Here is a 197,043-nt window from a genome sequence, read left to right on the forward strand (position 1 = left end):
CCTTCGGGCAGGATCTTCGGTTTTTCGAAGTCGTAATCGCGGCGGCTGACGCGGCTGGTGCGGGTTTCCAGGCGCAGGTTGAAGCGCTTGATCACCGGTTTGTCGGCGGCCATGCCGGAGTCTTGCTGGTAGTTCACCGGTTTGAGTTTGCGGAACACTGTCTGGTCGTCGCCGAACACCAGTTTGTGGCCGCTGCTGCTGTGCTGGAAGTGGAAGTGAATGCCTTCCTCCTCGCACAGACGCTGGATGAAATGCAGGTCGGACTCGTCGTACTGCACGCAGTAGTCGCGTTCCGGGTATTCGGTGCCAAGCTGGAAACTGTAGGCATCGGCGAGAATCCCGCGATCCTCCAGCACCTGGGCGATGATTTTCGGCACGGTGAGGTGCTGGAAGATCTGCTGATCGTGGTTGTGCCGCAGGTACGCCAGTTGCGGCACCAGACTGAGGCTGTAGCGGGTCAGGGTCTTGCCGGAGTCGCCTTGCTCGATGCGGTACACCAGACCATGAATCTTGCCCTCTCCGGTGGCGCCGAAGGTCAGGCAGCCGGGCTTGTGCAGGAGTTCTTCGAGCTTGAGGTCGGGACGGGCGCTGACCAGTTCGATGTCGAAACGGAAGGGCTGGTTGAGGGCTTCGCGACCGGTGAAGCTGAGGACTTGCAGGTCGGCGGAGGCGCCTTCGAGCGTGAGGGTGATGTGGGTAGCGTTCGCGTCCAGCATGCCTGACTCCTTCCGTGGAAAAGCTTTGCCGATGGTGCAGGAACGCCAAAGTGCTATCAAGCAATTTAAACGCATCCGGACGCTGAGATTAAACTCGATTACACGACTCTGCACGGGAGCAGCCGCCAGGATGAACTCACTATGGACTCGTTGATCAACGCCGCCGGCCGGGCGCTCGCGGCGGGCGATCCGTTGGCCGCGCTGAATTTCGTCGCTCTGCGCGAAGACCCGCCGGCGCTGGCGCTACGTGGCATCGCCATGGCTCAACTTGGCGATCTGGCGCGGGCCAAGGGCTTGTTGCAGCGGGCAGTGAAGGCGTTCGGCGCCAATGAGCCGCTGTCCCGTGCGCGCTGCGTGGTGGCCGAGGCCGAGGTAGCGCTGGCGGCGCGGGATCTGGGGTGGCCGGTCAAGGCGCTGGACGCCGCGCGGCGCGTGCTGCAGGAGCATGGCGATCCGTTGAATGCGGCGCACGCGGGGTATTTGCAGGCGCGCCGCTGGCTGTTGATCGGCGAGCTGGATGCCGCGCAAGCGTTGCTCGGCGAACTGGACCCCGCGCCGTTGCCGCCAGCCTTGCGTGCGGCTCACGAACTGATGGAGGCGGGACTCGCGCTACGCCGGGTACAGGCGCACAAGGCCCGGTCGACGCTGCTTCGGGCGCGGCACGCGGCGCAACAGTCCGGGATCGCAGCGCTGGCGGCGGAGGTTGAGCATGCGCTGCGCCTGCTCGACGCGCCGGCGGCGCATCTGATCCGTTCGGGGCGAACGCAAACGGTGATTCTGGAGCAGGTCGAAGCGTTGTTTAACTCGCCAGGCCTGGTGGTCGACGCCTGCCGCTACAGCGTGCGCGGCGCCGGCATGACCATCGCATTGTCCAGCCGACCGGTGCTGTTCAACCTCGCCCGGTTGCTCGCCGAAGCCTGGCCGGGGGATGTGCCGCGAGCGGTGCTGATCGCCAACACCTTTCGTTTGAAACTCAGCGATGAATCGCACCGCGCCCGTCTGCGGGTCGAGATCGGACGTTTACGCGCGGCGCTGGAGCCCCTTGGCAACGTCATCGCCACGCCACGCGGTTATGCGCTGGTCGCCAGCGAGGTGGCGCTGCTCACGCCGCCGGTCGAGGAAAAGCACGCGGCGCTGCTGGCCTTGCTCGCCGACGGTCAGGCCTGGTCGAGTTCCGGACTGGCGCTGGCGTTGGGCAACAGTCAGCGCCAGGTGCAACGGGCACTGGAAACCCTGGCGCTCGACGGCAAGGTGCAGGCGTTCGGTCTTGGCCGTGCGCGACGCTGGATGACCCCGCCGGTGCCGGGTTTCGCGACGATCTTGTTACTCCCGGTGTCTCTGGGCAATGGCTAGGCTGGACGCTCCAATCAGCGAGGAAAGCACCATGAAACAGGCAAACGCAGAAGTGCTCCGCGAATACGGCCCGTTCGACGGCATCGGCAACGTCCACGGCGTGACCTTCGACGGCCGGCAAGTGTGGTTCGCCAGTGACGGCCAGCTCAATGCGCTGGACCCGGCCAGCGGCGAAACCACCCGCGCCATCAAGGTCGGCGCCGACGCGGGCACCGCGTTCGACGGCACGCATCTGTTCCAGATCGCCGACAGCCGCATCCAGAAAATCGACCCGGCCACCGGCCGCGTACTCAACAGCATCCCGGCCCCCGGCGGCGGCAATGACTCGGGCCTGGCCTGGGCGGAAGGCTCTCTGTGGGTGGGGCAGTACCGCGAGCGCAAGATCCATCAGATCGACCCGCAGACGGGCGAGGTACTACGGACACTGGAGTCGAACCGGTTCGTCACGGGCGTGACCTGGGTCGACGGCGCGCTGTGGCACGGCACCTGGGAGGGCGATGAAAGCGATCTGCGACGGATCGACCCGCGCAGCGGTGAGGTGCTGGAAAGCCTGAAGATGCCGACCGGGATCGGCGTATCGGGGCTGGAGGCGGACGGCGGCGATCGTTTTTACTGCGGCGGCGGGGGGAGCGGCCGGGTGCGGGTCGTTCGGCGCCCCAGGTAACTGAAGTGCCCGGAGCCGATCAAGGCGCGCCGAACAGCATTGTCCAGTAAACCCCTTCATCACTGCGCGCCTGACTGGCAAACCCGGCGCCGACCTGGGTGAACATCGGGTTCATCAGGTTGGCGCAGTGGCCGGGGCTCGCCAGCCAACCGGCCATGGCCTTGCCTGGGGAACTCTGCCCGGCAGCAATGTTTTCGCCAATCTGCCGGCCACGATAACCGGCGGCCCGCGCGCGATCCGCCGGCATATCGCCGTCCGGGTCACGATGGGCGAAGTAGTTGCCGTAGGCCATGGCTTTGCTGTGACCCTGCGCGGCGGCGCCGAGCGCCGGGTTCCAGCTCAGCGGGCGGGCAGCGGCGAATCGCTGGCGTCCGCACATCCGTGGCCGTGCGCGGGCGGCGTTGACCTCGGCCAGCAGCGCTTTGCCGACGCTGCGGTTGTCGCCTGTGCGACGGTCGAGTACCGGCTGCGCGAGCACCACTTGCCATTCATTGCGCGAGCGACTGATGCCGATGTCGGCGTACTGGCTATCCAGCAGGGCGCCGCAATAATCGCTTTGCAGCAGGTCGAAGGCGTCTTCGGCGTCCTCGGCCCCGACAATGCGGATGCTGCGCACGCTCACCGCCGCATACCCGGACGATTTCAGTGCCTCACGCATGCCACCGCCGTAGCCATAGCCAATCGGCAATGCAAGGTTCGAGTTCAGGGCCAGTGGCGCCAGGCGCTGGGCGGGGCGCCGGTCACAGCGTTGCGGGTGTGCCCGATAGTCGTTGATGGCGGCCACCAGTTGTCGCTCGGCGCTGGCGTGGGCGGTGTCAGCGAGCAGGGGCGAAAGGATCAGCAGGCACAGCGAAATGACGCGAGACGAACGAACGACGTGGCGCATGGGACGGGCGACTCTGAAAAGGACAATGCTGAAAGGGGATGAACCGCAGAACACGGCGCGGGTAGGACTGGTGTTTTTGGACTTGGTTCACGGGTTCAATAATGGCCTTTTGGGCAAGCCGACGACTGGTGTGTCACCGATTCAACACATCCTCCATCCACTGCAGATACTGCTCCCGCTCGGATATCGAGTTGTGCCCTGAATCCGGCACTACCCGCAGCGTTGCCACGCCCTTGGGAAAATGCGCCAGCAACCGTTCCGTGCTGGCCCGGGGGATCACTTCATCATCGCTGGCCGCCAGCAACAGGGTCGGCACGCGGATATGCGCCGCATATTGACCCGACTCGTAACGATCCTTGAGCAGCCAGTTCACCGGCACCCACGGATAGTGCTGGACGGCAAGTTCGGCGAGGCTGTTGTACGGCGTCACCAGAACCAGTTGCGCCACCGGCCGTTGACTCGCCAGCCGTACCGCCACCCCGGAACCGAGACTGCGCCCGACCAGGGCAATCTGCGGATGGCTGGCGTACACCTGATCGAACAGCGCCAGAGCGTCCTGCGCGATCGCTTCCTCTGACGGCGAGCCGCCGCTGCCGCCAAATCCCCGGTAATTCAGCAGATACAGCGCGTAATCGGGAAACGCCTCGGCGAACCCTGGCAGATTGCGTGACACGTCTTCGGCATTGCCGCCGAAATAGATCAGTGCCCTCGACCCGGAGTGCGCGCGGGTAATCACCTGAATCTCGGCATCCGGCATCGACAGGGTCAGCCGGGCGTCCGCTGAAACCGCTGCGCCGGACGACGGGAAATAGATCAACGAACGCTGAAACACGAACAGCCCCGCGCACAGCAGCAGGTAAACGGCGACGAGCAAAACGACGAGTGACAACAGGGTTCGTGACATTCGGCTAACTTTATCGGGACGCGGAGGTTCGTCGTCGCAGTGTAGTCCAGCGATCTGGCGCAGCGGCCGCGATACACAAGGCGCAACAGTTCCACGCAGCAGGAGCGCGGGCATGAGCCACACTCAGGGTTATTCCCGCCGTCACCTTCTGACTCTGGCTGCCGGGGTTTCGGCGGTCGTCACCTTTGATCGGACGTTGGCCATTGCCACGTCGCCGAGCGGCACAGGAGACCAGACCATGCAGACCCGCCCCATCCCTTCGAGCTCCGAGCCGCTGCCGCTGGTGGGATTGGGCACCTATCGCGGTTTCGATGTCGCCCCCGGCGATCCGCTCTACAAACAGCTGCCGGCGGTGCTCAGCGAGTTGTTCCGAAAGGGCGGCACGGTGGTCGACAGCTCGCCGATGTACGGCCGCGCCGAAGAAACCACGGGCGAGCTGCTGTCGATCCATGAGCCGCGCTCACCGGCGTTCCTGGCGACCAAGGTGTGGACGCGCGGCCGCCAGGAGGGCATCGCGCAGATGGAGCGTTCGTTCAGCCTGCTGCGCACCGAGCGCATCGATCTGATGCAGATCCACAACCTGCTGGACTGGCAAACCCACTTGCCGACCCTGCGCGAGTGGAAAGCGCAGGGACGCATTCGCTACATTGGCATTACTCACTACACGTCCTCGGCTTACGAGGAGGTCGAGGCGGTGCTGAAAGCCGAGCCGCTGGATTTCCTGCAAATCAACTACGCCCTCGACGATCGCGGTGTCGAAAAACGCATCCTGCCGCTGTGCCGCGAACGCGGGGTGGCGGTGATCTGCAACCGGCCATTTGGCGGTGGTGATCTGCTCACGAAGCTCAAGGGCAGGCCGTTGCCGGGGTGGGCGCCGCAGGTGCAGGTCAACAGTTGGCCGCAACTGGCGCTGAAATTCCTGCTGGCGCACCCGGCGGTGACCTGCGTGATTCCCGGCACCGGCAATCCGCGCTACATGGCCGACAACGCGGGCGCCGGGTTCGGCTTGATGCTGACTGATGCGCAGCGCCAGCAGTTGATTGCGCTGGTGAGTTAGCGGCCGCGATAACGCAGCGCCTCCAGCAGCAGCGCAAAGGCTGGCGCGGCCTGGCGCCGGCTCGGGTAGTACAGGTGGTAACCGGAAAATGCCGGGCACCAATCCTCCAGCACTTGTCGCAGACGTCCGTCCGCCAGATAAGGGGCGACGACGTTTTCCGGAATGTAGCTCAGACCGAAACCGTCGAGCGCCGCGTCAAGCAAGGGGTAGACGCCGTTGAGGGTGATCTGCCCGGAAACCCGCACCTTGAGGCTTTCGCCGTCCTTCTCGAACTCCCAGCTGTACAAGCCGCCATTGGTCGGCAGACGCAGGTTGTTGCAGGCGTGTCCGGTCAGCTCCCGTGGGGTTGTCGGCGGCGGATGCCGGTCGAAGTAGGCCGGCGAGCCGACCACCGCCATGCGCATGTCCGGGCCGATGCGGGTGGCGATCATGCCTTGCGCCACGTCTTCGCCCAGGCGCACGCCGGCATCGAAGCCTTGCCCGGCGATATCGACGAAGCCGTAGTCGCAGCAGACCTCGACGGCGATGTCCGGGTATTGGGGCAGGAACGTTTGCAGCACCGGGCGCAGCAGCCAGTCCAGCGAATGATCGGTTGCGCTGATGCGAATCCGCCCGGCCGGGGTTTCGCGCAGGTTGCTCAGGGCCGCCAGCTCCAGTTCGATCTCCTCGAAACGCGGGCCAACGGTTTGCAGCAGATGTTCACCGGCCTCGGTGGGGGACACGCTGCGCGTGGTGCGGGTCAGCAGGCGCAGGCCGAGGCGCGCTTCGAGGCTGCGAATCGTATGGCTGAGCGCCGATTGCGAGACGCCGAGCCTGGCCGCTGCCTTGGTGAAACTGCGCTCCCGCGCCACGGCGAGGAAGGCGAGAAGGTCGCTGGCGTTTTCCCGAAGCATTGATGAGTGTCCTGCATAAGTTTTTTCGAATTCTAGTCGATTATCTGAAGAGTACGGCTCGCTAAAGTGCTCGGGTGTATTCATCAGACTCTGGAGACATGCCATGAACCCGATTGCCGCTTCGGCGCTGACCCTTTCCCTGCTCGCGGGCGAGGTGCAGGCCAATGAAACGCCACGCGTGACGGTCACGCCCAATGGTTCGCAACCGTCGGCCAAGGGGCCGGCGGACTGGTTTACCGGCACGGTGCGGGTCGATGCGCCGTTCAAGGGCACTGACGCCGCTCGGGTCAGTGGTGCGACCGTGACCTTCGAACCAGGCGCGCGTACGGCGTGGCATACCCACCCGTTGGGGCAGACGCTGATCGTCACGGCCGGTGCGGGGTTTGTACAGGAGTGGGGGCAGCCGGTTCGCCGTATTCAGCCGGGCGATACCGTGTGGATTGCGCCGGGGGCGAAGCATTGGCATGGCGCGGCAGCGACGACGGCGATGACCCATATCGCGATTGCCGAAGTGCTGGACGGGAGCGTGGTGGAGTGGATGGAGCAGGTGGGGGAGGCGCAGTATCCGCGTACCGAATAAGGCTCTTAGCCCAGCCCTCTCCCCCGGGAGAGGACTGGGCGGGCGGCGTTCGATGAGGACAAAAGGGTTCACCCGATTTCAGCGTCACACCCTCAGACCATCTCCGGCAAAGCCCCCATAATCTTGTCCAGTGTCACCGGGTATTCCCGTACCCTGGCCCCCGTCGCGTTATAGATCGCATTCGCCACTGCCGCGCTCACGCCGCAAATTCCCAGTTCTCCTACTCCCTTGGCTTTCATCGGCGATGAAACCGGGTCCGTCTCATCGAGGAAAATCACCTCCTGATGCGGAATGTCGGCATGTACCGGCACCTCGTACCCCGCCAGGTCATGGTTGACGAAGAAGCCCAACCGCTTGTCCACCGCCAGCTCCTCCATCAATGCCGCCCCGACGCCCATGGTCATGGCGCCGATCACCTGGCTGCGCGCGGATTTCGGGTTGAGAATCCGGCCGGCCGAGCACACCGCGAGCATGCGCCGTACCCGCACTTCACCGGTCGCTGCATCCACCGCGACTTCGGCGAAATGCGCGCCGAACGTCGACTGCTGATACTGCTTGGCAAGGTCGCCGAACTCGATACTGTCCTCGGCCTCCAGCGCCGCATCCTGCGCGGCGTTGCGCAACGGCAGGCTTTTGCTGCCGAGGCGCACATGGCCGTCGATAAACTCGGCTTCGCCCTGGCTCATGCCGAGTTTCGCCGCTACGGCCTCACGCAGTTTCACGCACGCCGCATACACCCCGGCAGTCGAGCAGTTGCCACCGAACTGCCCACCGGAGCCGGACGACACCGGAAAACTCGAATCGCCCAGATGCACCACCACCTCTTCCAGACCCACGCCCATCATCTCGGCCGCCGTCTGCGCGATGATCGTGTAGCTGCCGGTGCCGATGTCGGTCATGTCGGTTTCCACGGTGATTTTGCCGTTGCGCTCCAGCCGCACCCGCGCGCCGGACTTCACCAGCAGATTGTTGCGAATCGCCGCCGCCACGCCCATACCGATCAGCCAGCGACCTTCGCGACGGCTGCCCGGTTGTGCGTTGCGCTTATCCCAGCCGAAGCGTTCGGCGCCGGTTTGCAGGCATTCGATCAGGTGGCGCTGGGAGAATGGTCGCTCGGTTTTCACCGGGTCGACCTGGGTGTCGTTGAGGATGCGGAACTGGATCGGATCGAGTTTGAGTTTTTCCGCCATCTCGTCCATGGCGATTTCCAGCACCATCAGCCCCGGGGTTTCCCCGGGCGCGCGCATGGCATTGCCTTCCGGCAGGTCCAGCGGCGCGAGGCGCATGCTCACCAGACGATTTTCGGCGGCATAGAGCAACTGGCTCGGCTGTGCCGCCAGCTCGACCTTGCCCTCGGCCAGATTACCCGACCAGCCTTCATGGGCGATGGCGGTGAGTTTGCCGTCCGCCGTGGCACCCATGCGAATCCGTTGAATGGTGGCGGGGCGGTGGGTGGTGTTGTTGGCGACCTGCGGCCGGGTCAGCGCGACTTTCACCGGTCGGCCGGCCAGGCGTGCGCCAAGAGCGGCGAGGATTGCATCGGCGCGGATGAACAGCTTGCCACCGAAGCCGCCACCGATGTAGGGCGAGATCAGGCGGACCTTCTCCTTGGGCAGACCCAGGGTGGCGGCGATGTCGCCGACGCTCCAGGCGACCATCTGGTTCGAGGTCCACAGGGTCAGTTGATCGCCTTGCCATGCGGCCAGCGTGGAGTGCGGCTCCATCATGGCGTGGGACTGATCCGGCGTGGTGTAGGTCTGATCGAACTGCACCGGCGCCGCCGCGAATGCCGCCGCAAAGTCGCCGTGGCGGACGTCGGGCATTTCGTCCTTGGGTTCGACGCCCTGGTCGCGCACGCTGGCCAGATCGAACTCGCCCTTGGTGGCCTCATAGTCAACCTTGACGCACTGCGCGGCAGCGCGAGCCTGTTCGAACGTCTCGGCGACCACCAACGCCACGGCCTGGTGATAGTGCTGCACCTGCGGGCCGGCGAGCAGATGCGCGGCGTTGTATTTGCCCTTGCCGAGCTTGCCGGCGTTGGCAGCGGTGACGATCGCCAGCACCCCCGGCGCGGCCTTGGCCTCGGCAAGATCAATGTTGGCGATGCGACCTTTGGCGATGGTCGAGCCGACCATGACGCCATAGGCCTGATGTTTTACCGCTTCATGTTGTTCATAGGCATACGGCGCCTGGCCGCTGGTTTTCAACGGGCCTTCGATACGATCGGTGGCTTTGCCGACGACCTTCAACTGGTCGATCGGATTGCGGGTGGCGGGCGTGTCGAATTTCATGCGTCGTCCCTCGCCTGGGCCAGCACCGAGGCGAGTGTGCGCTCGACCAGGGTCACTTTGAATTGGTTGTCCTGGGTGGGCGTGGCGCCGTCGAGCAAGCGGGTGCTGACCGCTTTGGCGCCCTGAGGCAACAGCGCTTCCGCCGCTTCGACCCGCCAGGGTTTTGGCGCGATGCCACCGACGGCGATGCGGCCGCCGCCGTCCTTTTGCAGGATCAGCCCGACTGAAACCAGCGCAAAAGCGTATGACGCGCGGTCGCGGACCTTGTGATAAACGTGAGTGCCGCCCACGGGTGGCGGCAGAGCCACAGCGGTGATCAGTTCGCCGGGTGCCAGGCTGGTTTCGACATGCGGTGTGTCGCCCGGCAATTGATGGAAATCCGCCATGGCGATACTGCGAGTGCTGCCATCGGCGCTGATCGTTTCGACCTGAGCATCCAGTGCCCGCAGGGCAATCGCCATGTCGCTCGGGTGAGTGGCGATGCAGGCAGCGCTGACACCGATGATGCCCAGTTGCCGACTGACCCCGCCAATCGCCGCGCAACCACTGCCCGGTTTGCGCTTGTTGCAGGCCTGGGCGGTGTCGTAGAAGTACGGACAGCGGGTGCGTTGCAACAGGTTGCCGGCGGTGGTCGCCATGTTGCGCAACTGGCCCGAAGCGCCAGCGAGCAAAGCGCGGGAGAGCAGCGCGTAGTCTTTGCGCACACGGGCGTCGGCGGCCAGATCGGTGTTGCGCACCAGCGCGCCGATGCGCAGGCCGCCGTCGGGCGTGGCGTCGATCTGGTCGAGGCCCAGGTGATTGACGTCGATCAGGTGCTGCGGCGTCTCGATGTCGAGTTTCATCAAGTCCAGCAGATTGGTGCCGCCGGCAATGAACCTGGCGCCCTCGAACTGCGCGGCCAGCGCGGCGGCTGCGGCGGGGGAATCGGCACGGCTGTAATCGAACGCTTTCATGCCGGCACCTCCGCGACTTCGCTGATCGCCTCGATGATGTTGGAGTACGCGCCGCAGCGGCAGATATTGCCGCTCATGCGTTCCTGCAATTCCGCAGCGCTCAGCCTGGGTGGCTCGGTCAGGCTGGGGCTGACGTGGCTGGGGATGCCGTGGTGAATTTCCTCAAGCACCGCCACCGCCGAGCAGATCTGCCCCGGTGTGCAATAACCGCATTGATAGCCGTCGTGCCTGATGAACGCGGCCTGCATCGGATGCAGGTTGTCGGGCAGACCGAGGCCTTCAATGGTGGTGACCTCGACGCCGTTTTGCATCACAGCCAGGGTCAGGCACGAGTTGATCCGCCGACCATCGGCAATCACCGTGCACGCGCCGCACTGACCGTGGTCGCAGCCCTTTTTGCTGCCGGTCAGGTGCAGGTGTTCGCGCAGGGCGTCAAGCAGGGTGGTGCGGGTGTCGACTTCAAGGGTCTGCGACTGACCGTTGACCTGGATCGTGACCTTGGCCATGGGCGGTTGCTCCAGAGTGGCCGCATAGGCCTTGAGGCTGATGAAGGGCGGCATCGCAAACGCGGTCGCGGTGACGACGCCCAGAATCAGGAATCGGCGTCGCGAGAGCGTTGAGGGTTCATGGTCGTTCATGGCTGGGCTTCCTCTGATCAGGGCGGCAGGCTGCACTGAGCCGCGCGGGCGCCGGCATGGTTGCCAGTCTCTTCAACGAGTGACTCTGTGCAGACGGAAAAGGTTTAAGCGGATTTTCGCCAGGGTGTGACGCGCCGCTTTTGTGAGCGCCGGGCTGCCCGCGAACGGGCGGGGACTTGCAGCCTGCAAGTCGGCCGACACAGCGCTTTCGGGGGCAAGCTCACTGCCACGGGAGCGAGCCGACCAACGGTCGTCGGCAGGCCCTGAATCATCAGTCATTTGCCCGGTCGTATCTGCGGCTGCGCGCACCGCGCCTCGAAGGCGAGGGCAGCGCTGACCGTTTCCGTCGTCAAGACCTGGGTTTTAGGGAAGTGTTGAATGAAGCACGCTACAACGATGCTGCTGACCGTTTCTGCCGCCGTATTGCTGGGCGGGTGTGTGGCGGATTTTGATGATGACTATCGCCACGGCCGGCATTACGACCGCGACCACGGGCGTTATTACGACCACGACCGGCGCTGGGACGATCGCGATGACGACCGCCGTGACCGACGTCGTTACTACCGCGACCGGGATGATGACTGAGTAAAAAAAGAAGGCGTCCCCCACACGGGGACGCCTCCAAGGGGCATTAAAAGTGAGCGCTTGCCTGGACGCGGGATCGCGCAGGCGCCGAGGCCTCGATATCCAGCAAATGGGTGGCAAGAATGTCGCTCAGAAAGCGGAACTGATCGTTGAGGCCCACCACTTCATTGCTGAAATGATTGCTGGCGGCGGGCATCAGCAGATCTTCGAAATCTTCGTTGAACACCAGCCCATGGGTCTTTTGTGGCACGGGGTGCTGCTCGTAATAGTTGCTGCCGAATACCGGGAAACTCACGGCGAGGGTGACGGTAGTGATCATGCTGTGAACTCCTCGTTGCGTCTCGGATGTGGCAATCCTGGGCCATTGGGTCCTGCGGCGGAAGGCAATCGTGGCGATGGTGAATATCGACGCCAATGATGGTTGGGTTCTGTGCCGGGTTTGACGGCGCCTGACGCGACCGGACAAACGGCCCGCCACTCACTCCTATACTCAAATCAGCTACCTCCTCATTTGAAGGACTCCGCCCCGTGAAGCTGCGCGCGCTGCTGGTCGCCGCCGTGTTTCTGCTGGCCGGCTGCGCCACTTCGGCACGGGCCCCGGTGACAGCGCCGGCGGTGGTGGTATCACCCGCGACCTGGCAGCAGATCGACCGGGAAATCCTCAGCGCCTCGCAGCAAGCCACCGAACAGGTCAAGGTTTTCGCCCGTGGCTCGATGGAACATTGGCGCACTCGGGTCTACGAGCAAACTGAAGAAAATTTCATCCCGTGGTTCAGCAGCTACTGGACCCAGGAATGGCTGTCGATGAAAGTCAGCTGGTACACGATCAGCGCCGGTGGCGAGCAGGACGCATCGGCCAAGCGTCTGGCGGCGTATCTGCTTGAGCAATATCAGGAAAGGGTGCTGGCGCCGGTGGCGGTGGAGATCGATCCGGACGCGATCCTCGGTCAGTCCACCGCGTTCTACGCGCAACTGATGGCGCAGCAGATGCCGCTCATCGCCCAGCGTCATGGTGTACCGATTGCCCAGCTCAACGGGCGCCTGCAAAAGATTCCAGCGATTGCCCTTGGTCCACCGTCGGCGCGGGACGCGTCGTTGTATCAGGTCGTCAGCACCGAACCGTTGAATACGCTGCCGGCCTATGCCGCGCTGATCGACAAGGTTCACACCGCGGGCGGTTCGAAAGGCGTGGCGTCGACCGACTCGACCATGGCCCCGGTCGCCAAGCGTGCGAGCCAGCGCATGGAAGCGGAAATGGCCCCGCGTGGCGCCGCCGGTGCCGTGGCGGCAGCGGCGGGGAAACTCGCCGGGGCGCTGATTTCCGTGGGCGTGGCGGGCATACGCGCGATCATCCAGGCCAACGACCGGCCCGACAGCGAGGCATTGATCCGCAGTAGCCTGGGCAACACTTTCGACAAGGCCTGGCTGAAACTGCTGCAAAACCCGACGACCGGGGTCATGGCCGGCACGCTGCACATCGCCGGGCAGGTCGAGGGCAGTCTGGGCGGGCGCGACGAACCGTCGGTCGGTTTGGGCGTCAATCGTGTCGAATGGCGGCCGCCGGAATCGATCAACCCACAGATCGAACCGACCCAGCAAGGAGAATGAACATGTCTTATATCGATATTTTCGTGGCGCCCGTTCCGACCGCCAATCTTGCGCAGTACACGAAACACTGCGAAGTCGCGGCAAAACTGTTCAAGGAGTACGGCGCCCTGAGCGTCGTTCAATGCTGGGGCGATGACGTGCCGGACGGCAAGGTCACGTCGTTCCCCATGGCGGTAAAACTCAAGGAGGGTGAAACCGTGTCATCCGGCTGGCTGATCTGGCCCGACAAGGCCACCCGCGACAGCGGCATGGCAAAAATGATGGAGGACCCGCGCATGCAACCGGACGTCAATCCGATGGGCTTTGACGGCCAGCGCATGATCTTCGGCGGCTTCAAATACCTCATTGAACCTTGAACCCCTCGGCAACGGCCGGCTCACTCCACCGACGGGGTGATCCGGCAGCTTTTGCGCAGGCGGATTTCTTCATCCGTCGGTCGTTCATGGACGAATTCGAAGCGCGGCTCGCCCTCGCTGTAATGCACCAGCCAGCCCCATTCCAGCTCGTTTTCATTCTGTCCGGGATGCGGCGGGCTGGCCCACCAGGGTTCTTTGCTGAGGATCTCGCGCATGACGTCCTCCGGTTGATGGCAATCCTTGAACTATAGACAGGTGTCGCCGATCGCCAGAATGGGCCGTGTAGAATCGGTCCATCGACACCCGGAAAGGAGCGCGCCCATGACGGACGCAAAGCATGGCGATCAACCGTTCAAGCGGCTGTTTTTCGCTCTGGACTGCCCACCGGCGCAGCGCAAGGCGATTGCCCAGTGGCGTGCTGAGCTGGGCTTGAGAAGCGGTAAACCGGTGCCGGCGGACAATTTTCACCTGACACTGCTGTTTCTCGGTGCGGTGCCGCTGGCGCAGATTGCCGAGGTCTGCGAGTCGGCGGCCAAGGTGCGCACTTCGGGCGAGGTGTTGAAGATTTCGCTGGATCGCTTGCAGGTCTGGCACCGTGCCGGGGTGTTGTCCCTGGCGCCCGAGCAGGCACCGCAAGGGCTGCTGCGGCTGGTGTATGCGCTGGAGCAGGCGATGTTGCCGTTCGGCTTTGAAGAGGCCACGCGCGAGTACCGGCCGCATTTGACCCTGGCCCGGGACTTCCGCGCGCCGGAACCGGAATCCGCGACGCCGCCGGAGTTCTTCCTGCGTGCCGAACGCTTCGTGCTGTTCGAATCCCACAAGGGGCGCTATCGGGCACTGGCCGATTGGCCGCTGACCTGAGCCGACAAAAAAAGGCGCCCGAGGGCGCCTGAATTCACCTGAGCCGAGGGAGCCAGGTGAGGCCGTTCAGAGGAGGGTGCAGCGGTGGTAAGGCGCTGCGTGAACGGGAAATCTTTTCGGTTGATCGTCCAGCAATGTGGGAGTGGGCTTGCTCCCACCGTTCTTTCGAACCGTTATTTACCCAACTTCACCCGCGTCCAGCCCCGGGTCATGATCCGTTGGGTGGCGATCGGCTGATCCGGCACCGCGTACAACGTCGCCATCACCGCTTGCGAAGGGTATGACGCCGGTTCGTTGCGGATTGCTTCGTCCACCAGTGGTGTGGCGGCCGCGTTGGCGTTGCTGTAGCCGATGCTGTTGGTGACTTCGGCGATGATGTCCGGGCGCATCAGGAAGTCCATGAACAGGTAGGCGTTGTCGACGTTGGCGGCATCACGCGGGATCGCGACCATGTCGTAGAAGCTGCCGGCGCCTTCCTTGGGAATGCTGTAGTCGATCTCGATCTTGTTGCCGGATTCCTGCGCGCGGGCCTTGGCCTGCAGCACGTCACCGGAGTAACCGACCGCCACGCAGATGTTGCCGTTGGCCAGGTCCGAGATGTACTTGGAGGAATGGAAATACGCCACCGACGGGCGGATCTTCATGAACAGCGCTTCGGCTTCGGCGATGTGCGCCTTGTCCTTGTCGTTCACCGGGTAGCCCAGGTAGTGCAGGGCGGCCGGGAGCATTTCGGTCGGCGAGTCGAGGAAGCTGATGCCGCAGGCTTTCAGCTTCTCGGCGTTCTCCGGTTTGAACAGCAGGTCCCAGGAGTTGGTGGGGGCGTTGGCGCCCAGCACTTCCTTGACCTTGGCCGGGTTGAAACCGATGCCGATCGAGCCCCACATGTACGGAAACGCGTGGGCGTTGTCCGGGTCACTGGCGGAGGCGTTTTTCAGCAGCACCGGGTTGAGGTTCTTCCAGTTCGGCAGTTTCGATTTGTCCAGCGTCTGATAGACCCCGGCCTTGATCTGCTTGGCCAGGAAACTGTTGGACGGCACCACGATGTCGTAGCCCGATTTGCCCGCCAGCAGACGCGCCTCGAGGGTTTCGTTGCTGTCGAACACGTCATAGGTCACCTGGATCCCGGTCTCGTCCTCGAACTTCTTGACGGTGTCCGGGGCGATGTAGTCCGACCAGTTGTAAACGCGCAGCACCTTGTCGTTGGCCTGGACGCCCGTGGCGATTGCGCCCATTAAGGACAGTGTCAGCAGAGTCCTGCCAAACATTTTCATCGGTACAACTCCATTCTTTTTATTCAAAAGCCATTCAAAAACACAAAGCAGAAGTCCGTAGCGGGGGAGCGGGCTCCCTCGCCACGAAAACATCACGTATCAGGCTGCAGTGGCCGCCCGTTGCGGCTGTTGCCACGACTCGTTGGCGGTCTGGTCCATGGCTTCCTGGATCGCCCGCTTGCGGTTGGCTTCTGCCTTGCGGCCGAAGTACCAGACCAGGAAGGTCACCAGCGACACCGCCAGCAGAATCAGGCTCGCCACGGCGTTGATCTCAGGTTTCACGCCCAGGCGCACCGCCGAGAACACTTCCATCGGCAGGGTCGTTGAACCTGGCCCTGAGACGAAGCTCGCCAGAACCAGATCGTCCAGCGACAGGGCGAACGACATCATGCCGCCCGCCGCCAGCGACGGCGCGATCATTGGAATGGTGATCAGGAAAAACACCTTGAACGGCTTGGCGCCCAGGTCCATCGCCGCTTCTTCGATCGACAGATCCAGCTCACGCAGGCGGGCGGAGACTACCACCGCGACATAGGCGGCACAAAACGTGGTGTGGGCGATCCAGATCGTGACGATGCCACGCTCTTGCGGCCAGCCGATCAGTTGCGCCATCGCCACGAACAGCAGCAACAACGACAGACCGGTGATCACTTCCGGCATCACCAGCGGCGCGGTGACCAGACCACCAAACAGCGTGCGGCCCTTGAAGCGTGTCACGCGGGTCAGGACGAACGCCGCCAGTGTCCCCAGCGCCACCGCCGCGACGGCGGTGTAGCAGGCGATTTCCAGCGAGCGCACCACCGAACCCATCAGTTGCGTGTTGTCGAGCAGCCCGGCGTACCACTTCACCGACCAGCCGCCCCACACCGTCACCAGTTTCGAGGCGTTGAACGAGTAGATCACCAGGATCAGCATCGGCAGATAAATGAACGTCAGGCCGAAGATCAGCATGAACTTAGAAAATCCGAAGCGTTTCATCCCCGTCCCTCCATCTCTTTGGCCTGGCTGCGGTTGAACAGCAGGATCGGCACAATCAGGATCAGCAGCATCACCACCGCCAGGGCGGACGCCACCGGCCAGTCGCGGTTATTGAAGAACTCTTGCCACAGCACGCGACCGATCATCAGCGTCTCCGGACCGCCCAGCAGCTCCGGAATCACGAATTCGCCGACCACCGGAATGAACACCAGCATGCAGCCGGCGATGATGCCGTTCTTGGCCAGCGGCACGGTGATTTTCCAGAAGTTGTTGAAATTGCTCGAACCCAGGTCCTGCGCGGCTTCCAGCAGACTGCCGTCGTGTTTCACCAGGTTGGCGTACAGCGGCAGCACCATGAACGGCAGATATGCATACACCACGCCGATGTACACCGCCGTGTTGGTGTTGAGGATTTCGACAGGGTGATCCGTCAGCCCGGTCCACATCAGAAACGCATTGAGCAGACCGTTGTTGCTGAGGATGCCCATCCACGCATAGACGCGGATCAGGATCGCGGTCCAGGTCGGCATCATGATCAACAGCAGCAGGACGTTTTGCGCTTCCTTGCTGGCCTTGGTGATCGCGTAGGCCATCGGGAAACCGATCACCAGGCACATCAGCGTGCTCAGTGCGGCGACCTTCAGCGAGCCGAGGTAGGCCGACAGATACAGCTCGTCTTCGCCGAGCATGCTGTAGTTGCCGATGTTCAGCAGGAGCTGGAATTTCTGTTCGGCGTAGGTGTAGATCTCGGTGTAGGGCGGGATCGACAGCGCGGCTTCCGAGAAGCTGATCTTCATCACCAAAAAGAACGGCAGCATGAAGAACAGGAACAGCCAGATGAACGGGATGCCGATAACCAACTTGCGTCCGCTGGGCACCAGGCGCAGGCATTGCTGATTGAAGGTTCTCATGAGCGCAGTACCACGCCGCTGTCGTCTTCCCACCAGACGTAGACCTTGTCGTCCCAGGTCGGCCGCGCGCCCCGGCGTTCGGCGTTGGCCATGAACGACTGGACGACCTTGCCGCCGGGCAACTCGACGTAGAACACCGAGTGGCCGCCGAGGTAGGCGATGTCATGCACCTTGCCTTCGGACCAGTTGTAGCGGGCCTCTGGCTTGAGCGTGCTGACCAGCATTTTTTCCGGGCGGATCGCGTAGGTGATCGACTTGTCCTGCACCGAGGTGCTGACACCGTGGCCGACGTAGATCTTCTGCTGCAAGTCCGGGCTATGGATGATCGCGTGACCTTCCAGGTCTTCCACCACGGTGCCGTCGAAGGCGTTCACGTTACCGATGAATTCGCAGACCATGCGGCTGACCGGCGCTTCATAAATGTCCACGGGGCTACCGATCTGGGCGATCCAGCCCAGGTGCATGATTGCGATGCGCTCGGCCATGGTCATGGCCTCTTCCTGGTCGTGGGTCACCATCACGCAGGTCACGCCGACGCGCTCGATGATCTCAACCAGCTCCAGCTGCATTTGCGAACGCAGCTTTTTGTCCAGTGCGCCCATCGGCTCGTCGAGCAGCAGCAGCTTCGGGCGCTTGGCCAGGGAGCGGGCGAGGGCGACACGCTGGCGCTGACCGCCGGACAGTTGATGCGGCTTGCGCTTGGCGTATTGGGTCATGTGAACCAGACGCAGCATCTCTTCGACGCGGGCGTCGATTTCGCTGGCCGGCAAACGGTCCTGCTTGAGGCCGAAGGCGATGTTCTGGGCCACGGTCATGTGCGGGAACAGCGCGTAGGACTGGAACATCATGTTGATCGGCCGCTCGTACGGCGGCATGTCGGTGATGTCCACGCCGTCGAGCAGAATCCGCCCGTCAGTCGGGCGCTCGAAACCGGCGAGCATGCGCAGCAGGGTCGATTTGCCCGAACCGGAGCCGCCGAGCAGGGCGAAGATTTCGCCCTGATGGATCTCCAGGGACACATCGTCCACCGCCGTGGTTTCGTCGAATTTCTTGGTGACGCGATCGACTTTCACCAGAACCTTTTTCGGTTGCTGATGACCTTCAAGAGCCTTCCTGTAAGTGCTGGAGGCGTTTGCCATGTGAAACTCCCAACAGGTTTCAGTCGCCGGGCCAACGTGGCCGGGCTTAAGTGGATTGCAAGCCTGAGTCGGGCGCTTCAGTCAGGTGTGTCGAGGAACCTGTGGGAGCGGGCTTGCCCGCGAAGCGGCCGGAACATCCGGCACTGCTGTCGCCTGACACACCGCTTTCGCGGGCAAGCCCGCTCCCACATGAATCGCGCTACCTGACTGACCTTTCCCGTACCACTGGGCCTGAGCGGCGCCGCCGTCCTGGCTGCCTGGTCGTACTTGTTGTTATTGCGGTTTGTTGTTTTCACGGATGACGGATGCGCAAACGCGCACCCGCCGACCCGTGGGGGCAGTCAATCGTTGTCTGGTTTTCGCCGTTGTCAGCGCTTGTCGCGTCGCGCCGCCCGTTGCCGGCAAGCCTCGCCGAACGCCTGGAAGATCCGCAGGTAGTTCGGGTTGTCCAGCACTTGCCATTCCGGGTGCCATTGCACGCCGAGGGCGAAGGTCGGGCTGTGCTCGACCGAGATCGCCTCGATAAGGCCATCCGGCGCCACGGCTTCGGCACGCAGGCCGGGGGCGAGGCGGTCGATGCCCTGGCTGTGGATCGAGTTGACCTGGAACTCGCCCGGCAACTCCAGCGCTTCGAACACGCCGCCGGCCAATACACGGACGGCGTGGGCCGGTGCGTATTGCACGGCGACGTCCGGGCTGTCGGCTTCGCGATGGTCGAGCATGCCCGGCAGCTCATGCACCTTCTGGTGCAGGCTGCCGCCGAACGCCACGTTCATTTCCTGGAAGCCCCGGCAGATGCCGAGTACCGGAACGCCCGCCGCGATGGCTGCACGCAATAGGGGAAGGGTGGTGGCATCCCGCGCCGGATCGTGATCCGTGCCGGGAGCGCTGGCCGGGCCTTGATAGTGGAAAGGTTCCACGTTGGAAGGCGAGCCGGTCAGCAGCAGACCGTCGAGCTGACCGAGCAGGTCGTCGATTTCAGTCAGTTTGCCAAGGGAAGGAATGACCACCGGCAACCCCAGCGCCGCAACGCTGACAGCGCGCACGTACTTGTCGCCGCTGATGTGATAGGGGTGCAGGCCAATCTGTTTGACGCACGCAGTAACGCCGATCAATGGCTTGAATGCCATTTTTATTCACCTCGAAGTTTGACACTTGAACGAGCTTTTCCGGAGCTTAGCCGCGTTTATTTTAATTAACAACTGCCATGTAAAAAATTCTAAACGCCGTTCATCCAATCTTCATCAAGCGCGGCTATCTGGCGCCTGCTTTGGCACGCAAGTGTTAAAAAAAGCCCGAAAAATAAACGCTGAACGGCCAGGTGTTCGCTATTGACTTCACTTTGCCGTTCGGGTTGACTGGCTCGGCGAAACAGCAGTGAACATAATAATTAACAGCTAAATAGGTGCATCATGTCGGTCCCTCTGCGTGCCGTTCAACTCAACGAAGCAAACGCATTCCTTAAGAAACATCCTGAGGTTTTGTACGTCGACCTTCTGATTGCAGACATGAACGGTGTGGTGCGCGGCAAGCGCATCGAGCGCACCAGTCTTCATAAGGTTTACGAGAAAGGCATCAACCTGCCGGCCTCGCTCTTTGCCCTCGACATCAACGGCTCCACGGTGGAAAGCACCGGCCTGGGCCTGGACATCGGCGACGCCGACCGCATCTGCTACCCGATCCCCGGCACCCTGAGCATCGAGCCGTGGCAGAAGCGCCCGACCGCCCAACTGCTGATGACCATGCATGAACTGGAAGGCGAGGCGTTCTTCGCCGACCCGCGTGAAGTGCTGGCCAATGTGGTGCGCAAGTTCGACGAACTGGGCCTGACCATCTGCGCCGCGTTCGAACTGGAGTTCTACCTGATCGACCAGGACAACGTGAACGGCCGTCCGCAGTCGCCACGCTCGCCAGTGTCGGGCAAGCGCCCGGTGTCGACTCAGGTCTACCTGATCGACGATCTCGACGAATACGTCGACTGCCTGCAAGACATCCTCGAAGGCGCGAAAGAGCAGGGCATCCCTGCCGACGCCATCGTCAAGGAAAGCGCCCCGGCGCAGTTCGAAGTCAACCTGCACCACGTCTCCGACCCGGTGAAGGCTTGCGATTACGCGGTGCTGCTCAAGCGTCTGGTGAAGAACATCGCCTACGACCACGAGATGGACACCACCTTCATGGCCAAGCCGTATCCGGGCCAGGCGGGCAACGGTCTGCATGTACACATTTCGATTCTGGATAAAGAAGGCAACAACATCTTCGCCAGCGAGGATCCCGAGCAGAACGCCGCGCTGCGCCACGCGATCGGCGGTGTGCTGGAGACCCTGCCTGCGCAAATGGCTTTTCTCTGCCCGAACGTCAACTCGTATCGCCGCTTCGGCGCGCAGTTCTACGTACCGAACTCGCCGAGCTGGGGCATCGACAACCGCACCGTGGCCGTGCGCGTACCGACCGGTTCACCGGACGCTGTGCGCATCGAACACCGCGTTGCCGGCGCCGATGCCAACCCGTACCTGCTGATGGCCTCGGTGCTGGCCGGTATCCACCACGGTCTGACCAACGAAATCGAGCCGGGCGCCCCGGTCGAAGGCAACAGCTACGAGCAGAACGAACAAAGCCTGCCGAACAACCTGCGCGACGCCCTGCGTGAGCTGGACGACAGCGAAGTCATGGCCCGCTACATCGACCCGATGTACATCGACGTGTTCGTTGCGTGCAAGGAAAGCGAGCTGGCCGAGTTCGAGAACTCGATCTCTGACCTTGAGTACAACTGGTATCTGCATACGGTGTGATTGAGGCCCTCAAAAGCCAAGACCCCCTCACCCCTAACCCTCCCGAAACGTCGGACCGCCCGGAGGGAGAGGGGACTGACCGGGGGATGCTCAGGAAATCCTGCGACCTGAACCTGCTTTGCCGAATCCATAATCGACTCGGTCATTCAGGTCGTTGCAGCTCCAGAGACAACTCGGTCGGTCCCCTCTCCCTCCGGGCGGTCCGACGTTTCGGGAGGGCCAGGGTGAGGGCAGCCATCCCAAGTCAAACACGCACCCCCAATTCCCCCTCGTCGAGCTAAAACAATGACAACCACCCGCAACGACTGGGAACAACGCTTCCAGTCCCTGACCCTCGAAAGCCGCGCGTTCATCAATGGCGAATACCGCCCGGCCATCAGCGGCGAAACCTTCGAGTGCCTGAGCCCCGTCGATGGCCGCTTCCTGGCCTCCGTCGCCAGCACCGATGAGGCCGACGCCAACCTCGCCGTCGAAGTCGCGCGCCAATCCTTCAATTCCGGTGTCTGGGCCAACAAGGCCCCGGCCGAGCGCAAGCGCATCCTGATTCGCTTCGCCGATCTGATCCTGCAACACCAGGAAGAACTGGCGCTGCTGGAAACCCTCGACATGGGTAAACCGATCAGCGACTCCATGAGCATCGACATCCCGGCGACCGCCAACGCGATCCGCTGGAGCGCCGAAGCCATCGACAAGATTTACGATGAAGTCGCCGCCACGCCCCACGATCAACTCGGCCTGGTGACCCGCGAGCCCTCCGGCGTGGTCGCGGCCATCGTGCCGTGGAACTTCCCGCTGATCATGGCCAGCTGGAAATTCGCCCCGGCCCTGGCCGCGGGCAACTCGTTCATTCTCAAACCTTCGGAGAAGTCGCCGCTGACCGCCATCCGCATCGCGCAACTCGCGCTGGATGCCGGTATTCCAAAAGGCGTGTTCAACGTCCTGCCGGGTTTCGGTCACACCGTCGGCAAGGCGCTGGCGCTGCACATGGACGTCGACGTGCTGGCCTTCACCGGCTCCACGGCGATTGCCAAGCAACTGATGATTTATGCCGGCCAAAGCAATATGAAACGTGTCTGGCTCGAAGCAGGGGGCAAGAGCCCGAACGTGGTGTTCGCCGACGCGCCGGATCTGCGCGCGGCAGCACAAGCGGCGGCCGGCGCCATTGCCTTCAACCAGGGCGAAGTCTGCACCGCCGGCTCGCGCCTGCTGGTGGAGCGTTCGATCCGCGACCAGTTCATTCCGCTGCTGGTGGAAGCGCTGCAAGCGTGGAAACCGGGCCACGCCCTGGACCCTGCGACCACCGTCGGTGCCGTGGTCGATCAGCGTCAACTCGACAACGTCCTGCGTTACATCAGCATCGGCCGCGAGCAGGGCGCCGAACTGATCGCCGGTGGCAAACGCACCCTCGAAGAAACCGGTGGCCTGTACGTGCAACCGGCGATCTTCGACGGCGTGACCAATGCCATGACCATCGCCCAGGAAGAAATCTTCGGCCCGGTGCTGTCGCTGATCACCTTCGACACTGCCGAAGAAGCGCTGCAGATCGCCAACGACAGCATCTTCGGCCTCGCCGCCGGGGTCTGGACCAGCAACCTGAGCAAGGCCCACACCTTCGCCCGTGGCTTGCGCGCCGGCAGCGTGTGGGTCAACCAGTACGACGGCGGCGACATGACCGCGCCGTTCGGTGGTTTCAAGCAGTCGGGCAACGGTCGCGACAAATCGCTGCACGCCTTCGACAAGTACACCGAGCTGAAAGCGACCTGGATCAAGCTCTGACTCTTTATTGAACGGCGGCCGCCGGTTTATGGCGGCCCTCGGAGAATTCTATGAAACAGCAACACGTAAACAGCTACTACGCCGCCACCCGCAACGAAGTCATCGACTTCCCGATTCTCGAAGAAGCGGTGGACTGCGATGTGTGCATCATCGGCGCCGGCTACACCGGTCTGTCCTCGGCGCTGTTCCTGACCGAGGCCGGCTACAAAGTGACGGTGCTGGAAGCGGCGAAAGTCGGCTACGGCGCCAGCGGCCGCAATGGCGGGCAACTGGTCAACTCCTACAGCCGCGACGTCGACGTGATCGAAGAGCGCTACGGCGACAAGACCGCAGAAATCCTCGGCAGCATGATCTTCGAAGGCGCCGACATCATCCGTTCGCGCATCAAGCAATACGACATCAAATGCGACTACCGCCCGGGCGGCATCTTCGCGGCGATGAACAAGAAACAACTCAACGGCCTGGCCGAGCAGAAGCGCAACTGGGAACGTTACGGCAACCGCAACCTGAAGATGCTCGATGCGGCGGACATCCAGCGCGAAGTCGGCTCCGACGCCTACGTCGGTGGCCTGCTCGACATGCAGGGCGGCCACGTCCACCCACTGAACCTGGCTCTCGGCGAAGCCGCTGCCATCGTCAGCCTCGGCGGCAAGATCTACGAGCAATCCGCCGCCGTGGAAATCACCTACGGCGAGCCGAACGTCGTGCGCACCGCCAAGGGCCTGGTGCGCGCCAAGTACCTGCTGATCGCCGGCAACGCCTATCTGCCGCAAGGCCTGGACAACCGCGTGACCGCCAAGAGCATGCCGTGCGGCTCGCAGATCGTCGTCACCGAACCGCTGACCGAGAAGCAGGCGCGTAGCCTGATCACCAACAACTACTGCGTCGAAGACTGCAACTACCTGCTGGATTACTACCGTCTCACCGCCGACAACCGTCTGCTGTACGGTGGCGGCGTGGTTTACGGCGCCCGTGAGCCGGACGACATCGAACAACTGATCCGCCCGAAAATCCTCAAGACCTTCCCGCAGCTCAAGGACGTGAAAATCGACTATCGCTGGACCGGCAACTTCCTGCTGACCATGTCACGCATGCCGCAATTCGGCCGCATCGAGAAAAACGCCTACTACATGCAAGGCTACAGCGGCCACGGCGTCACCTGCTCGCACCTGGCCGGCAAACTGATCTCGGAAATGATCCGTGGCGACGCCGAACGCTTTGATGCGTTCGCCTCGTTGCCGCACATGCCAATGATCGGCGGCCGCACCTTCTCGGCGCCACTCACCGCCCTCGGCGCCGTGTACTACTCGCTGCGCGACCGCTTCGGCATCTGAGTTACCTCCCCGGCGGCGGTCCCCAAGGCCCCGCCGGTTTTTCTGTGATAGATCATCTGCACAAAAAACGGTGGGAGCCGGGCTTGCCCGCGAAGAGGGCATTTCAGCCAACATCCCTGTCGCCTGACACTCCTCTTTCGCGAGCAAGCCCGCTCCCACAGTTGCTGTATTGCCAAGGCCCGAAAGACTTTTACCCAACCGTCCATCGAACCTGCTGAGCAACACCACCAAACGTGATTTAATAGCCGCCTTTCACGGTTCAGGGACAGGGAAAACGGCATGACACGCGGCCTGCGTCCATCCCGCCTTCCACCCCCATTACCCTTAAGTACACTCACATAAGGCTGTCATGGATACGGGTTCTCGACTCAAATTAGTACGCGAAAGCTACAAACTCTCCCAGCGCGAGCTGGCCCGGCGTAGCGGCGTGACCAATGCCACCATTTCCCTGATCGAACAGAATCGCGTCAGCCCTTCCGTCAGCTCCCTGAAAAAGCTGCTCGAAGGCATACCGATGTCCCTGGCCGACTTCTTCACCTTCGACCAGCCGCCGCGCGAACACCAATACGTCTTCCGCGCCAACGAACAACCCGACCTCGGCCGCCACGGCCTGCGCCTGCTCCTGATCGGCGCCTCGGTCCCGAGCCGGCAGATGCGCCTGCTGCGCGAACAATACGCACCGGGCGCCAGCTCTGGCGAAGAGCCGATCGTGCATGCGGAAGGCGAGGAGTGCGGCCTGGTGACCCGTGGCACCGTGGAATTGACCGTGGATGGCTCGGTGAGCATTTTGAGTGCCGGAGATGGGTATTACTTTCCGACGACGCTGCCGCATAAATTCCGCAATATCGGGGCGGATGAGGCGGAAATTATTAGTGCGAATACGCCGGCGAATTTTTGAGGGGATATAACTCCTTATGAAATTTAATTCGTGGTGCGCCATGTTGTGTGTTTTTTAGATTTTTATGCCTGCGGAGTTTCGGACTTGCAAGCGACAAGGAGTTATTGAGTGGTGCTGCAATGATTAATGATAAGGCGGTTGAGTTTTTTAGTAGGATTTTGAATGAGCGTCATGCTGATTTAAAAAAAGTTTCAGAGGAGTTGATTCTAGAGCTTGCAGGTGAGAATGTTACTGAAAAGAAATCGGCTGCGCAGCGTGTCAAAGACTCCGCTATCTATTTACGAAGTATTTTACCTTCGTCAGAGGCTCCGGGTTGGCTTAAGGATCTTATAAATTATACTCAATATTTCATTGAGGGAAGTTGGAATAGTGGCGATCTTGCTAAAAGCCACTATAGGCTTCTCTCGTCAATCCTGAATCACGATTGGGGTATCGTGGTTGGTGAAAGCTCCGGATTGGATTTTGATGGTGTTTTTGAATTCTATAGAAAAGAGAGCCGATTGCCTGAGTTGTTTGATCAAATAATTTCTCTCCTCCAGTCAATTAAAGATAGTGGTGAAATAGATAGTTTAAATATATTGGAGGCCTTGTCAAAAATAATTGCAACTTTGCGAAATGGAAAGGAAGGCTCTTATTTTTCTTTGAATGGCGCCTGGAAGTTTCTAATGAGCTTTGCGAATAACTACCTTTGGGCCGAGTTGGAAAAGGTCCCTTTGTTAGGGACAGCCTTTGAAGCACTTAGGAAAACAGTGGAAGATGCAGACAAGGAAATGAAAGGTCTGCACTCTTCGATTCAGCTCGAACTTGATCGTAGAGTTAAAGAGGAAGTTAAAGTTTTTCGTAATTCGGCTGTCGGGTTTTTGACGTATAGCCGTTACGGTGAGTTGTTAGAGGATGATGGCCGGTCAAGTACGGATATCAAGGCATGATGTGAAGAGGTGACAGATCTGCACATGTCTGATCTGTCACCCTTACGGGTTATTACTTTCTTGGCTTGCCTGAATCACTTCGCTTGTCGAACTTGGCCATCATGATTTCTAGAGCGAGACTGCACACCACCACCTTGCTTCGGTGCAGTAGATATTGGATTTAAAGGGTCTTCTATCTGTCACCTTTCTTCCTTACATAGATTGAAGGGGTTATAAGAAAGCACAGCATCGAATCAATAATACTCGGCAACTTAAGCCTCACCGAACTGCTGGTCGCCAATGGTTTTCTAAAAACATCAAATCTATATCGACAATTTCATCGCTATTCTCATCCCCTTATTCCTGAAAGAAAGGGATGTCTAACAGATGGCGTGCACAGGTGGTTGTTAGCAACGAGCAGTTACTGCTATCCCTGAACTGAGTCACTCCTGTATCTCGAACCCACGCTGCTCAATCACCCGAAAAACATCCCTCACATCCTGCACCAGGATCCTGGCGATGTTGGTAACGGTGTTGATGTCGTGTTCGGCGTAGTCGGGCAGGCTGGTGCAGGCCATGAGGTCGAGGTATTTGAGGACGGCGTTGAGGCGTTCGGCTGCGCAGGCGTGGAGGTCGCGGAGTGGGGAGTCGGCGTCGACCAAGAGGACGGGGTGGTCGGTGGCGGGGTGGGACATGTGCGTGTAGCGGTAGAGCGGTGGCTTGTTGTTCATGGATGGATCCTAGCTCGGGAAATATTCGCCACCCGCTCGCTGCGAAATGAGTTGGGTGGCAGTTATGCGCGGGTTCGCAGACCGAGGAGCTAAGACCCGGCAGACCCGGAGGTCTCCCACGCACAACCGCCATGAAAATGAAGCACAGGCGTATTGCCGGGCCGTATTTTGCCGGGTGTGGACTTAACTCGCTAGGGCTGCGAAACCCTATCGCCGATTGATGTCAGCGACAGCCTCACTCTAGGCACCGATTCCAGCAGCCGCAACCGAGGTGTAGCACGTCCAATCCGCCACTCTGTCGCTCTGGCTCAATCTCTTCCTACGAGCCAGCCTCAGTAAAAACGGGCACTTCGGCCTGTTTGAAGAATCGGGCTAACCGGTTTTGGGTCTGCTTCGCAGCCCAGCGGGAACAGGCTCCCTCGTGACAAAGGGTGTTTTCCTACGAAGCTTTCAGATCTCTAAATTCGGCGCGCATTTCCGTCCCGGAACTTTTCTCAAAAGCGATGTCAATTTGATAGCGTGTCGCGACGCTCATTCATCGACTCAAGCAGTGCCGGGCTGTTCCCGGTAAACCAGGGAAGTGTGAGATGAAACTGATTCTTGCGATGTTGTTGATGTTCAGCGGTTATGCCTTTGCCAGTTGCGGCAACATTGATGACCACGACCAGCGTACTTACTGCAACGCGATGGCAGGCAATGGCAGTTGCGGGAACATCGACGATCACGATTTGCGCACACGCTGTAACGCGGAGTTGGGTAATGGGTCCTGCGGCAACATTGCCGACCATGACCAGCGCACCTACTGCAACGCCAAGCAGGGTAACGGTAGCTGCGGGAATATCGACAATCACGATCTACGCACGCGTTGCAACGCGGAAACGGGTGGCGGCTCCTGCGGCAATATCGATAACAGCGACGAACGTGCCTTTTGCAACGCAACCACGGGGAACGGCAGTTGCGGGAATATCAGTAATCATGACTTGCGCACCCGCTGTGAAGCCATCAAGCGCTGATATCTGATTGGTCGGACGCGCGATCCGATAAGACCACAACGTTGGCACAAAATAGGGACACCAACCGGTGTCCCTTTTTCATGTCCGCGACAAACCCGCTACTTCGCCTTCCAATGCCCACCGCCATTCTCACAATCCACCTTCGCCTGCGCCAAATGCTCTGCATCGTAGTAATACGTGGTCACTTGCGCGTTATCGGGAATGTTCAGCGACTTGGCGTTCTTGTCCTTGCTGGTTGAATGCGGATTGGCCAGGGATTCCTGGGTGAGGGTGGCGATGCACGACGCCTGATAGTGATCGGCGCAATGCTCGACCTTTTTCTTGGTGCTGTTGAGCATGTCCTTGCTCTCGTTGCTGCACGACCAGTCGATCGAGTTGACCGGCATGCCTTCGTATTCGTAGCAGCTATGGGTCTCCACGGCCGGCACGGCGGGGCTGGAGGAGCGGGTCAGGACGTCGCAGCCTTCGGCCATGACGCAGGTGGGGATGACGCTGAAGGTGGCGATCAGAAGCAGAAATCGAATGTTCATCGGGGTTTCCTCTCCCAGGGCCGCGCTCTGATCGAAGATTTGCGCGCTTATTGTTTTCGAGGCGGCAGGGTGAGGGGAGGTTCCATCAGGTTTTTCGTTTGCACCGGTCGACTGGTCTGCGAAACAATCAGACACATCTAGCGCCCCCAAGGATTGGAACATTGCCATGATCGAAATCGGCAGCCGCAACAACGTGCCCACCTCGCAGCATCCTTTCCACGACATCTATCTGTTCCATATCGATCCGTCGAGGCCCGACACGCCGTTCTGTTTCGAGCAGTCGATGGGCGGCGGGCATATGGAGCATGGCGGCGCGCGGTTTCTCGCGCTGGATGAACTGGACGGCTGGCCCGGCGACTGGCGTGAGCATCTGAAGAAAGCCGATTGCGTCTGGGTAGCGGAGTTGATCGACGCGCATCCGGGGGCGGATCAGGCGACGCTGGTGGCGTTGATTCTCCAGCGCCACGTCGAGCAAAAACAACCGGTCGGGCGTCTGCAGGCGATTGGCGGCTGGCTCAAACGCAATATCCATGTCGGCGGCCGGTATGGCGTCTAACCCGGAGGTTTCACTCATGACTCAGACCCTTGAACGCGCCATTGCCATCGCCGCCACGGCTCACACCGGGCAGGTCGACAAGGGCGGTGCGCCGTACATTCTGCATCCGCTGAAGGTGATGCTGCGCATGACCACGCTGGAGGAACGCATCGTCGCGGTGTTGCACGATGTGGTCGAGGACTGCGGCATCAGCCTTGATGACCTGCGCCGGGAAGGGTTCAGCGAAGAGGTTTTATCTGCCATCGAATCGGTGACCAAAGTGCCGGGCGAGTCCTACGAGGATTTCGTCGACCGCGCGGCGCAAAACCCGATCGGGCGGGTGGTGAAACTGGCGGATCTGGAAGAGAACAGCGACCTCTCGCGGATCGCCTCGCCGGGCTGGGAGGATCTGGAGCGGGTCGAGAAGTATCGACGGGCGATCGGGCGGTTGCGTTCGTAGCCGATGGCAATCAAGGGAATGAAGAGGAACCACGGATGGAGTTCGCAACAATTGTTCAATTACTGACGGTCATGGGCATCGTCGCAGCAGCGACGAAAGTCATCCGTGAGTTGTTGTTCATGGGCAAAAGTCGTCTGACCGAGGAATATCGGGTCGCCAGAGACGTACTCAAGGACATGGAGCAAAACCCAAACCAGCACCCTTTGGTCGTCGAGCGTGGTTACTTCGCTATTGCGGGGACTTCGGCGATCAACCCGGCAGATGTTGCGTATCTGATTTCCCTCGTTGACCCCGCCAAAAGCCTGAAGGCTTACGTGCTTTCACGACAGTACGTCGAGCTGGATGCGCGACGGCACAGAATTGATTTTCGGCCGAAGTACAAAAGCAGTTTTTCCAGAATCTGGCGTAAAACCTGGTACGGCACGATGTATGTCGTGTGGTGGTTAATCGCAATGGCACCCCTGCTTTTGATCCAGCCACTGAGCCTTGAGCCCAAGTTCGCTCTCTGGATGGGCATCACGCTTCCGGTCGCGGGTTTCTTTGGCGTCAGTTCGTTGATCGATTGCCTGAAAATTTCCAGGAGCGAGAAATTGGTCAAGTCTCAAGAGCAGCACACACCAAGAATTCTGGTCTCGCGAGAATCGAAGAAGTCGACGATCACCCCCGCTAAAAATCCATCCTGAATCCTCGGTTCAGACGACATCAACCGTACTTTCACGTCGATGGAGTATTGATGAAATCCATTCTGTGTCTACTGATCGCCGCCGCATTGGGCGCGGCGCTGCAAGCCAGCGGCGTGCCCCATGGGCTGCTGCTCGGCTCGATCCTCGCCACTTCGCTGATCGTCAGCCAAACCGGTTTCGCGCCGACGACGCCCTATGGTCTGGGTTATATCCAGGTCACCCTGGGCATCGCCACCGGGTTGATGTTCGAGGCATGGGACAGCGCGACGGCGGCGACGATGTTGCCCAGCCTCGGCGTGTTGTTGCTGTGCCTGATGGCGCAGATCGCCCTGGCCGGTTGGTGGCTGACGCGCGGCGCCGGCTGGAATCGTACGGATGCGTTGCTGGCGGTGTATCCGGGGGCGTTGGCGGCGGTGTTTGATTTGCTTGAGTCGCATCAGGCGTCGAGCAAGGTGATCATCGTGCATCTGATGCGGCTGCTGTTGATCACCGTGCTGGTGAGTCTGTGCATACCCGGTCAGGTGTCGGATGCCGTGGTCGATAGCGCCCCGTTGAGTACCGGCATGGCGCTGACGGCGTTGTCGGTGATTTTCCTGAGTGTGCTGCTGGGGCGATTGTTGCTGGTGGTGGGCGTGCCGGCGCCGTTCATGCTGACGGCGATCATCATCACGGCGGTGTTTGTGAAGGCGGGCTGGCTGCACGGGTTTCATATGCCGGACTGGAGTCTGAATCTGGCGGCGTTGATTCTCGGCGCTCGGATTGGCTCGCGGTTTCAGGGGATTGGCCTTGGCGAACTGGCGCGCCATGGGCGGACGGCGTTGATGTCGGTGGGGTTGATGCTGGTGGTTGCGGCGGCGTTCGCCGGCGTGGCGGGGCGGTGGTTGGGCAGCGATTCGCTGACACTGTGGCTGGCGTACATGCCGGGGGCGATCGAGACGATTGCCATTGTGGCGTTTGGTGGCGGGCTGAATGTGGTGTTTATTCTGACTCATCATTTGAGCCGGATGGTGCTGCTGCATTTTGCGCCGGCGTTGGTGGTACAGGTTCGGCGGGGGCGGGAAGGGGTTTGAGCGTTTCAGTGACCTCGATTCCCTTGAGGGGCTTTTCGCTCTGAAACCTGAACTACACTCCCTGATTACCCCGCACCACAGGCAACCCCACGCCCGCCGGAGGTAATCATGAACCGCATCTCGTCCATCTCGCTTTTCATCGCCGCCGCGCTCTGCGCCAGCGAGGCCCGCGCCGAGTCTGTCGTCCCGCTCAAGGGCCAATCACCGCAACAAACCCAGATCGACATCAACGACTGCCACTCGGTCGCGTCCAGTTCCACCAGCTCGACACCCCAGGCCGGCGGACGGCTGAAAGGCGCGGCAGTCGGCGCGGCGGCGGGAGCAACGGCCGCCCAGGTTCGAGGCCGTCAACACGACGAGTTTTACGAAGCCGTCGACGATGACCGCAAACAGGACTACCGGCAAAACCAGGCCAAACAAACCGCCGCCGCCGGAGCGGTGGTCGGTGGCTCGCGGCAGCGTCAGGATCGGCGCGAGCAGCGCAGGACGGACGCTTCAGCCAGTTCCAGCGCCTACACCGGTTGCCTGCAAGGTCGCGGTTATCAGGTCACGCCCTGAGCGGTGGGGCGATGGTTTTCCAGCAGGTGCATCATCAGCCCGCTGTAGAGCGTCACGAGGATGAACAAGCCCATGCGCACGGCGAACGCGGTGTACACGTCCTTGCCCGCCGCGCTGTCCTCGACCGATTGGCCGAGCAGGATAATCATCGTCACCAAGGTGTTGAGCCAGAAACCGGGGGTGAGCTGCGTGGCGTGCAGGCGATAGAGTTTGCGCGCCAGCGCCAGGCTGAACAGCAGCATCCACAGGGCGAACATCCACAGATGCACGAACAGGCTCAGCGCGCACCAGAACAGCACCGCCAGCAACCCGCCGAGCAGGGTTGAACCGAGCAATTCTCGGCCCGCGTGGTAGGTGCGGGTGGTGGTGCTTTGCTGGCCGAGGCTGACGGCCTTGAGGATGATCGGCAGATAACTGGCCGGATCGATCAGCACCAATACGAAGGTGGGCAAAACGATCAGCGTCGCGCGCAACGCCACGCGCGGCACGTCTTCGGCGGGCATGGCGGGCGGCGGTGGCGGGGCGGGGCTGTTGGCCGGCTCCGGGAAAAACGCGTGGCTGACGGCGACCATGATGACCGCCAGCAGCAGGCCTTTGAGCAGCGCGCCGATCACCGCCATGGCCAGGTCGAACAAGGCGAAACCGGCGGCGGAGATCAGGGTCATGCCGATCACCATGAAGGTCATGATCAGCACGTTGCCGCCGCGCAATCCATAACGGAAAACCACAAACAGACCGATGCCGATCAACAGCACGCCGCACACCGGGTAATAACGCAGCAGCGGCACCAGCAACAGGCCGAAACTGGTGGTGAACGCGGCAGCCAGCGTGAGCGCCACGGCGGCTTTCAACGGCAACGGCCGGGGCACGCTGGCGAGCAGCAACACCGCCAGTACCGGCGACAGAAACGCCAGCGGCAACCCGAGCGCGTAGCTCGCAGCGGTACACAACGCGGTGCCAAACGCCAGGCGCAAGGCGCGTTGCGCCGGGACGCTGCGCTCAGTAGGCATACGACAACCAGCTCATCAGCCAGACAAACATTCGCCCCAATGGATTGAGCCAATTGCCCTCGCTGGGAAACGCCATGACTTCCGCCTGCCCGCCAGCGCGAATCGCCCGGCTGTCGAACAGGCGCTTTTTCGCCTCGTCACTGAATTCGATAATCACCGGAAAACGCTGGGCCGGACGCAGCCAGTCGCGGCTGTTCTGAATGGTCGGCAGGGTGCCGGGTTGAGTCGACTGACCGACGCTGACGCCATAACCGATGCTGCGTACCCGGCCATCCAGCACTTCACCGGGCAGCGAGTCGAGGATGATCGACACCGGTGTGCCGACCTGAATCCGACCCAGATTGTTTTCAGTCAGGTCAGCGCTGACCCACACGTCGTGGATCGCGATCAGGGTCATCACCGGGCTGCCGACGGCGGCAAACTGGCCGGCGTCGGTGCGCAGGTCGGTGATCAGCCCCGCCGAGCGCGCGCCGATGCGGGTGTTGGCCAGATCGAGTTCGGCTTTCGCCAGTGTCGCGGCGGCGCTGCGCAATTTGGCGTTGGTGTCGGCATCGCCACCGCCTTCGGTTTCCTGGGCACGCACGACTTCGGCGCGGGCGGCGGCGACCTGACTGACGGCGGCCTCGCGATTGGCACGGGACACCTCCAGCAGGCGCACCGACACCGTACCCGGATCCTGTTTGTACAGCCCTTCGAGCCGCTGATTGTCCTGGCGTGCCTTCAGTTCATTGGCCTGCGCGGCCCGCAACGAGGCCTCGGCGGAGGCGATGCCGGCGGTGTTGGCGCCGACCGAACGACGGGTCGCTTCCAGATCGGCCCTGGCCCGGTCGACGGCGATTTGCAGCGGCTGCGGATCGAGCTCGAAGAGGATGTCGCCCGCCTTCACATCCTGGTTGTTGCGCACATTGACCTTGATCACCCGACCGGCGACTTCCGACGCTACCGGAATCACGAACGCGCCGACCCGCGCCTGTTGCGTATACGGCGTGAAACGGTCGGCGAGCAGATACCAGGCCAGACTCAGCAGGATCACCAGCAGCACCAGGCGAATGCCTTTTTTGGCCGGATCTGCAGCAGGCGCGGGGGCCGGCGCTGGGGCGGGAGCGGGAGGCGCGGCGTCAGTCATGGCGGCTTACCTGCGAGGGAATGGGGTACGCCGGTTGCGGCGCTGGCGTGGTGAGCAAATGGCCCCAGTCGGTGCGTTGCTGCATCTGTTGCCGGGTCGGCTTGTCGATCTGCGGTGCGCTGCTTTGCCAGCCGCCGCCGAGGGCTTTGTAGAGGGCGATCAGATTGCTCACGGCGTTGGCGCGGGTGACCAGATAACTGTCCTGAATCTGCAACAGCGCCCGTTGCGCATCGAGCACCCGCTGAAAGTCCGAATAACCTTCGCGATATTGAGTGTTGGCCAACGCCAGAGAACGCCGCGCCGCCGCTTCCGCTTCACCCAGCACGCGTTCCTGTTCGAGGCCTTTGCTCAAACCGCTGGCGGCATCGTCGGCCTCGCGCGCGGCTTGGCGCACCTTGTCACGGTAGGCTTCGATCAGTTGCTGCAAACGCGCATCCTGCACCCGCACGTTGTTGCGGATCTGCCCGTAATCGAAGATGTTCCAGCGCAGGCTCGGGCCGCCGATCAGGTCGAGGCTGCGTGGCGTGGCGCCGAGCGTATCGCTGGACCAGACGATGCTGCCGAGCAGGGTCAGCGACGGGTACAGATCGGTTTCGGCGACGCCGACCAGCGCCGATTGTGCGGCGACATTCAGCTCCGCCGCTCGCACGTCCGGCCGGCGCAGCAACAGGTTGGCCGGTACGTCCTGAAGCACCGCGCGGTCAATCAGCGGGATCAGCCCCGGTTGCTCGGCCAGCAGCGCCGCGCCGCCGGGCGGCTGACCGACCAGCACCGCCAGCGCATTGCGGGTGCGCAGCAATTGGTCTTCGAATGCGGGGATGCTTGCCAATGTGGTCAGGTACTGGGTTTTCGCCTGTTGCAGGTCGAGTTCGGCGGTCTGGCCGCTGGTGAACAGTTGCTCGGTGATTTCAAAGTTGCGTTTCTGCTGATCGGCGTTTTCCCGGGCGACCCGCAGCCGCGCCTCGGTGGTGCGCAGCAGAAAGTAGGTGTCCGCGACCGACGCGCGCAGCAGCACCAGCGCATCTTCATAGTTGGCCTGGGCGGCGAAGTAGCTGGCGTCGGAGGATTCGATGGCGCGGCTGAAACGGCCCCAGAAATCCAGCTCCCAGCCGACGTCGAATGCCGCGTTGTGTTGCCAGAAATGCGCGTCCTGCGGGTTGTTGCCGCCGGACTGGCGCCGGTCGATATACAGGCTGTCGACGTCGACCTGTTGCAGTTGCGGGAAGCGCCCGCTCTCGGCGATGCCCAGTTGCGCGCGGGCTTCCAGAACACGCAGGCCGGCGATTTTCAGGCTGGCGTTATGCGCGTCGGCTTCGGCGATCAGGCGATCCAGCACCGGGTCGGCAAACACCTGCCACCACTGGCGCAGGTCCGGATGCGCGCCGCGCTCGCTGGCCTGTTCCAGCGCAGCGCTCTGCCATTGCTTGCTCCAGGGTTCGCCCGGTGGCTGGAAGTCCGGCCCCAGGCGCACGCAACCGCCAAGGCTCAGCGCACCGAGCAACAGCAGATGACCGGGACGTCTGAGCAGGGCCGTCGTTGCAGGCATTCGGTCCGTTCCACATTGGAAATTTCACTGGAGCATAGACGCCAGATTGCGGGTTGAAAGGGCAAATCACCTGCTACGCTTTTTCAGGCGAAGTTCACTGATCTGCGCCCCTGACGAAAAGGTATGGAACCCATGGATACTGCTCAAGATTCGGTTGAACCGACCGGCGCCAACTGGCGCTTCAAGGTCGGCGTGGCAATCATCTGCGTGATGCTCGGTTCATGGCTTCTGGTGCCTCTGGCGGCGGCGCTGGATGTGCCCGGCTCGAAAGTCGCGGCGTTGACCGGGGTGCTGTTCATCAGCAACAAGGTGTTGCTGCTGCTGGTGATCGCGGTGATGGGCAAGGCCGGGTTCGCCGAACTCAAGCGCACCATCGGCCGCTACATCTCCGGGGTGATCCCGACGCCGGTGGCCGAAGTCAGCCCGATACGCCACAAGATCGGCGTGGTGATGTTTTGCCTGCCGCTGCTTTCGTCGTTCCTGGAACCGTATTTCGACAACTTCTTCCCCGGCGTACGGCCCAATCTCTGGCAGATGCAGGCGCTGGGCGACCTGATGTTCATCGGCAGTTTCTTCGTGCTGGGCGGTAATTTCTGGGACAAGGTGCATGCGCTGTTCGTGCGCACGGCGAAGGTGGTGACTGCTTGAATTGAGCGGTGTGGCAGTGGGTACAGCGCTGCCTGACACACCGCTTTCGCGGGCAAGCCCGCTCCCACATTGGAACGGGGGGCTTTTGTGGGAGCCACCTCAGCGCAGATGCGCGGCAAAACCCTCACGGTCCGGTGCGATTTCGTCCTTCAAGGTCAAGTCGGGAAACCGGTAATCCCCGGCATTCTGCTGGCGGAAGGCAATCGGCCGGGTGCTCCACAACTCATCCAGGCGTGCGCCGAGGGCCTCGCAGGTTTGCGCAAACCGCGCCGCATCCATGCGGCTGGTGCGATACACCACGAACGGCGGCAGGACGTCGAAGCCGGGGTAGTAAAGCGTGCCGTGGTGGATCGGAAACAGCAGATCGTCGATCGGCCCGTTGATCCCGCGCGAGCTGTAGTGCGACTCCCAGCCGCCGGCCGTGACCATCAACATCGCCCGTTTGCCCTGCAGCGTGCCCTCGCCGTAACGATCCCCCCAACGGGCATCGGAATGCTCGCCGACGCCGTAGGCAAAACCGTAGGCGTACACCCGTTCGACCCAGCCCTTGAGGATCGCCGGCATCGAAAACCACCACAGCGGAAATTGCAGGATCAGGGTGTCGGCCCACCGCAGTTTTTCCTGCTCGCGGGCGATGTCGGCGGCCTGCGTGCCCTGGGCGAAGGCGATTTTCGAGTCGAGGGAGGTGTGGAACGGCCGGCTGGTGTCGCGTTCGGGGCTGTCGTCGGCGTCGAGGATGGCTTTCCAGTTCATTGCGTACAGGTCGGACACCTGCACGGTATGGCCGGCGGCCTCAAGGCGCTGGACGGCGAAGTCCCTGAGCGAGCCGTTGAGGGAAGTGGGTTCGGGGTGGGCGTAGACTAGTAGCACATTCATTGTGAAGCTCCGTTGCTGAGTGGCAGCAGGATCGGGGTTGCGCAGGTATATTGGAAATGAATGTCTGATATGTCTGGTATAGCCATGAATAATTTGAGACGCCTGGATATCAACCTGCTGCTGACCCTCGACGTGTTGCTGGCCGAGCACAACGTCACCCGTGCCGCACAGCGGCTGAACCTGTCACAGCCCTCGGTGAGCGTGCATCTGGCGAAGTTGCGCGACATCTTTGGCGATCCGTTGTTGCTGCCCGGCCCCCGTGGCATGCGTCCGACCGTCCGCGCCGATGAACTGCGCGAGCCGCTGCGCGAAGCACTGGAAGCATTGGAGCGGGCGGTGGCGCCGGCCAGCCCGTTCGACCCGGCGCTGGCGACCCTCACCTGGAAAATCTCGGCAACGGACTACGGCGAATCGACCATCGTCCTGCCAGCCCTGAGCGGTTTGCGTACGCAGGCGCCGGGTACGCGGCTGGCGGTGGTCGACCTGCTGCCGGGGCAAATGGTCAAGCAGGCGGAGCAGGGGCTGTTCGACCTGGCGCTGCACATCACCGAAGGCGCGCCGCCGGAGTTGCATCAACGGCCGCTGTTCACCGAGCGCTACGTGCTGGCCGGCCGTATCGGCCATCCGGGTTTGAACGCGCCGCCGACACGCGAACAGTTCTGCGCACTGGAACACGTCATGGTGTCGCGGGAGGGCGGGGGCTTCTGGGGCACGACCGACAATGCCTTGGCCGATGTGGGGCTGTCGCGCAAGGTGGTGCTGTCGGTGCCGCACTTTCTGTTGGTGATGTCGGTGCTGGCGAGCACCGACCTGGTGGCGATGCTGCCGTCACGCCTGGTGCGTGGCCACCCGGCGCTGCAAGTGGTCGACGCACCGCTGCAAGTGCCGGGTTACGAGATGGCGATGTTCTGGGGCGAGCGTTCCCACCGCGACCCGGCGCACAAGTGGCTGCGCGAGCATCTGGCGGCGTCGGTCTGAGTGTCAGGCGTGGCCGAGGGCAATTGCGAAGGACACGACGATCATGCAGGCGAAGGCGAAATTGAGGTTCACGGCGGGCATCCTGAGCCATTTGGAGTGGGGCCATTTTGAACAGGCTGAAAGCAAAGGAAAAATTTGCCTTGGTGATTCCAAAGATCGAAACAATTGATGGCAGCCGGTTTGTGTTTGGCCGAGGCTTTCGCTAGGCTCGCAAAACCTGCAACTACAAGCACAAACAGGCATGACCATGCACGACCATTCCGCCAACGAACTCCCGTCCCTGCGCCGCCAGAAAATCCTCCTGATCCTCGAACGTGACGGCAAGGTCATGGCTTCCGAGCTGAGCCAGCACTTTGCGGTGTCCGAGGACACCATTCGCCGCGACCTCGCCGAACTGGACAGCGCAGGCCTGGTGCAGCGGGTGCATGGCGGGGCGCTGCCGCGACCGAAGGACACCGGCAAGGATTACTTCACGCGTCTGGACGAGACGGATGAGGTCAAGGTGCGGCTGGCGCAGTTGGCGGCGCAGAAGGTCGAGGACGGGCAGATCGTGTTGTTCGATTCTGGCTCGACCACGTTGCAGGTGGCGCGGGCGTTGCGCCCGGACATCAGTATCACGGCGGTGACGGCGGCACCGATGACGGCGATTGCCTTGGCGGCGTACGCCGGGGTGAAGGTGATCCTGGCCGGCGGGCAGTTGAACCCGAAAACCCTGTCGGCCGGCGGGCATGAGGCGTTGCGGCTGATTGCCGGGATCAAGGCCGATCTGGCGTTTACCGGGGTCTGCGCGATTCACCCGGACGTGGGCATCACCTCGCTGCATTTCGATGAGGTGCCGGTGAAGCAGGCCTTGCTCGCCAGCGCGGCGCGGGTGATTGCCGTGACCACGGCGGACAAGCTCGGCGCGGTGGAGCCGTTTGTGGTGGCCCCGTGTGAGCGACTGCACACCCTGATCACCGAGCGGCACCTGGCATCGGGCAGTGTCGAGGATTACCGGCGGTTGGGGATTGAGGTGGAGCAGTTGCCAGACTGAAGTCTTGTGGCGGGTCTGACGGCGTTTTCGCGGGCAAGCCCGGCGCCCACATTTTCCGGGGTATCAGGACCCGGACGTTGTGGGAGCCGGGCTTGCCCGCGAAGAGGCCGGTCCATTCACCGCAAAATCCGGCCTCGCTCAGACACCCGAATCAGCGCAACCGCTCCAGCATCTGGTAGTACCACATCCCGGCCGCCAGCATCGGATTGCCCAGCAGATCGCCCATCGGCACGCGAATGTGCTGACACTGCGCAAACGTATCGAACTGCTCCATTTGCCCGGTGATCGCCCGGCCCATGATTTCACCCATGATGTGCGTGGTGGCGATGCCGTGCCCGGAGTAGCCCTGGCAATACCAGACGTTATCCGAGAGCTTGCCCAGTTGCGGGATGCGGTTGATCACGATGCCCATGGCGCAACTCCACTGGTAATCGATCGGCACACCCTTGAGCGCCGGGAAGGTTTGCTCGATGCAGGGCCGCAGTTCGCCGGCGATGTCCCGTGAGTCCTTGCCGCTGTAGTTGGCGCCGCCGCCAAACAGCAAACGCCCGTCGGCGGTGAGGCGGTAGTAATCGAGGACGAAACGGCAGTCGTACACCGCCAGGTCTTGGGGGTTGATCTGCTTCGCCAGATCTCCCAGCGGCGCGGTGGTGACGATGCCGCCCATGGCCGGGAAGATCTTGCCCTTGAGCTGGCCGGGTTCGAGCTTGTGGTAGACATCGCCGGCCAGCAGCACTTGCCTGGCGTCGATCTGGCCCTGGGCGGTTCTGACACCCGGTGTGTCGCCGTGGATGATCTCCAGCACTTCACTGTTTTCGAAAATCAACGCCCCCAGACCTTCCGCCGCCCGTGCTTCGCCGATGCACAGATTGAGCGGGTGCAGGTGCATGTTGCGGGTGTTCTTGATTGCGCCGTGATAGAGGTCGCTTTGCAGCAGATCGCGCACCTGGCTGCGGTCAAGCAGGCTGACTTCGTCGCCCATGCCGCGCCGCACGGCTTCCTCATAGTCGCTGCGCAAACCGTCCATGTGACTCGGCTTGTACGCCGCGTGCAGATGGCCGTGTTTGAGGTCGCACTGGATGGCGTACTTCTCGACTCGCTGCTGGATGATTTCGTGCCCGCGCCAGCGCAGATGCCAGATGAGGTCGTCGACCTCATCGCCGAGTTTGCGGCGCATCTGTTTGCGCATCGCGCCGTCGCCGGACAGGCTGCCGGTGACCTGTCCGCCATTGCGCCCGGTGGCGCCCCAGCCGATCTTGTGGCTTTCGACGATGGCGACTTTCAGGCCTTTTTCGGCCAGTTCGACAGCGGTGGCGACGCCGGTGAAGCCGCCGCCGATGATGACCACGTCAACCTTGTGTCGGCCTTGCAGCGAGGGGTAGTTGGTGTCCTGGTTAAGGGTGGCGGTGTAATAGGAATGCGTGCGTTGGGTCATGTGAGTGTCCAGATAAATTCAGGCTCGAGGGCGGACACAACTCCCTTTATGGGAGTTGTGTGGGGCAGCGGAAATCAGGCCTCCGTCAGATACCAGCGCCAATCCTGCTCGCCCACCTCGGCCATGAACTGGCGGTATTCCGCGCGTTTCACTGCCAGATAAACCCCGAGAAATTCCTGCCCCAACGCATCCCGCGCCCATGCCGAGTGGTGCAACGCATTGAGCGAGGTCAGCCAGTCGGTCGGCAGCAGCTCCGTCGCTTGCGCATACCCATTGCCCTCTACCGGTTCGCCCGGGTCGAGGTTGTCCTTGATGCCGCGATGAATGCCGGCGAGGATCGCGGCCGCTGCCAGATACGGGTTGGCGTCGGCGCCGCAGATGCGGTGTTCGATGTGGCGGGTGTTGGCCGGGCCGCCCGGTACGCGCAGGCTCACGGTGCGGTTGTCGACACCCCAGGTCGGTGCCAGCGGGGCGTAGCTGTTGGCCTGGAAGCGGCGGTAGGAGTTGGCGTTCGGGCAGAACAGCAGCAGCGAGTCGAGCAGGGACGCGAGCATGCCGCCAATCGCTGTGCGCAGCAGCGGGGTGCCGGCCGGGTCTTCGGCAGCGAACAGATTGCGCCCCTCGTCATCGGCGAGGCTGACGTGCATGTGCATGCCGGTGCCCGCCAGATCATCGAAGGGCTTGGCCATGAATGTCGCCTGCATGCCGTGCTTGTGGGCCACCGCCTTGACCAGCCGCTTGTAGCGTACCGCCTGATCCATCGCCTCCAGCGCATCGCCGTGTTCGAGGGTGATTTCCACCTGGCCCGGCGCGTATTCGGAGATCGCCGTGCGCGCCGGAATGCCGTGCAGTTTGCAGGCGCTGTAGAGGTCGGCGAGGAAGGGCTCGATCTGCTCGAGCTCCCGCAAACCGTAGACCTGAGTGTGTCGCGGTCGTCCGCCGTCGGCGTCCAGCGCCGGTTGCGGACGGCCGTTATGATCGCGTTTGGCGTCGAGCAGATAGAACTCCAGCTCGCAGGCCATGACCGGGTGATAACCCTCGGCTTTCAAGCGCTCGATCACCTTGATCAGCAGGTGTCGCGGATCGGCGATGCTGGCCGGCAGACCTTGCTCCGGGTGCATGCTCACCTGCACGGCGGCGGTGGGAATCTGCCGCCACGGCAGGCGCACCAGACTGCCTTCCAGGGGATAGGCGCGGCAGTCGATATCGCCGACGTCCCACACCAGGCCGGAATTTTCCACGTCCTCGCCATGCACCGTCAGGCCGAGGATGGTGCTGGGCAATGGACGGCCGCTTTCATACACGGCGAGCAGTTCTTCACGGTGCAACAGCTTGCCGCGCGGCACGCCGTTAGCGTCGAGGATGAACAGCTCGATCATGTCGATGTCGGGGTTCTGATCGAGAAAGTTACGGGCGTCTTCAAGGGCTGCGAATTTCATGTCAATCACTCACGAGTGCGCCGCACGGGCGCGCAGATTCGGGCCGGACGCAGCAACGGGCAAAAGACCCGGGCGTCCTGGCAGGGATATCGAAAAGAGGGGGACTGTCGCGTGGTCAACCGGCGCGATCAGACGGGCAGGGCGGTATCCGGCGGACGTGCGGAGTGACGCAGCTTGGAACGGCGCAGGGCCATGGGGAGATTGACGATGCGATTCATGCGCGGCTCCTGCGAGGGAGGGCGCATGCAGCAGAGACGTTCAACGATTCTGGTTGTTGTGGTGACGTGCTCATGACGCGTGTTTCCGTTGGCGGAAAACGTCGGCGGCGGGAGTGTCCCGCCATGCCGGGGTGGCTGGATAGTAAGGGGGAATCCCCGGAGAAGTAAACGGCTGATTCGCGACCGGGAGGCACGGCCGCAGGCTCAGCGCAACAGATGGAACCCCAGCCCGACGAGGGCGCAAACGGTCAACACCTCGATCACGCCACGCTTGAAAATAAACAGACCGAGCGTGGCCGCCGCCGCGAGCAGCAGCGAAAAAACATCCGGTGACGCGGCAAAACCGTTCGGCCAGAACACGTGGTAAGCGAAGAAGCACGCCAGGTTCAGAATCACCCCGACCACCGCTGCCGTAATCGCGGTCAGCGGGGCGGTGAACTTCAGTTCGTTGTGGGTCGACTCCACCAGCGGCCCGCCGGCGAGGATGAACAGGAACGAGGGCAGGAAGGTGAACCACGTCACCAGCGTCGCCGCCAATGCACCGGCGACGAACGCATGCTCGGGGCCGAACGCCGGCTGCACATAACCGCCGACGAAGCCGACAAACGCCACCACCATGATCAGCGGCCCCGGCGTGGTTTCACCGAGCGCGAGGCCGTCGATCATCTGGGTCGGCGTCAGCCAGCCGTAATGCCCGACCGCGCCTTGATACACGTAGGGCAACACCGCGTAGGCACCGCCGAAGGTAAGCAGCGCCGCTTTGGTGAAGAACCAGCCCATCTGCGTGAACGTGCCGTCCCAGCCGAAGAGTGCTGTCAGCAGGGCCATCGGCAGGCACCACAGCAGCGCGCCGATCACTGCCAGGCGCAGCAGCTTTGGCAGATGAAAGCGTGCGTGTTCGGGTGTCGGTGTGTCGTCGTCGATCAGCGCCGGGCCGAAGGATTTTTCGCTGCCGCGCTGGCCGCCGTTGTTGAATCTTTCCGGTGTCAGGCGCCCACCCAGGTAGCCGATCAGCGCCGCGCCCAGCACGATCAGCGGAAATGGCACGTTGAACGCGAAAATCGCCACGAACGCGGCCCCGGCGATTGCCCATAGCCAGGCGTTTTTCAGCGCCCGCGAGCCGATGCGGTGAGCGGCGTGCAGGACAATCGCCGTCACTGCCGGTTTGATTCCGTAAAACACTCCGGCCACGGCGGGTACGTCACCGAACGCGATGTACACCCACGACAGGCCAATCAGGATAAACAGCGACGGCAGGACAAACAGCGCACCGGCCAGCACCCCGCCCCAGGTACGGTGCAGCAGCCAGCCAATGTAGGTCGCCAATTGCTGAGCCTCGGGACCGGGCAGCAGCATGCAGTAATTGAGGGCGTGGAGAAAACGCCGCTCGGAGATCCAGCGCCGCCGCTCCACCAGCTCCTGATGCATGATCGCGATCTGCCCGGCCGGACCGCCGAAACCGATGCAGCCGAGCTTCAGCCAGAAGCGCCAGGCCTGACGCAGGGTGACGGGTTCGGGGCGGGGGAGATCCTGCGGCGTTGTGCTCAAGGGCACTCCTGGGTTGAGTCGTGTCAGGGGCCTCTATCTCATCAGGTTTGTATTGCAATCAACAACCACCCAGAACCACGCCGGGGACTCGGTTGCCCCCAGAAAGTTTTGCAGCGTGTGGATTCAGCTCAGCACGTAGTCCATCGGCATCAACACGGGAGGCAGTTCGGTTTCGCCGAGCTCAAACAGAATGTCGCGCTCGATGGTGCGCACCAGTGCGTCGGTGGGCAGATCGTTTTCGTCGCGGCCGAAGGGGTCTTCCAGTTCGTCGGCGATGGCGTCCAGGCCGAAGAAGGTGTAGCTGACGATGGCAGTGAACAGCGGTGTCAGCCAACCCAGCGGTTCGGCCATGGCGAACGGCAGCAGGATGCAGAACAGGTAGATCGTGCGGTGCAGCAGCAAGGTGTAGGGGAAGGGCAGCGGGGTGTTCTTGATGCGGTCACACACCGCTTGCGCCTGGGTCAGGCTGGTCAGGTGATTGGCCAGCAGCATGTAGCGCCATTCGCTGAGTTCGCCGCTCTGCTGCAGGTCGCCGCATTGCTCGCCGATCTGATGCAAGATGCGCCCGCTGTAGTCCGGCACTTCTGCATCAAGTTTCGGTGTGATCCACGCAGCGCTGGCCACCGCCTCGCTTTCGCGGCGCAATCGCGCATTCAGGGAGTGGGCGAAACCGCAAAGGTTGAGCAACAACGGCCGGCGGTGGACTGATTCGCGGATAACTTGGGTCTCGCGCATTACCGAGCGGGTATGCACGATCACTTCGCCCCACGCCTTACGGGCTTCGTACCAGCGGTCGTAACAGGCGTTGTTGCGAAAACTCATGAAGATCGACAGCGACAGCCCGAGCAGGGTGAACGGTGTGGCGCTGACCTTGGTGAAACTGCTCGGATGGAGGATTTCCACCAGCACGATACCTGCCGCCAGCAGCGTGACCATCAATGCGCGCAGCGCGATGCGCTTGGCGATCGAACCTTTGAGGGTAAAGAGGATGGCGAATTGGTTGACCTTGGGTCTGATGATCATGCTGTGCGATCCCGGTTACGCAGGGAGGTGGCGGTTCAGCCGCCGGTCATGTTCATGAAGCGCACGACCTGAACGTCGTCGTTCACTTCGAAATGGTGGCGATAGGGTTTGAGTTTCATCGCCTCGACAATCGCTTTCTCCAGCCGCTGCGGCTGCCCCGGATGGGCGCGCAGCACCGCTTTGAGATCCACCGAGTGTTCGTTACCCAGACACAGTAGCAGGCGACCCTCCACGGTCAGCCGCACTCGGTTGCAGGTGTCGCAGAAATTGTGGCTGTGGGGTGAGATGAAGCCCAGGCGGATATGCGGCGCCTCGGCCAGGCGCCAGTAGCGCGACGGGCCTTGGGTCGATTCGGCGGAGTCGATCAGGGTGTAGCGTTCGGCGATCCGCTCGCGCACCTGGGCGCTGGAGAAAAACGACTCGGCGCGGCTGTGTTCATGAATGATGCCCAGGGGCATTTCCTCGATGAAAGAGATGTCCAGTTCACGGTCGATGGCGAAGCGCACCAGATCGTTGATCTCCTGATCGTTGCGCCCCTGCATCACCACGCAGTTGAGCTTGGTGCGGGTGAAACCGGCCTTGCGCGCGGCATCGATGCCGTTGATCACCTGCGCCAGGTCGCCGGTGCGGGTCATCTGTTTGAAGCGGGCGGGATCGAGGCTGTCGAGGCTGACATTGAGGCGCTTGACCCCGGCCTCGAACAGCGGCGCGGCCAGTTTGCCGAGCTGCGAACCGTTGGTGGTCAGGCACAGCTCGCGCAGGCCGGGCAGGGCGGCGATCTGCTCGCACAGTTTGACCACGCCGGGACGAATCAGCGGCTCGCCGCCGGTGAGGCGAATCTTGCGGGTGCCCAGCGCCACGAAACCCTGGGCCAGTTGATAGATTTCTTCCAGGGTCAGCACTTGCTGACGTGGCAGAAACTGCATGTCTTCGGCCATGCAGTACACACAGCGGAAGTCGCAGCGGTCGGTGACCGACATGCGCAGATAGTCGACGCGGCGGTTGTAACCATCGATCAGGACGCGCTCTGGCATGGCAGTCTCGCAGGGAAAACGGCGCAGATTAGGCACAACCGCGCAGAGCGTCCAATCACTAATAGTGAATGATCGATTGACGGGATCGATGACCCCTCCACCGTCCCCTGCCTGAACGGTAGAGGACGGTGGGCAGATTATTCGGCGCCGAACATCGCGGTCCAGTAGATGCCCGCATCGCTTTTCGGGTCGGTGGCGTAGGCGGCGCCGAGCTCGCGGTATTGCGGGTTCATCAGGTTGGCGCAGTGGCCGGGGCTGGCGAGCCAGCCATCGACGACTTTGCGTGGGGTGTCTTGCCCGGCGGCGATGTTTTCGCCGACTTGCTGGCCGCTGTAGCCAGCCAGTTCGGCGCGGTCGCCCGGGGTGCGGCCGTCGCGGTCCTTGTGGTCGAAGTAGTTTTTGTTGGCCATGTCGCGGCTATGGTCCTGAGCGACTGTGCCCAGGGTCGCATTCCACGCCAGCGGCGCAGCGGCGGCGAATGCCTGACCGCCACACTGGCGCGGCTGGCTGCGGGCGGCGTTGAGTTGTTCCAGCAACTTCTGGCCTTCGCTCTGCGCATCGCCTAGGCGTGCGCTGAGCAGCGGCCGGGCGAGGGTGATGCGCCAGTCGCGATCGGCGCGGCTGACAGCGATATCGACGAACTGCGGGTCCAGCACCACCTGACAGAAACTCTCCTGAATCGCCTTCATCGCCGACGCTGCATCGCGAGGTCCGTTGAGGCTGATCGCCTGCACATTGACCATCGGGTAACTGGCGCGAGCCATGGCCTGTTGCAGATCGACCACGCCGCTGGCGGGCAGAATCAGCCGTGGATCGGCCGACAGCGGCGGCAGTTCGTTCGACGCCTGGGTGCCGCAACGCTGGGGCTGGCTGCGATAGCTGTTGATCGACTCGACCAGTTGCGACTCGTCGGTGGCCATGGCCGAGGCGGCAAACGCCAGGCCTGCGGACAGCGCGGCAATTCGCGAAACGGATGGCATGAAGCGCATGGAAATCTCCCTTGGGCTGAGTGCGCCCATGATGCTCGAAATGGCCCCGGTGGGTGCAATGTCTTTTTCTTCACCCTGCGATATTTTCTGCGCAACTTTACCCTCGAGTTTGCCGTCTACACTCTGCGAAACCCCCGGAAACCGGGCGTTTCACCGCTTTAACACCTTGCCCGTACGGGCGCTGCCGGACGTATCGATCATGGGATTCAACGGGTTGCTTTTATGTCTCGCGTTAACCCTGCCGGGCATGGCCGTGATGGCCACCGAGCAGGCCCCGATCAAGGAAAAGGCTGAACAGAAGGCCCAGGTGCTGGAGGAAAAGGCTGCCGATAAAGTCAGCGCGGCACCGGCGCCCAAATCCGAAGCCATCACCCCGACCGAAGCGCAAGCGGTCGACCCGGCCGGCGCCGCGCCGCTGGACGATCCGCTCACCTGCCTGGCGCGCAGCATCTATTGGGAAGCCAAGGGCAAGGACAACGCGGAAATGGAGGCGGTCGCCAATGTGGTGATGAACCGCCTCGGTCATGAAGGTTTTCCGGATACCGTGTGTGCGGTGGTCAAGCAAGGCTCGGAAACCAAGAGCTGCCAGTTTTCCTGGTGGTGCGATGGCCGCTCGGATCAAGTCAAGGAGGACGCCGAATACGCGCTCGCCAAGGAAATCGCCGGCAAGGCGCTGAACCGCCAGCTCACCGATCGCACCCACGGCGCGTTGTACTTCCACGACCGCAATGTGCATCCGAGTTGGGCCAGGGAATACACCAAGACCGCCGAAACCGGAAAGTTCCTGTTCTACAAACCCGCCGGTGGCGATGCGCGCTAGGCGCAAGTCTCCCGCACACAGTCGCGCAGCCAATGGTGCGCCGGATCGGCGTCCATGCGCGGGTGCCAGAGCATCGACACGGTGATGTCCGGCACCACCAGCGGCAGTTCGAAGCTGTGCAGACCCGCGCGCAGCTTTTCGGTATGCCGGTCCGGCACGCAGGCGATCAGATCCGAGTCACGCACCAAGGCCAGCGCAGCGGAAAAACCGCCGACCGTGGTGACGATGTTGCGGCTCAGCCCCAAGCCTTGCAGCGCCTGATCCACCGGGCCGCTGGCAGCGCCATGACGTGACACCAGCACATGTTCGCCGGCGATGAATCGCCGGGTGCTGACCTTGCCCGAACTCAACGGATGCCCCTCGCGCACCACCCCGACAAAACGGTCGCGGAACAGGATGCGGCTGTGCAGCGAGTCATCGGTGCTGTCCACGATCACCCCGGTTTCCAGATCGACCCGACCGTCGCGCAGCAGCGTGCTGTCCTTGTCGGTTTTCTGCAGAAAGCGCAGACGTACGCCGGGCGCTTGCCGGGCAATACGCGCGAGCAGGGCAGCGGCAAATGTCTCGACGAAACCATCGCTGCTGCGCAGCGTAAACGTGCGTTGCAACTGAGCAGGATCGAGCACCCGCGCCGGGCGCAGCAGCGCTTCGGCTTCCTGCACCAGCAGGCTGACCCGCTCGCGCAACTCCAGCGCCCGAGGCGTCGGCACCAGTCCACGACCGGCGCGCACCAGCAACGGGTCGCCAGTGGTTTCACGCAGTCGGGCGAGGGCGCGACTCATGGCCGACGGGCTCAGGTGCAGTTGTTCGGCGGCACGGGCGACGCTGCCTTCGCGCAGCAGCACATCGAGGGTAATCAGCAGGTTCAGGTCCGGCGTGCTCATGACATGGCGTTCCGTGCAGCTATGAAGTGCAAAGCATGCGTCTTCCGCCATGTGCTGTCGAGATTTAGGCTGGTGCTCATGACCTCTCGGGAGCGAAAACCCATGACGCAACAACCTTCCTTGACCAGAAACGCCCGTTGGGCGCTGACCGGCCTGTGCCTGTCGATGCTGATGCCGTCCCTCGACACCAGCATCGCCAACGCCGGCCTGCCGACTCTGGCCGCCGCATTCGATGCCTCGTTCCAGCCAGTGCAATGGATCGTCCTGGCCTATCTGCTGGCGGTAACGACGTTGATCGTCAGCGTCGGCCGTCTCGGCGATTTGCTCGGGCGTCGGCGATTGCTGCTGATCGGCATCGGCATTTTTACCGTCGCTTCGTTGGCCTGTGCAGTGGCCAGCGAGTTGCCGTGGCTGATCGCTGCGCGGGCGGTGCAGGGCCTGGGCGCTGCGATCATGCTGGCGTTGACCATGGCGCTGGTCGGCGGCGCGGTGCCGAAGGAGCGCACTGGCAGTGCCATGGGGTTGCTCGGAACGATGTCGGCGATCGGAACTACGCTTGGGCCATCGCTGGGCGGCGTGTTGATCGCGCAGGTCGGCTGGCAGTGGATTTTCCTGATCAACGTGCCGCTGGGTTTGCTCAACGGGTGGCTGGTTTATCGCTATCTGCCGATGGATCAAACCCGTGGCGCGCGGGTGCGTTTCGATCATGTGGGGACGCTGGTTCTGGCCGTGACGCTGGTGGCTTATGCGCTGGCGATGACGTCCAGGGAGAGTTCCGCGTTCACCCTGGCATTGCTGCTGGTCAGCGTGTGTGGCGGCGGGCTGTTCATCTACATCGAGCGCAGCGTGACGGCGCCGTTGATTCGTTTGTCGCTGTTCGCCGAGCCTCGGTTGAGTGCCAGCCTGGCGATGAGTGCGCTGGTGGCGACGGTGATGATGACCACGCTGGTGGTCGGGCCGTTTTACCTGAGCCGGGGGCTTGGCCTGAGTGCCGGGGTGGTGGGGCTGGCGTTGTCGGTCGGGCCTTTGGTGGCCGCATTCGGCGGCGTGCCGGCGGGGCGGCTGGTGGATCGCTTCGGCGCACAACGGACGATGCGCGGTGGCTTGTTGGGGATGGTCGGCGGTTGTGGATTGCTGGCGCTGTTGCCAATGCGATTCGGGCTGTTCGGGTATGTGCTGCCGATTGCCTGGGTCACGGCCAGTTATGCGTTGTTTCAGGCGGGCAATAACACCGGGCTGATGGCCGGTGTCAGTCAGGATCAGCGCGGGGTGGTGTCGGCGCTGCTGGGGCTGTCGCGCAATCTTGGGTTGATCACGGGAGCAGCGGCGATGGGGGCGGTGTTTGCCGTGGCGACAGGTGATCCGACACAGGCGTCTGCAGCGGTGATCGGCGGAGGTTTGCACAGCACTTTTGGCGTGGCCGCCGGGTTGATGATTCTGGCGCTGTGCCTGAGTCGGATCGAGATAAAAGGCTGGGCGAGCGTCAGCGTGCGGTAGGGGTGGCCGCGCTGGCCTCTTCGCGAGCCGAGCTCACTCCCGAGCCGGAAAAAACAGCTCGAAACAGGTCACGCCCTCAAGGCTGCTGACGCTGTACCGGCCCTGATGCAGTTGCATGATCGTCGCGACGATCGACAACCCCAGGCCGTTGGATTGCGCCGAACGTTCGCGGGATTGGTCGACGCGGTAGAAGCGCTCGAACAGCCGCGACAAATGTTCGGCGGGGATGGTCGCGCCCTGGTTACGCACCCGCAGGTAGCTGCCCTCAGGCTCGGCCACCGCCTCGACCTGCAGCGTCGAGTCCGCCGCGCCGTACTTGATCGCGTTGGCGCACAGGTTGGCGAGTGCCCGGCGCAGCAGCATCGGTTCGGCCCAGATCACGCCGCTGCCGCGCGCCTCGATGCTGATCCCGACATCCGCCGCCACCCCTTCGAAGTAATCGGCAATGCGCTGCATCTCGTCGGCGGCGTCCAGTTCCTGGCGCTGGCTCAACGCCGATGAAGGATCGGTGCGCGCCAGGAACAGCATGTTGTCGAGCATCCGCGTGAGCCGTTCCAGTTCTTCGACGTTGGAGGCGAGCAACTGCTGATAGGCCTCGATGCTACGGTTCTGGTGCAGGGCGACCTGGGTTTCGCCGAGCAGGTTGTTGATCGGCGTGCGCAGTTCGTGGGCCATGTCGGTGGAGACTTGGCTCAACTGGACAAAGCCTTTGGCGAGTCGATCGAGCATGGCGTTGAACGCGTCGATCATCGGCTGCAATTCCCGTGGCGTGCCGTGGCTGTCGAGGCGCTCGCCGAGGTTGCCGACGCCGATCCCGTGGGCATGACGCGCCAGCCGGCGCAACGGCAGCAGGCCGCGATACACCAACAAGCAGCCGATCAACGCCAACACCACCGCCGCCAGCGTCGCCAGGCCGTACACGCTCAGTCGGTAGTTGGCGAGCATCGCCGTGCGCTCGCTCATCAAACGGCCGGTGAGCACCTGCAGGTTGCCCAGTTCGCCGGAGTCGATGGTCGCCGCCACCGCCGAAAACGGTACGCCGTTGACGCTGGGCAGATGCTGCACATCCTTGAGGGTCATCGGGTGGTCGATGGGCACGGCGGGCAGGGTCGGGGTGTTCAGGTTGCCGGGGTTGACCACCAGCAATGGCGGTTGCCCCGGTGCACCGATGGTCAGCAGCGCTTCGCGGTTGCCGAGCATGTTCTGGAACAGCGCCGGTTTGTTCTTGATCAGCTCCAGGGTGTTGCTGTCGTTGAGGAAGGTGCGCAACTGATCGACACGGCTGACCAGGGAAATGTCATCGCGACGAATCAACTGCTCCTCCAGCTCCTGATACAGCGCCGCGCCGAGGCCGGCCAGCGAACCGAAGGCGAGCAGGGCGAACACCAGCGCCAGGCGCAGGGTCAGGGAGTAAGTGCCGGCGTTTTTCTTCATGGCTGGGTATCGAAGCGGTAGCCGATGCCGCGCACGCTATGGATCAGCTTGAGCGTGAACGGGTCGTCGATCTTCTGTCGCAGGCGGCGCACGGCGACATCCACCACATTGGTGTCACTGTCGAAATTCATGTCCCACACCCGCGAGGCGATCAGCGAGCGCGACAGCACTTGCCCGGTGTGGCTGGCGAACAATTGCAACAGGGCGAACTCCTTGTTGGTCAGGGTGATCCGCATGTTGTCGCGGGTCACCCGGCGCTTGAGCACATCGATCTGCAGGTCGGCGACTTGCAGATGTTCCTCTTCGTGGATCGGGCCACGGCGAGTCAGGGTACGCAGGCGCGCCACCAGTTCGGCGAAGGAAAACGGCTTGATCAGGTAATCGTCGGCGCCCAGTTCCAGGCCCTTGACCCGGTCGGCGATGTCGTCGCGGGCGGTGAGGAACAGCACCGGCGTGTCGGCTTCCTTGCGCAGCCGGCGCAGGACTTCCCAGCCATCCATTTTCGGCATCATCACATCCAGCACGATCACGTCGAAGCTGTGCTCCAGCGCCAGGTGCAGGCCGTCGGCGCCGTCCCGGGCCAGGCTCACGCTGTAGCCCAGTTCCTGCAGGCCGTTGAGCAGGTAGTTGCCGGCCTTCGGTTCGTCTTCGACGACAAGGATGTTCATGGACGCTTCGCCTTAGTTGTCATTGGTGCAGCCGCTGCCTTGCACTTGATAGTCCAGCACATGTTCACGGCCCTGGCTGTCGAGATAATTGAGCCGCGCGGGGATCACGCCGCAGGCCTGGGAAATATCGGTGCTGGAGAGCACTTTGTCGACATCCAGATGCACGAAGAAACCGGGTTTGTCATGAATGACGGCAGTGTCCGGGGTGGTCGCGGCGAATACCGAACCACTGGCGAGGAGGGCGGTGAAGGCGAGGATCAGGGTTTTCATGATGGAGTACTCGGTAGTCTGAAGAGGATCGGCGTTCTGGCCGGGACAACTTCAGGCTACCGAGCGATTCGCTCGCTAAACCGACAACTCGATTACAAATCTGTAATGAAACGGGGACGAGTCAATGCTGTTGATCGTTCCCACGCAGAGCATGGGAACGATGTAAGGAAACGGTTGTGTGGTTCAACTGCCGTGGGTGCTGAGGATGCTCGCAATCTGTTGCGGCTGGCAGTTGAGATACGGCGAGGTTTTCAGCCAGCGCTGGTCGGGATACCAGGAGAACATGAACTGGCCGTTCTTCAGGCTGTCGATCACCCGCCGGGCGATTTGCGGGCGTACCGCCGGGCAGCCCTGGCTGCGTCCGATGCGCCCCTGGCGCTTGCTCCACAACGGATTCACGTAATCGGCGGCGTGAATCACGATGGCGCGGTCGCGGGCCATGTCATTGAAACCCGGCTCCAGACCGTCCATGCGCAGCGAGTAACCGTGGGTGCCTTCGTAACTTTCCTGGGTACGGAACAGACCGAGGCTGGACTGGAAACTGCCTTCTCGGTTGGAGAACTGCGTGGCGAAGTTTTCCCCGGAGTTCGAACCGTGGGCGACCAGATCACGCAGCACCAGTTTCTTGCGGGTCAGGTCGAAGATCCACAGGCGGCGCGCGGTGGACGGCTGCGAATAATCGATGATCGCCAGGTGGCGAGACTGTTTGGCGCCGTTGTTGATCGCACATTGCATGGCGTTCAATGCGCCTTTCAGCGCCTGGGGATTGAGTTCCGGTGCGGCGTGCGCGAGGCTGGTGTACAAAACCGGCGAAGTGGTGCCGGCGGCGAAAACCTGACTGGTCACCAGCCCGACGGCGGTGGCAGTCAACAAAAGTCGGCGCAAAAACGTCAACATTTAGAAAGTGTCCTCATCTGTTGCTCATTGGCACTTTGGCTCCTGACGTCCAGTCGTCCCCGGCAGGCCCGAGAATCGAGCCTGACTGTTCACCGCACCTGATGTAAGGTTGACCACTATCAAGGTGGCCATGGATTGGAGTAAAGCAGTTGTTCAAAAAATGCGCATGTTACTTGAGCATTTGTTTGCTCGCAGCGCCGTTGGTCGCGACCGCCGAAGCGCCGTTACCGCCGCTGGAAACACTGCCGGCGCCATTGCCGGTCGAGCCGCAGAGCCCGTTGCAAGCCGTGTTGATCGGTCTGCCGCAGGCGTGCCCGGGCGTTGCCGCGAACCTCAACGGCCCGGCGCTTGAACAATTGCAGGCGTTCTATCAGCAACAGGACTGGTTACCGGTATGGGCGCAGAGCCAGCAATTACCGGCCTTGCAGGCGCAATTGCAACTGCTGGCCGACGACGGCCTGAACCCGAAACGCTACCCGGTGGCGGCCAGCGCACCACAGGACGGCGAGCTGTGCGCCGACATCGAAATCAGCCGCTATTACCTGCAAGCCTTGCAGGATTTGCACTACGGTCGCCTGCTGCAATCGCACTTCGAGCCGCTGTGGCATTCCGACGAAACGCCTCGTGACCGCCAGGCCGAACTGCTGGCGATCGCCGTGCCGGGGATGCATGACATTGCAGCTGCCTTCGACCTGGCCCGCCCGCGTCTGGCGCAATACCAGAACCTGCGTCACCTCTACGCCGCGCAACGCTTGCAAGCCCTGCCGCACTGGCAGTCGGTCGGCAACGGGCCGCTGCTGCGTCCGGACATGGAAGATAAACGCGTGCCGGAACTGGCGCTGCGCTTGTACAGCGAAGGCTATCTGAGCAGCGCGGTCGGCACTCCGGACAACGCGTATCACGGCGTACTGGTCGAGGCGGTGAAAAGCTTCCAGGCCAATCATTCGTTGCAGGCCGACGGCGTGGTCGGGCCGGGCACCATCGCCGAACTCAACATCAGTCCGTTGACTCGCCGCGAACAACTGCGGGTCAACCTCGAACGTTTCCGCTGGCTGGCCCAGGACATGGAGCCGGATGGTCTGCTGGTCAACGTTGCCGCCGCCGAACTGACCCTGTATCAGGACGGCCTGCCGGTGTGGCAGACCCGCACCCAGGTCGGTCGCGCCGAGCGCCAGACTCCATTGCTCAAATCCCGGGTCACGCGCCTGACCCTGAACCCGACCTGGACCGTGCCGCCGACGATCTGGAAGGAAGACAAACTGCCGGAGATCCGCAAGGACCAGACCTTCCTCAGCCGGCAGAACCTGCAGGTGCTGGACGCCAACGGCCAGCCACTGGCCGCAGCGGACATCGACTGGGACAACCCCGGCAACATCCTCCTGCGCCAGGACGCCGGCCCGCGCAACCCGCTTGGGCAAATGGTCATCCGCTTTCCCAACCCGTTCTCGGTGTACCTGCATGACACGCCGAGCAAGGCGCTGTTCGACAAAGGGCCGAGGGCGTTCAGTTCCGGTTGCGTGCGGGTCGAGCATCCACTGAAACTGCGCGACTTTTTACTCAGCCCGGCAGAAAAAGCCCGCACCGACACCTTGCTCGCCAGCGGCACCACCCACGAGTTCCGCCTGAGCAATCCAGTGCCGATCCTGATGACCTACTGGACCGCCCAGGTCGACAACCATGGCCGCGTGCAATACGCCCCGGACATCTACAGCCGCGACACCGCGCTGCTCGCCGGGCTGGACCGGGTGCACTGAGTTTTACCGAGGGTGTCGTTCAACGGTTGGCGCGCTTCCAGAACAGCCGCGCCAGCCACGCATCCACACTCAACTTCCCGGCCCCGGCGAATACCAACGGCACCATCGCGGCCAGGTAGATCGCCGGCAACTTGAAATTGCCGAAGCCCTTGTTGGTGATCGCATAACCCTGGGCCAATTCGCTCAACGACGACCAGTCCGCCGGCCAGTGAACGGCAGCGGTGGCGACGATGGTCACGACAATCAGCGAAATCGCCGAAATCCGCGTACCGAAGCCGATCAGAATGGCCAGGGCACCGATCAACTCGGCCCACATCGACAGCTCCCAGTTCAGCGTCGCCGGCAGGTGGTCGAAGGGAAACGGGAAGCGCTCCTGGATATCCTCGAACCAGTTCTGGCCATTGAATTTCTCCAGACCCGATTCGAAGAATTCCCAGGCGATGAACAGGCGCAGGGTCAGCGGCGCGAGCCATTGACCTGCGCGATCCAGGTTGAAGTGCAAGCCTTTGACGGCGGAGGAGAGGGCAGTGGTCATGGGGTGAACTCCATTCAATCAGAGAGAAACGGGACACCGAAGCGTCCCGTACACGGGTTACTCGCTGGCGCCACACTTGCCTTCGCCGCATTTACCTTCCGAGGACTTTTCCCCGCTGTCGGATTGCGCCTGAGCCTGGCTGTAACCGTGATCCAGCGGCTTGACGCTGAACGCTTCGGCGGCCGATGCCGCGTTGGACAAAGCCAGACCACCGGCAAGCAGCAGGCCGAGGGTCAGGGACGTTTTCGAGAGCTGGGTCATGGTGAATCTCCGTTGCATCAAATGAGTTGAGAGGCTGTACCGGCAGTGCCGATCGACAGGTTCATTTGACGCCCGGGGTGTATCGGGGATGTGTCGCGGGGGAGGGGGATTTATCGGGATCGTGTGTCTGCGGCTGGGGTGGATACAGTGCGATACATGGCAGAGGAGGCTGTTGAAACCATGGGTTCAGATAATTCTCCAGCACCCTCAGAATCGCGGCCCTCACCCTAGCCCTCTCCCAGAGGGAGAGGGGACTGACCGGAGTGGCCGAAAAGAATATGTACACCCGCCAAAACCCGGTCGGCCCGAAGGCCGCCTTGCGGGCACGCCCACTCCCACAGAAAAGCCAAAGCACAAGCACAAGCACAAGCAAAAGCCAAAGCCAAAGCCAAAGCCAAAGCCAAAGCCGTCCGCCCCTGCTTCTCACCACTCAACACAATGAGCGTTAGCTCGAGTACCGCTCTTGATCTTGCCGTGCCGGCCCCTTCGGCAGGCTGAGTGGAGGGATTTATCCGGGGGTGGGAGCGCAGCGACCGTTTGGCGCAGCCAAACACATCGAGAGGAGGTGCAGCGAAGCAAACCGTAGGCGATGCCCCCCGGATGAGTCCCGGAACGAAGGGACGCCGAGCCTAAGCGAGGGGCCGTACGCCGGGGCAAAGCCTTTTGGGTTACCTTTTTGGCGTCTGAAAAAGGTGACTCGCCGTCAGGGCGAAACCGCCAGCAAAAACACCCGCAGAAACGGATATACACCCCAACCCCCCCAAAAAAAACCTGTCGGCCCAGAGGCCGCAGCGCCCACCAAAAACCAGTGTGATCCAACCCCCGAAAAAAGCGTCTAGCCACCGTGTCCCCGCAATCCCACCGGGGCGAAACTTCGGAACCCGGCATGCAAGCCCTGTTGAACGAAATCCTTGACGCCGTCCGGCCCCTGATCGGGCAGGGCAAAGTGGCTGACTACATCCCCGCCCTCGGCACCGTCCCGCCCAACCAACTGGGCATTGCCGTCTACGGCAACGACGGCGAAATGTACTGCGCCGGCGACGCCGACACCCTGTTCTCGGTGCAGAGTATTTCCAAGGTATTTAGCCTGGTGCAGGCCATCGAGCATTCCGGCGAGGCGATCTGGGAGCGTCTGGGCCACGAGCCGTCCGGCCAGCCGTTCAACTCGCTGGTGCAACTGGAATTCGAGCGCGGCCGCCCGCGCAATCCGTTCATCAATGCCGGGGCGCTGGTGATCTGCGACATCAATCAGTCACGGTTCGCCGCGCCAGCGCTGTCGATGCGCGATTTCGTCCGGCGCCTGTCGGGCAATCCGCAGGTGATGGTCGACGGCAAGGTCGCCGACTCCGAATACCTGCACCGCGCGCGCAACGCGGCGATGGCTTATCTGATGCAATCCTTCGGCAACTTCCACAACGACGTCGAAGCGGTGCTGCGCAGCTACTTCAGCCACTGCGCCCTGCGCATGAGCTGCATCGATCTGGCCCGCGCATTCTGCTTCCTCGCCAACGACGGCTACTGCAAACACAGCGGCGAACAGATCCTCACCCCGCGCCAGACCCAGCAAGTCAACTCGATCATGGCCACCAGCGGCCTCTACGACGAGGCGGGCAACTTCGCCTACCGCGTCGGCCTGCCGGGCAAGAGCGGGGTCGGCGGCGGTATCGTCGCGGTGGTGCCGGGGCAGTTCACCGTCTGCGTGTGGTCGCCGGAACTCAACGCGGCGGGCAATTCGCTGGCCGGCATGGCGGCGCTGGAAATGCTCAGCTCGCGGATCGGCTGGTCGGTGTTCTGACAGACTCCCCGGATAAGGCGGGAAGAGCGCCACTCCCCCGGAGGATCTGTGTTGCCTTGGGGGAGGGCATTGCTATACATTTTTCGGCCGCTTCTCACAGGATGAATCCGCTCCATGTCTCTCGCGCTTGAACGTCTCGTCGCTGGCACGCCTATCCCTTTCGCTGGTAACCGCGTCACCGTGGTCAGCCCCGAACTGGCTGAGCGCTTCCGACCCGGCGATCACCTGCTGGTGGAGCAGGTCAGTGGCGAGCTGTTGCTGATTCCCGTGGCCGATCAACAGGCGGCAGCCGTGGCGATCGAACGCGCCGCTGCGGCGTTCACGGCGTTGTCGGCGGTGTCCGACGAGGCCATCAGCCGCTTCTTCGATCTGTTCGCCCAACGTCTGGAAACCCCGGATGCCTGGGCGCTGATCGAAGCCGCCAACCTTGCCGACATCGAGCGCGCCAAGGCGCGCGGTCGCTCCACCACCCGTTTGCTCGCCGATGAACGCATGCGCCGCGACATGATCGCCGGCCTGCGGGCCTGGCGTGATGCCCCGGCCACGCGCGGCAAGGTCATCAGCAGCGTCGAGCACGATGGCTGGAAGGTCGAGCAGGTGGTGTCGCCGCTGGGCATCGTCGCGTTTGTGTTCGAAGGTCGGCCCAACGTCTTCGCCGATGCCGCTGGCGTGTTGCGTACCGGCAACACCGCCGTGCTGCGCATTGGCAGCGATGCCCTGGGCACCGCTCAAGCCATCGTCACCCACGCGCTGAACCCGGCGCTGGCCGATGCCGGTCTGCCGGCGGGCGCGGTGTCGCTGGTAGAGAGCGTCAACCATGCCGCCGGTTGGGCGATGTTTGCCGACCGGCGCCTGTCGCTGGCAGTTGCCCGAGGCTCGGGCCGCGCGGTCAGTCAGTTGGGCAGCATCGCCCAGCAGGCCGGCACCGCCGTCAGCCTCCACGGCACCGGTGGTGCGTGGCTAATCGCCGACCGCGAGGCCGACGCTACACGCTTTGCGGCGGTGGTGCGCAACTCCCTGGATCGCAAGGTCTGCAACACCCTCAACGTCTGCCTGATCCAGCGCGAGCGCGCGGCCGAACTGGTGCCGCTGTTCCTCGATGCCTTGCAGCAGGCCGGCACCGCACGCGGTCAGGGCTGCAAGTTGCACATCGTCGAGGGCAGTGAAAGTTGCCTGCCGAACGAATGGCAAAGCGCGACGGTCGAGGTCTATCGCGCCGAAGGCTACAAGACCGAAGCGCAGGCCGAGCCATTGCCCGAAGCGCAGTTGGGCCGCGAGTGGGAATGGGAAGAAACCCCGGAAGTCAGTCTGATGATTGTCGACGATCTGGATCAGGCGATTACCCTGTTCAACCGCTACAGCCCGCAGTTCACTGTGTCGCTGATCAGCGAGAACGCAGCGGAGCAGGAGCGTTTCTACAGCGCGGTCAACGCGCCGTTCGTGGGCAACGGCATCACCCGTTGGGTCGATGGTCAGTACGCGCTGAACAAGCCGGAACTGGGGCTTTCGAACTGGGAGAGCGGGCGGTTGTTCGCCCGTAGCGCGATTCTCTCCGGTGACGGCGTGTTCACTGTACGCAGCCGCATGACCCAGATCGATCTTGGCGTGAAGCGCTGAATTCAGCGTGCCTGTGGCGAGGGTGCAAATGCCCTCGCCACGGGTAATCGTCCCGCCCAACCTGTTCAGGCAGCATCGAGCGATGTTGCCTGAACCGCGCAGGTTGCGGGCTGCTGCGCCAGTGACACAAAGGTGCGCCGGTCGGCGCTCAAGGCGTCGATCGAACCGGTTTCGATGTCGTACACCCAGCCATGCAGGTTGAGCAGACCTTTCTCCTGCGCCAGGCGTACGCTTGGATGCGTCTGGATATTCGCCAGTTGCGCGATCACGTTTTCCCGCACCATCGAACTCAGTCTGGCCGCGTCATCGGCGTGAGGCCGCGACTCATTGACCACCTTCGCCGACTCGGCGTGTTGCAGCCAGCCGCTGACGGCGGGCAGGTGATCCATGCATTTGCATTGGGCAATCGCAGTCATCGCACCGCAATCGGAGTGGCCGCAGATCACGATATCGGTCACGCCGAGTACCGCCACCGCATATTCCACCGTCGCCGAAACCCCGCCTGGATGCGGGCTGTAGGACGGCACGATATTGCCCGCATTGCGAATCACGAACAGCTCGCCGGGCTCTTGTTGAGTCAGCAGTTCCGGCACGACACGGCTGTCGGAACAGGTGATGAACAAGGTTCCCGGTTGCTGGGTGGTGGCCAGGTGTTTGAACAGTTCGGTGCGTTGCGGGAACGCCTCGCTCTGAAATTTCAGGAAGCCTGCGATCAGGTTTTTCATGGTGTGTCCTCTCAGTTCGAGCAGCCGCTGCCGAATTCGCTGTACTGCAAAATGTGTTTGGCACCGTCGCTGTCCAGGTAGGTCATTTCGACCGGAACCACGCCGCAGACATCGGCAACCGGGGTGATGCTGATGACTTTGGCAATATCCAGATTCATTCCGTAGCGATAGGCGACAGCTTCCTCGGCGGCGTGAGCCTGGGTGCTCAGGCCGGCGATCAGGGTCAGGGTCAGCAGAATTTTTTGCATGGGGCAGCCTCCAGACGAATGTGGTGACAAGTGCAATCGAGATTGGGTGAGGCCCGCACGGCGTGCGGGCCGGGATGAATCAGAACGGACGCAGTGGCAGGAACTTGCCGTCGAGGGTGACTACGGCACGGGAACCGCCTTCAGGGTCTTCGACTTTCTTGATGTCGAGCTTGAAGTTGATCGCGCTGATGATGCCGTCGCCGAATTGTTCGTGGACCAGGGCTTTGAGGGTGGTGCCGTAGATCTGGATCATCTCGTAGAAGCGGTAGATGGTCGGGTCGGTCGGCACACCGCTGAGGCTGCCGCGCAGCGGGATGATTTGCAGGGCGGCGATGTCGGTGGTGTCCAGTTCCAGTTTGTCGCCGACCACTTGGGCGGCGGCTTGCGGCAGAGGATGCTGGCCGAGCAGGGCGGCGGTGACGTAGGCCAGGCTCAGGCCGGTGTCATCCGCCAGATCCTGCCACGACAGATTTTTGCGGGCCTTGGCGTCCAGGGCGCGGGTGGTCAGAGCGAGGCTGGCATCGTTGTAAGCGTGGGACTGTTGCATGGTGTCATTCCTATCGGAGTTGGCTTGCGGTGTGGGTTCATCTTCTGCCGATTGATCCATAGCGTCCAAGATCGATATACAATGCAAAGCATAAGTAACACCTATAGATAGGGTGCCCGATGCTGCTTCGACACTTGCGTTACCTGCTGGCCGTGGCCGATCACGGCGGCTTCACCCGCGCGGCCGAGGCGCTGCATGTGTCGCAGCCGACCTTGTCGCAACAGATTCGCCAGCTGGAGGAAAGCCTCGGGGTGAACCTGTTCGACCGCACTTCGCGTTCAGTCAAACCCACCGATGCCGGCGAGGCTTACATCGAATGTGCGCGGCGGGTGCTGGTGGAGCTGGAGGCGGGCAAGCGTGCGTTGCATGACGTGAGGGATCTGTCTCGCGGCAGCCTGCGCCTGGCGATGACGCCGACGTTCATGGCGTATCTGGTCGGGCCGCTGGTGCGTGATTACGTGGCGCGCTTCCCTGGGATTCGCCTGCAGATTTTCGAACTGTCGATGGACGACATCGAGGCTGGGCTGGCGGACGACTCGCTGGATATCGCGATTGCCTTTACCCCGGTGCGCAACCCGGAGATCGAGTGCATTCCGGCGTTTGTCGAGACGCTGGGGATCATGGTCGGGCGTGAGCATCCTTTGTACGACAGCACTTCAGTGCTGACGCCGCGCGACATCGCGCAACTGGACTTCGCCCTGTTGGGGCCGGATTTCATCACGCGGCTGTCGATTGATGAGTATTTTCGTCAGCACGGCATCACGCCGAAAGTGCAGATCGAGGTGAACTCGGTGAGCACGTTGCTGGAAGTGATGCGTCATGCGCCGATCGCGACCATGTTGCCGGAGGCGATTGCCACGCAGGATCGGGCGTTGCGCAGGCTGGCGTTGCAGAGCGAGGCGCCCCAGCGAGGGGCGGCGTTGTTGCGGCGCAAGAACAATTACCACAGTGCGGCGGCGGTGGCGTTTCTGGAATTGGTGTTAAGCCGGGAGCAGCCGTCACCCTGACCCTCTCCCAGAGGAAGAGGGACGGATCTAACCGTCACCACAAACTTTTCAGGCGAATAAAAAAAGGGCCTGCTTCCATTACAGAAGCAGGCCCTTTTTATATATATAGAGAACTTACAACTCAGCAGAACCGATCAATCACCCGAACTTCGTTCTTGTTCTGCATCGAGTCCCACGCCTGTTTCAGCGTTTGCAGAACATTACCGATGAAGTCCTTGTCGGCTGCGGCTTTCTTGCCGACATAGCCGTGGCCGCGACGGTACATCTTCAGGCGGGCCAGCAGGTTCTGGTTGTTCCGGTCGAACTCTTCTTCACCAGCGTGGGGCGACAGGCAGTCGATATGCACCTGACCCGACTTGCTGATCCACAGAATATGGCTGTCGAGCGTGTCTTTCTGCGCCGCGAACATACGAGCCAGTTCTTCGATAGTAGGTTGATTGTTCAGATTCATGATTTTGCCCCTTGACCAGTCTGGTGATCTTTCAAAGTTGATTCGCTAATACAGGTAGCCCATCGGTTAGTTGATCCCTGGCACCGAAACCAGGACGTCAGCGGTCGCCCGTGATAAGTACGGGGTCATGCATCTGTTGCATGTAGTCGTGTTGAATAACTGCTACGCAATAGCGTCACAACGAGGAGAAGCAGCGAAAACCGGGAGGCTCCTTGACGACGTTTTCAGGGTCGACCACAAGCGTCTTGAGAATTTTCGCCAGCGCTTCTCGTCCTTGTACTGGACGTTCAGGCCAGGTCAGCTTCTTCAATCTGCCTTGTGGGCAGCGTGTATCCGGAAAAAACAGCTCGGCGGTCAGACGAGCTTGCTCAAGCGTGTTACCAGTGCTCCCGATCGGGGAGACGTCTGCATCATGCAAAAGCAAAACGATGCCGTCAACGGTTTTGTAGTGATTATTTTTGAGCACTACATATTGTCGGACAAAGTCATTCTGGAATGAGAAAAGTTCCGCTCAAACGGCGGAGGAAGGGCTGTGCAGGCAGTAGAACGTACACGGATAGCCGTCTACGAGCCGTTGCTGCAAGGTGAATTCGCCGCCGCTCAGCACCGGGATGAGTCCGGCCCAGAAGCGCCGGGCCGGTACGTTGGTGTCGATATGGAAAATCTGCCATCGACCGGGGAAACGGCTCAAGAGGGCAGAGATGACAAACTGCGCGACGCCTTGGCCACGGAATTTTCGGCTGATGAAGAAATAGCCGATGTTGTGCTCGGCGCCTTCGATGTGAATGTGGTCATCCACGGTCACGAATCCCGCCAGTTCGCCGTCGACCCTGATCAGAAACGGCCGGGTCGCCGGGAGGCGCCAGTAGTCGTCCTTGAACTGGACGCGGAAGAAACCATGTTCCGCCAGTTTCAGCGGCAACCATTCGCTGAAGTCGTACAGGTAGAACTGCATCAGGTTTTCGATGGTGTCCAGTTCGTCGCGCTGGGCAGCGAGCAGTTCGATGTCGGCCATGCCGGGACTCCCGAAAGGATGCACCTTGCACAAACAGTAGCGCGTTTTAACCGGCCTTCGGTTTCGCCGTGCGTTTGCCGGTGGCCGGAGTTTTGCGCCGGGTGGATTTGCGCTTGTTTTTCCATGGCGCGGCAGCCTTGCCGGCGGGAGGCGGGCCGCTGATGCTCAGGCTCAGTCCGGCACACCGAGCCACTTGCTTGCTCATCCAGGCTGCCTGTTTGGTGACGAATTCTTCCAGGCTCATTTCGCCGCTCTGCACCATGTCCAGCGCCTGCTCCCAGATCGCCGTGGTGCCGGGATCGGCGATCGCACGGGGCACCGCGTCGATCAGGCTGAACGCCGCGGGTGTCGCGGCCAGCGCCTTGCCGTTCTTCACCAGATAACCGCGATCGAGCAGGCCCTGGATGATCGATGCGCGGGTGGCTTCGGTGCCGATGCCGGTGGTGTCCTTGAGTTTCTGCTTGAGCAGCGGATCTTCCACCAGTTTGGCGACGTTCTTCATCGCCTTGATCAGATCACCTTCGGTGTAGGGCTTGGGTGGTTGCGTCCACAGATCCTTGAGCTTCACGTCGGCCACCGCGCACTCGGCGCCCTGGGTCAGTGTCGGCAGGGTTTGCGGTGCCGGTGCTTCACGGCCCTTGGCTGGCGCCAGGGCTTCGGGCAGGGCGCGTTTCCAGCCCGGTTCGATGATCTGCTTGCCCACCGCGCGCAGGGCTTCACCGGCGCAGTCGAAATCCGCCTGGGTGCGGTCGTATTCATGGTTGGGCAGGAACTGCGCCAGATAGCGCGCGCGAATCAGCGTGTAGACCGCGCGATGCTTGCCGGTCAGACGTTCAAGGTTTTTCGCGGCGGCGGTGGGGATGATGCCGTGGTGGGCGCTGACCTTGGCGTCGTTCCAGGCCCGGGAGCGACGCTGCGGTTCCAGATGCCCGTGCAGTGCTTCAAGGCTCGGGTCGGCCTGACGCAGCGCCGCGAGAATTCCCGGTGCCTCGCTGTGCTGGCTCAGCGGAAGGTAGCCGCAGTCGCTGCGCGGGTAAGTGATGACTTTGTAGGTTTCATAGAGCGCCTGGGCGATGTCGAGGGTTTCCTGGGCGCCGAGGCCGAGTTTCTTCGAGCAGACCTCCTGCAGGGTGCCGAGGTCGAAGGGTAGCGGCGCCACTTCGCGTATGCGTTCGGTGCGTAGCTTGACCACCCGGGCGCTGGCGGCGTTGCTGATCGCTGCCGCCGCTTGCTGAGCCAGCGCCTGGTTGAGACAGCGATCCTGATCGTCACAGGCATCGCCCGGCGCCCGCCACTGAGCGGTGAATGGCGTGCCGTCGTGGAGCAATTGCACATCGACGGCCCAATACGGCACCGGGACGAAATCGGCGATGCTGCGATCACGATCCACCACCAGCCGCAGGGTCGGCGTCTGCACCCGGCCCACCGGCAGCACACCCTGATACCCGGACTGGCGGCCGAGCAGGGTGAACAGACGGCTCATGTTCATCCCGATCAGCCAGTCGGCCCGGGAGCGTCCCAGCGCCGAGTGATAGAGGCTGAACGTCTCGGCGCCCGGCTTGAGCGCGGCAAGGGCCTTGCGGATCGATGCCTCGTCCAGCGCCGACAGCCACAGGCGCCGGATCGGCCCGCGATAGCGGCAATGCTCCACCAGCTCCCGGGCGATCATCTCGCCCTCGCGGTCGGCGTCGGTGGCGATGATCAGTTCGCTGGCTTCGCCGAGCAGACGCTTCACCGCTTTGTACTGGCTGGCGGTGCGCGGCTTGACGGTCATTTTCCATTTGTCGGGGATGATCGGCAGGTCCGCCAGCACCCAGCGCTTGTAGCGGGCGTCATAGGCGTCCGGCGGGGCGGTTTCCAGCAGGTGGCCGACGCACCAGGTCACCGTGACGTCCGTCCCCAGCCAGCAGCCGTCGCCTCGGCGCCGGGCACCGAGCACAGCCGCGATATCCTTGGCCTGGGAGGGTTTTTCACAGAGGTACAGCCGCATAACCACCATCGTCGATCATTGCCCGCAGAGGTGCACAGAATGGCCGGAGTCGGGCGCCGGAGCAACTTTTATCTGTATGGATATACAGATAAAAGATTGCCGGTGATGTCGTGGCAAACCGGGACAGGGTGTCGGGCTATCGAGAAATTGATTGGCGCCTTTCTGGTCGGCCATGTCAGGTTCACCCCGCCTTCCGGTCTCCGTGAAGGGCGAGTGACAGGACGATCTCGCCAGAAGATCGCGTGGTCTGTCGGACACTGACTACTTTGAAACAAGGACGTACACCATGCTCCGAGTGAAATCCAAGGCCTACGACGAAGTCGACACGTTCAGCCATTTGTATGACCGTGGCGGCAATGCAACCGTCAACGGCAAACCGTCGTTCACCGCCGATCAGGCCGCTGATGAAATCCTGCGCAAGGGCCTGTCGTGGCAGGACAAGAACGCTGACGGCAAGATTGATCTCAGCTACAGCTTCCTGACCGGGAAACCGGCGAACTACAACCCGAAACTCGGCAACTTCAGCGAGTTCAGCGCGCTGCAAAAAGCCCAGGCGGTGTTGGCGATGCAATCGTGGTCGGACGTGGCCAATGTGACCTTCAGCGAAGGCAGCGGCGGCGACGGCCACATGACGTTCGGCAACTATGACGTCAGCACCGGCGGCGCGGCGTTTGCCTACCTGCCGGGCGGCAGCAGTTATGACGGCCAGTCGTGGTATCTGATCAATGACCAATATCGGGTCAACGAGACGCCGGGCACCAACAACTACGGGCGCCAGACCCTGACCCACGAAATCGGTCACACCCTCGGCCTGTCGCACCCGGGCGCCTACAACGCCGGCAACGGCAACCCGACCTACAACGACGCCAAGTACGCCGAAGACACCCGTGGCTACAGCCTGATGAGCTACTGGAGCGAAGCCAACACCGACCAGAACTTCAGCAAGGACGGCAGCGGCGCCTATGCTTCGGCGCCGTTGCTGGACGACATCGTGGCGGTGCAGAAACTCTATGGCGCCAACCTGGACACCCGTGCCGGCGACACCGTTTACGGGTTCAATTCCAACGCCGAGCGGGATTTCTACAGTGCTACATCGAACGCCTCGAAAGTGGTGTTTTCGGTGTGGGACGGGGGTGGTAACGACACCCTGGACTTCTCCGGTTTCAGCCAGAACCAGAAGATCAACCTCAATGAAGGTTCGTTCTCCGATGTCGGCGGGCTGGTAGGCAACGTGTCCATCGCCTACGGCGTGACGCTTGAGAACGCCATCGGCGGTTCGGGAAATGATCTGCTGATCGGCAACGCAGCGGCCAACGATCTGGTGGGCGGGGCGGGCAACGATATCCTCTACGGCGGTGGCGGCGGTGATTCGCTGTGGGGCGGCGAGGGCGCCGACACCTTCGTGTTCGGTGCGGCCAGCGATTCGACCATGACCGCGCCGGACTGGATCATGGATTTCACCAGCGGCCTGGACAAGATCGACCTGTCGGGCATCGCCGGCTTCGCCAATGGCTCGGCGACGCTGAATTTTGTCAGCGGCTTCACCGGGCACGCGGGCGACGCGATCCTTACCTACTTCGAGCAGACCCATCAGACCAGCCTGATGATCGATCTGACCGGACAGGGTTCGGTGGACTTCGCCGTGGGCGTGGTCGGGCAGGCGGTGGCGACTGATATTGTTGCGTGATGCCCGCTAGAGCGGCCCTCTCCCTTTGGGAGAGGGCTGGGCGGTGTTCCGATGAGGGGCTTTGGAAGTTGGAATCAACCGTTCAGCCGCGAACCCGGCGCAATCGCAGCCCATGAGTTATACCTGAACCGGTCTCTTTGCCGTATTCAGGAGAAACCGATGAAACGCCCAGGCCCAAGTCCCGTCATCGCCCTCGAAGAACTCTCAGGTTGCCTGCTGGTGAAATTCCACGGCATCCAGGTCGCGGCATCCTCCCATGCGTTGATCCTCAACGAAGCCAACTACCCCCCGGTGTACTACGTCCCGCGCGAAGACATCGACGAAAAATACTTCGCCCGCACCGACCACACCAGCTACTGCCCGTACAAGGGCGACGCCAATTACTTCACCTTGCAGGTGCCGGGGCACGAGAGTGCGAATGCGGTGTGGACCTACGAACACCCGAAAGTCTCGGTCGCGGCGATTCGCGACTACGTGGCGTTTTATCCGGATCAGGTGAAGTTTGAGGTGATCAAGGACTGACGGCAGCGATACGACATTGAGGCGAGGGTGTCAGCCACCTCGCCTCAACGGTGTTCAGCGGATCTCAGTTCTTGTCCAGATCAATATTCTTCGTCTCACGCAGACAAATCATCCCCACCACCAGGCTCACCCCGGTAATCAAGACCGGATACCACAAGCCGTAAAAAATATCCCCGGTGTATACCACCAGCGCGAACGATACGGTTGGCAGGAAACCGCCGAACCAGCCGTTGCCGATGTGGTAGGGCAGGGACATCGAGGTGTAGCGGATGCGGGTCGGGAACAGTTCGACCATCAGCGCCGCGAGCGGGCCGTAGCACATGGCCGAGATGACGATCAGCGCGACGATGAGGGCGACAATCATCGGTTTGTTGATCTGCTGCATGTCGGCCTGTTGCGGGTAGCCGGCCAGGGTGATGGCGCCGCGCAGGGCGGCTTCGTCGAAGCCGTCGAGTTTCACGTCGCCGACGCTTACCTGTACGGCGCTGCCGGCCGGGGCGGCGGCGCTTTCGTAGGGCAGGCCCTGCTTGACCAGGAAGGTTTTGACCTTGTCGCACGGGCTGTCGAATTTGGCCTTGCCCACCGGATCGAACTGGAAGGTGCAGGTGCCCGGGTCGGCCGTTACGGTGATCGGCGCCTGGCGGCTGGCCTGGTCAATCGCCGGGTTGGCATAGTGGGCCAGGGATTTGAAGATCGGGAAGTACAGCGCCGTCGCCAGCAGCAGGCCGAGCATCAGCACCGGTTTGCGCCCGACCTTGTCCGACAGCCAGCCGAAAATGATGAAGAACGGCGCGCCGATCACCACACTGATAATCAGCAGGCTGTTGGCCACCGCCGGGTCCATTTTCAGAAACTGCGTGAGGAAAAACAGCACATAAAACTGCGCGGCATAGAAGGTCACCGCTTGCCCGGCGTTGATGCTGAACAGCGCAATCAGCACCACTTTGAGGTTTTCCCATTTGCCGAAGGATTCGCGGATCGGCGCCTTGGAGGTCTTGCCTTCCTCTTTCATTTTCAGATACGCCGGCGACTCGTGCAGGCTCAGGCGAATCCAGGTGGAAATACCCAGCAGCACGATCGACAGCAGGAACGGAATGCGCCAGCCCCAGACCTCGAACTGATCGCCGGTGAAGTAGCGGCAGGCGAGCACCACCAGCAGCGACAACAGCAGGCCGAGGGTCGCGGTGGATTGAATCCAGCTGGTGTGGAAACCGCGTTTGCCGATCGGCGCGTGCTCCGCCACGTAAGTTGCGGCGCCGCCGTATTCGCCACCGAGCGCCAGGCCCTGGAGCATGCGCAACAGCACCAGAATGATCGGCGCGGCGATGCCGATGCTGGCGTAGGTCGGCAGCAGGCCCACGGCGAAAGTCGCCACGCCCATCAGGATGATCGTGGCGAGGAAGGTATATTTGCGCCCGATCATGTCCCCCAGTCGCCCGAACACCAGCGCACCGAACGGCCGCACGATGAACCCCGCCGCGAACGCCATCAGCGCGAAAATGAACGCCGTGGTGTCGTTGACCCCGGCGAAAAACTGCTTGCTGATCACCGCCGCGAGGGCGCCGTAGAGGAAGAAGTCATACCACTCGAACACCGTCCCCAGGGACGAGGCGAAGATGACTTTGCGCGTATCGGGGCTGGCGTCCGCGCTGAGCGTGGCGGCCATGGGCTGAGCGTGTTCTGACATATCGGTATCCCTCACAGTGATTGTTTTTGTTGTTCCACTGGTGTTGCGTTTCCGGGTAATGCGCGATGTCCGTGAAGCTGATGCAGGGTTTTTCGGTTTCTACAGGGTATGGGCCAGTTCCTGTTTCGCCGTGATGGTTCTTGTGTCCGGGTTGAGGATCAGTTGCGCCGCTTTTTCGGCAATCATCAGCGTAGGCGAACAGGTGTTGCCCGAGGTGATGCGCGGCATGATCGAGGCATCGGCGATCCGCAAACCGGGCACGCCATGCACGCGTAGTTGCGCATCGACCACCGCCTCGGCGTCGTTGCCCATGCGGCAGGTGCCGACCGGATGGAAAATCGTCGTGCCGATCTTCGCCGCCGCTTCGTGCAGTTGCTCTTCGCTTTGCAGGCTGGTGCCGGGCAGGTACTCCACCGGTTTGAACGCTTGCAGGGCCGGGGCGCTGACGATGCGTCGGGTCAGGCGGATCGCGTCGGCGGCCACGCGCAGGTCTTCGGGATGACTCAGATAATTGGGTTGAATCAGTGGCGCGGCCTGCGGATCAGCGGAACGAATCTCCACCCGGCCACGGCTCTGCGGACGCAAATCGCAGACCGACGCGGTGAACGCCGGAAAGCTGTGCAACGGCTCGCCAAAGCGTTCCAGCGACAACGGCTGGACGTGATATTCAAGATTGGCCGACGTCTGTTCCGGCCCCGAGCGGGCGAACGCGCCCAACTGACTCGGCGCCATCGACAGCGGCCCGCTGCGGTCATACAGATAGCGCAGGCCCATGCCCATCTTGCCCCACACGCTGCCGGCGATCTGGTTCAGGGTGCGGGCGTTTTCCAGTTGATAGATCAGACGCAGTTGCAGGTGATCCTGCAGATTGCCGCCGACCCCCGGCAGCTCATGGCTGACACCGATGCCGAGGCGTTCCAGCAACGGACGCGGGCCAATTCCGGAACGCTGCAAAATGCTCGGCGAACCCACGGACCCCGCGCACAACACGATCTCCTTGCGCGCCTTGAAGCGCTTTAGCTGACCCTGGCAACGCGCGCTGACTGCCGCTGCGCGACCGTTGTCGAACAGCACGCGATCCACTTCGACGTCGGTCAGCACCGTCAGATTGGCCCGGTCGCGAATCGGCTTCAAAAACGCCTTCGCTGCGTTCCAGCGCACGCCGGCCTTCTGGTTGACCTGAAAGTAGCCGCAACCTTCGTTATCGCCCTGATTGAAGTCATCGATGCTGGCAATGCCGCTCTGTTCGGCGGCGCTGCGGAAGGCGTCGAGAATCGGCCATGACAGGCGCTGACGCTCAACCCGCCACTCACCCTGGTCACCGTGAAACTCGGCGGCACCGGCAAAGTGGTTTTCGCTCTTGATGAACAGCGGCAGCACGTCGTTCCAGGCCCAGCCGGGATTGCCCTCGGCCGCCCAGCCGTCGTAGTCGCTGGCCTGGCCGCGCATGTAGATCATGCCGTTGATCGAGGAACAGCCGCCGAGCACCTTGCCGCGCGGGTAGCTCAGGCTGCGGCCGTTGAGGCCCGGTTGTTCTTCGGTCTTGAAGCACCAGTCGGTGCGCGGGTTGCCGATGCAGAACAGGTAACCCACGGGGATGTGAATCCACGGATAGTTGTCGCGCCCGCCGGCCTCGAGCAACAGCACGCGCTGTTGCGGGTCCGCCGACAGTCGATTGGCCAGCAAACACCCGGCCGGCCCGGCGCCGACCACGATGTAGTCGTATTCATCAAGGGAAGTCTGCATTCCCTGACCTCGCTTCTTGTTTTTGTTGAGGGTCATCCTAGTTGTTAGCTTTCGTTAAAAGAATGTTAGTTTTTGCGCAGCCGCTGTGCGTTTTCAAACAGCGTTCGTTGACGATAGCCGACAAGGACAAGCGATGTTCGACTGGAATGACCTGCGGTTCTTTCTCGAGTTGCAGCGCAGCGGCCGATTGCTCACCGCCGCGCGCCGGCTCAACACCACCCACGCCACCGTGGCGCGGCATATCGAAGCCATCGAAAAGAGCCTCGGCACCGCGCTGTTCGTGCAGCACGCCCAGGGCTACGAAATGACCCCGGCGGGGGAGGCGCTGCTCAAGCACGCCGAGGCCATGGAAAACGTCGCGCTGCTGGCCCAGGAAGAAATCACCCAATCCACCGCGCCGCTGGGCAAGATCCGCGTCGGCGTCACCGAAGGCCTCGGCGTGATGTTCCTCGCCAGCCGCATGATCGGACTGTTCGAGCGTTATCCGGGGCTGGAAGTGGAACTGGTGGCGGTGCCGCGCTTCGTCAGCATCCTCAACCGTGAGGCGGAAATCAGCATCCACCTAGAACGCCCGGCGGCCGACATGCTGGTCACCCGCAAACTCACCGACTACCGCCTCGCGCTCTACGCCAGCCGGGCCTACCTCGACCACGCGCCGCCGCTGCGCAGTCGCGAAGACCTCGGCCGTCACGCCTGGATCGGCTACGTCGATGACCTGCTGTTCAGCCAGGAACTGATGTTCCTCAACAGCTTCTGCCGCAACCCGCGCGTGGTCTTCCACAGCACCAGCGTCATCGCCCAGCAGCAGGCCGCACGCTCGGGATTGGGGATTGCGGTGCTGCCTTGTTACATGGCGGCTGGCGATCCTGATCTGGTGCCTTTATTGCCGGAGGAGGGCATCGAACGCAGTTACTGGATCAGCACGCGGCGTGAGCTGCACAAGTCGGTACGGCTGCGGGTGGTCTGGGATTATGTGGTGGGGTTGTGCGAGGCGGAGCGCCGTATGCTGCTTGGCTGATCCCAGCCTCTTTGGGGAGCAACGCTTGGCCTTCGCCAGCACGCCCACTCTCACTCTCACAGGATTCATCGCAGGCTCATTTTTTCTCGATAGCGGCCGATGATGTTCGAACGATTTCCACGGATGCACTTCATGAACAAGGTTGTTGCCGTACTCTCGCTCACCGCCCTCATTGCGGGTTGCAAACCCTTCGGCGGACCCAACCCGATTGCCGTTGAATACCCGATCTTCCATTGCTTTCCTTATCTGGAACGGACATCGCTCAGCGAGCTTGAGCTCGACGACCTCCGTTATTACGCCCGTCGCGACAACGGCTGCAAAATGGTCCTCGGCAAAATCTACGAGTTTGGCCGCGCCGTGCCGCAGGACATCCCCCGCGCCAAAGACATTTATCTGTCCGTCGCCGAGGATGACCCTCAAGCCTACGGCCGCCTGGGCGTCATGGCGGAAGAAGGTATTGGCGGGCCGGTGGATCTCGTGGCGGCCAGAGATTTTTATCAGCGTGCCGTTGCCAAACCCGGCAATACCGACATCGAACTCAAACTGGCGCAGTACATGGAGGAGGGCAAGGGCGGGCCGCAGGATCTCCAAGGCGCGCTGACCCATTACTTCAACGCCAGCACTGCCGGCGGCGAAACCTCCTGGAAAGGCCTCGAACGACTGCGCGACAAGGGCGTCGTCATGACCATCGAGCAGCAACAGCGCTATAACAATGTGTTTGTCAGCAGGGTGAAGGTTGGCCTCAGGTTAAAGATGAAGGGCATTGAGAAAGCCTTCGAAAAGGTCATCACACCGGCTACCGCCGGGAAAACGATCCAGGTACAGCTGGAATACAGCCCCGGTTCGCTGGTGCCGGCGATTTCTCTGCGGGAAAGTTCAGGCAATAAAGATTTCGACCAGCAAGCACTGCAGGGCTTCAGCGATTACCGATTCCCCGGCGTTCCAATCCTGCCACCGGAGCAGAAAACCTATCAGGCCATCGCGATGGTCAGGACCGACGGCAAGACCCCGATGCAGCGCTTCAGAGACGAAAGGGCGGCGGCCAAAAACAACTGAGCTGTTGAACGCCAGGTGTGACTGGCCGGTGTGGCAGCGTGGAAACCGGAATAGCACTTGGCGACTTCCAAACCGTAATTCAAGGATCGATCGATGCCCATCAGCTTTCATAAAATGCATGCCAATGGCGATGACTTCATCGTGGTGGATGCGCGAAATACCACCAGTCCAGTCACCTCTGAACTGGCCCGGCGAATGGGCGATCGCCACCTGGGCATCGGCTTCAATCAAGTGGCGGTATTGCTTGATTGCGAGGACGCCGACGCGCGCCTGGTGTTCTGGAACGCCGATGGTTCGCCACTGGACGTGTGCGGCAGCGCCACTCGCGGCGCGGCGGACAGGCTGATGCGCGAGGCCAACCGGACGTCGGTCACCCTGCGCACCAACCGTGGCCTGCTGACCTGCGAGCGGACGTCAGCCGAGCGAATTTCCGTCGCCATGGGCCAGCCGCTGTTCGGCTGGTCGGAGATTCCCCTGGCCCGGGAAATGGACACCACGGTGCTACCCCTGGCCGGCGCGCCCGCCGCCTGTAGCATGGGCAATCCCCACTGCACGTTTTTCGTCGACGACCTGAGCGCCATCGACATCGCCACCCTCGGCCCGACGCTGGAAACCAACCCGCTGTTTCCCCTCAAGACCAATGTGCATTTCGTCCAGATCATCGACCGCCAGCATATTCGGTTGCGCATCTGGGAGCGCGGCGGCGGCATTCCGCTTGGCTCCGGCTCGTGCTGTTGTGGCGCGGCGGTCAACGGTATTCGACGTGGCTTGCTCGACAATAGCGTTGAGGTCGAGTGCGATGGCGGAAGCGTGACGGTGCAGTGGGATGGGCGAGGATCGGTTGTGCTCAGTGGGCCGGTACAGGCCGTTTTCTCGGGAACCATCGCCGACAACTTATTGCGCGGCTGAGGCTGTGCAGGATGTCACCTCGACCACTTGGCGCGCAGCACTTGCCAGAGTTTGGCGCAACCAGGCATGCCCGGGGTCGCGGGCCTGACGTTCATGCCAGACCATTTGCACGGCGCGTGGCGGGGAGGGCCAAGGCAACTCAAACCCACGCAGATTTCCCGATTGCTCGAACAGCTTCGCCAGGGAGGCCGGCACGATCGCCGCCATGTCCGAACCTGCCAACAGACTGGGGATGGCCAGAAAGTGCGGCTGAATCAGTTTGAAATTCGGTGATTGGCCAATCGAATCGAACGCCACCGTCAGTGCGTTCCGGTCGAACATTTCCATGCGCCGCGTCAACCCGCGCTCGGACAGCGAGCCTTCCACCGAACCGCCAGTGGATACCGCCAACAACGGCAGCCCGGCCAGCGCCGCCAGCGTGATGTCGCTGCTCGCCAACGGGTGATCCGCGTTCAGCACTAATTGATCCACCTCTTCGAACAACACCTGTTCGCGCAGCCGATGGGGCAGGCTGGAGAAGCAACCCAGCGCAATATCCACCCGACCCACGTCGATCTGCGCGGTCAAGTCGATCCGGCTGGCGGGCACCACGGTGATGCTGGCCTGCGGCGCATCGCGTGACACCGCGCGCAGAACATGCGGCAACACCACCGCTGTCAGATGGTCGGTGGCGGCAATGCAGAACTGCCGGTCGGTGGCGCCGGGATCGAACTCACTCAGCCCCACCGCGCGCTCAATAGCCATCAACGCATCGCGCACCAGCGGCGCCATCTCCAGCGCCCGCACCGTCGGCTCCATGCCGGCGACCGTGCGCACAAACAACTCGTCATTGAGCAACGAGCGCAGGCGCGACAGCGCATGACTCACCGCTGACGGGCTCAGATTGATCGCCTCACCGGCTCGCAACACATTGCGCTCGCGGATCACCGCGTCGAACACCCGCAGCAGATTCAAATCCAGATTTCTCATCGCCCATCCCCGATTCTTGACCCCACATGCACACCATGCATTTTCAATGTGCCGATATTGCACTTCCGGAGGTTCGATCGGGAACGCAAAAATCACCTCACGTCATTCACATCGAAATGCCTGAGGTGATACATGCTCAACGAGCGCGAAACACTGATCGAGAAAACCGTCGCTTTCCTTGCCACGATCAAAGACAGGACCCCCGGGCCGGACATGGAAAACTGGCTCAATACCCACCACGGCCCCGGCACACTGCTGTACGAAGACTTGGCCCGACTCATCAAGTCCGGCGTTGCCAACGGTTGGGCCGCCGACCAGCAAATCAGCGGCCCGCATTACCGCCGAAGCCGCTTGATGGAGCCAAGCGAGCAAAACCATTTCTTCAGCCTGACCACCGTCTACATCGACCCGCGCGAAGGCCGTCGTGCGCCCGAACACACCTTTCGCGGTGACTACCACCTGCACCCCTATGGTGAATTCAACCTCGTTGTTCCGCTGGAACCCGACGCCGCGCTTATGGGGCCACAGGGCTGGTGCCATGCTGGCTGGACCGCCCCGGCGCCGGGTAGCCACCACTATCCCGAGGTCAGGGGAGGGGCGTTGATTGCGTTTTTCTTTCTGCCGTCGGGGCGGATTTCCTACGACATTCAAGCGCCGAAATAGATCATCTGCCCGACGCCGATTTCCTTTCGTGGGAGTGGGCTTGCCCACGAAGACGTCCGTTCCTTCACCACATCACGCCAAGGGTGAAAACGATACGTTATTGAGAAATAAGTTCATCCTGTGGCTCATAAAAAAATAGTCATTTCGAGCAGAAACTTAGTTTCAGGTGCCCAGTCTGTATGAGTAATGGCAGGCTGCCACCCGCTAAGTAGGTAATAGGTTAAGTTTTAGTATGTTTGTTATTGAATAAGGAGCGCTATCCACTCAATTTTCATTTTTGTTGCGTGCCAACACCTTCGATCACCTGGGTGTGGTCGAGTGGTTTAATGATTTTTCAGTGATTGAGTTTTCTCAGGGATTTTTTCATGAAAATTAAGGTTGCTTTGTTGGGTTCGCTTTTGTTCATTACACCTGTATATCAAGCCTTGGCGGATAGCTGCAGCGCCAATCCCTACGGTGGCCAGAACTGCAGCTATGACGATGGAACAACATCGACCAGCAGCAAGAACATTTATGGCGGAGTAGACACCCGCTACAGTAACGGCCTAACTTCGCAAAGCAGTGCCAATCCTTATGGCGGCTATGACACCCGATACAACAATGGAACCACCTCGACCAGCAGCAGGAATATTTATGGCGGGGAGAATACCAGTTACAGCGATGGTCGTACGTCGCAAAGCAGTGCAAATCCCTATGGTGGATATAATACGACTTACAGTAATAGAAACTCGTCGCAGAGTAGTGCAAATATTTATGGTGGGTTAGATACGCGGAATTAGAGTCGCTAGAAGTCCTTGGGAACGAGAAATGGCCTCGATTGGTAACAGTTGAGGCTGTTTTATATTTGAAATCAAAGTTTTGGTAAGGATTGTCGCTCTACCTGTTCGGGATCGGCTTATGACTCAAAGGGAACGGATCTATTTTCTGAAAAATAAATCCGTCCTCATTAGTTAGAAGTTGGTGGGCTTCATGCTTCCAGGAATAATGGGCAGCGTCAGTTCGGCCTTGGTTTCCATTTTTGACGTACCGCATACGGCCAGAAGCAGTGAGTCACCAAGGCACGCCGCTATGTACGCCCGGCCCCCATCATTTGATTACAGAAATACTCAACGCTTTATTCCGCGAGCAACGTTTCCGCAATCCAGCAGCAAATCATCCAGAAATGGATTGATGTCCTGTAGTTCCATCAGATCGAGCAGCTCTGCGGCGGCGGTTCTTATCGCTCGCCACTCGTCATGCTCAAATATCAACCGATCGTGACAGTAGAATGCAGCCTCAGTAAGGCTATTGCATCGTTCCCAAAGGTCTCGCAGCCGTGTATTGATCTGAGCTGGTAACGCGCTTCCGCAGACTGTAAGAACTTCGTTCAACGGAAGGATCATCTGTGACCATGTTTCACACGCAGGGCAATCCGGGATGGTTTTCTTCTGTATATCCGATGTCAGTGCGAGGAACTCAAGAGCCGGGAATGCCTCGCACACCGCAAGAACACGTTTGTGTTCATCTTGGCCGTACCATTCCCACAACGTAGTGGCGAAACCCATCATGAAGCTCCAAAATAACCTGTCGACCTATAGCCATCAGTGGGCAGATTCAACTTTACCAGTTCACTCTTGCGTAGGTCGAATGGCTACTTGAGGTGGAAAGCGGCCGTTGATGAGTGACCGCTTTCGGCCAGAAGCGGACGTTCGCTAGCGACCGCGAACGGCTAGGAACGGTCATTCATCAGTTCCTGCTAAAATTCCCGTCATTAGACAGCCAGGCCTCTAGACAATGAATCCCCCACTCACGATCAACCCGAAAGATGGTTCTATCCATATAGCATTTGCCGAATGTAACTTTTTAATCGAAAAAACATTTACCTCCGATACCATAGCGGCTCCACTGGCGCAGCTCTTCCGATCCGAGCGAGATCACAAAAACGGATACATGTGGCGAACGTATCATGGAGTCAGTATTGAAGGTGTATTCGGTGGTTTTGATCTTTGCTTCCATTTTGGTCGACTGACTGCAATCCATATTGGCGCGGTTGTACCAAGCTTGGAAACTGAAAACGGCTGGCCAACGAGAAAGTCAATTGAACTAGAAGTGAACTTTCTAAAAAGCTCACTCAGGCGACAGCTGTCCCGCTCATTCCTGACGGATCTGGAAAGGTTTTCATGGGGAAGCGCTTGGGCAACATTTGACGAGAAAGGATTCTCGGCAAGTGCTGGAATAAGCTATGCGCCGACATCACATACCTAAGCACTAGCATCCACGTGGTGGAAAAACAAAGGAAAAGGGCAACTGATATTAGCGCCATTGCTTGGACAACCATCGCACTCTTCAGAGCCTGTGGAGATTCAGGCATGCCTTTACGTGCGCCGTCAGTCCATTGAAATCTTCAAATATCAAATCCAAATAGCCAGGATTCGTCCTTTCGAGGTACTGCCAGACGGGTAGGTTCGCATTCGCTGCCAGTCGATTGTGCAGACCGGAGCGCTCAAGGCAAATCATCCAGTTGGTACCTGGCAATGGTTCTCTGACATGGGCGATCAGCAACCAACGCTCAAAACCCTCATAGCTTGAAACGGCGGCCTCCAAGCGCTTCATCGTGGCATCGTCTTCCTTTTCGAAACGAAAGGCCACCCGTGGCTGGCCGCCAGGAGTTTCTATCAATTCTCGTCCATTCCAAGTATGGGCTATCCGCCGACTGTATCGCCTCCACGCGAGTGCGCCCAAATCCTCAAGTATGTTCAGCAGTTCACCTTCGGGAAGCTGTATTCGCGAGATATCGCTATCGGTCATCTTTCTTGGGTCCAACATTTGATTTCTCGTTTTTTACATGGTGTAAGACGGAATGCAAGTCGTGGTTGTATCTTTTGCTCAACAGCTAATGCAGGCGCGATTTTTTGCAGACGGTAGCTTTTGGTCAATGTCAGCTTCTGGCCGGAAGCAGCCTTCGATAGATCCACCAAAATCGCTACTACACAACAATACTAAAACCACTTCCCCCCATCACAACCCCATTAACCATCACCGTCACCTCATGCCGCCCGCCATAATGCTTCCTTGTCGTAAAATCCCGAATCACCTGACTCCGCTTCATCCCCTCAACCCCAAATCCCACCAAATCCATCCCCTTCAACTTGAACACCTTCCTCGAAGTCCCGCCATTCCCCTTCACATAGTCAATCGAATAATCAATCACCAACCGCTGCGCCTCGGGCACCGTGGAGCGCACGGTAAACGACAACGTAATCGTCTCTCCAAGCCGCACCTCCGCCGGTTCCACCTTCACATCGATCAATTCAACCTCAGGCTTCCCTCCAGCCCCAATCACCGTCAGCGCCCGTTGATCGCCCTGTTTAATCAAATTCCGCAACGCATGCCTGGCAATCCACGCTGTGTGCTTGTTCCCCAGGTCCCAGCCTTCAATCGTGTCCAGCACCCATTCCGGGTGTTCCTTGGTCACGTCATTCAGGTGGTTCGCCACGGATTTGCGCACATAGAGGCTGTCGTCTGCTTTCAAGCGGTCGAGGATTCCCGCTGCCAATGACGGATCTGCCTGCACCGGTTCGAGGCGAAACGACCAAGGCAATCGCGGGCGGCTGCCTTCGCTGGCCAATCGGCGAATGTGGTGGTTCTCGTCGCGGGTCCAGTCGTGCATGTGTTCAAGGGTGCGTTCGAGGTCGGTGCGCAGGAAGTGGCGGATGGCGAACTCGGAGGAGCCGAAGGTGGTGAAGTATTTGAGCGCGTCCATCGAGCGGTCGAAGTCGTGGGCGCCGTAGCTGGCGACGTAGTGCGGCAGGCTCATGGTGACGAAGGCGCTGTTGAGGCGCGGGGCGAGGGCGTGGAGGATTTGTAGGGCGTCGGCGTAGTCCGACGGCAGCACGGCGTGCAGGCTTTCGCTGACGCGGGCCAGGCGTTGCATGATCGACAGGTCGGCGAGGCCGTGGTTGGCGTGTTTAAGGAAAGACTTGGCGTTGAATTCCGGGTACACGGCGCGGGTTTCGTCGGCGATGTGTTGCAGGCGTTCGGCGTTGAAGATTTCTTTCAGCGCCGAGGCGGCGGTTTCGTTGGCGCTCATGGTCAGTTCATCGGGGTGCTGGTGAAGGCTTCGAGGCTTTCGGCGTACGCGGTGTATTGGGCGATGCGCGGGAAGCGTTCGGCGCTGATCTGGTCGGGGACGACGAGGCCGGTGAAGCTCCAGGCGACGGCGAGGGTGATGCCGTCCTGGGCGAGGCTGCCGTCGGTGGGCAGCGGTTGTTGGCTCAGTTCGTGTTCGAGGGCGGTGAACGCGGCGGCGAGTTGGCTTTCGACGCGTTCGACCCACGGCTGGTATTGAATCTCGGCCGGGCGCAGGTTGCGTTCGTAATAAAGCTGCACGGCTTTTTCGCAGGCGGCGAGGCCCAGGCCGATCAGGCGCAGGGCTTTGCTGCGTTGGCTCAGGTCGCTGGGCAGCAGGGTTTTGCCGGACAGGGCTTCGAGGTAGTCGAGGATCAGCGTTGAATCGATGAGGACTTCGCCGTCGTCGAGAACCAGGGTGGGCGCTTTAACCACCGGGTTGATCTGCTGGAAACGCTCGAAATGACGGAATACGGACACCGGGTCATGGTCCAGTGTGATCCCCAGGCGTTTGGCGGAGATGGCCACGCGGCGTACGTAAGGGGAGTCGAGCATGCCGATCAGTTTCATGACGCGTTCCTTCAAGTCGAACCGGGGGAGGGCATAACGTAGCTGAGGTTGTGGGGATTGTCAGTGGGCGAAAGCGATATCCTCGGGCGAGGGTTGAATGTAAAGAATTGCGACAAACCGCCGCGTATTAGCCGTTTGTCTTCTATATACAGCCGCTCGGCTGAATTTCTTGCTATAAACGCACTCCGATGAGCGCCGTGAAGCCTGTGTCAGAGCAGTTTCCGGGCTTTGTCGGACAAATTCCCGGTATTTACAGTTGCTGGCGCCTCAAACGGGCCTTAGACTGCCGCCCCTTCGTAAATTGAGTGCCGGGTGGCGTTTGCAATAAACGATGCCTTTTCGACAACCGGACACGGTTTGCCGGAACGCTCCCTAATTCGCCTTAATGCACGTTTTTTTATAGAGATATCAATGACAAAGGACAAGTTGCTGGCCATGCCGGCAGATGACTACATGAACGCCGAGCAGCACGCTTTCTTCACCGCGCTGCTGCAGAACATGAAAGTCGAAACCCATGAGCGCATTGAGCAGAACCGTATCGCTATCGAAAGCCTGGACACTCCGGCTGACCCGGCGGACGCGGCATCGGTCGAAGAAGAGCGCACCTGGCTGGTGAACGCGATCGATCGCGACCAGCGCATGCTGCCGCAGCTGGAACAGGCCCTTGAGCGCATCAAGGAAGACAGCTTTGGCTGGTGCGACGACAGCGGCGAGCCGATTGGCCTGAAACGCCTGCTGATCAGCCCGACCACCAAGTACTGCATCGAAGCTCAAGAGCGTCACGAGCAGATCGACAAGCACCAGCGTCAGGCCTGATTTCTTGCGGTAACCCATCAAAGTGGGTTGCCCCGAAAAGATCGCAGCCTTCGCTCGCTTCCATTGAGGCGGGCGAAGGCTGCGATCTTTGCTTTTGCTCGTCTGCAAGATGCTTGCACCGTTCCATTGATCTGCTGCAAACCCCACGACTAACGGACCATGGATAATGGCGCTGTAGTGGCGTTTAATGCAGCCACAACAATGAGAAACGCGTGGGGTATCGAAATGACGAGAGATGGATCTCTGGTTGCGGCTCTGCCTGCACCAGTTGTTTTGCCGAAGAATCGCTGGCTGGCGCCGAGCCTGCAAAGTGTCGCCCTGATGCTGTTGCTCGCCGGCATGACCCTGGGCGGCTGGTCTTTATATGTCGGCATGCCGCTGGCGGTGCTGATTGTCTGGCTGCCGCGTCTGCGCTCCCGCGCCATTCCCGAGGCGCAGCCTGTCGATAGCGGCAGCGCGATTGCCGAACTCACCCGAGATCTTTCCTACACCACCAGTCATAACGCGCTGTCGGCGGCGGGCGTGGCGTTTTCCGTCAAGGAACTGGCCAGCAAGCTGCAATCGCAACTCGACGCAGCGGCGCAGATCGTCAGCAACGCCGAGGTGATGATCGCCACCGAACAGGCCACCTCGCAGCTCAGTCGTGAAGCGCTGGGTGCGGCCAGTGAGGCCCATCACAGCAGCGCGGCGGGGCGTACCGAACTGGTCGACTCGATCTCGCGCATGCGCCAGCTCAGCGAGCGGGCCAATGCCAGCCGCGAGTTGATCGAAGCCTTGAGCCAGCGCAGCGACGATATCCAGCGCGTGACCCTGGTGATTCAGTCGATCGCCAGCCAGACCAATTTGCTGGCCCTGAACGCGGCGATTGAAGCGGCCCGTGCCGGCGAGCATGGTCGCGGTTTTGCCGTGGTGGCGGACGAGGTGCGCGGCCTGGCGGCGCGCACGGCGTCGGCGACTGGTGAGGTCGGCGAGATGGTCGCTGACATCCAGCAACGCACCGCGCAGGTGGTGGAGCAGATTCGTCAGCTTTCCGATGACTTGCACAGCGGCGTCGAGCAGGTCGAACACACGGGCGAGCATCTGGAAAACATCGCGCGGCTGGCGGCGGGAGTGGAGGGTCAGGTCGGCGAAATCGCCCGTGGCGCGGAGACTAATCGCGAGCAACTCGACAGCCTGTTCACCGCCATCGAGCAGATGCGCAGCGATCTGGCGATCAGCGATCAACAGACCCGGCGCCTGGCCGAGGCGGCGGTACAGATGGAAGGGCAGGCGGAAACCATCAGCGAACGCCTGGCGGAAGTCGGGCTGGATGACTATCACCAGCGGGTCTACGATCTGGCACGGGAAGGGGCGGCGCAGATTGCCGCGCGTTTCGAGGCGGATGTCGATCAGGGCCGGGTCAGTCTCGAAGACTTGTTCGACCGACAGTATCAAGCGATTCCCAACACCCAACCGGCCAAGTTCCAGACCCGTTTCGACCGCTACACCGATCAGGTGCTGCCGGCGATTCAGGAACCGTTGCTGCCGCGTCATGAGGGTCTGGTGTTCGCGATTGCCTGTACGCAACAGGGGTATGTGCCGACCCACAACCAGATCTTCAGCCAGCCGCTGACCGGCGATGCGCAGGTCGATACCGTCCACAACCGTACCAAACGCAAGTTCGCCGACCGTACCGGCATCCGCTGCGGCAGCCATCAGCAACCGGTGCTGTTGCAGACCTACACCCGCGATACCGGCGAGCTGATGCACGATTTGTCGGTGCCGATCATGGTCAAGGGCCGGCATTGGGGCGGCTTGCGCCTGGGCTACAAACCGGAAAACCCGCGCTGAGGCATTGTTGCCGGATCTGCAATTGAGCTGTGCAGCGGGGTCGGTGTTTCCTGTTGACCGAACTCATTAACATGCCTACTTAGTTAGGTAGCTAATGAAATCGAGAGGTCAACATGCAAAGCAGAGTCGATGTTGCCGTGATGATCGGCAGTGGTGTGCCCGCCGGACTGCGTGCGATGGGGCAGAGCGTCTGCTGGGTGGTGCTGCTCAATGGCGAGCGGCGAGGCACCGCATTCGCCAGTCGGGTCGAGGCTGAGGAGTGCAAGGCTGCCTGGCTCGCGCAATTGAACGCCGGGCCGCGCGACAGCCTGCACTGAGCGGATCTACTGGCCGTCGTGCAGCCGCACGTTGAGCTCATCCACCATCACCGCTTCTTCGCCATCGGCGCGCAGCCATTCCTTGAGTAACTGGGCCTGTTGCGGGGTCCAGAAATCGGCATCGATCAGTTTGGTTCCGGGATCCAGCGGATGGGCGCCGATGAAGTCGTCGATGGCCGAGCCTTCGGACGGCAATCCCAGTTGATCGAACAGGGTTTTCAGATCATACGCAGGCAGTTCCATCATGTGCTCCTTGTGGCGGGCGCCGGGATGGCGCGAACAATCACTCCCTTTATCTGAGGCAGGCTCAGGCCAGGAGTTCGATCCGGGCTTCAAGAGAACGGGCGAGGGCACAGGCCTGGTTGTGGTCCTCGCGGAAACCTCTTACACGTCCCGTCGCCGTTTCCTTGATGTGAAAAAAAGCGATCCCGGCCGGCACCACTTGAAACAGCGGTGGTCTTGTACTTTGGTTCGGTGGCGACGGTTCATGCCGGGGTGACAAATGCATGGCGCAGGTGTGGTTGGCTGGGGTGCCGGCAGGCAAAAACAGATGTGTCAGGGTACACATATGAAGTCCTTTTCATGGATTGACCCGCATTTACAGGACGCTGCGGGTAGTCGTGACCCACATCGCTGCTCTAGAATCGCCAACACCTGTTGACGACATGGCGTTATCTAAAGCAATTTTTTGCCGGCGATATGTCGGAAAAGTGATTTTCTCGGTGAGTTTTTTCCCTAAAGTTTGAAGTCAGTTTCCTCTGGCCGCCCGTGAGGCGTTTTCCTTCAACGCGCGGCGAACGTGATTACAGGTTTCGTGAGTGGCATTGCAGTAGTCTTGTGCACCTTCGCGCAGGCTGAATGTTCGGCTCACTTCAGGCTTTTATTTGAGTTTTTGGCAGCAACGTCTGGCCGTGCAACGTGCCGTTTTTCTGCCGTGCGCGCTTTCTGTGCGCGGCACTCTTTTCAGCTGTGGGGATGTACTTTTGGCAGTCAGTAATCTGGATATGCATGCTTTGTTCGTGCTGGGTGATTTGCGGGCAAAGCTGGTCAAGCAGTTTCAATCGCGTTTTGTTTACGTCACCGAACAGAACCCGGAAGGCATTTACGTCGCCGAGATCGATACCGAATCGGCCCTGGTGGTCGATGACAAGCCGGGCCTGAAGCTCAAGGTCGGCGATCATTTCAGTGCTTCGGTGCTGCCCAGCCGTGAGGGCGGCAAGTTCGACATCCGCTTTCGCGAAGTCAAACTGACGGTGTACGGCCTCGGCGACTATGCGTTTGTCACCACTGCCGACGGTCACGGCATCGTGTTCCGCGAAAGCCATAACGTGGTCACCGTGTTCGCGGCCAACGAGCAGTTGAAGGAAGGCCTGACCAAAACCCTGAAAGCCGTCACCGCCAAAGCCGCCAAGTGGCGCAAGGGCGAACTGGTCACATTCAAGGCCAGTGAGTGAGCGCTGTGAGCCGCGCCGATTTCCACCTGCAAAACCTCGACAGCGCACGCGAGGAAGCCCGGCGCCTGTTCGCGGCGAAGGCCGAACGGCAAGGGGCGTGGCTGGGTTGGGTCGCCTCGCAGATTTACGCGTTGCGCCCGGCGGAATACGCCAGCATGGTCAGACGCGAGCTGCAACGCTTGCAGGAAATGTCTGAAAAGTAACCTCGTCCGGGGCATCGCCCTGAAAAAGCAGGAACCTCGTCTACAGTCAGTTGACTGAGTATTCAGAGGCTTGCGGTCTTCCATCAGGCCATCCTGCTATTGCTGTGAACAGCACGAGGTGCAAAAGCATGAACGGATTTCGACGGTTGCTGGCCGCCTGGCTAGCCACATTGAGCTTGCTGGCAGCGACACCGGCGGTGAATGCGGCCACCACGCCAATCCACTTTGCCGACCTGAACTGGGAAAGCGGCAGTCTGATCACCGATGTTCTGCGGATCATCGTCGAGAAGGGCTACGGGTTGCCGACCGATACCTTGCCGGGCACTACCATCACCCTGGAAACCGCGCTGGCCAACAATGACATTCAGGTCATTGGTGAGGAGTGGGCCGGGCGCAGTCCGGTATGGGTCAAGGCGGAGGCCGAAGGCAAGGTCGCGAGCCTGGGCGATACGGTGAAGGGCGCTACCGAAGGCTGGTGGGTGCCGGAGTACGTGATCAAGGGCGACCCGGCCAAGGGCATCAAGCCGCTGGCGCCGGACCTGCGCAGCGTCACTGACCTGAAGAAATACAAGGACGTGTTCAAGGACCCGGAAAACCCGAGCAAGGGGCGTTTCCTCAACAGCCCGATCGGCTGGACTTCGGAAGTGGTGAACAAGCAGAAACTCACCGCCTACGGACTCCAGGATGACTTCACCAATTTCCGCAGTGGCTCCGGCGCGGCGCTGGATGCCGAGATCAGTTCGTCGATCCGCCGGGGCAAACCGGTGCTGTTCTATTACTGGTCGCCGACGCCGCTGCTCGGCAAGTTCAAACTGGTTCAGCTGGAAGAGCCACCCTTCAACGCCGAGGCCTGGAAGACCCTGACCGACGCCGATAACCCCAACCCGCAACCGACCCGCTCGCTGGCTTCGAAGCTGTCGATCGGGGTGTCTGCGCCGTTCCAGAAGCAATATCCGGACATTGCGGCGTTTTTCAGCAAGGTCGACTTTCCGATTGAAGACTTGAACAAGGCTTTGGCGGACATGAGCGACAAACACACGCCGCCCCGGGAAGCAGCGGAGATGTTCATGAAGACCCATCCGAACGTGTGGCAGGCGTGGTTGCCGAAGGATGTGGCGGATAAGGTGGCGGCTGAACTGAAATAGGTGCGCTGAGCTTTCGGGCGCTTTCGCGGGCAGGCCCGCTCCCATGCTTTCGTGGGAGTGGGCCTGCCCGCGAAGCTTTTAGAAGTGGGTCTGCACCGCCAATTCAAAAGTGCGCGGCGTACCCAGGTAGTACGCCGGGGATACATGGGCAAACTCGGCGTACACCTCGTTGGTCAGGTTGCGCACCCGTCCGGTGACGGTGGTATGTGAATCGACCTTGTAGCTGAGGAAGCTGCCGAACAGCGTGTACGACGGCACGGTCATGGTGTTGGCGTTGTCGGCGAACACCGAGGCCACGTAACGCGCATCGACCCCGCCTTGCCACTGTGGCGAGAAATCATAGGTCAGCCACAGGTTGCCGACCCGATCCGGGACGTTGGTCGGCGTATTGCCCTTGCGCGAAACCACCACGCCGGCGGCGTTCTTCTCGGTGAAATCGTCGTACTGCGCATCGACCCAGGCGAAGTTGCCCTCGGCCAGCAGCTTGTCGGTAATCCGCAGGGAGCTGGCGATTTCGATGCCTTTGGACGTTTGCTGACCGACCGGAATGCTGCTGGTCGGGTCCAGCGGATCGGTCACCGCGAAGTCCTTGCGCTCGATGGTGTAGGCCGCGACCGTCGCTGAGCCGCGTCCGTACAGATAGTCGAACTTGCTGCCGATTTCCCACTGCTTGCCGGTCGACACATCGAAATCCTGAGTACCGTTGGGCTGCTCGGCAGCGGTGCTGTATTGCACGTAGACGTTGGCCGAGGGGATGAACTGGTACGTCAGGCCGACGCGCCCGGTGACCGGTTCCCAGCTGCGTTTGAGATGGCGCGGATTGCTCGCGGTCACTGCGCGATGGTTGGTCACGTCGAGGTCAATGTCGTCGTAACGCAGGCCGGTGAGCAGCGCCAGTTTGTCGGTCAACGCCAGACGGTTTTCGACGAACAGGGCCTTGGTGGTGACCTCGTTGGTCTTGTCGCTGACAAACCCCGGTTGGGTCCCGGGGATGTCATAGAAATGCCCCGGCCGGTAATGGTTCGGGTCCACCGTGCTTGCGCCTTTGACGTTGAGCGGCGAGTTGGTGGTCTGGTTGACCTTGTACTCGAAGCCACCGGACCAGGTGGTGTCGAGGCCGAACAGGGTGTTGTCGTGGCGCAGTTCGAACTGGTTGCCGTTCTGCTCGCCCTGGTGCCGCACCTGGTAGGCGGTCGAGCGGTTCACCGCGCTGTTGTCGGCGTTGTACTGGTAGGTTTCCAGGTTGCGGTAATCGCGCTGGCTGTCGAGGTGATAGAGGGTGTTGCGCAAGGTCGTGCTGTCGTTGATCCGGTAGTCGATGATCGAACGCACCCAGATTGTCCGCTGTTCGTAACGCCCGTCCTCGACGTTGTAGTTGTTGAAGCGGTTGTGCCTGTCGATCTTCAGTTCGCCGGCCTTGGGATTGAGCACCGGTGTGCCCCAGTACGGGCTGTCCTCGTGCTCGTCCTGATATTCCAGGGCGAGGGTGTGCGACAGGTCGGGTGTCAGGTCGCTGAGCAGGGAAAACGCCACGCTCCAGGCATCGCGCTCCTGGCGGTCGATGTAGCCGTTGCTGGTGTTGTGGCTGACGTCCAGCCGCGCGTAATGCTGCACGTCGGCGCCGGGCTGGCTCAGGGCGTGGTTGAGGCCGAACGCGGTTTCGCTGGTGTCGTAGGTGCCGTAGCTGACCCGGCCCTCGACGGCCTGCTCGTCGCGGGTCGCCAGTTTGGTCACGTAGTTCAGAGAACCGCCGACCGAGCCGGCGCCGTTGATCAGCGAGGACGGACCGCCGACCAGTTCCACCCGGTCATAGATCCACGAATCCACCGGTCGCGCCAGGCCGCCGGAGACGTTGATGCCGTTGAACATCTGGGTGATCTGGCTGCTGGTGAAGCCGCGATACGAGACGAATCCGCCAAATCCCGGCGGGGCGCTGGCGTTGACGCCGGGCAGGGTGTTGGCGGCGTCCTGGAAGTTCTGCGAGCCGTGGTGCTCGATGTCGTTGCGGTTGGCGACGGCCACCGAGGCCGGGGTGTCGCGCACACTCAGGCCGAGACGCGAGGCCATGCCGCTGGATTGGTCGAGGCTCAGGCCCGGCTCGGCGCCGGATTCGCCATCGATGGTGATCGGCGCCAGATCCACGGTGGATTGCGCCCAGGTGTTGACGGACAGGCAGCCGCACAGGCTTGCCAGCAAGGTGAAATGTTTCATGTGTGAATCCTGAATGCTTGTCTGGGAATCAGCGCACAGGCCAACGCCGCGCATTGGCGCAGTGGGCTGAACGGAACAGGGCAAAAGCATTCAGGCGAGCGGCGGGGCTCGGGGATTGGCCGAAGGCCAGGTGAAGCGGGCAGGGAGGTCGGCGCTGACGATGGCCGGCAGCGGCGGGCTGTGTTGTTCCGGGAGGATCGCCAGGGTCAGGCTGGAGTTGAACGCCGGACCCATGCCGCCGGTGGAGCACAGCGGACAGCCGAAGGCCTTGGCTAAAGTCGGCAATTGTTCGTCGGAAGGGTTGCTGGCGAGCGGCGCCTGGGTCGCCGGATCCACCGCACAGAACTGGCCGCCAATGCCGTTGAGCTGCATCCCGACCATTTGCCCGTGACCGATGCTGCAGGCGAACACGTTGAACAGGACGCAGCAATAGAGCATCCAGGCCAGCAGTGAGCGATCGGAACGGGTGAATTTCATGGGCCGGCACTTTACCCCACCGCTGACCGGTCGTGCACATCAAAAAAAGCCGACTAGGATATTTTGTTCAGATCCCTTTCAAGGATTTTCGACCATGACCTTTGTGTTGGCTCAATGGCTGGTGACGATATTCGCGATGATCAGCCTGATGCATGTGTATTGGGCGCTGGGTGGGCAGTGGGCGGCGGTGGCGGTGGTGCCTCAGGTTCCGGTCGAGGGCGGTGAGCTGACCTTGCGACCGGCATTCAAGCCAAGCGGCTGGCTGACCTTTCTGGTGGCGGCCGCGCTGCTACTGATTGCCGCACTGGTGTGCCTGCGGGTGGGCTGGTGGCTGCCGACGGTGCATCACCGGGCGCTGCAATGGGTGATCAGTGCGATTGCGCTGCTGATGTTTGCCCGGGCAATTGGCGATTCGGAACTGGTGGGTTTTTTCAAGGAGGTGAAGGGGTCGAGGTTTGCCTGGCTTGATACCTGGGTTTATTCGCCGTTGTGTACGGTATTGGGGGCGGGGTTGTTGGCGGTCGCCTGGGTTTGATGCCGGGTGAAGGTTGTATGTTGAAAGTGCCGGCCCTTTCGCGGGCAAGCCCGCTCCCACTTAAGAGCTGTGTGGGAGCCGGTCGTCAGCTATTGCTTTCGGTCCGCCGACTGCTCACTTCGGCCGGCACATCATCCCCGGCCATGCGTTTGCGGAACAACGCTGCCCGGGCGAGTAGCAGGGTGGTCACCGGCACGGTGATCGACAGCAGGATCGGGATCAGCCAGGCGTGTAGGACTGGCCCGGATTTCATCGCGGAAAAACAGATGATCGACGCCAGTGCCACACACCATGCGCCCAGGGTCGAAGCCAGCGCGGGCGGGTGCATGCGCTGGAAGTAGTCCCTCATTCGCAGCAGCCCGGTGGCGCCGATCAGCGCAAACACGCCGCTGAGTACCAGCAGGATCGCCACCGGGATTTCCACCCATAGAGACAGTTCCGCGTTCATTCGATCACCTCGCCGCGCAGGAGGAATTTCGCCAGGGCAAACGAGCCGACGAAGCCGAACAGCGCGATCAGCAGCGCCGCTTCGAAATAAGTGTCGCTGGAGTAGCGAATCCCCAGGGTCAGCATCATCAGCATCGCGACGATGTACAGGTAGTCCAGCGCCAGTACCCGATCCTGCGCCGACGGCCCCTTGAACAGGCGCACCAGGGTCAGCACCATCGCCAGGGAAAACAGGAACAGCGTCAGCAGGATCGCGTTCGACAGCAACGGGCTCATTCGAAAATCTCCATCAATGGCCGCTCGTAAGTGACCTTGAAGTGCTGGATGAACTGCGCCTCGTCATCCAGATCCCAGACGTGCAGCAACAGAATGCTGCGATCCAGCGCCAGTTCCGACCACACCGTACCCGGCACCACCGTGGTGATCATCGACAGCGCCGCAAGGCCGTTGGCGTCGCGCAGATCCAGCGGCACCTTGACGAAACGCGAGCGCGGCGGGCGGCGACCGGCGTTGAGGACGCCCCAGGCCACGGCCAGATTGGAGATCACCACGTCGCGTCCGACCATGAAGAACAGGCGCAGGATCGTGCCGGGGCGGCGGATGCGGATCTGTTGCGGGCGCAGCTTGCGCATCATCAGCGGTGCGCAGAAACCCAGCACTGCACCGAGCAGCAGATTGCCGGGGCTGATCGACAGGTTCAGCACCAGCCACAGCAGCCAGAGCGCCAGGGACAGCCACGGTGCCGGGAACAGACGCTTCATGGTTGCACCTCCAGCAGCGCGGCCTTGGCTTCAGGGCTAGGCACGGCGCGGGTGCCGAGCACCGCCATCACGTACTGTTGCGGATTGTTCAAGGCGTCGGCAGCGGCCTGGGTGTAGCGCAGCAGCGGTTCGGCCTTGAACGTCAGAAGGATGCTCAGACCGAGCAGCAGGAAAATCGGCGTGCATTCCAGTTTGCGCAGCAGCGGCGACGGGCGTTCCTCGGGTGTCCAGAAACGCTGGATGCCCAGGCGTGAGAAGGCCATCAGCGACGCCAGTCCGGTCACGATCAACAACACCAGCAGCGCCCAGGCTGGCGTCGAGATGGGCTCACCGCCGCCCAGGCCCCAGGGATTGAGCAGGGCGCCGATCAGGCTCAGCTTGCCGATGAACCCGGACAGCGGCGGCATGCCGATGATCAGCAGGGCGCAGGCAATGAAGCTCAGACCGAGGAATGCCATGGTCCACGGGATCACCTGGCCGACCACGGCTTTCTGTTCGTCGTCGAGGTTGATGCCCTTGGGCGGCTGCAGCGATTCCTGTGGCCGTGGCAGCAGTTCGCTTTCGTCTTCCAGCGGGACTTCGTTGGCCGAGCGCGAGCGTTCGATCAGCTCGGCCAGCATGAACAGCGCGCTCAGCGCCAGCGTCGAGCTGACCAGATAGAACAACGCTGCGCCGATCAGGTTCGGCTGGGCGAAACCGATGGCCGACAGCAGGATCCCCGCCGACACCAGAATGCTCAGGCTGGCCATGCGCTCCAGACGTTGGGCGGCAATGATCGCCACGCCGGCGCAGACCATGGTCGCCATGCCGCCGTAGATCAGCCAGTCGCCGCCGAAGTAGGCCGATGCCCCGGCCTGACCGGAAAACAGCAGCGTCCACAGGCGCAGCAGGGTGTAGACGCCGACCTTGGTCATGATCGCGAACATCGCCGCCACCGGCGCACTGGCCGAGGAGTAGGCCGGCACCAGCCAGAAGTTCAGCGGCCACATGCCGGCCTTGGCGAGGAACGCCACCGCCAGAATCGCTGCGCCCGCGTGCAGCAAGCCACGGTCGGCTTCCGGCACCAGCGGAATCTTCAGCGCCAGATCGGCCATGTTCAGCGTGCCGGTGACGCCGTAGATCAGCGCCGCGCCGATCAGGAACAGTGACGAAGCCAGCAGGTTGATCGAAATGTAATGCAGCCCCGACGACACCCGCGCCCGTCCTGAGCCATGCAGCAACAGGCCGTAGGACGCGGCGAGCAGGACCTCGAAGAACACGAACAGGTTGAACAGGTCGGCGGTGAGGAAAGCGCCGTACAGCCCCATCAATTGAATCTGGAACAGCGCATGGAAACTCGACCCCGCGCCATCCCAGCGCGCCATCGCGAACAGCAGTGCGGTGACGCCGATGATCCCGGTCAGCACCAGCATCAGCGCCGACAGGCGATCGACCACCAGCACGATGCCGAACGGCACCTGCCAGTTGCCCGGCAAGTACACGCCGATGGAGCCGGGCACGCCGGTGGTCTGCGTCCATTGCAGCAGCATCACTGAAATGAACAGCCCGACAAGGCTGGAGAACAGGTTGATCCGAGCCTTCAGTGGCCGGTGCTTCTCGCCCAGCATCAGCATGATGGCGGCGGTCAGCAGCGGCAGCAGGATCGGCGCGGCGATCAGGTGAGTCATCGCCATCATTCCTTGGGCTCCCGGCCGTCGACGTGGTCAGTGCCGGTCAGGCCCCGTGACGCCAGCAATACCACGAGGAACAGCGCGGTCATGGCGAAGCTGATGACAATCGCGGTCAGGACCAGTGCTTGCGGCAACGGATCGGTGTAGTTGAGCAAGTCCTGCGGCACGCCATCCTTGATGATCGGCTCCTTGCCGATAAACAGGCTGCCCATGCTGAAAATGAACAGGTTGACGCCGTAGGACAGCAGGCACAGGCCCATCACGACCTGGAATGTCCGGGGCCGCAGGATCAGCCAGACACCAGAGGCGGCGAGGACGCCGATGGCGATTGCGATGACTTCTTCCATCAGACGGCTCCTTTGCTGGCGACGGATTTGGGCAGGGCCGCAGTCTTGTGACCACGCACCGATTGGTGGGCGAGGGCGGTGAGGATCAGCAGCGTCGAGCCGACCACCACGGCGTACACGCCGATGTCGAAGAACAGCGCGCTGGCGATGTGAATGTCGCCCAGCAACGGCACGTTGAAATGCCAGGTGTGGGTGGTCAGGAACGGATAGCCGACCGCCATCGCTCCGAGGCCGGTGACCGTGGCGAACAGCAGCCCGGTGCCCATCCAGCGCAGCGGCCGCAGGCTCATTTGCGCCTCGACCCATTGGGTGCCGGCGACCATGTATTGCAGGATGAACGCCACCGACATCACCAGCCCCGCGACGAAGCCGCCGCCCGGCTGGTTGTGCCCGCGCATGAACAGGTAGAACGACACCACCAGCGCGATCGGCAACAGCAGGCGCACCAGCACCGCCGGCACCATCATGAAGCCGAGCGCGGTGTCGCTCGCCGAACGCGGGTTGACCAGGTCGGTGACCACGTCCGGTGCCAGCAGGCGCTGCTGGGCCGGCAGTTGCAGGCTTTCTTTCGGTGGGCGGAAACGCCGCAGCAGGGCGAAGATCGCCAGCGCGACGGCCACCAGCACGGTGATTTCACCCAGGGTGTCGAAGCCCCGGAAGTCCACCAGCATCACGTTGACCACGTTGCTGCCGCCACCCTCGGGCAGCGCCCGGCTCAGGTAGAACGAGGAAATGTCGTTGGGCGTCTGGCGGGTCAGCATCGCGTAGGACAGCAGCGCCATGCCGCCACCGACGGCAATCGACAACAGCAGGTCGCGCAAGCGCCGCACCCGCGCCTTGCGCAGGCTGCTTGGCAATGGCGAAACCTCTTCGATCCGTCGCGGCAGCCAGCGCAGGCCGAGGAGGATCAGCACCGTGGTCACCACTTCGACCACCAGTTGCGTCAGGGCCAGATCCGGCGCCGAGAACCAGACGAAGGTGATGCAGGTCATCAGGCCGCAGACGCTGACCATGGTCAGGGCGGCGAGACGGTGATACTTGGCCTGCCACGCGGCGCCGAGGGCGCAGACGATTGCCAGCAGCCACAGGGTCACGAACACGATGGAGCCGGGGATCTTCGGCCGGTCACCCCAGCTCAGGCTGCTGTGCAGCATCGGAATCAGGCCGGCGAGTACGGCCGCCAGTACCACCAGGAACAATTGCGCTTGCAGGCGCTTGGTGCCGATACGCCGCTCCAGGCGCCGGGCCAGACGCATCAATGCCACCAGGCTGCGCTCGAACAGACGCTTGCCGTTGAAACGTCCCACCAGTGGCGGGTAAGCGAAGCGCCCACGCTTGAGCTGATTGCGCAGCAACAGGTAGACCACGATGCCGCCGGACATGGCGATCAGGCTCATGATCATCGGTGCATTGAGACCATGCCAGATCGCGAGGCTATATTCCGGTAGCTCCCCGCCCACCACGGGCAGCGCAGCGGCGGCGAGCAGCGGACCGACCACTTGCGCCGGGAAGATCCCCACCAGCAGGCAGGTGAACACCAGCAGCTCCACCGGTGCGCGCATCCAGCGTGGCGGTTCGTGCGGGGTGTGCGGCAGGTCGGTGGCGGTGGGGCCGAAGAACACGTCGACGGTGAAGCGCAGCGAGTAGGCCACGCTGAAGGTGCCGGCGATGGTCGCGACGATCGGCAACGTTGCCTCGACCCAGGCGGTGGCGTTGATGAACACCGTTTCGGCGAAGAACATTTCCTTCGACAGGAAGCCGTTGAGCAGCGGCACGCCGGCCATGGAGGCACTGGCGACCATGGCCAGGGTGGCGGTGAACGGAATCAGTTTGAACAGGCCGTTGAGCTTGCGGATGTCGCGGGTGCCACTTTCGTGGTCGATGATCCCGGCGGCCATGAACAGCGAGGCCTTGAAGGTTGCGTGGTTGAGAATGTGGAACACCGCCGCCACGGCAGCCAGCGGACTGTTCAGGCCGAGCAGCAGGGTGATCAGGCCCAGATGGCTGATGGTCGAGTAGGCGAGCAGCCCCTTGAGGTCGTTCTGGAACATCGCGCAATACGCGCCGAGCAACAGCGTCGCAGCCCCGGCACCGCTGACGATGTAGAACCATTCTTCACTGCCGGACAGCGACGGCCACAGGCGCGCGAGCAGGAAAACCCCGGCCTTGACCATGGTCGCCGAGTGCAGATAAGCCGAAACCGGTGTCGGCGCCGCCATGGCGTGGGGCAGCCAGAAATGGAAGGGGAATTGCGCGCTTTTGCTGAGGGCGCCGATGAGGATGAGGGGAAGCAGGATGGGGTAGAGGGCATGTGCGCGAATCAGATCGCCGGCGGCCAGGACCTTGTCCAGGTCATAGCTGCCAACGACATGGCCGAGGATCATGACCCCTGCCAACAGGCACAAACCGCCCGCACCGGTCACCATCAACGCCATGTAGGCACCGCGCCGGGCGTCGTGCCGGTGGTGCCAGTAGCCGATCAGCAGGAACGAGAACAGGCTGGTCAGCTCCCAGAAAAACACGATCTGGATCAGGTTGCCGGAAATCACCAGCCCGAGCATGGCGCCCATGAACGCCAGGAAAAACGCGAAGAAACGCGGCACTGGGTCTTGCGGCGACATGTAGTAACGGGCGTACAGGGAAACCAGGGTGCCGATGCCCAGGACCAGCATCGAGAACAGCCAGGCGAAGCCGTCCATGCGCAGGACGAAGTTCAGGCCCAGGCTGGGCAACCAGAGAAACTCTTCGCGGATCACGCCGCCGTGGGCGATTTGCGGATACAGCAGCGCAACCTGGATGGTGCCGATCAGGGCGACCAGGCCTGCCAGGAGGGATTCGGTATTTCGCGCGTTGTGCGGCAGCACGGCTGCCAGACAGCTGCCCACAAAAGGCAGAAGCAGTAGAACTATCAGGGACATAGGCTTCTAATCTGCGGAAGTTTGTGAAGCATCATACGTGCCAGCTCCCGGATCGCCAAACGCGAGGATGTCTCTGAATCCTACAAAGTAGTCTGGAAATGGGTGGTTTACATTGTTTTGGTTGGAGGGTAGTGGCGGCCTTTGGGCCGACCAGGCTTTGGGTGTCCGGTGTGTATACCCGTTTTTTTGGGTGTTGCGGCTGGCGGTTTCGCCCTGACGGCGAGTCACCTTTTTCAGACGCCAAAAAGGTAACCCAAAAGGCTTGGCCCCGGCGTTCGGCTCCTCGCTGATGCTCGGAGTTCCTTCGTTCCGGGATCCATCCGGGGGCATCGCCTACGGTTTGCTGCGCTGCACCTCCTCTCGATGTGTTTGGCTGCGCCAAACGGTCGCTGCGCTCCCACCCCCGGATAAATCCCTCCACTCAGCCTGCCGAAGGGGCCGGCACGCAAGATCAAGAGCGGTACTCGAGCTAACGCTCATTGTGTTGAGTGGTGACAGGCGGAGGTGGACGTCTTTTGCTTTTGTGGGTGTGGGCTTGCCCACGAAGGCGGCCTTTGGGCCGACCGGGTTTGGATGGGTGTACGCCTTCTTTGCTGCCGCCTCGATCAGTCCCCTCTCCCTCCGGGAGAGGGCTAGGGTGAGGGGCTGCGTCCTCAAGTCCGCTAAAAAAGCATCTGAATCCACGAAGGCGCTCTGACAGGCCCCAGCCTCTACCCGCTCCCGTGGAAGCGAACTTGCCCGCGAAATGCCAGCAGCATACCCAAGCCTCAGCCCTGAGTTTCCCGCTCCAGCTCCGCATCCGCCTCGGTAGCCTTACCCTTGGTCTTCAACTCGCTGACAATCACCGCCGCCACGATCAACCCGGCGCCAACCAGCGCGATCGCTGGCAAGCGTTCGCCGGCGATGCGTCCGACGATGCCGGCCCAGACCGGTTCGCCGGCGTAGATCAGGGTCGCACGGGTGGGCGAAACGCTTTTCTGTGCCCAGTTCATCGCGACCTGGATGGCCGCACTCATTGCGCCGAGGCCCAGCGCGGTCGTCAGCAGCAACCACGAAAAGTCCGGAATCGCCTCGCCGGTCGGCACGACCATCAGGAACGACAGCACCGAGGTGGTTGCCAGTTGCACCACCGTTACCCGACGCACGTCGACCTGGCCGGCGTAGGTGCTGATCAGAATGATTTCGGCGGCGATGGCGATGGCGCTGATCAGTGTGGCGATTTCGCCGGGGCTGAAGTGCAGGGACGCGCCGGACGGCCCCGAGAGCAGCATCAGGCCGGTAAATGCCAGCATGATGCCGATGCTTGGCATCAAGCCCGGGCGTCGGCCCAGCACCAGCCATTGCAGCAGGGGGACGAAGGGCACGTAGAGGGCGGTGATGAAGGCTGACTGGCTGCTCGGGATGCTCTGCAAACCGACCGTCTGCAAGCCATAACCGAGCATGATCGCCACGCCTATGAATGCCCCGGCCTTGAGTTCGAACAGGGTCAACTCGCGCAAATGCTTCCAGGAAAACAGCGCGACGATGCTGGCCGCAGCGGCGAAGCGCAGGCCGACGAAGAACATCGGGCCGCTGACGGTCATCGCGTGTTGCACCAGCAGAAAGGTGCCGCCCCAAAGCATGGTGATGAACACCAGCACGCATTCAGCTTTGCTGAGCCGGGGCAACCACAGGGGAGTTTGGGGAGAATTGGCTGATGTCATGACCTTGCGCGCCATATAGAGGAGACGCACAATGCGCCAAATGTTGCGCAGTATACTGCCCAATCCCAGCCAGCGAGCAATATAGTGCACAAAGATTCCGTTCAACGGGCTTCCGTTCTGCAACACGTCAGTCAGAACGTCCGACGCCTGCGTCACGCCGCCGACATGAGCCAGGCGACCCTCGCCGAAAAGTCCGGGGTCAGTCGCCGGATGCTGGTGGCGATCGAGGCTGGTGAGAAAAATGTCAGCCTGACCACCCTCGACCGCGTCGCCGAGGCCCTCGACGTGGCGTTCAGCGATCTGATCCAGGCCCCCGACAGCCGTGATCCGAGCCGTATCAACGAACTGGCCTGGGCCGGCAGCATTCCCGGCAGCAAGGCGGTTCTGTTGTCGAAAGCCGCCGCCACCCGCGAGGTGGAGCAATGGGAGTGGTGCCTGCAGCCGGGGGAGGTCTATCCCTCGCAGCCGGACGCCGATGGCTGGAGCGAACAGATTTTCGTGTTCGAAGGCTGCCTGACCCTGATGCTCGGCGATCAGCCGCAACGCATCGGCACCGGCGAGTTTTTCATGTTCGCCAGCAACCAGCCTCACGGCTATCGCAACGACGGTGACGTGGCGGTGCGCTTCGTGCGTAACGTGGTGATCTGACTGTTGCCTCGCCGACAGTGAATGAACAATCTGCTTGATCAAGGTGGCGTGCGGTTGTTGTTTTGTGTCTCAACGGCTTGAATTCAAAGGACATTCAATTCGGGCATGACTCCTGCTAAAGGCTCTGGATCCTCATCCGGAAACCACGGAGTCGCCCCCATGACCGTTTCATTCCATAGCTCATCCCGTCACGGCATTCATCCTCACAAAACGCGGAGTGCCGTCTGATGGCCCGTGAAATCCGTCTCAATGCTTTCGACATGAATTGCGTCGGCCATCAGTCACCGGGTTTGTGGGCGCATCCTCGGGATCGTTCCTGGCAGTACAAGGATCTGGAGTACTGGACCGATCTGGCGAAAATTCTGGAGCGCGGCAAGTTCGACGGGCTGTTCATCGCCGACGTGCTGGGCATCTATGACGTGTACAACGGCAACGGTGACGCGGCGATTCGGCAGGCGGCGCAGGTGCCGGTCAATGATCCCTTGCAGTTGATCCCGCCGATGGCGCTGGTCACCGAGCACCTGGGGTTCGGCCTGACCGCTTCGTTGTCGTTCGAGCATCCGTATCCCTTCGCCCGGCGTCTTTCGACCCTCGACCACCTGACCAAGGGCCGCGCCGGCTGGAACATCGTCACCTCGTATCTGGAGAGCGGGGCCAAGAACATCGGCCAGACCGCCCAGACCGAACACGACGCGCGCTACGACTTTGCCGAGGAGTATCTGGAGGTTTGCTACAAGCTCTGGGAAGGCAGTTGGGAAGAGGGCGCGATCCTGCGTGATCGTGAGCGGCGGATCTTCAGCGATCCGGGCAAGATCCACGAGATTCGACACAGCGGTAAACATTTCCAGGTGCCGGGCATTCACCTCTGCGAACCTTCGCCGCAGCGCACGCCGGTGTTGTACCAGGCTGGGGCCTCCAGTCGCGGCAAGCAGTTCGCCGCCGAGCATGCCGAGTGCGTGTTCGTCGCCGCGCCGTCCAAGGTGCTGCTGAAGAAAACCGTGGCTGACATTCGCCGCCGCGCCGCCGAGGCCGGGCGTGATCCGTCGAAGATCCTGATCTTCAATCTGCAGACGGTGATCCTTGGCGAAACCGACGCCAAGGCCAAAGCCAAGTTCGACGAGTACAAGTCCTGGGTCAGCTACGAGGGCGCGATGGCGTTGATCTCGGGCTGGACCGGCATCGATTTCAGCCGTTTCAAACCGGACGAACCGCTCAAGCATGTTCACACCAACGCGATCCAGTCGGCGGTCGAGGCGTTTTCCACCGCGGACCCGAACAAGGTCTGGACGCCCAATGAACTGGCTGACTGGGTCGGCATCGGCGGCTTTGGCCCGCTGTTCGTCGGCAGCCCGCAAACCGTGGCGGATCTGTTGCAGGAGTGGGTCGATGAAACCGATGTCGATGGCTTCAACCTGGCTTACGCGCTGACCCACGAAACCTTTATCGACGCCGTGGAGCTGCTGGTGCCGGAGTTGCAAAAGCGCGGGGTCTACAAGACCGAGTACGCGCCGGGCACCCTGCGCGAGAAGTTGTTCAGCGGGGGGCCGAGGTTGCCGGGGATTCATCCGGGGGCGGGGTATCGGGACCTGGGCGAGTTGCGGCGGCAGGAAAAGAAGGTGGCCTCTGCCTGAGCGCCTTCGCGGGCGAGCCTGGCTCCCGCAGCCGGAACGCATTTTCCTGTGGGAGTGGGCTTATCCTCGAAGAGGCCGGCAAATTCAACACACAACCGGCAGCCAAACCATTAATGTGGCGCAATCCATATCGAGCCAACCCTTCAGCAGCGAGAACGGCATGACCCAACCCTCACACGGCCAGGCGACGCTCGCCATCCGTCACGCCGACATCCTGATCATCGGCGGCGGCCTCAGCGGCACGATGCTCGCGGTGCAACTGCTGCGTCTGCCCGGCCAGCGGCGGATTATGCTGATCGAACCCCGGACGGAACTGGGCCGGGGCGAGGCCTACAGCGCCGTGGAACTGGGCCATACGCTCAACGGCAACGCGGCGCGGATGAGCGTCGACCCGGATAACCCCGATGACCTGACCCAATGGCTCACCGAGCACATTGCGGCGGGTGGCTGGCCGGAGTCGGATCAGCAGCATGTGCCGGTCAGCGAACTGTTTCCACCTCGCGGTTTGTTTGGCGTCTATGTGCAACAGCGACTGGCCGAGGCGCGGGCGGTGGGCGTGGGGCACGGTTCGACCGTCGAGCATGTGCGCGCCGAAGTGGTCGATGTGCAGGTTTCGGCCGATTGCGTGCAACTGACCCTGAGCGACGGTCAGTCATTGCACGGCGCGCAAGCGGTACTCGCCACCGGCATGTTTCCCGCTGCGCGCACACCGCAGAAAACCTCCAGTGGCCTCAACGCCGCGGCGCTCGATCCCTGGGACGTCGCCGCGATGCGCCAGCTCGATCCGCAGTCGACGGTGCTGATCATCGGTTCCGGGCTGACCATGGTCGATGCCGTGGTGTCGCTGGAACAGGCCGGGCATCGCGGGCCGATCGAGGTGTTTTCCCGGCACGGCTTGCTGCCCCATGTGCGACGTCAGCCGCCGGCGTGGGTGGACTTCCTCGCCGAGGATCATGGCATTCGCACGCCCCGGCAATTGCTGCGCGAACTGCGCCGGCATTGCCGCGCAGCCATCGCGCAGGGCATCGACTGGCAGGCGCCGCTGGACACGGTGCGGGCGCACATCGGCCGGTTGTGGAGCCAGGCCAGTGATGTGCAGCGTCGGCAATTCGTGCGCCATGTGCGGCCGTGGTGGGAAAGCCATCACCACCGTTCGCCGCCGCTGAGTGCCGAACTGGTGGAGCGCCTGCACCGCGACGGGCGCCTGCGGATTCAGGCCGCGTCGTTCAAAGGACTGGAACCGGCGGTGGAGGGCGGCGTGGGCATTCGTATCCGGCGTCGCGGCGAGGATCAGACTTGCGTGGTACGTGGGGCGGCGCTGATCAATTCCAGCGGGATCGAATACGACTGGCGCCGCGTTGCGCGACCCTTGCCGCAACAGTTGCTGGCCCGTGGACTGGTGCAGCCGGGGCCGCTGGCGCTGGGGATTACGGCGGCGGTGGACGGGGTGGTGCTGGACGCGCAGGGGCGAGAGTCCACCCGGCTGTTCGCCATGGGACCGCCGTTGCGCGGGATGTGGTGGGAGAGTACGGCGGTGACCGATGTGGCGCTTCAGGCCAAGGCATTGGCGGCCCGGCTTGCTCGCGAAGGGGGCGATACCCTCACCGCAAAATCTCAGTAACCCTCGGAACCCGCTGCCGCATACAGGCCGGCAGGTTCAAGGGTGTTATCGCCAACCATTGCGATATTCGCCGTATGAGACTGAGCGGTGGTCACGCTGGCAACCACAGGATGGCTGTCATGCGCGGTGGCAACGGCGGAGGTGGCGCCGATCAGGGCAACGATGAACCCGAGGGCAATCATGTCTTTCATGGGCGTACACCAGAAAGGGGGTGGAAGATGGCGCCCACTTTATGGCTGCACGGTCGAGAAGAAAAAACACCTGTGCAGATAGTCGTTATCGAAGACGTTGATGCAGGCTCAGCGTGGCAGGATGTCCCCCAGCCAGCGCTGGCGCATCTGCTCCAGGCGGCCGTCGGCGCGCAGGCTGTCCAGCGCCTGTTGCCAGCGGGCCACCTGGCGCGGGTCGGTTTGCCGGGAGAAGGCGATGTAGGTGTCCTGCGTCATCAGCGGCATCTGATACTGCAAGCGCTCCGGCGCCATGCCCTGTTCCCGGGCGAGGGTGCTGCTGGACAGGGTGTCCGAGACGACGAAGTCGGTTCGTCCCAGGCTGAACAGGCGCATCATCTGCTCCGGGGTTTCCACGCCGTAGAGGTTGTTCAGGCCTTGCTGTTGCAGGTAGCTGTAGGCCAGCCATTTGCGCGGCACGGTGATCCGTCCCAAATGATCGGCTTCGCGCAGGCTGCGCACCGGTGGCTGGATCGTGTCGTGGGCGTAGAGCGCGGTTTCGACTTTCAGCAGCGGCCCGACCCATTGATAGCGATCATCGCGCTCGTCGGTGCGCAGTACGGTGAACACGGCAGTGTCGGCGGAGTCGCTGGCCATGCGCAGGGCGCGCAGCAGCGGCACTTGTTGCAGATGAATGCGATCACCGGTCTGCTCCGCCAGGGCTTGCACCACATCCACGCCGAACCCCACCAGTTGGTTGCCTTGCAGAAAATGCAGCGGCGGGTGGTTGTCGGTGAGCAGTTGCAGGTCGGCGGCGCTGGCTGCCACAGCCAGCAGAGACAGCAGACAGGCGGCAAAACGTTTCATGGCTCGTCCCTGAACAAATCAATCGCAAAGCTTATTACGCCGCACGAGGACGTTGCTGGGAAATTGCCGGGGCTTTTGTGTCAGATGCCAAGGTTTATCGGCATTGCTGAAACGATTGAAGCGGTGGGAGCAAGCAAGCCTGCTCCCACCTCAGGTGTGTTTATGCCACTACCTGATAGCACGGCACATACGCCGCACCGCCCGGCAGTTTCATCCGGTGCTGGGCGACGAAGGCCTTGAGCAGCAGATCGAGCGGTTGCAGGATCGCCGCGTCGCCACGGATCTGGTACGGCCCGTGTTCCTCGATCAGGCGAATGCCGTTGTCCTTGACGTTACCGGCGACAATCCCGGAGAACGCCCGACGCAGGTTGGCCGCCAGTTCGTGGGCCGGCTGATCGCGGTGCAGCTTGAGGTTGGCCATGTTTTCGTGGGTCGGGTCGAATGGGCGCTGGAAGCGTTCGTCGATCTTCAGCAGCCAGTTGAAGTGGAACGCGTCGTTGCGCTCGCGGCGGAACTGCTTCACCTCCTTGAGGCCCTGGGTCATCTTGCGCGCGACTTCGGCCGGGTCGTCGATGATGATCTCGTAGTGCTTCTTCGCGGCTTCGCCAAGGGTGGCGGAGACGAAAGCGTCCAGTTGCTCCAGATACGGCGCGGCATGTTTCGGCCCGGTCAGGACCACCGGGAACGGCAGGCCTTCGTTGTCCGGGTGCATCAGAATTCCCAGCAGGTAGAGGAACTCTTCGGCGGTGCCGGCGCCGCCGGGGAAGATGATGATGCCGTGGCCGACGCGGACGAAGGCTTCCAGGCGTTTTTCGATGTCCGGCAGGATCACCAGCTCATTGACGATCGGGTTCGGCGCTTCGGCGGCAATGATGCCCGGCTCGGTCAGGCCCAGGTAGCGGCCGCCGTGGATACGCTGTTTGGCGTGGGCGATGGTCGCGCCTTTCATCGGGCCTTTCATCACGCCGGGGCCGCAGCCGGTGCAGATGTCGAGGCTGCGCAGGCCCAGTTCGTGGCCGACTTTCTTGGTGTATTTGTATTCTTCGGTGTTGATCGAGTGGCCGCCCCAGCACACGACGATCTTCGGCTCGACGCCGGGACGCAGGGTGCGGGCGTTGCGCAGCAGGTGGAAGACGTAGTCGCTGATGCCCTGGGAGGTGCTCAGGTCGATGCTCAAGGCATCCAGTTCGTTTTCGGTGTAGACGATGTCGCGCAGGGCGCTGAACAGCATTTCCCGGGTGCTGGCGATCATTTCGCCGTCGACGAAGGCGTCGGCCGGGGCGTTCAGCAGTTCCAGGCGCACGCCGCGATCCTGCTGGTGAATGCGGATTTCGAAGTCCTTGTAGGCTTCCAGGATGGTTTTCGCGTTGTCGACATGGGCGCCGGTGTTGAGGATGGCCAGGGCGCACTGGCGGAAGAGGGTGTAGGTGCTGCCGGATCCGGCTTCGCTCAGTTGCTGAACTTCACGTTGAGATAGGGTTTCCAGGCTGCCCTTCGGGCTGACTGAGGCATTGATTACGTGTCGTTGGGTCATGCAAAAATCCTTAAAACGATGTCATTGCCGGGTCGGCCAACGGCATCCGAATAGTGTGTTCCCATGAATGAAGATGGCACGCTCTGCGGTGTATCGCCATATCCTTTTTGACTGATGAAAAGATGAAAAGGAGCCCCAGCATAGCTAAATCCTTCTCAGAGGCCATAATGCGCCGGCCGGTTTTTTCCAACGCCCGTTTAACCGCTCAAGGAAGCCATTGCAGATGTTCGAGATCCAGCCGATGAACGCCGCCACTTATCGCCAGCAGACCCGGCGCAGCACATTGATCATTGCCGTGCTGTTCCTGGTGCTGGCGATGTTGTTTTCGACCACGGCAGTGGCGTTGTTCGGCGAGCCGGGCGGGGACAACCTGCGGTTCAACGTCGGAGGTGTGTTTGTCGGGTTTCTGCTGACCGGCGCCCTGTTGCGCGGGCGTTTCTGGAACCAGACGTGGATGGCCCCGGCGGTGTACGGCTGGCGGCTCAAGCGCAGTCTGATGAGCGTCACCAATGTGATGCATCAGGTGACGGCCAGGGTTGGGCAGGGTGACCCGACGGCGATGAAGGTCTTGCGCTTCTATCACCTGGGCCTGACCCAGATGCATGAACTGGACGGCAACTCCAGCGATCATGCGCAATTGCATCGGGAAGTCGAACAGCACAAGGCACGAATGCAAGCGCTGGGGCTCGATCCTGAACAGACGCGCCTTGATCCCGCCTGGCTGGAGTCCTTGAAGCCGACTGCCGGTTAAAACGGAATACGTGCGGCGCGGCGCAACTTCCATCGACGCAAAAGACGCCCGTACACCAGCAGGTTGATCGCCAGCACGATGCTGCCCAGAGCCAGTTGAATCTGCGGGGTCAGCCCGGCCGGGTAGATGACCGGCAAGACGTAGTGCTCGATGAAACCACCGGCGTATTCCGTCTGGCCGGCGGCGTGGCGCATCAGGTTTTCCCAATAGGTCAGCGGACAGGTCAGGTGCAACACCTCGACCGCGACACCCCAGGCCGCCGCCGGCAGGTGCAGCCACATCAGCCGTGGCCACCTGAGCACCAGCAGGCCGCCGAGCAGCACGAAGACAATGAACGATAAATGAAACAGCACGAGGCCGTCTGCGGCGATTCGGTAAAGCATGGTGTCTCCCTGACACGGGTGTGGATGGCTGCAATCTTACGCCGCCCGGCGATGGATGGCTGAGGGGATTTCCCACAACTGCGCAAGATTGTTCAAGCCAGAAAAGGCCGTTTGCTGGCAAAGTCCGAGGTCTTGTCTCACGGTTGAAGAGCGTTATGTCCGATTCACTTATGCCGCGCAGTGCCTTTCTTCGCGGGGCTGCGGCGATCATGCCGTTATCGCTGGCGACGGCACCCTGGGGGCTGCTGGCCGGCTCCATGGCAATCGAAGCCAATCTCACGCCACTGCAAGGGCAGGGCCTGTCGAGCATCGTGTTCGCCGGTGCCGCGCAACTGGTGGCCATCGGCATGCTCAAGGGCGGAGCCGGAATTTTCTCGATTTTGCTGACGACGCTGCTGCTGACGTCACAGCATTTGCTGTACGGCATGAGCATGCGCTCGGTGATTTCACCGCTGCCGGGGCGCTGGCGCATCGGCCTGGGTTTTTTGCTTACCGATGAGTTGTTCGCCCTGACCAGTCAGCACGATCGCCAGCAGTTCAATCGCTGGTATGCGTTGGGCGTCGGTCTGACGTTTTACATCGCCTGGAACCTGTTCACCCTGGCCGGTATCGTCCTCGGTAGCAGCATTCCGGGGCTGGAGCACCTGGGCCTGGACTTCTCGATCGCCGCGACCTTCATCGCCCTGATCACTCCGGTGGTGCGCAACGTGCCGACGGTGGTCTGTGTGGCGGTGTCGCTGTTCTGTTCGGTGCTGTTCAGCTATTGGCAATGGGGCTCGGCGCTGGTGCTGTCGGGGCTGGCCGGAATGACCGCAGGGTTTGTCTGCAACAAGTTGTATCGGGGGCGCACATGATGATCTGGGCAGTGATTATCGGCATGGGAATTCTGGTGTTCCTCAACCGCTACGTGTTTCTCGAGCCACGCTTGCCAGTCCGTTTAAGCAGTAACGCGCGGCAGTTTCTCGGCTTTGCCGTGCCCGGCATGTTGACCGCGATTTGCGGCCCCATCGTGTTCATGCCGGAGAAACAACTGAATTTGCAGTGGGACAATCCTTACTTGCTCAGTTCGCTGGTCGCCATTGGCCTGGTGATCTATACACGCAATACGCTACTTAGCATGCTGTTGAGCATGGCGTTCTTCTTTTTATTGCGTTGGTGGCTCTAGTTCGAGGCTGCAAGTTGCCGGTCGGAATTTGTTCTACGCTTCAGGGATGATTGATGACTTTTCTGGCGAGGTGAGCATGGCAACCGAGAAGAAACGCCCTGACGAAGATGAAGAACCGAGCGAAGAAGAGATCGAGCGGGAGAAACACAAGGAGCAGACCTGGAAACATGACGACAGCCGCGAGCTCTCCGATCGGGATCAGGAACGCCCGTTGAAACCCTGACCTCCTTGTACGAAAAAGCCCCGCGTTTGCGGGGCTTTTTCGTGGTGTCACAGATCGTCCAGCTGCGCGAAGTCGGGGTGCGAAGCCCGATAGCCCAAGGTCTTGTCGATCCATGCATTGAGCTCGTTGACCATCACCGGCGCGTGGCCCGGATAGTTGTCGAGGGTGGCGCGCAGGATGCGGTCGATATCGGGTACGGCGTGCAGGTTTCGGGTCTTGATGTAGTGGCCGATAAAACAGTCGAGTTGAAAGCGTTCTGTCATGGACAGATAAATACACTCCAGGCCGTTGGCCTGTTTGATTGCAAAATCGTCGCGCAACTTAGTTCTCTGCAAGGTTTGTTAAGTTTGTAGGGGATTCCCGGTCTTGTTGACTCTTTGGTCAACTGGTATGCCAATAGGAAATGCGGCGCGCATCCTATCTGTAGCGTCTCGGAATGTATGTATGACGATTGAAATGTCAGACAGGCGGTTGATATCTCTCGACCGGCTGTTTGCGCTGTTGTCTCGCGGTTGAAACACTGGTTGTAACGCTACGGATTCACTCATTGAGTGCTTTCCTTGATAACGCATCGCGCCTGCTGTTCTTTAGGCTATCGGATCCTTCAGTCCTGGCTGTCCTGCCCGGTGAAGGTGTCGCGCCAGCTCAGCCAGCGACGTTCGGCCACCGCCAGCAGGCCATCGCTGAGTTTGCCCAGGAGTGCCAGGACAATGATCGCCGCCAGGACGATATCCGGGCGTGAGGTTTCCCGACCGTCACTGAGCAGATATCCCAGCCCTTTGGTCGCGGCGATCAGTTCGGCGGCGACCAGAAACATCCACGCCAGGCTCATGCCGCTGCGCAATCCGGTGAACAGGCCGGGCAGGGCGGCGGGCAGAAGAATCCGGCGCACCAGTTGCAGACGGCTGAAGCCGTAGATGCGTCCGACTTCCACCAGTTTGCGGTCGATGTTGCGGATGGCCGCAACCACGTTGAGGTACACCGGAAAGAACGCGCCGATGGCGATCAGGACGATTTTCGAGGTTTCGTCGATCCCCAGCCACAGCAGCAACAGCGGCACCCAGGCCAGGCTCGGAATCGAGCGCAGCGCGGCGAAGGTCGGCTCCAGGTACGCTTCGGCTTCGCGGCTCAGTCCCACCCATGCGGCAAACGCCAGGGCCAGGCCGGCGCCGATGGCAAAACCCAGCAGCACCCGCAGCAGGCTGGCGCCGATGTGCTTCCACAGTGCGCCTTCCGCCAGATCCGTCAGGGTCAGGGCAACCTCGCTCGGCGCGGGCATTTGATAGGACGGCAGCCAGCCGATGCGCACGATGAATTCCAGTGCGAGCACGATCAACAGCGGCAGCGCCAGACCTTTGAGGCGGCGTCGCCACACCGGATTCAACGATGGGGACTGGCGGCGCGCTACGGGCAGGGTGAGTTGCGTGGGCAGGTCATTGCTCATGGGCAGTTCTCCACCCACGCCGAATCCGCGACGGGCGCGGATTCGGCGTGGGCCTGATCGGTTACTGGGCGGCGACGGTCTGCTGGAAACCCGGGTCGATCAATTGATCGATCACCTGATCGACATTCACCCCACGGCGCACCAACTCTTCGGACACCAGGATCGGCGCGGCGGCTTTCGAGGCGAGCACGTCCTTGGCGGTGAGTTGCGGGCTGCTCAGATCGGTGCGCGACAGTTGCAGTCTGGCCACCTCCAGCGGCAGACCGGATTCGCTGGAGAGCAGTTTCGCCAGTTCATCCGGGTGCTTCACCGACCATTCGCGCGCCTGCTCGTAGGCCTTGATCACGGTATCGATGGTTTGCGGATGCTCCTTGGCGTATTGCTCGGTCACGCTGACCACGCCGTAGCTGTTGAAACCGGGGTTGCGATACAGCAAGCGTGAACCGGCCTGCACCTGGCTGGCGGCCATGTGCGGATCGAGTCCGGCCCAGGCGTCGACGTCACCTTTTTCCAGGGCGGTGCGGCCGTCCGGATGTTGCAGGTGTACCAGTTCGACGTCGTCCTTTTTCAACCCGGCCTGTTGCAGGCTGCGCAGGGTGAAGAGGTACGGATCGGTGCCCTTGGTGGCGGCGATTTTCTTGCCCTTGAGATCAGCGACGCTCTGGTACGGCGAGTCCTTGCGCACCACCAGCGCGGTCCATTCGGCGCGGCTGTAGACGTACACCGATTTGATCGGGCTGCCATTGGCGCGGCTCAGTACCGCCGCGAGGCTGGCGGAAGAGGCGAAGTCGACGCCGCCGCTGTTCAGGTATTCCAGCGAGCGGTTGCTGCCCTGGCTGAGCACCCAGGTGACTTTGCTCTGGGGCAGGGCTTTTTCCAGGTAGCCCAAATGTTTGAGGGCCAGGCTGATCGGCGAATAGTAGGCGTAGTCCAGATGCACTTCGGCCGGCGCGGTTTCAGCGGCGTGGGCAATGGGTTGCAGGCTCAGGGCTACCGCGCAGGCCGCCAACAGCGTTTTGACTCGGGAAAACGGTAAGAAGGATGTCATGAGGGCGCTCCGGCAAGGCAACAGGTTCTTATGTCCAAAAAGATATTTTTATCGAATGCTTCCTGCATGAATGGAATATTGCAGGCTCTGTGCCATGTGCGCTCAGACGACGGATTTCGCGGGGTGCAAGGGTTTCTCCCGGATTGCAGCTGTTGCCGGATCAACACTTCGTCGCGCCACTGTTGCGGGGCCAACAGTGAAAACCGGCGGTGATGAGCTTATGCATTAATCGAATTTAAATTCAGATTTATAAGAGCGTTATGGTCTATAAAAAGCCATCTTCAGGACTCGCCATGAAGCTCTCCCGTTTCCTACGTTCAACGCTGACCGCCGCGCTGTTTGCCTCACCACTTTCCTATGCCGCCGAACCATTGGTCTTGCATGTCGGCGATCAGAATTACTACAACATCCGCGCTTCAATAGAGGCGTCCGGCGTCTTGAAAGACGCGCCCTACAGCGTCGACTGGAAACACTTCCAGGCCGCCGCGCCGTTGGCCGAAGCATTGCAGACCGGTTCGCTGGACCTGGGGTTTCTCGGTGATTCGGGTTTCCTGTTTCTCGCCGCCAAGCAGGCGCCGGTGAAATTGATCGGGGTGTCGCGACAGAACCCGGACACCATCGCCTTGCTGGTGCCCAAGGATTCGCCGGTGAAAACCATCGCCGATCTCAAGGGCAAAAAGGTCGCCTACTGGCCGGGCGCCTGGAGTCAGCAGTTGACCTTGCGTGCGCTGGAGCAGGGCGGGTTGCCGGACAACTACGTCGATTTCGTCAAACTGATGCCGATCGATGCCGCCGCCGCGTTGCCCCAGGGCAGCATCGATGCGTTCCCGGTGTGGGAACCGTACATTTCCCAGCAGATCGTGTTCTCCGGGGCACGGCCGATTCTCACCGCGAAGAGCCTGATGCCGGGGCTGAGCGCCATCGCCGCGTCGACGCCATCGATCGACAGCAAGCGTGAAGCGATTGCCGACTTTCTCGGGCGTTTGAAGCAGGCCAGGGCCTGGGTCGACAGCCACACTGACGAGTACGCCGACCTGTGGGCGAAGAAGGCCAACCTCGATCAGCAGGTTTCGCGGCACTGGTTGCGCCAGGCGCACATGACCGTCGGCCCGGTGGACCGGCAAGCGGCCGCCGATCTGCAAAGCACGGCGGACTTCCTGTTCAAGGTCAAGGCATTGCCGGCGCCGTTGGCGACGGCGGGCATCATTGATGGCACCTTCGAGCAGGCCCTGGCACGCTGAACGAGCGCTGGAACCAAACCCTGTGTACCCTTATCCAACTTCGGCCCACACTGACAGGTCACGGCTGGCGGGTCGCAGGGAGGCAGCAGCGGCGATGGAGTTTTGCCAATGACAACATGATCGCAACGGTCGGACTCAAGGCAAAACATGAAACAGTGGTTCAAGCTTTTCTGCGCAGCGGCCATCGCCGTCGGGCTGGCCGGTTGCATCGCCGCTCCCATCGAAATGACTTCGCAAACCCGGACGCGCCTGGAGGCACAACCGCCGGTGCGGTTTCTGCTGACCTTCGATGACGGCCCCAGTGCTTCGAGTTTCTGGAACCCGACCGGCACCGTGCTCGACAGCCTGAAGAGCAATGCGTTGCAGCCGGACATCAAAGCCGTGTTTTTCGTCCAGACCAGCGCACCGAGGGCCGGCAACAGCGAGATCGGCTGGCGGCTCATGCAGCGTGAGCATGACGAAGGGCATGTACTGGGTTTCCACACCGCCACCCATTGGCACACCAATCATCGCTCGCTTGACCCCCAGGAACTGGAAGCCTCGCTGACCCGTGGCAGCGCCGACATCGCGGCGGTCACCGGTGCGCCGCCGACGTTGCTGCGTCCGCCATTCTGGAACTACGACAAGCGCACCTTCGCCGCTTATCAGCAGCACCACCTGCATGTGCTGCTCACCGACTTGAGTGCCAACGACGGCAAAATCTGGGGCTTCAACGCCAGCCCCCGGCGCCGGGCGAACATGTTGCGCCAGTTGTCGGAAGTCCGTGAGCGGATTGCCCTCGGGCAATTTCCGACGGTGGACGGGATGATTCCGGTGGTGGTGACCTTCCATGACCTCAACCGCTACACCGCGCGCCACACCCGTGAATACCTGCAGATCCTGCTCGACAGCGCGGCGGCCACGGGAGTGAGGCTGGCGGACAAGCCGTTCTACGACGACCACGCGGCGCTGGAGCGGGCAGCGCTGGCGCGTACCGTGCAAAGCGCCGGGGACCCCGTACGTTTGCCGGGTGTCTGGAACTGGATCTGGGATCGCAACGCACACTGAGGACGGCTGAACGAAGTTGCGACGGTGTTGGCATTTTTGCTCGAGGTCATGAGCGGCAGGGCGCTGAAAGCTCATCTATGCTCAACGGGTCAACCCGACCCATCGCCTGCGAGGCGTCCGTCCATGCTCGCCATTGCCGACATTTGCCGCATCGTCGAATCCGGCTTTTCGCCTCTGTGCTGCGATTGTGCCGAAACCGCGCAGGGGTTGTTGCAGATCAAGGTTTATGACCCTGACAGCGGGCGGGTGGATTTGCTGCTCAACGGTGTTTCCCCGGAACATCTGGTCACGATTCGTGACATTTCCAATTTCATTGGCGAGTTGCGTACCGAAATGAGCGCCGGACGCCGGGCCTTCGCCGGTTAACTCATCAGAGTCGGCGCATAAAGGCACGGACGATGCTCAATGTCGCGTCGCTGACGTTCAGGTTGTGTACCGTCTCCAGCGGATGCCAGATGCAATCGAAAATCTCGTTCTGCGCTTGCGCCTCGTCGATGTTCAGCACCGAGGCTTCGTAGACGTGGTGTCGCGTGCCGCCGCTGTGCAATTCCATCAGATACAGCATGTCGTCGGTCTTGAGGCCGGTTTCCTCGTCGAGTTCACGGGCGGCGGCCTGCGCCCGGGTTTCTCCCGGCTCGACCGTGCCGCCCGGCAGGGTCCAGCGGCATCGGGGTTTGCGCACCAGCAGAATGTGCCGATCCTGCTCGCATATCACGGTTGCACGTACTTTCATCTGTTACCTGATTACTGCTTGTCATGAAACGGTCATGAAACTGCAATATTCGAGCCGTGGCCTGATCTAGAGGTTCCCCTTGAGTTTCCGAGTGGTGTCGGTGCGCAAAAGTGCCGTTCCCTTGACGTTGTGGTGCGCGGGATTGGGGTGGATCGACGTCCGGTCGGCACAGGGATGGGGCGAGGGTGTAAGGTAAAAAAGTGCAACTGGACTTTTAGCAGTCGACAGGAGGTGTCTATGAGCATTGGCATGTTGAACAAAATGCACATGAACGGCTACGACGTACTCAGGGTCAACAATGGCCCCTGGCGGGTCTGCACCGAGGGTGACCGGTTGGCTTCTTTTGCCAGTCGGGAGGAAGCGATGGCGTATGCCGCCGCGCTTCCGGGCTACAAACCTCGTGCGCGCGCACCGAAGGCAGACTGACGGTCTGTCATGAAAAAGCCCCGGAGATCCGGGGCTTTTTGCTGGGGACGATTCAGTGGACTTTCGTTCGGCTGATGGCGCGGGCCTTCACTTCCTTGGCATACAGTTGCAGGCGTTCTTCGTCGCTTTGCAGCACCTCACAGGACCTGAGCACCGTCTGGGCATCTGCCTCGTTGCCCGATTTACGCAACTGCTCGGCGATGCGCTTGAGGTCGACCGCCGACCATCGCAGATCCGATGCGACGGCTTGCAGGTCGCGTTGAAGTTCATGTTCGTATTCATTGAGCCGCATGATCACCTCCGGAACATTCTCGGTAGAACAGAGTAGCCGCATTTTCCGGGTAAAGGTCAAGGCATCTGTCGTCCGAGCGAATGCGGTGGATTTGTGTGCCGTTGGTCGGGATATTCAGGCTGAGGTTCGTTGTAGGCAAGGTGCCCCGATGGATGTAGGAAGAGTTACAAGGTACATTCGCGTTTTTTTTCAATGAAGGATTCATTATGCGGATGTTGATCGGGGGAGTGCTGCTGGCAGCATTGGCCGGTTGCTCACTGCCGGCGTCACTGGTGCCGGGCGAACCGAACTTCAGCAAGATCAGCGGCAAGGCTCCCAAGGAATATGCCGCGTGCTTGTTGCCGCTGTGGCAGAAGGACATTCCCAAGACGTCGCAGGTTTCGATTTCCAATGGTTACCGCATCACCGCGCCGAGCATCGTCACCGCCGACGAAATTCTCGATATCGTGAAGTACAAGGACGGCAGCCGCGTCTCGTTGTATCAGGGGCCGCCATGGGCGAAGTCCGGATCGATGCGCCAATCGGTACGCGATTGCCTGTGATGGCGGAATGAAAAAAAGCAGAAACCGGTTGACGGTTTCTGCTTTTTTTTCGCCTGCGATTGCGATGGGCTCAATCGGAAATATCGGTGAGCGGAATATTACCGCCGGTCTTTTTCTCGCGACGGTCCTGCATCCAGTCTTCCAGTTGGCTGGAAAACTCGGCCGGCGCCTTGCGCCCGACCTTTCTGGCAATGTCGAGAATGGTCTGTTGGGCCAGGGCGTCTTCCATGCGCTTTTGCGCCGTCATCATCGCGGCGTGAATCGAGCACGTACCCTCCAGCGCCCATTCTGGTGGCGAACCCTCGAACAGGGCGCAGCGACCGCGAATGTCCCGGCACTCGAAAATGTTCTTGCGGCCATCGATGGCGTTGACGATGTCGAGCAGGGTGATTTCATCCGCCGGGCGCGCCAGTGTGAAGCCGCCCTTTACCCCACCGGTGGACACCACCAGTTTGCCCTTGGCCAGTTTGGTGAAAATCTTCGCCAGGTAATCCAGCGGCACGCCTTGCAGCTCTGCGAGGTCGCGCACGCTGGCCTCGCGACTGTCGCCGCCGTTACCCACCAGAAAGGCCAGGCAATGGATGCCGTATTCGACGCCCGCACTGTAAAGCGACATAGATATCTCCGACTGTAATTGTCGCATATTTTAACAGGCTGAACGGGCTGCGGCAAATGCGCAATGAAGGAGGGTATAGCCGTCTCCGGCCAGTAATTACGGTGTTTTCTGAGCTTTTTGTCGACATGTCAAGCTTCCGAGCTATCGAAGTTTTCGATGCTAACTATCATGAAATCTGACTTGTTGAATTGAAAGGCGACCAATAAAGTCGCCGTTATCAGGTGAGCAGCGTTCCACGCTTTCTAGAATCGCAAGCGTGCCGGCTCCCGATGAACGTGAGTTCTCGAACCTCTTTCAATGACTTGGCCTTGGCCTGGAGACAACAATGAAACAGCACATTCTGGTAATCGGCGCAGGTTTCGGTGGCATGTGGACGGCGTTGAGCGCCACGCGTCTGGTCGACATGCACAATCGCGACAACATCGAGGTCACCGTGCTGGCCCCGCAAGCCGAGCTGCGGGTGCGTCCACGCTTCTACGAGCCGAACGCTCATCAACTGGCGGCACCGCTGGGCGATCTGTTTGCGGCGGTTGGCGTCAACTTCATCAAGGGCGCGGCCAAGACCATCGACGTCAATGCCAAAACCGTGGGCTACACCGATGCCGACGGCGTTGGTCAGGTGTTCCACTTCGACAAACTGGTGCTGGCCTCCGGCAGTGGCCTGGCTCTGCCGGACACTCCCGGCGTGGCGCAACATGCGTTCGACGTCGACCAGATCGAGGCGGCGATTCGCCTGGAAACCCACCTCAAATCGCTGATCGATCAGCCGCAAAGCCAGGCGCGCAACACCGTCGTGGTCGCCGGTGGCGGCTTCACCGGGATCGAAACCGCGACCGAGATGCCGGCGCGTCTGCGAGCGGTGCTGGGTGACGAGGCCGAGATTCAAGTCATCATCGTCGATCGCGGGCAGAAGGTCGGTGCTGCGATGGGCGAGGCGATCAGCGTGTCGATTGCCGAGGCGAGCGCCGAGCTGGGCGTCGAATGGCGACTGGGTGTGTCGGTGCTGTCGGTCGATGCAAACGGCGTCACGCTGTCGGACGGCCAGCGCATCGAAGCGAACACCGTGGTCTGGACCACCGGCGTGCGCGCCAGCTCGCTGACCGAGCAGATTCCCGCCGAGCGTGATCGTCAGGGCCGCCTGCACGTCGATGCGCACCTGAAAGTCATCGGCCAGGACGACATCTTCGCCACCGGCGATGTGGCTTACGCGGCCAGCGACGATATCGGCAACTTTGCCCTGATGACCTGCCAGCATGCGATTTCCCTGGGGCGTCACGCCGGCAACAACGTCGCCGCGCAGATCCTGGGAGTCGACCCGACGCCGTACAGCCAGCCGAAATACGTGACCTGCCTGGACCTCGGCGCTTGGGGCGCGGTGTACACCGAGGGCTGGGATCGTCAGGTGAAACTGGTCAAGGAGGAGGGCAAGTCGCTCAAGACCCAGATCAACACCCAATGGATCTATCCACCTGCGGCTGACCGTGCGAGCGCCTTGGCCGCTGCCGACCCGATGATTCCCGTCGTCGCGTAATCAACGACGTTGCAATGATCCCGCTCCCTGAGCGGGATTTTTTTTGCCCCTTCAGAGGCTATGACTAAAAGTCATTGCCCCATGATTTTTAATGGTTACAGCCCGCCCGAATCGCGGTGTTAAAAAATCGCAAACACAGCTCATCAATAACAACCAGAGAGCGTTTGCAGCCATGTCCCCTTTCTCCCGCCGCACCTCCCCACGTCCGTTATTGACCGCGCCGGCCCCTCGGCCCGCGTGAGTTGCCGAACACCCAAACATCCCTCTGCATCGCAAAGAGTAATGACTGATGAAAGAACTCGACCTGTACATCGGTGAAGGTTTCGAAGGCCCGGGCGTGAACGCCGCGCACATCAACATCCTGATCGGCCCGCGCAACGGTCCGGCAGGGCAGGCGTTCGCCAACAGCCTGGCCTCGCCGAGCCAGGGCCATTGCCCGTTCATGGTGATTGCCCAGCCGAACATTCCGGTCAAGCCGATGACCTTGTACGTGAACAAGGCTGCGATCAGCAGCGATCTGCACGGCAACGCCACCTGGGGCGCGTCCCAGGCCGGTATCGCCAAGGCAGTGCTCGAAGCGCTGCTCGACGGCACCCTGCCGCCGGAAGCCGAAGACGAGTGGGCCATCGTCACCGCCAACTGGGTCAACCCGGGCTGCGACGACCTCGATGCGGTGTACCTGAACAACTACAACGCCTGCCGCACCGCGATTCGCGCGGCCCTGACCGGCAAGCCGGAAACCGCGCAACTGAAAGACGTTGTCGCGCACATCAGCAACCCTTTCTACACGCCAAAAGCCTGAGGTCCGCGCCATGCAATACATTCGTTTGGGCAACTCCGGCCTGCAAGTTTCCCGCCTGTGCCTGGGCACCATGAACATGGGCACCCCGGACTGGAAACCGTGGATCTTCAATGAAAAACAAAGCGAGCCGATCGTGGCCCACGCCCTGGACAACGGCGTGAATTTCATCGACCTGGCGGACTTCTATTCCGCCGGCGTCGGCGAGGAAGTGGTGGGGCGCATCGTCAAGCGCCTGGCCCGTCGCGACGATCTGGTGATCACCACCAAGGTCGGCTACGGCACCCGCAGTGGCATCAACGCCAGCGGTCATTCGCGCAAGCACATCATGGACAGCATCGATGCTTCGCTGAAGCGTCTGGACATGGATTATGTCGACGTGTTCATGCTGCATTACTTCGACGTGAACACCCCGGTCGAAGAAACCATGGCCGCACTGAACGACATCGTGCGTTCCGGCAAGGCCCGTTACATCGGCGTCTCGACCATGCTCACCGGGCAGCTCGCCAAAATCCTCATGGCCTGCGAGCGCAACGGCTGGGTCAAGCCGATCAACATGCAGCTGCAACTGAACTGCGCCTACCGCGAAGAAGAGCGCGAGATGATTCCGTTCTGCCGCGATCAGGGCATCGGTGTGTCGGTGTTCAGCCCGCTGGCCCGTGGTTTGCTGACCGGTGACGTGCAGTCGACCCGCAACCAGACCGACTTCTTCACCCAGCAGATGTACAGCGACGAAGCCTCGTTCGAAATCGCCCATTCGGTGCAGCGTGTGGCCCGTGCCCGTGGCGTGTCGAACGCGCAGATCGCTCAGGCCTGGGTGGCCAATCATCCGGGCGTGGATTGCATGCTGGTCGGCGCCGACACCACCGCGCAATTCGACAGCGCGCTGGCGGCCCTGGAGACCCGACTGGACGCTGAAGAACTGCATGAGCTGGAGCGCAACTACACGCCGTGCGACGTGATCAACGATTACACCGCCGGCAAACGCATCCTGCGCAACGCCCGTCCCGGCCTTGAGCGTTTCACTCTGCAAGGGGCGGTGGCATGAGCGCGTTGATTCGTCACGGCAACTTCATTGACGGTCAGTGGGGGCAGGGCGGCGCGACCTATGCGGTGCGCAACCCGGCCAACGGCGAACTGATTACCGACGTGCAAAAGGCTGGCGCTGAAGAGACTGACCTGGCCATCGAGGCGGCCAACCGGGCCTTGCCGGCCTGGCGCAAACTTACCGCCAAGGAACGCAGCCAGCGCCTGAAGCGCTGGAGCGAGCTGATGCTCGCCAACCAGAAGGATCTGGCGACCCTGCTCAGTCGCGAACAGGGTAAACCGCTCGCCGAGGCCATGGGCGAAGTGGTTTACGCGGCGAGTTTTCTCGAGTGGTTCGGTGAGGAAGCCAAGCGTGCCTACGGCGATGTCATTCCGAGCCACAAGGCGGATGCGCGGATCATCGTGACCAAGGAAGCCATCGGCGTGGTCGCGGCGATCACTCCTTGGAACTTCCCGCTGGCGATGGTCACCCGCAAGGTCGGACCGGCGCTGGCGGCGGGTTGCACGATGATTCTCAAACCGTCGGAAGAAACGCCGCTGTCGGCTTTCGCCCTCGCGGTGCTGGCTGAGCAGGCCGGCATTCCGGCCGGCGTGTTCAACATCGTTTCCGGCGATGCCGTGGCGATTGGCGGCGCGCTGCAGGCTTCCAGCGTGGTGCGCAAACTGTCGTTCACCGGCTCCACCCGCACCGGCAAATTGCTGATGCGCCAAGCTGCCGACACTTTGAAAAAAGTCTCGCTGGAACTGGGTGGCAACGCGCCGTTCATTGTCTTCGACGATGCCGATCTGGATGCCGCCGTCAAAGGCGCGATGGCTTCCAAATTCCGCAACACCGGGCAGACCTGTGTGTGCGTCAACCGCTTCTTCATTCAGGACGGCGTCTACGAAGCCTTCACCGGCAAGCTCGCCGAAGCCGTGGCGGCCATGCGCGTCGGCCATGCGCTGGAAGGTGAAACCGAGCAAGGTCCGCTGATCAACAACGCGGCACTGGCCAAGGTGGAAAGTCATGTCAGCGATGCGTTGGAAAAAGGCGCCACGCTGCTTTGCGGTGGTCGTCGACATGCACTGGGTGGCACGTTCTACGAGCCGACCATCCTCACCGAAGTCAACGGCGACATGCTGATTGCCCAGGACGAAACCTTCGGCCCGGTGGCCGCCTGTTTCCGCTTCAGGGACGAAGCCGAAGTGCTGGCGCGGGCCAACGACACACCGTTCGGTCTGTCGGCGTACTTCTACAGCCGCGACATCGGCCGGGTCTGGCGCATGGCCGAAGGGCTGGAAGCGGGCATGGTCGGGATCAACGAAGGGATCATCTCCACCGAAGTCGCGCCATTCGGTGGGATCAAGGAATCGGGCCTGGGACGCGAAGGTTCGAAGTACGGTCTGGATGACTATCTGGAGATCAAATACCTGTTGATGGGTGGCCTCTAGATTCACCTCGGCCTTGCGGGAGCAGGCTGGCTCCCGCAAGACCAACGCAAGCGCTCCGTTTCTCCGTCAATAACAACAATTGGAGACGAACATGTCCGCTAAACCCGTAAAAATCGATGACCTGCCCATCGGGCGATTCCACCTCAAGATCGCCGGCCTGACCTTCGGCGCGCACTTCACCGACGGCTACATCCTTGGCCTGATCGGCATCGCGTTCACCTTGCTCAGTCCGCAGATGCAACTGGATGCCTTCTGGCAAGGCTTGATCGGCGCCTCGGCGCTGATCGGGCTGTTTCTCGGCAGTCTGTTTTTCGGCTGGATCTCGGACAAGGTCGGCCGGCAGAAAATCTTCCTGGTCAGTTTTGTGCTGATCACCCTGGCTTCGGTCATGCAGTTCTACGTCGAAACCGCCATGAGCCTGTTCCTCTGTCGGGTGCTGATCGGCATCGGGTTGGGCGGCGACTTCAGCGTCGGCCACGCGATGCTCGCCGAGTTCGCGCCGAAGAAACATCGCGGCGTGCTGCTCGGCTCGTTCAGCGTGATCTGGACGTTCGGTTACGTGGCCGCGACCTTCGTCGGGACTGCCATGCTCAGCCTTGGCGACGATGCCTGGCGCTGGATGCTGGCCTCGTCGGCGATCCCGGCGGCGTTGATTTTGATTGCGCGTATCGGCACTCCGGAATCGCCGCGCTGGCTGGTCAATCAGGGTCGTGTTGCCGAAGCGCGGGCGATCGTCAAAAAACACCTGGGCGCCAATGTCGAACTCGACGAAAGCCAGTCCACTGAAACCCGCTCCGGCTACGCCGTGCTGTTCAGTCGTGAGTACCGCAAGCGCACGGCGTTCAACTGCCTGTTCTTCGTTTGCATCGTCATGCCGTACTTCGCCATCTACACCTTCCTGCCGTCGATCCTGCAGAAGATGGGCCTGGCCGAAGGTTTCGGCACCGAGTTGATGCTGAACATGCTGCTGATCCTCGGCGCGCTGATCGGCATCTGGTGCACGATCAAGTTCACTCGACGCGGGTTCCTGATCAACTCGTTCATCATCCTCGCGGTGGCGCTGTTTCTGCTGGCGGTACTGCCGAGCAGTGCGGCGTGGCTGATGGTGCTGGTGTTCGGGGTGTTCACGCTGGTGTTGTCGGCGGTGAGCAATCTGGTCGGGGTGTTCCCGGCTGAGAGCTTCCCCACCGAAGTGCGCGCCAGTGGTATTGGTCTGGCGACGGCGGTGAGTCGTCTGGGTTCGGCGGTGAGCACGTTCCTGCTGCCGGTGAGTGTGGCGGGGATCGGTCTGAGTCCGACCATGGGAATTCTGGCGGCGATCCTGGCGATTGGCGCGCTGCTGTCGTGGGCGTGGGCGCCGGAGACCAAGTCGCTGACGTTGAGCCAGGCGTGCAAGGCGCAGAGTCCGGTGGAGGGGAGTGGGGTAGTGGCTGCGAAAGTCGCTACATCTGTTTAGCGGTTATTGATGTGTTGTGCTGGCCGGCTCCTCACTCCAGTCCTGCCGAAACGCCGGGCCGCCCGGAGGGAGCCGTCCCCCGATCAATCCCCTCTCCCGCCGGGAGAGGGCTGCTTCGGCACTCGCCACAAGTACCACGCCGCCACTGTCCGGTACGGACTCCAGTCCAATCCAATCTCGATCATCTGTCTGCGCGTCGGCTGTACCTCCAGCCCTTTGAGGCGCCGATAGCCTTCGCGTACACCAAAATCATCCGCCGGCAGGATGTCCCCGCGTTCCAGGCTGTAGATCAGCAACATCTCCACCGTCCAGCGCCCGACCCCGCGCAGGCTGATCAGCCGCTCGATCAGCGCCTCATCGTCCATCGCCAGCGCCGTGGCGTAGTCCGGCACCACGCCATCCAGCGTTGCTTGGGCAATCCCCTGAATCGTCGCGATTTTCCCCGCCGAAAACCCGCAACCGCGCAGCCGCTCGAAATCCGTCGCCAGAATCTGCTCGGGGCGTGGAAAGGTCTGTCCGGCAAACAACCCCACCAGTCGTCCCACAATCGCATCGCCGGCCTTGGCGTGCAGTTGCTGATAGGCGATCGCCCGCACCAGCGACTCGTAAGGATCCCGCGCCGGGTGCGGCTGGTGCAGGCAAGGGCCGACGGCAGCGATGTGGTGCTGCCAGTCGGCGTCGAGGGCGGCGAGGAAAGCGCTCGCCGCTTCATATGGATCGGTCATGGCCTATTTCAGCAAACCGTTGACTTCGCCATAGGTCAGCGCCTTCAGATCGCGGCTGTCGAGTTGGCCGTTGGCGAGGAAGCTCTTCACCAGCGAACCCATCGCGCCATAGAGAAACTCGGCGATCCCGGAGCCGGCGCTCAAGCGGCGCACGCCCAGGGCCTTGAGTTCTTCGGGGGAGGGCAGGCCCGCGAAGCCGAGAACGTTGACCGGCAGCTTCGTGCCTTTGCAGATGGCTGCGATCTCGTAGGCCGAGGTGACACCCGCGGCGAACAGCCCGTCGGTTCCGGCCGCCTGATACAACGCGGCCCGGCGCAGGGTTTCGGCGACGCGATCCTCGGCAGGCACCAGGCCGCGCAGATACACATCGGTGCGGGCGTTGATGAACAGCTTCACAGCGTGTTTCGCCGCCACTTGCCGGGCCACTTCGATCTTGCGTGCCAGCAGTTCCGGCGCGCCGTTGCCGTCCTCGATGTTGATCCCGACCGCACCAGCGGCCAGCACCGCGTCGACCACTTCGGCGACCCGGCCGAGGTCATCGGAGTAACCGGCCTCGATGTCCACGCTCAGCGGCACCTTGATCACCCGGGCGATGGATTCCACGGTACTGATCAGGCGTTCAAGGGGCAGGGTGTTGCCGTCCGGGTAACCGTGGACCCAGGCCACGGCGGCGCTGCTGGTGGCGACGGCCTTGCCGCCCAGATGTTCGACCAGTCGCGCGCCGGTGGCGTCGGCGACGTTGGTCAGGATCAGCAAGTCTTGTTGATGCAACTGGTGAAACTGTGTGTCGAGCGCGCTCATCGAAATCCCTTCTTGTCAGTGGTCCAGATCGTCAGAAAGCCAGTTGTTGCGTGAGTTGTACCGCTGCGTTTTCCAGCCTGAGCAGAAACGCCTTGCGCGGTTGTCCTCCACCATAGCCGGTCAGCGAGCCATCCGCCCCGATCACCCGATGGCAGGGCACCACGATCGACAGCCGATTGTGCCCGTTGGCCAGGCCCACCGCGCGGCTGGCGCCGGGCTTGCCCAGGCGTGCGGCGATGGTGCCATAGGTGCTGGTGTGGCCGTAGGGGATTTGCCGCAATTGGGCCCAGACCTGGCGGGCGAACTCGCTGCCGGGCAAGTGCAGCGGCACGCTGAATTCGTTGAGTTGGCCGGCGAAGTACAGCGCCAGTTCACGTTCGATCTGCTGCAAATGCGCGTTGTGCCCCGGCGCGACCACGTAGCCGTGACGGTTTTGCAGCGCTTCGACTTCCCGGGTCAGCGCCGGGCGGTCGAGAAACTCCAGCAGCACCAGCCCGCGCCGTTCGGCCATGGCGATCATCGGCCCCAGTGGCGTGGTCAGGCGGGTGAACAGCAGCGGCTCACTGGTCGCCGCACGCCCCGGCGTAATGTGGAACGACTTCTGGAACGCATCGCGAAAACCGCTGAGGGATTCGTAACCGGAATCGAACGCCGCGTGGTCGATGGACGTGCCTTGCCTGATTCCTCCCAGCGCCATGCCGAGTCGGCGGGTGCGCAGCCAGGCGTGAAAGGTCATGCCGAAATGCTGTTTGAACCAGCGCCGCAGCTTCAGCGGCTCGATACCCTCGGCGAGCAATTGTGCATCGCTCCAGCGCTGCTCCGGTTCGGCGTCCACAGCCTTGAGCAGACGCTGCACCCAGTCCGGGGCGATGGCCGCCGCGTCCAGCGGCTTGCAGCGCAGGCAGGCGCGGTAACCGGCGGACAGGCAGTCGTCGGCGTGGGCGAAGAACTCGACATTCTCCGGTTTCGGCTTGCGCGCCGTGCAACTGGGGCGGCAGAAGATCCCGGTGGTTTTCACGGCCGTGAAGAACACGCCTTCATAGGCAGTGTCGCGTTCGAGCATGGCGCGAACCATTTCGGCGTGGGGCGGCAGGACAGCGGTCTGTATGTTCATGGGCCGAGCATAAATCCGGGTTTTCGATGGCTCCACCGAAAAATCGACAGTGAATTTTCGGGCCGCTGCACTACATTGATCGGGTCGCTTCAACTCGGGAATTGCATGTATGTCACCGTTCACGATTCAACACATCGACCACATCGTCCTGCGCGTCGCGGATATGCAGCGCAGCATTGATTTCTACGACCGGGTCTTCGGCGCCGAAGTGGTCAGGCACAACGAAAAACTGGGCCTGGTGCATCTACGCGCCGGCACATCGATGATCGATCTGGTCGACATCCACGGCGAAATCGGCCGCAAGGGCGGCGCCGCTGCCGGTGGCGAGCGGCGCAATGTCGATCACTTCTGCCTGCGCATCGAGCCGTTCGATGAGGCGGCGCTGGTCCGTCACCTGCAATCCTGTGGCTTGAGCGTGGAAAAAGCCGCCACCCGCTTCGGCGCCGAGGGCTACGGCCTGTCGCTGTATTGCTTTGATCCGGACGGCAATCAGGTCGAGCTCAAAGGCCCGTCTGAGGCTTGAGGATCAGGCGCGCCTGGCCATCAGCAACACCGAGGCCGCCGCCGACAACAGCCCCGCGCAGCAACGATTGAAAATCCGTTTGCCGCGCGGTTCGGCGAACCAGCGACGCATGTGCAGGCCCATGTAGGCGTAGGCGCTGATGGCGATCCATTCCAGCAGCAGGAACAGCACACCCAGCAGCATGAATTGCGGGGTGATGGCGCGGGCCGGATCGACGAATTGCGGCAGAAATGCGGTGAAGATGAGTATTGCCTTCGGATTGCCTGCGGCCACCAGGAACTCCTGGCGGGCCAGCGCCAGTAGCCCGTTCGCCGGTGCGGCAGCGGCGTCTTCTGCGCCAGGTTTGGCGTGCCAAAGCTGCCACGCCAGATACAGCAGATAAGCCGCGCCCAGAATCTTGATCCCGTAGAACAGCAGTTCAGACGTTTGCAGCACCACCGACAACCCGGCCGCTGCGAGGGCAATCATCCCGGCAAATGCCAGCAACCGCCCGACGCCGGCCACGCAGGCCCGACGATAGCCATAGCGCGTGGCATTGCTGACCGACAGCAGATTGTTCGGGCCGGGTGCCATGTTCAAGGCGAAGCAGGCGGGCAGAAACAGGGAGAGGGTGGCGAGATCCATGGCGCGGGCTCCGGTGACGGGAGCGGCATTTTTATCACGGCGTGGGAAGGGCTGACACGTACAGTCAGGCGACAGTGTCGCGGTACAGCGATGGCGCAGTGCTGGCAATCTCTTCGAACTTTATCCCCGATCCGCGACTCAGAATTCCTCACAGGGAGAGGCAACGGCAGAAAAAACCATCTATCGGGTCAGAAAAAGCCAATGCCGTGTAAGCTCTCACTCCCCATGGCCCAAGCGGCCCACAACATGAGCGATCTACATGCAAGCAACGGTCCGTGAGGTTTTTGTACCACCGGTACTGCAGGATCTGCGCACCGGCACCGCCGAACTGCACATCGCCCTGGAAAAACGCCTGCCCTTTTTCTCCGACAGCCTGGATTTGTCCGCTTTCGAACGGCTGATGCGGGCCTATTACGGTTTTTACCTGCCGCTGGAACGCGCGTTGCAGGACAGCGAGGCCGTCCCTGCCGATTTCGATCTGAACCCGCGCTTGAAAGTCTCGACCCTGCGCAGCGACCTGCTGACCCTGGGCCTGCCCGCCGAGGCGCTGGAGCGGCTGCCGCTGTGCCGCCAGTTGCCTGTCATCGACTCCGCCGCTGCCTGCCTTGGCGTGTTGTACGTGCTTGAAGGCGCGACCCTCGGCGGACAGATCCTGCGCCGGGAAATCGCTGCACGGCTGAGCCTGGATGGGCAAAACGGTGCGGCGTTTCTCGACATTTATGGTGCCGCCACCGGCCGACGCTGGCGCGACTTCATCGATTACCTGGGCGGTCGCTCGATGGACGCCGCCGAGCGTGAAGCCGTCGTGGCGGCCGCCCACACCACATTCAGCTGTTTCGAGCGTTGGCTCGAAAGCCAGGAGGTTCTGGTATGACCCCGCAAGACCAAGACGCCTTTGAAGAGTTGCTGGCCAACTGCGCCGACGAGCCGATCCGCTTTCCCGGCGCGATCCAGCCGCATGGTCTGCTGTTGACCCTGAGCGAGCCGCAGCTGTCGATCATCCAGATCAGCGCCAACGTTGAAACCCTGCTGGCGCGTGCGCCACAGGAGCTGATCGGCCAGCCGCTGGCGGCACTGATCGGTGAGGCCCATGCCGAGCAGGTTCGTGCTGCCGTGCAGCAACCGCTGCTGTCCGACGCGCCGCCGCTGCACTTGCGGCTCAACGGCACGGCGTTTGAAGGCTTGCTGCACCGGCATCAGGGTGTGCTGATCCTGGAACTGGAAATCCACGTCGAGAACTTCCAGCCGCGCAACGTTGCCGGCACCGAAACCCATCTGGGGCGGATGCTCCAGCGCCTGCAGGCGGCCCAGACCCTGCAAGCGCTGTACGACATCAGCGTCAGGGAAATCCAGGCGATGACCGGCTACGACCGGGTGCTGATCTACCGCTTCGAGGAGGAGGGTCACGGCCAGGTCATCGCCGAAGCGTCCGACCCGTCGATGGAGGTCTTCAACGGTCTGTTCTTCCCGGCCTCCGACATCCCCGAGCAGGCCCGCGAGCTGTACCGCACCAACTGGCTGCGGATCATCCCCAACGCCGACTACCAACCGGTGCCGCTGCTGCCCAAGCTGCGCCCGGACACCCAGACCCCGCTCGACCTGAGTTTCGCCACCCTGCGCAGCGTGTCGCCGATCCACTGCCAGTACATGAAGAACATGGGCGTGCTGTCGTCGATGAGCATCTCCCTGCTCAAGGGCGACAAGCTCTGGGGCTTGATCAGTTGCGGCAACCGCCAGCCGCTGCATGTGCCCCATGAGTTGCGCACGGCGTGCCAGACCATCGGCCAGGTGCTGTCGTTGCAGATCAGCGCGATGGAAGCACTGGAAGTCAGCCGCCAGCGCGAAGAGAAAGTCGAGGCGCTGGCGTTGCTCAACCAGGCGATGATCGATTCGCCGCAGAACGTGTTCGATGGCCTGGCCCATCAGCCAGAAGTACTGATGGCGCTGACCAATGCCGGCGGCATCGCGATCATCGAGGACAAACAGCTGCACCGTTACGGCAACTGCCCGGAGCCGGAAGACATCCGCGCCCTGCACAAATGGTTGCAGGAAACTGGCCAGCCGGTGTTCGCCAGCCACCATCTGGCGGATGCCTACCCACCGGCGGCGGCTTATCAGCAGGTCGCCAGCGGCGTGCTCGCCATGAGCCTGCCCAAACCGGTGGACAACGGCGTGCTGTGGTTCCGTCCGGAGGTCAAAGAGAACATCAACTGGAGCGGCGATCCGCGCAAACCGCTGGATCTGGAAAACTCCGAAGCCGGCCTGCGCCTGCGTCCGCGCACCTCGTTTGAAATCTGGAAAGTGGAAATGGCCGGCATTTCCACCAAGTGGAGTCACGGCGACCTGTTCGCCGCCAACGACCTGCGCCGTTCGGCCCTGGAAAACGATCTGGCCCGCCAGGTGCGGCGCGAGCAGGAGGCGGTGCGCGCCCGCGATGAGCTGGTGGCCGTGGTGTCCCACGATCTGCGCAACCCGATGACGGTGATTTCGATGCTGTGCGGCATGATGCAGAAGGCCTTCAGCTCTGACGGTCCGCACACTTCGCGGCGTATCTCCACCGCCATCGACACCATGCAACAAGCCGCCGGACGCATGAACACGCTGCTGGAAGACTTGCTCGATACTTCGAAGATCGACGCCGGGCGCTACACCATCGCGCCGCAGCGACTCGACGTCGCGCAGATGTTCGAGGAAGCGCAATCGCTGTTGGCACCGCTGGCGCTGGACAAGGACATCAGCATCTCGTTCGACGCTGACCCTGACCTGACCATTCATGCTGACCCGGAGCGGTTGTTCCAGGTGCTGTCGAATCTGGTGGGCAACGCGATCAAGTTCACCCCGCGCCTGGGCACGGTCGGCGTGCATGCCAGGTCAGTGGGCGATGACATCGTGTTCACCGTGCGCGACAGCGGCGAAGGCATTCCCAAGGAACACCTGCCTCACGTGTTTGACCGTTACTGGACGGTGAAAGAGGGCAATCCGACCGGCACCGGCCTGGGTCTGTACATCACCCAGGGCATCGTCGAGGCCCATGGCGGGCGGATCGTTGCCGAGAGCGAGCCGGGGCAGGGCAGCGAATTCCGCTTCACCGTGCCGCGTCTGGACTGAGCGCAGCACCTGGCTGTTCAGGGAGCAGGGCAGTTTTGTTCAATACCGGGGACGGGGCGCTGGTTACCGTGGGCGCCTTGTTCCTCGATATGAAGCAGGTGTGCGATGAGTCTGATTGTTTCGATGGCGGCGTTTGCGCTGGTGGCGTCGATCACGCCGGGGCCGGTGAATATCGTGGCGCTGAGTTCCGGGGCGCAGTTCGGCTTTCGCGCCAGCCAGCGGCACGTGGCCGGGGCGACCCTGGGGTTTGTGCTGTTGCTGGTGTTGATGGGCCTGGGGCTGCATGAATTGCTGCAGCTGTGGCCGTTTCTGACCCGCGTGGTGCAACTGGGCGGCGTGGCGTTTCTGCTGTTCATGGCCTGGAAGCTGGCGGCTGACGACGGGCAGTTGCAGGCGAAGGAGTCGGGGCGGGCGCCGTCGATGCTGTATGGCGCGGTGATGCAATGGCTCAACCCGAAAGCCTGGCTCGCCTGTGTGGCGGGGATGGGCGCGTTCGTCGCCGATGGCGAAGCGCGACTGGTGTGGCAGTTTGCGGCGGTGTATCTGGTGATTTGCTATCTGTCGGTGGGTTGCTGGGTGTATGCCGGGACGTTTTTACGCGGCTACCTGAGCAACCCGGCGGGGATGCGGCTGTTCAACCGGAGCATGGCGTTGTTGCTGGCGGGCAGCGCTGTTTACCTTGTCATGCCCTGACCAAGAGAACGCCGCCCACCTGGCTCTCCCGAAACATCGAGCCGCCCCGGGGGAGAGGGAGGTGGCCGAAAAGAACGTGTACAGCCGCCAAAGCCTTGCCGCGCAGTGGTCACCCCCGATACTGCCCCGGTGTAGCCGCCAGATGCTGCTTGAACGCTCGCTGGAAATGCGCCTGATCGGCAAACCCTGCCTCCAGTGCCACATCGGCAATCAACTGGCCGCTACGCAACCGTTCGCGGGCGAACTGGATGCGCTGGTTGACCAGAAACGCATGGGGCGTCATGCCGTAGTTCTGTTTGAACGCGCGGATCAGGTACGACGGCGACAATTGCGCAGCCGCGCAAATGTCATCAAGACTGAGCAGGTCGGTGCAATGTTCGCGGATGTACCCGGCGGCCCGTTCAAGCTTGAAGTTCGGCTCGCGCAACGGTTGCCCGGCCGGGTTCAGGCGCCATTGCAGGTCGCTGAAAAACTCCACCGCCGCGCTCTGTTTGCGCAGCACATCCTGCTGCTCATCGACCAGCACGGCATACAGCGCCCGTAGCTCGTTGAAGACATGCGCGTTGTCCAGATGGGTGTTGGAAAACCGCCGAAACCCAAGCGCCCCGCTGAAGCCCAACTGCTGCTGCAAATCCGCAAGCCACGGGGTTTCCACGTACAGCATCAGGTACGACCAGGGCTGGTCATCGATCGGATTGCAGGCATGCACATCGCCGGGGTTCATCAGCACCACGGTGCCGGCACCGACTTCGAACTGCGCTTGCTCGTGTACATAAGTGCTGCGCCCGGCGGTGATCGCGCCGATGGAGAAGTGCGCGTGGGAGTGCCGCGAATAGCAGACTTCGCGACCATCGGCGATGGCCCGTGCCTCGATGAAGGGCAGGGCGTCGTCGCGCCAGAAGCGCGGGGCTTTTTCAGGGTTCTTGGCGGCAGCGTGTTTCATTGTTGTGGTTCCCGGCAGGCCAGGGCTGGAGTGTATTAGCTCTGGCCGGCAAAGGCCCGTTCGAGTTCGGCGATGTCGAGTTTTTTCATCTGCATCATCGCCTGCATCGCCCGTTGGCTTTTCGCCGTGTCGGGGTCGGTCATCATGTGCATGAACGCCACCGGCACGATCTGCCAGGACACACCGAACTTGTCCTTGAGCCAGCCGCACTGCTGCGCCTGCACCGGCCCGCCGTCCCCGAGATTGCCCCAGAAGTGGTCGACTTCTTCCTGGTTCTGGCAATTGACCTGGAACGACACCGCTTCGTTGAACTGGAACACCGGCCCGCCGTTGAGCCCGGTGAAAGTCTGCCCGTCGAGTTCGAAGCTGACGGTCATCACCGAGCCTTCCGGGCGCCCGTGGAATTCCTGGCCGACCTTGCTGTAGTGGGTCACGGCGGTGATTTTCGAATGGTCGAAGATCGAGCAGTAGAACTTGGCCGCCGCCTCGGCCTGGTCATCGAACCACAGGCACGGCGTGAGCTTCTGAAAACGTTGCATGGCAGTCATCCTCGGCAGGTTAGACACGCTGGATTAACAGCGTAGTCAGTCCTTGATCGGTTTGACGTGCCGTAGATCGACAACTCGTCGATCCTCAGAAATCCCAGCGCGTTGTCAGTTGCACATTGCGCGGTTCGCCATAAAACCCGGTGCCGAAGTTGCCCAGCCCGGTGTAGTAGGTCGTGTCGAACAGGTTCTTGACGTTGAGCGTCGTGCTCAGGTGTTCGTTGAAGCGGTAGCGCGCCATCGCATCCACCAGGTAATAGCTGTCCTGGGTGATGCGCACGTTGTGGCCGCCGTTGTCCGTATCGGCGGGGTCGGGCTGGAACACGTTGCCGAAGAATTCGCTCTGCCAGCTCACGCCTGCGCCGACCGTGAGGTTCTGCCACGCACCAGGCAGGCGATAGCTGCTGAACACCCGGACGATCTGCTCGGGGGCGGTGGTTTGCAGGATCGCGCCATACACCGGCTCGCCCTTGGCGTCGCGGGTGTGGTTGAAGGCGTAACCGGCGGAGAGGTTCCAGCCTTCGCGCAGTTCGCCGGCCAGTTCGAATTCGAAGCCTTTGGTGGTTGCACCTTGTACGGGGCGGTACACCGACTCGCTGTCGAAACCGCTGACGTATTCGGCGATGTTGTCCTGCTCGATGCGGAACACGGCAAAACCGGCATTGAGCCGACCGTCGAAGTATTCCGCTTTGACGCCCGCTTCGAGGCTGTTGCCTTGCACCGGGTCCAGCACCTGACGCGAGGCGTCCTTGCTCATTTGCGGCTGATAGATGCGCGTGTAGCTGCTGTAGAGCGAGTAGCGGTCGTCGAGGTCGTAGACCACGCCGGCGTAGGGGGTGAGTACGCCGCTCTGGCGATAGCCGTCGCGCACATCTGCACGCGTCGGGTCGCTGTAATCGAGGTGGTCGCTGGCGGTGAAGTCGCTGACCCGTCCGCCGAGAATCAGCGCCAGGTCGTCGGTCGGTTTGAGTCGGGTGGCGAGGTAAGCGCCGGTCTGCTTCTGCCGGATGTCATCGCGGCCGACCTGGGGGATGTCCGGTTTGGCGAATTCGCCGCGCCAGTCGAAGATGCTGCCGCGGAGCGCCGGATAGACCGAACCGTAGACCGGGATGTCCTGACGGGTGTTCATCGACATGAACCCGGCGAGCAACTGATGTTCGCGGCCGAACAGGCTGAAGGGGCCGCTGAGGTTGAGGTCGAAATTGTCCTGGACTTCATCGCCCTGGAACCGGCCCATGTACAGGAACATGCCATCGCCGCTGACGGGATCGGGATTGCCGCCGCTGGCCGAGCCGAGCAGGGTGTCGTGCTGGCGGTGTTTGCGGTCGTAGCTGAGTTTGAACGTCCAGTCGCTCGCCAGTTGTCGCGTCAGCGCGGCGAACAGCGTCTGGTTGCTGAAGTCGCGGCGGCTCCAGTCGGTGGCCGGGTTGAACGAGCGCGAAAAGTGCGTGCGCGAGCCGTCGCTGTAGAACATCGGGAAACCGGTCCAGCTGGCGCCCCGTGAGCGGGTGTTCTGTTGATCGAAACCGATGCTCAGCAAGGTGTCTGGCGAGAGGTCGGCTTCGAGGATGCCGTAGGCGATGTCCTTGTTGTTGCGGTAGTGATCGGCATAGGCGCTGCGTTGCTGATGGACGCCGACGAAGCGCCCGCGCAGGTGGCCGTCGGCGGTCAGCGGCCCGCCAATGTCGGCCTCGCTGCGAGCGTTGTCCCAGGAGCCGACGGTGCCGCTGACGGAGGCTTTGAACGCTTCGGTCGGACGCTTGCGGATCAGGTTGACGGTGGCCGAAGGATCGCCGGAACCGGTCATCAGGCCGGTGGCGCCCTTGATGATCTCGACCCGGTCGTAAGGCGCCATGTCGGTGCTGGTGGTGCCGTAATCGTAGACGCCGTCGTAATCGGTATTGACCCCGTCGTACTGGAAATTGGTGATCGGCGCGCCACGACTGGAAAACTCCCAGCGCTCGCTGTCGTAGTTCTGCACGCTGATGCCGGGGGCGCGACGGAGGATGTCGGCGATGCCGGTGGCGCCCTGGTCATCCAGTTGCTGGCGGGTGATCACCGTTACCGATTGCGGGGTTTCGCGCAGGGACAGCGGCAGGCCGGTGGCCGACGACGTCTGGCCGGTGGTGTAGGCCTGGGTGCCCTCGGTGATGGCGCCGAGGTGTTTGCCGGAAACGGTCGTGACGTCCAGTTCCAGCGGGCCTGCGGCGGAGGGCGCAGCCCGCAGCACATAACCGCCGCCGCTCTGTGCCTGGACCTGTACGCCGCTGCCTTGCAGCAGGCGTCGCAGGGCTTGTTGTTCGGTGTAGTCGCCCACCAGCCCTGGGCTGCGCCGGTCGGCCGCGAGGTCATTGTGGCCGGCGAGGAACACGCCGCTTTGTTCGGCAAAACGGTTGAGCACGCTGACCAGTGAACCGGGGGCGATATTGAAGTGATGTTTCTGTGCAGGGGGCTGCTCCGCGCCGCTCGCGAGCAGCGGCACGCACAGTCCGGGCAGGGTCGATGCCAGAATCAGGGCGAGACGGGTGCGAGCGAACGTGGAGCGCAGCATGGAGTTCCCGAAGGCAAACAAAGGACTACTCAAGGTCAACCGGATGAGCGCGAAAAAAGGGAACCGTGAATTGAAAGATGTCAGCCTTTCGGCCCGACATTGACCCACCAGCCGAGCGTTTTGTTGACCCGGATCGGCAACGCCGCTTCCAGCAGGCGCAGGGCCTGATCGGTGTCCCTGAGCGGGAACGAACCCATCACGGGCAGCGCCGCCACCGCCGGATCGCAATGCAGGTGCCCCGGCCGGTAACGGCTCAGTTCTTCGATCAATTCGCCCAGCGGCAGGTTATCGGCCAGCAACAGACCCTGGCGCCAGGCTTCGCGGGACGGATTGGCCGGCGTTGCGTCCCCCAGGTGACCGGCACTGAAAACCAGTTGCCGCCCGGCCGGCACAACCTCGACCTGATCCCGGCGATTACGCACTTGCACCGCGCCTTCATAGACATTAAGCCATGTTTGTCGATCGTCCTGGCGCACGCTGAAACGGGTGCCCAGCGCCTGCATCCGACCGTGTGCGGTATCGACCAGAAAGGCGCGGCCGGCATCCTTGGCAGTCTCGATCAGCACTTCGCCGACGCGCAGTTGCAGCAAGCGCTGCGTGGTATCGAAGCGCACGTTGAGCGCGCTCAGGGCGTTGAGCCAGATCCGGCTGCCGTCGCTGAGGGTCGCTTCGCGGGTTTCCCCGGTGCCGGTGGAGAGGTCGGCGCTCAGTCGCTCGACCGCGTCCGGCAGCGGCGTGCTGCGCCATGCAACCCAGCCGCTCAGGCCGGTCGCAGCGAGAATCAGCAAGCCTTTGAGCGACTGACGGCGGCTGATCGACGTGCGGCTGCTGCGCAATGTGTGGCTGACGGCGTGGGCTTCATTTTCACCCTGCAATGGCGCGAAGCGCTGGCCGACCCGTTCCACGTAACGCCAGGCTTCCTGATGCTCGGCACTTTGCGCCAGCCATGCCTGCCAGCGCAGACGCTCGTGATCGGCCACCTGCTCGTCATGCAGTTGCACGTACCACTGCGCCGCCTGTTCGAGGCTGGCGTGGCTGAGTCGGTTCATCGGCTTACTCAATCAACAGGCCGTCGAGTTCGGCTTCCAGCATCGCGCAATGCATCATCGCCTGGGCCAGGTACTTCTTGATCATCCGCTCGCTGACGCCGATTTCCTCGGCGATCAGCCGGTAGGGCATGCCGTGCAGTTGCGCGAGGATGAATGCGGTGCTGACTCGCTGCGGCAGACGCTGGAGCATAGCGTCAACTTCATGCAGGGTTTCGACGATGATCGCCTGCTGCTCCGGCGAGGGCTGCAAGGCTGGCGGACGACTGGCAAGGGTTTCCAGCCAGGTCTGTTCCAGTTGCCGACGGCGCCAGTGATCGACGCACAGGCCTCGGGCGATGGTCGCCAGATGCGAGCGCTCGTGGACTTCGCCGTTGAACGTCTGCGGACGCTTGAGAACGCGAATGAAGGTGTCGTGCGCCAGGTCGGCGGCATCCATCGCGTTGCTCAGGCGTCGGCGCAATAACTCATGCAGCCAGCGGTGATGGCTGAGGTAGAGGTTTTGCACGAGAGAGGTGTCGGCGACCGTCATTCGGGGCAAGCGTCCAGGGTGACCGGTTTATCGGTCTAAATAAGAATGGGTCGCGATTAAAGCAAAAGGCTGGAAACTGCGCAAATGATATTGGTTTGCTTTTAGGTAGAAGGCTGGGTGGTGATCGTTGAATGTAGTCCTAATGACTCATTAATTAGTCAAATTGACTTTAAAGCGTTTGAGTCAAATTGACTCTTGATGTGCCAACTCATTGATTTGGCAGGCTGATTTAGATGGCATGAGAATTGATCTGTTTAACGTACAAACTGAATCGCTCAGGAGTACGTCAACATGTTCGCTTTCTTCGAGAGTCCGCTGAACGTTCTGCACCTGTCGAGCAAAGTGCTCGTCGCTGGCCTGATCATGTTGCTGGCCGGGATCTATGGCGCCTATCTCTACCAGGGGCACATGCCGATTGCGCTGTTGGTGGGAATGCACGCGCTGACCATTCTTGGCCCGACGCTGCTGAAGATCGGTTATGTGCTGCGTCTGCTGTCGCAATACCGGCTGGGGAACGCTCGCGCTCTGGCCGTGGCCTGAGACACACTTCAGCGGCGCAGCGCTGTCATCAGCAACGACTGCGGCGCCGGACTCTGCGGATGCTGTGGCTCTTGCAGGCCGGCCAGTTGAAAACCCGCCATGTCCAGCGCATTGAGCCAGCTCGACAGCGTGCGGAAATACCACGGCATCGGCTGCCACTGGCCCTTGAACCCGGCGAAGGTTTCTTCTCGCCAGCCATCCTGATAGTCGCCCGCTGCCACGGCCCATGGGTGCAGGGTCTGGATCACCAGTGTGCCGCCGGGGACGAGCAGGGCGTTCATCGCGGCGAGCAAGGGAATGATGTCCTGATGCAGCAGCGAGAAGTTGGCGCAGATCAGGTCGTAATCGCGGCCGACGTCCAACTGCGCTTGCGCCAGGGCTTCGTAGCTGGCGACGTGAACATCCGCTGAGCCGGCCGCACGCGCCGCTTCAATCAGCGTCGGATCGCCGTCCACGCCGACCGCTGTGATGCCCCGGTCAGCCAGTGCCCGCAACAGCCAGCCTTCACCGCAGCCCAGGTCGAGCACGCGCCCGGGCTGGCGGCCCATCACTGCCAGCAGAATCGCCTGGTCGGTGACTTGCAGGCGGCTGTCGATGGCGCCGCTGCGGATCGCCTCGATCCAGGATCGGGCGTTGTGCTGCCAGCTCTGCAAGAGATCGGATTCGGGGGCGGACATGGCGATCTCCAGTGGCGGATTAAAACGCGGGGTCGATCAGGCGGATCCGGTCACGTCCGCCGCGCTTGGATTCGTACAGCGCGGCGTCGCCCTGTTCGATCAATGCCGTCAGGTTGGCCGGTGGCCGGGTAAACAGCGTGGCGCCGATGCTCAGGGTCACCGCCTGGGGCGTGACGAAGGTCTGTGCGGCGTTCTGGTGAAACTGTTCACGCAGCTTGTCGCCCAGTTCGACAACCTGTTCGTTGGAGGTGTCGCCGAGCAGGATGACAAACTCGTCACCGCCGAGTCTGGCTGCCAGCGCGCCTTCGGGCAACACGGCGCGGATCATTTCACTCAGGCTGATGAGCAAGCGGTCGCCAGCGGTGTGGCCGTAGAGGTCGTTGATCAGTTTGAAATTGTCGATGTCGATCAACAGCAGGGCGCCGCGTCGGTTGCTGGAGACGTCATCCAGCAACCGTGGCGCCCGCATTTCCAGAGCGCGGCGGTTGTACAGGGCGGTCAGCGGGTCGCGCGCGGCCAGTCGGGCAATCTGTTTCTCCCGGCGATAACGCTCGGTGCCGGTCATCGACAGCGCGATCAACATGATCGCCATCGCGCCTTCGACCAGGGAAATCTGGATGATCTCGCCACGAAACGCGGCCAGGTCGATCAACGTGCCCGGAATGATCACCGTGGTCGCCTTGGCGACATAGAACAGTCCATGGACCAGCAGCACGCAGCGCAGTTGCACCGCCCCGATACTCAGCGACTTGCCATGGGGCCGCAGCAGAAAACTGCCCTTGAGCGTCGGCAGGGCCACCAGCAGCGAGTTGGCGACCAGCATGATCTTCGACCACGACGGATCGTCCGGTAGCAACAGCAGGGCCAGCCAGGCGCAGAACATCAGATACCAGACACGGGACAGGCGCTGTTGCGTGAAACGCGCCACGCCCAGCAGAAACAGCCAGTGAGCGAGCACCAGCAGACCGTTGGCGAACCAGATGCCGATGAACAGAAAACCGCTGCCACGCAGCAAGGCCAGGGTCGAGCCCACGGTGATCGTGGCGAAGCCTGCGCTCCAGAACAGCAGCGAGGATTCACGAATGCTGCGCCACTCGACGGCCAGGTACAGCGCGGCAGCCGCTGCGAGGGCGGTCGAGAGGGTCAGCATCGTGGGAGGGTCAAGCGCCATGAACGGACTGGCCTGTTAATCGGGGAAAAGGGACGTGATTGTAAGCGGTTGGCCATTTGCCTGCTAATTTCAAACGCTCAGTGGTGATTGGCAGAGGAGGTGAGCAATGGACCGATTCACTGGCGGTTGCCTGTGCGGCGATGTCCGGATCGAGGCCGTGGGGCGGCCGTGGCGGGTTGGCCTGTGTCATTGCCTGGATTGCCGCAAGCATCACGGCGCGCTGTTTCATGCCTCGGCGATCTTCCCCGAGACAGCAGTGACCATCAGCGGCCAAACCCGTGACTACGCCGGACGATTCTTCTGTCCGCGCTGCGGATCTTCAGTATTCGCCCGGACCGGCGATGAGGTCGAAATCAACCTGGGCTCGCTCGATGCCCCCGATCAACTGCAACCGACCTACGAAAGTTGGGTCGTGCGGCGCGAGTCGTGGCTGCCGGCGTTTACCCTGGCCAGGCATTATCAGGGCGATCGCGAAGGCAGCGGGCGTTCCGAGCCGTAGCCGCCCATGACCGGCGGTCGTGACGGCTGGCCGTCGGGGCAAATTGCGCTTAGCTCAATGGGATAAGCCGAGGCGCGCGTAGGTCGTGAAAGACCACAGCGGCGCCCCTTCAGAACACCGTGAGTCTGAGGAAATCCCCGATGCTGACCTTGAATATCAACGGTAAGGATCAGGAGCTCGATGTCCCGGCGGACATGCCGTTGCTCTGGGTTCTGCGCGACGTCGCGCACCTGACCGGCACCAAGTTCGGTTGCGGCATGGCCCAGTGCGGGGCCTGCACCGTGCATGTCGATGGCGCGCCGCTGCGCTCGTGTATCACGCCGGCCACGGCGGTGGCCCACGGGCAAAAAATCCTCACCATCGAAGGCCTGTCCAGCGACGGCTCGCACCCGGTGCAACAGGCCTGGGCCGAGCTGGACGTGGTGCAATGCGGCTACTGCCAGTCCGGGCAGATCATGTCTGCCGCCGCGCTGCTGGCGAAAATCCCCAAGCCCACCGACAGCGATATCGACCAGGCGCTCTCCGGCAACATCTGCCGCTGCGGCACCTATCCAAGAATCCGGGCGGCGGTCAAACGCGCCGCCGACATCGGTTGAACCGGGCGAGGGGAGATGTGCCATGAACAGTCCTGTATCCCGTCGCGGTTTTCTCAAGGGCAGCGTCGTGCTGGGTGGCGGTCTGGTGGTGGCGTTCGTCGTCCCCGGCGGCCATCGCTTTGCCCGTGCGGCAGAGAATGAAGGCAAGACCTTCGCGCCGAATGCGTTCCTGCGCATCGCTGCCGATAACAGCGTGACCGTGTTGCTGGGGCACTCGGAAATGGGCCAGGGCATCTGGACCGGCCTGACCATGCTGATCGCCGAAGAGCTGGACGCCGACTGGTCAAAAATCCGTGTCGAACACGCGCCGGCCTCGGCTGTCGATTACGGTCTGCCGGCCTTTGGCGGCATGCAGATCACCGGCGGCTCGACGTCGACCTGGATGGAGTTCGACCGCTATCGCCTGGCCGGCGCCACCGCGCGGCAGATGTTGGTCGAAGCGGCGGCCAAACGTTTCGAGGTCGCGCCGTCGGCGATTCGCACCGAATCTGGTGTGGTGATCGCTGGCGATAAACAGGCGACTTATGGCGAGCTGGCGGACGCCGCCGGACAACTGCCGGTGCCGGATCCGAAGTCGATCACTTTCAAGGAAGCCAAGGACTGGAAGGTCATCGGCAAACCGACCAGACGCCTCGACACCCCGGAGAAAATCACCGGTCGCGCCAAATTCGGCATGGATGTGCAATTCGACGGCCTGATGACGGCGATGGTCGCCCGCGCGCCGGTGTTCGGCGCCACGGTCAAGTCCTTCGAAGGCGCCGAGGCGCTGGCGGTGCCGGGTGTGCACAAGGTCGTGCAGGTGCCGAGCGGGGTGGCGGTGATCGCTGAGCATTATTGGGCGGCGAAGCTGGGGCGCGATGCCTTGAAGGTCGAATGGGACAAGGGGCCGCACGCGGACCTGAGCAGTGAGAAGCTGCTGGAGAGTTTTCGCAAACTGGCGGCCACGCCGGGGACTTCCGCCAGTCAGGCCGGGGACGCCGAGGCCAACTTCGGCAAAGCGGCGAAGAAAATCGACGTCGAGTACAGCGTGCCGTACCTGGCCCATGCGCCGATGGAGCCGCTCAATTGCACGGTGAAAATCAGCGCGGAAAAATGCGAGATCTGGACCGGCACCCAGTTCCAGACACTGGATCAGATGATCGCCGGCAAGATCACCGGGCTCAAACCGGAACAGGTCGAGATTCACACTGAATTTCTCGGCGGTGGCTTTGGTCGTCGGGCCAACCCGACCTCGGACTTTGTCGCCGAAGCGGTGCAAGTGGCGAAAGCCGCCGCCCTGCCGGTGAAAACCGTGTGGGCGCGCGAGGATGATATCCGGGGCGGCTATTACCGCTCGATGTTCCTGCATCAGGCGCGCATCGGACTCGGTGCCGATGGCTTGCCGCAAGCCTGGCAGCATGTGCTGGTCGGGCAGTCGATCATGACCGGCACCTTGCTCGAAGCCACCATGGTCAAGAACGGCATCGACCCGACGTCGGTCGAGGGCGTGGCGGACAGTCCTTACATCAAGGGACTGGCGCACCAGCAGGTCGAACTGCATTCGCCACAGACCGGCATCAACGTGCTGTGGCTGCGTTCGGTGGGGCATACCCACACCGCGTTTGTCATGGAGTCGTTGATCGATGAGCTGGCGACGGCGGCGGGCAAGGACCCGGTGGAGTACCGGCGAATCCTGCTCAAGGATCATCCACGGCACCTCGGCGTACTGAACCTGGCGGTGGAGAAAGCCAACTGGAAAGCGCCGCTGCCCGATGGCCACGCCCTCGGCGTGGCGGTGCATGAATCGTTCGGCAGTTATGTGGCGCAGGTGGCCGAGGTGTCCCAGGACAATCTGGCGATCCGCGTGCATCGGGTGGTGTGTGCGGTGGATTGCGGGATTGCGGTCAATCCGCAGAGCATCGCCGCGCAGATGGAGTCGTGCATCACCTTCGGCCTGGGTATGGCCCTGCGCAGCAAACTGACGATCAGGAACGGCCAGGTTCAACAGTCCAACTACCACGACTATCAAGTGTTGCGGCTGAACGAGATGCCGTTGGTCGAGGTGCATCTGTTGCCCAGCAGCGAAAAGCCCGGGGGTATTGGCGAGGCCGGTGTGCCGCCCACCGCGCCGGCGGTGGCCAACGCGGTGTTTGCCTTGACCGGGCAGCGTCTGCGGGAACTGCCGCTGCAACTGTCGGGAGTGTGAGATGAAACGTCATCTGCTGTTGGGAACGGTGATTCTGCTCGGCCTCGGCGGCTACGCCTCGGATCTGTTCGCCGACGATCAGGAGGCCCTGAAAGCCTTCGGCACGGTACAGAAAGTGTTCCAGAGCCCGCGTTGCCAGAACTGCCACATTCCCGGTGACTCGCCGTTGCAGTTCGATGCCGGCATACCCCACGCGATGAACGTGGTGCGGGGCATGGACGGCAAGGGCGCCGCCGGTTTGCCCTGTGCCACCTGCCACGCCGAAAACAATCCACCGGCCAGTTACGGCTCCCACGCGCCGCCCGGAGCGCCGCACTGGAGCCTGCCGCCGGCCGCGCACAAAATGGCCTGGATCGGTCTGCCGGCGGATCGCCTGTGCGCGATGATCAAGGATCGTGCGAGCAACGGCGATCGCGATTTCGCCGCGCTGATCAAGCACGTCAGCGAGGACAAACTGGTGCTGTGGGGCTGGAATCCCGGAGCGGGGCGGCAACCAGTGCCGGTGCCGCACGACATCTTCGTCACCCAGTTCAAGCTCTGGGCCGATGCCGGCGGGCCATGTCCGGTCGCCGGAAGCTGACCGACGGCGGCGCGGCGAGGGAGTAGAACCGGGCGTGGTCTACTCTAAAGAACAGATACCTCAATGGAGTGACTGATGCTGGCGCCCGAAAAACCCGTCAATGAACACGCCCGTATAAAGACTCTGCACGGGCTCAATGTCCTCGATACCGTTCCCGAAGAGCGCTTCGACCGCCTGACCCGTCTGGCGCGGCGGGTGTTCAATGTGCCGATCGCCCTGGTCAGCCTGGTGGATGCCGAGCGGCAGTGGTTCAAGTCGTGTGTGGGTCTCAACGCCACGGAAACCGGACGCGACGTGTCGTTTTGCGGGCATGCGATCCTCGGCGATCAGATTCTGCAGATCAGCGACGCGGCGCAGGATGAGCGCTTTCATGACAACCCGTTGGTGACGGGCGACCCGGGTATTCGTTTCTACGCCGGTTGTCCGTTGCAGGTCGCCGATGGCAGCAAGCTCGGCACGTTATGCCTGATCGACACCAAACCCCGTCAGCTCGACGATGATGAGCGCGAATTGCTGCGCGATCTGGCGCGGATGGCCGAGCAGGAATTGATGGCCGTGCAGATGGCGAGCATGGACGAACTGACGCTGCTGTCCAACCGCCGGGGCTTCAAGGCGCTGGCGCAGCACGGCCTGGACGCCTGCGCACGGGTGGATAAGCCGGCGACATTGCTGTTTTTCGACCTCAATGATTTCAAGCAGATCAACGATCTCTTCGGGCATGCCGAAGGTGACAGCGCGCTGAAAACCTTTGCCGATGTATTGCGCGTTGCGTTTCGCGAGAGCGATGTCATCGGACGTCTGGGCGGCGATGAGTTCGTGGCGCTGCTCACGGGTTCCAGCCATGTGGAGACGACGGCGATCATGGCGCGACTCAAGGAAATCCTCGACGAGCGCAATGCCACGCTGCAGCGCGGTTATGACATCCGCTTCAGCGTCGGCCAGATCGAGTACGATCCGCAGCGCCATGACAGCGTGGCGCGCCTGTTGGCGGACGCCGACGGCGCGATGTATGCGCACAAGCAGGCGCTGAAGCGGCGTTAATCCCGGCCCCTTCGCGGGCAAGCCCGCTCCCACACTGGACTGTGCAGCTTTTGTGGGAGCGGGCTTGCCCGCGAAGGCGTCCTTACAGGTTCCCCCGCGCTACTTGGCAAACAACTGCCCGATATCCTTGAACGCTTTGAACTCCAAAGCATTGCCGCACGGGTCGAACAGAAACATCGTCGCCTGTTCGCCGACCTGGCCCTGAAAGCGAATCCCCGGCTCGATCACAAACCGCGTACCCAGCGATTGCAAGCGCTCGGCCAGCGCCTGCCATTCGTCCATGCCCAACACCACGCCGAAATGCGGCACCGGTACGTCGTGGCCGTCCACGGCATTGGTGTGGGCGGCTTCCTGGGAGGCATTCTTCGGCGCGAGATGGATCACCAGTTGATGGCCGAAAAAATTGAAATCGACCCAGTGATCGCTGGAGCGGCCTTCCTCCAGACCAAACACCTCCCGATAGAAATGCCGTGCGGCGGCCAGGTCGTACACCGGAATGGCCAGATGGAAAGGGCTGAGCTGCATGCTGTAAGTCTCGATCAATGGAGTAGGTGCATAGAGTCTAGCGCTGTGCTTTTCGATGGAAAGACGATAGTTTTTGCGCCGAGCTCAAATTATTTCGATTGAACGAGGTGCGCATGCTGCGTGAACTCAAAACCTTTCTCGCGGTGGCGCGCCATGGCACTTTTGCCGCCGCCGGTTTGCACATCGGGCTGACCCAATCGGCCGTCAGCGCGCAGATCCGCAATCTGGAACAGGCGCTGGGCGTACGTCTGTTTGATCGCACCGGACGTCAAGCGATCCTCAACCCGGCGGGGCAGCGCGCAGTGCCGATGGCGCAGGACATGCTGGCCACCTTCCAGCGCATGGCGGTCAGCGAAGAGGTCAGCGAGTTTCGCGGCGAACTGAAAATCGGCGCTGTCGCCACCGCGCAGACCGGGCTGCTGCCGCAGGCCTTGTTGCGATTGCGTCAGCAGGCGCCGGGTCTTGAGCCGAAACTGGTGCCGGGGGTGTCGCTGAACCTGCTGAGCCAGGTGGATGCCGGCGAAGTCGATCTGGCGATCATGATCAAGCCGCCGTTCGAGCTGCCCAAGGAGTTGTCGGCTCAGGTGATCCGGCGCGAACCTTTCGTGCTGATCGTGTCGCCGACGGTCGAAGGCGACGATCCGCTGCAACTGCTCGCCGACCAACCCCACGTGCGCTACGACCGCAACTCGTTCGGTGGCCGGCTGGTGACGCGGTTTCTGCGCGAACAGCGGATAGACGTGCGGGTGGCGCTGGAACTGGATGAACTGGAAGCCATCGTGAAGATGGTCGAATGCGGGCTCGGGGTTTCTCTGTTGCCCAGAGCAGGGCTGTGGCTTGAGCATCCGCTGAAGGTGAGGGTGATCGAACTGGGGGAGCTGACGTTCTATCGCGAGATGGTGTTGTTACAGCGCTACAGCCAGCGCTCTCAACCGATTCAACAGTTGTTTGCCCGGTGCCTGGAAACGCAGGCATGAAAAAACCCGCCATTGGGCGGGTTTTTTATCGGCTGACCGAAGATTACTCTTCGATGCTGCCCATGGCGGTGGTGTTGAAGCCGCCGTCCACGTACATGATTTCACCGCTGATGCCCGACGCCAGGTCGGAGCACAGGAAGGCGCCGGCGTTGCCGACTTCTTCGATGGTGACGTTGCGGCGCAGCGGGGTTTGCGCTTCGTTGGCGGCGAGCATCTTGCGGAAGTTCTTGATGCCCGAGGCTGCCAGGGTACGGATCGGACCGGCCGATACGCAGTTGACGCGGGTGCCGTCCGGGCCCAGGGAACCGGCCAGGTAACGCACGCCGGCTTCCAGCGAAGCCTTGGCCATGCCCATCACGTTGTAGTTCGGCATGGTGCGCTCGGCGCCCAGGTACGACAGGGTCAGCAGGCTGCCGTTGCGGCCCTTCATCATTTCGCGACCGGCCTTGGCCAGGGCCACGAAGCTGTAGGCGCTGATGTCGTGGGAGATGCGGAAACCTTCACGGGTGGTGGCTTCGGTGAAGTCGCCGTCCAGTTGGTCGCCCGGGGCGAAGCCAACGGAGTGAACGATGCAGTCCAGGCCGTCCCACTTCTTGCTCAGCGCTTCGAAGACCTGGGTGATTTCTTCATCACTGGCCACGTCGCACGGGAAGCACAGCTCAGGGCTCGAACCCCAGCCCTGTGCGAACTCTTCGACACGACCTTTCAGTTTGTCGTTCTGATAAGTGAAGGCAAGCTCAGCGCCCTCGCGATGCATGGCGGCAGCGATGCCGGATGCGATGGACAGCTTGCTGGCGACACCGACGATCAGTACGCGCTTACCGGCGAGAAAACCCATGTGTTGCTCCTCTTTCAGGTTATTGCGCAGTGGCTGGTGCCAGAAAAGCGGCTTCCAGCAACTGCTGTGTATACGGATGTTGGGGGGCGGCAAAAATGTCTTGCGCGTCTCCCTGTTCGACCACTTGGCCATGCTTGACCACCATCAACTGGTGGCTCAGCGCTTTGACGACAGCCAGGTCATGGCTGATGAACAAATACGTCAGGTTGTACTTGGCTTGCAGTGAACGCAACAGCTCCACCACTTGCCGCTGCACCGTCCGGTCGAGCGCCGAAGTCGGCTCGTCCAGCAGGATCAGCGCCGGTTTGAGCACCAGGGCCCGGGCAATGGCGATTCGTTGCCGTTGCCCACCGGAAAATTCGTGGGGGTAGCGGTGCCGGGTTTCCGGATCCAGACCTACCTCCTTGAGCGCAGCGATAATCGCCGCCTCCTGTTCTGCCTCTGTGCCGATCCTGTGGATCCGCAGGCCTTCACCAACGATGTCATTCACGCACATCCGCGGGCTCAAGCTGCCGAACGGATCCTGGAACACCACCTGCATCTCCCGGCGCAACGGGCGAACCTCGTTCTGCGTCAGGCAGTCTAGCTGCTTGCCCTCGAAACGGATCACGCCTTTGCTGCCGATCAACCGCAAAATCGCCAGACCCAGCGTGGATTTGCCGGAACCGCTTTCACCCACGATCCCCAGGGTCTGCCCCTGCGGCAGGCTGAAATGGATGCCGTCCACTGCCTTGACGTGATCCACCGTGCGTTTGAACAAGCCTTTCTTGATCGGGAACCAGACTTTCAAGTCCTCGACCTGCAATAGCGGCGCACCGATTTTATTGCCCGCCGGGCCTCCGCTGGGCTCTGCTGCCAGCAGTTCCCGAGTGTACGGATGCTGCGGCGAACGGAACAGCTCTTCGCACGATGCCTGTTCGACGATGCAACCGCGCTGCATGACACATACGCGATGCGCAATTCTTCGCACGAGGTTCAAATCGTGACTGATCAGTAACAGCGCCATGCCCAGACGGGCCTGCAATTCTTTGAGCAGATCGAGGATTTTCAGCTGAACGGTCACGTCCAGCGCGGTGGTCGGTTCGTCGGCGATCAGCAGTTCCGGCTCGTTGGCCAGGGCCATGGCGATCATCACCCGCTGGCGCTGGCCGCCGGACAATTCGTGGGGCAGGGCCTTGAGGCGCTTGTGCGGCTCGGGGATGCCGACCATCTCCAGCAGTTCCAGGGTGCGTTTGGTCGCGACTTTGCCGGTCAGGCCCTTGTGGATGCCCAGCACCTCGTTGATCTGCTTCTCGATCGAGTGCAGCGGATTGAGCGAGGTCATCGGCTCCTGAAAGATCATCGCGATCCGGTTGCCCCGGATGTGGCGGATGGTTTTTTCCTTCAGCTCCAGCAGGTTTTGCCCGGCGTAATTGATGCTGCCGGCCGGATGTCGGGCCAGCGGGTAGGGCAGCAGGCGCAGGATCGAATGCGCCGTCACCGACTTGCCCGAACCGCTTTCGCCGACCAGGGCCAGGGTTTCGCCACGCTTGATATCGAAGCTGATGCCTTCCACCACCCGGTGCGAGCGCTCGCCGGTGCCGAATTCGACGGCCAGGTCGCGGACTTCGATCAGATTGTCCTGATTCATTTCACTTCCTCGGGTCGAAGGCATCGCGGGCGGATTCGCCGATGAACACCAAAAGGCTGAGCATCAGGGCCAGCACGGCGAACGCGCTCATGCCCAGCCACGGGGCTTGCAGGTTGGATTTGCCCTGGGCCACCAGCTCACCCAGCGACGGACTGCCGGCCGGCAAGCCGAAACCGAGGAAGTCCAGCGCGGTGAGGGTGCCGATGGCGCCGGTCAGGATGAAAGGCATGAAGGTCATGGTCGAGACCATGGCGTTCGGCAGGATGTGGCGGAACATGATCGCGCCGTTCTGCATCCCTAGCGCCCGCGCCGCGCGCACGTATTCGAGGTTGCGCCCGCGCAGGAACTCGGCGCGCACCACGTCCACCAGGCTCATCCAGGAAAACAGCAGCATGATCCCCAGCAGCCACCAGAAGTTGGGCTGCACGAAACTGGCGAGAATGATCAGCAGGTACAGCACCGGCAGGCCCGACCAGATCTCCAGGAAACGCTGGCCGGCCAGATCGACCCAGCCGCCATAGAAACCCTGCAAGGCCCCGGCGATCACGCCGATGATCGAACTCAGTACGGTCAATGTCAGGGCGAACAGCACCGAAATCCGGAAGCCGTAGATCACCCGCGCCAGTACGTCGCGGCCCTGATCGTCAGTACCCAGCAGGTTGTCCGCCGAGGGTGGCGCGGGGGCCGGGACTTTCAGGTCGTAGTTGATGCTCTGGTAGCTGAACGGGATTGGTGCCCACAGTACCCACGCGTCCTTGGCCTTGAGCAGTTCGCGGATGTACGGGCTCTTGTAGTTGGCTTCCAGCGGGAATTCGCCGCCGAAGGTGGTTTCCGGGTAGCGCTTGATCGCCGGGAAATACCAGTGGTTATCGTAATGCACCACCAGCGGTTTGTCGTTGGCGATCAACTCGGCGCCGAGGCTCAGGCCGAACAGCAGCAGAAACAGCCACAGCGACCACCAGCCGCGCTTGTTGGCCTTGAACAGTTCGAAGCGTCGGCGGTTGAGAGGGGACAGGTTCATCTCAATGCTCCCGGCTTTCGAAGTCGATGCGCGGATCGACCAGGGTGTAGGTGAGGTCGCCGATCAGTTTCACCACCAGCCCCAGCAGGGTGAAGATGAACAGGGTGCCGAACACCACCGGGTAATCGCGGTTGATCGCCGCTTCGAAACTCATCAGGCCGAGGCCGTCGAGGGAGAAAATCACTTCCACCAGCAACGAACCGGTGAAGAAGATGCCGATGAACGCCGACGGGAACCCGGCAATCACCAACAGCATGGCATTGCGGAACACATGACCGTAGAGCACGCGGTTGCGCGTCAGGCCCTTGGCCTTGGCGGTCACCACGTACTGCTTGTTGATTTCATCGAGAAAGCTGTTCTTGGTCAGCAGGGTCATGGTCGCGAAGTTGCCGATCACCAGCGCCGTCACCGGCAGCGCCAGGTGCCAGAAGTAATCGAGGACCTTGCCACCCAGGCTCAACTCGTCAAAGTTGTTCGAGGTCAGGCCGCGTAGCGGGAACCAGTCCAGATAGCTGCCGCCGGCAAACACCACGATCAGCAGGATGGCGAACAGGAACGCCGGGATCGCGTAACCGATGATGATTGCCGAACTGGTCCAGACGTCGAAATGACTGCCGTGACGAGTGGCCTTGGCGATCCCCAGCGGGATCGACACCAGGTACATGATCAGGGTGCTCCACAGCCCGAGGGAGATCGACACCGGCATCTTTTCCTTGATCAGATCGATGACCTTGGCATCGCGGAAGAAGCTGTCGCCGAAGTCCAGTCGGGCGTAGTTCTTGACCATGATCCACAGGCGTTCCGGGGCCGACTTGTCGAACCCGTACATGTGTTCGATTTCCTTGATCAGCGCCGGGTCCAGGCCTTGCGCACCGCGATAGGCGGAACCGGCCACCGACACTTCGGCACCGCCGCCGGCGATGCGGCTGGTGGCGCCCTCGAAGCCTTCGAGTTTGGCGATCATCTGCTCCACCGGCCCGCCGGGCGCGGCCTGGATGATCACGAAGTTGATCAGCAGAATGCCGAACAGGGTCGGGATAATCAGCAACAGTCGTCGAAAAATGTACGCCAGCATCTGATTACTCCGTGCCCACAGGTTCGGCTTGCAGTTGGGTTTCGACTTCTACCGCAGGTTTCGTATCGGGTTTGACCCACCAGGTATTAATGCCGATGTCGTACCGGGGAGAGACTTTCGGGTGGCCGATGTGGTTCCAGTAGGCCACGCGCCAGGTCTTGATGTGCCAGTTGGGGATCACGTAGTAGCCCCATTGCAGCACACGGTCCAGCGCCCGGGCGTGGGCCACCAGGCTTTTGCGCGAGTCGGCATTGATCAGTTGCTCGACCAGTTGGTCCACCACCGGATCCTTCAGGCCCATGGTGTTGCGGCTGCTGGGCTTGTCGGCGGCGGCGCTCATCCAGAACTCACGCTGCTCGTTCCCCGGCGAGTTGGATTGCGAGAAGCTGCCGACGATCATGTCGAAGTCCCGCGAGCGCACGCGGTTGACGTACTGCGAGACATCGACGCGGCGGATCACCAGATCGATCCCCAGATCGCTGAGGTTGCGCTTGAACGGCAGCAGCACCCGTTCGAAATCGGTCTGCGCGAGCAGGAATTCAATGACCACCGGTTTGCCGCTGGCATCGACCATCTTGTCGTCGACGATCTTCCAGCCTGCCTCTTGCAGCAGTTGATAGGCCTCGCGTTGCTGGGTGCGGATCATGCCGCTGGCATCGGTCTTGGGGCTTTCGAAGGCTTCGCTGAACACCTGGGCCGGCAGCTTGCTGCGAAAAGGATCGAGGATCGCCAGTTGATCGGCGTCCGGCAGGCCGGTGGCGGCCATTTCCGAGTTTTCGAAATAGCTGCGGGTGCGCGCGTAGGCGCTGTTGAACAGCTGTTTGTTGGTCCATTCGAAGTCGAACAGCAGGCTCAGCGCCTGACGCACCCGCACATCCTGGAACACCGGGCGACGCAGGTTGTAGACGAAACCCTGCATGCCGGTGGGATTGCCGTTGGGGATCAGTTCCTTGATCAACCGGCCCTCGGTGACCGCCGGGACGTTGTAGGCGTTGGCCCAGTTCTTCGCCGTCATTTCCAGCCAGTAGTCGAACTGCCCGGCCTTCAAGGCTTCCAGCGCCACGGTGTTGTCGCGGTAATAGTCGGTGGTCATCACGTCGAAGTTGTAGAAACCGCGATTGACCGGCAGGTCCTTGCCCCAGTAGTCCTTGACCCGCTCGTAGCGCACCGAGCGCCCGGCCTTCACCTGGGTGACCCGGTACGGGCCGCTGCCCAGCGGGATTTCCAGATTGCCCTTGGTGAAATCGCGGCTGGCCCACCAGTGTTTCGGCAGCACCGGCAACTGGCCGAGAATCAGCGGCAACTCACGGTTGTTGGTGTGCTTGAACTTGAAGAGGACTTTGAGTGGATCTTCGGCGATCACTTCCTCAACGTCGCTGTAGTAACCGCGAAACAGCGGTGAGCCTTCCTTGGTCAGGGTCTGGAAGCTGAATACCACGTCTTCGGCACGCATCGGGTGGCCATCGTGGAAGCGCGCTTCGGGACGCAGGTAGAAGCGCACCCAACTGTTGTCCGGGGCCTTCTCGATCTGGGCGGCGACCAGGCCGTATTCGGTGAACGGTTCGTCGAGGCTGTGTTTGGTCAGGGTGTCGTAGATCTGCCCGACGTCATCCGCCGGTACGCCCTTGCTGATGAAGGGGTTGAGGCTGTCGAAGCCGCCGAACCCGGCCTGACGGAAAATGCCGCCCTTGGGCGCTTTGGGGTTCACATAATCGAACTGCTTGAAGTCGGCCGGGTATTTCGGCGGCTCGTTGTACAGGGTCACGGCGTGTTGCGGGGCGGCGCAGGCCAGCCCGGCGAACAGCAAGCCGCCGGCCTGCACGAGCAGGGCACGCAAAGGCTTCATTGATCCTTCTCCGAAGATTTCAGCCACCACGCGCTCAAACCCAGGGTGTAGGGCGGCGTGGTGACGAAGGCGAACCGGTTGCGGTACGCCAGACGGTGATAATTGAGATACCAGTTGGGAATGCTGTAGTGCTGCCACAGCAGCACGCGGTCGAGGGCCTTGCCGGCGGCGACCTGTTCGTCGCGGGTGCGGGCGGCGAGCAACTGTTCGAGCAGATGGTCGACCACCGGGTTGGCGATGCCCGCGTAATTCTTGCTGCCCTTGATCCCGACCTGACTGGAGTGGAAATACTGCCATTGCTCCAGGCCCGGGCTGAGGGTCTGGTTCAGGGTCATCAGGATCATGTCGAAATCGAACTGATCCAGGCGTTGTTTGTACTGGGCGCGATCCACCGTGCGCAGGCGCGCGTCGATGCCGATGCTGTTGAGGTTTTCGATGTAGGGCTGAAGGATGCGTTCCAGGTTCGGGTTGACCAGCAGCAACTCGAAGCTCAGCGGCTGGCCGGCGGCGTTCTGCAGGCGCTGGCCGTTGAGCTTCCAGCCAGCCTCGGCCAGCAGCGCCAGGGCCTTGCGCATGGTTTCCCGGGGGATGCCGCGCCCATCGGTCTGCGGCAGGCTGAACGGTTCGGTGAACAGCCGCGCCGGCAGTTGATCCTTGTACGGCTTGAGCATCAGCCACTCGTGACCGACCGGCAGGCCGCTGGCGGTGAATTCGCTGTTCGGGTAATAGCTGGTGCTGCGCCGGTAGGCGTCGCTGAACAGCGCGCGGTTGGTCCACTCGAAGTCGAACATCAGGCCCAGGGCTTCGCGCACCTTGACCTCCGAGAAGGTCGGCCGCCGGGTGTTCATGAACAGGCCCTGGCTCTGGGTCGGAATCTGGTGCGGAATCTGCGCCTTGATCACATCGCCCCGGCGCACTGCCGGAAAGTTGTAGCCGTTGGCCCAGTTCTTCGCCTGGTGTTCGATGTAGATGTCGAACTCACCGGCCTTGAACGCTTCGAACGCCACGTCGCTGTCGCGATAGAACTCGACTTCCATGCGATCGAAATTGTACTTGCCGCGATTGACCGGCAGATCCTTGCCCCAGTAATCCTTGACCCGTTCGAACACCAGTTGGCGCCCCGGAGTCACCGAGGTGATGCGATACGGCCCGCTGCCCAGGGGCGGCTCGAACGTGGTGGCCTTGAAATCCCGGCCTTTCCAGTAGTGTTGCGGCAGCACCGGCAATTCGCCGAGACGCAGGATCAGCAGCGGGTTGCCGGAGCGCTTCATCACGAAACGAATGCGCTGCGGGTTGAGGATGTCGACCCGCAACACTTCCTGCAGGGCCGTGCGATACAGCGGATGACCTTCCTTGAGCAGCAGGCGATAGGAAAACGCCACGTCATAGGCGGTGATCGGCGTGCCGTCATGGAAGCGCGCTTCCGGGCGCAGATTGAACACGACCCAGCTGCGATCTTCGCTGTACTCCACCGATTGTGCGATCAGGCCATAGCTGGAGGCCGGCTCATCCCCGGACGGCGAATACTGACCGGTGCCAACCATCAGCGGCTCGTTCAGCTCGTTGATGCCGTATTGCAGGAAGTTCGCGGTGGTGACGGGGCTGGTGCCCTTGAAGGTGTACGGATTGAGCGTATCGAAGGTGCCAAACGCCATGACCCGTAAGGTGCCGCCCTTGGGCGCTTGCGGGTTGACCCAGTCGAAGTGGGTAAATCTGGCCGGGTACTTGAGCGTGCCGAATTGCGCATAACCGTGACTTTCGGTGATCGTCGCGCTTGCGGAGGAGCTCAAGGCCAGGCTGATCAGGAGCAGGAGGAGGGGGCGCTTCAAGTCAGATCCGATCCAGGCGGCTTGGGCTTTGTGGGCCGTACAGTAACAGCTTGTATGGACAGGAAAAAGACGGGGGTTAATGTGGGGTTAATCGGGAGGGCTGGGGCTGATGGTCACCACCGCCACCAGGCCGGACACCAGACGAAAAAAAGCCCCTGAAATTCAGAGGCTGTTCTATCAGTGCGGCTGATAAACCGTAAGCATCTGCCCCGGCTTCAATGCTTTGCCCGCACCCGGATTCCAGCGCTTGAGATGCTGCATCTCGACGTTGAAACGTTTGGCAACCATATACAGCGAGTCGCCCTGCTGAACCTTGTACTGGGTCTGCTGCTTGCTGTCGGATTTGCCCTTGGTCTTGCTGTTGGCCGCGACCACGGTGTTGATCCGGCCATTGCTGCGAGCAGGGCTGCGCTTGGTGTTGTCCTGCATCACCAGGGTCTGGCCGACCTTGAGGTTTTTGCCGTTCAGCTTGTTCCAGCGTTGCAGGTCCTTGACCTCGACCTTGTTGGCCTTGGCGATGGAGCCGAGGTTGTCGCCGCGCTTGACCCGATAGGCGCGCTTGAGTTGCGCGACTTCGGTGCTGTCGGCCCCTTCGAACACCGGTTTCAGCGAGCGAGGGCTGATCAGTTCTTCAGGCCGCATGGTCTGCAGGCTGGCGGTCAGCAGTTGGGCCTTGGACGTCGGCACCAGCAGATGCTGCGGGCCGTCGACGGTGGTGCGCTGCTTGAACGCCGGATTGAGCTGGAACAGTTCGTCTTCGTCGATGTTGGCCACGGCGGCGACCTTGGACAGGTCCATGCGCTGGTTGATTTCGACGACCTGGAAGTACGGTTCGTTGGCGATCGGGTTGAGGTTCACGCCGTAGGCTTCCGGCGCCATGACCACTTGCGACAGGGCCAGCAGCTTCGGCACGTAGGCCTGGGTTTCCGCCGGCAGCGGCAGGTTCCAGTAGTCGGTCGGCAGGCCGAGACGCTCGTTGCGCTCGATGGCGCGGCTGACCGTGCCTTCACCGGCGTTGTACGCGGCCAGGGCCAGGAGCCAGTCACCGTTGAACATGTCATGCAGGCGGGTCAGGTAATCCATGGCCGCTGTGGTCGACGCGGTGATGTCGCGGCGGCCATCGTAGAAGCGGGTCTGACGCAGGTTGTAATAACGCCCGGTGGAGGGGATGAACTGCCAGAGGCCCACCGCGTCGGCGCGGGAGTAGGCCATCGGGTTGTAGGCACTTTCAATCACCGGCAACAGCGCCAGTTCCAGCGGCATGTTGCGTTCTTCGAGGCGTTCGACGATGTAATGAATGTAGAGACTGCCGCGTTCGCCGGCGTTCTCGAGGAACGAGGGGTTACTGGCGAACCACAGGCGCTGTTGCTCGATGCGCGGGTTCACGCCCAGGCCTTCCTGCAGCTGGAAGCCCCCGCGCATACGCTCCCAGATATCCTGGGGCACTTGCGGGCTCGGCTTTTCGCTCAGCCAGATCGGCTTCTGCTTGGCTCGCGCAGCAATGTTCGGCGTATGGGTCGCTTCAGTCTGCGGAGCATGGCTGGAACAGCCCGCCAGTGTGGCGGACACAGCCACCGCGATGGCTTGTGCCAGGCGGGTCAATGCATCTGAATTGACGGACTTACGTATGGATGACGACATTGGCTGGAAGTAAGTTCCGGGCAAAAATGTCGGGCGATTCTAGAAAGCGCACCCCTATCGGTCAACCATTCAGAATTTTTGTACCAACCGGTGAGCCCCTCAGAATTTATCTTTCCACGCCCGCAGAGCCGCAAAAACCTCGCTCGGCGCCCGGTTTTGAGCGCCATTCCGTTCGTCCACTTTTTGTGTAACTAATGTTTCAGTGGTGCGCAAAAAGGGGTTGGTGAGCTTTTCCAGGGCCAGGGTCGAGGGCAGGGTCATGACCCCGTTTTGCCGTTGCTGGCTGACTTTTTCCAGACGGGCGGCAATGTCCGGGTTGCCGGGTTCGACGGCTGCGGCGAATTTCAGATTGCTCAGGGTGTATTCGTGGGTGCAGTAGACGAGCGTGTCTTCGGGCAGCGCGGCCAGGCGACTCAGCGAATGATGCATTTGCTCCGGCGTGCCTTCGAACAGGCGTCCGCAACCGGCCGCGAACAGCGTATCACCGCAGAACAGCAGGCCGTGGTGGTAGTAGGCGATGTGCCCCAGGGTGTGGCCGGGCACGGCATACACATCGAAGTCCCAGCCGAGCACGCGGACTTTGTCGGTATCCTTGAGGGCAACATCCCGGGCCGGGATGTTCTCGCTGGCCGGCCCGTAGACCGTGGCACCGGTGGTTTTTTTCAGCGTCTCGACGCCGCCGACGTGGTCATGGTGATGGTGAGTGATCAGAATGTCGCTCAGCACCCAGCCCGGATGCGCGCCAAGCCAGGCCTGCACCGGCGCGGCATCGCCCGGATCGACCACCGCGCAGCGCTGGTTGGAGTGATCCTGTAACAACCAGATGTAGTTGTCGGTGAAGGCGGGCAGGGCACTGATCTGTATCATCTTCGGGTTCGCCAAGCGGGAAACATTGGCGCATCTTAGAGGTTCCTGGCGCGTTGGAGAATGACATGACCGATAAAGCATTCGCTCAGGCCGATCCTGACTGGCTCGCGTTGATCGGCGCGGCCCGAGAGTGGCTGGCCGGCCCGCTCGGGCAATTTCTGCTGGATGAAGAGCGGCGCATGCTCGAAGACGAGCTGGGGCGCTTCTTCGGTGGCTACCTGGTGCATTACGGGCCGTCTGCGGAAAACCCGCCGTCCGCCCCCCAGGTGCAGCGCAATGTGCGTCTGGGGGCGCCGTTGCCCGGCGTCGAGATCGTCTGCGAAGAACAGGCCTGGCCATTGAGCGAGCATGCCGCCGACGTGGTGGTGTTGCAGCACGGCCTGGATTTTTCCCTGTCGCCCCACGGCCTGCTGCGTGAAGCGGCCAGCAGCGTGCGACCCGGCGGGCATTTGCTGATTATCGGCATCAATCCCTGGAGCGCCTGGGGACTGCGCCATGTGTTCGCCCACGATGCGCTGCGCCAGGCGCGTTGCATTTCACCGTCGCGGGTGGCTGACTGGCTCAGCCTGCTGGGCTTCGCGCTGGAGAAACGCCGCTTCGGGTGCTATCGTCCGCCGCTCGCGTCACCCAAGTGGCAGGCCCGACTGGCCGGCTGGGAGCGGAGGGCCGGTGCCTGGCAAGTGGCCGGCGGTGGCTTCTATTTATTGGTGGCGCGCAAGATCGTGGTGGGCCTGCGTCCGGTGCGTCAGGAACGTCGTGAGCCGATGGGCAAGCTGATTCCGCTGCCGATGGCCAAGGTCAACCGCCGCCGCATCGAACCGTAAACCTTCTTTATATTCCCGGCCGGGTTTGCCCCGGCCTCGGCCATTGTCGATCCATGATCGGCGAGGCACGCATTTTTCTGGATAGAGTGGCATGAGCGAAAGCGTCGATAGCGTAGAACTGTTCACCGACGGCGCCTGCAAGGGCAACCCCGGCCCGGGCGGCTGGGGCGCCTTGCTGGTCTGCAAGGGTGTCGAAAAAGAGTTGTGGGGCGGCGAAGCCAACACCACCAACAACCGCATGGAACTGCTCGGCGCGATCCGGGGCCTGGAGGCTCTCAAGCGGCCCTGCGAAGTGCTGCTGGTGACCGACTCGCAATACGTGATGAAAGGCATCAACGAGTGGATGGCCAACTGGAAGAAGCGCGGCTGGAAAACCGCTGCCAAGGAACCGGTAAAGAACGCCGACCTGTGGAAAGAGCTGGACGAGCAGGTCAACCGCCACAAAGTCACCTGGAAGTGGGTTCGCGGCCACATCGGCCATCACGGCAACGAGCGGGCCGACCAGTTGGCCAACCGTGGCGTGGATGAAGTGCGTGGCTACAAGCAGGACTGATACCCCCCGGCGAGCGTGCTACCATCGCCGCTTTTGCCCGATAGACCCCGTTGAGAGCTGAACACTGATGGCCACCAGATCCGTTGTACTCGATACCGAAACCACCGGCATGCCGGTGACCGACGGCCACCGGATTATCGAAATCGGTTGTGTCGAGCTGATCGGCCGGCGCCTGACGGGCCGGCATTTTCACGTTTACCTGCAACCGGATCGCGAGAGTGACGAGGGCGCGATCGGCGTTCACGGCATTACCAACGAATTCCTCGTCGGCAAGCCACGTTTCGCTGAAGTGGCCGAGGAATTCTTCGAGTTCATCAACGGCGCGCAACTGATCATCCATAACGCGGCGTTCGACGTTGGCTTCATCAACAACGAATTCGCCCTGATGGGCCAGCACGAGCGCGCGGATATCACGCAGCACTGCTCGATCCTCGACACCCTGATGATGGCCCGGGAACGTCACCCTGGGCAGCGCAACAGCCTCGATGCATTGTGCAAACGCTACGGCGTCGACAACTCCGGCCGTGAGCTGCACGGCGCGTTGCTCGACTCGGAGATTCTTGCCGACGTCTACCTGACCATGACCGGTGGCCAGACCAGTCTGTCGCTGGCCGGCAACGCTTCCGACGGTGCGGAGGGCGGGGGTGCGGCCTCCACGGAAATCCGTCGCCTGTCGGCCGAACGCCAGCCGGGTCGTATCATCCGCGCCACCGAGGACGAACTGGCGCAGCATGTGACGCGTCTGGAAATCATCGCCAAGTCGGCCGGCGCACCGGCGTTGTGGACCCAGTTGCTGGAAGCCGAAGCTCAGGCCTGAGGCTCGAACGATCGCAGCCTCCGTCAGCCCCTTGAGGATGTTCATACATCCCGATGCGGGCGCTGACGGAGGCTGCGATTTTTTTGCTTTTGGCGGAACTGACAATGGCGTGACTGCAACGTGCCACCCTCGCCACATTCGCTCCGACCCTCTACCCTGAGGACATTGGCAGATCACGATCCGCCGCCTCAGGACCCTGAGCCCCATGTACAAAGATTTGAAGTTTCCGGTGTTGATCGTCCACCGCGACATCAAGGCCGACACGGTTGCCGGTGACCGCATACGCGGAATCGCCCGGGAACTGGAGCTCGAAGGTTTCAGCATCGTGTCGGCCACGGACTACACCGAAGGCCGCCTGGTGGCGTCGACCCATCATGGTCTGGCGTGCATGCTGATCGCCGCCGAAGACGCCAGCGCCCACTCGCATTTGTTACAGAACATGGCCGAACTGATCGGGCTGGCCCGGGTCAGGGCGCCGGATCTGCCGATCTTCGCCCTGGGCGAACAGGTCACTCTGGAAAACGCCCCCGCCGACGCCATGGCCGAGCTCAACCAGTTGCGCGGCATTCTCTATCTGTTCGAAGACACCGTGCCGTTTCTCGCCCGGCAAGTGGCGCGGGCGGCGCGCAAGTACCTGGACGGCTTGCTGCCGCCGTTCTTCAAGGCTTTGGTGCAACACACCGCCGATTCCAACTATTCCTGGCACACCCCCGGTCACGGTGGCGGCGTGGCCTATCACAAGAGCCCGGTGGGGCAGGCGTTCCATCAGTTTTTCGGGGAAAACACCCTGCGCTCGGACTTGTCGGTCTCGGTGCCGGAACTCGGTTCGCTGCTCGATCACACCGGGCCGCTGGCCGAGGCCGAAGCGCGGGCGGCGCGCAATTTCGGTGCCGATCACACCTTTTTCGTGATCAATGGCACGTCGACCGCCAACAAGATCGTCTGGCATTCCATGGTCGGGCGCGATGATCTGGTGCTGGTGGATCGCAACTGCCACAAATCGGTGTTGCACGCGATCATCATGACCGGCGCGATCCCGCTGTACCTGTGCCCGGAGCGCAATGAGCTGGGGATCATCGGTCCGATTCCCCTGAGCGAATTCAGCCGTGAGTCGATCCAGGCCAAGATCGACGCCAGCCCGTTGACCAAGGGCCGCGAGCCGAAGGTCAAACTGGCGGTGGTCACCAACTCCACCTACGACGGCCTCTGTTACAACGCCGAACTGATCAAGCAGAGCCTGGGCAACAGCGTCGAGGTCCTGCACTTCGACGAAGCCTGGTACGCCTACGCGGCGTTCCACGAATTCTTTGCCGGACGTTACGGCATGGCGACGTCGCGCAGTGACGACAGTCCGCTGGTGTTCACCACTCATTCCACCCACAAGCTGTTGGCGGCGTTCAGCCAGGCGTCGATGATTCATGTGCAGGACGGTGGGGCGCGGCAACTGGATCGCGACCGTTTCAACGAAGCGTTCATGATGCATATCTCGACTTCCCCGCAATACAGCATCATCGCCTCGCTGGATGTGGCCTCGGCGATGATGGAAGGGCCGGCCGGGCGCTCGCTGTTGCAGGAAACCTTCGATGAAGCCCTGAGTTTTCGCCGGGCGCTGGCCAATCTGCGCCAGCACATCGCCGCCGATGACTGGTGGTTTTCGATCTGGCAGCCACCGGGCGTGGAGGGGATCGAGCGGGTGCTGACCGAAGACTGGTTACTGCAGCCCGACGCGGACTGGCACGGTTTCGGTGACGTCAGCGACGACTACGTGCTGCTCGATCCGATCAAGGTCACGCTGGTGATGCCGGGCCTGAGTGCGGGTGGCGCATTGAGCGACAAAGGCATTCCGGCGGCGGTGGTCAGCAAGTTCCTCTGGGAGCGCGGGCTGGTGGTGGAAAAAACCGGGTTGTATTCGTTCCTGGTGCTGTTCTCCATGGGCATCACCAAAGGCAAATGGAGCACCTTGCTTACCGAGTTGCTGGAGTTCAAGCGCAGCTACGACGCCAACGTCAGTCTCGCCAGTTGCCTGCCCTGTGTCGCCCAGCAGGATACCGCGCGTTATCGCGGCATGGGCCTGCGCGATCTGTGCGATCAGTTGCACGCCTGCTATCGCAGCAATGCCACGGCCAAACACCTCAAGCGCATGTACACCGTCATGCCGGAAATCGCCATGAAGCCGGCCCATGCCTATGACCAACTGGTGCGAGGTGAAGTCGAGGCGGTGCCGATCGATCAGTTGGAAGGGCGGGTGGCTGCCGTGATGCTGGTGCCGTACCCGCCGGGAATTCCGCTGATCATGCCCGGTGAACGCTTTACCGAATCGACTCGCTCGATCATCGACTACCTGAAGTTTGCCCGCACCTTCGATGCAAGCTTCCCGGGGTTCGTGGTCGATGTGCATGGACTGCAACACGAAGACGAGGGCAATGGACGGCAGTACACCGTCGATTGCGTCAAGGAATGAGGAATTTATCCACTATGCAACCGGTCATCACACCGAAGTATCCAGGATTGTCGGTGCGGGTCGCCGATGACGGTTTTGCCGCCTATATCTGGAGCAGCGATTTCAGTTTCGAAGTCAGCGCTTACGGGGCGGCGCAGATCGGTCAGGCCGTGGAGCGCTGGCCGGTGACGCCCATCGTGCCGTACCGCAAGTGCTATGGCATCGATCCCGAAGAGTTCAGCAGTTTCCGCGATGCCGCCGACAGCGCGATTTTCATGGCGTGGCTCGACGACCAGCCGGTCGGCCATCTGGTCATCAGCACCAACTGGAACGGATTCGCCCACATCGATGAGTTGGCGGTACACGCCCCGGCACGGCGGCATGGTGTGGCCAAGGCGTTGCTGGACGTGGCGCAGTTCTGGAGCCGCAAGAAGAAACTGCCGGGGATCATGCTGGAAACCCAGAACAACAACCTCGGCGCGTGCCGGCTGTATGAGCGTTGCGGCTATGTGATTGGCGGGATCGACCACCTGCGCTATCGCGGGATCGACCCGAACACCGCTGAAGTCGCACTGTTCTGGTATCGCCTGTTCGACAATCCGCTGGAAAACCCGATCAGTTCGCCAGCATCGCCTCGGCTTGTTCCTTGACGATGCCGAGCAGGGTCTGAATCGCGGCGGAAGGCGTGGCGTGTTTGCAGGTGAGTGCGTAGAGACTGATCGGCACGGCCGGCGACAGCGGGCACACATCGAGTCCGGCGGCGCGGGCGCCGAGGGCGGTGAACGGGTCGACGATGGCCAGTCCTTCGCCGGCCTCGACCATGCCGCGCATCATCTGCTGGGTCTGCACCCGGGTCTGGATGCTGGGGGCCGGGCGCAGGGCCTGGAGTTTGTGTTCCAGCGCCGGACTCAGCGGGTCCTGCCCTTCGAGGCCGACCATGGCCTGGCCGGCCAGATCCTGCAGGGAAATGTACTTCTGCTTCGGTTGCAGCCAGCCGTGGGGTGCGAGTAGTTGCAGCTTGCCCTGGGCCAGCACCTGGCAATCGATATCCGGGTGTTCGGGATCATGCAGGCTCAGGCCCAGATCGCATTCGCGCAGCAACAGGCTGCGAACGATCAGTCGGGTCGGCTCGCTGAGCAACGTGCAAGGCGCGTCGGGCAGGCGTCGGCGCAGGGTGGCGAGGCTTTGCGGCAACAGTTGTTGCGCCAGCGGCGGGGTGCCGATGATGCGCAAGGGCGGGGCAAGGTATTGCCTGAGACTGCTGGCGAGCCGTTGCACCGGCTCCAGCGCTTCATAGACGTGAGCGATTTCGCCCTGCAAGGCCCGCGCTTCCTGAGTCGCCTGGAGGCGTCCGCGAACGCTGGCGAACAGCATGAACCCCAACTGACTCTCGGCTTCGCGCAAGCGCTCTTCGACCTCGGCCACCGGTAACTGCAACCATTCGGCGGCGGTCCCCACATGGCCGGTCTGCAAAAGCGCCTGAATCACTTCGATATGACGTAAACGCATGCGTGGAGTCCATGTCCGGGCAGTTGGGGTCAGTGGCTGAATCCTACCCCAACTCTGCGTCCAAGACTGCTGCTCATAACAACGCGTTATGAAGCGATGGACGGCTCGGGTTCGCGGATCAGCGTGATGCCCGATTGAACCAGCAGGAACTCGTTCTCATCGATTTTATTGACGCGGTCGCCAATCGCCAGTTTGTAGGTGGTGACAGGCTCCATGCCGCCGAGACCGTCCGCCGACGGGTTGGATTCCTGGAACTCATGCACGGAATAAACGCGGCCTTCCGCATCTCTTGCATGGAACTGACCGACGAGTACTGCTGCCATCTGCTTAGAACCTCTGGAGATAAAACGCTTGATTTGCGGCTTGGTAGACCGTCATCAGGCTCGGTAAGTTTTCCTACAGGAAAAAAATATTCGGGACGCAGGAAAATCCTTCGTCAACTGGTGGAATCGTCGATGGATCATCTATAACTACAGGCTCCTCCCACGGACAGTCGAGAGTCTTCCAATGAGCAACGTCTATAACGTCGCAGTAGTGGTCGGCAGCCTGCGTAAAGCATCGATCAATCGCAAAGTCGCCCTGGCCCTGGCGGAGCTGGCGCCGACCAACCTCAAGCTTGAAATCGTCGAAATTGGCGATCTGCCCCTTTATAACGAAGACATCGACGGCGATTCACCGCCCGCAGCCTACAGTACTTTCCGTCAGCGGGTGGGTTCATCCGACGCGGTGCTGTTTGTGACCCCCGAATACAACCGTTCGGTGCCCGCACCGTTGAAAAACGCCATCGATGTCGGCTCCCGGCCGTACGGCAAAAGTGTCTGGGGTGGCAAGCCGGGGGCGGTCATCAGCGTTTCTCCCGGCGCCATTGGTGGCTTCGGTGCCAACCAGCATCTGCGCCAGTCCTTCGTATTTCTCAACGTGCCGTGCATGCAGCAGCCGGAAGCCTACCTGGGCGGCGCCGGGACTGCGTTCGACGAGGCCGGCAAGTTGAACGAGTCGGTGAAGCCGTTCCTGCAAAGCTTCATCAATGCCTATGGGCAGTGGGTGGAGCAGCACAAAAAGTGAGGCACTGACGCCCCGGACATTGTGGGAGCGGGCGAGCCTGCTCCCATCGGGTTTCAGGCCTGTCCCGGTACATTCGGCCAAAGGTCCGACACCAGAAACAGCCGCTCGGCTTCTTCCCATTCGCCTCGCGCGTTCTCGGTCAGGCGCACCATCAGTTGCGCCGGCGCCAGGGGTTCCAGTTCATTCAACCAGGCCTGCAAGTGTTCCGGGCTCCAGGTCTGATCCGCCGGGTAATGCGCCGGGGCCAGCCAGGCGTGGCGGGGCAGGGACTGCCAGCGTCCGGCCGGGCGCTGGGCGACGAACGCCGGCCAGTCCCGTTGATGCAGCCAGCTGCCGCGCAGGTGCTGCGGATGGGCGCCGTTGGGTGATTCGGACTGCCCGGGCCATGGATAGAGCAGGTAACCGCCCAGCCACAACTGCGCGCTGAACACCTCGATATCCAGCGCCTTCAGGACCTCACGGCTTTCTGCGCGGGCGGAGATCGGTAACTGGTGTTCGCTCAGGTGCGCCAGTTTGCGATCGAGTCGATCGTGACAGCCAGGGCCGAGCCACTGCGCCGGATCGCGGCCGTCGCCATTCTGCGGGCCGAGGTAGAGCTTGATCGCCAGTTCCAGGTGATGCACGCCGTCGCGGTCGCGCAGCAGCATGTCCAGCTCGCCGAGGGTATGGCCTTCGCGGCGGATCGGCAGGTTGGCGGCGATCAGCTCGATGCCCGGCGCATGTTCCACCGCAAACTGCCACAGCCGCTCGTAATACAGCCCCAGACGCCGGGTGCGGGCCTGGGACAGCCAGTGCAGCAGGCCATAGCTGTCGCGATCGAGCCGGCGCAGCCAGTGTTCCAGTTGCTGCGGGTCGCGCACCCAGTCGCTGCCCGCCAGCGGATGGCGTTGCGGCCACGGCGTGCTCGCCAGCATCGGCGGGGCGAGGATCACCCACGCCAGATCGCGCACCTCCGGGTGGCGCAATTGGTGGGGCAGCTGGAGCAAATCGGGAAATAGGATCATCTTGCGAGCATAGCCGCAAACAGGGGCGCGCCCTTGAGGCTGAAAGGATTTTGTCTATCGGTGGCTTTCGCCCATAATCGTCGTTTTCGCCGTCGCAACTCTGCAGGAGTCCCATGGAGCAATTTCGTAATATCGGCATCATCGGTCGCCTGGGCAGTTCCCAGGTGCTGGATACCGTCCGCCGACTGAAACGCTTTCTGCTCGATCGTCACCTGCATGTGATTCTCGAAGACACCATCGCCGAAGTCCTGCCGGGGCATGGTCTGCAAACCTCGTCGCGCAAGATGCTCGGCGAAGTCTGCGACATGGTCATCGTCGTTGGCGGTGACGGCAGCCTGCTCGGCGCCGCCCGGGCGCTGGCGCGGCACAACATTCCGGTGCTCGGGATCAACCGTGGCAGCCTCGGATTTCTTACCGACATTCGTCCGGACGAGCTGGAAATCAAGGTCGCCGAAGTGCTCGACGGCCATTATCTGGTGGAAAACCGCTTCCTGCTGCAAGCCGAAGTCCGCCGCCATGCCGAGGCCATCGGCCAGGGCGATGCGTTGAACGACGTGGTGCTGCACCCCGGCAAGTCGACGCGGATGATCGAGTTCGAACTGTACATCGACGGTCAGTTCGTCTGCAGCCAGAAGGCCGACGGCCTGATCGTCTCCACGCCGACCGGTTCCACCGCTTACGCCCTGTCCGCCGGCGGCCCGATCATGCATCCCAAGCTCGACGCTATTGTGATTGTGCCCATGTACCCCCATACCTTGTCTGGGCGGCCCATCGTGGTCGATGGCAACAGTGAGCTGAAAATCGTCGTGTCCAAAGATATGCAGATCTACCCGCAAGTCTCCTGCGACGGGCAGAACCATTTCACCTGCGCGCCGGGCGACACCATCACCGTCAGCAAGAAAGCACAGAAGCTGCGGCTGATTCATCCGCTTGACCACAACTACTACGAAGTCTGCCGCACCAAGCTCGGCTGGGGCAGCAAGTTGGGTGGTGGAGGCGACTGATGCTCGATCCCGCGCGTAGCTACGACCTGATTGGTGACGTGCACGGATGCGCCCTGACGCTGGAACACTTGCTTGACCGGCTCGGTTATCACAAGCAGGGCGGCGTCTGGCGGCATCCCTCACGCATGGCGGTGTTCGTCGGCGACATCATCGACCGCGGCCCGCGAATCCGCGAGGCGCTGCACATCGTCCACGACATGGTCGAGGCCGGTCAGGCTTTGTGCATCATGGGCAATCATGAATTCAATGCCCTCGGCTGGAGCACCCCGGCGCCACCGGGCAGCGGCAAGCAGTTCGTGCGCGAACACACGCCGCGCCATGCGCGCCTGCTGCACGAAACCCTGACCCAGTTCGAAGAGCATCCGGGCGACTGGCATGATTTCCAGCGCTGGTTCTACGAGTTGCCCTTGTTTGTCGATGCCGGACGCTTCCGGGTGGTGCATGCCTGTTGGGATGCCGGCCTGATCGAGCCGTTGCGTGGGCTGTTTCCCGACGGCTGCATCGATGAACATTTCCTCCAGGCCTCGGCGGTGCCGGAGAGCTTTGCCTGCACGGTCTTCGATCGCCTGCTGCGCGGCACCGACATGCGTTTGCCCCATGGCCTGACCATGACCAGCGGCGACGGCCTGGTGCGATCGTTCTTCCGCACCAAGTTCTGGGAAGACGACCCGAAAACCTACGGCGACATCGTGTTCCAGCCCGATGCCTTGCCGGAACCGGTGGCGCAGACCCCGTTGACCTCCACTGAAAAAAATTCCCTGTTGCGCTACGGCGTCGATGAGCCCTTGTTGTTCGTCGGCCATTACTGGCGCAGCGGCAAACCGGCGCCGATCCGGCCGAACCTGGCGTGCCTGGATTACAGCGCGGTGCTCTACGGCAAGCTGGTGGCTTATCGTCTGGATCAGGAAACCCGCCTCGATCCGCATAAATTCGTCTGGGTCGATGTCGAGCGACCGGAGGTGCTGCAATGAGTGCGATCGCGGTATTGCGCCTGCCGTTGGCGGCGGACTTGAGCGGTTTTGTCAAACTGCTGCAACGCATGCAGGTGCCCCATCGTGTCAGCGAAGAGGCGGGCGAGCAGGTGCTGTGGGTGCCGGCGGAAATCAGCGACGACGTGCGCTCGCTGTACGAACGCTTCCCGGCGGGCGATCCCGATCAGCAGCTGGACATCCCGGTGGCGCAGACCTTCAAGCGCCCGAGCTTTGTCGAACAGTTGAAATACGCCAAGGCCACGGGGTTCATCCTGTTGCTGAGCCTGATCGTCGGCGGGCTGACGTTTCTTGGCGACAACCTCGAGACGATGCGCTGGCTGACGTTCCTCGATTTCCGCGTGGTCGGCGAATACATCCACTTCACACCGCTGGCCGACAGCCTGGCGGCGGGGCAGTGGTGGCGGCTGTTCACGCCGATGCTGCTCCACTTCGGCATCTTGCACCTGGCCATGAACGGCATGTGGTTCTGGGAGCTGGGGCGGCGCATCGAGTCGCGTCAGGGCAGCATCAACCTGATCGGCCTGACCCTGCTGTTCAGCCTGGTGTCGAACTACGCGCAGTATTATTTCAGCGGTGCGACCCTGTTCGGCGGCCTGTCCGGCGTGCTCTACGGCTTGCTCGGGCATTGCTGGATCTTCCAGTTGCTGGCGCCGAACCCGGCCTATCGCCTGCCGCGCGGCGTGCTGGTGATGATGCTGGTGTGGTTGCTGCTGTGCCTGTCCGGACTGGTGTCGATGATCGGTTTCGGCGAAATCGCTAACGCCGCTCACGTCGGCGGGTTACTCATCGGATGCTTCACCGGTTTGTTGGGCGGTTTGTATAACCGCCGTAAACTGGCCGTCTAATTTAGCCTGTGAATAAAGAGCACGGAGACCCTGATGTCCTCTTTTAACGAGTTGATCAAGAACATTACCCCCGACATCTACCAGAGCCTGAAACTGGCGGTGGAGATCGGCAAGTGGTCCGACGGTGGCAAGCTCACCGCCGAGCAGCGTGAGCTGTCGTTGCAGGCAATGATCGCCTGGGAAACCCAGAACCTGCCGGAAGACCAGCGCACCGGTTACATGGGGCCGCAGGAGTGTGCATCGAAATCGATCGAAGTGCCGAACATCCTGTTCAAGTCGGATGCCATCCATTGATCGAGATTGGCCGCGGTGCAATCAGCAAAATGTCGGCACGCCTGGACGGGCCGACCGTGCAATACGCGTTTCGTCTGGATGATGTCGAGGTGCCGGTCAATCCGTTGATCGGTAGCACGGTGCGTCTGGAATACCTGGGGGCGATCCACTGCACCCATTGCGGACGCAAGACCAAAACCAGTTTCAGCCAGGGTTATTGCTACCCGTGCATGACCAGACTGGCCCAGTGCGACATCTGCATCATGAGCCCGGAGCGCTGCCATTTCGACGCCGGCACCTGCCGGGAGCCTGAGTGGGGCGAGAAGTTCTGCATGACCGATCATGTGGTCTACCTGGCGAACTCGTCGGGGATCAAGGTCGGCATCACCCGTGCCACCCAGTTGCCGACCCGTTGGCTCGACCAGGGCGCCAGCCAGGCGTTGCCGATCATGCGCGTCGCCACTCGCCAGCAGTCGGGGTTCGTCGAAGACCTGTTCCGCAGCCAGGTGGCGGACAAGACCAACTGGCGGGCGTTGCTCAAGGGCGATGCGGCGGCGGTGGATCTGGCGCAGGTGCGCGATCAGCTGTTTGCAAGCTGCGCCGAAGGCCTGCAAGGCTTGCAGGAGCGATTCGGCCTACAAGCAATTCAGACGATTACCGATGTCGATCCGCTGGAAATCCGCTATCCGATCGAGCAATACCCGGCCAAAATCGTCAGCTTCAACCTGGACAAGAACCCGATTGCCGAAGGCACGCTGCTGGGGATCAAGGGCCAGTACCTGATCTTCGACACCGGCGTGATCAATATTCGCAAGTACACGGCTTATCAGCTCGCCGTGCATCAATAAGGACTCCAGCATGCGCACCGAACAACCGAAGATGATTTACCTGAAGGACTATCAGGCGCCCGAGTACCTGATCGACGAAACGCACCTGACCTTCGAGTTGTTCGAGGATCACAGCCTGGTTCATGCGCAACTGGTGATGCGCCGCAATCCTGCGCGCGGCCCGGGCCTGCCGCCGCTGGTGCTCGACGGTCAGCAACTGGAGTTGCTGTCGGTGACCCTGGCCGACCAGGAACTGAGCGCCGCTGACTACCAGCTCAGCGAAAACCACCTGACCCTGCAACCGGCCAGCGCCACTTTCACGGTCGACACCAGCGTCAGAATCCACCCGGAAACCAACACCGCGCTGGAGGGCCTGTACAAGTCCGGCACGATGTTCTGTACCCAGTGCGAGGCCGAAGGCTTCCGCAAGATCACCTATTACCTCGACCGCCCGGACGTGATGAGCAAGTTCACCACCACGGTGGTCGCCGAGCAGCACAGCTACCCGGTGTTGCTGTCCAACGGCAACCCGATCGCTTCCGGCCCTGGCGAAGACGGCCGGCACTGGGCGACCTGGGAAGACCCGTTCATGAAGCCGGCGTACCTGTTCGCGCTGGTGGCCGGTGACCTGTGGTGCGTCGAAGACACCTTCACCACCATGACCCGGCGTGAAGTGGCGCTGCGCATCTACGTCGAGCCGGAAAACATCGACAAGTGCCAGCACGCCATGAACAGCCTGAAGAAGTCGATGCGCTGGGATGAAGAGGTCTACGGTCGCGAGTACGATCTGGACATCTTCATGATCGTTGCCGTGAACGACTTCAACATGGGCGCTATGGAGAACAAGGGCCTCAACATCTTCAACTCCAGCGCCGTGCTGGCCCGCGCCGAAACCGCCACCGACGCCGCGCACCAGCGGGTCGAGGCGATCGTCGCCCACGAGTACTTCCACAACTGGTCGGGCAACCGCGTGACCTGCCGCGACTGGTTCCAGCTGTCGCTCAAGGAAGGTTTCACCGTATTCCGCGATTCCGGTTTCTCCGCCGACATGAACTCGGCCACGGTCAAGCGCATTCAGGACGTGGCCTACCTGCGTACCCACCAGTTCGCCGAAGATGCCGGCCCGATGGCCCATGCGGTGCGCCCGGACAGCTTCATCGAGATCTCCAACTTCTACACCCTGACCGTGTACGAAAAGGGTTCGGAAGTGGTCGGCATGATCCACACGCTCCTGGGTGCCGAAGGCTTCCGCAAGGGCAGTGACCTGTACTTCGAGCGCCATGACGGGCAGGCCGTGACCTGCGATGACTTCATCAAGGCCATGGAAGATGCCAACGGCGTCGATCTGACCCAGTTCAAGCGCTGGTACAGCCAGGCCGGTACGCCACGCCTGGCGGTGAGCGAGTCCTACGACGCAGCGGCGAAAACCTACAGCCTGACCTTCCGCCAGAGCTGCCCGCAGACGCCGGACAAGGTGGAAAAGCTGCCGTTCGTGATTCCGGTGGCGCTGGGTCTGCTGGACAGCCAGGGTCATGAAATCGCGCTGCGTCTGGCCGGTGAAGCCTCCTCGCAAGGCACCAGCCGGGTCATTTCCGTGACCGAGGCCGAGCAGACCTTCACCTTCGTCGACATCGCCGAACAACCGCTGCCCTCGTTGCTGCGCGGCTTCTCGGCGCCGGTGAAACTGAGCTTCCCGTACAACCGCGATCAACTGATGTTCCTGATGCAGCACGACAGCGACGGCTTCAACCGCTGGGATGCCGGCCAGCAGCTGTCGGTGCAGGTCTTGCAAGAGCTGATCGAGCAGCAGCAGAAGGGCGAGGCGCTGGTTCTCGATCCACGTCTGGTTTCTGCGTTGAAAACGGTGTTGTCCGATGAAAGCCTGGATCAGGCCATGGTCGCGGAAATGCTTTCGCTGCCAAGCGAAGCCTACCTGACCGAAATCAGTGAAATCGCTGACGTCGAGGCGATCCATACCGCTCGCGAGTTCGCGCGCCAGCAACTGGCGGACAACCTGTTCGAAGCCCTGTGGCTGCGTTATCAGGCCAACCGCGACCTGTCCAAGCAAACCCCGTACGTGGCCGAGGCCGAGCATTTTGCCCGTCGCGCGTTGCAGAACATCGCGCTGTCGTACCTGATGCTCAGCGGCAAGCCGCAAGTGCTGGCGGCGACGCTGGAGCAGTTCGACGCCTGCGACAACATGACCGAACGCCTGACTGCGCTGGCGGTACTGGTCAACTCGCCGTTCGATGAGCAGAAAGCCCAGGCGCTGGCGAGCTTCGCCGAGCACTTCAAGGACAATCCGCTGGTCATGGATCAGTGGTTCAGCGTGCAGGCCGGCAGCACCTTGCCCGGCGGCCTGGAGCGCACGAAGGCGCTGATGCAGCACCCGGCGTTCAACATCAAGAACCCGAACAAGGTGCGTGCGCTGGTCGGCGCGTTTGCCGGGCAGAACCTGATCAACTTCCATGCGGCCGATGGTTCGGGCTATCGCTTCCTGGCGGATCTGGTCATCGAGCTGAACGGTTTCAATCCGCAGATCGCCTCGCGCCAACTGGCGCCGCTGACCCGCTGGCGCAAGTACGACAGCGCCCGTCAGGCGTTGATGAAAGGCGAGCTGGAGCGGATTCTGGCATCGGGTCAGTTGTCCAGCGATGTGTACGAAGTGGTCAGCAAAAGCCTGGCCTGATTCAAGGCCTTCCCCTCAGCCAGACCATAAAAAACGCCGCTTAAAAGCGGCGTTTTTTGTCCCTGCAACCCCTCTATTTTTTCAAGTCAAACCGGTCCAGATCCATCACCTTGGCCCAGGCCGCCACAAAGTCGCTGACGAACTGCGCTTTTGCATCCGCACTGGCATACACCTCCGCCAGCGCACGCAATTGCGCGTGGGAGCCGAAGACCAGGTCGACACGAGTGGCGGTCCACTTCACGCCACCGGTCTTGCGGTCGCGACCTTCGAACTCGTCCGCCGCCGCCGAGGTCGGTTTCCATTCCACGCCCATGTCCAGCAGGTTGCTGAAGAAGTCGTTGGTCAGGGTTCCCGGCCGGTCGGTGAACACGCCATGGCGGGTTTTGCCGACGTTGGTGTCCAGCACCCGCAGGCCGCCGATCAGTACGGTCATTTCCGGTGCCGAAAGGGTCAGCAGTTGCGCCCGGTCGATCAACAGAGATTCCGCTGACACGCGATACGTGGTCTTGGCGAAGTTGCGGAAGCCATCGGTGTGCGGTTCGAGGAAGCCGAACGAGTCGACATCGGTCTGTTCCTGCGAGGCATCGGTGCGACCCGGCGAAAACGGCACGGTGACGGTATGCCCGGCATTTTTCGCCGCCTGTTCGACGCCGGCGTTGCCGGCCAGCACGATCAGGTCTGCCAGCGAGACTTTTTTGCCTGCGGCATTGAAGTCGTTCTGGATACCCTCGAGTACCTTGAGCACCTTGTCCAGTTGCTCCGGCTGGTTGGCCTGCCAGAACCGCTGTGGCGCCAGACGCAGACGCCCGCCGTTGGCACCGCCGCGCTTGTCCGAGCCACGGAAGGTCGAGGCTGATGCCCAGGCGGTGGAAACCAGTTCCGAGACGGACAGCCCGGAGGCCAGCACTTTGCTTTTCAGTGCTGCCACGTCGCTGTCATCGATCAGCGGGTGGTTCACTTCAGGAATCGGGTCTTGCCAGAGCAATTCTTCGTTGGGCAGTTCCGGGCCGAGATAGCGCGAGAGTGGCCCCATGTCACGGTGGATCAGTTTGTACCAGGCACGGGCGAAGGCGTCGGCCAGTTGATCCGGATTGGCGAGGAAGCGCCGCGAGATCTGGTCATAGGCCGGGTCGAAACGCAGGGCCAGGTCGGAGGTGAGCATTCTCGGGTCGATGCGTTTGCTCGAGTCGTGGGCGTGGGGAATGGTGCCGGCCCCGGCGCCGTTTTTCGGTTTCCATTGATGGGCGCCGGCCGGGCTCTTGGTCAGCTCCCACTCGAAGCCGTAGAGATTTTCCAGATAGTTGTTGCTCCACTTCGTTGGCGTAGTGGTCCAGGTCACTTCCAGGCCGCTGGTGATCGTGTCGCCACCCTTGCCGGTGCCGAACGTGCTTTTCCAGCCCAGGCCTTGAAGCTCCAGACCGGCAGCTTCCGGTTCCGGCCCGACGTTGTCGGCAGGGCCGGCGCCGTGGGTCTTGCCGAAGGCGTGGCCGCCGGCGATCAGGGCCACGGTTTCCTCGTCATTCATGGCCATGCGGCCGAAGGTTTCGCGGATGTCCTTGGCCGAGGCGACCGGATCGGGATGGCCCTCGGGGCCTTCCGGGTTCACGTAGATCAGGCCCATTTGCACGGCGGCCAACGGGTTCTCCAGATTGCGTTCGCCCTGGTTGGTGCGGCTTGCTTCGTTGCCGTGTTCTGCCGGCTCCGCTACCAGGGTGCCGTCGCCAGGTGGCTGCATGGCCTCCGGGTCCTTGCCATAGCGGTTGTCGCCGCCTAGCCACTTGTTTTCCGAACCCCAGTACACGTCCTCATCCGGCTCCCACACATCGGGGCGTCCGCCAGAGAAACCGAAGGTCTTGAAGCCCATGGACTCCAGCGCGACGTTGCCGGTGAGCACGATCAGGTCGGCCCAGGAAATGTTGCGGCCGTACTTTTGCTTGATCGGCCACAGCAGGCGCCGGGCCTTGTCGAGGCTGACGTTGTCCGGCCAGCTGTTGAGCGGGGCGAAGCGTTGCTGGCCGGAGCCGGCGCCGCCCCGGCCGTCAGCGGTGCGGTAGGTGCCGGCACTGTGCCAGGCCATGCGGATGAAGAGCGGGCCGTAGTGGCCGAAGTCGGCGGGCCACCAGTCCTGAGAGTCGGTCATCAGCGCGTTGATATCGCGCTTGAGGGCCTGGAAATCCAGGCTTTTGAAGGCCTTGGCGTAGTCGAAGTCCTTGCCCAGTGGATCGGACTTGGGCGAGTGCTGACTCAGGATTTTCAGGTTCAGTTGATTCGGCCACCAATCGCGGTTCGTTGTGCCACCGCCGGCGGCGTGATTGAACGGGCATTTCGATTCATTTGCCATGTCCGGGTCCTTATCAGGTCTTCTGCGGCCGGCTCGTGCCGACTTCGGAGTAGTAAGGCTAGCCCCGACTTTGCCAGTCGGCTAATAGGCCGACTATTGGACGCTGATAGGCGAAAGCTTTCAGGTTTTTACGCGGCATTAATGCCCCTCGAAAAATCGGTTGAGCCCGCAAGAACCGCGTGCTTGAGCGCTTGTTGCAAATCCATGGCGAGAACAGTGATGGCAAATAGAAATGTTATTGTATAACATTAATTTTGTTTCATGCTGTCTCTGGCATTGCTGTTTGCCAGCGACTTTCACTTTTCTGCTCACGGAATTCTGAAATGCCCGCCCGTTCTCGACCCCTCCCGCGACGCCTGACACCCCTGGCCACCGCGCTGCTGTTTGCAGCGCCGGTGTTCGCCGCCGAAACCCTCGAACTGCAACCGCAAGTCATCACCGGCAACCCCCTCGGCAGCCAAACCCTCGCATCCCCGTCGACGGTGCTGGCGGGTGACGAGCTGACGTTTCAGCAGAAGGGCAGTCTGGGCGAAACCCTGAACAGGCAGCCGGGCGTCTCGTCGTCGTACTTTGGTCCGGGGGCGAGTCGGCCGATCATCCGGGGCCAGGACGGCGACCGCATTCGCATTCTGCGCAATGGCGTCGGGGCGCTGGATGCCTCCTCGCTGTCTTACGACCATGCGGTGCCGCTGGACCCGGTCAACGTCGAGCGCGTTGAAATCGTTCGTGGCCCGGCGGCGCTGTTGTACGGCGGCAGCGCCATCGGCGGGGTGGTCAACACCTTCGACAACCGCATTCCGACCGAAGCCATCGAAGGTATTCACGGTGCGGGCGAACTGCGCTACGGCGGCGCCGACACCACCCGCAGCAGCGCCGGCAAACTGGAGGCGGGCAACGGCCAATTCGCCTTGCATGTGGACGCCAGCGCTCGCGAATTCAACGACCTGAAAATCCCTGGATACGCCAGGACCAGCCGCGAACGCGCCAACGACGATGGCGACTCGAACAAGCATCGCCTGGCCAACAGCGACGGCCGTCAGGATGGCGGAGCGGTCGGCGGTTCCTACACCTGGGACGATGGCTACGCCGGCCTGTCCTATAGCAATTACGACTCGAACTACGGCTCGCCGGCCGAAGACGATGTGCGGATTCGCATGCAGCAGGAGCATTACGCCTTCGCCTCGGAGATTCGCAATCTCGATGGCCCTTTCAGTTCGGTGAAGTTCGACGCCGGGTACACCGATTACGAACACCGGGAAATCGAAGGCGGGGAAACGGGCACCACGTTCAAGAACAAGGGCTACGAGGCGCGGGTCGAGGCGCGGCACCAGCCGCTCGGGCCGCTCAACGGGGTGATTGGCGCCCAGGTCAGCCGCAATGAATTCTCGGCCCTGGGTGAAGAAGCGTTCGTTCCGCAAACCGACACCAATGCCGGTGCGCTGTTCATTCTCGAAGAGTTGCAAGCCACGGATCGACTGCTGCTCACCCTCGGCGGACGACTGGAACACACCACCGTCGACCCGGACGCCAAAGGCAACGAGCGCTTTGCCAATGCCGACCGTTCCAGCAGTTTTACCGCTGGCAGTCTGTCGTCCGGCGCGGTGTACACCCTGACACCAATCTGGTCGGTGGCCGCCACCCTTGGCTACACCGAACGAGCGCCGACGTTCTACGAGCTGTATGCCAACGGCGCCCACGTCGCGACCGGCACCTATGAAGTCGGCGATGCCGGCCTGTCGAAAGAAAAAGCCGTGTCCAGCGACCTGGCGCTGCGTTTCGACAACGGCACTCACAAGGGCAGCGTCGGTGTGTTCTACAGTCACTTCTCCAATTACATCGGTCTGCTGGGCACCGGTCGCACGCTCAATGACGAAGGGGAGCAGGACGCCGATGGCATTCCTGAATATGCCTACTCCGGCGTGCGTGCGCGCTTCAGCGGTGTCGAAGCGCAGGATCGTTGGGAGCTGGGCGAGAGCGCCTACGGCAAGTTTGCCCTGGAGCTGTCCGGCGATTACACCCGGGCGAAAAACCTCGACACCGGCGAAGACCTGCCGCGCATCGCGCCGCTGCGCTTGAACAGCGGTTTGCTGTGGAGTCTGGATCGCTGGCAGGCGCGGATCGATGTCGAGCACGCCAGCGCGCAGCATCGCGTGCCGGACAATGAAAGCAGCACCGATGGCTACACCACACTGGGGGCGAATGTGGGTTACAACTTTGATATCGGCCAGAGCAAGTGGCTGGCCTTCGTCAATGCTGAGAACCTGACCAATCAAACCGTGCGCTACGCCAGTTCGATCCTGCGCGACATCGCGCCGGCCGAAGGGCGCAGCATTCAGGTCGGGTTGCGCACCACGTTCTGATTGTCCGCAAACAGCCTGTACGCCAACGTCTCAGCGGGTGTGAGACGTTGGCTCACCCATCAACTCGATTGCTCGGTATCGTCGGCCGGCAATTCATCCAGCAAATCATCTTGCCCCGGCAGTTCAGTGATCACGCTGAAATCCGTCACTTCCACCGCACCCAACCCATATCCCAGCAGATGGAACGAGAACGCCTTGCGCGGCTGCGGGTTGTCGAAGCTGAAATCCATTTCCAGCGGTTGATCCGCCGTGGCGACCATTTCCGCTGGCAGGCCCAGTTGCACGTCCTGCTCGAACTCCTTGGCCTTGAGCTGGATGTACGCCGCCTGCTGTGGATCCACCGAACGTACGGTCAGACGCACGCGAGTGTGCGAGCCCTTGGGCATTTCCAGGTATTGCGCGCCGATCAGGTTATCGGCCCAGTCGTCCTTGATCTGCGCTTGCAGCGGAATGACGTTGGTGCTGCCGAACTGGTAGTGCTGGTTCAGTGGCGTGCGCAGCAACGAGGCGTCCAGCGCAGTGGCGCGGGCGGCAATCTGCCGGGCGTTCTGGCTGTTGGAGTTGCCCTTGAACGTCGCGCGCTCGGCGATGAAACCTTCGCTGGCGTAGTAGCGGCAGCGGCGGGGCATGTCGCACTCGGCAAAGACGCCCTGGCCGTTGTGGTAGCGCAGTTTGCCGTTGGTGAACGACATGATTTCGCGCCCTGAATCGTAGTCGCGAAACAGCGAACGACCGCTGAGGGCCGAGGGCACCGGCAGGTCGAAGTAATCGAGAATCGAAGCGCTCAGATCGACGTGACCATAGACCCCGGCGTTCAGGCGTGGCAGTTGCGCGTGCTCGGGAGCGAGGGTCAGGTTGAAACCCCAGGACGACGCCAGGCGCACACCATCGATGCCGTGGGACTCATCGGAGGTGATGACCACCAGCGTGTCCTTGAGCACGCCCTGGCGTTCGAGGCCACTGAGGAACTGTTCCAGCGCATCGTCCAGATAACCGACGGCAGCCTGCTTCGGCGTGTCGTAGCGTTGCAGGTATTCGTCCGGCGCGGAGTAGGGCTGGTGGGTGCCGACGGTCAACAGGGTGAGCATCCACGGTTGCTTTTGTTTCTTCAGTTGACCGACGTAATCCAGCGCGCCCTCGAAGAACGCCTTGTCATCCTTGCCCCACGGGAATTCCAGGTAATTGGCGTTGGTGAACCATTCCAGGCCATGGGTCGCATCGAAGCCGATGTGCGGCATGATCTTGTCTTTGGCCATGAAGCGCAGGCCGGCGCCTTGCAGGTAGTGGGTGGCAAAGCCGTTCTGGCGCAGTTGCGCGGGCAGGCAGGCCTGATTGCGCTCGTGCTGGGTGAGCATTTCCACACCCTTGGGCGTGCCGTTGTTGAGCTTGTCATAGTCGCCGCACAACATGGCGTACAGGCCACGAATGGTCTGGTGCGTGTGCAGCACGTAATCCGGGGTGTTCATGCCGCGCTCGGCCCAGCGGCTGAGGTTGGGCATCAGGTCTTCCTGGTAATGGCTGCCGATCGCCTCGCGGTTGGCGCCGATGTAGGCGCCGGGGATGCCTTCCAGGGCGATGATCAGGACGTTGCGCGCCTGACCCGGCGCGCTCAGCAATTTGTGGCCGTTGAGGTCCAGATCAGTGAGGCCGGTCATCGGCGGTGCGGCTTCTTCGACGTCGCCGGCCAGCCAGTCCTCGGCCTGCATCTGTCCTTCGGCAACCTGGGTCGCCAGCAATTGGTGCGGCAGGTTGTACAGGCGCCATGGGTCGTCGTCGCTGGGGGAGAGGTTCTGCGCGCCCCAGTGTGCCCCGAACAACAGCACCGGTGCCGCCCACAGCGCGCGAGGCAGGGCCGGCGCCGGTGTGGCGCGGCTCGCCCAATGGGTCAGCAGCCACAGCAGCAGCGCCAGCACCAGCGCGACAGCCACTTCAGGATGAGCAAAACCGCCGCCGGTGGAGTTCTCGACGAATTGCGGATCGATCAGGTAGTGCAGATCCGCCGGGTTCGGCAGGCGTCCCACCGCGCTGACCAGTTCTGCCGTCGCCACGCTCAGCAGGACGCAGAACAACAGCACCGGCAACGCCAGCCACCACGGCCGGCGATGCAGCGCGACCACCAGCAGACTGCCGATCGCCAGGTCCGACAGATAGCCGAACGGGCTCGACCAGCCGAGTGCCGCACGCAGGCCCACGGGCACCATCAGCACCAGAAGGATCAGGGAGAAGAGGCGGGCCTGAGGGTGCCGCAGCCATTGATAAAGAGCGCTCACAAAAAAAGACCTTCCAGCCATGAAATCGTCATAAAAGTGTGCGCGATGATAACAAGGGCGGGCGTTCGGATCGCCCTTTTAAACGGCGCGCCAGCGCCGCTGTCGGCAGCGTGTTTCCTGCGGCGGGATCGCTCAAGGCCTTGATCGGCGTCCACGACGGGGGTCATGCCGGTGTGTGGCGGATGCGGTGGAGCGGCGGATTTTATGTTTCAAGCTGTTTAAATGCGCCTTTGATCCGTTTGACACTGCAATTGCGAACAACTGCGATTTACAATGCGCGACCTCTGAAAGAGATTGACCGCTGTGGATGCTTCAGCGCCGTTCCTGGTCCAGCTCCATCAATGGGTGATCGCGCCGGTCACCGAACAATTCGTCAGCCTGTTCGACCTCAATGGTCGCCTCGGGGTGGTGTTTATCCTCATGTCTTACGGCCTGGCCTACGTTCTTTTTCGCCAGCGAAAATCCCGGGGCCTGACCGAGGCGCGCTCGTTCTGGCAGTTCATTGGCGGCGGCCGGGTTCATGGGCACCGTTCGGCATGGCTGGATTATCGCTATTACTTCATCAAGGGCATTCTCCGAGTCGCCCTGGTGTTGCCCGTGGTTGGCCTCATCGACCCGCATATTCTGCGCTCGGGCGATTATGTGCAGTTCTTCACCCGACTCTGGGGTGCCCGCGAACAGTTGCCGGATCACCCGTGGCTCGCGGTGTCTTACGGGCTGGGCGTGTTTCTGTTCAGGGACTTTCTGCATTACTGGATTCACCGGGCCTTTCATTCCCGTTACCTGTGGGAATTCCACAAGGTCCACCATTCGGCCCCGGTGCTGGTTCCGGCGACCGCCAGCCGGATTCACATCGTCGAGTCGATCCTCGAACGCATCACCATCACCGCCGGCCTCGGCGCCTTCGCCGGGGTGGTCTGGTACGCCTGTGGCGGTGAGATCAGCCGCTATACCCTGTTCGGCGTGACCTGGCTGGCGCTGATCGTCAACAGCCTGGGGGCCAATCTGCGCCACACACATGTCTGGCTGTCGTTCGGGCCGAAGGTCGAGCATGTGCTCAACAGCCCGGCCCAGCACCAGATCCATCACAGCGACGCACCCCGTCATTTCAACAAGAACTTCGCCATCAACCTGTCGCTGTGGGACTGGATGTTCGGCACGCTGTACGTCACCACCTCAACCCCCGAGGCGTTGCGCTTCGGAACCGGGGAACAGGATCGCGAGCGTTACCTGACGCTGTATGGCCTGATCGTCCTGCCATTCGTGGAAACCGCGCGGCGCTTTCTGCCCGCGCCGGTAAAGCGCAAAACCCGCGTGCTGTGAACGGCGGCGTCAGCGCCGGTTTCTGGACACGATGATGGCCACTCAGTAGCATTCGCGTCTTACGAATCTGCTCTTGCACGTCGTCCGGCGTGGATCTCTCAAGGAATAGGCATGCAAGCGTTCACCCGTGGACGGGTCGTTGTGGAGTTTGGTGATTTTCGGGGTGAAATGGTCCGCCATGAGTGGGAGGCGACGCCTGCTGGCGCGCGCCATGATCGCTTTTGGGTCAAGACCGATGAGGGGCATCTGCCGCTGGACCTCTACAACAAGCACCTGGAGGTCAACCAAGGGGACGAGATTTCGGTGCTGTACGGCTGTGTGCCGAATGGTGAGCTGAAAAGCGCGGTCTGCGTGTTCAATCACACCGATTCCCGGCTTACGTCACTGTCGGACGGGAAAGTGCTTCACGGGGAAATCCTCCCGCGCCGTTCCAGTGTCCTTCCATTGCTTGCCTGCATCGCGACTTCGGCCGTGGCGGCCGGGTTCTTCGGCTGGTGGGGCGCGCCGGCGGGGATGGTGATCTATTACCTTCTCAAAGCCGAGGCGGCCAAGCGCAACCTGTTGCTGATTCATGGCCTGAATTTGCATATGACGAAGCTGAGCAAGCGTTATGTGCGTGAGGCTTCGCGAAGCAATATCAGCCGGTTGTTGGCGCGTACTCACTGACGGCCATCCAGAACGGTGAAGGCAGCCTGCCTTCGCCGTTTGCATTTGACCGCTCTCAGTCTTCGCTGCGCGGGTCGATGCCATCATCAAAGATGCTTTCAATCGGCATCTCGAATGCCCGGGCGATCTGAAACGCCAGCGGCAGGCTTGGGTCGTAGCGTTCGTTCTCGATGGCGTTGATCGTCTGGCGCGACACGTTCAAGCGTTCGGCCAGATCGACTTGCGACCATTTGCGCTCGGCGCGCAGATCCTTGAGGCGGTTTTTCATTGGTAGCGCCGCTTGGCGATGCGCAGGCCGATCATCCACGTCAGACCCATCACCGGCCAGACCCACAGCCACGGGATGTGCGGTGCGCCGACGTTCTCCAGAAAACCGTAGCTGAACGTCAACAGTGCCGATGCGGCGAAGGCGAAGCCGAGGGCTTCGAACTGGATGCGCAAGTACATTTCGTCCAGGCGGCGCATGTCGCGCACGATGGCCCAGCAGAACAGGCAAACCGGAATCATCGGCATCAGCACAATGAGGGTACGCAGCCACAGACTCGCGTCAGCCAGGTACAGCAAGGCGAATTGCGATGTCAGCAATACCACGATGTACAACGCCATCGCAGCAACCATTTCGCGGTTGAAGTGCTTCATTCTCTACCTCCTATGTAAAAGACGCTTTACATAGTCTTTGATGGCTTTCTTGATGTAAAGCACGCTTTCCATAAAAGTGCCGCCGACAGTCCATACGTCCGCTTCACCAGTGCGTCATGACCCCGCGTCTATAGTCAGTGGGCTGTGTGAAACGGGCGGCGCAAGCAACACGCGTCGAAAAGTCAGATTACCAATCAGGAGATGACGATGAGCCAGATCGAAAAAGTGCTCTACACCGCGAAAACCCACACCACCGGCGGGCGTGACGGTGCTTCACGCAGTTCCGACGGGATTCTCGACATCAAGCTGTCGTCTCCGGGTTCCAATGGCGGCGGCACCAACCCGGAACAACTGTTTGCGGCCGGCTGGTCGGCGTGCTTCATCGGTGCGATGAAAGCGGTGGCGGGGCAGGAGAAAATCAGTCTGCCCAAGGATCTGGCGGTGGATGCCGAGGTGGATCTGGGCACCAATGCCGGTGGGTATCTGTTGCAGGCGCGGCTCAATGTGAGCCTGCCGGGCATGGAGCGTGAGGCGGCGCAGAAACTGGTGGAGGCGGCGCATCAGGTGTGCCCGTATTCCAAGGCCACGCGCAACAATATTCAGGTCGAAGTGAAACTGGCCTGAGGTGCAATGCAAAACGGGGCGGCATGATCGTCGATCATGCCGCCCCGTTTTGCATTCCAGTCAGCGATCAGTGCATCTTGCTGTGATCGTGACCTTCCATGTTGGTCAGCGCGCGAACCGGCGCCTTCACTTCAAGCACTTCTTTTTCGCCCTTGGCGTTTTCCACGGTCAGGGTCAGCGGCACGCTGTCGCCTTCCTTGAGCGGGCCGGTCAGGCCCATCAGCATGACGTGGTAGCCGTTCGGATCGAACTTGACGGCTTTGCCGGCAGGCAGATCGACCGATTTCACCGGCCCCATGCTCATCACGTCGTTCTTCATGGTCATTTCGTGGATCTGCACGTCCCTGGCGACGGGCGAGGCGACGCTCAGCAGTTTGCTGTCGCTGTCGGCGGTGAGGGTCATGAAGGCGCCGCTGGCCGACTGGTTGGCAACGGTGCCACGTACCCAGGCGTCGTCGACCTGGGTCTGTGCCGAAACCTGGAACGCCAGGCCCAGCAGGGACAGACCGAATACAGCACGTTTGAGGGTGTTCAGGGCAGCGTTCATCAGCAGACTTCCATAACGGTGAGCAGATCTTCCGTGCACTCTTGTGCCGAAAGCGAGGTAGACAGGCCCAGGCGCAGCTCGCCCCGGGAGTCGTAGACGTAACTGGTGGCGGTGTGCGAGATGGTGTAGGTGTCGCCGGCCGGGACTTTCTCGAAGAACACGTCGAATTCCTTGGCCGTGGCCTTGGTTTCCTCGAGCGTGCCGTACAGCGCGACGAAGCTCGGGTCGAAAGCCTTGACGTAGGCGTCGAGGATTTCAGGCGTGTCGCGCTCCGGATCCAGGGTGATGAAGATCACCTGCAGGCGGTCGCCGTCCTTGCCCATCAGTTTCTTGATTTTCGCCGCGCGGGCCAGCGTGGTCGGGCAGACCGCCGGGCACTGGGTAAAGCCGAAGAAGATCATCGGCATCAGGCCGCGATAGCTCGACAGGGACACGGTGTTGCCGTCGGTGTCCTTGAGCTTGAAGGTGCGTCCGAGGATCTTGTCGCTCAGATCCTTGCCGTACTTGTACGACAGTTGGCCACGGGTGTCGCAGCCGGCGAGCAGGCCAAGGCCGAGTACACCCATTCCCGCAAGCACCTTGCGGCGAGTCAACAAAGCCGTCATTTCATACCGCCTTTTGAAGCCCTCCGGTCGACAAGACTGGCGGGCGGTTAACCGTAAAAGCGGCGCATCATACCAAAATGATCCGCCGCGCCGGCCTTCGAAGGCCGGGCATTGCCGGATCGGGCGATAAAAGGTGTAAGAAAAAATGACCCGGTAATCAGCGGCGAACGGGCTCCGCAGCGCTCCAGCCGCCCCCCAGCGCGGTGTACAGATTCACCTGTGCGACCAATTGTCCCAGGCGATCAGTGATCAGGGTTTGCTGGGCGCTGAACAGCGAGCGTTGCGCATCGAGGAACGTCAGGCTGCTGTCGACGCCGCTGCGATAGCGGTGCTGCGCCATGTCGTAGTAGTCCTGGGTGGATTGCACCAGATCGCGCTGGGCCTGGAGTTGTTCCTGGTAGGTTTTGCGCGCCGCCAGTCCGTCGGACACTTCCTGAAAGGCTGTCTGAATCGACTTCTCGTACTCGGCGACCGTGATGTCTTTCTGCAATTTCGAATAATCCAGGCTGGCCCGCAGGCTGCCGGCGTTGAAAATCGGCAGATTGATTTGCGGCTGGAACGTCCAGGCGCCGGAGCCGGCCTTGAACAGGTCGGACATTTCGCGGCTGGAGGTGCCAGCGCTGGCAGTCAGGCTGACGCTGGGAAAGAACGCCGCCCGGGCCGCGCCGATATTGGCGTTGGCAGCCTTGAGCTTGTACTCGGCCTGGAGAATGTCCGGCCGGCGTTGCAGCAGCTCCGACGGCAGTCCGGCCGGCATTTGCGCCACCAGATCGCTGGCCAGTGGACGCGCCGGCAATGTTTCGGGCACGGCTGCGCCGACCAGCAGGGTCAGGCTGTTCAAGTCCTGGGCCACCTGACGCTGATAGCGGGCGAGACTGGCGCGGGTGCTGTCGACGCTGGTCTGTGCCTGGATCTGATCCAGTGCCGACGACTTGCCCGCCTCGCGGTTGCGGGTGGTCAGGCGCAGGCTCTGTTCGTCGGCGGCCAGGGTCTGGCGGGTCAGCTCGAGCAGTTCCTGATCGGCGCGCCAGGTCAGATAGGCGTTGGCAACGTTGGCCACCAGGCTCAATTGCGCGCTGCGCCGCGCCTCTTCGCTGGCCAGAAACGTCATCAGCGCCTGTTCGCTGAGACTGCGCACCCGGCCGAAGAAGTCCAGTTCATAGGCGCTGATGCCCAGGTTCACGCCGTAGGTCGAGGTGATGGTCGATTGGCCGGTGCGGGTCACGCTGGGCGGCACGCGCTGACGTGATTCGGTGGCATTGGCCGACACCGCCGGCAGCAGGTCGGCGCGCTGGATCCGGTACTGCGCCTGGAACGCCTCGACGTTGAGCGCCGCCACGCGCAGGTCGCGGTTATTGACCAGCGCGCTTTCGATCAACTGTTGCAGCACCGGGTCGTTGAACACGCTGCGCCAATCGTCGTTGGCCAGCATCGGCGGCGGTTGTGTGGCGTAGGCCGGGCCTTGCGGGTAATGCGCCGGGTTGGGCGAGGGCGGCTGCTGATATTCAGGAATCAACGTGCAGCCGCCGAGCAGCAGGGCCACGGTCAGGGACGCGCTCAGCAGGGAAACGGATAAATCAGGCATCACATCATCTCGTACACGGAGGAGGCGGGGCAGCGCAGGGGCCGCACCCGGATTCAGGTCAGGCACCGGCCATCCATTTCGCCAGGCCATGCCGGCCGCTGACGCCAAGTTTGGCGGCCGAGCGCTTGAGGTAGGTTTCGATCGAGCTGTTCTTGACCCGCAACCGTTCGGCCAGTTGCGGCACGGTGCCGCCGGTCAGCAGGCCCAGGCAGACTTCCTTCTCCCGTGCCGAGAGGCTGATGTCATTGAGGGCCAGACGCTCGTCGAACACTTGCGGCAATGACGTCTGTTCCGGGTCGGACAGCGGCACCCGGGCCAGCCGGGCGCTGGTTTTGCGGCTGATCTGCGCGTGGTGCTCGATCAGTGGCAGCAGGGTGTCGGACAGGCTCTTCAAGAACGACAGCTCCGGCAGGGAAAACACCCGGTCTGTATGGAGGCGGCAGAACGCGATGACGCAGCGGCGGTTCGAAGTGCGCGACACCAGATTGCACTGATGGACGCTGTGGTGCGGAGGTCGATGCTGGAGCGAAGCCTTCAACTGGATCAACAGCGAGTCGTTCATTTCAATCATTTGTTGCAGCAGCGGGTGGTCGTCCGGACTCGCCAGCGGGTCCGGCGGTGCCAGCGATTGCGGCAGCCCGGCGCTGCCCAGCGCCTTGATCTCGACCACACTGGACTGACGCTCATCCAGAATCCATTCACTGAGATCGACCCGGCTCACCGGCACCAGCGTGTCCACCAACTGGTACATGCGGGTGGCGAACAGCTCGTCGCCGGTGCTGGCGATCAGATCGCCCAGCTGCCGATAAAAGTGCGGGTTTTCCATGTTGCGAAGACTGCCGGTCAGATTCATATCCTTGTCATCCCTGATTTAAAGCCATCACCGAATCGTCTGCCGTGCATCCACCTGCGAGTTCCCACGCAATCCTTTCTCCCTGAAATGGATAGGTGCGGGATTTAAGCCCAATGATTTGTCCTACGTCTGTAAGGGAAATCGGGGACACAAATTGCCACTGTTTCCGAAAAAGAACTTCGACGTTTCTGGCGTGCTAAGGGATGCCCCGATGGCCCGGTCTGTCAGAGCGGTCGGCTGATGGCCCAGCAAACCATGGGCACTGCGGCGTTGACCTGATGGGCTGAGGCAGTCCCCTACGGGTGTGACTGGCGATTGTCCTACAAGATTTTCAGTCATTCCTCGGTGAGCTTTTGGACGGATCACCACATTTTCCCGCACTGCAAGGTCGGCAGGCGCGCCGTGGGCAGGGCGGAAGTGTCCGGGTTTCAAGTGTCATGCGGGCTAGAGGGCCGATGCTTGAATACCGGGATATAGCCATGAGACGGATCTTATGAATCATTTTGCTGTCGACGCGGCGCACGGACTGTCCGCCACTTGCGAAACCTTTCCGCTGACCACCGCCCAACGGGACATCTGGCTCGATCAACTGCGCCAGGGTGACTCGCCGCTGTACAACATCGGCGGATATGTCGACTTGACCGGCCCGCTGGACCCGGCGCTGATGCAAAGGGCACTTGAAGGCCTCGTGGCCCGGCATGACGCCATGCGCACGATCCTGTTGCCGGGGGCCGGCGAGCACGGCTTGCCGTTGCAGCGCTTTGCCCCGGCATTGCCGGCGCCGATGCAGGTGCATGATGTTTCCGCGCAGCCCGATCCGCAGTCGGCGGCACGACAACTGATTCAGGCGCGCATCGAGCAGCCATTCATCCTTGATGGCGGGCCTCTGTTTCGTCTCACGCTGGTACGGCTGGACAGCCAGCACCATTGGCTGTCCATCCTCGCCCATCACCTGATCACCGACGGCTGGGGCTTCGGCGAGATGCTCAAGTCGCTGGACGAGATCTACAACGCCCTGGCCGACGGACAACCATCGCCGGACTCCGCGCCGTCTTATGTCGACTTCATCCATGACGATGCGCGCTATTACCAGTCCGCGCGTTATGCGCATGACCGCGACTACTGGCTCGACAAGTACCGCAGCCTGCCAGAGCCGTTGCTGTTGCCGCGCTATCAGGAGCGGTTTGTCAGGGAAGCAGCGCCGACGCGGATTTTTTCCACGGCGTTTTCCGCGCAACTGCATGAGCGCATGAAGCACGTGGCCCGCGAGTCCGGTGCGTCGGCGTTCCATGTGTTGCTGGCGGCGTTGCATGTGTATTTCAGCCGAACCGCCCAGCGCGACGAATGGGTGGTGGGGGTGCCGCTGCTCAATCGCTCCGGCGCCCGTTTCAAATCCACACTGGGCCTGTTCACCCAGGTCAGCGCGGTACGCATGGGGTTCGGCCGTGACCTGACGTTCCGCGAACTGATCGTGGCGATCCGCGACGAACTGAAAAAGGATTTTCGCCATCAGCGTTTTCCCCTGAGCGAGATGAACCGCGCCCTGGGCCTGCTGCGCGAGGATCGCTCGCAATTGTTTGAAGTCACCGTGTCCTACGAGCACGACGCGCACGAGTACCGCTACGGCCAGGCGCAGGCGCGGGTGATCAAGGTCTCCAATCACGACGAAGGCACACCGCTGGCGGTGCATTTGCTCAGCAACCGCAGCAGGCATGAGGACAGTCTGTATCTGGTGTACAACGAGGCCTACTTTGACGCCGATGAAGTCCGGGCGCTGACCGAGCGCTTGCTGCTGGTGCTGGAGCAGGGCCTTGAGAATGCCGATCTGCCGGCTGGCGATTTCTGTCTGAGTACGCCAGCCGAATCAATCCTGTTGCAGCAGTGGAACGCCACGCAGGTGGCTTACCCGCAAGGAATGACGATCCACCAGCGCTGCGAAACCCAGGCACAGCAGCGGCCCGATGCCGTGGCGGCGAGTTTCCAGGGACAACACCTGAGCTTCGGCGCACTGAACCATCAGGCCAATGCACTGGCCCATCATCTGCTCGGGCTCGGCGTGCAGCCGGATGACCGGGTGGCGATCGTGGCCCGTCGGGGGCTGGACACGCTGGTCGGCTTGCTGGCGATCCTCAAGGCCGGTGCTGCCTACGTGCCGCTGGACCCCGCGCACCCGGCCGAGCGCTTGAACTATTTGCTCGATGACAGCGCGCCGGTTGCGGTACTGACCCAAAGCGCTCTGCGCGAACGCTTGCCGACGCTGGCGGTGCCGGTGATCGAGCTCGACCGCCGCACCTGGCCAGACAAAACGGCCAATCCGACGCTGCCACAACTGAACGCGACCCACCTGGCCTACGTGATCTATACCTCCGGTTCCACCGGGCAGCCCAAAGGGGTGATGGTCGAGCATCGCACCCTGAGCAACCTGGTGGATTGGCACTGTGCGGCGTTCGGGCTGCGCGCCGGGCAACACACCTCGAGCCTGGCCGGCTTCGGTTTCGACGCCATGGCCTGGGAAGTCTGGCCGGCCTTGTGTGCAGGGGCGACGCTGCACCTGGCGCCGACTCACGACGGCAGCGAAGACATCGGCGCGCTGCTGGAATGGTGGCGCACGCAACCGCTGGACGTGAGCTTCCTGCCGACCCCGATCGCCGAATACGCCTTCAGCCGTCAACTCGAACACCCGACCCTGCGCACGCTGCTCATCGGCGGTGATCGCCTGCGCCAGTTCAAGCAGGCGCAGACATTCGCGGTGATCAACAACTATGGCCCGACCGAAGCCACCGTGGTCGCCACCTCGGGGCCGATTCATCCGGGCGGCGTGCTGCACATCGGCAAACCGGTGAGCAATACGTCGGTGTATCTGCTCGATGATCGACAGCGACCGGTGCCGCTCGGTATCGCGGGTGAACTGTACGTGGGGGGCGAGGGCGTCGCCCGGGGCTATCTGAATCGTCCGCAGTTGACCGAGGAACGCTTCCTCGCCGATCCGTTCAGCGCCCGCCCGGGCGCGCGCATGTATCGCACCGGCGACCTCGCGCGCTGGCGCAGCGATGGCACCCTCGAATACCTGGGGCGCAACGACGATCAAGTGAAAATCCGTGGCGTGCGCATAGAACCCGGTGAGATCGAGGCGGCACTGAGCAGTCACGAGGCCGTGCAGGAGGCGGTGGTCATGGTGCGCGACGGTCAGTTGCTGGCCTGGTTCACCGAACGCGAGCCCGTGGACATCACCCGGTTGCATGCACACCTGAAAACCCGTCTGCCGAGTTCGCTGCTGCCCGGTGCCTATGTGCGTCTGGCAAGCATGCCGCTGACCGCCAACGGCAAGCTTGATCGCAAGGCGCTGCCGGCGCCGGGGCCGGAGGCCTTGATCCGGCGCGAGTACGAAGCGCCCGAAGGTGATGTCGAGGTGCTGTTGGCGCAGCTCTGGGCCGAGTTGCTGCAAGTCGAGCGTGTCGGGCGTCACGATCATTTCTTTGAGCTGGGCGGGCATTCATTGCTGGCGGTGAACCTGATCGAGCGCATGCGCCAGGCCGGCATGAGCAGTGACGTGCGGGTGCTGTTCGGCCAGCCGACGCTGGCGGCATTGGCAGCGTCAGTCGGCAGTGGCCGCGAGGTCGAAGTCCCGGCCAATCGCATTCCGCCGGACTGCCCGCGCATCACCCCGGACCTGCTGCCGCTGGTGCAACTGGATCAGGCCTCCATCGACCGCATCGTCGCCACGGTGCCGGGCGGCGCGGCCAACGTGCAGGACATCTATCCGCTGGCGCCCCTGCAGGAAGGCATTCTGTATCACCACATCACCGCCGCACAGGGCGATCCGTACCTGCTGCAATCGCGTCTGGCGTTCACCGGCCTCGAGCGGGTCGAGGCGTTTGCGGCGGCGCTGCGTCAGGTCATGGCGCGGCACGACATCCTGCGCACGGCGGTGGTTTGGGAAGGCGTGAGTTCGGCGGTGCAAGTGGTGTGGCGGCAGGCCGAATTGCCGGTGCAGGAGATCGTGCTGGATCCGGCCGCCGGCGATGTTCTGGAGCAATTGCATGAACGCTTCGATGCCCGCCGTTATCGTCTGGATATCAGCCAGGCGCCGTTGATTCGTCTGGTTTACGCCCGCGATCCGGCCCTGGGACGAATCGTCGCGATTCTGCTGTTCCATCACCTGGCGCTGGATCACATCGCGCTGGAAGTCATGCGCCACGAAATGCAGGCCAGTCTGCTGGGACAGGCTGAACCACTGGCCCCGGCGGTGCCGTATCGCAACTATGTGGCCCAGACCCGCCTGGGCGTCAGCGAGCAGGAGCACGAAAGCTTTTTCCGCGAGATGCTCGGCGACATCGACGAGCCGACCCTGCCATTCGGCTTGCACAACGTGCAGGGCGACGGCCGGGGCATCGACGAGTCGCAGCAGAGGCTCGATACCGATCTGGAGCAACGTCTGCGCAGTCAGGCGCGGCTTCTGGGCGTGAGTGTCGCAAGCCTGATTCACCTCGCCTGGGCACAGGTCCTGGCGGCGACCTCCGGGCAGGAGCAGGTGGTGTTCGGCACTGTGCTGATGGGGCGCATGCAGGGCGGCGAAGGCGCCGACCGCGCGCTGGGGGTGTTCATCAACACCTTGCCGTTGCGGGTGGATGTGGGCGTCGGGGCACGGGCCGGGGTGCAGGCCACCCATGCGCGCCTGACCGGGCTGCTCGGGCATGAACACGCGTCGCTGGCGCTGGCCCAGCGATGCAGCGGCGTTGCATCGCCGTCGCCGCTGTTCAGCTCGCTGCTCAACTATCGACACACCGACGATCAGGCGCAGCACGAAGCGTCACGTCAGGCCTGGCACGGCATCGAAACCCTGGCCAACGAAGAGCGTACCAACTACCCGATGACCATGAGTGTCGACGACCTGGGCAGCGCCTTGCAGCTGACCGCACGGGCGCTGACCAGCATCGGCGCCGAGCGGGTTGGCGATTACATGCATGCGGCGTTGAAGGGATTGGTCGAAGCGCTGGAGCAGGAACCGCAACGGTCGCTGAATCGTCTGTCGATCCTGTCGCCTGGCGAGCGCGAGCGACTGCTGGTCGGGTTCAACGCCACCGAGGTCGAGTGTGCGCCCGGGCAACCGGTGCAGACGTTGTTCGAGGAGCAGGTGCGGCGCAAACCGGGTGCCATTGCGGTGCAGTTCGGCGAGCAACGCCTGACCTGGCGCCAGCTCAACGAGCAGGCCAACCGCCTCGCTCATCACTTGCGCCAGCGGGGCGTGCAACCGGATACGCGGGTGGCGATCTGCGTCGAGCGCAGCCTCGATCTGGTGATTGGCCTGCTCGGTATTCTCAAGGCGGGCGGCGCCTATGTGCCGCTCGATCCCGACTACCCGCTGGAGCGCTTGAACTACATGTTGCAGGACAGCGCTCCGGTGGCGTTGCTGGTGCATTCGGCGACGCGCAATCTGCTTGCCGAGTCCGGTGTGCCGGTCATTGATCTGGATCGCAGCACCTGGCACGACGCGCCGGGCGACAACCTGCAAGTGCCGGGCCTCGGTGCGGCGAACCTCGCCTACATGATCTACACCTCCGGCTCCACCGGTACGCCGAAGGGCGTGATGATCGAGCATCGCAGCGTCTGCAACATGGTGCATTGGGGCTCGCAGATCAGTCCGCCGACGGAGCATGGCGCGCTGCTGCAAAAAGCCCCGTTCAGCTTCGACAGTTCGGTGTGGGAGATCTTCTGGCCGCTGTGTTCCGGCCTGCGACTGGTGCTGGCGCGACCCGATGGCAACCGCGATTCGGCCTACGTGACCCAAGTGATTCGCGAGCAGCAGATCACCGTGGTCAAGTTCGTCCCGGCGTTGTTGCAGCAGTTCATCGAGCAGGAGGATGTCAGCCAGTGCACCAGCCTGACCGATGTGCTTAACGGCGGCGGCGAACTCACCGCCGCTCTGGCGCGCAGTGTGCGCCAGCGCCTGCCCTGGGTGCGTTTGCACAACGTCTACGGGCCGACGGAGACCACGGTCGACAGCACCGGCTGGACGCTCGAACCGCACATGCCGGTGCCGAACAATGCGGTGCCGATCGGCACAGCGTTGAGCAATACCCGTTTGTATGTCGTCGATGCCCACGACCAACCGGTGCCGCAGGGTGTCAGCGGCGAATTGCTGATCGGTGGCGTCGGCGTCGCGCGGGGCTATTTCGGGCTGCCGAAGCTGCAGGCCGAACGTTTTATCGACAGCCCGTTCGTGGCGGGTGATCGGCTGTACCGCACCGGTGATCTGGTGCGCTACCGCCCGGATGGCAATCTCGAGTTCCTCGGCCGCAACGACTTCCAGGTCAAGCTGCGAGGCCTGCGCCTGGAGCCGGGAGAAATCGAGGCGCGGCTGATTGAACATCCTGCCGTGCGCCAGGCGGTGGTGCTGGTGCGCGATGAGCGCCTGGTGGCGTATTTCACCGTGCGCGCCGGCAGCGACGCGCCGGGCATCGAAGCCTTGCGTGCCCATGTGCTGGAACGCTTGCCGGAGTTCATGGCGCCGGGTGCCTACGTGAAGCTCGATGCGCTGCCCCTGACCCCCAACGACAAGGTCGATCGCAAGGCCTTGCCCGCGCCGGGGCCGGAAGCGGTACTCAGCCGCCACTACGAGGCGCCCGAAGGCGACGTGGAAATCCGGCTGGCGCAGATCTGGGCCGAGGTCCTCGACCTGGAGCGGATCGGCCGCAACGACAACTTCTTCGAACTTGGCGGGCATTCGTTGCTGGCGGTGAGCCTGGTGGCGCGTATGCGTCAGGCCGACCTGCATGTCGATGCGCGGACGCTGTTCAGCCAGCCGACGCTGGCGGCGCTGGCAACGCATACCACGGGGCAGGCCAGGCAACTGGACATCCCGCAGACCACGATTCCGCTGCTCAACCGTAAACGGCGGATCTGACCCACAACACCTGACGGGAATCTGAGAAAGGGCGGCGGCGGATTGTCCCCGCTTCCCATGTCAGCCCCCCAAGCCTCGATGTTTTAGTTTTCCAGAGCTGCGCGCCACCGGCAGGGACTCGCCGCTGCGTGCTTTTTTTCCAGAATTTACAGCAGGTTACCTCCATGCATTTCAGCGAATTGATGGCTGTCCTTTCCACCCATGCGATCCGCCTTCAACAGGACGATGAAGACCTGGTCATTCTGGGCAACGACGAGGCGCTGGATGATGCGCTGTGGGACAGCCTTGCCGAACACAAGGGGCAACTGCTGGCGTTCGTCGCCAGCCACGGCGGCGACTGGCTGAGCCCGGCACTGCGCATCACCCCGGACATGCTGCCGCTGGTGACGCTGGATCAGGACACCCTCGACCGGCTTGTCGCGAGTGTGCCCGGCGGTGCGGCGAACGTGCAGGACATCTACCCGCTGGCGCCCTTGCAGGAGGGCATGCTTTATCACCATCTCTCCGCGCCCGAGGGCGATCCCTACGTGTCCCAGGCGCGCTTCACCTTCGCCAGCCGCGAACGCCTGGAAGCGTTCGCCGAGGCGTTGCGCTGGGTGATCGAGCGTCACGACATTTTGCGTACGGCTTTCCTCTGGGAACGCCTGGACGAACCGCTGCAAGTGGTCCTGCGCAAGGCGCCGCTGATCTGCGAAGAAATCGACCTCGACAGTGACGCTGACACGCTGAGCCAACTGCTCGCGCGGCATGACCCGCGCAGTTTCCGTCTCGACCTGCGCCAGGCGCCGACCCTGCGTCTGGTGTACGCCGAGGACGCCGCCCATGGCCGGGTGGTTGCCTTGCTGCTGTTCCATCACATGATCATGGATCACATCGCGCTCGACGTGGTGCGCAAGGAGATTCAGGCGTACCTGGCGGGGCGGAGCGCGGAGGTTGGCGCGGCGGTGCCGTTTCGCAACTACCTGGCGCAGTCGCGTCTTCGCAGCAACGAACAGGCCCACGAAGCCTTCTTCCGCGACCTGCTCGGCGATATCGATGAGCCGACATTGCCCCTCGGCTTGCAGGATGTGCAGGGCGACGGGCAGAACATCGAAGAGTCCTGGCGGATGCTCGACAGCGCTCTGAGTCAGCGTCTGCGCAGTCAGGCGCGTCAGCTCGGCGTGAGCGTCGCGAGCCTGATGCACCTCGCACTGGCGCGGGTGCTGGGGCAACTGTCCGGGCGCACGGCAGTGGTGTTCGGCACCGTGCTGCTGGGACGGATGGACGCGGGCGAGGGCGTCGAACAGGCGTTGGGGATGTTCATCAATACCTTGCCGTTGCGGGTGGATGTCGGCGCCAACCCGGTACGCGCCGAAGTGCTGGCGACCCATCGTCGCCTCAGCGCATTGCTGGCCCACGAACAGGCATCACTGGCACTGGCCCAGCGTTGCAGCGCGGTGGCGGTGCCTACGCCGTTGTTCAGCGCGATCCTCAATTATCGCCACAGCGCCGTCGAAGAAGTCGCCGAGGTCAGCGATCTGGCTGCCGGCATTCAGGTGCTGGGCGCCCGGGAGCGCACCAACTATCCGCTGACCGTCAACATCGACGACCTGGGGCAGGACCTGCGCATCACCGCGCTGGCGGATGCCGCGCTTGGCGCCGAACGCATCGCCGGTTATCTGCATGTCGCGCTGGAGAGTCTGGTCGAGGCCCTGCAATCCGCGCCGCAAACCGCGCTGCACAGCCTGAATATTCTGCCGGCCGCCGAACGTGAACACCTGCTGTACGGCGTCAATGCACCGCTGTCACGGTTTGCCGAAACACCGTTGATCCACCAGCAATTCGAGGCCCATGCGCAGGCCAGCCCTGACGCCATCGCGCTGATTTTCGAAGGGCAGACGCTGAGCTACGGCGAACTGAACCGCCGCGCCAACCGGGTAGCGCAGCGTTTGCTGGCGCTGGGTATTCGCCCGGATGACCGCGTGGCGATCTGCGTCGAGCGCGGCCCGCAAATGATTGTCGGCCTGCTGGGCGTGCTCAAGGCCGGTGCCGGTTATGTGCCGATCGACCCGGCGTATCCCCTGGAGCGAATTGCTTTCACCCTGCGTGACAGTGCTCCCGTGGCGGTGCTGATGCAGGCGGCCACGTTGGAGCGGATCGCCGATCTGGCGGTGCCGCAGATCGATCTCGATGACCGCACCCTGGAAACCGAACCGGACAGCAATCTGCAGATTTCCGGGCTGACCCCGGCGCACCTTGCCTACGTGATCTACACCTCCGGCTCCACCGGGCTGCCCAAAGGGGTAATGGTCGAGCATCGCCATGTCGCGCGGCTGTTCTCGGCGACCCGCGACTGGTTCCGCTTCAATGCGCAGGATGTCTGGGCGCTGTTTCACTCCTTCGCCTTCGACTTCTCGGTCTGGGAAATCTGGGGCGCGCTGAGTTTCGGTGGGCAATTGTTGCTGGTCCCGCAGCGAACCAGCCGTTCGCCGGACGAGTGCTATGAGTTGCTGTGCCGCAGCGGCGTCACCGTGCTCAACCAGACGCCGAGCGCCTTCCGCCAGATGATCGCGGCCCAGCAACGCAGCACGTTGCAGCATTCGTTGCGCGAAGTGATCTTTGGCGGCGAGGCGCTGGAAACCGGGATGCTCAAGCCGTGGTACGCCGAGGTCGGCAACGCCGGCACGCGACTGGTCAACATGTACGGCATCACCGAAACCACCGTCCACGTGACCTATCGCCCGCTGGAGGCGGCGGACGCCCAGCGGGTGGGCGCCAGCCCGATCGGTGTGCGCATCCCGGACCTGCAACTGTACGTGCTCGACGAGCAGCGCGAGCCAGTGCCGATGGGCGTGGTCGGCGAGTTGTACGTCGGCGGTGCCGGCGTTGCCCGGGGTTACCTGAACCGTGAGCAACTGACGGCCGAGCGCTTCATCCGTGATCCGTTCAACGCTGCGGCGGACAGCCGTTTGTACAAGACCGGCGACCTTGCACGCTGGGCGGCGGATGGCAGCCTCGACTATCTCGGGCGCAACGACGATCAAGTGAAGATCCGTGGTTTCCGTATCGAACTCGGCGAGATCGAGTCGCGTCTCGCAGCCTGCGCCGGGGTGCGTGAAGCGGTGGTGATCGCCCGTGAAGACAGCCCCGGCGATCAGCGTCTGGTGGCCTACTGGCTGGCGGCTGACGGGGTTGAGCCGAGTGCCGGGCAACTGCGCGAGCAACTGCTTGAGTCCCTGGCCGAGTACATGGTGCCCGGCGCCTTCGTGCGTCTCGATGCCTTGCCACTGACCGCCAACGGCAAGCTCGATCGCAAGGCCTTGCCGCGACCGGAGAGCGAGGCCTTTGCCCGCCGTGGTTTCGAGGCGCCGCAGGGTGAGATTGAAACCCGCATCGCGGCGATCTGGCAGACCTTGTTGCAGGTCGAACGCATCGGTCGCCACGACAACTTCTTCGAGCTGGGCGGCCATTCGCTGCTGGCGGTGAAGCTGATCGAGCGCATGCGGCAGCAGGACATGCATTGCGACGTGCGCGTGCTGTTCGGCCAGCCGAGCGTGGCGGCTCTGGCGGCGACCCTTGGCGGCGTATCAACGGTCAGCGTTCCGGCCAATCAAATCGAACCCGGTTGCACCTGCATCACCCCGCAGATGCTGCCGCTGGCGAGCCTGGATCAGGCCAGTATCGAGCGTGTGCTGGAAACCGTGCCCGGCGGCATCGATAACGTGCAGGACATCTATGGTCTGGCGCCGTTGCAGGCGGGGATTCTCTATCACCACCTGGCGACAGCCGAGGGTGACCCTTATGTCTTGCAGGCGCAGTTCGCCTTCGACGGTCTGGCGCAGATCAAGGCGTTCGTCCGTGCGTTGAACAGCGTCATCGCCCGCCACGACATCCTGCGTACCAGCATCGTGCGCGAAGGCGTGGAAGAGCCGGTGCAAGTGGTCTGGCGCGAGGCGCCGCTGGCGCTGGAGCGGGTCGATGTCGAGACGCTGGACGGCGACGTGTTGCAGCAGATGCAGGCACGCTTCGATCCGCGTCACTATCGCCTCGACCTGCAACGCGCACCGCTGATGCGCCTGGCCTACACCGAAGATCCGCAGCACCAGCGCTGGGTCGGCATTCTGTTGCTGCACCACATCGTCCTCGACCACACCGCGCTGGAAGTGTTGGTGGCCGAGATCAGCGATGCGCTGCACGGGCCGCTCACTGAGCTGCCGGCGCCGGTGCAATACCGCAATTACGTCGCCCAGGCCCGACTCGGCGCGAGTGCCGCGAGCCACGAGACGTTCTTCCGCGAGATGCTTGGCGATATCGAGGAACCCACTCTGGCGTTCGGTGTGCAGGACGTGCTGGGCGACGGCAGCCGCATCATCGACAGCGAGCAGGCGCTGGATGCCGATCTGGCCGAACGTCTGCGCGAACAGGCGCGGCGCCTGGGCATCAGCGTCGCCAGCCTGGTGCATCAGGCCTGGGCGCAGGTGCTGGCGCAGGTTTCCGGAACCGAAGAGGTGGTGTTCGGCACCGTCCTGCTGGGGCGGATGCAGGGCGGCGAGGGCGCCGACCGGGCGCTGGGCATGTTCATCAACACCTTGCCGCTGCGGGTCAGCGTCGGGGCGACGGCGGTGGAAGAGGGCGTGCGTGCGACTCACCAGCGGCTGGCGCAACTGTTGGTCCATGAACAGGCGTCATTGGCGCTGGCCCAGCGTTGCAGCGGCGTGGCGGCGTCCCTGCCGCTGTTCAGCACCTTGCTCAACTATCGCCACAGTGCCGCGCAGCCGGCGACGCTGGGGTGGGACGGCATACAGATTCTCAGCTCCCGGGAGCGCAGCAACTACCCGCTGGTGGTCAGCGTCGACGACCTCGGCCAGGGTTTCCGGCTCTCGGTCCAGGCGGTGCCGCAGGTGGACGGCACGCGGGTCTGCGACTACCTGCAAACGGCACTGCACAATCTGGTGACGGCACTGGAGCAGGATCGCACGGCACCGTTGCGCGAGGTGTCGATCCTTTCGGCGGCAGAGCGTCAGCGGGTGTTGGTCGGCTTCAACGTGACCGGCCGCCAGTACCCACATGAACAGGCCGTGCAACGTTTGTTCGAAGCGCAGGTGCTGGCGCATCCCGACGCCGTGGCGGCGGTGCAGGGGACGCAGCGTCTGAGCTATGACGAACTGAACCGGCGCGCCAACCGCCTGGCGCATCACCTGATCGGCCTCGGCGTGCAACCGGATGACCGCATCGCCCTGTGCATGCGCCGTGGCCCGGAGATGCTGGTGGCGTTGCTGGCCATCCTCAAGTCGGGCGCCGGTTACGTGCCGGTGGACCCGGCCTATCCGCCGGAGCGCATCGCCTACCTGTTGCAGGACAGCGATCCGGTGGCGGTGCTGGCGCAAGCCTCAACCCGCCATTTGCTCGGGATGATGCCGGTGATCGATCTGGACAACGGCAATTGGCAGCATCAACCGGACACTAATCCGTCTTTGCCGAACCTGACCTCGGCGAACCTGGCCTATGTCATCTACACCTCCGGCTCCACCGGCCAGCCGAAAGGCGTGATGGTCGAGCACCGTACCCTGGAAAACCTCGTGCATTGGCACGCCGATGCGTTCGAACTGCGCGCCGGCAGCCACACCGCAAGCGTCGCCGGCTTCGGTTTTGATGCGATGGCCTGGGAAGTCTGGCCGGCGCTGTGCGTGGGCGCGACCCTGCACCTGCCGCCGGAATCGATCGGCAACGAACACCTCGACGAACTGCTCGACTGGTGGCGGGCGCAGCCGTTGCAGGTCAGTTTCCTGCCGACTCCGGTGGCCGAGTACGCCTTCAGCCGTCACCTCGGGCATCCGACCTTGCGCACGCTGTTGATCGGCGGCGACAAGTTGCGGCAATTGCCGTGCGACCAGACCTTCGAGGTGATCAACAACTACGGCCCGACCGAGGCCACGGTGGTCGCGACCTCCGGGCGCCTCGAGTTCGGCCAGGTGTTGCACATCGGTCGACCGATCGCCAACGCCAAAACCTATTTGCTCGATGCCCGGCAACAGCCGGTGCCGGTGGGCGTGGCGGGTGAGCTGTACGTCGGTGGCGCCGGGGTGGCACGGGGTTATTTCAATCGCCCGGACCTGACCGCCGAACGGTTCCTCGATGATCCGTTCCGTCATGAAACGGGCGCGCGGATGTACCGCACCGGCGACCTCGCACGCTGGCTGGCGGATGGCACGCTGGAGTATCTGGGGCGCAATGACGATCAAGTCAAACTGCGCGGCGTACGCGTCGAACTTGGGGAAATCGAGGCGGCGCTGGTCAGTCACCCGGCGGTACAGGAGGCGGTGGCGCTGGTACGCGACGGGCAACTGCTGGCGTGGTTCACCGAACGGGCGCCGGTGGACATCGAAGCGCTGCGCAATCACCTGCAAAGCCGATTGCCGCAAGCATTGGTGCCGGCCGCTTACGTGCGTATCGACGCTTTGCCGCTGACCGCCAACGGCAAACTCGACCGCAAGGCCCTGCCGGAGCCGGATCAGGAGGCGTGGCTGAGCCGTGAATACCAGGCGCCGCAAGGCCCGGTGGAAAGCGCGCTGGCGCAGATCTGGGCCGACGTGCTCAAGGTCAAGCAGGTCGGGCGTCACGACAATTTCTTTGAACTGGGCGGACATTCGCTGCTGGCGGTGAGCCTGATCGAGCGCATGCGCCAGATTGGCCTCAGCACTGACGTGCGGGTTCTGTTCAACCAGCCGACTCTGGCGGCGCTGGCTGCGGCGGTGGGCAACGGACGCGAAGTCGACGTCCCGGCCAATCGTATCCCGGCCGGCTGCACCCAGATCACCCCGGACATGCTGCCGCTGACTGAACTGGATCAGGCCAGCATCGAACGCATCGTCGCCACAGTGCCGGGCGGCGCGGCCAATGTGCAGGACATCTACCCGCTGGCGCCGTTGCAGGAAGGCATTCTTTATCATCACTTGAGTGCATCGGAGGGCGACCCTTACCTGCTGCAATCCCATGTCGCCTTCGCCGATATCCAGCGCCTGCAAGCGTTTGCCGACGCCTTGCAAACGGTGGTCGCGCGCCACGACATCCTGCGCACCAGTGTGGTCTGGGAAGGTTTGCAGAGCCCGCAACAAGTGGTGTGGCGTGATGCGCCGCTGCTGGTGCAGGCTGTTGCTCTGGAGTCGGCGAACGGCGACATTCTCGAGCAGTTGCAGGCCCGTTTCGATGCCCGGGGTTATCGCCTCGACCTCGGTCAGGCCCCGCTGATTCGCCTGATGTATGCCGATGATCCCGCCCATGACCGGGTGGTGGGTGTGCTGTTGTTCCACCACATCGCGCTGGATCACACCGCGCTGGACGTGGTCCGGCGTGAAATGCAGGCCGGTTTGCTGGGGCAGCTCGAACCGTTGCCGCCAGCCGCGCCGTATCGCAATTACGTGGCCCAGGCCCGTCAGGGCGTCAGCGAGGCGGAACACGAAACGTTCTTCCGCGAAATGCTGGGCGACATCGACGAGCCGACCCTGCCATTCGGCTTGCAGGACGTGCAGGGCAACGGAAGCGACATCGAGGAACAATCGCTGACGCTGCCGACCCACTTGAGCCAGCGCTTGCGAGCGCAGGCGCGACTGTCCGGGGTGAGTGTCGCGAGTCTGTTCCATCTGGCCTGGGCGCAGGTGCTGGCGGCCACGTCCGGCCGGCAAGAGGTGGTGTTCGGCACCGTCCTGCTGGGGCGGATGCAGAGCGGCGAGGGTGCCGACCGGGCATTGGGCATGTTCATCAATACCTTGCCATTGCGCATGGCGGTCGATGACGCAAGCGTGAGCCAAGCGCTGCGCACGCTGCACCAGCGCCTGGCTGCGTTGCTCGGCCACGAGCATGCGTCGCTGGCCCTTGCCCAGCGTTGCAGCGGGGTGGCCGCGCCGACGCCACTGTTCAGCGCGGTGCTCAACTATCGACACAGCGTTCACGGCGGTGAACACCCGGCATTTGACCAGGCCTGGCAAGGCATCGAGTTCCTGGCCCAGGACGGGCGCACCAACTATCCGCTGACCCTCAGCGTCAATGATTTGGACGACGGCTTCAGCCTGTCGGCGTTGACCCTGGAACAGGTGGGCGCACGCCGCGTCTGCGAGCTGATGCACACGGCGCTGGAAGGACTGGCGACCGCTCTGGCGGAAAGCCCCGCACAGGCCTTCAATCGCCTGGAGGTCCTGCCGGCAACCGAACGCAAGCGCGTACTCGAACACTTCAACGCCAGCGCCGCCGTGTACCCGGCCGCCCAAGGCGTGCATCGATTGTTCGAGACGCAGGTGTTGCGCACACCGCAGGCACTGGCGGTACAGGCCGGCGCGCAGCGGCTGACGTTCAGCCAATTGAACGAGCAGGCCAATCGTCTGGCTCATCACCTGAGTGGACTGGGTGTCGGCCCGGACAGCCGGGTGGCGATCTGTCTCAAACGCGGCCCGCAGATGCTGGTCGGGCTGCTGGCGATTCTCAAGGCTGGCGCTGCGTATGTGCCGGTCGACCCGGCCTATCCCGCCGAGCGCATCGCCTACATGCTGGCCGACAGTGTGCCGGCGGCGGTGCTGGTCTGTGACCTTGTACTGCCGGTGGCGGTTGCAGTGCCGGTGATCGATCTGGGCCGTGGCGGCTGGCACGACCTGCCGGCCGATAACCCGCAGGTCGCCGGGCTGACGCCGGACAATCTGGCCTACGTGATCTACACCTCGGGCTCCACCGGCCAGCCGAAAGGCGTGATGGTCGAGCACCGCACCCTGGAAAACCTCGTGCATTGGCACGCCGATGCCTTCGAGCTGCGCGCCGGCAGCCACACCGCGAGCGTCGCCGGGTTCGGTTTCGATGCGATGGCCTGGGAAGTCTGGCCGGCGCTGTGCGTGGGCGCGACCCTGCACCTGCCGCCGGAATCCATTGGCAACGAACACCTCGACGAACTGCTCGACTGGTGGCGGGCGCAACCGTTGCAGGTCAGCTTCCTGCCGACTCCGGTGGCCGAATACGCCTTCAGCCGTCACCTCGGGCATCCGACCTTGCGCACGCTGTTGATCGGCGGCGATAAACTGCGGCAGTTGCCGTGCGACCAGACCTTCGAGGTGATCAACAAC

188 protein-coding genes are annotated in these 197,043 nt (G+C 62.2%); 89 read left to right on the plus strand and 99 right to left on the minus strand.

Annotation, left to right across the window (positions count from 1 at the left end; translation table 11 throughout):
- Positions 1–716 (minus strand): type VI secretion system tip protein TssI/VgrG (gene tssI / locus KVQ74_RS22220; RefSeq protein ID WP_217833520.1); only part of this gene is annotated, 716 nt, incomplete at its 3' end.
- Positions 717–857: 141 nt separating this feature from the next.
- Here tssI and KVQ74_RS22225 point away from each other — a divergent pair.
- Together KVQ74_RS22225 and KVQ74_RS22230 are read left to right on the plus strand one after the other, a co-directional pair.
- Positions 858–2,069 (plus strand): helix-turn-helix domain-containing protein, encoded by a 1,212-nt coding sequence (locus tag KVQ74_RS22225; protein ID WP_217833521.1) that lies wholly within the window; start codon positions 858–860, stop codon positions 2,067–2,069.
- 31 nt (positions 2,070–2,100) lie between these two features.
- Positions 2,101–2,733 carry a Vgb family protein gene (locus KVQ74_RS22230; protein ID WP_217833696.1) on the plus strand — a complete coding sequence of 211 codons (633 nt, stop codon included), beginning with the start codon at positions 2,101–2,103 and terminating at the stop codon, positions 2,731–2,733.
- 19 nt (positions 2,734–2,752) lie between these two features.
- Here KVQ74_RS22230 and KVQ74_RS22235 read toward each other — a convergent pair whose 3' ends face one another.
- Together KVQ74_RS22235 and KVQ74_RS22240 are read right to left on the minus strand one after the other, a co-directional pair.
- Positions 2,753–3,619: a CAP domain-containing protein gene (locus KVQ74_RS22235; protein ID WP_217833522.1), complete on the minus strand. Its 867-nt coding sequence runs from the start codon at positions 3,617–3,619 to the stop codon at positions 2,753–2,755.
- A gap of 133 nt (positions 3,620–3,752) precedes the next feature.
- Positions 3,753–4,523, minus strand: a complete 771-nt coding sequence (locus KVQ74_RS22240) for an alpha/beta hydrolase (RefSeq protein WP_217833523.1) — start codon at positions 4,521–4,523, stop codon at positions 3,753–3,755.
- Positions 4,524–4,635: 112 nt separating this feature from the next.
- Here KVQ74_RS22240 and KVQ74_RS22245 point away from each other — a divergent pair, with 112 nt between their 5' ends.
- On the plus strand, positions 4,636–5,580 hold the full coding sequence (locus KVQ74_RS22245; RefSeq protein WP_217833524.1) for an aldo/keto reductase: 945 nt from the start codon (positions 4,636–4,638) through the stop codon (positions 5,578–5,580).
- Here the strand turns inward: KVQ74_RS22245 and KVQ74_RS22250 are convergent.
- Positions 5,577–6,473, minus strand: coding sequence for a LysR family transcriptional regulator (locus KVQ74_RS22250; RefSeq protein WP_217833525.1), 897 nt, complete (start codon positions 6,471–6,473; stop codon positions 5,577–5,579). The two genes, KVQ74_RS22245 and KVQ74_RS22250, sit on opposite strands and share 4 nt — an antisense overlap.
- Positions 6,474–6,576: 103 nt before the next feature.
- Between KVQ74_RS22250 and KVQ74_RS22255 the strand changes: the two genes are divergently transcribed.
- Positions 6,577–7,053, plus strand: a complete 477-nt coding sequence (locus tag KVQ74_RS22255; RefSeq protein WP_217833526.1) for a (R)-mandelonitrile lyase — start codon at positions 6,577–6,579, stop codon at positions 7,051–7,053.
- Between the two features lie 92 nt (positions 7,054–7,145).
- Here KVQ74_RS22255 and paoC read toward each other — a convergent pair whose 3' ends face one another.
- The 3 genes from paoC to paoA are packed head-to-tail and all read right to left on the minus strand — an operon-like array spanning position 7,146 to position 10,935.
- Positions 7,146–9,344 (minus strand): aldehyde oxidoreductase molybdenum-binding subunit PaoC, encoded by a 2,199-nt coding sequence (gene paoC / locus KVQ74_RS22260; protein ID WP_217833527.1) that lies wholly within the window; start codon positions 9,342–9,344, stop codon positions 7,146–7,148.
- Positions 9,341–10,297 carry an FAD binding domain-containing protein gene (locus KVQ74_RS22265; RefSeq protein WP_217833528.1) on the minus strand — a complete coding sequence of 319 codons (957 nt, stop codon included), beginning with the start codon at positions 10,295–10,297 and terminating at the stop codon, positions 9,341–9,343. The genes paoC and KVQ74_RS22265 overlap by 4 nt, the downstream gene beginning before the upstream one ends.
- The gene (gene paoA, locus KVQ74_RS22270) at positions 10,294–10,935 is read right to left on the minus strand and encodes an aldehyde dehydrogenase iron-sulfur subunit PaoA (protein ID WP_217833529.1); all 642 of its coding nucleotides are present in this window, start codon (positions 10,933–10,935) and stop codon (positions 10,294–10,296) included. Before paoA ends, KVQ74_RS22265 begins: the two co-directional genes overlap by 4 nt.
- A 378-nt stretch (positions 10,936–11,313) precedes the next feature.
- Here paoA and KVQ74_RS22275 point away from each other — a divergent pair, with 378 nt between their 5' ends.
- Entirely contained in the window at positions 11,314–11,520 is a 207-nt protein-coding gene (locus KVQ74_RS22275; protein ID WP_217833530.1) for a hypothetical protein, read from the plus strand.
- A 46-nt stretch (positions 11,521–11,566) separates the two neighbouring features.
- On the opposite strand, the gene KVQ74_RS22280 is transcribed toward KVQ74_RS22275, so the two are convergent.
- Positions 11,567–11,839 carry a hypothetical protein gene (locus tag KVQ74_RS22280; protein WP_217833531.1) on the minus strand — a complete coding sequence of 91 codons (273 nt, stop codon included), beginning with the start codon at positions 11,837–11,839 and terminating at the stop codon, positions 11,567–11,569.
- Between the two features lie 209 nt (positions 11,840–12,048).
- Here KVQ74_RS22280 and KVQ74_RS22285 point away from each other — a divergent pair, with 209 nt between their 5' ends.
- Both KVQ74_RS22285 and KVQ74_RS22290 read left to right on the plus strand, forming a co-directional pair.
- The gene (locus tag KVQ74_RS22285; protein WP_217833532.1) at positions 12,049–13,128 is read left to right on the plus strand and encodes a hypothetical protein; all 1,080 of its coding nucleotides are present in this window, start codon (positions 12,049–12,051) and stop codon (positions 13,126–13,128) included.
- Between the two features lie 2 nt (positions 13,129–13,130).
- Positions 13,131–13,484 carry a DUF1428 domain-containing protein gene (locus KVQ74_RS22290; protein WP_217833533.1) on the plus strand — a complete coding sequence of 118 codons (354 nt, stop codon included), beginning with the start codon at positions 13,131–13,133 and terminating at the stop codon, positions 13,482–13,484.
- Between the two features lie 20 nt (positions 13,485–13,504).
- Here the strand turns inward: KVQ74_RS22290 and KVQ74_RS22295 are convergent, their stop codons facing one another.
- The gene (locus KVQ74_RS22295) at positions 13,505–13,699 is read right to left on the minus strand and encodes a PIN domain-containing protein (protein WP_217833534.1); all 195 of its coding nucleotides are present in this window, start codon (positions 13,697–13,699) and stop codon (positions 13,505–13,507) included.
- Between the two features lie 106 nt (positions 13,700–13,805).
- Here KVQ74_RS22295 and thpR point away from each other — a divergent pair, with 106 nt between their 5' ends.
- Positions 13,806–14,345, plus strand: coding sequence for an RNA 2',3'-cyclic phosphodiesterase (gene thpR / locus KVQ74_RS22300; RefSeq protein WP_217833535.1), 540 nt, complete (start codon positions 13,806–13,808; stop codon positions 14,343–14,345).
- A gap of 173 nt (positions 14,346–14,518) precedes the next feature.
- Here the strand turns inward: thpR and KVQ74_RS22305 are convergent, their stop codons facing one another.
- The 5 genes from KVQ74_RS22305 to KVQ74_RS22325 all read right to left on the minus strand — a co-directional run bounded on the left by KVQ74_RS22305 (position 14,519) and on the right by KVQ74_RS22325 (position 19,774).
- Positions 14,519–15,616, minus strand: coding sequence for a polyamine ABC transporter substrate-binding protein (locus tag KVQ74_RS22305; protein ID WP_217833536.1), 1,098 nt, complete (start codon positions 15,614–15,616; stop codon positions 14,519–14,521).
- Positions 15,617–15,715: 99 nt separating this feature from the next.
- Positions 15,716–16,594, minus strand: coding sequence for an ABC transporter permease subunit (locus KVQ74_RS22310; protein ID WP_217833537.1), 879 nt, complete (start codon positions 16,592–16,594; stop codon positions 15,716–15,718).
- Positions 16,591–17,472, minus strand: coding sequence for an ABC transporter permease subunit (locus KVQ74_RS22315; protein WP_217833697.1), 882 nt, complete (start codon positions 17,470–17,472; stop codon positions 16,591–16,593). The genes KVQ74_RS22310 and KVQ74_RS22315 overlap by 4 nt, the downstream gene beginning before the upstream one ends.
- A gap of 29 nt (positions 17,473–17,501) precedes the next feature.
- A complete protein-coding gene (locus KVQ74_RS22320; protein WP_217833538.1) occupies positions 17,502–18,644 on the minus strand; it encodes an ABC transporter ATP-binding protein in 1,143 nt (380 codons plus the stop codon).
- 368 nt (positions 18,645–19,012) lie between these two features.
- Entirely contained in the window at positions 19,013–19,774 is a 762-nt protein-coding gene (locus KVQ74_RS22325) for a gamma-glutamyl-gamma-aminobutyrate hydrolase family protein (RefSeq protein ID WP_217833539.1), read from the minus strand.
- 282 nt (positions 19,775–20,056) lie between these two features.
- Between KVQ74_RS22325 and KVQ74_RS22330 the strand changes: the two genes are divergently transcribed.
- The 5 genes from KVQ74_RS22330 to KVQ74_RS22350 all read left to right on the plus strand — a co-directional run bounded on the left by KVQ74_RS22330 (position 20,057) and on the right by KVQ74_RS22350 (position 26,370).
- A complete protein-coding gene (locus KVQ74_RS22330) occupies positions 20,057–21,433 on the plus strand; it encodes a glutamine synthetase family protein (protein WP_217833540.1) in 1,377 nt (458 codons plus the stop codon).
- A 285-nt stretch (positions 21,434–21,718) separates the two neighbouring features.
- The gene (locus tag KVQ74_RS22335; protein ID WP_217833541.1) at positions 21,719–23,209 is read left to right on the plus strand and encodes an aldehyde dehydrogenase; all 1,491 of its coding nucleotides are present in this window, start codon (positions 21,719–21,721) and stop codon (positions 23,207–23,209) included.
- A gap of 50 nt (positions 23,210–23,259) precedes the next feature.
- Positions 23,260–24,543 carry an NAD(P)/FAD-dependent oxidoreductase gene (locus KVQ74_RS22340; protein WP_217833542.1) on the plus strand — a complete coding sequence of 428 codons (1,284 nt, stop codon included), beginning with the start codon at positions 23,260–23,262 and terminating at the stop codon, positions 24,541–24,543.
- A 349-nt stretch (positions 24,544–24,892) separates the two neighbouring features.
- The gene (locus tag KVQ74_RS22345) at positions 24,893–25,441 is read left to right on the plus strand and encodes a cupin domain-containing protein (RefSeq protein WP_217833543.1); all 549 of its coding nucleotides are present in this window, start codon (positions 24,893–24,895) and stop codon (positions 25,439–25,441) included.
- Between the two features lie 104 nt (positions 25,442–25,545).
- Entirely contained in the window at positions 25,546–26,370 is an 825-nt protein-coding gene (locus tag KVQ74_RS22350) for a hypothetical protein (protein WP_217833544.1), read from the plus strand.
- Positions 26,371–26,792: 422 nt separating this feature from the next.
- Here KVQ74_RS22350 and KVQ74_RS22355 read toward each other — a convergent pair whose 3' ends face one another.
- The gene (locus KVQ74_RS22355) at positions 26,793–27,080 is read right to left on the minus strand and encodes a fructose-bisphosphate aldolase (RefSeq protein ID WP_217833545.1); all 288 of its coding nucleotides are present in this window, start codon (positions 27,078–27,080) and stop codon (positions 26,793–26,795) included.
- A 587-nt stretch (positions 27,081–27,667) separates the two neighbouring features.
- Between KVQ74_RS22355 and KVQ74_RS22360 the strand changes: the two genes are divergently transcribed.
- Positions 27,668–28,093, plus strand: a complete 426-nt coding sequence (locus KVQ74_RS22360) for a hypothetical protein (protein ID WP_217833546.1) — start codon at positions 27,668–27,670, stop codon at positions 28,091–28,093.
- 98 nt (positions 28,094–28,191) lie between these two features.
- Here KVQ74_RS22360 and KVQ74_RS22365 read toward each other — a convergent pair whose 3' ends face one another.
- Complete coding sequence (locus KVQ74_RS22365) at positions 28,192–28,623, minus strand: hypothetical protein (RefSeq protein WP_217833547.1); 432 nt, start codon at positions 28,621–28,623, stop codon at positions 28,192–28,194.
- Positions 28,624–28,789: 166 nt separating this feature from the next.
- On the opposite strand from KVQ74_RS22365, the gene KVQ74_RS22370 reads away from it, so the two are divergent.
- The 5 genes from KVQ74_RS22370 to KVQ74_RS22390 all read left to right on the plus strand — a co-directional run bounded on the left by KVQ74_RS22370 (position 28,790) and on the right by KVQ74_RS22390 (position 31,929).
- The gene (locus tag KVQ74_RS22370) at positions 28,790–29,179 is read left to right on the plus strand and encodes a hypothetical protein (protein WP_217833548.1); all 390 of its coding nucleotides are present in this window, start codon (positions 28,790–28,792) and stop codon (positions 29,177–29,179) included.
- A gap of 16 nt (positions 29,180–29,195) precedes the next feature.
- A complete protein-coding gene (locus tag KVQ74_RS22375) occupies positions 29,196–29,618 on the plus strand; it encodes an HD domain-containing protein (protein WP_217833549.1) in 423 nt (140 codons plus the stop codon).
- Between the two features lie 35 nt (positions 29,619–29,653).
- A complete protein-coding gene (locus KVQ74_RS22380) occupies positions 29,654–30,301 on the plus strand; it encodes a hypothetical protein (protein ID WP_217833550.1) in 648 nt (215 codons plus the stop codon).
- Between the two features lie 50 nt (positions 30,302–30,351).
- Positions 30,352–31,371 (plus strand): AbrB family transcriptional regulator, encoded by a 1,020-nt coding sequence (locus KVQ74_RS22385; RefSeq protein WP_217833551.1) that lies wholly within the window; start codon positions 30,352–30,354, stop codon positions 31,369–31,371.
- Positions 31,372–31,479: 108 nt separating this feature from the next.
- Entirely contained in the window at positions 31,480–31,929 is a 450-nt protein-coding gene (locus KVQ74_RS22390; RefSeq protein WP_217833552.1) for a YMGG-like glycine zipper-containing protein, read from the plus strand.
- Here KVQ74_RS22390 and KVQ74_RS22395 read toward each other — a convergent pair.
- From KVQ74_RS22395 to KVQ74_RS22405, 3 genes are read right to left on the minus strand one after another with little or no spacing between them, the layout of a single operon-like run.
- Entirely contained in the window at positions 31,914–32,939 is a 1,026-nt protein-coding gene (locus tag KVQ74_RS22395) for a DUF2955 domain-containing protein (RefSeq protein ID WP_217833553.1), read from the minus strand. The genes KVQ74_RS22390 and KVQ74_RS22395 overlap by 16 nt on opposite strands.
- Complete coding sequence (locus KVQ74_RS22400) at positions 32,929–34,065, minus strand: HlyD family secretion protein (RefSeq protein ID WP_217833554.1); 1,137 nt, start codon at positions 34,063–34,065, stop codon at positions 32,929–32,931. The genes KVQ74_RS22395 and KVQ74_RS22400 overlap by 11 nt, the downstream gene beginning before the upstream one ends.
- Entirely contained in the window at positions 34,058–35,611 is a 1,554-nt protein-coding gene (locus KVQ74_RS22405; RefSeq protein ID WP_217833555.1) for an efflux transporter outer membrane subunit, read from the minus strand. The genes KVQ74_RS22400 and KVQ74_RS22405 overlap by 8 nt, the downstream gene beginning before the upstream one ends.
- A 132-nt stretch (positions 35,612–35,743) precedes the next feature.
- Here KVQ74_RS22405 and KVQ74_RS22410 point away from each other — a divergent pair, with 132 nt between their 5' ends.
- The gene (locus KVQ74_RS22410; RefSeq protein ID WP_217833556.1) at positions 35,744–36,259 is read left to right on the plus strand and encodes a transporter suffix domain-containing protein; all 516 of its coding nucleotides are present in this window, start codon (positions 35,744–35,746) and stop codon (positions 36,257–36,259) included.
- Positions 36,260–36,358: 99 nt separating this feature from the next.
- Here the strand turns inward: KVQ74_RS22410 and KVQ74_RS22415 are convergent, their stop codons facing one another.
- Positions 36,359–37,135 (minus strand): NAD(P)H-dependent oxidoreductase, encoded by a 777-nt coding sequence (locus KVQ74_RS22415; RefSeq protein WP_217833557.1) that lies wholly within the window; start codon positions 37,133–37,135, stop codon positions 36,359–36,361.
- A gap of 84 nt (positions 37,136–37,219) precedes the next feature.
- On the opposite strand from KVQ74_RS22415, the gene KVQ74_RS22420 reads away from it, so the two are divergent.
- Together KVQ74_RS22420 and KVQ74_RS22425 are read left to right on the plus strand one after the other, a co-directional pair.
- The gene (locus tag KVQ74_RS22420) at positions 37,220–38,113 is read left to right on the plus strand and encodes a LysR family transcriptional regulator (protein WP_217833558.1); all 894 of its coding nucleotides are present in this window, start codon (positions 37,220–37,222) and stop codon (positions 38,111–38,113) included.
- Between the two features lie 247 nt (positions 38,114–38,360).
- Positions 38,361–39,146 carry a DeoR/GlpR family DNA-binding transcription regulator gene (locus KVQ74_RS22425; protein WP_217833559.1) on the plus strand — a complete coding sequence of 262 codons (786 nt, stop codon included), beginning with the start codon at positions 38,361–38,363 and terminating at the stop codon, positions 39,144–39,146.
- 151 nt (positions 39,147–39,297) lie between these two features.
- On the opposite strand, the gene KVQ74_RS22430 is transcribed toward KVQ74_RS22425, so the two are convergent.
- From KVQ74_RS22430 to KVQ74_RS22455, 6 genes are all read right to left on the minus strand, one after another.
- Positions 39,298–40,581 (minus strand): NAD(P)/FAD-dependent oxidoreductase, encoded by a 1,284-nt coding sequence (locus KVQ74_RS22430; protein ID WP_217833560.1) that lies wholly within the window; start codon positions 40,579–40,581, stop codon positions 39,298–39,300.
- A gap of 74 nt (positions 40,582–40,655) precedes the next feature.
- Positions 40,656–42,020, minus strand: coding sequence for a glutamine synthetase family protein (locus KVQ74_RS22435; protein WP_217833561.1), 1,365 nt, complete (start codon positions 42,018–42,020; stop codon positions 40,656–40,658).
- A 422-nt stretch (positions 42,021–42,442) separates the two neighbouring features.
- Positions 42,443–43,786, minus strand: a complete 1,344-nt coding sequence (gene chrA / locus KVQ74_RS22440) for a chromate efflux transporter (protein ID WP_217833562.1) — start codon at positions 43,784–43,786, stop codon at positions 42,443–42,445.
- Positions 43,787–43,909: 123 nt separating this feature from the next.
- The gene (locus tag KVQ74_RS22445) at positions 43,910–44,809 is read right to left on the minus strand and encodes a bestrophin family protein (RefSeq protein ID WP_217833563.1); all 900 of its coding nucleotides are present in this window, start codon (positions 44,807–44,809) and stop codon (positions 43,910–43,912) included.
- Between the two features lie 35 nt (positions 44,810–44,844).
- Positions 44,845–45,843, minus strand: a complete 999-nt coding sequence (moaA, locus tag KVQ74_RS22450; protein ID WP_217833564.1) for a GTP 3',8-cyclase MoaA — start codon at positions 45,841–45,843, stop codon at positions 44,845–44,847.
- A gap of 137 nt (positions 45,844–45,980) precedes the next feature.
- A complete protein-coding gene (locus KVQ74_RS22455; protein WP_217833565.1) occupies positions 45,981–46,832 on the minus strand; it encodes a CAP domain-containing protein in 852 nt (283 codons plus the stop codon).
- Positions 46,833–47,031: 199 nt separating this feature from the next.
- Between KVQ74_RS22455 and KVQ74_RS22460 the strand changes: the two genes are divergently transcribed.
- Complete coding sequence (locus KVQ74_RS22460) at positions 47,032–47,652, plus strand: cell wall hydrolase (RefSeq protein WP_217833566.1); 621 nt, start codon at positions 47,032–47,034, stop codon at positions 47,650–47,652.
- Here KVQ74_RS22460 and KVQ74_RS22465 read toward each other — a convergent pair.
- Positions 47,649–48,536 carry a LysR family transcriptional regulator gene (locus KVQ74_RS22465; RefSeq protein WP_217833567.1) on the minus strand — a complete coding sequence of 296 codons (888 nt, stop codon included), beginning with the start codon at positions 48,534–48,536 and terminating at the stop codon, positions 47,649–47,651. The genes KVQ74_RS22460 and KVQ74_RS22465 overlap by 4 nt on opposite strands.
- Before the next feature lie 102 nt (positions 48,537–48,638).
- Here KVQ74_RS22465 and KVQ74_RS22470 point away from each other — a divergent pair, with 102 nt between their 5' ends.
- On the plus strand, positions 48,639–50,033 hold the full coding sequence (locus tag KVQ74_RS22470; protein ID WP_217833568.1) for an MFS transporter: 1,395 nt from the start codon (positions 48,639–48,641) through the stop codon (positions 50,031–50,033).
- Positions 50,034–50,066: 33 nt separating this feature from the next.
- On the opposite strand, the gene KVQ74_RS22475 is transcribed toward KVQ74_RS22470, so the two are convergent.
- From KVQ74_RS22475 to KVQ74_RS22490, 4 genes are all read right to left on the minus strand, one after another.
- Entirely contained in the window at positions 50,067–51,467 is a 1,401-nt protein-coding gene (locus KVQ74_RS22475) for a heavy metal sensor histidine kinase (RefSeq protein ID WP_217833569.1), read from the minus strand.
- Positions 51,464–52,135 (minus strand): heavy metal response regulator transcription factor, encoded by a 672-nt coding sequence (locus KVQ74_RS22480; protein ID WP_217833570.1) that lies wholly within the window; start codon positions 52,133–52,135, stop codon positions 51,464–51,466. The genes KVQ74_RS22475 and KVQ74_RS22480 overlap by 4 nt, the downstream gene beginning before the upstream one ends.
- Positions 52,136–52,147: 12 nt before the next feature.
- Positions 52,148–52,405, minus strand: a complete 258-nt coding sequence (locus KVQ74_RS22485; RefSeq protein WP_217833571.1) for a DUF2790 domain-containing protein — start codon at positions 52,403–52,405, stop codon at positions 52,148–52,150.
- A 183-nt stretch (positions 52,406–52,588) separates the two neighbouring features.
- On the minus strand, positions 52,589–53,302 hold the full coding sequence (locus tag KVQ74_RS22490) for a murein L,D-transpeptidase catalytic domain family protein (protein ID WP_217833572.1): 714 nt from the start codon (positions 53,300–53,302) through the stop codon (positions 52,589–52,591).
- 149 nt (positions 53,303–53,451) lie between these two features.
- Here KVQ74_RS22490 and KVQ74_RS22495 point away from each other — a divergent pair, with 149 nt between their 5' ends.
- Complete coding sequence (locus KVQ74_RS22495; RefSeq protein WP_217833573.1) at positions 53,452–55,056, plus strand: L,D-transpeptidase family protein; 1,605 nt, start codon at positions 53,452–53,454, stop codon at positions 55,054–55,056.
- A gap of 19 nt (positions 55,057–55,075) precedes the next feature.
- Here KVQ74_RS22495 and KVQ74_RS22500 read toward each other — a convergent pair whose 3' ends face one another.
- Both KVQ74_RS22500 and KVQ74_RS22505 read right to left on the minus strand, forming a co-directional pair.
- The gene (locus KVQ74_RS22500; RefSeq protein WP_217833574.1) at positions 55,076–55,591 is read right to left on the minus strand and encodes an HvfX family Cu-binding RiPP maturation protein; all 516 of its coding nucleotides are present in this window, start codon (positions 55,589–55,591) and stop codon (positions 55,076–55,078) included.
- A 57-nt stretch (positions 55,592–55,648) separates the two neighbouring features.
- A complete protein-coding gene (locus KVQ74_RS22505; RefSeq protein WP_217833575.1) occupies positions 55,649–55,852 on the minus strand; it encodes an HvfA family oxazolone/thioamide-modified RiPP metallophore in 204 nt (67 codons plus the stop codon).
- 886 nt (positions 55,853–56,738) lie between these two features.
- Between KVQ74_RS22505 and glsB the strand changes: the two genes are divergently transcribed.
- Together glsB and KVQ74_RS22515 are read left to right on the plus strand one after the other, a co-directional pair.
- Positions 56,739–57,647, plus strand: a complete 909-nt coding sequence (gene glsB, locus KVQ74_RS22510; protein ID WP_217833576.1) for a glutaminase B — start codon at positions 56,739–56,741, stop codon at positions 57,645–57,647.
- 114 nt (positions 57,648–57,761) lie between these two features.
- Complete coding sequence (locus KVQ74_RS22515; protein WP_217833577.1) at positions 57,762–59,264, plus strand: aldehyde dehydrogenase family protein; 1,503 nt, start codon at positions 57,762–57,764, stop codon at positions 59,262–59,264.
- A gap of 65 nt (positions 59,265–59,329) precedes the next feature.
- Here the strand turns inward: KVQ74_RS22515 and KVQ74_RS22520 are convergent, their stop codons facing one another.
- The 3 genes from KVQ74_RS22520 to cynS all read right to left on the minus strand — a co-directional run bounded on the left by KVQ74_RS22520 (position 59,330) and on the right by cynS (position 60,784).
- The gene (locus KVQ74_RS22520) at positions 59,330–59,989 is read right to left on the minus strand and encodes a carbonic anhydrase (protein ID WP_217833578.1); all 660 of its coding nucleotides are present in this window, start codon (positions 59,987–59,989) and stop codon (positions 59,330–59,332) included.
- A gap of 11 nt (positions 59,990–60,000) precedes the next feature.
- Positions 60,001–60,237: a DUF2790 domain-containing protein gene (locus KVQ74_RS22525; protein ID WP_217833579.1), complete on the minus strand. Its 237-nt coding sequence runs from the start codon at positions 60,235–60,237 to the stop codon at positions 60,001–60,003.
- Positions 60,238–60,316: 79 nt separating this feature from the next.
- Positions 60,317–60,784 (minus strand): cyanase, encoded by a 468-nt coding sequence (gene cynS / locus KVQ74_RS22530; RefSeq protein ID WP_217833580.1) that lies wholly within the window; start codon positions 60,782–60,784, stop codon positions 60,317–60,319.
- 119 nt (positions 60,785–60,903) lie between these two features.
- On the opposite strand from cynS, the gene cynR reads away from it, so the two are divergent.
- Positions 60,904–61,791, plus strand: coding sequence for a transcriptional regulator CynR (gene cynR / locus KVQ74_RS22535; RefSeq protein ID WP_217833581.1), 888 nt, complete (start codon positions 60,904–60,906; stop codon positions 61,789–61,791).
- 121 nt (positions 61,792–61,912) lie between these two features.
- On the opposite strand, the gene KVQ74_RS22540 is transcribed toward cynR, so the two are convergent.
- The 4 genes from KVQ74_RS22540 to KVQ74_RS22555 form a co-directional block, all read right to left on the minus strand.
- Complete coding sequence (locus tag KVQ74_RS22540; RefSeq protein ID WP_217833582.1) at positions 61,913–62,242, minus strand: hypothetical protein; 330 nt, start codon at positions 62,240–62,242, stop codon at positions 61,913–61,915.
- A gap of 175 nt (positions 62,243–62,417) precedes the next feature.
- Entirely contained in the window at positions 62,418–62,708 is a 291-nt protein-coding gene (locus KVQ74_RS22545) for a hypothetical protein (protein WP_217833583.1), read from the minus strand.
- Between the two features lie 45 nt (positions 62,709–62,753).
- On the minus strand, positions 62,754–63,257 hold the full coding sequence (locus KVQ74_RS22550; protein WP_217833584.1) for a GNAT family N-acetyltransferase: 504 nt from the start codon (positions 63,255–63,257) through the stop codon (positions 62,754–62,756).
- Positions 63,258–63,303: 46 nt separating this feature from the next.
- The gene (locus tag KVQ74_RS22555; RefSeq protein ID WP_217833585.1) at positions 63,304–65,247 is read right to left on the minus strand and encodes a DNA topoisomerase III; all 1,944 of its coding nucleotides are present in this window, start codon (positions 65,245–65,247) and stop codon (positions 63,304–63,306) included.
- A gap of 286 nt (positions 65,248–65,533) precedes the next feature.
- Here KVQ74_RS22555 and KVQ74_RS22560 point away from each other — a divergent pair, with 286 nt between their 5' ends.
- Positions 65,534–66,934 (plus strand): serralysin family metalloprotease, encoded by a 1,401-nt coding sequence (locus KVQ74_RS22560; protein ID WP_217833586.1) that lies wholly within the window; start codon positions 65,534–65,536, stop codon positions 66,932–66,934.
- Between the two features lie 159 nt (positions 66,935–67,093).
- Positions 67,094–67,456 (plus strand): DUF427 domain-containing protein, encoded by a 363-nt coding sequence (locus tag KVQ74_RS22565; RefSeq protein ID WP_217833587.1) that lies wholly within the window; start codon positions 67,094–67,096, stop codon positions 67,454–67,456.
- A 64-nt stretch (positions 67,457–67,520) separates the two neighbouring features.
- Here the strand turns inward: KVQ74_RS22565 and KVQ74_RS22570 are convergent, their stop codons facing one another.
- Both KVQ74_RS22570 and KVQ74_RS22575 read right to left on the minus strand, forming a co-directional pair.
- Positions 67,521–69,143: an MFS transporter gene (locus KVQ74_RS22570; RefSeq protein WP_217833588.1), complete on the minus strand. Its 1,623-nt coding sequence runs from the start codon at positions 69,141–69,143 to the stop codon at positions 67,521–67,523.
- A gap of 99 nt (positions 69,144–69,242) precedes the next feature.
- Positions 69,243–70,889, minus strand: coding sequence for a GMC family oxidoreductase (locus KVQ74_RS22575; protein WP_217833589.1), 1,647 nt, complete (start codon positions 70,887–70,889; stop codon positions 69,243–69,245).
- Between the two features lie 133 nt (positions 70,890–71,022).
- Between KVQ74_RS22575 and KVQ74_RS22580 the strand changes: the two genes are divergently transcribed.
- The 3 genes from KVQ74_RS22580 to dapF all read left to right on the plus strand — a co-directional run bounded on the left by KVQ74_RS22580 (position 71,023) and on the right by dapF (position 73,872).
- Positions 71,023–71,907: a LysR family transcriptional regulator gene (locus KVQ74_RS22580; RefSeq protein ID WP_217833590.1), complete on the plus strand. Its 885-nt coding sequence runs from the start codon at positions 71,023–71,025 to the stop codon at positions 71,905–71,907.
- 132 nt (positions 71,908–72,039) lie between these two features.
- On the plus strand, positions 72,040–72,963 hold the full coding sequence (locus KVQ74_RS22585) for a tetratricopeptide repeat protein (protein WP_217833591.1): 924 nt from the start codon (positions 72,040–72,042) through the stop codon (positions 72,961–72,963).
- A gap of 93 nt (positions 72,964–73,056) precedes the next feature.
- Positions 73,057–73,872, plus strand: coding sequence for a diaminopimelate epimerase (gene dapF, locus KVQ74_RS22590; RefSeq protein ID WP_217833592.1), 816 nt, complete (start codon positions 73,057–73,059; stop codon positions 73,870–73,872).
- Here dapF and KVQ74_RS22595 read toward each other — a convergent pair.
- Positions 73,858–74,841 carry a LysR family transcriptional regulator gene (locus tag KVQ74_RS22595; RefSeq protein WP_217833593.1) on the minus strand — a complete coding sequence of 328 codons (984 nt, stop codon included), beginning with the start codon at positions 74,839–74,841 and terminating at the stop codon, positions 73,858–73,860. The two genes, dapF and KVQ74_RS22595, sit on opposite strands and share 15 nt — an antisense overlap.
- Positions 74,842–74,973: 132 nt before the next feature.
- Here KVQ74_RS22595 and KVQ74_RS22600 point away from each other — a divergent pair, with 132 nt between their 5' ends.
- Positions 74,974–75,504, plus strand: a complete 531-nt coding sequence (locus tag KVQ74_RS22600; RefSeq protein ID WP_217833594.1) for a 4-hydroxylaminobenzoate lyase — start codon at positions 74,974–74,976, stop codon at positions 75,502–75,504.
- 365 nt (positions 75,505–75,869) lie between these two features.
- Entirely contained in the window at positions 75,870–76,283 is a 414-nt protein-coding gene (locus KVQ74_RS22605) for a hypothetical protein (RefSeq protein WP_217833595.1), read from the plus strand.
- A gap of 327 nt (positions 76,284–76,610) precedes the next feature.
- Here the strand turns inward: KVQ74_RS22605 and KVQ74_RS22610 are convergent, their stop codons facing one another.
- Entirely contained in the window at positions 76,611–77,048 is a 438-nt protein-coding gene (locus KVQ74_RS22610) for a hypothetical protein (RefSeq protein WP_225930135.1), read from the minus strand.
- A 229-nt stretch (positions 77,049–77,277) separates the two neighbouring features.
- On the opposite strand from KVQ74_RS22610, the gene KVQ74_RS22615 reads away from it, so the two are divergent.
- On the plus strand, positions 77,278–77,748 hold the full coding sequence (locus KVQ74_RS22615) for a hypothetical protein (protein ID WP_217833597.1): 471 nt from the start codon (positions 77,278–77,280) through the stop codon (positions 77,746–77,748).
- Positions 77,749–77,829: 81 nt separating this feature from the next.
- Here KVQ74_RS22615 and KVQ74_RS22620 read toward each other — a convergent pair whose 3' ends face one another.
- The 3 genes from KVQ74_RS22620 to KVQ74_RS22630 all read right to left on the minus strand — a co-directional run bounded on the left by KVQ74_RS22620 (position 77,830) and on the right by KVQ74_RS22630 (position 80,181).
- Positions 77,830–78,309 carry a hypothetical protein gene (locus KVQ74_RS22620; protein ID WP_217833598.1) on the minus strand — a complete coding sequence of 160 codons (480 nt, stop codon included), beginning with the start codon at positions 78,307–78,309 and terminating at the stop codon, positions 77,830–77,832.
- Between the two features lie 160 nt (positions 78,310–78,469).
- Positions 78,470–79,573: a DNA alkylation repair protein gene (locus KVQ74_RS22625; protein ID WP_217833599.1), complete on the minus strand. Its 1,104-nt coding sequence runs from the start codon at positions 79,571–79,573 to the stop codon at positions 78,470–78,472.
- Positions 79,574–79,575: 2 nt separating this feature from the next.
- Positions 79,576–80,181: a glutathione S-transferase gene (locus tag KVQ74_RS22630; protein WP_217833600.1), complete on the minus strand. Its 606-nt coding sequence runs from the start codon at positions 80,179–80,181 to the stop codon at positions 79,576–79,578.
- Between the two features lie 411 nt (positions 80,182–80,592).
- Between KVQ74_RS22630 and KVQ74_RS22635 the strand changes: the two genes are divergently transcribed.
- From KVQ74_RS22635 to KVQ74_RS22645, 3 genes are all read left to right on the plus strand, one after another.
- Positions 80,593–80,997 carry a TraR/DksA family transcriptional regulator gene (locus KVQ74_RS22635; RefSeq protein WP_217833601.1) on the plus strand — a complete coding sequence of 135 codons (405 nt, stop codon included), beginning with the start codon at positions 80,593–80,595 and terminating at the stop codon, positions 80,995–80,997.
- A 606-nt stretch (positions 80,998–81,603) separates the two neighbouring features.
- Positions 81,604–82,827, plus strand: coding sequence for a methyl-accepting chemotaxis protein (locus tag KVQ74_RS22640; RefSeq protein WP_404822725.1), 1,224 nt, complete (start codon positions 81,604–81,606; stop codon positions 82,825–82,827).
- Between the two features lie 113 nt (positions 82,828–82,940).
- Complete coding sequence (locus KVQ74_RS22645; protein ID WP_217833603.1) at positions 82,941–83,144, plus strand: hypothetical protein; 204 nt, start codon at positions 82,941–82,943, stop codon at positions 83,142–83,144.
- A 6-nt stretch (positions 83,145–83,150) separates the two neighbouring features.
- Here KVQ74_RS22645 and KVQ74_RS22650 read toward each other — a convergent pair whose 3' ends face one another.
- Positions 83,151–83,387, minus strand: a complete 237-nt coding sequence (locus tag KVQ74_RS22650; protein WP_217833604.1) for a DUF2789 family protein — start codon at positions 83,385–83,387, stop codon at positions 83,151–83,153.
- Positions 83,388–83,451: 64 nt separating this feature from the next.
- The gene (locus KVQ74_RS29340) at positions 83,452–83,652 is read right to left on the minus strand and encodes a hypothetical protein (protein ID WP_225930138.1); all 201 of its coding nucleotides are present in this window, start codon (positions 83,650–83,652) and stop codon (positions 83,452–83,454) included.
- A 496-nt stretch (positions 83,653–84,148) separates the two neighbouring features.
- On the opposite strand from KVQ74_RS29340, the gene KVQ74_RS22655 reads away from it, so the two are divergent.
- The 3 genes from KVQ74_RS22655 to KVQ74_RS22665 all read left to right on the plus strand — a co-directional run bounded on the left by KVQ74_RS22655 (position 84,149) and on the right by KVQ74_RS22665 (position 85,946).
- On the plus strand, positions 84,149–84,598 hold the full coding sequence (locus KVQ74_RS22655; protein ID WP_217833698.1) for a hypothetical protein: 450 nt from the start codon (positions 84,149–84,151) through the stop codon (positions 84,596–84,598).
- Positions 84,599–84,603: 5 nt separating this feature from the next.
- A complete protein-coding gene (locus KVQ74_RS22660; protein ID WP_217833699.1) occupies positions 84,604–84,801 on the plus strand; it encodes a hypothetical protein in 198 nt (65 codons plus the stop codon).
- Positions 84,802–84,929: 128 nt separating this feature from the next.
- Positions 84,930–85,946, plus strand: a complete 1,017-nt coding sequence (locus KVQ74_RS22665) for an ABC transporter substrate-binding protein (protein WP_217833605.1) — start codon at positions 84,930–84,932, stop codon at positions 85,944–85,946.
- A 78-nt stretch (positions 85,947–86,024) separates the two neighbouring features.
- Here KVQ74_RS22665 and KVQ74_RS22670 read toward each other — a convergent pair whose 3' ends face one another.
- Both KVQ74_RS22670 and KVQ74_RS22675 read right to left on the minus strand, forming a co-directional pair.
- Positions 86,025–88,157, minus strand: coding sequence for a TonB-dependent receptor (locus KVQ74_RS22670; protein WP_217833606.1), 2,133 nt, complete (start codon positions 88,155–88,157; stop codon positions 86,025–86,027).
- A gap of 90 nt (positions 88,158–88,247) precedes the next feature.
- On the minus strand, positions 88,248–88,634 hold the full coding sequence (locus tag KVQ74_RS22675) for a DUF2946 domain-containing protein (protein WP_217833607.1): 387 nt from the start codon (positions 88,632–88,634) through the stop codon (positions 88,248–88,250).
- Positions 88,635–88,728: 94 nt separating this feature from the next.
- Here KVQ74_RS22675 and KVQ74_RS22680 point away from each other — a divergent pair, with 94 nt between their 5' ends.
- Entirely contained in the window at positions 88,729–89,169 is a 441-nt protein-coding gene (locus tag KVQ74_RS22680; protein ID WP_217833608.1) for a DUF3995 domain-containing protein, read from the plus strand.
- An 85-nt stretch (positions 89,170–89,254) separates the two neighbouring features.
- Here KVQ74_RS22680 and KVQ74_RS22685 read toward each other — a convergent pair whose 3' ends face one another.
- From KVQ74_RS22685 to KVQ74_RS22715, 7 genes are all read right to left on the minus strand, one after another.
- Positions 89,255–89,617: a Na+/H+ antiporter subunit G gene (locus KVQ74_RS22685; protein WP_217833609.1), complete on the minus strand. Its 363-nt coding sequence runs from the start codon at positions 89,615–89,617 to the stop codon at positions 89,255–89,257.
- Complete coding sequence (locus KVQ74_RS22690; protein ID WP_007910754.1) at positions 89,614–89,892, minus strand: K+/H+ antiporter subunit F; 279 nt, start codon at positions 89,890–89,892, stop codon at positions 89,614–89,616. The genes KVQ74_RS22685 and KVQ74_RS22690 overlap by 4 nt, the downstream gene beginning before the upstream one ends.
- Entirely contained in the window at positions 89,889–90,377 is a 489-nt protein-coding gene (locus tag KVQ74_RS22695; RefSeq protein WP_217833610.1) for a Na+/H+ antiporter subunit E, read from the minus strand. The genes KVQ74_RS22690 and KVQ74_RS22695 overlap by 4 nt, the downstream gene beginning before the upstream one ends.
- Positions 90,374–92,053 (minus strand): monovalent cation/H+ antiporter subunit D, encoded by a 1,680-nt coding sequence (locus KVQ74_RS22700; protein WP_217833611.1) that lies wholly within the window; start codon positions 92,051–92,053, stop codon positions 90,374–90,376. The genes KVQ74_RS22695 and KVQ74_RS22700 overlap by 4 nt, the downstream gene beginning before the upstream one ends.
- Positions 92,050–92,394, minus strand: a complete 345-nt coding sequence (locus KVQ74_RS22705; protein WP_003192163.1) for a Na+/H+ antiporter subunit C — start codon at positions 92,392–92,394, stop codon at positions 92,050–92,052. The genes KVQ74_RS22700 and KVQ74_RS22705 overlap by 4 nt, the downstream gene beginning before the upstream one ends.
- A complete protein-coding gene (locus tag KVQ74_RS22710) occupies positions 92,394–95,312 on the minus strand; it encodes a monovalent cation/H+ antiporter subunit A (RefSeq protein WP_217833612.1) in 2,919 nt (972 codons plus the stop codon). The genes KVQ74_RS22705 and KVQ74_RS22710 overlap by 1 nt, the downstream gene beginning before the upstream one ends.
- A gap of 767 nt (positions 95,313–96,079) precedes the next feature.
- The gene (locus KVQ74_RS22715) at positions 96,080–97,015 is read right to left on the minus strand and encodes a DMT family transporter (protein WP_217833613.1); all 936 of its coding nucleotides are present in this window, start codon (positions 97,013–97,015) and stop codon (positions 96,080–96,082) included.
- 84 nt (positions 97,016–97,099) lie between these two features.
- On the opposite strand from KVQ74_RS22715, the gene KVQ74_RS22720 reads away from it, so the two are divergent.
- From KVQ74_RS22720 to KVQ74_RS22730, 3 genes are all read left to right on the plus strand, one after another.
- The gene (locus KVQ74_RS22720; RefSeq protein ID WP_217833614.1) at positions 97,100–97,663 is read left to right on the plus strand and encodes a helix-turn-helix domain-containing protein; all 564 of its coding nucleotides are present in this window, start codon (positions 97,100–97,102) and stop codon (positions 97,661–97,663) included.
- 227 nt (positions 97,664–97,890) lie between these two features.
- A complete protein-coding gene (locus KVQ74_RS22725) occupies positions 97,891–99,294 on the plus strand; it encodes an LLM class flavin-dependent oxidoreductase (protein WP_217833615.1) in 1,404 nt (467 codons plus the stop codon).
- 160 nt (positions 99,295–99,454) lie between these two features.
- Positions 99,455–100,915 (plus strand): FAD/NAD(P)-binding protein, encoded by a 1,461-nt coding sequence (locus tag KVQ74_RS22730; protein ID WP_217833616.1) that lies wholly within the window; start codon positions 99,455–99,457, stop codon positions 100,913–100,915.
- Here KVQ74_RS22730 and KVQ74_RS22735 read toward each other — a convergent pair.
- From KVQ74_RS22735 to ppnN, 3 genes are all read right to left on the minus strand, one after another.
- The gene (locus tag KVQ74_RS22735) at positions 100,909–101,106 is read right to left on the minus strand and encodes a hypothetical protein (RefSeq protein ID WP_217833617.1); all 198 of its coding nucleotides are present in this window, start codon (positions 101,104–101,106) and stop codon (positions 100,909–100,911) included. The two genes, KVQ74_RS22730 and KVQ74_RS22735, sit on opposite strands and share 7 nt — an antisense overlap.
- 108 nt (positions 101,107–101,214) lie before the next feature.
- Positions 101,215–101,949 (minus strand): substrate-binding periplasmic protein, encoded by a 735-nt coding sequence (locus KVQ74_RS22740; protein ID WP_217833618.1) that lies wholly within the window; start codon positions 101,947–101,949, stop codon positions 101,215–101,217.
- Positions 101,950–102,109: 160 nt separating this feature from the next.
- Positions 102,110–103,483 (minus strand): nucleotide 5'-monophosphate nucleosidase PpnN, encoded by a 1,374-nt coding sequence (gene ppnN, locus KVQ74_RS22745; protein ID WP_217833619.1) that lies wholly within the window; start codon positions 103,481–103,483, stop codon positions 102,110–102,112.
- Between the two features lie 223 nt (positions 103,484–103,706).
- Between ppnN and KVQ74_RS22750 the strand changes: the two genes are divergently transcribed.
- Complete coding sequence (locus tag KVQ74_RS22750) at positions 103,707–104,234, plus strand: DUF3087 domain-containing protein (RefSeq protein ID WP_217833620.1); 528 nt, start codon at positions 103,707–103,709, stop codon at positions 104,232–104,234.
- Here KVQ74_RS22750 and KVQ74_RS22755 read toward each other — a convergent pair.
- Entirely contained in the window at positions 104,231–104,617 is a 387-nt protein-coding gene (locus KVQ74_RS22755) for a DUF2784 domain-containing protein (RefSeq protein ID WP_217833621.1), read from the minus strand. The genes KVQ74_RS22750 and KVQ74_RS22755 overlap by 4 nt on opposite strands.
- Before the next feature lie 155 nt (positions 104,618–104,772).
- On the opposite strand from KVQ74_RS22755, the gene KVQ74_RS22760 reads away from it, so the two are divergent.
- From KVQ74_RS22760 to KVQ74_RS22770, 3 genes are all read left to right on the plus strand, one after another.
- Complete coding sequence (locus tag KVQ74_RS22760; RefSeq protein WP_139054739.1) at positions 104,773–105,471, plus strand: AzlC family ABC transporter permease; 699 nt, start codon at positions 104,773–104,775, stop codon at positions 105,469–105,471.
- A complete protein-coding gene (locus KVQ74_RS22765) occupies positions 105,471–105,782 on the plus strand; it encodes an AzlD domain-containing protein (RefSeq protein WP_217833700.1) in 312 nt (103 codons plus the stop codon). Before KVQ74_RS22760 ends, KVQ74_RS22765 begins: the two co-directional genes overlap by 1 nt.
- A gap of 76 nt (positions 105,783–105,858) precedes the next feature.
- Positions 105,859–106,005 carry a hypothetical protein gene (locus KVQ74_RS22770; RefSeq protein WP_217833622.1) on the plus strand — a complete coding sequence of 49 codons (147 nt, stop codon included), beginning with the start codon at positions 105,859–105,861 and terminating at the stop codon, positions 106,003–106,005.
- Positions 106,006–106,052: 47 nt separating this feature from the next.
- Here the strand turns inward: KVQ74_RS22770 and KVQ74_RS22775 are convergent, their stop codons facing one another.
- The 3 genes from KVQ74_RS22775 to KVQ74_RS22785 form a co-directional block, all read right to left on the minus strand.
- Complete coding sequence (locus KVQ74_RS22775) at positions 106,053–106,325, minus strand: hypothetical protein (protein ID WP_217833623.1); 273 nt, start codon at positions 106,323–106,325, stop codon at positions 106,053–106,055.
- 284 nt (positions 106,326–106,609) lie between these two features.
- Positions 106,610–107,449, minus strand: coding sequence for an ABC transporter permease (locus KVQ74_RS22780; protein WP_217833624.1), 840 nt, complete (start codon positions 107,447–107,449; stop codon positions 106,610–106,612).
- A gap of 61 nt (positions 107,450–107,510) precedes the next feature.
- Complete coding sequence (locus tag KVQ74_RS22785) at positions 107,511–108,497, minus strand: aliphatic sulfonate ABC transporter substrate-binding protein (RefSeq protein ID WP_217833625.1); 987 nt, start codon at positions 108,495–108,497, stop codon at positions 107,511–107,513.
- Positions 108,498–108,790: 293 nt separating this feature from the next.
- Here KVQ74_RS22785 and KVQ74_RS22790 point away from each other — a divergent pair, with 293 nt between their 5' ends.
- From KVQ74_RS22790 to KVQ74_RS22800, 3 genes are all read left to right on the plus strand, one after another.
- Positions 108,791–109,738 (plus strand): ABC transporter substrate-binding protein, encoded by a 948-nt coding sequence (locus KVQ74_RS22790; RefSeq protein WP_217833626.1) that lies wholly within the window; start codon positions 108,791–108,793, stop codon positions 109,736–109,738.
- A gap of 147 nt (positions 109,739–109,885) precedes the next feature.
- The gene (locus tag KVQ74_RS22795; RefSeq protein ID WP_217833627.1) at positions 109,886–110,785 is read left to right on the plus strand and encodes a polysaccharide deacetylase family protein; all 900 of its coding nucleotides are present in this window, start codon (positions 109,886–109,888) and stop codon (positions 110,783–110,785) included.
- A gap of 123 nt (positions 110,786–110,908) precedes the next feature.
- The gene (locus tag KVQ74_RS22800; RefSeq protein WP_217833628.1) at positions 110,909–111,151 is read left to right on the plus strand and encodes a DUF1652 domain-containing protein; all 243 of its coding nucleotides are present in this window, start codon (positions 110,909–110,911) and stop codon (positions 111,149–111,151) included.
- Positions 111,152–111,155: 4 nt separating this feature from the next.
- On the opposite strand, the gene KVQ74_RS22805 is transcribed toward KVQ74_RS22800, so the two are convergent.
- Positions 111,156–111,518 carry an NUDIX hydrolase gene (locus KVQ74_RS22805; protein WP_217833629.1) on the minus strand — a complete coding sequence of 121 codons (363 nt, stop codon included), beginning with the start codon at positions 111,516–111,518 and terminating at the stop codon, positions 111,156–111,158.
- Positions 111,519–111,755: 237 nt separating this feature from the next.
- Here KVQ74_RS22805 and KVQ74_RS22810 point away from each other — a divergent pair, with 237 nt between their 5' ends.
- On the plus strand, positions 111,756–111,944 hold the full coding sequence (locus tag KVQ74_RS22810; RefSeq protein WP_217833630.1) for a DUF2188 domain-containing protein: 189 nt from the start codon (positions 111,756–111,758) through the stop codon (positions 111,942–111,944).
- Between the two features lie 52 nt (positions 111,945–111,996).
- On the opposite strand, the gene KVQ74_RS22815 is transcribed toward KVQ74_RS22810, so the two are convergent.
- The gene (locus tag KVQ74_RS22815) at positions 111,997–112,236 is read right to left on the minus strand and encodes a hypothetical protein (RefSeq protein WP_053121283.1); all 240 of its coding nucleotides are present in this window, start codon (positions 112,234–112,236) and stop codon (positions 111,997–111,999) included.
- 206 nt (positions 112,237–112,442) lie between these two features.
- Between KVQ74_RS22815 and KVQ74_RS22820 the strand changes: the two genes are divergently transcribed.
- Positions 112,443–112,778: a hypothetical protein gene (locus KVQ74_RS22820; protein ID WP_217833631.1), complete on the plus strand. Its 336-nt coding sequence runs from the start codon at positions 112,443–112,445 to the stop codon at positions 112,776–112,778.
- A gap of 70 nt (positions 112,779–112,848) precedes the next feature.
- Here KVQ74_RS22820 and KVQ74_RS22825 read toward each other — a convergent pair whose 3' ends face one another.
- On the minus strand, positions 112,849–113,394 hold the full coding sequence (locus tag KVQ74_RS22825; protein ID WP_217833632.1) for an RrF2 family transcriptional regulator: 546 nt from the start codon (positions 113,392–113,394) through the stop codon (positions 112,849–112,851).
- A 325-nt stretch (positions 113,395–113,719) separates the two neighbouring features.
- Between KVQ74_RS22825 and KVQ74_RS22830 the strand changes: the two genes are divergently transcribed.
- The 5 genes from KVQ74_RS22830 (at position 113,720) to KVQ74_RS22850 (ending at position 119,658) form a co-directional block, all read left to right on the plus strand.
- Positions 113,720–114,925 carry an NAD(P)/FAD-dependent oxidoreductase gene (locus KVQ74_RS22830; RefSeq protein ID WP_217833633.1) on the plus strand — a complete coding sequence of 402 codons (1,206 nt, stop codon included), beginning with the start codon at positions 113,720–113,722 and terminating at the stop codon, positions 114,923–114,925.
- 289 nt (positions 114,926–115,214) lie between these two features.
- Positions 115,215–115,727 carry a formaldehyde-activating enzyme gene (fae, locus tag KVQ74_RS22835; protein ID WP_217833634.1) on the plus strand — a complete coding sequence of 171 codons (513 nt, stop codon included), beginning with the start codon at positions 115,215–115,217 and terminating at the stop codon, positions 115,725–115,727.
- A 10-nt stretch (positions 115,728–115,737) separates the two neighbouring features.
- On the plus strand, positions 115,738–116,772 hold the full coding sequence (locus KVQ74_RS22840) for an aldo/keto reductase (RefSeq protein ID WP_217833635.1): 1,035 nt from the start codon (positions 115,738–115,740) through the stop codon (positions 116,770–116,772).
- Positions 116,769–118,202, plus strand: a complete 1,434-nt coding sequence (locus KVQ74_RS22845; RefSeq protein ID WP_217833636.1) for an NAD-dependent succinate-semialdehyde dehydrogenase — start codon at positions 116,769–116,771, stop codon at positions 118,200–118,202. The genes KVQ74_RS22840 and KVQ74_RS22845 overlap by 4 nt, the downstream gene beginning before the upstream one ends.
- A gap of 91 nt (positions 118,203–118,293) precedes the next feature.
- Positions 118,294–119,658, plus strand: a complete 1,365-nt coding sequence (locus tag KVQ74_RS22850; RefSeq protein ID WP_217833637.1) for an MFS transporter — start codon at positions 118,294–118,296, stop codon at positions 119,656–119,658.
- Positions 119,659–119,741: 83 nt separating this feature from the next.
- On the opposite strand, the gene KVQ74_RS22855 is transcribed toward KVQ74_RS22850, so the two are convergent.
- From KVQ74_RS22855 to KVQ74_RS22865, 3 genes are read right to left on the minus strand one after another with little or no spacing between them, the layout of a single operon-like run.
- The gene (locus KVQ74_RS22855) at positions 119,742–120,383 is read right to left on the minus strand and encodes a DNA-3-methyladenine glycosylase family protein (RefSeq protein WP_217833638.1); all 642 of its coding nucleotides are present in this window, start codon (positions 120,381–120,383) and stop codon (positions 119,742–119,744) included.
- 3 nt (positions 120,384–120,386) lie between these two features.
- A complete protein-coding gene (locus tag KVQ74_RS22860) occupies positions 120,387–121,184 on the minus strand; it encodes an isocitrate lyase/PEP mutase family protein (RefSeq protein ID WP_217833639.1) in 798 nt (265 codons plus the stop codon).
- Positions 121,185–121,215: 31 nt separating this feature from the next.
- Positions 121,216–122,298, minus strand: coding sequence for a bifunctional transcriptional activator/DNA repair enzyme AdaA (locus tag KVQ74_RS22865; RefSeq protein WP_217833640.1), 1,083 nt, complete (start codon positions 122,296–122,298; stop codon positions 121,216–121,218).
- Between the two features lie 109 nt (positions 122,299–122,407).
- Between KVQ74_RS22865 and KVQ74_RS22870 the strand changes: the two genes are divergently transcribed.
- Positions 122,408–122,821, plus strand: a complete 414-nt coding sequence (locus tag KVQ74_RS22870; protein ID WP_217833641.1) for a VOC family protein — start codon at positions 122,408–122,410, stop codon at positions 122,819–122,821.
- Between the two features lie 3 nt (positions 122,822–122,824).
- On the opposite strand, the gene KVQ74_RS22875 is transcribed toward KVQ74_RS22870, so the two are convergent.
- Positions 122,825–123,445 (minus strand): LysE family translocator, encoded by a 621-nt coding sequence (locus KVQ74_RS22875; protein WP_217833642.1) that lies wholly within the window; start codon positions 123,443–123,445, stop codon positions 122,825–122,827.
- 259 nt (positions 123,446–123,704) lie between these two features.
- Between KVQ74_RS22875 and KVQ74_RS22880 the strand changes: the two genes are divergently transcribed.
- From KVQ74_RS22880 to KVQ74_RS22890, 3 genes are all read left to right on the plus strand, one after another.
- A complete protein-coding gene (locus tag KVQ74_RS22880; protein ID WP_217833643.1) occupies positions 123,705–124,319 on the plus strand; it encodes a biliverdin-producing heme oxygenase in 615 nt (204 codons plus the stop codon).
- On the plus strand, positions 124,316–126,553 hold the full coding sequence (locus KVQ74_RS22885) for an ATP-binding protein (RefSeq protein ID WP_217833644.1): 2,238 nt from the start codon (positions 124,316–124,318) through the stop codon (positions 126,551–126,553). Before KVQ74_RS22880 ends, KVQ74_RS22885 begins: the two co-directional genes overlap by 4 nt.
- Positions 126,554–126,658: 105 nt before the next feature.
- Positions 126,659–127,246, plus strand: a complete 588-nt coding sequence (locus tag KVQ74_RS22890) for a LysE family translocator (RefSeq protein ID WP_217833645.1) — start codon at positions 126,659–126,661, stop codon at positions 127,244–127,246.
- A gap of 109 nt (positions 127,247–127,355) precedes the next feature.
- Here KVQ74_RS22890 and KVQ74_RS22895 read toward each other — a convergent pair whose 3' ends face one another.
- The 5 genes from KVQ74_RS22895 to KVQ74_RS22915 all read right to left on the minus strand — a co-directional run bounded on the left by KVQ74_RS22895 (position 127,356) and on the right by KVQ74_RS22915 (position 132,863).
- The gene (locus KVQ74_RS22895; RefSeq protein WP_217833646.1) at positions 127,356–128,189 is read right to left on the minus strand and encodes a helix-turn-helix transcriptional regulator; all 834 of its coding nucleotides are present in this window, start codon (positions 128,187–128,189) and stop codon (positions 127,356–127,358) included.
- Between the two features lie 35 nt (positions 128,190–128,224).
- The gene (locus KVQ74_RS22900) at positions 128,225–128,728 is read right to left on the minus strand and encodes a VOC family protein (protein ID WP_217833647.1); all 504 of its coding nucleotides are present in this window, start codon (positions 128,726–128,728) and stop codon (positions 128,225–128,227) included.
- Between the two features lie 94 nt (positions 128,729–128,822).
- Complete coding sequence (locus KVQ74_RS22905; RefSeq protein ID WP_217833648.1) at positions 128,823–131,285, minus strand: TonB-dependent siderophore receptor; 2,463 nt, start codon at positions 131,283–131,285, stop codon at positions 128,823–128,825.
- Between the two features lie 80 nt (positions 131,286–131,365).
- Positions 131,366–132,334: a FecR domain-containing protein gene (locus tag KVQ74_RS22910; RefSeq protein WP_217833649.1), complete on the minus strand. Its 969-nt coding sequence runs from the start codon at positions 132,332–132,334 to the stop codon at positions 131,366–131,368.
- 4 nt (positions 132,335–132,338) lie between these two features.
- Positions 132,339–132,863: a sigma-70 family RNA polymerase sigma factor gene (locus tag KVQ74_RS22915; protein ID WP_217833650.1), complete on the minus strand. Its 525-nt coding sequence runs from the start codon at positions 132,861–132,863 to the stop codon at positions 132,339–132,341.
- 291 nt (positions 132,864–133,154) lie between these two features.
- Between KVQ74_RS22915 and KVQ74_RS22920 the strand changes: the two genes are divergently transcribed.
- A complete protein-coding gene (locus KVQ74_RS22920) occupies positions 133,155–133,403 on the plus strand; it encodes a transmembrane sensor/regulator PpyR (RefSeq protein ID WP_217833651.1) in 249 nt (82 codons plus the stop codon).
- A gap of 8 nt (positions 133,404–133,411) precedes the next feature.
- On the opposite strand, the gene KVQ74_RS22925 is transcribed toward KVQ74_RS22920, so the two are convergent.
- Complete coding sequence (locus KVQ74_RS22925; RefSeq protein ID WP_217833652.1) at positions 133,412–134,080, minus strand: class I SAM-dependent methyltransferase; 669 nt, start codon at positions 134,078–134,080, stop codon at positions 133,412–133,414.
- Between the two features lie 19 nt (positions 134,081–134,099).
- Positions 134,100–135,251, minus strand: a complete 1,152-nt coding sequence (locus KVQ74_RS22930) for a GGDEF domain-containing protein (protein ID WP_217833653.1) — start codon at positions 135,249–135,251, stop codon at positions 134,100–134,102.
- Positions 135,252–135,357: 106 nt separating this feature from the next.
- Between KVQ74_RS22930 and KVQ74_RS22935 the strand changes: the two genes are divergently transcribed.
- From KVQ74_RS22935 to KVQ74_RS22955, 5 genes are all read left to right on the plus strand, one after another.
- Positions 135,358–135,750, plus strand: a complete 393-nt coding sequence (locus tag KVQ74_RS22935) for a GFA family protein (protein ID WP_217833654.1) — start codon at positions 135,358–135,360, stop codon at positions 135,748–135,750.
- A gap of 140 nt (positions 135,751–135,890) precedes the next feature.
- Positions 135,891–136,346, plus strand: a complete 456-nt coding sequence (locus KVQ74_RS22940) for a (2Fe-2S)-binding protein (protein ID WP_007956954.1) — start codon at positions 135,891–135,893, stop codon at positions 136,344–136,346.
- 22 nt (positions 136,347–136,368) lie between these two features.
- Positions 136,369–138,531, plus strand: coding sequence for a xanthine dehydrogenase family protein molybdopterin-binding subunit (locus KVQ74_RS22945; RefSeq protein WP_217833655.1), 2,163 nt, complete (start codon positions 136,369–136,371; stop codon positions 138,529–138,531).
- Between the two features lies 1 nt (position 138,532).
- A complete protein-coding gene (locus KVQ74_RS22950) occupies positions 138,533–139,111 on the plus strand; it encodes a hypothetical protein (RefSeq protein WP_217833656.1) in 579 nt (192 codons plus the stop codon).
- A 75-nt stretch (positions 139,112–139,186) separates the two neighbouring features.
- On the plus strand, positions 139,187–140,152 hold the full coding sequence (locus tag KVQ74_RS22955) for a sensor domain-containing diguanylate cyclase (RefSeq protein ID WP_217833657.1): 966 nt from the start codon (positions 139,187–139,189) through the stop codon (positions 140,150–140,152).
- A gap of 99 nt (positions 140,153–140,251) precedes the next feature.
- Here KVQ74_RS22955 and KVQ74_RS22960 read toward each other — a convergent pair whose 3' ends face one another.
- Entirely contained in the window at positions 140,252–140,677 is a 426-nt protein-coding gene (locus tag KVQ74_RS22960) for a VOC family protein (RefSeq protein ID WP_217833658.1), read from the minus strand.
- A 113-nt stretch (positions 140,678–140,790) separates the two neighbouring features.
- On the opposite strand from KVQ74_RS22960, the gene KVQ74_RS22965 reads away from it, so the two are divergent.
- Entirely contained in the window at positions 140,791–141,654 is an 864-nt protein-coding gene (locus tag KVQ74_RS22965; RefSeq protein WP_217833659.1) for a LysR family transcriptional regulator, read from the plus strand.
- A 43-nt stretch (positions 141,655–141,697) separates the two neighbouring features.
- Here the strand turns inward: KVQ74_RS22965 and fabI are convergent, their stop codons facing one another.
- From fabI to gloB, 8 genes are all read right to left on the minus strand, one after another.
- Positions 141,698–142,492, minus strand: a complete 795-nt coding sequence (gene fabI, locus KVQ74_RS22970; protein WP_217833660.1) for an enoyl-ACP reductase FabI — start codon at positions 142,490–142,492, stop codon at positions 141,698–141,700.
- Positions 142,493–142,511: 19 nt separating this feature from the next.
- Entirely contained in the window at positions 142,512–144,122 is a 1,611-nt protein-coding gene (locus KVQ74_RS22975; RefSeq protein ID WP_217833661.1) for an ABC transporter ATP-binding protein, read from the minus strand.
- Position 144,123: 1 nt separating this feature from the next.
- On the minus strand, positions 144,124–145,143 hold the full coding sequence (locus KVQ74_RS22980) for an ABC transporter permease (RefSeq protein ID WP_217833662.1): 1,020 nt from the start codon (positions 145,141–145,143) through the stop codon (positions 144,124–144,126).
- 1 nt (position 145,144) lies between these two features.
- Positions 145,145–146,218, minus strand: coding sequence for a microcin C ABC transporter permease YejB (locus KVQ74_RS22985; RefSeq protein ID WP_217833663.1), 1,074 nt, complete (start codon positions 146,216–146,218; stop codon positions 145,145–145,147).
- A 4-nt stretch (positions 146,219–146,222) separates the two neighbouring features.
- Positions 146,223–148,064 (minus strand): extracellular solute-binding protein, encoded by a 1,842-nt coding sequence (locus KVQ74_RS22990; protein ID WP_217833664.1) that lies wholly within the window; start codon positions 148,062–148,064, stop codon positions 146,223–146,225.
- Positions 148,061–149,893 carry an extracellular solute-binding protein gene (locus KVQ74_RS22995; RefSeq protein WP_217833665.1) on the minus strand — a complete coding sequence of 611 codons (1,833 nt, stop codon included), beginning with the start codon at positions 149,891–149,893 and terminating at the stop codon, positions 148,061–148,063. Before KVQ74_RS22995 ends, KVQ74_RS22990 begins: the two co-directional genes overlap by 4 nt.
- 177 nt (positions 149,894–150,070) lie before the next feature.
- Positions 150,071–151,534, minus strand: a complete 1,464-nt coding sequence (locus KVQ74_RS23000; RefSeq protein ID WP_217833666.1) for a transglycosylase SLT domain-containing protein — start codon at positions 151,532–151,534, stop codon at positions 150,071–150,073.
- Positions 151,535–151,633: 99 nt separating this feature from the next.
- Positions 151,634–152,401 (minus strand): hydroxyacylglutathione hydrolase, encoded by a 768-nt coding sequence (gene gloB / locus KVQ74_RS23005; RefSeq protein ID WP_217833667.1) that lies wholly within the window; start codon positions 152,399–152,401, stop codon positions 151,634–151,636.
- A 65-nt stretch (positions 152,402–152,466) separates the two neighbouring features.
- Between gloB and KVQ74_RS23010 the strand changes: the two genes are divergently transcribed.
- From KVQ74_RS23010 to KVQ74_RS23030, 5 genes are all read left to right on the plus strand, one after another.
- Positions 152,467–153,225 carry a class I SAM-dependent methyltransferase gene (locus KVQ74_RS23010; RefSeq protein WP_217833668.1) on the plus strand — a complete coding sequence of 253 codons (759 nt, stop codon included), beginning with the start codon at positions 152,467–152,469 and terminating at the stop codon, positions 153,223–153,225.
- Positions 153,226–153,316: 91 nt separating this feature from the next.
- Entirely contained in the window at positions 153,317–153,778 is a 462-nt protein-coding gene (gene rnhA / locus KVQ74_RS23015) for a ribonuclease HI (protein ID WP_039770807.1), read from the plus strand.
- A gap of 67 nt (positions 153,779–153,845) precedes the next feature.
- Positions 153,846–154,595 (plus strand): DNA polymerase III subunit epsilon, encoded by a 750-nt coding sequence (gene dnaQ, locus KVQ74_RS23020; protein WP_217833669.1) that lies wholly within the window; start codon positions 153,846–153,848, stop codon positions 154,593–154,595.
- 205 nt (positions 154,596–154,800) lie between these two features.
- Positions 154,801–157,056, plus strand: coding sequence for an Orn/Lys/Arg family decarboxylase (locus KVQ74_RS23025; protein WP_217833670.1), 2,256 nt, complete (start codon positions 154,801–154,803; stop codon positions 157,054–157,056).
- A gap of 14 nt (positions 157,057–157,070) precedes the next feature.
- Positions 157,071–157,685 (plus strand): GNAT family N-acetyltransferase, encoded by a 615-nt coding sequence (locus KVQ74_RS23030; protein ID WP_217833671.1) that lies wholly within the window; start codon positions 157,071–157,073, stop codon positions 157,683–157,685.
- Here the strand turns inward: KVQ74_RS23030 and KVQ74_RS23035 are convergent.
- Both KVQ74_RS23035 and KVQ74_RS23040 read right to left on the minus strand, forming a co-directional pair.
- Positions 157,651–158,544 (minus strand): LysR substrate-binding domain-containing protein, encoded by an 894-nt coding sequence (locus KVQ74_RS23035; protein ID WP_217833672.1) that lies wholly within the window; start codon positions 158,542–158,544, stop codon positions 157,651–157,653. The genes KVQ74_RS23030 and KVQ74_RS23035 overlap by 35 nt on opposite strands.
- Before the next feature lie 86 nt (positions 158,545–158,630).
- Positions 158,631–158,867 (minus strand): hypothetical protein, encoded by a 237-nt coding sequence (locus tag KVQ74_RS23040; protein WP_217833673.1) that lies wholly within the window; start codon positions 158,865–158,867, stop codon positions 158,631–158,633.
- A gap of 184 nt (positions 158,868–159,051) precedes the next feature.
- Here KVQ74_RS23040 and KVQ74_RS23045 point away from each other — a divergent pair, with 184 nt between their 5' ends.
- Positions 159,052–159,609: an NADPH-dependent FMN reductase gene (locus tag KVQ74_RS23045; protein ID WP_217833674.1), complete on the plus strand. Its 558-nt coding sequence runs from the start codon at positions 159,052–159,054 to the stop codon at positions 159,607–159,609.
- A gap of 53 nt (positions 159,610–159,662) precedes the next feature.
- On the opposite strand, the gene KVQ74_RS23050 is transcribed toward KVQ74_RS23045, so the two are convergent.
- Positions 159,663–160,613 (minus strand): DUF1853 family protein, encoded by a 951-nt coding sequence (locus KVQ74_RS23050; protein ID WP_217833675.1) that lies wholly within the window; start codon positions 160,611–160,613, stop codon positions 159,663–159,665.
- Positions 160,614–160,726: 113 nt separating this feature from the next.
- Here KVQ74_RS23050 and KVQ74_RS23055 point away from each other — a divergent pair, with 113 nt between their 5' ends.
- From KVQ74_RS23055 to pepN, 6 genes are read left to right on the plus strand one after another with little or no spacing between them, the layout of a single operon-like run.
- Positions 160,727–161,617, plus strand: a complete 891-nt coding sequence (locus KVQ74_RS23055) for an NAD(+) kinase (RefSeq protein WP_217833676.1) — start codon at positions 160,727–160,729, stop codon at positions 161,615–161,617.
- Positions 161,614–162,588 (plus strand): metallophosphoesterase, encoded by a 975-nt coding sequence (locus tag KVQ74_RS23060; protein ID WP_404822727.1) that lies wholly within the window; start codon positions 161,614–161,616, stop codon positions 162,586–162,588. Before KVQ74_RS23055 ends, KVQ74_RS23060 begins: the two co-directional genes overlap by 4 nt.
- Positions 162,585–163,454: a rhomboid family intramembrane serine protease gene (locus KVQ74_RS23065; protein ID WP_217833678.1), complete on the plus strand. Its 870-nt coding sequence runs from the start codon at positions 162,585–162,587 to the stop codon at positions 163,452–163,454. The genes KVQ74_RS23060 and KVQ74_RS23065 overlap by 4 nt, the downstream gene beginning before the upstream one ends.
- Positions 163,455–163,487: 33 nt before the next feature.
- Positions 163,488–163,748 carry a YeaC family protein gene (locus KVQ74_RS23070; protein WP_217833679.1) on the plus strand — a complete coding sequence of 87 codons (261 nt, stop codon included), beginning with the start codon at positions 163,488–163,490 and terminating at the stop codon, positions 163,746–163,748.
- Complete coding sequence (locus KVQ74_RS23075) at positions 163,745–164,575, plus strand: DUF2797 domain-containing protein (protein ID WP_217833680.1); 831 nt, start codon at positions 163,745–163,747, stop codon at positions 164,573–164,575. The genes KVQ74_RS23070 and KVQ74_RS23075 overlap by 4 nt, the downstream gene beginning before the upstream one ends.
- A 10-nt stretch (positions 164,576–164,585) precedes the next feature.
- A complete protein-coding gene (gene pepN, locus KVQ74_RS23080) occupies positions 164,586–167,243 on the plus strand; it encodes an aminopeptidase N (protein WP_217833681.1) in 2,658 nt (885 codons plus the stop codon).
- 73 nt (positions 167,244–167,316) lie between these two features.
- On the opposite strand, the gene katG is transcribed toward pepN, so the two are convergent.
- The gene (katG, locus tag KVQ74_RS23085; RefSeq protein ID WP_217833682.1) at positions 167,317–169,584 is read right to left on the minus strand and encodes a catalase/peroxidase HPI; all 2,268 of its coding nucleotides are present in this window, start codon (positions 169,582–169,584) and stop codon (positions 167,317–167,319) included.
- A 323-nt stretch (positions 169,585–169,907) separates the two neighbouring features.
- On the opposite strand from katG, the gene KVQ74_RS23090 reads away from it, so the two are divergent.
- Positions 169,908–171,944, plus strand: a complete 2,037-nt coding sequence (locus tag KVQ74_RS23090; protein ID WP_217833683.1) for a TonB-dependent receptor — start codon at positions 169,908–169,910, stop codon at positions 171,942–171,944.
- 59 nt (positions 171,945–172,003) lie between these two features.
- Here the strand turns inward: KVQ74_RS23090 and KVQ74_RS23095 are convergent, their stop codons facing one another.
- Positions 172,004–174,214: an LTA synthase family protein gene (locus KVQ74_RS23095; RefSeq protein WP_217833684.1), complete on the minus strand. Its 2,211-nt coding sequence runs from the start codon at positions 174,212–174,214 to the stop codon at positions 172,004–172,006.
- A gap of 303 nt (positions 174,215–174,517) precedes the next feature.
- On the opposite strand from KVQ74_RS23095, the gene KVQ74_RS23100 reads away from it, so the two are divergent.
- Both KVQ74_RS23100 and KVQ74_RS23105 read left to right on the plus strand, forming a co-directional pair.
- Positions 174,518–175,537, plus strand: a complete 1,020-nt coding sequence (locus KVQ74_RS23100) for a sterol desaturase family protein (RefSeq protein WP_217833685.1) — start codon at positions 174,518–174,520, stop codon at positions 175,535–175,537.
- A 111-nt stretch (positions 175,538–175,648) separates the two neighbouring features.
- The gene (locus KVQ74_RS23105; RefSeq protein ID WP_217833686.1) at positions 175,649–176,203 is read left to right on the plus strand and encodes a hypothetical protein; all 555 of its coding nucleotides are present in this window, start codon (positions 175,649–175,651) and stop codon (positions 176,201–176,203) included.
- A 55-nt stretch (positions 176,204–176,258) separates the two neighbouring features.
- Here the strand turns inward: KVQ74_RS23105 and KVQ74_RS23110 are convergent, their stop codons facing one another.
- Both KVQ74_RS23110 and KVQ74_RS23115 read right to left on the minus strand, forming a co-directional pair.
- On the minus strand, positions 176,259–176,471 hold the full coding sequence (locus KVQ74_RS23110) for a helix-turn-helix transcriptional regulator (protein WP_217833687.1): 213 nt from the start codon (positions 176,469–176,471) through the stop codon (positions 176,259–176,261).
- Complete coding sequence (locus tag KVQ74_RS23115) at positions 176,468–176,842, minus strand: hypothetical protein (RefSeq protein ID WP_217833688.1); 375 nt, start codon at positions 176,840–176,842, stop codon at positions 176,468–176,470. Before KVQ74_RS23115 ends, KVQ74_RS23110 begins: the two co-directional genes overlap by 4 nt.
- 207 nt (positions 176,843–177,049) lie before the next feature.
- On the opposite strand from KVQ74_RS23115, the gene KVQ74_RS23120 reads away from it, so the two are divergent.
- Positions 177,050–177,466: an organic hydroperoxide resistance protein gene (locus KVQ74_RS23120; RefSeq protein ID WP_217833689.1), complete on the plus strand. Its 417-nt coding sequence runs from the start codon at positions 177,050–177,052 to the stop codon at positions 177,464–177,466.
- A 67-nt stretch (positions 177,467–177,533) separates the two neighbouring features.
- On the opposite strand, the gene KVQ74_RS23125 is transcribed toward KVQ74_RS23120, so the two are convergent.
- The 4 genes from KVQ74_RS23125 to KVQ74_RS23140 form a co-directional block, all read right to left on the minus strand.
- Positions 177,534–178,013, minus strand: a complete 480-nt coding sequence (locus KVQ74_RS23125; RefSeq protein ID WP_217833690.1) for a copper chaperone PCu(A)C — start codon at positions 178,011–178,013, stop codon at positions 177,534–177,536.
- Positions 178,013–178,618 carry an SCO family protein gene (locus KVQ74_RS23130; RefSeq protein WP_217833691.1) on the minus strand — a complete coding sequence of 202 codons (606 nt, stop codon included), beginning with the start codon at positions 178,616–178,618 and terminating at the stop codon, positions 178,013–178,015. Before KVQ74_RS23130 ends, KVQ74_RS23125 begins: the two co-directional genes overlap by 1 nt.
- A 157-nt stretch (positions 178,619–178,775) precedes the next feature.
- Entirely contained in the window at positions 178,776–180,203 is a 1,428-nt protein-coding gene (locus KVQ74_RS23135) for an efflux transporter outer membrane subunit (protein ID WP_217833692.1), read from the minus strand.
- 58 nt (positions 180,204–180,261) lie between these two features.
- On the minus strand, positions 180,262–181,056 hold the full coding sequence (locus KVQ74_RS23140) for a helix-turn-helix transcriptional regulator (protein ID WP_217833693.1): 795 nt from the start codon (positions 181,054–181,056) through the stop codon (positions 180,262–180,264).
- A 493-nt stretch (positions 181,057–181,549) separates the two neighbouring features.
- On the opposite strand from KVQ74_RS23140, the gene KVQ74_RS23145 reads away from it, so the two are divergent.
- Together KVQ74_RS23145 and KVQ74_RS23150 are read left to right on the plus strand one after the other, a co-directional pair.
- Positions 181,550–187,960 carry a non-ribosomal peptide synthetase gene (locus KVQ74_RS23145; protein WP_217833694.1) on the plus strand — a complete coding sequence of 2,137 codons (6,411 nt, stop codon included), beginning with the start codon at positions 181,550–181,552 and terminating at the stop codon, positions 187,958–187,960.
- A 164-nt stretch (positions 187,961–188,124) separates the two neighbouring features.
- Positions 188,125–197,043, plus strand: an 8,919-nt coding sequence (locus KVQ74_RS23150) for a non-ribosomal peptide synthetase (RefSeq protein WP_217833695.1), incomplete at its 3' end; no start/stop codon positions are given.

Origin of the sequence: Pseudomonas botevensis (assembly GCF_019145475.1) — a bacterium.
Lineage (GTDB): Bacteria > Pseudomonadota > Gammaproteobacteria > Pseudomonadales > Pseudomonadaceae > Aquipseudomonas > Aquipseudomonas botevensis.

What these genes read in the sequence shown, in the direction of transcription:
- KVQ74_RS22770 (WP_217833622.1), top strand. Translation starts at nt 105,859, where the DNA reads ATGGCAACCGAGAAGAAACGCCCTGACGAAGATGAAGAACCGAGCGAA.
- KVQ74_RS22940 (WP_007956954.1), top strand. Translation starts at nt 135,891, where the DNA reads ATGCTGACCTTGAATATCAACGGTAAGGATCAGGAGCTCGATGTCCCG.
- KVQ74_RS22925 (WP_217833652.1), bottom strand. Translation starts at nt 134,080, where the DNA reads ATGTCCGCCCCCGAATCCGATCTCTTGCAGAGCTGGCAGCACAACGCC.
- thpR (WP_217833535.1), top strand. Translation starts at nt 13,806, where the DNA reads ATGACGGACGCAAAGCATGGCGATCAACCGTTCAAGCGGCTGTTTTTC.
- KVQ74_RS22520 (WP_217833578.1), bottom strand. Translation starts at nt 59,989, where the DNA reads ATGAAAAACCTGATCGCAGGCTTCCTGAAATTTCAGAGCGAGGCGTTC.
- KVQ74_RS22505 (WP_217833575.1), bottom strand. Translation starts at nt 55,852, where the DNA reads ATGACCCAGCTCTCGAAAACGTCCCTGACCCTCGGCCTGCTGCTTGCC.
- KVQ74_RS22245 (WP_217833524.1), top strand. Translation starts at nt 4,636, where the DNA reads ATGAGCCACACTCAGGGTTATTCCCGCCGTCACCTTCTGACTCTGGCT.
- KVQ74_RS22965 (WP_217833659.1), top strand. Translation starts at nt 140,791, where the DNA reads ATGCTGCGTGAACTCAAAACCTTTCTCGCGGTGGCGCGCCATGGCACT.
- KVQ74_RS22250 (WP_217833525.1), bottom strand. Translation starts at nt 6,473, where the DNA reads ATGCTTCGGGAAAACGCCAGCGACCTTCTCGCCTTCCTCGCCGTGGCG.
- KVQ74_RS23130 (WP_217833691.1), bottom strand. Translation starts at nt 178,618, where the DNA reads ATGACGGCTTTGTTGACTCGCCGCAAGGTGCTTGCGGGAATGGGTGTA.
- KVQ74_RS22955 (WP_217833657.1), top strand. Translation starts at nt 139,187, where the DNA reads ATGCTGGCGCCCGAAAAACCCGTCAATGAACACGCCCGTATAAAGACT.
- KVQ74_RS22795 (WP_217833627.1), top strand. Translation starts at nt 109,886, where the DNA reads ATGAAACAGTGGTTCAAGCTTTTCTGCGCAGCGGCCATCGCCGTCGGG.
- KVQ74_RS22460 (WP_217833566.1), top strand. Translation starts at nt 47,032, where the DNA reads ATGGGATTCAACGGGTTGCTTTTATGTCTCGCGTTAACCCTGCCGGGC.
- KVQ74_RS23090 (WP_217833683.1), top strand. Translation starts at nt 169,908, where the DNA reads ATGCCCGCCCGTTCTCGACCCCTCCCGCGACGCCTGACACCCCTGGCC.
- KVQ74_RS22515 (WP_217833577.1), top strand. Translation starts at nt 57,762, where the DNA reads ATGTCTCTCGCGCTTGAACGTCTCGTCGCTGGCACGCCTATCCCTTTC.
- KVQ74_RS22710 (WP_217833612.1), bottom strand. Translation starts at nt 95,312, where the DNA reads ATGTCCCTGATAGTTCTACTGCTTCTGCCTTTTGTGGGCAGCTGTCTG.
- KVQ74_RS22960 (WP_217833658.1), bottom strand. Translation starts at nt 140,677, where the DNA reads ATGCAGCTCAGCCCTTTCCATCTGGCCATTCCGGTGTACGACCTGGCC.
- KVQ74_RS22865 (WP_217833640.1), bottom strand. Translation starts at nt 122,298, where the DNA reads ATGAACATACAGACCGCTGTCCTGCCGCCCCACGCCGAAATGGTTCGC.
- KVQ74_RS22950 (WP_217833656.1), top strand. Translation starts at nt 138,533, where the DNA reads ATGAAACGTCATCTGCTGTTGGGAACGGTGATTCTGCTCGGCCTCGGC.
- KVQ74_RS22305 (WP_217833536.1), bottom strand. Translation starts at nt 15,616, where the DNA reads ATGAAAATGTTTGGCAGGACTCTGCTGACACTGTCCTTAATGGGCGCA.
- KVQ74_RS22930 (WP_217833653.1), bottom strand. Translation starts at nt 135,251, where the DNA reads ATGGCGCTTGACCCTCCCACGATGCTGACCCTCTCGACCGCCCTCGCA.
- KVQ74_RS23045 (WP_217833674.1), top strand. Translation starts at nt 159,052, where the DNA reads ATGAGCAACGTCTATAACGTCGCAGTAGTGGTCGGCAGCCTGCGTAAA.
- KVQ74_RS22790 (WP_217833626.1), top strand. Translation starts at nt 108,791, where the DNA reads ATGAAGCTCTCCCGTTTCCTACGTTCAACGCTGACCGCCGCGCTGTTT.
- pepN (WP_217833681.1), top strand. Translation starts at nt 164,586, where the DNA reads ATGCGCACCGAACAACCGAAGATGATTTACCTGAAGGACTATCAGGCG.
- KVQ74_RS22370 (WP_217833548.1), top strand. Translation starts at nt 28,790, where the DNA reads ATGATCGAAATCGGCAGCCGCAACAACGTGCCCACCTCGCAGCATCCT.
- KVQ74_RS22560 (WP_217833586.1), top strand. Translation starts at nt 65,534, where the DNA reads ATGCTCCGAGTGAAATCCAAGGCCTACGACGAAGTCGACACGTTCAGC.
- KVQ74_RS22430 (WP_217833560.1), bottom strand. Translation starts at nt 40,581, where the DNA reads ATGACCCAACGCACGCATTCCTATTACACCGCCACCCTTAACCAGGAC.
- KVQ74_RS22465 (WP_217833567.1), bottom strand. Translation starts at nt 48,536, where the DNA reads ATGAGCACGCCGGACCTGAACCTGCTGATTACCCTCGATGTGCTGCTG.
- KVQ74_RS22330 (WP_217833540.1), top strand. Translation starts at nt 20,057, where the DNA reads ATGTCGGTCCCTCTGCGTGCCGTTCAACTCAACGAAGCAAACGCATTC.
- KVQ74_RS22655 (WP_217833698.1), top strand. Translation starts at nt 84,149, where the DNA reads ATGCATGCTTTGTTCGTGCTGGGTGATTTGCGGGCAAAGCTGGTCAAG.
- KVQ74_RS22410 (WP_217833556.1), top strand. Translation starts at nt 35,744, where the DNA reads ATGGATACTGCTCAAGATTCGGTTGAACCGACCGGCGCCAACTGGCGC.
- KVQ74_RS22685 (WP_217833609.1), bottom strand. Translation starts at nt 89,617, where the DNA reads ATGAACGCGGAACTGTCTCTATGGGTGGAAATCCCGGTGGCGATCCTG.
- KVQ74_RS23140 (WP_217833693.1), bottom strand. Translation starts at nt 181,056, where the DNA reads ATGAATCTGACCGGCAGTCTTCGCAACATGGAAAACCCGCACTTTTAT.
- KVQ74_RS22890 (WP_217833645.1), top strand. Translation starts at nt 126,659, where the DNA reads ATGAGTCTGATTGTTTCGATGGCGGCGTTTGCGCTGGTGGCGTCGATC.
- KVQ74_RS22375 (WP_217833549.1), top strand. Translation starts at nt 29,196, where the DNA reads ATGACTCAGACCCTTGAACGCGCCATTGCCATCGCCGCCACGGCTCAC.
- KVQ74_RS22825 (WP_217833632.1), bottom strand. Translation starts at nt 113,394, where the DNA reads ATGTCGCTTTACAGTGCGGGCGTCGAATACGGCATCCATTGCCTGGCC.
- KVQ74_RS23065 (WP_217833678.1), top strand. Translation starts at nt 162,585, where the DNA reads ATGAGTGCGATCGCGGTATTGCGCCTGCCGTTGGCGGCGGACTTGAGC.
- KVQ74_RS23125 (WP_217833690.1), bottom strand. Translation starts at nt 178,013, where the DNA reads ATGAACGCTGCCCTGAACACCCTCAAACGTGCTGTATTCGGTCTGTCC.
- KVQ74_RS22810 (WP_217833630.1), top strand. Translation starts at nt 111,756, where the DNA reads ATGAGCATTGGCATGTTGAACAAAATGCACATGAACGGCTACGACGTA.
- paoA (WP_217833529.1), bottom strand. Translation starts at nt 10,935, where the DNA reads ATGAACGACCATGAACCCTCAACGCTCTCGCGACGCCGATTCCTGATT.
- KVQ74_RS22945 (WP_217833655.1), top strand. Translation starts at nt 136,369, where the DNA reads ATGAACAGTCCTGTATCCCGTCGCGGTTTTCTCAAGGGCAGCGTCGTG.
- KVQ74_RS22935 (WP_217833654.1), top strand. Translation starts at nt 135,358, where the DNA reads ATGGACCGATTCACTGGCGGTTGCCTGTGCGGCGATGTCCGGATCGAG.
- KVQ74_RS22840 (WP_217833635.1), top strand. Translation starts at nt 115,738, where the DNA reads ATGCAATACATTCGTTTGGGCAACTCCGGCCTGCAAGTTTCCCGCCTG.
- KVQ74_RS22820 (WP_217833631.1), top strand. Translation starts at nt 112,443, where the DNA reads ATGCGGATGTTGATCGGGGGAGTGCTGCTGGCAGCATTGGCCGGTTGC.
- KVQ74_RS22870 (WP_217833641.1), top strand. Translation starts at nt 122,408, where the DNA reads ATGTCACCGTTCACGATTCAACACATCGACCACATCGTCCTGCGCGTC.
- rnhA (WP_039770807.1), top strand. Translation starts at nt 153,317, where the DNA reads ATGAGCGAAAGCGTCGATAGCGTAGAACTGTTCACCGACGGCGCCTGC.
- KVQ74_RS22265 (WP_217833528.1), bottom strand. Translation starts at nt 10,297, where the DNA reads ATGAAAGCGTTCGATTACAGCCGTGCCGATTCCCCCGCCGCAGCCGCC.
- KVQ74_RS22360 (WP_217833546.1), top strand. Translation starts at nt 27,668, where the DNA reads ATGAAACTGATTCTTGCGATGTTGTTGATGTTCAGCGGTTATGCCTTT.
- KVQ74_RS22920 (WP_217833651.1), top strand. Translation starts at nt 133,155, where the DNA reads ATGTTCGCTTTCTTCGAGAGTCCGCTGAACGTTCTGCACCTGTCGAGC.
- KVQ74_RS22240 (WP_217833523.1), bottom strand. Translation starts at nt 4,523, where the DNA reads ATGTCACGAACCCTGTTGTCACTCGTCGTTTTGCTCGTCGCCGTTTAC.
- KVQ74_RS22620 (WP_217833598.1), bottom strand. Translation starts at nt 78,309, where the DNA reads ATGTTGGACCCAAGAAAGATGACCGATAGCGATATCTCGCGAATACAG.
- KVQ74_RS22860 (WP_217833639.1), bottom strand. Translation starts at nt 121,184, where the DNA reads ATGAGCGCGCTCGACACACAGTTTCACCAGTTGCATCAACAAGACTTG.
- KVQ74_RS23135 (WP_217833692.1), bottom strand. Translation starts at nt 180,203, where the DNA reads ATGCCTGATTTATCCGTTTCCCTGCTGAGCGCGTCCCTGACCGTGGCC.
- KVQ74_RS22615 (WP_217833597.1), top strand. Translation starts at nt 77,278, where the DNA reads ATGAATCCCCCACTCACGATCAACCCGAAAGATGGTTCTATCCATATA.
- KVQ74_RS22485 (WP_217833571.1), bottom strand. Translation starts at nt 52,405, where the DNA reads ATGAAAACCCTGATCCTCGCCTTCACCGCCCTCCTCGCCAGTGGTTCG.
- KVQ74_RS22875 (WP_217833642.1), bottom strand. Translation starts at nt 123,445, where the DNA reads ATGGATCTCGCCACCCTCTCCCTGTTTCTGCCCGCCTGCTTCGCCTTG.
- KVQ74_RS22570 (WP_217833588.1), bottom strand. Translation starts at nt 69,143, where the DNA reads ATGTCAGAACACGCTCAGCCCATGGCCGCCACGCTCAGCGCGGACGCC.
- KVQ74_RS22630 (WP_217833600.1), bottom strand. Translation starts at nt 80,181, where the DNA reads ATGAAACTGATCGGCATGCTCGACTCCCCTTACGTACGCCGCGTGGCC.
- dapF (WP_217833592.1), top strand. Translation starts at nt 73,057, where the DNA reads ATGCCCATCAGCTTTCATAAAATGCATGCCAATGGCGATGACTTCATC.
- KVQ74_RS22980 (WP_217833662.1), bottom strand. Translation starts at nt 145,143, where the DNA reads ATGAACCTGTCCCCTCTCAACCGCCGACGCTTCGAACTGTTCAAGGCC.
- KVQ74_RS22470 (WP_217833568.1), top strand. Translation starts at nt 48,639, where the DNA reads ATGACGCAACAACCTTCCTTGACCAGAAACGCCCGTTGGGCGCTGACC.
- glsB (WP_217833576.1), top strand. Translation starts at nt 56,739, where the DNA reads ATGCAAGCCCTGTTGAACGAAATCCTTGACGCCGTCCGGCCCCTGATC.
- cynR (WP_217833581.1), top strand. Translation starts at nt 60,904, where the DNA reads ATGCTGCTTCGACACTTGCGTTACCTGCTGGCCGTGGCCGATCACGGC.
- KVQ74_RS23035 (WP_217833672.1), bottom strand. Translation starts at nt 158,544, where the DNA reads ATGCGTTTACGTCATATCGAAGTGATTCAGGCGCTTTTGCAGACCGGC.
- KVQ74_RS22405 (WP_217833555.1), bottom strand. Translation starts at nt 35,611, where the DNA reads ATGCCTGCAACGACGGCCCTGCTCAGACGTCCCGGTCATCTGCTGTTG.
- KVQ74_RS22340 (WP_217833542.1), top strand. Translation starts at nt 23,260, where the DNA reads ATGAAACAGCAACACGTAAACAGCTACTACGCCGCCACCCGCAACGAA.
- KVQ74_RS22585 (WP_217833591.1), top strand. Translation starts at nt 72,040, where the DNA reads ATGAACAAGGTTGTTGCCGTACTCTCGCTCACCGCCCTCATTGCGGGT.
- KVQ74_RS22680 (WP_217833608.1), top strand. Translation starts at nt 88,729, where the DNA reads ATGACCTTTGTGTTGGCTCAATGGCTGGTGACGATATTCGCGATGATC.
- KVQ74_RS22610 (WP_225930135.1), bottom strand. Translation starts at nt 77,048, where the DNA reads ATGGGTTTCGCCACTACGTTGTGGGAATGGTACGGCCAAGATGAACAC.
- KVQ74_RS22805 (WP_217833629.1), bottom strand. Translation starts at nt 111,518, where the DNA reads ATGAAAGTACGTGCAACCGTGATATGCGAGCAGGATCGGCACATTCTG.
- KVQ74_RS23040 (WP_217833673.1), bottom strand. Translation starts at nt 158,867, where the DNA reads ATGGCAGCAGTACTCGTCGGTCAGTTCCATGCAAGAGATGCGGAAGGC.
- KVQ74_RS22750 (WP_217833620.1), top strand. Translation starts at nt 103,707, where the DNA reads ATGTTCGAGATCCAGCCGATGAACGCCGCCACTTATCGCCAGCAGACC.
- KVQ74_RS22975 (WP_217833661.1), bottom strand. Translation starts at nt 144,122, where the DNA reads ATGAATCAGGACAATCTGATCGAAGTCCGCGACCTGGCCGTCGAATTC.
- paoC (WP_217833527.1), bottom strand. Translation starts at nt 9,344, where the DNA reads ATGAAATTCGACACGCCCGCCACCCGCAATCCGATCGACCAGTTGAAG.
- KVQ74_RS23145 (WP_217833694.1), top strand. Translation starts at nt 181,550, where the DNA reads ATGAATCATTTTGCTGTCGACGCGGCGCACGGACTGTCCGCCACTTGC.
- KVQ74_RS22780 (WP_217833624.1), bottom strand. Translation starts at nt 107,449, where the DNA reads ATGAGCAATGACCTGCCCACGCAACTCACCCTGCCCGTAGCGCGCCGC.
- KVQ74_RS23110 (WP_217833687.1), bottom strand. Translation starts at nt 176,471, where the DNA reads ATGAAAAACCGCCTCAAGGATCTGCGCGCCGAGCGCAAATGGTCGCAA.
- KVQ74_RS22800 (WP_217833628.1), top strand. Translation starts at nt 110,909, where the DNA reads ATGCTCGCCATTGCCGACATTTGCCGCATCGTCGAATCCGGCTTTTCG.
- KVQ74_RS29340 (WP_225930138.1), bottom strand. Translation starts at nt 83,652, where the DNA reads ATGCATTTGTCACCCCGGCATGAACCGTCGCCACCGAACCAAAGTACA.
- KVQ74_RS22295 (WP_217833534.1), bottom strand. Translation starts at nt 13,699, where the DNA reads ATGCGCGAGATCCTCAGCAAAGAACCCTGGTGGGCCAGCCCGCCGCAT.
- ppnN (WP_217833619.1), bottom strand. Translation starts at nt 103,483, where the DNA reads ATGACCCAACGACACGTAATCAATGCCTCAGTCAGCCCGAAGGGCAGC.
- KVQ74_RS22670 (WP_217833606.1), bottom strand. Translation starts at nt 88,157, where the DNA reads ATGAAACATTTCACCTTGCTGGCAAGCCTGTGCGGCTGCCTGTCCGTC.
- KVQ74_RS22715 (WP_217833613.1), bottom strand. Translation starts at nt 97,015, where the DNA reads ATGACATCAGCCAATTCTCCCCAAACTCCCCTGTGGTTGCCCCGGCTC.
- KVQ74_RS22395 (WP_217833553.1), bottom strand. Translation starts at nt 32,939, where the DNA reads ATGCCTACTGAGCGCAGCGTCCCGGCGCAACGCGCCTTGCGCCTGGCG.
- KVQ74_RS22555 (WP_217833585.1), bottom strand. Translation starts at nt 65,247, where the DNA reads ATGCGGCTGTACCTCTGTGAAAAACCCTCCCAGGCCAAGGATATCGCG.
- KVQ74_RS22885 (WP_217833644.1), top strand. Translation starts at nt 124,316, where the DNA reads ATGACCCCGCAAGACCAAGACGCCTTTGAAGAGTTGCTGGCCAACTGC.
- KVQ74_RS22235 (WP_217833522.1), bottom strand. Translation starts at nt 3,619, where the DNA reads ATGCGCCACGTCGTTCGTTCGTCTCGCGTCATTTCGCTGTGCCTGCTG.
- KVQ74_RS22645 (WP_217833603.1), top strand. Translation starts at nt 82,941, where the DNA reads ATGCAAAGCAGAGTCGATGTTGCCGTGATGATCGGCAGTGGTGTGCCC.
- KVQ74_RS22695 (WP_217833610.1), bottom strand. Translation starts at nt 90,377, where the DNA reads ATGAAGCGTCTGTTCCCGGCACCGTGGCTGTCCCTGGCGCTCTGGCTG.
- cynS (WP_217833580.1), bottom strand. Translation starts at nt 60,784, where the DNA reads ATGCAACAGTCCCACGCTTACAACGATGCCAGCCTCGCTCTGACCACC.
- KVQ74_RS22730 (WP_217833616.1), top strand. Translation starts at nt 99,455, where the DNA reads ATGACCCAACCCTCACACGGCCAGGCGACGCTCGCCATCCGTCACGCC.
- KVQ74_RS22575 (WP_217833589.1), bottom strand. Translation starts at nt 70,889, where the DNA reads ATGCAGACTTCCCTTGATGAATACGACTACATCGTGGTCGGCGCCGGG.
- KVQ74_RS22650 (WP_217833604.1), bottom strand. Translation starts at nt 83,387, where the DNA reads ATGGAACTGCCTGCGTATGATCTGAAAACCCTGTTCGATCAACTGGGA.
- KVQ74_RS22420 (WP_217833558.1), top strand. Translation starts at nt 37,220, where the DNA reads ATGAATAATTTGAGACGCCTGGATATCAACCTGCTGCTGACCCTCGAC.
- KVQ74_RS22380 (WP_217833550.1), top strand. Translation starts at nt 29,654, where the DNA reads ATGGAGTTCGCAACAATTGTTCAATTACTGACGGTCATGGGCATCGTC.
- KVQ74_RS22480 (WP_217833570.1), bottom strand. Translation starts at nt 52,135, where the DNA reads ATGAACATCCTTGTCGTCGAAGACGAACCGAAGGCCGGCAACTACCTG.
- KVQ74_RS22490 (WP_217833572.1), bottom strand. Translation starts at nt 53,302, where the DNA reads ATGTTGACGTTTTTGCGCCGACTTTTGTTGACTGCCACCGCCGTCGGG.
- KVQ74_RS22455 (WP_217833565.1), bottom strand. Translation starts at nt 46,832, where the DNA reads ATGCGCTTCATGCCATCCGTTTCGCGAATTGCCGCGCTGTCCGCAGGC.
- KVQ74_RS22415 (WP_217833557.1), bottom strand. Translation starts at nt 37,135, where the DNA reads ATGAATGTGCTACTAGTCTACGCCCACCCCGAACCCACTTCCCTCAAC.
- KVQ74_RS22665 (WP_217833605.1), top strand. Translation starts at nt 84,930, where the DNA reads ATGAACGGATTTCGACGGTTGCTGGCCGCCTGGCTAGCCACATTGAGC.
- KVQ74_RS22850 (WP_217833637.1), top strand. Translation starts at nt 118,294, where the DNA reads ATGTCCGCTAAACCCGTAAAAATCGATGACCTGCCCATCGGGCGATTC.
- KVQ74_RS22765 (WP_217833700.1), top strand. Translation starts at nt 105,471, where the DNA reads ATGATCTGGGCAGTGATTATCGGCATGGGAATTCTGGTGTTCCTCAAC.
- KVQ74_RS23000 (WP_217833666.1), bottom strand. Translation starts at nt 151,534, where the DNA reads ATGTCGTCATCCATACGTAAGTCCGTCAATTCAGATGCATTGACCCGC.
- KVQ74_RS23050 (WP_217833675.1), bottom strand. Translation starts at nt 160,613, where the DNA reads ATGATCCTATTTCCCGATTTGCTCCAGCTGCCCCACCAATTGCGCCAC.
- KVQ74_RS22475 (WP_217833569.1), bottom strand. Translation starts at nt 51,467, where the DNA reads ATGAAGAAAAACGCCGGCACTTACTCCCTGACCCTGCGCCTGGCGCTG.
- KVQ74_RS22255 (WP_217833526.1), top strand. Translation starts at nt 6,577, where the DNA reads ATGAACCCGATTGCCGCTTCGGCGCTGACCCTTTCCCTGCTCGCGGGC.
- KVQ74_RS22640 (WP_404822725.1), top strand. Translation starts at nt 81,604, where the DNA reads ATGATCGCCACCGAACAGGCCACCTCGCAGCTCAGTCGTGAAGCGCTG.
- fabI (WP_217833660.1), bottom strand. Translation starts at nt 142,492, where the DNA reads ATGGGTTTTCTCGCCGGTAAGCGCGTACTGATCGTCGGTGTCGCCAGC.
- KVQ74_RS23030 (WP_217833671.1), top strand. Translation starts at nt 157,071, where the DNA reads ATGCAACCGGTCATCACACCGAAGTATCCAGGATTGTCGGTGCGGGTC.
- KVQ74_RS22325 (WP_217833539.1), bottom strand. Translation starts at nt 19,774, where the DNA reads ATGGCATTCAAGCCATTGATCGGCGTTACTGCGTGCGTCAAACAGATT.
- KVQ74_RS22755 (WP_217833621.1), bottom strand. Translation starts at nt 104,617, where the DNA reads ATGCTTTACCGAATCGCCGCAGACGGCCTCGTGCTGTTTCATTTATCG.
- KVQ74_RS22845 (WP_217833636.1), top strand. Translation starts at nt 116,769, where the DNA reads ATGAGCGCGTTGATTCGTCACGGCAACTTCATTGACGGTCAGTGGGGG.
- KVQ74_RS22435 (WP_217833561.1), bottom strand. Translation starts at nt 42,020, where the DNA reads ATGAAATTCGCAGCCCTTGAAGACGCCCGTAACTTTCTCGATCAGAAC.
- KVQ74_RS22400 (WP_217833554.1), bottom strand. Translation starts at nt 34,065, where the DNA reads ATGACTGACGCCGCGCCTCCCGCTCCCGCCCCAGCGCCGGCCCCCGCG.
- KVQ74_RS22280 (WP_217833531.1), bottom strand. Translation starts at nt 11,839, where the DNA reads ATGATCACTACCGTCACCCTCGCCGTGAGTTTCCCGGTATTCGGCAGC.
- KVQ74_RS22675 (WP_217833607.1), bottom strand. Translation starts at nt 88,634, where the DNA reads ATGAAATTCACCCGTTCCGATCGCTCACTGCTGGCCTGGATGCTCTAT.
- gloB (WP_217833667.1), bottom strand. Translation starts at nt 152,401, where the DNA reads ATGATACAGATCAGTGCCCTGCCCGCCTTCACCGACAACTACATCTGG.
- KVQ74_RS22985 (WP_217833663.1), bottom strand. Translation starts at nt 146,218, where the DNA reads ATGCTGGCGTACATTTTTCGACGACTGTTGCTGATTATCCCGACCCTG.
- KVQ74_RS22760 (WP_139054739.1), top strand. Translation starts at nt 104,773, where the DNA reads ATGTCCGATTCACTTATGCCGCGCAGTGCCTTTCTTCGCGGGGCTGCG.
- KVQ74_RS22345 (WP_217833543.1), top strand. Translation starts at nt 24,893, where the DNA reads ATGGATACGGGTTCTCGACTCAAATTAGTACGCGAAAGCTACAAACTC.
- KVQ74_RS22365 (WP_217833547.1), bottom strand. Translation starts at nt 28,623, where the DNA reads ATGAACATTCGATTTCTGCTTCTGATCGCCACCTTCAGCGTCATCCCC.
- KVQ74_RS22230 (WP_217833696.1), top strand. Translation starts at nt 2,101, where the DNA reads ATGAAACAGGCAAACGCAGAAGTGCTCCGCGAATACGGCCCGTTCGAC.
- KVQ74_RS22225 (WP_217833521.1), top strand. Translation starts at nt 858, where the DNA reads ATGGACTCGTTGATCAACGCCGCCGGCCGGGCGCTCGCGGCGGGCGAT.
- KVQ74_RS22565 (WP_217833587.1), top strand. Translation starts at nt 67,094, where the DNA reads ATGAAACGCCCAGGCCCAAGTCCCGTCATCGCCCTCGAAGAACTCTCA.
- KVQ74_RS22905 (WP_217833648.1), bottom strand. Translation starts at nt 131,285, where the DNA reads ATGCTGCGCTCCACGTTCGCTCGCACCCGTCTCGCCCTGATTCTGGCA.
- KVQ74_RS22725 (WP_217833615.1), top strand. Translation starts at nt 97,891, where the DNA reads ATGGCCCGTGAAATCCGTCTCAATGCTTTCGACATGAATTGCGTCGGC.
- KVQ74_RS22290 (WP_217833533.1), top strand. Translation starts at nt 13,131, where the DNA reads ATGTCTTATATCGATATTTTCGTGGCGCCCGTTCCGACCGCCAATCTT.
- KVQ74_RS22900 (WP_217833647.1), bottom strand. Translation starts at nt 128,728, where the DNA reads ATGCAACGTTTTCAGAAGCTCACGCCGTGCCTGTGGTTCGATGACCAG.
- KVQ74_RS22385 (WP_217833551.1), top strand. Translation starts at nt 30,352, where the DNA reads ATGAAATCCATTCTGTGTCTACTGATCGCCGCCGCATTGGGCGCGGCG.
- KVQ74_RS22335 (WP_217833541.1), top strand. Translation starts at nt 21,719, where the DNA reads ATGACAACCACCCGCAACGACTGGGAACAACGCTTCCAGTCCCTGACC.
- dnaQ (WP_217833669.1), top strand. Translation starts at nt 153,846, where the DNA reads ATGGCCACCAGATCCGTTGTACTCGATACCGAAACCACCGGCATGCCG.
- KVQ74_RS22855 (WP_217833638.1), bottom strand. Translation starts at nt 120,383, where the DNA reads ATGACCGATCCATATGAAGCGGCGAGCGCTTTCCTCGCCGCCCTCGAC.
- KVQ74_RS22880 (WP_217833643.1), top strand. Translation starts at nt 123,705, where the DNA reads ATGCAAGCAACGGTCCGTGAGGTTTTTGTACCACCGGTACTGCAGGAT.
- KVQ74_RS22705 (WP_003192163.1), bottom strand. Translation starts at nt 92,394, where the DNA reads ATGGAAGAAGTCATCGCAATCGCCATCGGCGTCCTCGCCGCCTCTGGT.
- KVQ74_RS22735 (WP_217833617.1), bottom strand. Translation starts at nt 101,106, where the DNA reads ATGAAAGACATGATTGCCCTCGGGTTCATCGTTGCCCTGATCGGCGCC.
- KVQ74_RS22740 (WP_217833618.1), bottom strand. Translation starts at nt 101,949, where the DNA reads ATGAAACGTTTTGCCGCCTGTCTGCTGTCTCTGCTGGCTGTGGCAGCC.
- KVQ74_RS22910 (WP_217833649.1), bottom strand. Translation starts at nt 132,334, where the DNA reads ATGAACCGACTCAGCCACGCCAGCCTCGAACAGGCGGCGCAGTGGTAC.
- KVQ74_RS23010 (WP_217833668.1), top strand. Translation starts at nt 152,467, where the DNA reads ATGACCGATAAAGCATTCGCTCAGGCCGATCCTGACTGGCTCGCGTTG.
- KVQ74_RS22600 (WP_217833594.1), top strand. Translation starts at nt 74,974, where the DNA reads ATGCTCAACGAGCGCGAAACACTGATCGAGAAAACCGTCGCTTTCCTT.
- KVQ74_RS22310 (WP_217833537.1), bottom strand. Translation starts at nt 16,594, where the DNA reads ATGAAACGCTTCGGATTTTCTAAGTTCATGCTGATCTTCGGCCTGACG.
- KVQ74_RS22690 (WP_007910754.1), bottom strand. Translation starts at nt 89,892, where the DNA reads ATGAGCCCGTTGCTGTCGAACGCGATCCTGCTGACGCTGTTCCTGTTT.
- KVQ74_RS22525 (WP_217833579.1), bottom strand. Translation starts at nt 60,237, where the DNA reads ATGCAAAAAATTCTGCTGACCCTGACCCTGATCGCCGGCCTGAGCACC.
- KVQ74_RS22500 (WP_217833574.1), bottom strand. Translation starts at nt 55,591, where the DNA reads ATGACCACTGCCCTCTCCTCCGCCGTCAAAGGCTTGCACTTCAACCTG.
- KVQ74_RS22895 (WP_217833646.1), bottom strand. Translation starts at nt 128,189, where the DNA reads ATGAAACACGCTGCCGCCAAGAACCCTGAAAAAGCCCCGCGCTTCTGG.
- KVQ74_RS22815 (WP_053121283.1), bottom strand. Translation starts at nt 112,236, where the DNA reads ATGCGGCTCAATGAATACGAACATGAACTTCAACGCGACCTGCAAGCC.
- KVQ74_RS22990 (WP_217833664.1), bottom strand. Translation starts at nt 148,064, where the DNA reads ATGAAGCCTTTGCGTGCCCTGCTCGTGCAGGCCGGCGGCTTGCTGTTC.
- KVQ74_RS22595 (WP_217833593.1), bottom strand. Translation starts at nt 74,841, where the DNA reads ATGAGAAATCTGGATTTGAATCTGCTGCGGGTGTTCGACGCGGTGATC.
- KVQ74_RS22355 (WP_217833545.1), bottom strand. Translation starts at nt 27,080, where the DNA reads ATGAACAACAAGCCACCGCTCTACCGCTACACGCACATGTCCCACCCC.
- KVQ74_RS23120 (WP_217833689.1), top strand. Translation starts at nt 177,050, where the DNA reads ATGAGCCAGATCGAAAAAGTGCTCTACACCGCGAAAACCCACACCACC.
- KVQ74_RS22445 (WP_217833563.1), bottom strand. Translation starts at nt 44,809, where the DNA reads ATGATCATCAGACCCAAGGTCAACCAATTCGCCATCCTCTTTACCCTC.
- KVQ74_RS22700 (WP_217833611.1), bottom strand. Translation starts at nt 92,053, where the DNA reads ATGATGGCGATGACTCACCTGATCGCCGCGCCGATCCTGCTGCCGCTG.
- KVQ74_RS22425 (WP_217833559.1), top strand. Translation starts at nt 38,361, where the DNA reads ATGCACGACCATTCCGCCAACGAACTCCCGTCCCTGCGCCGCCAGAAA.
- KVQ74_RS22830 (WP_217833633.1), top strand. Translation starts at nt 113,720, where the DNA reads ATGAAACAGCACATTCTGGTAATCGGCGCAGGTTTCGGTGGCATGTGG.
- KVQ74_RS22580 (WP_217833590.1), top strand. Translation starts at nt 71,023, where the DNA reads ATGTTCGACTGGAATGACCTGCGGTTCTTTCTCGAGTTGCAGCGCAGC.
- KVQ74_RS23070 (WP_217833679.1), top strand. Translation starts at nt 163,488, where the DNA reads ATGTCCTCTTTTAACGAGTTGATCAAGAACATTACCCCCGACATCTAC.
- KVQ74_RS23025 (WP_217833670.1), top strand. Translation starts at nt 154,801, where the DNA reads ATGTACAAAGATTTGAAGTTTCCGGTGTTGATCGTCCACCGCGACATC.
- KVQ74_RS22390 (WP_217833552.1), top strand. Translation starts at nt 31,480, where the DNA reads ATGAACCGCATCTCGTCCATCTCGCTTTTCATCGCCGCCGCGCTCTGC.
- KVQ74_RS23055 (WP_217833676.1), top strand. Translation starts at nt 160,727, where the DNA reads ATGGAGCAATTTCGTAATATCGGCATCATCGGTCGCCTGGGCAGTTCC.
- KVQ74_RS22635 (WP_217833601.1), top strand. Translation starts at nt 80,593, where the DNA reads ATGACAAAGGACAAGTTGCTGGCCATGCCGGCAGATGACTACATGAAC.
- KVQ74_RS22550 (WP_217833584.1), bottom strand. Translation starts at nt 63,257, where the DNA reads ATGGCCGACATCGAACTGCTCGCTGCCCAGCGCGACGAACTGGACACC.
- fae (WP_217833634.1), top strand. Translation starts at nt 115,215, where the DNA reads ATGAAAGAACTCGACCTGTACATCGGTGAAGGTTTCGAAGGCCCGGGC.
- KVQ74_RS22605 (WP_217833595.1), top strand. Translation starts at nt 75,870, where the DNA reads ATGAAAATTAAGGTTGCTTTGTTGGGTTCGCTTTTGTTCATTACACCT.
- KVQ74_RS22785 (WP_217833625.1), bottom strand. Translation starts at nt 108,497, where the DNA reads ATGACATCCTTCTTACCGTTTTCCCGAGTCAAAACGCTGTTGGCGGCC.
- KVQ74_RS23115 (WP_217833688.1), bottom strand. Translation starts at nt 176,842, where the DNA reads ATGAAGCACTTCAACCGCGAAATGGTTGCTGCGATGGCGTTGTACATC.
- KVQ74_RS22320 (WP_217833538.1), bottom strand. Translation starts at nt 18,644, where the DNA reads ATGGCAAACGCCTCCAGCACTTACAGGAAGGCTCTTGAAGGTCATCAG.
- katG (WP_217833682.1), bottom strand. Translation starts at nt 169,584, where the DNA reads ATGGCAAATGAATCGAAATGCCCGTTCAATCACGCCGCCGGCGGTGGC.
- KVQ74_RS22625 (WP_217833599.1), bottom strand. Translation starts at nt 79,573, where the DNA reads ATGAGCGCCAACGAAACCGCCGCCTCGGCGCTGAAAGAAATCTTCAAC.
- KVQ74_RS22915 (WP_217833650.1), bottom strand. Translation starts at nt 132,863, where the DNA reads ATGACGGTCGCCGACACCTCTCTCGTGCAAAACCTCTACCTCAGCCAT.
- KVQ74_RS23105 (WP_217833686.1), top strand. Translation starts at nt 175,649, where the DNA reads ATGCAAGCGTTCACCCGTGGACGGGTCGTTGTGGAGTTTGGTGATTTT.
- KVQ74_RS22540 (WP_217833582.1), bottom strand. Translation starts at nt 62,242, where the DNA reads ATGAATCTGAACAATCAACCTACTATCGAAGAACTGGCTCGTATGTTC.
- moaA (WP_217833564.1), bottom strand. Translation starts at nt 45,843, where the DNA reads ATGCCAGAGCGCGTCCTGATCGATGGTTACAACCGCCGCGTCGACTAT.
- KVQ74_RS22275 (WP_217833530.1), top strand. Translation starts at nt 11,314, where the DNA reads ATGAAGCACGCTACAACGATGCTGCTGACCGTTTCTGCCGCCGTATTG.